Below are 230,686 nucleotides of genomic sequence, written 5' to 3' on the forward strand. Positions count from 1 at the left end.
TAATTTCTAAGTACTTATCTTGAGACATCTTAGCACTCTCATCTTCATTTAGTAATTGAGTGAATCCACGTACCGTGGTCAGTGGATTATGAATTTCATGCGCGATCGATGCAGCTAGTTCGCTAGCTATATAAAATTTTTCTGCTCTTTGCATTCTTTCTTTTATTTTATATTTCTCGATCATTCCTTCTATTAAATAAACTGATAATAATACTGTGAAAATATTTATGATTATATAATTGAATAAAAATTCAATGAGAGTAGAGTCAATTTTACCACCTGTATTTATTTGCGTTACAATACCGCAGATAGAAAGGGAAGTTGTACATATCAAAATAAGTAGAATACTTAATAATATCTTCTTTTCCTTGAAATAAGTAGGTGACAAGTAACGAAACATGATTGTAATAACAGAAATAATAGTAAAGATAATAAATGATGGGAAGACTCCGCTTCCACCTAAGTAAAATCTATAAGAAAGATATAAAACTCCAATACAAATAATGCTCTTTGTATTTCCATATAGAAAAACTAATATAATGGGAATAAAACGTAAATCATAAATGAACCCAGCGTGTAAATGAAAAGGAAAAGTCATACAAAAAATAATTGCAATGGAGGAAAGTACAGAAATTAATATATTATTACATGCCATTTTTTCTTTATGTTCTAGCCAAAATACTTGGTAACTAAGGATACAAATAATAATAATAAATGTATTTAATAATAGTGTAGGAATTCCCATAGTTTATACCTCTCTGAGAGTTTGTAAGTAGGATTATGTATGTGTTTAATCTAGGTGTTTGATTTTATTAGATTTTCTATCTTTAAAAAAGAAAAGGAAGGGCACTTGAAAAAGTGCTTTTTTACCATGTATATTAAAATCGATGAGGAAGATAGAAATAAAAAGTTACTTTTACTTATGAACAAAAAAATTGAAAGTAGCCCTTGTATAGGTAAAAGATGAAGCAAATTACTGAAATAGTTACGTTTCTCTGGAGTGAATATTCCGAAAAAACATTGTGTATGGCGAAATCCATTTTATAACCTTCGCCATATTAACATGCAACTTATTAAATTACAAAGAAAAAATTAAAAATTATTATTTTTTTGTTATTTTAATTTATTTAAAAACGTAAAAGTATTCAAGAGATTACCATTGAGATGCTAGGGTACTTAGACCAATATTCGAACTTAGTAATAACGTTGTTACTTTTTTACTAATATTCTTAATACTAATTTTAGTAGAGTTAATTAATTGATCGAAAGTTCTGATAATTATCTAAGTACCCTTTTTTTATATCATTTTATATTAAATACAATGATATTTATTGTCACATAATAATGCAAATTTCCAGTAAACTAATAGAAAAAATCCTATAAAAACATAATTTACTATCTTTTATATAAACATTGCAGGTGTAAATGCAATAAAATTTCATTATTAATACATATATTCAATCTGAAAATATTTGTTTACATATTAAAATATCTTTGTAGTGGTCCTTCATGCCAAGAATCGTTTCCGTACTCCAACTACCGTTATTCTAGTATTTTACCAAATTTCTTATTTTGTTAAGGTATCCTAATATTGTTACTTTTGTGAAATGGAATGTTTTAATATTATAATTTATAGTGGTTGTTGAGAAAATAAATAATTTGTAAAAATAATATAATATTTGTAACTTTATGTCTTATAATATGAAATATCTTCGTTGTGATTATTTTAAATATTTGAATAATACATCGGGTTCATTTTATCTAGGGAGGTTTTAAAATTGGGGAGAAGAGTTGTTAAAAGAGTTTTTGCATTATTATCAGTACTAGCATTATTCTTTAATGTGTTTCTACCGAAGGCAAATGCGGAGGTTATGACGCATGAAAAGTATTCAATGAACTGGAGTTATAGCAACAGTTTAGGTAAGTACATTCGAACTGAAATTATTAAAAATTCAAGCGGTCAAATTGCTTATTGTTTAACTCTTGGCTTAAAATCACCAAATGGTGAAGATCTTCCTGAAATGGGGAAAACAGATAATGTAGTATATAGGGTTCTATTAAATGGTTTCCCACAAAAAAGTATAGAACAACTGGGAGTAGCTAATAAGAATGAAGCACATTATGCAACTCAGCTTGCGGTTTGGAATGCATTAGGTCAACTTGATGTAAATGAATTAAACCATGAAAATAAAAATGTTGAAAAAGCGGCTAAGACAATTATTAATGCTGCAAATACAAGTGAAGATACTCAAGATATTTTTATGAATGTGATTCCTGCTGAAAAGCAAAAGGCAGAATTAAAGGGTGAGTTTTTTGAAACAAACCTATACACAGTACAAACAAATGCTAAGAGTGGTTCTTATAAAGTAGTAGCGAAAAATGCACCTAATGGAGTTAAAATTGTTAGTGAAAATGGAGAAGTGAAAGATCAGCTTTCACTTGGGGAAAAATTCCGTATCCAAATTCCTAAAGATACAAAAACAGGTGAATTTAATCTAAGTGTTGCTGCAAATTTAACTAAAGTTCAAGCAATTGCTTATCGCGGTACTGATACTGTTCAGAATGCTACAGTGCTACTAGAAAGAAATGAGGAAAAGCTTAGTAGTGACCTTGCAGTAAATTGGGAAGCTGCTGGTTCTTTAAAAATTAAAAAGGTTGGGGAAAATGGAGAAATATTAGCTGGTGCAGTATTTGAAGTCTTTAATGCAAATAATGAATCAGTTGGAAAAATCACGACGGGTGCTGATGGTACTGCAGAATTAAATAACCTACCAATTGGTACCTACACAGTAAAAGAAATTAAAGCACCAACAGGTTATGTTTCAGGTGATAAACCACAAACTATTGAAGTTAAGACAGGGGAAATAGGAGCTGTTCAAGTAGTAAACAACAAAGTAAAAGGTAACATCGAAATAAAAAAACTTAGTGATTCAGGTAAGATGTTACCTAATGTTGAATTCACGGTCTTTACTGAAGATGGAAAAGAAGTGAAAAAAGTAGTAACAAAAGAAAATGGAATTGCAAATGTTGATGGTCTTACGTATGGTAAATATTATTTCTTAGAGACAAAAACACCTAATGGATATATTGGAAATAAAACAAAGTATCCTTTTGAAATTAAAGAGCACAATAAAACACTTACTTTTACAGTGGAAAATACAGAAGTGAAAGGTAGTGTGAAATTACTAAAAGTAGATAATGAAGATATCAGTAAAAAATTAGAAGGTGCAGTATTCGAGCTAAAAGATGCAAGCGGGAAAGTAATTGGGGAATATAAGACAGATAAAAATGGTGAAGTTAACGTCAAAGATTTAGCGTATGGTAAATATTCATTTGTAGAAAAGGCTTCTCCAAATGGTTACGTTCTTATTACAGAACCAATTGTGTTCGAAATAAAGGAACACGGAAAAATTATTGAGCTATTAGCAGTTAATCATCTTATCAAAGGTGATCTAGAAATTACAAAAGTTGATGTAGCTGATGGAAACAATAAGCTTCCGAATGCAGAGTTTACTATTTATAATGAAGCAGGAAAAGAAGTAGTTAAAGGGAAAACAGACGATAAAGGTATCGCGAAGTTTGAAAAGTTACCATTTGGAAAATACACATATAAAGAAACTGTTGCACCAAAAGGTTATGTATTGAATGAAGAAATATTCTCTTTTGAGATCAAAGAGAATGGTCAAATCATTAAACATATTGTCAAAGATGAAAAGATTCCATCAGTAAAAACAACAGCTACTGATAAAACCGATGGTACAAAAGAAATGCACACTTCTAAGTCTGTAACAATCCAAGATAAAGTGGAATACAAAGACCTACAAGTGGGTAAAGAGTACACTTTAAAAGGTAAATTAATGGATAAAGAGACTAATAAACCATTAGTTGTAAATGGTAAAGAAGTAACTGCTGAAACTAAGTTTACACCAAAAGAAGCAAACGGTTCTATTACACTAGATTTCACTTTTGATGCAACTGGTTTAGAAGAAAAAGAAGTAGTAGTATTCGAAGAGTTACTGAAAGACGGAAAAGTTGTTACTACACATGCTGATATCAATGATAAAGGTCAAACAGTTAAGTTCGTTAAGCCATCAGTAAAAACAACTGCTACAAACAAAGCTGATGGTGGAAAAGAGATTCATTCAAAGGATTCTATCACTATTCAAGATAAAGTAGAGTATACTAACTTAGTTGTTGGTAAAGAGTACACTGTAAAAGGTAAATTAATGAACAAAGCTATTAACAAACCATTATTAATTGATGGTAAAGAAATAACAGCAGAGACTAAGTTCATTGCAAAAGAAAAGAATGGTTTTGTAACATTAGACTTTACTTTCGTTGGTGCTGAACAGCAAGGAAGAGAAGTAGTTGTGTTTGAAGACTTATTGCATGAAGGTCAAGTAATTGCAACTCACACTGACATTAACGATGTAGGTCAAACAGTTCGATTTGTAGAGCCTTCTATTAAAACGACAGCTACAAACAAAGCTGATGGTTCTAAAGAGTTAGACGCTTCTAAATCTGTAACAATCCAAGATAAAGTGGAATACAAAGACTTAATCGTGGGTAAAGAGTACGTTGTAAAAGGCAAACTAATGGATAAAGCAACAAAAAAACCATTATTAGTTGATGATAAAGAAGTAACAGTAGAATCTAAGTTTACTGCAAAAGAAAAAAATGGTTCTATCACATTAGATTTCACATTTAATGCTTCTGCATTACAAGGTAAAGAAGTAGTAGTATTTGAAGAACTGTATCAAGATAATATCTTAGTAGCTATTCACGCTGAATTTGAAGATAAGGGACAAACAGTGAAATTCAAAGAGGTAAAACCGGAACAACCTAAACCAGAACAGCCGAATCAAGATAAAAATACTCCAACATCAGAGCAACCTAAAGAGCAAGTAAAAGAGCAACCACAACCTAAGAAAGAAATTCAATCTAAAATTGGATGGTTACCGCAAACAGGCGCTGACCTTACAAGTTGGATCTCTATGGCTGCAGGTGCATTATTGTTAATTGTTGGTGGAGTGATTTTCCTAAAACGTAAAAATGCATAAAAATTTAAAAATAAGCACATCTGTTTTTTTACAAGATGTGCTTATTTTTTATGTTAATAATTTAGTCCTATTTACAGTATTTTAATCTATTTGCTTATTTTTGAGTTGTTGTAATAATTCCCTGTTTTCTTTTCCTTAGCTTCCAAAGTGTCAGCTTCTAAATTCACTGTGAGACAAAATCCCTTAGCTATTTCAAAAGGTCTCATAGAGAACTGGGGGATATAATGCTCTTTTTTTACAAACTGTGTTTTTTCTGCCGTGATAAAGCAACAAATCCTTTCCTGTTATCTCTATGAAGATAATTTTACCAAAAAAATAAAGTATTAGCCTTTTAATTTTGTATTTACTATAACGCTCTTGCATTTTTGTGTTCTAACGAGGATTTCATTATAAATAGTAGGTCTTTTAATTACCTTATCAAGTTATTTTTTGTTAGTTAGAAACGGGCATAAGAAAATTACATAGATATATTGCGAAAATGTAGTATGCAGGATTGCATGAATAAAATGGTTGCAATTTCGACCAACCTGTAACTATAATTGTTACAGGTTGGTCGATACCAATCAAACAAATACAATCATCATGAATGGAGATGTTATAGAATGGGTATGAAAAAATTAATTTTAGCAGGTGCTTTAGGGTTCGCAGCATTATCAGGAACGAATCTACCAGGATTAGAAGCAACAAAAGCGAGTGCAGCTTCTATTGAAACGAATTTCTCGACATTAGAAGGACACGTTGTAGAAGTGGATCATGGTGTGATTGTTGTGAAATCTAAACAATACGAAGAACCTGTTAGTGTGTATATAGAAAATCTTTCGAATGTGAAAGTAGGAGACGAAGTAAAAGCGACTGGATCTATGATGCGTAATTTTACGGAATATATGGTTGCAACAGAAGTTGAAAATAATACAAACAAATTAGGTATGCATTTGAAAGAAAATGGCTCAACTGATTATGTGATTGGTGAAGTATCAGAAGTAGGTATGATGGAAGACCGTGCTACTAAATATGTCGTTGTTGAGTATCCATCACTAAATGGGGAGAAAGACATTATTGACGTGTTCTTAACAAAGGGACAAGTATTTAAAACAGGTGAGAAAGTTAAAATTGATATGAAGTATGTAGGTTGGGGCGGCATTTCTATTAATTACAACACAGTTGATCATATCGAAAAAGTACATGAGGTAAACAATAACACTCAAAATAATGATGATGTGTGGATTTGGTCTTAATAAGATTAGTAATATTAGAATCAAAACAGTAAGACGTACTTATGTTGTAAAAGCTATACTGAAGTGAGTATGGATTATAAAATTTATTTCGAATAAAGCAAAGGAGAGGAGTCTATTCTATGACTTCTCTCCTTTGCTTTATTCGAACTTTGTTTGAGTCTATTTATATGACCATATTTAAGCAAGAATAGCTTTTAAAATCGACACTTTGTTTGTAGTAAATAATACATAATTTTGTTTTACAGTTCTAATTAATATACGATCAGTTGTCCCATATGCTGTTCCGATACGGATTGCACTTGGTTCTTCAACACCCGCATAGGTAGCATCTTCGGTAACCTCAATCACATCACGTAATGGAATCGTGACCTCCGCAAATTGCCATGAAATAATTAACTCTTCTTTTGTTTTTTTGACATCAATACCTAGCATTATACCAAGACCTTTCTATAATAGAATGCTACACTTCTTATCTTATTATACAAATTTTTAGATTATTTTTCTACATGTATGAATAGAGCTGATATTTTAAGGGTGCCAAAAGAAAGGGAAGATATACTATCAATCTATTAAGGAATACGTTATGAAGAAAAGTTCACAGGGAATTAATATGGATTTGATATGGTTGAAGTATGATGAATGAGTAACAGTAGGAGTTGCAGGAAGGAAATGAATGATGAGACTTAAATTAGTAGGAACCTTAACTTGTATAGTAGTAATGTTAGGTATCTTTATCATTTACACCAATATATCTATTGGTAAAGAACCATATAAGACAAACCATGAAACTAGTGAAAACTCCATAAATAAAGAAAAAAATAGTAAGAAAAATGGGACTTCAAATAAGATAGCAAGTTCCTTTGCTAGTATACAGGCTGTAGTAAATAAGGAATATGGTTTACCCGAAGACTATATGCCAGAGGATTTAGTTGTACCAAATGTACCGTTCTCATTTAGTGGAACGGTAGAAAAGAGTCATCTTCGTAAAGAAGCAGCGGAAGCGTTAGAAAAACTATTCCTTTTAGCTAAGCAAGATGGGATCCAGTTGAATGCTGTTTCAGGATTTCGTTCCTATGAGTATCAAAAAGGTCTGTATGCCAACAATGTTAAAAAGAAAGGGCAAGAGCATACGGATCGCTTCTCTGCAAAGCCAGGGCATAGTGAACATCAAACAGGGTTAACGATGGATGTTTCTTCTAAAAGTGCGAACAATGAACTAGAGCTATCCTTTGCGAATACGAAGGAAGGAAAATGGCTGAAAGAAAACGCGCATCGTGCAGGGTTTATCATTCGTTATCCTAAGGGGAAGGAAAGTATTACGGGTTATGCATATGAACCTTGGCATATTCGCTATGTAGGAGATATTGCTGAAAATATATATAAGGAAAAACTGACTTTAGAAGAATATATGAATCTGTGAAAATAGAATTGAAGAGTTAAACTGTATTCATTGTTTATGAATGCTACTTTTTCTATTAAAAAGCCTAATTTCTCAATGTTTTATAGAGAAATTAGGTTTTTTTCATCACTTCATTAGAGTTTTTTAGGCTTCGTTCGTTGGTATACTTCACACAATATTATAAAGGAAATAGAACTTACTGAAGATAACATATGAATGTTTTATAAATGTATCAAAAAAGTGAACAAAATCGTTATTTTGCACAACAAGGTAGTCAGCTTAATGAAATAACTGCTTGTAAAAAAAGAAGCCCTACAGGAAATATTACAGGGCTTCACCAAGTTGAGTTATGTCGTATTCACAAGAGATTTTAACATGATATTTGTGTTGAATAAACTGGTAAATGTGTCCAAGTAATTTGGAGCTATTTTATAAAAAAAGAGAAGCGCTTAATCAGGACGCTCCTCTTAATGCCAATACACAATAACTATCCCATTATACTGTATAAGCGTAAAATATTTAACAATTATCTTCATGGTAAATATTTCATTTTGTCTTAGTACCTTTAAATCACGAAAAAAGGTTCCGCTGTTTCCAACAGAACCTTTCCTAAAATGGCAAAGAGTAACTCTTACCTTACTCTTTGTTTATATACTATAAGATTGTTAACGAAAATCCAAGACTCCTGATATTGAGAAATAAAGAAGAATCATTATAAAAAATTTTATCTTTTTTCATAAATAAAAGAGCAGCTAGCAAAAACTAACTGCTCAATACAAGGAGATACAGAGAAAACTAAATGGATTTTGGCATACAGCCTATCAACATTATGGACATAATATTGATTTTTATTCGAAGGAATTCATGTTTTACAAATCAGATTATGATAGTCGATATTTTCCATATTGACCAGAAAAGAACCAAGAATTCTAGTGAAATTCCAAGTGTTCTTTTCCTAGTTTTTTGAAATTCTTTTACTAAATAGCCAATAGCGCTAATTGCTAGAAGAATGAAAAGAATAAGTTCTAGTGTAACTGGCATTTGATCTACTCCTAATCTATTATTTTAATTTAGTATATAACGATTATAAGATATTTTTTGTGGTTAGTGGTGAGAAATTAAACAAAACCATCTCTTTACGAAAAAAGGTTCTGTTGTTTCCAACAGAACCTTTCCTAAAATGGCAAAGAGTAACTCTTACCTTACTCTTTGTTCATATACTACAGGAGTTTTATTGAAAATCCAAGGCTCCTTATATTGAGAAATAAAGAAGAATCATTCTAAAGAATCTTATCTTTGTTATAAATATAAGAGCAGTTAGCAAAAACTAACTGCTCATCTCCAAGGGGGAACAAGGAGAAAAATCTAATGTCATCTATATTATTGACGGAATATTGAGTTTTACTCATAAAAAACTACGTTTAACTTAATGCATAACCCACAATCAAAGTTAGTGTTAAAAACACTGATAATAACAATGTTAGTAAGACTGTTGCTACACTCCTAAGCATCGCAATCCAATTATTCATCTTAGAAAATCCTATAATGCCAGCAAAAAAAGTTCCTATTGTTAAAACTAGTAATATAAATAAAGGGTGAATGTGTAATGAATCCGTGAAAAATTTGAATAATTCAAGTGGAATTTCAAAATATAAACGGAATAGTCCAACGCAAATCAAAGAGCATATAAAGGACCATAGATTGAGGTTATGCTTCATAGCTTTCTCCTATGTTTTCAAAATAGTTTTACTCAATTTTAATGGGAAATGAAGGAAAAAGATAGAGGTTATAAATTAGAATTAATTTTTTAACAAAATAATCCTTTTAATAGAAAGCGAGGAATAACAATGGGACTCGGAAACCGTGGGATGGCATTTGAAATGCTTATCAATCTAGCGAATGAAATGTATCATAGAAACAATTAAAGAAAAAGGCGCTTCTATTAAGTCGTTAAAAGACAATTGGCTTGATACTACAAGCGATAATCCATACAGCACTTTCCTACTCACTGTAATGGCTGGTGTTAATCAGTTAGAACGTGACCTAATTCGAATGCGGCAACGAGAAGGTATTGAACTAGCTAAAGAGCGTGGTGTTTATAAAGGGCGCCCTAAGAAGTACGATGATGATAATCCTAATATGGAACATGCTTTAGATCTGCTTGCAAACCGAAAGGAAAACAAGCTTACAGTAAAGAAGATATGTGAAGTTACAGGTGTAAGCCGCACGGTTCTTTATGAGAGAGCAAAAGAAAAGGGAGTTATGTAGATTTTAAAGCAGCGAATCCGCTGCTTTTTTATTTTATCAAATAAATTGTTTTTGAGTAGAAATGAAAATAGGGGTTTGCCTTAAACATTTATTATTAATCAAGAATATGAGTATAGAAACAGGTCTAATTTTTATAATGGTGGAGGTGATTGTTGTGGACATAACTCAAAGTGTGGTAAGAATAGTGGTTAATGGGAAAGACCTTCCGTTCACTTCAGTTCAAACCTCTGCATGGAATCATGGACCTGTAAATGATTTAATCGTTTCGACGAATCAGAGAGTGAATGAGCTTTATCAATTCATGTGGTCACAAGTACCAGTTACGATCTCGGTGTATTTTCTTCAAGGGGCGGACTTAATGAGATTCGCTAGGATCGCTGGAATTAATGAACGTGTAACGGGAGAATATATATATCATTTCATTTGGGGATAAGAAGAATTCAAAGTAGCTTAACAGCTGCTTTTTTATTTTGCATAGAAAAAGGAACCATAATAGGCTCCTTAATTTGATTCAGAAGTTGTGTAGTTTTTCTTGATGATATCTTTTATGTTGATAATTAAGGATATAAGGAATCCAGCAGCTAGGATACCGTTTACCCAGTAATATGTATTCCCGGATGTAAATTTATTATAAAAGGAATCGATATTATAATACACTAAGCCTGCTGAAATGACGGTAGAGATTACTAACGTACCAAAACTTTTCATGACGCTGCCCTCCGATTCTGAAATTTTAGACTTTTAATACAATTATACATTTAAATAAAAAGGTTTACAAAGGAATTACCATAAGGAGGAGTTATAATGAGTTTCTTCCAATTGATGGTTTTTATTTTTGAAAAAATAACTATTTTATAAAAAATAATTTTTTGACCCCCATAAAATTATTTGTTCCTTCGAATATATATAAGTAGAAGAAAAAGCTAAAATTACCAAAAATATAGCGAAGAGTTATTCAAAGATTGCAGCTAAAATAGAAAAGAGCAAGAAGAACAAGTGGTATTGCAAAAGAAAACAAGAAAGTAATACAAAATACAGACTTCACTTTAGTACAAGTGGAAAAAATAGTCATATAAAAAGTCGGCCTCGAAAAATATGAGCACCAGCAAGAAGACAAGCCCAAAGAAAAGTACTAAGAAAATGTGGTTAAATGGTCACTTGTTTAGTGGCCATTTTGCTATTTGAAGCAGAAGGAGGCAGGGAGATTACTAGTGTTGAGTTTAGTAATGAAAATCTTAAAAAAAACGAAAATAGAAGATATCGTATTTAACATACAAAACAACGGAGGAGATAAGGAAGCTTTTATCGTACAGTATCAGCCGTTTATTAGAAAATCAATCTCGTCTGTCTGCCGCAGGTACATTACAGAACAGGATGATGAATATAGTATTGGATTGTTTGCGTTTAACGAAGCAATTGAACAGTATTCATATAAAAAAGGAAAATCTTTTCTAGCGTTTGCTGATCTTCTTATAAAAAGAGATGTAATTGACTATATACGCAAGGAGTCTAAGCATAATCTTGTCTTTTTAAAAGAAGATAAGCAAGAGGAAATATTAGAAATACAAGTATCGCTTACGGAGTATATGAAAGAGATGGAAAATAGTAACCGTAAGGAGGAAATTCTTCATTTTCAAAGTGTGCTAGCTGAGTTTAAAATCACATTTTCAGAGCTTGCTAAGGAATCCCCTAAGCATCGTGATACGCGTGAGCACTTAATAGAAATTGTAAAGATTATTATAAAAGACGAGAAAATGATGGAAGAGCTGTTCCGAAAGAAAAAGTTACCCCTTAAACATATTGAACCACGTGTTAGGGTAAGTCGTAAAACGTTGGAGCGACATCGAAAATACATTATTGCGATGTGTATTATCTTTGCAAACAACTATACATATATTCTGGATTATATAAGAGGGGAGAAGCATGATGAATAAAGGAATTGTGATGGATATAAAGAAACATAACGTAGTTGTTTTAACTCCAAATGGAGAGTTTATTACGTTTAAAAGAAAAGTACACTCTTACATGATTGGAGAGGAAATCTCGTTTAACGAACAAGAGCAAAGGGCACCGCGTTTTTCAGTCCCTTCTTTCTTAAAGCCTGCATCATTACTTGTTACTTGTTTTCTATGTGTGTTGCTGTTTTTCTACAACCAACCGGAAGAAAAAGTATTTGCTTATGTCTCAGTTGATATAAATCCAAGTTTAGAGGTGAGCGTAACAAAGGATCTTCGTGTTATAGATTTGCGAGCTTGTAATGATGATGGAAGGCGTATTTTAAAAGAAATGAAAGGGTGGGAAAATAAGCATCTGCAAGACGTAATACGTACTATTATAAAGCAGAGTCAAGGGGATAAGTACTTAACGAATGATAAGCAAGTTATGCTAACAGCTGTTACAAAGGACAAGTCGTTAGAACCGCAGTTGGAAAAGGTTATGCAGGAATTAAAGAAAGAGTATGAGATAAAACATATTACAGTTGAATATCAAAGCAGTACGATGCAAATGCGGGAGGATGCCAAGAAAGCAGGGGTTGGAACGGGCGTTTATATAAAACAAGAGAATGAGAAGCAAAAATCGCTTACTCCACCTGCACCTCCGTCTAACCAAGAACAACAAAAGTCATCTTCTGATGCATCATCGGACGCATCTCCTGTAAAAGAAGAAAGCAACGAGAAGAAAGAGCATATAGAACAAAAACAATCTAAGGAACAACAACCGAAGCAAATAAAAGAAAATAATGGGAATCAGCAAGAGAACAACGGAAGAGGATCACAAGGAAATAATGGGAATGGGCAAGGAAACAACGGCAGAGGGTCACAAGGAAATAATGGAAATGGGCAAGGAAACAAAGGCAGAGGGTCCCAAGGGAATAATGGAAACCAGCAAGGGAACAACGGAAGAGAATCGCAAGGGAATAATGGACATCAGCAAGAAAACAACGGTAGAGGTCCACAAAAAGAAAATAATGGACACCAGCAAGAAAACAACGGTAGAGGTCCACAAAAAGAAAATAATGGACACCAGCAAGAAAACAACGGTAGAGGATCCCAAGGGAATAATGGGCATCAGCAAGAGAATAACGGAAGAGAATCGCAAGGGAATAATGGAAATGGTCAAGGGAACAACGGAAGAGAATCGCAAGGGAATAATGGGAATGGTCAAGGAAACAACGGAAGAGAATCGCAAGGGAATAATGGGAATGGTCAAGGGAACAACGGAAGAGAATCGCAAGGGAATAATGGGCATCAGCAAGAAAACAACGGTAGAGGATCGCAAGGGAACAATGGTAGAGGGTCTCAGTAAGGAAAGCTCCTACCACATAATATCGAGTGAAAGAAAAATCTATAGAATATTGAACAGAGGGATTCCTTCCATCTGAAGGAATTTCTTAATATTTTTTAAAATGACGGACATAAAATCGTATATCCTTTCGAATTATATATATGGATATCATTAATATTTATATAAAAGGGGAGAAAAAATATGAAAGAAATGTATGAAGAAATCACTGAAGTATTAAAGGTGTTGGCGCATCCTGTCCGTTTATCATTAGTAAAAATAATGCTTGCAAAAGGTCCTATTAACGTAACGACAATGTATGAAACATTACAAATGCCTCAAAGTACAATTAGTCAACATTTATCTAAACTAAAAGCTACTAAAGTCGTTACAGGTACTCGGAAAGGATTAGAAATTTATTATGAGGTAACAGATAATCGTACAAAAGCGATATTATTAAGCTTGGCTTAAAGGGTAACTGTTTAGATTTCAAAATTAAGTAAGCAATTCAGCGACTATAATTTTCTTATTAACATTAGTCGTATGTGTTGTTGTTTTTAATTTGTTTAATACATTTCTTTATTAGGGTCTTGCCGTATCACTATCAAGCTAAAGTTTAAATGGATTATAAAAATGAAAGTTTTCTTATTAGGGTCTTTTTGTTAGCTTGATAGTGATGTGCCATTCCCACTAGTATGTAAAGAATTTGTTAGTTTTTTTAGTCATGTAATCTTTTGATCTGATGGTCTTTTCCCCATTCAAATAGTTCATCCATAATTTGCATTAAAGATTTTCCATGTTCGCTTATTGTGTACTCAACCTTTGGTGGTACTTCTTGATATACAGTACGATGGATAATCCCATCAGCCTCAAGTTGCCGAAGTTGCTGTGTGAGAACTTTTTGTGTAATGTTTGGAATTTCTCGTTTTATTTCATTTGTTCGCATTTTTCCATCCGCCAAAACACATAAAATATGAATTTTCCATTTTCCACCGATCACGTCGAGTGTCGTTGCGATTGGGCAATTATCATTTTGATTCATATAACACCTCCAAAGGTACTTTAAGGTTCCTATAGCACTTTAAAGTACGTACTTTTCAATTATATGTGACTCATTCATACTAATACGTAAAGGATTGAATAATTTAAAAAGGGGATGGAAGATGATGAGAACACTTGTAATTGTAGCACACCCTAATATTGAAAAATCAAAAATTAATAAAAGATGGATCGAAGAACTTGAGAAACATTCGGATGAAATAACGGTGCATGAATTATATAAAGCGGCACCAAATTGGGAGTTTAATATTGAAGAAGAGCAAAAGCTATTAGTAGAACATGACAGATATATATTTCAATTTCCGCTTTATTGGTACAGTTCACCACCATTATTAAAAAAATGGTTCGATGATGTATTAACATATGGATTTGCCTACGGATCAAAAGGGGATAAAGTGAAGGGGAAAGAATTTGGTGTAGCTATTTCTATAGGTGGGTTAGAAAAAGACTATAAAAATAGCGGAATTACAATGGATGAATTAACGAAACCATTCCACGCTACGAGCTTATATACAGGAATGGAATTTATACCATCATTTTATTTATATGGTGCGGAATATGAAATCAGTGATGAAGAGATTGACAAAAGTGCACCTGAGTATGTGAAATATGTGATGAATAAGGAGTTTTCTAATATATAAGGAGAAATAGCCATTTACTTGTTAAGTAGATGGCTATTTTTGTTTATCCCGCATTAACCGCCCGTAAGGTGTGGACTAATAATCAGTGGGGATGAACACCTCACATCGACTAAAGATTCACTTCATTTAAATTCACTAAGTTTAATCTTTAGTAAATTAATAATTAATCTGGTAAAATAAAAACCCTAACATATATAAAGGGGAGTTTTACTTGAGAACGATGCGACAATTATTACAAAAAAGAGCAATGCAGTCACCAAATTTGGAAGCGCTTATCTGTGGAGAGAAAAGGTATTCGTTTCAGCAGTATAATGAACGAGTAAATCAGCTTGCACATTATTTGTTACATACCGGTATGGAAAGAGGGGATCGTATAGGAATTCTATGCAAAAATAATCATCCGTTTCCAAGCGTTATGATGGCAAGCTTAAAAATTGGAGCGGTATTTATTCCGCTTAATCATCAGCTTACTGCTTATGAATTAGAATCGATTGTAAAAGAAGCGAGATTAAAAGTATTAGTTATTGATGATGAATTTAGTGAAGTTGTATTAAAGATTAATGGAGTTAAAGAAATTCCTTATGTAATTGAGACGACAAAAGAAGGATTTGGCTCATTTGAATTAAAATTAAAGGAACAGCCAATAACAGAGCCGAATGTGGAAGTTCATGAAGATGATGATGCTATTTACTTATTTACTTCAGGAACGACTGGACAGGCAAAAGCATGTGTAATTGGTCATAAAAACTTACACCATTATTTTACTGAAATTGCGGGGCAAAGAGAAATTCCAGCAGGTGAACGCTTTTTATCAGTGCACCCATTGTTTCATATGAGTGGCGTGCTTTCTATTTTAAATTGTATTTATCATGGCGTTACGATGGTCTTTTTAGCTGATTCGAATCCTACTCTTATTTGGGATAAGATTGAAGAAGAGAAAATTACTACGATGCTTGCGTTCCCAGCTGTTTATAGTTACATGCTTGATGAATTAGATAAAAAAGAGCGCAACATTTCGGCCTTTAAAGTAGCGCAAAGTGGTGGTACAAAGGTGCCAGAAACACTCATTCAAAAATATATGGAAAAAGGCATTTATATGGTGCAAGGTTATGGGAGTACAGAAGGTTGGGTAGTAACTTCTTGGCATCCAAATATGGGAAAAGAAAAAATGTCTTCTGTAGGGAAAACTTTGAAACATGTAGAGCTGAAAATTGTTCATCCAGAAACAGGTGATGAGCTAACAACAAATAAAGTTGGAGAGATTCACGTGAAAAGCCCGTACATGTTTAAAGGATATTGGAATAATGAAGAGGCAACAAAGAAGGTAGTAAAAGATAATTGGTTTAACATGGGTGATGCCGGTATGATAGATGATGATGGATTTCTACATATTATGGGAAGATATAAAGACGTTATCGTACGCGGTGGTGACAACGTATATCCAGATCAAGTAGAAGATGTAATTCATGAAATAAATGGCGTTTTAGAAGTTGCAGTAGTTGGGATTCCAAATGACTTTTGGGGGGAGGTTCCAACAGCTTACATTGTAAAGGACATTCAAACGTCTTTAACAGAAGAAGAGATTATTCAGCATTGTAAAGAAAAACTAGCAAGCTATAAAATACCAGAAGTTGTATTTATGGACGAATTACCGAAAAACGCTTTAGGGAAAGTGTTGAAGAGGGAATTAAGGGATGTTTTTCTTGTGAAATAAAAGGTTATTAAATAATGAAAAATCCAGTTATGTAAAAAGCATAACTGGATTTTTGTTTATAAAAAACATAATGATTTACTAGATTTTGTATTTTGTGTAAGATAATAAAGAATATTCAATTAACAATTAAAGGAAGAGATATAAATGAAGCTGCCACTATTACAAGTAGAGACAGAGAGACTGATTATTCGTCCATTTCAAAAAGAGGATTATGAAAGTTGGTTAGATGGATTCAATAAGAGGTTACCATCTCAATATAAATACGATGATGGCTATCATGACATGTCGTCTTCAACGAAAGAATGGTTTACGGAATGGATAAGAGGATTTGATGAGGCGGCAAGACGGGATGAAATGTACGTTCTAGGTATTTTTCAGAAAGAAGATGGCGCCAATATTGGAAAGCTAGAACTTATAAAAATTTTACGTATGGACTATCAATGGGCGATGATGGGTTACTCTATTCATAATCAACATTGGAAAAATGGATACGGAGCAGAAAGTGTAATAGCTGCGCTGCCGTTATTTTTTAATGGCCTTCAATTTCATAGAATCGAATTACATATACATATCGATAATGAGCCATCCGTTCGTCTTGCAGAAAGAGCTGGTTTTTCATTTGAATGTACGAGAGAGGCATTTTCTATGGGGAATGGTAAGTGGGCAGATTTTCTTATTTATTATAAAAATAAGGAGATGGATATATGAGGGTACTTATTACAGGTGGAAATCGTGGATTAGGGTTACAGTTAGTGAAAGTGTTTCATGAAAATGGACATATTGTTTATCCGCTAGTTAGAAGTGTGGAAGCGATAGAACAGTTAAAACAGATGTTTTCTTCTAGATGTTTTCCAATATTAGCAGACTTATCGATTGATGAGAGTACGGAGCAAATTAAAAAACAGCTTGAGGAATATACAGAGTATATTGATCTAGTTATAAATAACGCTGGCATTACTGGGAAGGAGACTCAGGTTTTACATACAAATTCAGAAGAGTTAACGAACTTATTTAATATTCATTGCTTAGGTGTAATTCGAGCTGTAAAAGGTACATATGTGACTTTAGCTAAATCGGATCATCCGAGAATAATAAATGTGTCCTCTCGATTAGGTTCATTGCATAAAATGGCGAACAAAGAGTTTCCACAAGGTAAGTTCTCATATTCATATCGAATTGCTAAAGCCGCACAAAATATGTTAACGCTCTGCTTACAACAAGAGTTTGAGAATAAAGGAATTCGTGTAACCGCAATTCATCCTGGAAAATTAAAGACTGACATTGGTGCCTTTGATGCGAATATGACTCCGGCTGAAGGAGCACAAAATATATATGATTGGGTAATAGATTCAAATGAGAAGGTTTCAGGGAAGTTTATTGAGCCGGGTGTAGGTGAAATAAAGTGGTGAAGTACGATCTTACAGTTGTTCAAAATTTATTTGGTCCTTCGAGAAAAGTATTAAATGGTTTACCAAATGCAGTAACGATTGAAGAAATAGAAGAAGATGTTTTTTATAGCGTACAAACTTACAAAGAAAAGGTAAGTAGATTTGAAGAAGTTTGTTTTAACTGGGAGTTAAAAAGAGCGAGTATTGTATTAAACAAAAGGTTTAGTAGTTATAACGCAAGTGTAAAAGTGTTACTTGATGAGGGCTTTGATTTGTACGCGGCAAAGATAGAAGTGTGTAGAGAGTTGAACAATATAGAGGCGCTTGAAAAACAATATACATATCGCTCGATAGAAGAAGGGACATTATCGGAAAGAGAATTCACATGCATTTGGGAGCAATGTATGTTGGAATCAGGAAATCGACCGTCAATTCTGAATGTCGATGAACATTTGCATTCAGTGCAAACAGAGTTAGGTAAAGGTTGGGAAAAGTCATGCATTGTTTTTTATGATAAAAATGAGCCGATTGGTTTGTCCATACCGCATATAGAGCCTGGAACAGAAAGTGAAGGACGATTATTTTACTTTGGGGTAATGCCTTATTATCGCGGGAAAGGAATTGCTTCCCAACTGTATCTTCAATCTTTACATATGTTAAAGGAAATGGGGGCTACTTATTACATCGGAAGCACACATACTTCAAATGAAAAGATGCAGAGGATATTTTGGAGAAATAATTGTGTGATAAAAACGGAGATAGAGAGTTATTATAAATTATTTAAAAAGGGTTAGGAGATAGGTAAATGAAGAACATAAACGTATTTCATTACGACGCATTTACGAATAAGCCAAATATGGGAAATCCAGCAGGTGTTGTACTAGAGGCGGATGGATTAACGGAAGAGGAAATGCAGCGTATTGCTGAAAAGGTTGGATTTAACGAAACAGCTTTCGTTCTTTCTTCAGAAGTAGCAGATATAAGAATTCGCTATTTTACACCTGGGCATGAAAATGATTTATGTGGTCATGCGACAGTAGGGACAATATATGCACTTCATAAAAGAGGAATATTGGGAGGGAAACATAATTTAACGATTGAAACGAAGGCGGGGGTTTTACCAATACATATAGATGCGAATGAAAATGGGGAAACTTTTATTAAAATGAGACAAGCAATACCTAAGTTTCAAAGTTTTGCAGGTTCCAAAGAGGCATTAGCTCACAGTATTGGTCTTGAAGTGAATGATTTAGATGAAAATTTACCGATTGTATATGGAAATACTGGTATTTGGACTTTAATTGTACCTATTAAAAAAATTGATGCATGTGAAAGAATGAAACCTAATAATAATGAATTTCCATCTGTGCTAAAAGAAATGCCAAAGGTTGCGATTCATCCACTTTGCTTAGAGACATATGATGCAGAAGCAAAAATGCACGGTCGTCATTTTTCATCACCTTATTCTGGAACGATTGAAGATCCAGTGACAGGAACAGCTTCAGGTGTAATGGGAGCGTATTATGCGACGTACTTGGAGAAAGATTTTGACCATGAACTGGAGTTAATCGTTGAGCAAGGACAGGAAATAAATAAAGATGGTCGTGTAATGGTTTATGTAACGAAAGATGTAGAAAATGATAACTTACAAATTGATATTGCTGGAACAGCGGTGTATGTAAAAGAGTTTGAAATTTCAATATAAAGTGAAAATTTAATCAGTGGGGGTTTTGTTCATCACCCACTGATTATCAGCCCTCACCAATCGGGCTTTTACGGGCAGTTGATCCCCCACCTAACTTCTTTGCTTCCGCTGAATTTTGAGGTGGAGGTCTTACTGCACGGCAAATAGCGGGATAAAAAAAGAAAGCCCAGAATACATCCAGACTTTCATTATCTGTTCAACACTTCAATATACGAAGCATCTCCAGTTGTTCTTAAAGCAGAGCGGAAATTGTTGTTTTCTAACGTTTTAGCGACTTGTTGTAATTGCTGTGCATCATCATGATGGATAAGTAAGCTGTCGGCACCGCTTTCTTCTATATGAATGTGTTCGACACTTCCAATGGCATCATGTACTGCTTTTAAAAATTCAGGTTTCATATTGTCCTCCTAATATGTATGTAACGTTGTTGTTAGTATTTCCTTATTTTTGAAATATAAAAGTAACTGATTTTTTGTTATATTAAGATTTTGGAAGGGGTTTCCTATTCGTTTGTCAAATAATAGTAAAGTTGTCTTTTGAATTGGAGGAATCTTCGGAATTAAAGGGTGAGAGAATGGACATTTCAATAATTGCTGCACAACTAGTTAAGGAGAAAGTTATTTCACATGATCCAAATAGCGTAAAAGCGTTGAACGGAGGAACGACAAGTACTGTATATTTGTTGGACGAAAAATATGTAGTAAAGCTGAATGAAGCGGAAGTAATACGTGAAGAAGCTAATTTTCTCTCATTTTATGAGGAGAATAGTTTATTTTCAAAGCTTTTGTATAAGGAACCTTTACATACATATTTCGTGTATTCTTTCCTTGAAGGTAATACTTCGTGTAAACAAGGATATAAACGAAGTACGCTTCGTACACTTGTAAAAGAAGTTATCAATAAGTATAAAATGGTTCCAGGGGCAGAAGGCTGGGGATGGAAAGAAAGTCTGGTTCAATCTTGGAATGAATTTTTAACGGCAAATGTGATGGAAGCTTATGAAAATGTAAGACGTTACATAAGTGAGGAAGATTATAGAGTTGTTCTTAAACTAGCAAATAGGGACGCCGGAGTAAATCAGCCATTTTTATTACATGGTGATTGCGGATTCCATAACTTTATATTTCAAGAAAATAAGTTATATGGCGTGATAGATCCTTTACCAGTGTTAGGGGATCCTCTATATGATTTAATTTACGCGTTCTGTTCAACTCCGGAAGATTTAACAAAAGAAGTGATTGGTTATGCGATAAAACCATGTATATTTCATAAAAAAGAACGAGATTTATATGAGGAAATAGTCATAGGTTTATATTTGCGTATAGATACATGTTTGAGACACCACCCGAAAGATTTAGAAGATTACTTAGTAGCTTGGCGTTATTGGATGAACGAAATTGAGCCGGCTTTATAGTACAAATAGTTTGGGGGAGATAGTGAAATGAACATAGCAGAAGCAAAACGAGATTTAGCACAAAGAACGAAGAGGGGAATTCCTGTTATAATAGCTGGTATTTTGTTTTGGATTGTAGCGAGTGTAACGGGTATTCTTCTTTCAGAAAAACAAGTTGTGTGGGTGTATTTAATTGGTATGGGTTGTGTATTTCCTTGTGGCTTAATGATAGCTGCTATATTGAAAATTGATATGTTTGCGAAAGGAAATCCGCTAGGGACTTTAGCGGGAGTAATTGGTGGGATAAATGTATTAAATATTCCGTTTGTATTACTTGCATATTTTCAATTTCCAGAGTGGTTACCTTTTGTAGTAGCGATGTTAATAGGTGTTCATTTTGTACCGTACGTATGGATTTATGAAAGTAAAAGTTATGGGTTATTATCAGTAGGAACTGTATTAGTAACGTCAGTATGTGGGATTCTTTTTGCGGAAAAAGGATTTATCGTAATTCCTATGGCGGTTACAGTTGTCTACTTTATTACTCTTATAAGCTTATCAATTGAAAATAAAAAAGCAGAAAACTATCAACAAATATCAGCTTAATAAAAAATTAAAGGGATAGGGGAATGACTATGAATAATTTCGTTTGTACAACGTGTGGCGTGCAGTATGCAGCGAGTGTGGAAGAACCGGTAAGTTGTGTTATTTGTGATGAGGAGAGACAATATATTAATCCGAAAGGGCAGTCTTGGACGAGTTTAGAAAACTTGCAAACGAGTGATACATATAAAAATGAAATTATAGAAGAAGAAAATGGGCTTTATAGTATTACGACAAAACCAGAATTTGCGATCGGTCAAACGGCATTTGTAGTAAAAACAGAGTCATATCGTTTGTTATGGGATTGTATTACTTATTTAGATGACACGACAATTGAGAAGGTAAAAGAGTCGGACGGATTAGATGCGATTGCACTATCTCATCCGCATTATTATTCAACGCAAGTAGAATGGGCAGAAACATTCGATGTACCAATTTATATACATGAAGACGATAAAGAGTGGGTGATGCGTCCAAGTAGTCGTATTATTTATTGGTCTGGTGAGTCTTTACAATTAGCGGATGGGATTACTGTACATCGTCTCGGAGGGCATTTTAGCGGCGGTTCTGTATTACATTGGGAAGAAGGAAATGATGGGAAAGGTATATTATTAACAGGTGATATCATTCAAGTTGTAGCGGATCAGCAGTGGGTAAGCTTCATGTATAGCTATCCAAACTTAATTCCATTACCGGCGAGAAAAGTTGAGGAAATGGCGAATCGAGTGAAACCGTTACAATTTAATCGTTTATATAATGCTTTTCACCGAGTAGTAAAAGAAAATGCAAATGAGGCAGTGGAACGTTCTGCTGAAAGATATATGAAAGCGATAGAAGGAAAGCTGTTTCATACGTAAAAGGAGTGCTAGATTAATGAAAACGTTAGTATGCTTTGGCGATAGTATTACAGCTGATGAAATATTTTTTGATGGAACACCGAGATTAACACCACGTTTGCAAGAGATGTTTCCAAATTGGAAAGTGGTTAATGCGGGTGTTCCGGGTGATAATACGCTCGATGCACTACAAAGGATTGAAGAGGATGTATTATCGCATGAACCAGACTTTGTAACAGTTTTTATCGGTACGAATGATTCGGTGTTATTTGATCCAGTTCCATTACAGTCATACAAAGAAAATTTAGAGGAAATTGTAAGTGCGATCTCACCAGAAAAAGTATTACTTATTAGTCCTGCACCGGTTGATGAAGCAAGGCAACATAATAGAACGAATGAAGTACTCGGCCAATATGCAGACGTGGTTGAGGAAGTAGCAAGAAAAACAGGGAGCCATTTTCTCAATTTATATGTTGAGATGATTCAAGAAGAAAATTATAAAATATTCGTAGAAGATGAAGAAAAAGATGGATTACACTTTGGAGCAGAAGGCTATGCGTATTTAGCGAAGTTAATTTATGAAAAGTTAAAAGGGATTTTGTAAGAAGCAAAGCGTGGGCGCTTTGCTTTTTTTGTATTCACATAAGTAAAATATAGTATCTTTTCGCAAGGGCATTGTAGCAAGGCAAAAATGCAAACACCGTAATATATTCTAATTAATCACAGAAATAGACAATTCCTGTACTAAATGTTTAGTACCTATAGCACTTTAAAGTACATACATTTTTAATGTGTTAAATATAATTCATAATAGCACCAGTAAGAAGAAAACAAGCGTTACGGTACTATAGAATCTGGTAATTCTAAAAAATGCCAATGTGGTATAAGACAATTAGGGAGGTTAAAGATATGAGTACTTCAAATTTGAGTGAAATAAGTAAACAAATATTAATAGAGGAGGAAACACTTCAATTTTCCTCTTTTACAAATGAAGATGCCTTGCAATTAGGTTTATATATCGTTGAAACAGCAAAGCGAGAGGGGAAATTGATTGCTGTTGATATAGCCAAAAATGGTGTGCAATTATTTCATTTCAAGATGACGGGGACAACTGAGGAAAATACGAAATGGATTGAGCGTAAAAAACGGGTCGTTTCCCTGCATAATCATAGCTCGTATTATATGCAGATAGAAAGTGAAATAAGCGGAGTTCCATATCATGAAAAATACCGTTTAGATGGCTCGGAATATGCTGCGTTTGGTGGATGCTTTCCTATCCAAATAAAAAATGTAGGGGTTATTGGAATGATAACAGTCTCAGGATTACCACCAGAAGTAGATCATGAATTGGTTATAAGAGCAGTTAAAAATCATTTGAATCAATAATAGAAGTAATTTTAATAGTTAAATAAAAAGGCAAAAATGAACATATTCCTGTTCGTTTTTGCCTTTTTATTATTTCTTTTTCGGCCTACGTACTAACTCTCCACCGCAGTTTGGGCAAACATTTTGCCTTTCCTCTGTACATGGTGCACAAAATGTACATTCATACACGCATATGTATGCTTCAGAATCGGGCTGAAGGGAATGGTCGCAAATTTGACAGTTTGTTTTCATTTCTAATGCCATCGTAATCCTCCTTGTTATTCGAAAGTTCATAATTTAATTATAATTAACATTGTAGTGGATGTCCTTTTTAAATGAAAAGAAATAAAAGGATTATGTTGTTGTTTGAAATGAAATAAGTCTATTTATTTTAAAATTGATTATTTATTGTAGTTGGAATATTATGAAATAGTCAAAAGACAACAGGGGGTATATATTTTGACTAATAATAACGATTATTTTCATGTAGAAGAGGATACAAATCACAATAGTTTAAAAGCAGATTGTGAAAAGTGTTTTGGTTTATGTTGTGTGGCATTACCGTTCGCAGCGTCAATAGATTTTGCGGTGAATAAAGATGGTGGTAAACCTTGTACAAATTTACAATCAGATTATAAATGTAGTATACATAGAGATCTTAGAGGAAAAGGGTATAAAGGTTGTACAGTGTTTGAATGTTTCGGTGCTGGACAAAAGATTTCTCAAGTTACGTTTAAAGGAATTGATTGGCGGAAAGATGCTCAGCATGCGAGAAAAATGTATGATGCTTTTCCGGTAATGCATCAACTTCATGAAATGCTTTGGTATTTGAATGAGGCTATTCTATTAAAGGCGACGCAGACAATTCATAAAGAGCTGAAGGAAGCAATTGAAGAGACTGAGCGTCTTTCTAATTTAAGTCCAGATGAGTTAATGGAAGTAAATGTGCCATTACACCGTGCAGAAGTGAACATTCTCCTTTTAGAGACGAGTGAATTAGTTTGGAAAGAAATGAATGATGCACGTAAGAAACGAATCAGTCACCGAGGTGCAGACCTGATGGGAGCGAATTTAAAAAAGAGAGATTTACAAGGAGCCAATTTAAGAGGGGCGTATTTAATTGCGGCTAACCTTAATGGTACAGACTTACGCGGAGCTGATCTCATTGGAGCAGATTTGCGTGATGCAGATATTAGAGGGGCAGATTTTACGAATAGTATTTTTCTTACGCAAGTTCAAATTAATGCGGCGAAAGGGGACAAACATACGAAATTACCGAAAGTGTTGTCTCGTCCAGCGCATTGGACTGCGTAAAGTGTAGGGAGTTGTAATAGTGTGGATATTTTTCAGTATTTAGAGGAAATGCAGGAAGATGTATTTTTGTTATCAGTATCTCAAATAGAATTGAAGTATTATGATGTTTGTCGCACACTAGCGTCAAGTGAGGATGCGGAGCGCATTAAATTGATTCCATTAGATTCATACAAGGAAAATATGAGGATAGGTTTGAAAGAAGCGTTAGAAATTGCTGAAAGTGAAGAAGCAAAGGCGATTTATTTTGAGTATGATCTTGATAATGAGTGGGATAGTCAGTTTTATATTTGTGACGATTATATGTTTCTTGAAGAAGAAGATGAGGATTGGGCAAGTGATTGGACGGATGAAATAGAAGGACCATCTTTAGGAGAGTTAGCTGATATTTATGGTGAAAATGGCTTTGATTCAGATAAAAAGGCTGTAGGTATTACTTTATATTTAATCGCAAGAACGGTGTGTAGTTTTATAAGTGCATGCAGTGGATTACAAAGTAATATACCAATTTGCATCGGTTTTCACGACCAGGACCCAATTATGCGAACAGGCAGAGACTAAGTCTCTGCCTGTTTTTTTATACTATTTTTGCTTTTCAAAAGTAGTAATTATAACGCTACATATAATAAGGATACCACCAATGAAAAAGTTACTACTTAACGTCTCATTTAATAGGAGCCAGCCAAGTATTGAACCGACGATAGGTTGGAAGAAGAAAAATAATGAACCGATGCTAGCATCCATTAATTCTAATCCTTTATTCCAAAGAAAAAATGCACCTGCGGTTGAGACGATTCCTAAATAGAGTACGCCTAATACTACATACATGTTCATATGTTCAATAGGATTTGTTTGGAATTCCCATACCATAAAAGGTGTAATGAAAAAGAGTGAAAAAAATATTGCGTACGTTGTAATAATTAAAGATGAAAATCGAGCTGAAGCGATTTTTACATAAATGGACAGTAAAGCCCACGTAATAGCGGCCCCAACTAAAATGATTGTACCGATAAAATAGGAGCCGATTTCAATATTCCATCCGATAACGATAATGACACCGATTGTCGCTATTATAGTTGATAAAAGTCTACGAGCAGTTAGTTTCTCTTTTAAAAGGAGCGCTGCAAATATAACCATAAATGCAGGTGTAGCCGATGTTACTAAGGAGCCTGTATGAGCATCGGATAATTTCGTTCCGATAAATTGACATGTGATCGAAATGAAATACCCGATGAATCCAATCCAAGCGAATAATAGCCAATCTTTTTTGTGTATGGTTACTTTTTTCTTTTGCTTTTTTTCAGTTGTTTTCAAAATCGCATATAAAACAACAAAAGCGATAATAAAGCGTAGCCAAACGAGTGTAAGTGGCGGAATAAAGTCGAGTACGTATTTACTAACGACGTACATACCGCCCCAAATACTTGCTGCTAGTGATAAACATATAGCTCCTAAAATGGTTTGTTTCATTTGAATGACCTCCGTCTATTTTTAGGGTTATGATTTATTCCCTAAGACGAGGCATGGTGCACTTGTTATATGGATGCCCGTCTTAGATTATAGACGGCCTACAGGTTGATCGTTTTCGAATGAAGTGTTGTAGTACATGAACGTAGCCTCCCTTCTTCTTTTAATGATATTATAACTTAATTTTCTGGTTATTAAAGAGTGTTATGGAATTGTGCATAAAATGTGAATAACAAACCGTCACGTTTGACTGTACAGTTTATGTATTGTATGATAATAGTAATATAAACAAGGGGGGAAGATCGTTGGGAAGGTGTATCGAATCGGACAGTTGGCTCTCATGGCTCACGTGTCGAAACGAACGATTGATTATTATACGAATCTAGGAATCTTAAAAGCGGAGCGATCTCAATCTAATTATCGCTATTACGACGAAACAGCATTTGAGACATTACAATTTATTGAGAAGTGCAAAGAAATGCATATGCCGCTTTGTGAGATTAAAGAGAAGATCGAGGAGAAGAAGCTGCTCGGTATCAATGAACACGTTTCGAAACAAGTGAATGAAGTGACAGACCATATTCATAGATTAGAAGCAGAGCTAACGGAGTTAAAGCCTCTTTTAGATGAATTGACTGATTCACAACGTGAAAAAATATCGAAATCTTTATCAGGTCAAACGACAGCTTTAATACAGACACTTGCTCTATTATTATAGAATAAGTGAAATCCGACCTCTTTAATTTTTGTATCGGGCTATGTTTTCTAACGAACAAATAAGAAAACATTATAGTATACAGGAGGTGGACACCTTAGTTTTTTAACTAAGGGGATTCATTGGAAATATTTAATTTAGTCATGGTTGCGATTTTAATCGCATTTACTGGATTTTTCGTAGCAGCAGAGTTTGCGATTGTTAAGATACGTTCAAGTCGCATTGATCAGCTTGTTGCGGAAGGGAAACGCGGTGCGTTAGCAGCGAAAAAGGTAACAACAAATTTAGATGAATATTTATCTGCTTGTCAATTAGGTATTACAGTTACAGCGATGGGATTAGGTTGGTTAGGTGAACCGACAATCGAAAAGTTATTACACCCGTTATTTGAGAAATGGAACGTAAATCCTTCTATCTCATCAGTATTAACTTTTGGTCTTGCTTTTATGCTAATGACATATTTACACGTTGTAGTAGGGGAATTAGCTCCGAAAACGCTGGCAATTCAAAAGGCTGAAAAAGTAACGTTGTTATTGGCAACTCCGTTAATGATGTTCTATAAAATCATGTATCCATTTATTTGGGTATTGAACGGTTCAGCTCGTGTTATAACTGGTTTATTCGGTTTGAAACCAGCTTCTGAACATGAAGTAGCTCATACAGAAGAAGAATTACGTCTTATTCTTTCAGATAGCTATGAAAGTGGCGAAATTAATCAAGCTGAATACAAGTATGTAAATAATATCTTTGAATTTGATAATCGCATCGCGAAAGAGATAATGGTACCGCGTACAGAAATCGTTGGTTTCTATCTTGAAGATTCAGTAGAAGAACACATGAAAGTAATCCAAAATGAACGATACACACGTTATCCGATTTTTGGAGAAGATAAAGATGATATTATCGGTATGGTCAACGTAAAAGATTTCTTTATTCGATATATGAACAACGATCAAGAAGATTTATCATCGATTCGCACGTATATGCGTCCGATTATTGAAGTTATGGAAACGACTCCAATTCATGATTTATTACTGCAAATGCAGAAGAAGCGAATTCCAATGGCTGTTTTATATGATGAGTACGGAGGAACAGCTGGAATTGTAACGCTTGAAGATATATTGGAGGAAATCGTCGGCGAAATTCGTGATGAATATGATGAAGATGAAGCACCACCAATTCAACATGTGAACGAGTATCATAAAATTGTTGATGGAAAAGTGCTTATCTCAGAAGTAAAAGATTTGTTTGGATTACACATTGAAGAAGACGATGTGGATACAATCGGTGGATGGATTATGATGCAAAATCATGAAATCGAAGAAGGACAATACGTTGAAGCAGAAGGCTATGAATTTAAAGTATTAGAAAAAGATGCTTATCAAATTAAACGTGTTGAAATTCAAAAAATGGATCATGAACAAGAACAAGAGAAAGCAGCAACTGTGTAAGTTGCTGCTTTTCTTCTGACACATAATAAAATGTGAAATTAGGAGCGGATATTTTGATTCAAGTAGCCTTACGTGTATATCGATTACAATTGTATACGATCTTTAGTGGTTTACTACTAATGTGGGCGGTTACTCCGTTTGGGAAACAAGTGACAGGGTTCGGTATCGGTTTAGCAGTTAGCGCATATTGTCTTTGGCTATTAGCTCGCAGAGTGGAGAAATTAGGAAGAAGTATCGTGATGAAAGAAAAGGCTCCTGGATTAGGAGTTCTAAACCGATTTGCGGCCGCAATATTAGGGGCTATCATTATGTTTGAAATTGAGCATGAAATGGAAATGTGGGCATTTGGTACTGGAATATTGGGTGGACACTTTTTAATGATTGCGAATTTAGCCTATGCAAATATGCAGCTAGTAAAAGAAGAAGAGAAGCAAAAGGAAAATGCTTCGAAAAACATAGAGCTCTGATGAAAGGGACCTAATCAGGTTCCTTTTTGCGTTTAAAAATAAATGATATAATACGAATGATTTACTGGTACTTATCGAATTTATGCCAAACATAATACGCTTATTTTTGGGGCATTTCAATAGTATGAAAAAAAATTAAAAAAAATTAAAAAACCCATCGATTTCTAAAGCTTATGTATGTTATCATGACAAAAGAATTTGCGAAAGAGGTGGATACCAATGTTACAAGCTTTACTTATTTTTGTGCTTCAAATTATTTACGTTCCAACTTTAACAATCCGTACGATTTTGCTTGTAAAGAATCAAACAAGATCCGCTGCAGGTGTAGGATTGTTAGAAGGAGCAATTTATATTGTCAGTTTAGGTATTGTGTTTCAAGATTTATCAAATTGGATGAACATTGTTGCCTATGTCATCGGCTTTAGTGCGGGACTATTATTAGGCGGTTATATAGAAAATAAATTAGCAATTGGATATATTACGTATCAAGTTAGTTTGCTAGACCGTTGTAATGAATTAGTAAATGAATTACGCCATTTTGGATTTGGCGTTACAGTATTTGAAGGTGAAGGAATAAATTCTATACGTTATCGCTTAGATATCGTTGCAAAGCGTTCTAGAGAAAAAGAACTGTTAGAAATTATTAATGAAATTGCACCGAAAGCGTTTATGTCTTCTTATGAAATCCGTTCGTTTAAAGGTGGATATTTAACGAAGGCGATGAAAAAGAGAGCATTGTTGAAGAAGAAGAAAGATGAACATGCATCGTAAAGAAAAGGGAGTAGTGCAGCTTTAAAAGCACGGCATAATCCCCATAGAAAAAAGAGAGGAATCTATATTGAAAAAGATTCCTCTCTTTTTTTCTGCGTTATTTTTTTCTGCTTTTTCTCAGATTAACAATTAACCATACAACTTGAATAATTAGTGGTAATATAAATGCAATTAATAAAACGATAAATGCTATTAATTTCAGCTCAGGTGTTTGAGTAACGCCGGTCCCATCAACCTCTCTTAGCCAAATGATAGCTGCCAATATCCCGAAAGTTATAATCCAAAATATGTTACCAATCCACCAATAAATCCATCTGCTTTTCATGCTAGCACCTCTTATATTTACCCTCTGTTAAAAGTATATTTTCGGTTGTTATATTTAAATGAAATAACTATAAAACTACTTTTTTCAACTGTATATCTAACTTGTTTAAAGGTTGCCATGTCTCCATCTTCGTTATCATCTTTCGTTTGCAAAAGTTGAACTCTTGGCTTGTAGTCTGTCCTATGAGCGTGCTCGATATCTTTAATGTTAAGTTTGTAGGATTCACCATTATTTATTTTTTGTTCCAATACTTTTTTATTGGCAACATAAATAAAAGTTACTTTATTTTCATCAATACCTTCAGTCTTAATTTCTAATTCATTATCTTTTGTTGTAATCGTTGGTGTTAATAATTCAATACTGCCGCTTCCGGTTTCTAAAGAATTTTCTACTATAGTTGAACATCCGGATAAAATGATTCCGATGAATAGCAGAACAATTAATTTCTTTTTCATAACATCCCCCAATTTCAAGTGATTTTTGATTTTGGTATTGCTAGACTGCTAGTGTGGAACGTAAATGTTTAGCTAGCACTTTTTAATTGTACCATAATATGTAAAATGAAACGGGTTGTATATCCAATTTAAGGGAGATTGAAAAGTTTACTTATTGTTGAGAATCAGTATTTTTACAGTAGGTATATATTTTCTTTACAAAGCAGTGTTGCTAAAATCATTACGAATTGTATATCCAAATATATGATGAAATGTAGACAGGAGAAAGAACTTAATACGAAGCGAACTTATTATTATAGAAATTACAATTTTTGTATATTAAAATAATGATAGGGAATAGATGAATTCATTCACTTCGGAGGTAGTTACTTGGACATTAACGAGAAGGCAATTGAAATGTTTGAACAAAATGAATATGTGGAAGCAATGGAACTGTTTCAACAAGCAGTACATGAATCTAGAGGTGTACAATCTCTCAATAATCTTGCTTGGATGTACTTTTATGAGGAAGAGAATGATGGTAAAGCTCTTGAATTAATAAAAGAAGCTGTTAAGTTGAATCCTTCCTCATACTTTCCTTATAACATCTTAGGGGAAATTTACATGAAACAAGAAAAGTGGGAAGAAGCGAAAGATGCATTACAAAAATCTATTTCGATTCAACCATCCGATGAAGCATATCACAATGTAGCTGTAGCTCATTATAATCTTGGAGAGTTGGAAAAAGCTTCGGGATTTTTCTTGCGAGTTGCAGGGGATTCAGACATTATAATGTATAACTATGTAAAGTGTTTAATTGATTTAGGGCGAAAAACAGAAGCGAAAGAGAAGTTGGATGCTTTTAACAGGAAATCTGATGATTTTGTAGGAGAAATTAATGTAGCAGGTTTATATGTTGAGTTGAATTGCTATAAAGAAGCAATTGAATGGTTCGAAAAGGGATACAAAGAATACTGGAAAAGTCCCAATTGGATTGGTAGATTTGTTTATGCTCTATATAAAGCTAATAATTTCTCCCGTATAAATGAAGTTATACGGGAATCTATCGAAGTGAAGACAGCAGAAATAGAAGATGTTCAGAATGAAGAAGTAGAAGAAAATTGGACAGAAAACGATAAGAAAGAGTTAATTGAGGAATATATAGAAGAGAACAATTGTTATAAAAAAATGATAGAACGTATCGAATCTGGATATGTTCCAGGGTTAGAATTTGAAACTGATTATATAGGGGCTTGCTATTTATTTGGTTGTAAAAGACATAATCATCTTGAATATGAAAAATAAAAAGATTCGACTGTCAAATATGATGGTCGAATTTTTTATTATAGGCTGCTTGTCTAAAGGTACCATCTCAATTGTAATGTGTTAAAGATGTTTCGTCTCATTACATAGGTATATATCCTCTTTAGAGCTCCCTTTTTTAATATTTAAAATATGTAGTGAAATAAAACCAATAAGTCCTATTCCGCCGAAAATAAGCCATGGTGTATACATTCCGTTTAAGTTTGATGTAAACCATGTACCGGTATAATTACCAATGATAAAACCAAATGCGAGTGATAATTGATAAAATCCGAAATAAGTAGCAGTATACGATTCGTTACTGTAATTCGCAATAGCGATATCAGCGTTAGGTAATACAAGTGTTTCGCCAATTGTAAATAATATTACACAAATAAATAGCCAATATGGATGTTGGAATAAAGGAATGAGTAAAAGGAAATACCCATTAATAAAACACCGTATTTAATAATAGAAAGTGTGTTGTATTTATGAAAGAGTTTCCGGAATAATACCATAAATATGACACCTGTTATTGCATTTATCGTAATAACTAGTATAGCGAGCTGGTTACTATGACTAATGCTTTTCATATGAAGTGGAAGTGCGACAGTAAGCTGAGTAAACATAATGTAGAAGAAAATCATAATAAATGAAAACAAAAGAAAGGTTTTATTTTGTAAGATTGCCTGTATTCCTAAAGCAATAGACGTGTTTTCAGTAGAGACTTGGAAGTGGTTTTTAAGTAAGTAAAAGATTAAAGCGAATAACAGCATAAGAAATCCTGTTAAAGAGAAAGCATATATCGGATCTAATAGGAGTAAGAAACTTCCTGCAATTGGTCCGATTATCGCACCGCAATTAAAACTAAGGTTTAAGTATGTAAATAAATTTTTTCTCATATGAACTGGTTGTGAGCCGAATATGGCGCGAGCAGCAGGTTCGTAAAATGCAGTTCCAAAGCCAATAAGTGCGGAAGAAATAGAAATTGTATAGAAATCAGAGCATATTCCTAAAGCGATAAATCCGATTCCTCTTAAAAATAATCCGGCTATCATCATAATGATATAGCCTATTTTGTCAGCAATTAATCCTGAGAATAATGGGATAACTCGTGATGTGATTGTCATAACCGTCAAAACTGTTCCTACTTGAACAGCAGAAAAATGAAGAAAGCTTAATAGATAAATAGCTAAAAATGCGTATACTGCAAAATACCCAAAAGACATAAAAAATGAAGAAATAAGCATGAAACGTATCGGTATTGAGAAACTTTTCATAGAACTCCTCCTAATGTTGTAACCGGTAAATTTTTTTAATGGTTAACTATTTTATATTATAATTATACATAAAGTCAGAAAAAAGTAAATTGTAAGAAGAAGGTGGATGGAATTGAATCAAAATGCACCAAATGAATTAGAATATATTCGGGAATTTTTAAATACATGGAAAATACCAAACGATACGAGAGAGCCAATTGACATGCTGCAAACAGAAGAGGATATAAAGCTCTTTATGAAAGAATATTTTCATGAAGAGGTTCCATTTCATACGATAGAGGAATTAAAAAGTTTTCGAGAAGATATTCGGTTAACAATTGAAGGCGAAGGATCATTGCAAAAATGGTTAGAAAAATACCCATTTCATGTACATATAAAGGGAGATATGAAAAGTGTTACATATGAACCGGTGCAAGAAGAGAATCTGTATACAAAAGTATTGAGTATTGTGTTAACGGCGATTCAAGAAAATTTGTGGGGAAGGTTAAAAGCATGCCCAGATTGTCGCTGGGTATTTTATGATCATTCGCGTAATGGAAGTAAAAGATGGTGCGGTATGTATGCTGGGGAAGAAGGCGGAAGAGCGTGCGGTACGATTGCAAAAGTGAAAAATTACCGAGCGAAGAGAAAAGGAAGATCGGGTTATAATGTGTAATTTATTTATGAGAAGAAAAAATCGGTTGGGGGAATGTAGGATATGGAAGGCACACAAATGTTAGCTTTAAATAAAAAGTGTTGGGATACAGTTGCACCATATTTCTTTCAAGTTGATTGTTTACCAAAATACGGCCCGTATACAGCGTCTGAAGATGAAATTCATCTATTTGATTCAATCAGAAATAAAAAGGTTCTTGATATTGGATGTGGGAGTGGGCACTCATTGCAATATATGGTGGAACATGGGGCAGAGGAATTATGGGGTCTTGATCTTTCAAGTATACAAATTGAAACGGCACATGAAACGTTAAAGGGCTGGGATCCAAAGTTAATATGTGGAGCAATGGAAGAAGAAGTGGAAATTCCGAAAGAGTATTTTGACATTGTATATTCCATCTATGCATTAGGTTGGACTTCAAATTTAGGAAAAACATTAGAACTTATTTACTCATATTTAAAGCCAGGTGGAAGCTTTATTTTTAGCTGGGAGCATCCGATATATTCAAATTTACTGTACGGAACAGAGGAGATTGTTTTAAATTCCTCTTATCATGAAGAAACTCCTATTACGTTTGAAACATTTAAAGGGGAAGATGTACAAGCGACATTATATAAGCGAAAAATGAGTACATACATAAATGATTTAAATAGAGTTGGTTTTACAATTGAGAGAATAGAAGAACCTGAACCGTCAAGTATATTTGATGAAGAAATAGCTGAACCTTCTACGAAATATTATTCTTTATATAAAGCTAGAATGGTGCCGACTACTTTTATTATTAAAGCGAGGAAGTAATTTGCTAGAAAAGAAGCCTATCATTTCAAATACATGAAATGGTAGGCTTCTTTATTTTATAAAAAATGTAGTTGAATGTGTACTTTTTTATAACAGTGCATTTCATATAAAAAGTGTAATTATTTTTGGGAAGGGGGATTGTTGTGCGTCATCATAGAAATTACAAAAAATTTGGAGTGGCACTGCCTCTTCCGCTTATAGGAGCAACTGGCCCTGCTGGTAACAGTGGCCCAACCAACCGGTCCAACTGGAGGGCACGAAGGTCCAGTCGGTCCTCAATGAATCACCGGCCCTAGAGGAGCAACGGGTCCACAAGGTCCTCAAGGGATACAAGACATCCACGGAGAGATAGGGACGATAGGAACGATTACAAGGGGCTATTGGTGATACTGGAGAGTCAGGGGTTACGGGTCCAATTGGCTTGCAAGGTCCTCAAGGATTAATTGGAAATTAAGGTCCCATTGGTGGTGATATTGGAGTACAAGGACTAGAAGGGATACAAGGAGCTACAGGCCCTGTTGGTAGTAGGAATACAAGGCCCGCAAGGAATACAAGGAGAAATAGGAGAACGAGGACAAACAGGAGCACAAGGAATGCAAGGGGAGATAGGTGAAACTGGAATCTCGGGTGTAACTGGTCCTCAAGGTCTTCAAGGTCTTCAAGGTGTTCAAGGAATACAGGGGGAGCAAGGCGCTACTGGTATGCAGGGAGAGGGAGGTCCCGAAGGAATCCAAGGTCCGCAGGGAGAAATTGATCCAACTGGAGCAGAAGGTTCTAAAGGTATTCAAGGTATTCAAGGTGTAATAGGCCCAACAGGAGCACAAGGAATGCAAGGGGAGATAGGTGAAACTGGAATCTCGGGTGTAACTGGTCCTCAAGGTCTTCAAGGTCTTCAAGGTCTTCAAGGTGTTCAAGGAATACAGGGGGAGCAAGGCGCTACTGGTATGCAGGGAGAGGGAGGTCCCGAAGGAATCCAAGGTCCGCAGGGAGAAATTGATCCAACTGGAGCAGAAGGTTCTAAAGGTATTCAAGGTATTCAAGGTGTAATAGGCCCAACAGGTGCACAAGGAAGGACAGGAATACAAGGTATAGTAGGTCCAACTGGAACAACAGGAGCAGCAGGAGTACAAGGTCCCCAAGGAATACGAGGAGACACAGGTCCAGCTGGGGTGCAAGGAATACAAGGAATACAAGGAACAACGGGAGCAACCGGTTCAACCGGAGCAACTGGATCATCTGCTATATCAACAGGTGGTGGGTATTTCTTTTCTACATCAACAAGTACAATTGCAGCAAATGCCAACATTCCAATTAATTCAGGATCCACTGTATATGGAACTGGTGTATCTTTAACTAGTGCTACAACTGTCACGGTATCCACACCAGGAATATATTTAGTAAGCTACTATTTCCAAGGGGACGCGACTGGTGGGAATGAGACTGTATCTGTTAGGTTACTATTAAATGGAACATAAATAACAGGGAGTTTTATACAAAACGTAACGACATCAACTGTAGTAATCGAACCAGCTATTTCAAATACACTTCTTGTGAATGTAGCGAGTGCAAATTCAACATTAATATTACAAAATGGTCCATTAGGTGTTGGGCATGTGACCACTATTGCAGGAACAATTACGGCAAGTTTAAATGTGGTGAGGATATTATAAAAAGTATAGGGAATATAAAAAACACAAGGAATGTCTTTACAGACACACCTTGTGTTTTTTAATATTAAATAAACATTTTCTTTATCTTTTCGGTTGAAAAATATGCTGAAAGAAGTATTTGTGATGTAAGTTATCTACAACTTTATTTGCTTGATATGTGCGGTGTTGTTCGAGTCGAAGTCTTTGCTCCATCATTTTTATTGCGTGATCTGATAAACGTAACATTGTACCAGTCTCCTTTTCTATAAATATAGTTTTCTGATTGATATCGATTCCATATTTATAACTAAGGAGGCAAAGTGTGTAACATAGGCAAAAAGCACCTTCCTCTCCCATTACGCTTACGAGGTTAGCTGTCGGACTCGGGAAGTGAGAGTTTCCCTACTTGAAAAAGATTCGCCCCAAGTAGCATAGCTACAAAAATGGTTCCCCCGCTCCAAAATTTGGACTCAGCAAAAGGTTGTATAAAGTAAAAAATAACATAAATAAATAATTAAGTCAAACTTTTTTGTGTTTTCTGTCTTTTAAGTTGCGTAAGAATCATGCCATCAGGTAGTGTTGTATCTGTTACTTCAATGAAGCTGTATTTTTTATATAATGCGAGAGCTGGAGTATTGGCTTTACCTGTTTGTACAATGTATGTCATTGAAGACAAGAACATGTTAAATATATAAAGTAGCAGTTTCGTTGCGATTCCTTTTTGAAAAAATCGGGCGATACAACTAATCTGTGGATATCGATTAGTTCTTCTTCTTGTATAAAAGAAATAAAGCCGACGAGTTTATTTTCAGAGAAATATCCATAGAATGTTTCATCACAATTTTGAATATCGTTTACAGTATCATATAAACGAGGTATTGCAGTACTGTTTAAAAAGTCTGCTTCAATTTTATAAGCTGGAATTTGAACATTTAAAATGGATGATGCTACTTCATAAGACGTGGGAAGTAATTTATGAATCATAGATAATAACGCCTCCTTTAAATATGATATATTAATATAATTGATTTGTGGGTAAGTTTGACAATTTTTTTCTTTTTTGCATATAATATATGTATCTCCATACATAAAATGTTCGTAGGTATATTTCTATAGTAGGATATGGTTAGCGTAGATAAATACGTAATCTTATATAAGAGTTTAGCTACTCTTGTATTTGACAATACAAACTATAATAGAAATGAGGGACTAAAAATGGGATGGATTATTACATTAATAGTTGGTGCTATTATAGGTATAATTGCTAGTTCTATAACGGGTAAAAATTTTCCAGCTGGTATGTTTGGAAATATAATTGCTGGTTTACTAGGAGCTTGGTTAGGTAGTAGATTATTTGGATCTTTTGGGCCATCGTTTGGTGGGATTCATGTCGTACCAGCATTATTAGGTGCAATTGTGTTAATTCTTATTGTATCATTTGTAGTAAAAGCTGCAAGAAAATAAAGGCTATTACTGATTGTTTTATAAAGCCCTTTTAGGGCTTTTCCTAATTAGAGAGGTGGTACACTTGGAGAAAGTAAATATAAGAAAAAGAGATAAGTTGAAAAAGTTTTTTAAAGAACAAAATTATTTAGCTGTACTACTTGGATTCGCGTTGCTGTTTGTAAATATATTATTACTTACAAAAATATCATTCGTCTTTACACCGTTCGTCGTATTTTTAAAAACAATCTTTTTCCCAGTATTATTAGCGGGAGTACTATTTTATATATTGCATCCATTCGTTTCTCTTTTAGAAAGAAAAGGTGTGTCGAGAATTGTGTCAATTGCCTCGATATATATAATTGTTCTTGGATTATTTGTTTTTCTTGCGGTCACGGTTATTCCAATTATTAAAGATCAAGTAAATGCTTTAATAGATAACTTGCCATATTTCGGGCATGAAATCGAAAGGGCAGCACGTAAATTTGGAGAAAGTAATGTAATTGGTAGAATGCAGGAAAGTTTAAATATTGATTTTGCTAATATCGTAAAAGATTCTACAATGAACTTTACAAAATCATTATCATCAGTAACAGGAAATGTAACTGGATTTTTAAGTACAATTACTGAAGTTGTTTTAACATTTGTAATGGTTCCGTTTATTTTGTTCTATCTTTTAAAAGATGGTGAGCAATTACCGAATCATTTTTTAAAGTTTATATCTGAGCAAAGACAACCAGCTGCGAAGAGAATACTAGATGATATGCATTATGCGATTAGTTCGTATATTAGAGGGCAAATTATTGTTAGTTTATTTATCGGTATTATGCTATTAATCGGTTATCTTATTATTGGTATTAAATATGCGGTACTACTTGCTATTTTAGCGATGATTGTAAATATCGTTCCGTACGTAGGACCAATCATTGCAATTACACCAGCTTTAATTATCGCATTTATCGACTCGCCATCAATGGTGTTAAAAGTAATTATCGTTATGATGATTGTACAATTAGCAGAAGGTAAATTTATTTCTCCGCAAGTCATGGGGAAAAAGTTAGATATTCACCCGATTACTATTATATTTATCATTTTAACTGCGGGGAATTTATTTGGAATTATGGGGATTATTTTAGCAATTCCAGGGTATGCGATATTAAAAGTTTTAGTTACGCACGGTTATAGATTTGTGAAGTTGAATACGTGAAAAAAGAGCTAAAACAGAGAAACCTGTTTTAGCTCTTTTTCATTAACAATTGATTTGCGTATTGGCGTGCCCATTGATCAGCTTCTAATATATCATCGAGTGAAGGATCTTTTACGTTATGATGAGCTTCAACTGTATTGTAAATTGTTTTTTCGATATCGAAAAATGCAATTTCATTTTTAAGAAATAGTGCATTTGCAATTTCGTTCGCTGCATTTAATACGGCTGGAGTTGTACCGCCAATTTTTCCACATTCAAATGCATATTGTAGACAGGGGAACTTCTCTAAATTTGGTTTTTCAAAATGCAAACTACCAATTTCTAATAAATTTAATTTTTCATAGGATGAAGGTAGTCGAGTAGGGTAGTGAAACGCATATTGAATCGGCATTCTCATATCAGGAGCACCGAGCTGTGCCATGACTGATCCATCAATAAATTCCACTAAAGAGTGAATGATACTTTCTTTATGAATCATAACATCAATTTTTTCATAAGGAATATCGAATAGCCACTTAGCTTCCATCACTTCAAACCCTTTATTCATTAACGTGGCAGAATCTATCGTTAGTTTTGCGCCCATTAACCAGTTTGGGTGTTTTAAAGCATCCTTCGCTTGTAATGTTTTCATTTCTTCACGTGTTTTATCACGAAAAGCGCCGCCAGAAGCTGTAACAATTAATTTTTCGATTTCCTTATTATTTTCCCCATTTAAACATTGGAAAATGGCTGAATGTTCACTATCAACTGGAATTAGGCGGCATCCGTTTTGTTTCGCTAGTTCGGTGACGATATGTCCAGCTGCAACTAAAGTTTCTTTGTTAGCGATAGCGATATCTTTCTTCGCCTTTAATGCTTCAATTGTTGGGAGTAAACCTGAAACACCGACAACTGAACTTAATACAAGATTTGTATCAGGATGGGTAGATACTTCAAGTAAACCATCAGTTCCATATGTAATTTTTGTATTTGTTGAAATACGAGAACGTAATGTGTCCGCTAATTCTTTTGTCGCTACGCTTACAATACGAGGCTGAAAAGATTCGATTTGTTTTTCGAGAAGATCGATATTATAATTTGCGGTTAAACCGACGATTTTAAAATGTTCAGGATGAGCGGAAACGACATCTAATGCAGATGTGCCAATGGATCCTGTTGAACCTAAAATGGATATATATTTTACCATGAAAAAACCTCCAAAGTTGTTTCGAGTATTTCTGCAAACCTATATATTATTAGACAATTAAGGTGGAAATTCCTGCTATATAAAACAGAAAATTAGGGTTTAATTGGAAAGGAAATGTGATAAACTGTAAAAAAAACTAAAAAGCAATGAAAGAGAAGAGTACATATTCAAAACTTTTCAGAGAGCTGATATTTGGTGGGAATCAGTAAGTGATGAATATGGAATGGGCTCTGGAGCTTCTAGCTTAAATGAGTAGGCGAAGACGGTTACTTCACGTTAAGAAGTTGAAGTGAGCTATAATATAGCTAATTAAGGTGGTACCGTGGGAGTCTCTCGTCCTTTTTTTAGGATGAGGGGCTCTTTTTATTTTGAGAAAGGAGGAGTTAGTATGAGTGGGAAAATAATGTTAACAGGAATTAAGCCGACAGGTTATCCGCATTTAGGAAATTATATTGGTGCAATTAAACCTGCATTGCAAATGTCAAAAAATAATGAAGGAAAAGCATTGTACTTTATAGCTGATTATCATGCGTTAAATGCAGTGCATGATCCAGAGAAGTTCAGTAGTTATACGAAAGAGGTAGCTGCTACTTGGTTATCACTTGGGCTTGGAGAAGATGTTATTTTTTACCGACAAACGGAAGTGCCGGAAATTCTAGAATTAGCTTGGATATTAGCTTGTCTAACTCCGAAAGGGCTTATGAACCGTGCCCATGCGTATAAGGCGAAGATAGAGCAAAATAAAGAAGCGGGATTAGAAATTGATGCAGGTGTGAATATGGGATTATATACGTATCCGATTTTAATGGCAGCTGACATATTACTATTTCAAGCTACTCATGTACCAGTTGGAAAAGACCAAATTCAGCATATTGAAATTGCGCGTGATATTGCGACGTACTTTAATCATACATTTGGCATGACATTTACACTTCCTGAGTATGTGATACAAGAAGAAGGAGCGATTTTACCTGGTCTTGATGGAAGAAAGATGAGTAAAAGTTACGGAAATGTGATCCCGTTATTTGCAGAGCAAGAAAAGCTACGAAAGTTAATATTTAAAATCAAAACCGATTCGTCACTTCCAAATGAACCGAAAGAACTTGAAACGTTATTTATGATTTATAAAGAGTTTGCGGAAGAGGATGAAATTCAGTCGATGCGTGAAAAGTATGAGACCGGAATTGGTTGGGGAGATGTGAAAAAAAAGTTATTCCGCGTTGTAGACAGTGAGTTAGCGGATTCTCGCGAAAAATACGTTAAGTATATGAATGAGCCTTATTTATTATATGAGGCGTTAGAAAAAGGTGCGGAAAAGGCACGAGCTATTGCGAAGGTGAATTTAGCGGAAATAAAAAAACGGATTGGATTTGAGAGGGAACGTTAAGCGTTCCCTTATTTTTTTATAAAAAAATCGAACGAAATTTAAATTTGTTACCAATATAGATTAAGGGAGGGATAGAAATGGATGCAATTCTCGAATTAAAAATGTTGTTATTTCAAATAGGAACAGAAATTATACCACCTAGTAATCTAAAAGAAAAAATTTTAATTCAAGTTAATCTAATGGAGGAAATAGCATTTAATAATGTTGAGGTGAATAAAGATGAGTGAAATTGTGTTAGCAGTTCAAGGTTTAAGTAAGACTTATGAGAGTGTAGATACAAATGTTAGAGCCTTACAAAATGTATCTTTGGAGTTAAATAAAGGAGAACTTCTTGCCGTAATGGGGACGAGTGGGTCTGGGAAGAGTACATTACTTAATATACTTGGTGCTTTAGACAAGCCTGATGAGGGAGTCGTATATGTAAATGGTGAAGGCCCTAAAAATATGTTTGTTGAACCATATGCGACGGAGTACAGGCGGGATAACATAGGATTCATATTTCAGGCATTTCATTTATTAAAGGATTTATCTGTAGAAGATAATATTGCGTTACCCCTCATATTATCAGCTGATTCAGAAGAGGAGATACGAGAAAAAACAAATAAAATATTAGATGTTCTTGGTTTAGTAAATTGGAGAAATCATCGACCAGTTCAGCTTTCTGGGGGGCAACAACAACGTGTTGCAATTGGTAGGGCGTTAATAACATCTCCTCCAATTGTTCTTGCAGATGAGCCTACTGGAAATTTAGATTTCAATACGTCTAATGATATTTTACGAGTACTGGTCGATATGAAACAAAGATTCAATCAAAGTATGATTCTTGTTACTCATGATCCTCACATTGCTACGTATGCAGATCGGGTTCTTTTCTTTCATGATGGAGAAGTTGTTGATGATTATACGTGTTCTCATGGAGTAAATGATATGAATATCATTTTAGATAAATTTAAAAGATTAATGGAGAAATCAAAATGATAAAATCAGTACGAGGATTAGGTTTACGCTTTTTTAAGACGAATAAATTTACTGCTATCTCCTCTATAGTTAGCGTTATGTTGGCTGTTTCTCTAATTGTTACGATGATTGTATTTTCGAGCCATGCGAAACAGTCTGTTATAAATGAAGTTAAAAATTTATATGGAGATATGGATTTATCTGTTGGATATAACCCTGATCAAAAAAATTGATGGATAAATCTTTACTACAAAATATTAAGGAACAAGAAAATATTGAATACATGTCAAAAGTATTAGTAAATCATTTGCAAGTGAATAAATTGAATACAGCTATTTATACAGTAGGTGTTCAAAATGATTCGTTATCTAAAAGCCGATATCACTTCTCTAAAAATCTATCGAATGAGGAAGTAACATTAAATCATGGATTAGCGGAAACTTTACAAGTAAAAGTTGGAGAAAAGATTGAAATAGAAAATAAATCTTATGTAGTAAAAGAAGTTTTACCTGATATAGAAGCTGGAGGTTCAGCTCCAGATATACTTGTTTTATCGGAAGGTGCAGTGAAACAGCACGTATATGAAAAAACGGGTAAATACAATGAGGCTACTTATGTGTTGATAAAAGCAAAAGTGAATGCAGATGTACTAGCATTGTCTAGTCAAATTCATAAAATAGACAAAGAATTAAGAATCGATATTGCGGAGGAAGACGAGTTTTTAAAAAGTAACTTAGCGTCATTACATATTTTTATAGTTGTTTTATCTGTATTAATACTTATTATTACTTCGTTATTATTAATGTCTAATTTTGAAGTGTTTTTATATAAATATAAAAGCCAATTTGCTATTATGCGATCAATGGGAGCAACAACGAAACAAATGTTTAAAGTTATATTTATTCAATGTAGTGTAATTAATTTATTTGGTGGAATATTTGGTTTGTTACTAGCTGTAATAAGTAACTGTTTTTTACAAAGTTGGCTAGAGCATTTATTTGATTTTCAAATTAATTCGATGAGTTTTGACTTTAAAATAGCAATTGTAACAATGATTTGTAGTATCTTTTTCATCGAACTGTTTATGTTATATCCGTCATACAGAAGTTCGAAAATATTGCCAGTAAAGCTTATGCGTGAAAATGAAGAATCCGACTTTTCTAATAAAAAAACACGCAGTATTATGGGGAAATTCCTTTTAATTAGTAGCATATTTTTAACTGTTTTAGGTGGATTTGTAGCAAATACTGGAGATATGCAGGCGATAGTGATAGTAATAGGATCTATATTTTTTGTTTTAGGAGTGTATGTTTTATTTCCTATTTATCTTTCTTCGATATTAGAATTATGCCTACCTATGATGAAAAAAATATTTGGAAGGAACACATTTGTTGCTATTAAAAATGTAATTCCGCAAGTAAGGAAAAATACATTTGTTATCTTAATGATAAGTACGATGATGGTGATAGTTGTCTTTGGTTCCACTATTTTTAAAACAATGCAGAAAAATAATGAAAGATATTTAAAACGAGAATTTCCAACACATATTGTTGTGGAAAATCGTTTGAATAATGATTTAACCATTACCTCACCTCATATACAAAATATATTTAAAGAAATAAGTAGTATAAAAGGAGCTAGTACAATTAGTACGAACTCACTGGCAGAATTAAAGCAAGGTAAAAATTATATTACTTTTGACTATAATTTAGGTGATTTAAAGGAAATGGAAAAGCAAGGATTACTGCCAGAAGTACCTGCAAATTTGGAGAATAGTATAATTGTTACAGAAGAGTTAGCGGGACGGTATAAACTTCATGTAGGCGATATCGTTCAATTAGGTCTATTTTCAGAACAGGAACAAAAAGTTAGAGCGACTAGTAAGGTAGAAGTTGGGTTAATTGTTAACGAGCTACCGAATTCTCCTTCGGTACTCATGGATTGGAGTAATGTAACATATAAACAAGATTATACAGTTTTTGAGCGTGCATTTATTAGCTCAAATAATGAGAGAGAGACGTTGGAACAATTAAAGAAATTGAAAGGTCAATATCCACAATTAAAAATAAGTAGTTATACTCAATCGTTAAAACAATCTAATTTAATGTTTCAGCAAAGGTGGTCCATCTTCATCGTTGTTATTGTAGTAATTTTGCTTAGTGTAACATTAGGGGTGTGTAATACACTTATAAATAATATTCAATCTAAAAGAAAAGAGTTTGCTATTTTACGAGCAATAACAGTTAATAAAAAGGGTATTGTACAAATTATTTTGACGCAAGTTAATTTATATGTACTTATTGGAATCATACTAGGGGTTGTTATAGGAATATTATTAACCTATATGGTAAGTATAATAGATCGTACACCTTTATTTTTTGATTTCAAACTTATCGTAACGGTAATAGCGGGGATGTTCGGAATAGTCCTTATTATTTTTATCCCTTTTGCTAATAAAATAGGGAAAAGGGATATTGTACAAGAGTTAAATAAGGATAATAAATAAAAATATAGTCAAGATGAATTCCATCTTGGCTATATTAATAGTTCAATTCGACTTCCGAAAGTCAGTAATAATCTTCTCAATAACAGGAGGGAGATTACTAGGTAATTCATCAAGTGAAAAGAAGCGCAGTTCTTTCGATTCCGTTTGATCGCATACAAGCTCACCGTGGAATTCTCGGCAAATATAAACAACGAGTACACCGTGTACTTGATCGCCGTTTGGATAGATTTGAAAGAAATCAGGTCCTGAGTATGTACGGAATAGTTCTGGATTTTTAATGATAAGTCCGGTTTCTTCATATACTTCTCGATTTAAAGCGTCTTCTAACGTTTCGTTATATTCTAAGGCGCCACCAATAATACCCCAGCGATTAAAATCTGTACGGAGCTGCAGTAATATTTCATTTTTCTCATTTAATATAATGGCGTGTGATCCGATTAAAATGAGTGGATGATTTCCTACTAGATTTCTCATGTCTGCAATATAGCCCATAATTCTTCTCCTTATATTTAATAATAATTAGGCAGTTCTTTTAACATTTTTTCTGTTTTACGTGCTGTAAATGCTAAGTTATGATCATCTTTTGTTCTAAAAAATAATGTGCGTAAAAAGATTTTAATGTTTGCGCATAAAATACAATACTCATTAAGGGAAAGGCGTTTTCTAATTTGAGGAAGCCTTTTTATTTTTTTATAAATAATTGAAATTAACTCATCTTGCGGGAAGTCATGATATAGCATAGATAGTAACGGTGTAACAATTCGTTCATCTTCATTATTATGAAAAAGATCCGATGGGATGAAAATTTTATTTAATAAACAATGAATTAATTCCTCGTACCATTCAAAGGTCGTATAGGAATTGTGAACAATTTCAGAAAAGGCATCAGATACGTGGGCAAGACAATGAGCCCATCCTTTATTTTCAATATAGCCTCGAAAATCCATTTCTAAGTTTGTGTATGTAATGAGTTTGTTTTTTATTTCTTCGATATCCTCCTCTGTAAAAAAGTAGTGCGAGTTAGCGAATTGGAGTATTAATGCAAGTAACGAAACAGTATAAGAACGTGTGAAAACCCCATCTGTAAGTGGGGAGTGAATGTCACAATATAAATACTCATCACTTAAACAAGTTTGTAGAAGTAATTTCAGTTGATCATCCATAAGGAATTCATGATGAATGAAATGTGCAAAACATTTATATATAAGTTGGTAACGAACGTAACTATCAGTTGTTCCGATATACTGAAGCATATTGAGCGTTAACTCATTAATATCTATATGTTGCAGTTGCGTATAGTCATTTTGTTGTATAAGCTCTAACTGTTGTTGCAATGCTGTAATATCCAATGGAGAACCTCCTCCGCACTTTAAAGATGCGATGTTTTCTAGTATTCTATATATTCAAGGACAATCCTGCTCATGCAAGGAGAACAAGTAGAAATTCGAGTATGACATAGATGAGGGAAGTATATGATGACTATAGAACAGTTAGAAAAACATTTTAAAATAAGAAAAAATGCTTCTTCTATAATGATAAAAGAAAATGATGCAGAGTTTTTTACAGAAGAGCAATTAGAAGAGATAATGCAATATTGCGTTGTTGAAGCTGAAAAAGATGGAATAGAAGAATTGCAATTTGAGATTTCTTCAAAAAGCCCAAATTATGATGTGTATAAGAAATGTTTCGAAACGTATTCATTTGAATATATTACTGAAAACATGATTGTATTTAAGGATATATATGAAGTAGAAGATATAGAAAGTGAAATTGATTTTAAGCTTATTGAAGAGATAGGCGAAGCCGCTTTTTATTCACTGTGGAATGAAGTGACGGGAGAACAAATCGATTATGATCAATTTGTAAATACGATGCTACAAGAAATAGGTGGGCAATGGAAAGAACATTGTTTAACAGCGATTGCAAATGAAGAGCCAATAGGAATTGTAATCCCGCATATTGAGAAAGGTACGTTAGAAGAAGGAAAACTGATGTATTTCGCAGTCACTCCAAATATGCGAAATAAAGGGTATGAAGCAGCATTATTTACAGGGGCGATGTTTGTCTTAAAAGAAATAGGTGCATCTTATTATATTGGCGAGACAAATATACAAAATGAGTGGATGAAGGATGTTTTTGGGAAGAACGGATGTCAGCAGCTGAGCTCTACTGAGCGATATGTGAGAAGGGTTTAGAAGGATGAATGACGTACTCTCTCGAACTCATTTAGCGGGAATCCATGTACAAATTTTGAACAAGTAAAAGAACTTTTTGCATGTTTGTAAGATAAAAAGAAAAATCGAAACGACAAAGTAAGCTTTCCTATAATACAATAGAGAAGGATTAGACTATACGAAGAAAGCGTTGGTGAAAGTATGAAGCAGCAAAGAAATTGGCTACAAGCAACTGTAGAACGAAATGAAGATAATACGTTACATATAAAGTGGGAAAATAATATAGAAGAAGTTCGTATTTATTGGAGTACTTCACCAGATCATATTGAAGAAAATGGAGAATTACTTGTAACAGTAAGTGGGGATGCATGTACAATTGAAAACCCGAGTGAAAATGAGCGTCCATATTTTAGGTTAGTAGGAAGTAATGGACAAGCAGTCACAGTAGCTGAGCGTAGATTACCATTACAAGGTGCGTTTAACTTCCGTGATATGGGAGGATATGAAACGACTGAAGGCCGTAAAGTAAAATGGGGTAAATTGTATCGTTCTGAAGAATTAGCAGGATTAACAGAATGGGATATCGAGTATTTACAGAAGTCGGGTTTAAAGTTAATTTGTGATTACCGTACAGATTTTGAAGTGAAGCATAAGCCGAACCCAAGTGTTACAGGTGCTCGTCAAGTGTGCTTACCAGTTATGCAAGACTTGGCGAAAGACTTGAATATAAATGAATTTTTCCAAGTTGGTGACCTTTCTATGTTAGGGAAACCAGGCGAGTATCTTGTGAAAATGAATCAAGATTTCGTAAGTGGTAATGAAGCATTCGTGAGCTTCTTAAAACTGGCACAAAACCCGGAAAACTTACCGTTAGTAAACCACTGTACAGCTGGAAAAGACCGTACAGGATTTGGCTCAGCATTATTATTACTTTTACTAGGTGTACCGGAAAAAACAGTAATGGAAGACTACTTACTAAGTAACGGTTTCCGTGAAAAGTTAAATGAAAAAATGATGGCCTTTTTAGGTGCGAAATTACAGAACGACGAAAGTAGAGCAATATTAGGTGCGATGTTTGAAGCTCGTGCTGAATATTTACAAGCTGCGATTGATGAAGTTAAAAAGCAATACGGATCAGTGGAAGCATACGCTGAAAAAGCTCTTGGCTTTACGAAAGAATCGTTAGAGGAAATGAAAGTGTTATTGCTAGAGGATAAAGTGAAACTTTAATCAGTGGGGGGGGCATCCCCACTGATTATTAGCCTTCACCAATCGGACTGCCCGTTAATGCGGGATAAATAATGAGGAGGGAGGCTGATTGGATTAGCCTCCTTTTATTATTGTTGCTATAATTAAGCTATGAGAAAATAGGAATTGAGGCGAACATCATGAAATACAAAGTAATACTATTCGACGTAGACGATACATTATTAGATTTCCCTGAAACAGAAAGAAACGCATTACATAACGCGTTTGTACAATTTGGCATGCCTACAGGGTATAATGATTATCTTGCAAGTTATAAAGAGATTAGTAATGGATTATGGAGAGATTTAGAGAATAAAATGATTACGCTAAGTGAATTAGCGGTAGATCGATTTAGACAATTATTTGCTCTTCATACTCTAGAAGTAGACGCGCAGCATTTTAGTGACGTATACCTTGAAAACTTAGGAAAAGAAGTACATCTTATAGATGGTGCAGTGCAATTATGTGAGAACCTTCAAGATTGCAAGTTAGGTATCATTACGAATGGATATACAAAAGTGCAACAATCTAGAATTGGAAATTCCCCTTTATGTAACTTCTTTGATCATATTATTATTTCTGAAGAAGTCGGCCATCAAAAACCAGCGCGTGAGATTTTTGATTATGCTTTTGAGAAGTTTGGGATTACGGATAAATCAAGTGTACTAATGGTTGGAGATTCGCTAACTTCTGATATGAAAGGCGGAGAAGATTACGGTATTGATACGTGTTGGTATAATCCGAGTCTGAAAGAAAATACGGCAGGCGTTAAGCCGACCTATGAAGTGGAGAACCTGCTACAAATTTTAGAAATTGCGGAAGTGGCGGAAGAAAAGGTAGCTTCATTTTAATAGAGTTAAGATTTTTCGATTAGTTGATATATATTAAGTTACGGTAGATATATTTGAAAAATCGTTCATATAAGTTCATATACTATGATATGGAACAAAAAAAGATGGTACCAAGTCAAAATAATTTTACTGAAAGAAAACAGAAATAACACTAAATAATATATTTAGCTGTTTGTAATTGGTCATTACAAACAGCTAAAAAAAACGATTGCCTCTTAGGATCCAAGCAATCGTTTTTTTATTTTTTTCGGAGATGAAATTTGTATTTTTATACCCTATCTCCATCAAGTTTAAAAAATGTTTGTTCCCCAGTAATGAAAAAAATGAATTTAATTCTCATAAATAACTGTAAAGTGGTAAAAATTTCGTTTTGGGTGTAATTTAAAATCTTAAGTTAATGGGCATGGGGTGGAACCCTTTCCTTGTTTAGACCGGATATCCGCCTGTTGGCGGTGGCCAAGCACTAAATAATCTGCGAATCAGCACAATTTCTCCTAAATGGTAGGAGTTATGAGATGCAATATTCCGTAGAACACCGCCAGGGGTTTCACCAGGCCATTCCTCCAATGTTTTGTCCAATTGAACAGTTTGGGCGATCGTGCATGCCTGTTCAATCCCTTGAAGAAAATACTGAATAATCTGTTGCCACTCTTCCTCACTGCCAGGGCATTCTTCTTCAGGCCAGCTCTCTTTTACATGGGCAGGCAATGCAGGCTTCTTCCCCTGAGCGGATAATAAGAGAAAATCTTGCCAATAGGTCATGTGTTTCACTAATTGATAAATAGAATAAGGCAGTTCCTCTCTGCGTTTTCCCGCAAGCGCCACGTCTATATCCGACAAAGCATTCTTGATGGGAAGATGTCCTCGTTCCCCTCTTAACGATTTTACTAATGCCTGGCTAAACGCTTTATTTGATTGCTCCATAATAACTGACTCCCATCCTGTTTTATTTTCTAATTTGCTGATTTTATGATTCCGTCTTTTTTATATGTACTAAATAAATTATAGAAGCTTTACGACTATTAAGAGAAAGTAAAATAAGGCAAGAATCACTGACTTCTTAACGTACAGGAAATCGTAGGTTTTTATTTAATTAGTACCTTAATGTACAAATGTATTAACAGATAAATCAAAGGTTCGAATGACAACATTCAGGTCTGCGTTAATATCAGCCACTTTTGATTTTAGCTTTTCCGATCCCTCCTGAATTTTATCCAATTGATTTTATTGTGAATGAACTATGAGTTGATTATAATAATTAGAGTGAACTCTAAGTCAAGAAAAAAATAATAAAAGGATAGTTATTCTATTATGAGGGAGTTCGCGAAGCAAAAATAGCGCTACTATACTAAGGTCATTCACGTTTTATAATGCGATAATTAAATATTTATATATACATAGTTTCTCAGAGTGATGCGATGTCATGTATGAGCTGTGTAACAACTAGAGGTGAGTGAAGGATGTTAATGTTTTTATTTGAGTTAGACAAGGCTATCCCGCAGAAGGATGAGCCACGGTATGCCGCTTATGCAAATGGCTTTATTGAAGGGGATTTAACGATTCGCGTGAGTGACAGCGTATTTTTTCAGAAGTCATGCATGAAGGTTGCAGAGCTTGGCATTTATTTAGGACAGTGGATGGAACAAGTGCAACATGGGCAGAAAGAACAATTGAATTATGAAACGAGTGACCGTGAGGAAGTAATTCTCGGATTCGTATATGAAGAGGAAGATCAGTGGAGAGTTTTTTCCAGTTGGCAGCAATTTGAACTTCAAGAGCGTATATCAACTACAACATTAGTAAAGAGCGTTCAACGCTATTTATATGAGCTAAATAAGGAACTGCGCGCGATAGGATATCCTGTGACGTTTGATCAGTACTTAAGAGGAGAGCGAATGATGCAGCTTTCTTATAAACGACTGTGTGATAGTAAAGCGGATACGACTTCGATAGAGGTTTACAATGGAAGCGAAGGAGTAGGCGCAGTGCGGGGCTATTATAAAAATACGTTGATGAAAGTGCTAGACTTCATTCCGAAAGTCGGTAGTAATATCATTTATGAAATAAAGGATAGTAAGAACAATATTCGCGTCATTGCAAAGGATGTAAGTAGGCAGCGGCAAAGAAGGATTTTAGTAACGTACATCGATAATAATGATGCAGAGCATGAAATACTTGTATGTGACGGAAAGTTATTAGATGCAAATTTCTTATTTACTTTTACATATAAGACAGAAGAATATGTTGTTCACAAAACTTCAATTGGGCTTGGAAAATTATTACGAAACGGCTATGTAATCGCAGATTGGAATATTCGTCTTGAGGAAGATATGTATTATATCGAGATGGATGTATATGATGAGGATTATATAGAGGATCAATACTTACTGTTAGGTGTATTTCATGCGGTTTTGTATGGGTGATAAATGAAAAGTACTGGTATTCTTCATGGGAAGGATACCGGTATTTTTTATGTGGTTCTGGTGTGAAGATTGCATTTTGTCGCTTTTCTTTTTTTAGGAATTTACAGTTATAACATCTCATATTTTGTTTATAATTGTAAATAGTTATTAAAATGTATAAATATTATTTCTTTTTTTATAAATAAAAAATATAAAAAGGAAAAATAATGCAACTTTATAACACGCTTATTCGTGTTATATATGAAAGGAGGAGGGGGATGGAAATTGAAGAAATATATAAGGTTTATATAAACGATGTGTACCGGTATTTATTTTCCCTTTCTCGTAGCCATCACGTAGCGGAGGACTTGATGCAGGAGACTTTTTATCGGGCGTATCTTTATCTAGAAGACTATGAAAACCAAAAGGTAAAATCATGGCTTTTTAAAGTGGCATATCATACGTTTATTGATTTTGTAAGGAAAGAGAAAAAAGTATCTTTTGTAGGAACGGAGGAATTAGAGACAATACAAGCAGGGGAATCTACAGAAGAGTATGTAGTCGCAAAAAATAGTTATGAAAAATTAATTCAGATTATTCATACTTTACCAGTGGTAGAGGCACAAGCTATTTTATTATGTGACGTACATCAATTAACGTACGAAGAGGGTGCTACTGTATTAGATTTAAAGGTAAATACTTATAAAAGTCACATATTTCGTGGGAGAAAGAGATTAAAAGAATTGTTAAAGGAGGAAAAGAGTCAAAATGACAAATGATAAACCTCATTCTGAACAAGATGATTATAAAGAATTGTTACAAGAAGCTCTTCATCAAAGACCAGATTCACTTCCTGATGGAAAACAGCAGCAAGTGTTGAAAATAGGTAAAAAAAGAGCTCGAATTACGAATGTGTTGATTGTATTTACTTTTTTATTACTTATTCAACCTATTTTATATATATCTACACTTTTATATTATACATTGGCACCTACAAACGCGATGGAGATACGGAATGTAGTAAATCAAACATTAAGTGTAACAGAACCTAATGTATTTATGAAAGAAAGGGACATGGAGCAAACATTGTTACCGCTTAGTTTACAATTGCATTTTGATTTGTATAAAAGGGTAGGAAAGAAAGATATTCGAATAGGAGAAGAGAAAACAGATTATTTATTAAGTAGAGCAACGAAAGTAAGCCGTGAATATACAACAGATGAAAAAATTCCAGAAGTCCCATATATAGATAACGAGGTATTATCTCATCCTAATAATTATAATGTGTCTTATAATAGTAGCGAGGAAGCTCAGGTATTAAAAGGTCTTCCACAAGAATCTGTTGTAGAAGCATTTGTATCTTTTAGAGAATTATTAAGTGTACAAGAGGTAACGGATACGTTTCCTACTATTGATATTGTTTGGTATGCCGTGAATACAGGATTAGAGGAGACGCAAAAGAATGATGAGGGTCAGTATGTTGCCCCAATCGGTTTTCCAGCAGATATGATTTCAAGTCCAAGTGGTCCTTTTTTAAGTGACTCACCTCATGAGGAACAATTTATTGATGTTTTAAAGTCATTACAGAAGCATGAAAATTTAGCAGTGAAGCTATCTAGAGCGAAAGTATTAGAGTTGTCACAGCGTATTTCTTTCCTTGAAAAAAATGGGATAAAAACATACGGGGCAGTTGTAACTGGACCTAAAGGAGAAGTTGAAAAATTGATGAGCCATGAAAAAGTTAGAAACTTGAAAGTAGGTGAAGCGAGATTATGGAATTGGCATTCTTAAAAAAAAGAAAGAGTCATATTTATAAACAGGAAACGTGGATGGGTATTATTTCATTAATTATTGCCTTTCTAGCGTTATTGTATTTGAACATTACATTGCTTATTCAAGAAACATTTATAGGCGAAGGTTTTCGAGAAATAGTTGGAGCTGGATTGATGTGTTCAGTCGTAGGCATGCTCACAAAAAGCAAAAGTCGAAAATATGCATTGTGGGCATGTAGTTTATTTGTTTTTATGATACTGTTTGCTGTATTTGGATTTATGCTAGGTTGGATGATAAGCTTTACGCCATAAATATGTGGAAAAGAGCGAATGTAGATTCGCTCTTTTTTAATGTGTAAAAAGTAAACTAGATAAGAGAAGAACCTATCAAATTTGAAAGGAGAGCACTATGCATCTAGGCTGTGGTTTTGTTGATATGTTTTCCGCTCACGATTCAGTATTATATATTAAACTTGGTGCTCTTTATTAATCCTCAAAAATAAAAACCTCATCAATCGTACTATGTAGTGCCCTCGCTATATCGTGAGCAAGCTGTAAGGAAGGGTTATACTTTCCTTTTTCGAGATGGCTAATCGTTTCACGACGTACACCAACCTTTTTCGCTAAATCTTCCTGCGTCATATGCACTTTGGCGCGGTATTCTTTTATTTTCGTTACGAACGCCATGGTGCATCTTCCATTTCATCAACTGGTTTATCGTAAAAGAACATAGAGAAACCGAACGTAAGAATGAGTGTGCTGAAAATAAGAGCGATATCAATCTCTTGTAGTGTAGGGCTTGGAAATAGCATTTCAATAAAGATAATGATAGCGGTAGTTAATAACGTAACGATAAAGGCGTTGCGGCAAGATTTATTGACGATTTGTTCAAACAGTTCATCGTGTTGAACCGTTCTATACGTCGTGAAAAAGGAGAAGAAACAGAACAGAGTAAACAATCCTTTTTCATAAAAAAATCCGAGAAACCCAAAGAAACCGAGAAATCCTAAATATTTAATCCAAGTCGTTTTCATGATAGATTCTCCTTTCGATGTTAGAAATAAAGTTTCACCAATCGGGCGTTTACGGACAGCAGGGCTCCTACCTAACTTCTTTGCTCCAGCCGAAATTTGAGGTGGGAGTCTTGCTGCCAGTTAATGCGGGATAAATCACTATATGTTATAAATATATCACATATGGAAATTCATAGTAATAATAGTTTTGCGATTTATTTCATAATAATAGTAAAAAAGGTTAAATATTCTGTAAAATAAAAAGGGAAATATCGTAAAATGGATGTAAGGAGGGGGAGGACGAAATGTTAACTGGGATAATGATCGTTATATTACTTGTAGTTATTACTGTAATTGGAACGGTGTTAATTGGGCGAAATGGTGATGCGAATTATAGTAAAGCGACAAAAGGAAATATTAAACGACTTACGATGATTTATATAATACTAGCTGTTGTTTTAATTGTTGGATTAGGAGTTTATATTTATTTTAAAGGTTAAAAAAACTGAAAAATGTAAAAATCTATAAATATAAGTATGCTATAATGTTAATATAGTTAATTGGTAATTAAGGAAAGGATTGGATGTAATGATCGAAATTTTGAATGTGTCAAAAAGTTATAATGGATCTACCTATGCAGTAAAAGATTTAAGTTTATCTGTACCGAGCGGAGAAATCTTTGGGTTTTTAGGACCGAATGGTGCGGGTAAATCAACGACAATTAAGATGATTACTGGTATTCATGGGGTGGACAAAGGAACCATTACAATCAACGGTAAAGATATTATGAAAAATCCGATGGAAGCGAAGAAAACATTTGGCTATGTTCCAGATAGCCCGGATATGTTTTTACGATTAAAAGGGATTGAATATTTAAACTTTATGGCTGATATGTATGAAGTACCGAAGGAAGTAAGACAAGAACGAATAGAGTCATTAGCGAAGAAGTTTGATCTGTATAATGCTTTATCTGATCAAATTCAAAGTTATTCACACGGTATGAGACAAAAGATTGTTATTATCGGTGTGCTCGTACATGAACCAGATGTGTGGATTTTAGATGAACCGTTAACAGGTCTTGATCCGAAATCTGCATATATTTTAAAAGAAATGATGAGAGAACATGCTGATAAAGGGAAGATTGTATTTTTCTCGACACACGTATTAGAAGTAGCTGAAAAAATATGTGACCGCGTCGCGATTATTAATAAGGGAAATCTTCAGTTTAAAGGGAATTTAAATGAAATGAGAGATCATTTTGAATCCAATGAATCACTTGAAAAAATGTTCTTGGAGATGACGGGCAATGAGTAAAATTTGGACGTTAACGAAAGTATTATTGAAATTAAATTATGCAGATTTCATAACAGATAAAAAGAAAAGATGGGCGTATTTATTTTCATTTGCAGCCATTTTATTTGTAGGTTTTTTAATATTCGGTTCGATGACCCATGGAATATATGAAGGAATGATACACCTCGGACAGGATCCAGGAATTGTTATTGCGATGGGATTAGCAGTTGCTAGTATATGGGTATTTTTGATGAGTATTATGAACATTTTAACAGTGTTTTACTATAGTAATGATGTTGAAATGTTGCTACCGTTACCGTTAAAACCAGCGCAAATTATTTCGGCAAAGTTCTTTACAGTGTTAATTACACAATACGTAATGAGCTCGTTTATTTTATTGCCTATCTTTATTACTTACGGTTTAAAGAGTGGTGCTTTCATTACATATTATATTTATATGATTGTCATTTACTTATTCTTCCCGATCATTCCGCTAGTTTTAGCTTCGTTAATTATGACAATTATTATGAGGTATACGAATATAGCGAAAAATAAAGATCGAGGAAGTATATTTATTGGAATCGTAAGTATACTATTTATCGTCGGAATCAATGTATTTATGCAATGGAGAAATAAAAGTGCAGTATCTGGAGCTGGAGATTCAGTTGCGAATTATCTTACAAATAATCAATCCTCTCTTTTCATACAAATGACAAATTATTTTCCAACTACATATTTTGGTGCAATGGGATTAGTAGAAAATGCATCGTGGAAGGGAATATTATACGTACTAATATACATTCTTATTTCTATCGCATTTTTCGGTTTGTTTTATTACATTGCAGAGCGTACATATTTAAAAGGGGTTATTGGACTTTCAACGAGTACAGCAAAGAAAGAGGTAATTTCAGCAGAAGGTTTACAGAAATCAACAGTACAAAGTTCTCATTTAAAAGCATATGTGAAAAAAGAATTTAAAACGTTATTCCGTACACCACAATTTTTCTTAAACTGTATTGTGCAAACTTTCGTTATGCCAATTATGCTGTTCTTTGTTTTGTTTGTACAAGATGGAAATTTAAAATGGATTACAGGGTATATTGATAATCCAGAATCAGCAGGTTTCGCAATTGGTGTTGGCCTTTGTGCATCCTTATTTTTAATGGGGAGTAACGTTATTGCAACAACGTCATTCTCACGAGATGGAAGCTCTTGGTTTGTGAATCGTTACTTACCAGTAAAGGCTTCGGATATCTTTTTTGCGAAAGCGATAACGGCCTGGTTAATTAATGTAGTCATTTTAGGAGTATTCGGTATTACAATGGCAGTTGTAGCAGGTATTTCGCCAGTCTTCATGATACTTTGGTTTTTACTAAGTGCGAACGGTTTATTGTTAATTAATTTAATCGGTACACGCTGGGATGCACAAACTGCAGATATTCATTGGGATACAGAACAGAAATTATTTAAAAGTCGATATACAACTTTGTGGAATTTTTTAGCTAATATTTTAATAGCTTTAGTTATTGTAGCGGGTGTAAGTGTATTATACTTCTTCCTTCAAGTAGGACTTTGGATTATGTTTATCGTTTTATTTGTAATGTTTACGATTGTAAATTATATCTTTATTAAAATTTTAAAATTAGGCGCTGAGCGTATATTGTCAAATATTAATTAAAAAGGTAGATCCTCTGTATTCGTGCAGGGGATTTATCCATAGATGGAGGAGAAAAGGTGAAGAAAATAGCAATTGTAACAGGGGCAACTCGTCTGAATGGAATTGGTGCAGCTGTATGCAAGGTGCTTGCTCAAAATGGGATAGACATTTTTTTCACGTACTGGCCTCGGTATGATAAAGCGATGCCATGGGGAATGAATGATCAAGAGCCCTTTTTGTTGAAAAAGGAAATTGAAAGTTACGGCGTTCGATGTGAAATGGCAGAAATCAACTTATCGCAGTCTTATTCGCCTAATCGTGTATTGTATATGGTATCAGAACGTTTAGGGGATCCATCTATTCTTATTAATAATGCGGCGTATTCTACTCCTACGAAAATTGAAGAGTTAGATGTAGAACAGCTAGATAAACATTATACGGTTAATGTTCGTGCTCCTATGCTATTAAGTTCATTATTTATTAAACATTTTTCACTTAAAACGAGTGGAAGTATTATAAATCTTACTTCTGGGCAGTCATTAGGCCCGATGCCAGATGAACTAGCATACGTAGCAACGAAAGGAGCAATAGAAGCATTTACAAAGTCAGTTGCACCAGTTGCTATGGAGAAGGGGATTACAGTCAATGCTGTTGATCCAGGACCAACGAATACAGGATGGATTACAGAGGAATTACAGCATCATTTAGTATGGAAATTCCCGCAAGGAAGAGTTGGAGAACCGGTGGATGCGGCACGCTTAATTGCTTTTTTAGTAAGTGAAGAAGCGAAGTGGGTTACTGGGCAAGTCATTCATTCGAACGGTGGTTATTCATAAAAATATTATGTTAACAAGTGTTGAGAAATAAAAAAATTAGTAATTATTTTGTTTTTTGTATAAATAAAATGTCAAGAAAGATAAAAAATTGATAGGGGAGTATGTTGTCATTTGTAGATTGTAAATCTTCATGTGACAACATACTCTTTTTCTTTTGCTACAGAAGAGGAAAATGTAGTAGAAAAAACTCGAATATTAAAATAAATTTATCATTTTTTGTACGTATTATTATGAAGATTACTGTCGGAAAGATGGTGATTCGTATGAAAAGGGATTTTTTAAGGGGAAATAGAATCGTAAAGAGAAGGATAAAATTGTAAACATAGGGGGATTTTTATGAAAATGAAAAAGGTCGCTATCGCATCAGTAGCAATTGGTACAATGCTTACAATGGTAGCTTGTAGTACCTCCACAGATAAAGATGCAGCGAAGAAGGATCAGGCAACTGCACAAAATGAAGAGCAATCGAAAACGACAAGTGCAGATGAAGCGTCAAAAACAACGAAAGATACTGAAAAAGACACAAATACTTCTTCGAATGAAAAAACAGATAAGGATGCAAAAAATACAAAGGAATCATCAGGAACAGAAAGTAACGGCAAAACAACAAAAGAAAAAGAAACGACAGGAAAAACGAATGATCAAACTACTAGTGGCAAAGCAACAGATCAATCAACTAGCGGAAAAACGACAGACCAAACGACAAATGGAAAGACAACGAAAGATCCGAAGAAAAGCGTCGCTGTGAAAACAAATGTAAAAGAAGTCGTTACATTAATTGAAAGCTTGGACAAGCAATTAGCTGCAAATCCTAAATTAGAAACAGTTAATAAACTCGGAAAACAAATTAATGAGAAGTGGGATGTCATTGAAAAAGAGCTAGAAGCATCACATCCGACTGAATATAAAACAATTGGCCAAAGTATGTATCCGTTAATTGTAGGAGCGGAGAAAGAAAAGATAGATGTTAATAAAATGAAGTCATTAACGACGAAAACGAAAAAAGATTTAAATCAATTATTAACGAAGCTTTCATAGTTTCAAAAGCCTACTCGAGTGAGTAGGCCTTTTTAGTTTGTTGTACATTCTCGTTGGGTGTTAAGAAATAAAGACTTCATTTAAAAGGAACATCACAATGATAAAAAAGAGTGATAACTATTAAAGATATTTTTTGATAGGAAGTCATATAAAACGCTCCCTTGTATTTATATTTGCAATTTAGTAGTTTTTAAAGTTCATTATTTTCTACAAAAATTTCATTTTGTAGAAAAGGAGAATGAATTGAGATGTACGATAAAGAGGAAGTTTATGATGAAGAAATTGCACCGTTAATGCAGCAGATTCTTGAAATCTGTAAAAGAGAAGAACTTCCAATGGTAGCGCAGTTTTATCTCGCTGAAGAGTCGCCATATGATGAGGAGTCAGTTACACCATTATATTGCACATCAATTATTATTCCTGGTGATCGTAACGATGAGGAAGGTATCCAACAATTGCAGGATATTGACGAGGTAATGAAATATGGAAAGAATGCTCCTCCATACTTTATGGCAGCAACAATACGAAAAGAATAAAAGAGCAGCTAGCAAAAGCTAACTGCTCCAATCGGTAATATTATTCCAAAAGTACTATTTTTCAAACTCGTCTAGTGCTCTTGCAGCAATTTTGACTTTAGAAAATGCACCACTGTTATTTTTAAATACAATCTGGTATTTACCATTAGGAAGCCAATCAGACCACTCAGTACTAAATTCATTAATAGTTTGTTGTCCAGGTGTTAACTTTCCGTTTGATAACCATCCACCTTTAGAATTATATAAATCATAACTGAAAGTTTCATTACCAATATTTTTAAGGAAAACTCTTAGATCCTTCCCGCCTTCATGGTGAAATTTGTAAATTCCTGAACCGTAAAAAGCGAACTCTTCATTAGCCTCTAAAGCATATTGAACTGGTGGAAGTTGCACTTGATTAGACTCAGTACTTGCAGGACTTACCTTTGTTTCTTCGGTTGCCGCGAATGTTGAAGTTTGACCTAAGCCGATAAGAGATGCAGCAATTACAGGGATAGCTAAGAATTTTTTCAAGATAAACACTCCTTATGGTTTTTAATTGAGATTTGCCCTCAAACACATAATAACCAATTAAAGTGAATAGGTTAATAGATAAATATCATGTTTTACAAAAGTAAGCAATAATTTACAAATAACGCAACATATTGACAAAAAGTTAAATAAAATAATCCTTTTACTCAAAAAAATCGCCTGTATACTAAGAGGCAATCTTTTTTGAGTTGTTTGTAATGGCTAATTACAGGTTTTAAATACTATTTAGTGTTATTTCTACTTTCCAAAACCTGCTCCATATTATTAGTCGCCCATTCCATCATTAAAAGGATAATTGGACGTAATGACTCGCCAAGTTCAGTTAACGAATATTCTACTTTAGGGGGCACTTCACGATATACCTCCCGATGTACGATGCCATCTGCTTCAAGTTCTCTAAGTTGAAGTGTTAACATTCTTTGGGTGATATTAGGTTTTAATCTTTTTAATTCATTAAATCGTTTCTTACCATCTAATAAATGATAAAGAATAACACCTTTCCATTTTCCCCCAATAACCTCGACCATAGCTTCTACTGGACAATAATATTTATTTAAAAATGGATAATTTACATCATCTTCTTTTGAACTAATCATAAAAAGACTCTCCCTTAACAATAGTATCTTTTTTGATACTATAGCACATAAATGTGCGTACTTGTATCATTGTTACTTTAAAAATATAATTTGGTTAAATAATAATTTAATGAAAAGGGGATCTTTTATGACTAACATAAAACAAAATACAAAACAAAAAATTATTGAGGCTTTTAACTTTAGACATGCATGTAAAGAATTTGATCCTATGAAGAAAATTTCAGAAGATGATTTTAAATTTATTTTAGAAACAGGAAGATTATCTCCTTCTTCTTTTGGATATGAGCCTTGGAAATTTATTGTGGTACAAAATAAAGAATTAAGAGAAAAACTATTACCATATTCATGGGGAGCAGGTGGGCAACTTTCAACAGCAAGTCATTTTGTCATTGTTCTTTCAAGAAACATCAAAGATATGCACTATGATGCAGAGTATATTCAGCACATGATGAAAGATATTATTGGATTGCCTGAAGAAGCCCAACAAATGAGATATGAATTCTTCAAAAAATTCCAAGAATCGGATTTTAAATTGTTAGACTCCGAACGTGCTGTATTTGATTGGTCATCAAAGCAATCTTATATTGCTTTAGCTAATATGATGACTAGTGCAGCTCAAATCGGTATTGATTCTTGTCCAATGGAAGGATTCGATAAAGAAAAAGTAGATTCTTTACTTCGTCAAGAAGGAATTTTAAAAGATGATAATCTTGAGGTATCAGTTATGGTTGCATTTGGATACCGTAAAGGAGAACCAAAATTTAATAAAACAAGACAAACTATGGATACTATTGTTGAATGGATTTAATAAGATAAATTTGTATCCATATAACGAAAAAAACGCTACCCTTTCTATAGAAAGGATAGCGTTTTTTTATGTCTGTTTTTAAATTTAGCGAGAATGCTTTGTGAATAGTTGAAGTGCTTTTTTAGGTACATAGAATTTCTCGTTGCTTTCTACAACGATGCCTCCTAATTCATAATCTTTCCCACCAATATATATAATGCTTTTATTAACAAACAATTTGGCCTCCGTATTATTGCGTTTTACTACAAGCACCGGGTTTCGTGCATCTTTTTTGTCAATCGTTACAGTTGCACCAATTTGTTTAAAGGATGTTTCAGCATCTAAGAATAATTTCTTAGTTAATTCTTCTAATTGAAAGCCCATTGCTTTAGCCATTATTTTCGCAATGTCTGTATTTTGGACTAAACCGTATGGCTTTTGAGGACCGTAAGAGTATAAGAATACATCTTCACCCGTATGACCACCAGTTGTAAAACCGATGTTCGCACGGTTGGCCAATAATTTAGTAAAGATTGGACCTACATCAGTTTTCTTTTGTGCAGCTTTTAACAGCTCTTTTTCATTATCAGTTAGGTCGTCTAAACCGTAAAGTGCAGCGACCTCTTTTATATTAGATAAATCATCTTTTAGTTTATTTGTAGCACCTTCAAGTGTCATTTTCGCCTTTTTCAGTGGGGCAATGTAAGCTGATACTGGTGTAGTATCATAGCCTTTTGTGGTATTGCTGTTACCAATGGAAATACCGCTATTACCATGATCCGCTAGAGCAATGACCATAGTGTTACCATCTTTCTTCGCAAATTCTAATGCTTCTGTAACCGCATCATCAAACGCCAATATATCGCTAATCATCCCGATTGGGTCATTTGCATGTGCTGCCCAATCTGCCTTACTACCTTCTACGAATAAGAAGAAACCATCTTCATCTTTTGATAATGTTTGAATTGCTTTTCTCGTCATCTGGGAAAGAGTTGGCTGCTCAGGATGGTTCGCTTCACGATCCATATCGAAAGCAAGGGCAGTATTAGAGAAAGAACCCCAGATTTTATTTAATTTGGAGTTTAATAACGCATCTTTTGTTTCGACAAAGTCGTACCTTTTGTCTTGAATCACTTTTACTAAATCTTCTTTGTCTTTACGAATTCCGTTGCTTGTCGTAGGCTGAAGTGCTGCCTTGCCACCACCTAATACAACTTCTATATTTTGATAAACTTGCTGTTCACCAAGTACTTCGAAATTTTTACGGTTAGCATGGTGGGCAGAGAAACTAGCCGGAGTAGCATGCTGAATTTCTGATGTAGCAATGATTCCTGTCGCGCGGCCGGAACGTTTTGCGCCTTCTAAGACGTTGGCAACTGGACGAAACTTGCATTCTTCTTTCACTGGTTCTAAGCCAGGTGAATTCACAACAGAAGGTAATACGCCCACGTAGCCTGAATTAGATTTATTTCCGGTCGCTAAAGCTGTGGCTGCCGGTGCAGAGTCCGTAATAGCTGATTCTGCTGAATACGTACGAACACCTCCGGATACAATTTGATCTAGTGCAAGAGATGAACCTTTGTACCACCGGGCTAATGTTGTAGCAGAAGAGCTTGTCCCATCTATAACCATGAAAATCACATTTTTAGGTTGCTTTCCTACTTTTTTCACCTCAGCTTTTACCTCGTTACCGCTCATCATGCTTCCTGCTGCTAATGACCATAGCACTACCGTTCCCGCTAAAGTTAGTCCCATTATTTTTTTACGAAGAGTAGTCATTGTGGTTCCTCCATTGGTTGTTTTCGATATCCCAATCTAGCGTTCGTATGTAAACAAGATTTATTATTAGTAGTACCCTATTGCAACGAAACTAACAATAAATATGGAGTCAAAAAGTTAAATTTAAGCTACTTACTCAGCAATCGCTTCCCCTCATATAAACCTCTGTGTACCCTTAGTTGCACGGTCTTTCCTATAAAAAGAATCTTCTCTTTATTTTATGGGAAACATTTAAAAAAGGATGGTGGGAAAATGACAATTGATCGAGTTTGTACAATTGGTCCAGCAAGTAATAATGAAGAAACATTAGCGCAGTTAATAAACAATGGTATGAAAATTGTTCGGTTGAATTTATCACATGGCACGCATGAAAGTCATAAAGATATCATTCGTTTAGTAAAATCGTTAGACGATTCTATTAAAATTCTAGGGGATGTACAAGGTCCTAAAATAAGATTGGGTGAAATGAAAGAGGAGCAAATTACACTTGAAGCAGGGGAGTTATTTATTTTGCATACTCATCCAGTACAAGGGAATAAAGAAGAAGCAAGTGTTGATTATGTAGGGATTGCGAATGACGTGAAAGTTGGTAGTAGGATTCTTATAAATGATGGAGAAGTTGAGTTAATCGCTGAAAAGGTAAGTGCGGACAAAATAGAAACGAGGATAAAAACAGGTGGAAATATTGCCTCTCATAAAGGGGTAAATTTACCAGGTGCAATTGTTAGTTTACCAGCTATTACAGAGAAAGATAAAAAAGACATTCAGTTTCTTTTAGAAGAGAATGTTGATTTTATTGCTTGTTCCTTTGTGCGAAAACCTAGTCATATAAAGGAAATACGAGATTTTATACAAGAGCATAAAGAAAATTCACCTAATTTAATTGCAAAAATAGAAACGATGGAAGCAATCGAGAATTTTCAAGACATATGCAAAGAAGCGGATGGCATTATGATCGCAAGGGGAGATTTAGGTGTGGAACTGCCGTATCAATTTATTCCGCTTTTACAAAAAATGATGATTCGTGAGTGCAATCGAACGAATACATATGTAATTACAGCGACACAAATGCTTCAATCTATGGTAGATCACTCTATTCCTACAAGAGCTGAGGTGACTGATGTATTTCAAGCTGTACTGGACGGGACGAATGCTGTTATGCTTTCTGCTGAAAGTGCGTCAGGGGAGCATCCAATTGAAAGTGTGAAAACGTTACGTCTCGTTTCGGAATTCGCTGAGCATGTGAAAAAAGATGGGCCTTTTGCGATGAAAGATGTACTTGAATTGCTGCATAAGTCACTTTAGTTTATATAGAAAAATTTATCTCTCATCCTAAAAACGTACGGAAACGAATCAGGGTATGAGGTGCCATTTTAGTATTTACTTACAGATTGAAAGGTGGCATGCCTGCTGCCTATATGAAAGAATCATTATGGAACATGGAGGTCTTTCGAAAAGAAAAAGGAGGATTTTAAATTAGATAATCCAATTATCTAATTTAAAATATGTTCATTCCTATTCATAGATGTTATCCTTATAGTTGAATACTTTTGCTGAATCAGCAAGAATTTGTTGTTCTTTCTGTATGAATTCAACTTTTTTATGGAAAGATATGTTAGTAAGTGTGCAATTTGAACGTTTTATTTTTTAGAGTATGATAGGAGGAGAATGAATATGGAAGCAATTGAAGTAGGCGAAATTTTTAGTCTTACCGATGAGAATAATGAAGAACAGGAAGTTGAAGTGCTTGGAGCGATGGATGTCGAAGGTGCAGAATACATTGCGGTTGCCTTTGTAGAAGACATTCAAACAGAAACTGAGGAAGACATTGATATCTTCTTTTTAAAAGTAGAAGAAGATAATGAATTCTCATACATAGAGAATGACGAGGAATTTGAAAAAGTATCTGCGGCGTTCGAGAAGATTATGGACGAGCAAGAACAAGAATAATAATGAAAATAGTTAGACAAAAGAGGGAGATGCACATCTGCCCTCTTTTTTGTATATGGTTGAAAAAGCTTTCTCTAATTTCTGTTTTTCAATCCACTATGAATCATAAACTTCGTTTGTGTTCGTGGAAGCCGCATCTAATAGAAGGAAGATCGACGCTATAATATGTATAGCGATTTGTATATAGGGAAAGAAAGCAACTAGAATAGTGAGGATTCCTATATAATTAGCATAGGTTTTCATGCCTTCCTTTTTAGCTAATAAAATTGTAATGATATGTAAAGTAATTACTATAAGTAGTGGTATCCCGTATAAGTCAACTAGTCCTTGAAATAAATAACAAGGAATTAATAAAAGGTGGGAGATACCTGTAGTCCACTTCAATGCTTTTACGACTGCCTTCAAAGTTAATTCCTCCTAAATAATATGTACGTATGAATATGTTACCAAATATAGTGGGTGAATGGATATGTTTTTTGTGATTCACATTTATAAAATTTCATAATAATATTATGTAAACTAAATAATTCTTTATTTGTGCACTAGAAAAACCACCCAAATGAGGGTGGCACTTATTATATATAGTTATTAAATGTGTTATTTTCCAAGGAAGAGAGGGGAATCTTCACTTCAGTACCTTCCTTCATATTACGCAATACAACTGTTTCTGTAGATAGTTCCTCTTCACCAATTATTAGCACATACGGGATATTTTCTTTATTTGCATAATTAAGGGCGCGTTTCAATTTACGTCCAGCTAGTTCAAGTTCGATTTTTAAGGAAGTAGTAGAACGCAATTGCTGGGCGATTTGTAAACATTGTAATTCTGTCCCGAGTGGAATGATAAAAAGATCTGCTGTAGATGATATGGTTTCTTTCTGTGATAGTGCTGTATAAATAACGTCTAAACCGAATGAAATACCGACTGTTGGATAGTTCATATTATCACCACGGAATGCTCCGATAATATTATCGTATCGACCACCGCTACCGATGCTAGATGTAATCGTGCCATCTTTTAGAAAGATTTCATACACAGTGCCTGTATACATTGTGAGTCCTCTTGCTAAAAACGGATTGAATATCGTATTTTCATTTATTCCGAGAGCGAGTAAGTATTGCTGTAGTTGTTGTAGTTCCTTTACTCCATCGGCGACAAGTGTATTATTGAAAGTGTCTTTAAAGTCGGCTATAGGGAGCTTTAGGCAAGATAAAACAGTATTACATATTGTATCGGCCATTTCTACAGTAATCCCGCGCTCCAATACATCTTTTCGTACACCATCAATCCCAATCTTTTCGATTTTATCCAATGATAAAATTACGTCACTCGTTAGTTCAGTAGGGATGTTAATAGACTGGAGAATACCGTTTAACAATTTTCGGTTATTATATTGGATCGTTACTTCTAAGTTTAACGTTCGGAACAGCTCAAACGCCATGCTCATGAGTTCAGCTTCCGCCATGACTGATTCTACACCGACTATATCAACGTCACATTGAATGAACTCACGGAATCTTCCTTGTTTAATTGGCCCATCTCGAAATACTTTCCCAATTTCATAGCGTTTAAAGGGTAGGCGGATGTTCGGATTCATCGCCACGACTTTTGCGAATGGAATTGTTAAATCATAACGTAAGGCAAGATCGCGTTTTCCTTGATCCTTAAGTGTATATATTTCTTTTAAAATTTCATCGCCACCACCGTACTTGTAAGACATAAGCTCATACATATTTAACGTTGGTGTCTCTAACGGTTTACAGCCATAACGTTCAAACGTATCTTCACAAGCTCTTTTAATTTTATTTCGTAGTACTTGTTCCTCTGGTAAATAGTCTTTTGTCCCTTTTACATTTTTCATTTCCACCATAATCACTCCTCTTTTAAATTAAAAAAAGCTATGCGGGTATAAAAATACCCACATAGCTTTATGAACGCTTCGTGGGTCAACAGGAAAAGCCCTGTACCCACGAAGAAAAATTTTTCTTCGGATACACGGCGTTACGTATGATGATGAAGTTGGAAAGAAGTATTAAAAGTTCGCATTAAAAATCTCTCCTTAACATAAGTTTTTCCAAATTATATCAGATGAATTTGGAAATATCAATATTTTCAGTTTTGAAGAATGCGTGAAGTTATGTAGGAGAAATTGAAAAGAGTGTATAATAAAAGAAAACTTAATAATATGAAATAACTTTTTAAGGAGACCGCTATGAAAAAAGATAAAACTAATGCGATGCGAATATTAGATAAAGAAAAAATTGAATATTCGATGATGTCATATGATCCGGACGATGGGAAAATTGATGGAGTATCCGTAGCAGAGAAAATTGGACGAGAAGTGAGAGAAGTATATAAAACACTTGTCGCTCAAGGGAATAGTAAGGATTATCATGTGTTCATTATCCCAGTAGATGAGGAACTAAATTTAAAAGCAGCCGCAAAGGCGGTCGGTGAAAAGAAGATAGAAATGATTCCTGTTAAAGATATCACGAAAGTTTCAGGGTATATTCGCGGCGGTTGTTCACCAGTAGGAATGAAGAAGTTATTTTCTACATGTATTGATGCGAGTGCTCAATCGCTTGAAACGATCATTGTAAGTGGCGGGAAAATTGGAGTACAAATTGAGCTTAAAGTTGATGACTTGGCGAAAGTGACGAGAGCGCAGTTTGGTGAAATAACGAAATAAGTATACATAGGAAAAGAAGTTCTAATTTTATTAAATTTAGATAAAGATTTATAGGATAATTAGTCCATTATGAGGGCGGATTATCCTTTTTTATTTACATAATGAATGAAATAAAAAGAGATTGAATTTTTAGTTTAATCAGTATAATATGGATGTGTAATTTTAATCATTTGTTTGGCTTTAGGAGGAGTACAATGCCTCGTTTCAAGGACTTTAAATAAACAAGCAGAGTTACTTTTAAAGATAGACAAAGGACGGGAAAGTGTTTTAATGAGGGTTCAAGAAATACCCATAAGAAAGCACATATTGGGGGATGCCAGTATTTTGGAAAAACCCCACGCTAAGAGCATGCAAGATTTTATACAGTTTTTTGGCTAATCTAGTAACAAACAAGAGCCCTAAAACCGTGCCAGGATAGGAATGTATAAAAAAATGTATAGATTCATAGAACTAAAAAAGAAGGTTCCCTTGTGAGAGCAGGGTTCTCCTTTTTCCTTGCTACCGATAATGAGACGTTATGTTAACTGATCATGTATACAATATGCATTGTTCCTTCTTCAACTAAAGGGCAGATTAGTTGAAGAAGGAATTTCTCTAAATTTGGAAGAATTAATATTAAAAAATATGTTAAGGAGCTTGTGAATTATATGGAATCCATTAGCAAAAGCGAAGTGAAGCTACGAGATATCACAGAGAAAGATCTACCTATCTTTTTCGAACAACAACTAGATTCAACGGCGAACTATATGGCTGCTTTTACAGCTAAAGACCCCACTGATAAGGACGCATTTTTTGACCATTGGAAAAAAAATATTGCTGACGAGACTATTACAATTAAGACTATATTATTCAATGGCATTGTCACTGGACACGTCTCGAACTTTGAACAGTTCGGCGAACCCGAAGTAAGCTACTGGATTGGGAAGGAATATTGGGGTCATGGTATTGCAACTAAAGCGTTGTCAGAGTTTCTGGAGTATATTAAGGTACGCCCGCTCTATGCTCGTGCCGCTAAAGATAACCTCGCCTCCATTAGGGTATTGGAAAAATGCAGGTTTAAAATCATCTCTGAAGATAAAGGTTTTTCCAACGCAAGAGGCAAGGATGTTGAAGAATTTATTTTGAAGCTCGAACCTTATGATATGTAATTTAATACCGTAATACGATTGGAGCGGTTCTTGACTAAGAAACCTTCTGTTGTTTAACTAACGGGTGGCTTTAATTGAGCAAGAAACTAAGAATTTTTAACTTCCGCTTTCGAAAATTATGTAAATAAGCTGTTCACTGGATTCTCATAGAAAACTGTGGTGAGATGAAATTTTTGATTTTGAAGCACTTCAAAATCTTAGCTAGATGGCTATGTATCGGTACCCCACAATAAAAAGGCAGGAACATATCAAATATGTTCCTGCCTTTTATTTTAGAGAGATGTTTCCTAACAGTTGATTTTGTTAACGAAAGTCGACTTTAAATCTATATTTTGTGTGAAATAAAGTACATATAATAAAAGTATGAGGTGATACAGTGAGAGAAATTCATATTCATAAAATCATTGCGGATAAGAGAAAAGAAAAAGGAATTACACAGGAAGAGTTAGTGGCGTATATCGGTATTACGAAAGCATCTGTTTCCAAATGGGAGACTGGGCAGAGTTATCCGGATATTACATTTTTGCCACTGTTAGCATCGTACTTTAACATAAGTATAGATGAATTAATCTGTTATACACCGCAAATGGAATAGGAAGATATTAAAAATTTATATCATAGACTAGCGGAAGCTTTTAGTGAAGAACCGTTTGATGAAGTAATGATGGAGTGCAGGGAAGTGACAAAAAAATATTATTCTTGTTTTCCATTATTAATTCAAATGGGGCTACTTTTTATTAATCACCACATGTTAACAGAGGATATGGATAGAAGAATTGAAATTTTAGAAGAGGCAATGTATCTCTTTAGCCGAGTGCAGGGAGAAAGTGAAGATGTTTCTCTTGTGAAAGAGGCGGCATCTTTTCAAGCAACTTGCTATCTTATACTCAATAGACCAAATGAGGTGTTTCAATTACTTGGCGAAACGATACGACCTAATTTTCGAGAGGAAGATTTAATCGCACAAGCGTATCAAATGCTTGGAAATACTGAGAAGGCGAATGAAATGATGCAAATTAGTATGTACCAACATTTAATACAACTCGTTGCGACAATACCGAATTATGTAGTAGTAAATGCCTCAAACGCTGAAAAGGTAGAGTAATTGTCTGTAAAAGATCGGTTGTTGTAGGTTAATCTAGTTTAGTATATGGGTTATGAGTTTTTTAGCGTCGTTATCCATTTAGGAATGATAAATCCTAACTATTTAAGTTGTAAAAACGAACATTTTTATTATTTTTATTAAAAGTGTTCACTTTTAGATTGTGTATACACTAAAAGTTTGTTATATTACCAATATAATAATTTTAAATAACATCACTCGTATATACTCGGTAATATGGTCCGAGCGTTTCTACCTAGTTCCCAATGAAAGAACTGGACTACGGGTTAAAGTATTCGGTCGCTTTCTGTATTGAGCCGCTACCGTTCTATAATTTAGCATTGGCCTCATCTTTTGCTTAATTAACTTTGACTACCGTAGTTCTAGAAAGTAGAGATTTTTCTACAATTTCTAGAGCTTTTTTCTTTGGACCAAAACATCGAGTATAGAAAACAACAAGAGAAAGAGGAGATTATTTATGAAGAAGAATACGTTGAAAAAATGTGCTGCCCTAGTAACTACTGTTGCATTGTCATTCTCAATACTTGCTGGATGTAATGCGGGTCCAAAACAAGTTGAGGCAAAAAATAATCAAAAACCAATCTTAATTCAAGGGCCAATGCCGATAGAAGCTGAAAAGTTTGCAAAAAGGTTAAAAAATGTGAAAGAAGAAAAGTCTGGGAGTTTCGTATTTTATAAAGGAACTGTAGACAATTATCCTGTAATCGTTGCGAAAACAGGTAAAGGAATGGAAAATACAGCAGCCGCTACAGCAGTGGCTATTGAAAAATATAAGCCTATAGCGATTATTAACCAAGGAACATCAGGTGGACATGATCCTAATTTAAATGTATTTGATATTGTGTTAGGAAAACAAGTCGCGAATATAGGTTCACTAAAAACAACAAATATGAATGAGAACCAAGGAATTGAACCGGAAAAATGGATATCTATGGACCTGATGGCTTCTGAAGGGAGTGCAGGAGAAGATCCAAATGCTGAGAAAATCCGATACTACGAGGGAGATAAGGATTTACTTGCAGCAGCTAATGCAGTAAAAGACAAGTATACAAAAGGTAAAGTGGTGGAAGGTACTATAGGTTCAGCAGACGTTTGGAATAATGAAGTTGATAGAATTAAGTGGTTCCATACAAAATACGGTACATCTGTAGAAGAAATGGAAGGCGCTGCCGCAGCACAAATCGCAAAAGCTTATGACGTACCATTTTTAGGGATTCGAGTATTATCTAACAATAAAACAAACGGCGGAAAATACAACCCAAACACAGCAGCGGCAAATCAAGAATATGTATATGAAGTAGCTAAAAAGTATATAGATTCGATACCAAATAAATAGTAGTAGTTCTGTCTCAATATAAAAATGTTATCATTACTGCACAATGTGTTGTGAACTCAGAATTACCAAAGTTTCTTTAATTAAAATAGATTGGTGCCTTACATGGTATCCAATCTATTTTTGTACTTATTCTACAGAGGAAGAAGGGTTTTACACAAAAAATAAAGACAGTTATAGAAAAAAGAAAAGTCGAACGATTTATCAAATATGCATAATTGCATAAAAAAATTGAAATTTATAAGTTAACATTAAACTACTTTTTAATTGTAAAGAATATTTTAATAATCTTTACTAGAGAAGGATATTCCTTGTGAAAAGTAGATAAACAAAAAGTGTGGAAATAATACAGACTCAATAGAGTTTTGTATTAAATAAAAAGAAAAGGATGGGTATGGCTTTCTAAAAGTTTTTGGGGGCTAGAAAGCATTTTTTAGTTAATAGCTTCAAATTATATTTTAAAGGGGAAATGGGTATATGAAGTTTAGAAATACAAGGCTTGCTATGGTTACACTATCTTCATTTTTTATTTTAGGTACTGCATCTCTATCATTCACAGATATCATACACGGTGAAGTAGCTTCTGCATCACCACAAGAGATTATTGTAAAAAGCTATGACGATACATATTATAATAATGCAATAGGAAAAATGGGTTTAGAATTAAAGAAGGAACTTCATAATATTATTGATGATCATACAAAGTTATCATACAGTGCGGTTTGGGAAGCACTAAGAGATACTGATGAAGATCCAAATAATAAAAACAATGTGCTACTCTTATATACTGGGCGTTCGCAAGGGAAACTTACGAATGGTTCAGGAGTTGATAATTGGAACCGAGAGCATGTTTGGGCAAAATCTCACGGTGATTTTGGAACGACTGCAGGAGCTGGAACAGATTTGCATCATTTAAGAGCGACGGATGTATCTGTAAATAGCTCACGTGGAAATCTGGATTTTGATAATGGTGGTGTGAATCATTCAGAAGCGACAGAATGTAAGTACGATAGTGATTCTTGGGAACCTCGTGATAGTGTAAAAGGAGATATCGCTAGAATGCTATTTTACATGGCTGTTCGTTATGAAGGAGACAACGGCGAAATAGACTTAGAATTAAATGAAAAGGTGAATAACAATAAAGATCCATACATGGGTAAACTATCCGTTTTACTAAAATGGAATGAACAAGACCCTGTCGATGATTTAGAGCGAAAGCGTAATGAAGTGATTTTTACGAAATATCAACATAATCGTAATCCTTTTATTGATCATCCAGAATGGGTAAATAAAATTTGGAATTAAAATATTTAAAGGTATTTTGCTTTGAGAGAAGGGATTGATCACTATGATCAATCCCTGTTTATATCTATACTAGAATAAGTGATTTTTATAGGATTGGAGAATAGAATAGATATTTTATTAAGTTAAGTATAATATGATTCTTTTAATACGGTCCCCACTCAATATTCACGCCAACAATAAGAAAAATAAGTCCAATGATAAACCAAATGAATGCAAGTGGAGCCATGAAGCGAATCCATTTTCCATAAGAAATGCCGCTCGCTGCGAGAACGCCCATTAAAACACCGGAAGTTGGATTGAGGCAGTTCACTACACCTTCTCCAAGCATAACAGCCTGTACTGTAACTTGGCGTGTAATATGCATGAAATCGGCTAATGGAGCTAATATCGGAATGAAAATAACAGATTCTCCTGTCCCGGATGAAATGAGGAAATGTAATGCGGCACTACTTACATACATGCCGAGAACGCCAAATACAGGGCTATGTCCTTCGAGAGACTGTGCGAGTTGATTAACGATTGTATCAAGTAATTTGCCTTGTTCTAAAATGACTGAAATACAACGAGCCATTCCGACGATCAAAGCACCGTATATGAGATTTTGGCAGCCTGCTAGAAAAGTAGAAGCGATATCGTTTGCTTTCATACCACCTATTATTCCCGCTGTAATTGCTATGAATATAAAAGTAGCGGTCATTTCTGCGTCCGTCCAATGTAGACGAAAAGCGCCTATTAAAAATGCAATTAATGATAAAGCTGAAACGAGTAAAATTAATTTATGACGTATTGTCCAAGGAACTTCTGTTTTCTCTGTTTCTTTCTCACTTGAAAGAGCATTACTTGGAAACCAGTTATCTCCGAGTATGCTTCCTTTATTCGATTTTTTTAAGCGTTTTACATACCAATTAATATACAAAATGGTAGCAATTAAAAAAGAGATATAAATTGCCGTACGTAAACCAATTCCTGAAAACATCGGGAGTTCTGCGATTTTTTGTGAAATGCCTAAAGGTGAGGGAGATAAAATAGTAGCATTAAAACCAGCATAAGTGCCTAAATAAATAATTGCTACGCCGACGATAGCGTCCCATTTTAATGTGCGTGCAACGATGATGCCGATGGGGATAAAGCCGATAACTGAGTTCACGATAATACCAGTCGTTCCGAGAATAGAAAAGAGTGCGGCGACAATACAAATGAAAAGTAATTGCTGATTCCGAAATTTGTTAATTACATGATAGATTAAACCGTCAAGAGCACCTGTTTTTTCAAGAATTGCAATGGCTCCACCTGTAAATAAAATTAAGAAGATGATAGGAGCAGCAAGTGTCATTCCTTTTTCAATAGCGGTAAAAAAAGAAACAAACCCTACCGGCGATTGTGGAACAGAATGATAACTTCCTGGTATTGTCGTTGTAACAGTACCGTTTGTGACTCTTTTAAATTCTCCAGCAGGAACGAAATATGTAGCTATTGCACAAAGTAAAGCAATAAAAAATAGTAGTACGTACGCGTCAGGCATTTTAAACTTTCGTTTACTAGGCTGTTTTTTTGCCTCGGTCTGTAATTGCATAAAACCCCTCCTTTTTCACTTGGTTAATTTTTAATATTCTGAAATTTATCTGTGGAATAGATTATAATAAAGGTGGCTTCTTAAGGCAATAGTTTTTCTGTCCTTTTCTTACACATACAAATTGTTGCAACATTAGACAGGGAAACGAAAAAAATCCAAGAATATGTTATATAGAAAGAATAAGGAAAAGAGGGGAAAAAGATGTGGAAAACTACGGATCTATGTGATGAATTTGAAAAGGAATTACAAATATGTCGCCAGTCTTTTCGGTCTTTCGGGAAGAAAAAACAATTCTATGGGAAAATCGCAACGGTAAAAGTGAAGGATGATAATGTACTAGTAAAAGAGGGGTTACAAACACTGCCGGAAGGTACAGTATTAGTTGTTGATGGCGGAGCTTCTAAAAATTGTGCGTTACTCGGTGATAATTTGGCAGCTATTGCGGAAGAAAGAAACTTAGCAGGAATTATTGTAAATGGGTATGTTCGTGATTCTAGTGAATTAAAAAATATTAATATTGGTATTGTAGCGTTAGGGACAATGCCAAATAGAAGTGTAAAAGAAGGAAAAGGAGAAAGAAATATTCCGGTGCAATTTGGTGAAGTTGAATGGAAACCGAATGAATATGTTTATGTAGATGAAGATGGAATTATTGTTAGTGATAAAAGCTTACATAGTGAGGGATGACTTCTAATAATGGAAGGCTATTAAGCTATTATTCTTAGAAAATAAATCCGATAAAGCATGGACAAAATTCTTTGTCAATAGTAAAATAATACAGAAAATCAAAATTTGTAGAATGTATAGGTTTATCGTATTTACGATAAAGTGAAATTTTAATCAGTGGGGATTTTGTTCATCCCACTGATTATTAGCCTTCACCAATCGGGCATTTACGGGCAGTTGATCCCTACCTAACTTCTTTGCTTTCGTTGAATTTGAGGTGGGGGTCTTACTGCTCGTTAATGCGGGTAGGAGGTGTTGTACATTTTTGTTCGACACTTACAAAAAGAGAGTGTCAACCGCATACCCTTAAAGGGTCTTTTTTTGTGTGAATGTTAGTAAAGGGAGGGGATTTTGGGATGGCAATGTTAAAGAAATGGCTGCTTACATCATTAATGGCAGTGGCACTTGTATTTGTTTCTTTTGCGAATACAGTACATATTACGTTTGCTGAAGGAAAGACAGCGAAACTTGCAATTATTGGTGAATCACAAAAAGGAATTATGTTATGTCCGAAAGAAGTTTCCATTGAAGATGGAGAAACAGCTTTTAGTTTGCTACAAAAAGTTATGGGTGACAAAGTAACATCTGAAAGTATGTCATTTGGAACGTATATAAAGGGCATCGATGGATTAATGGCCGGAGCAACGAGCGGTTGGTTGTATGATGTAAATGATAAATCTGCAGAAGTTGGGGCGGATAGTTATAAATTAGAGTCTGGGGATGTTGTTGCATTTCGTTACGTTGCAGACTGGAGTAATATGAGTCAACAAACGTTGCAACAAACGTTAGATAAATTTGGCACTTGTAAAACTGTAGAAGAGCCAAAACCAGAGGAACCGAAAACAGAAAAGCCAGATGGTAAACCAGAGGAACCGAAAACAGAAAAGCCAGATGGTAAACCAGAAGATAAAGTAACAGAACAACCAAAGCAAGAGAAAGTCGAAATTCCAGCAGCACAATTAAACGAAGCGATTTCTAAAACGTCAGAAAAGATGTTACAAGATGGAATTGGTAGTGATTGGGTTGCGATTGGACTTGCTCGTTCAGGTGTAAATGTTCCGCTTGAAACGAAAATAAACTATGTTCAGCCAGTAGCTGAAAAGGTTAAGAAGCGTTTAAATCGTTTTTCAGCAACAGATTTAGCTAGAACGATTATTATGATGAATGCAATGAATGTAGATCCTACAAAGGTAGAGGGACAAAATTTAGTACAAAATTTATTTGAATCAGATAAAGTGAATTCCGTTACAGGATACGCATTTACATTACTTGCATTAGATACAAAGAAATATGAGATTCCGGCCGAAGCAAAATGGAATCGAGCTGCTTTAGTACAAGCACTTTTACAAGCGCAGCATACAGACGGTGGCTGGACATATGATAGTTCAAGTAGTAAAGAAAGTGCTAGTAACGTTGATGTAACAAGTATGGTATTAGCAGCATTAGCTCCTTATCAAGATCAAGCAGATGTAAAGCCAGCTATTCAAAAAGCTGTTGATTATTTATACAAGCAGCAGCTAGGTAATGGTGGTTTTGCCGCTGATGGACAAGAGAATTCTAATAGTACTGCACAAGCAATTATTGGACTATCGCTAGTTAAAGATGTAGATCACGATCGTCTTAATAAAGCAGTACAAAATTTAATGTCATACCAGCTTCCAAATGGTGAGTTTAAATGGTTACCAAGTGATCAAAAAGGTAGCGGAATGGCTACAGAGCAAGCATTTTTAGCTTTACTTCAGTTTAAAGATCTTGGAAAATCGATTTATGATTGGTCAAATGTAGTAGAGAATGAAATTGATACGAAACCAATTGTAGAGCCAGAGACAACTGTAGAAGAAAAAGAAGTTGTAGAACAGCCGAAACAACAAGAAGAGTTACAAGAACAACCAAAAGATGAAAATCTAAAAGTTGTTGTAGATAACGAACGAGTTAATAAAGAAACAAACAAGAATAAGAATCAATTACCACAAACAGGAGCATCTTCTCATAGTGCAGCTACACAAGTAGGTATGGGTGTATTATGTATCGCTTCTGCATATGTATTATGGAGACGTAAAGCAGCTTAACAAAAATTAGGAGCAATCATTTGCTCCTAATTTTATTATAAAAGTGAGGGCTAATAATGAGTGGGGATGAACAAAATCTCCACTCATTAAAGTTTCACTTTAATATGAAAGGTGAGGGACAGCATGAGTAAGATGAAATGGTTCATTTCTTTAGTTCTTTCATTGGGATTATTAGCCGGATGTGAAGAAACGGCTGTAAAACCTGAGAAGAAGGCAGAACCGAAGCAAGAAGAGCAAAAAGAAGTAGCGAAACAGGAAGAACAAAAAGATGTACCGAAACCGGAAGAGAAGCAAGCTGAACCGGAACAAAAACCACAAGAAGAGCAGAAAGATAAACAAGAACAAAAAGTAGAAGAGAAACCGAAAGAAGAAAAAGCGCAGGAACAACCTGAAGTAAAGAAAGAAGAGAAACCAAAGGAACAGCCTGCTGCAAATAAACAACCAGAGCAACAAAAAGTACAAGAAGAGAAACCCCAGCAACAGAAAGCGCCAGAAGTAAAAGAAGAGGCGAAGGTTGTTAATCAGCCGAAAGAAACACCGAAACAGGAGCAAAAGGAAGATCCGAATAAAGAGGAGAAAACGATACCGACTCCGGTAGTACCAACTCCTGAACCACCAAAACCAGATCCAGTACTAGTACCGAAACCGCAATCGAAACAAGTTACTATCTCCGTAAAAGGTCATGAAGGATACTTATTAGGTGCGAAAAAGGTTGATGTACAAGAAGGTGACACAGTTTACAGTGTGCTAACGGGCACAGGACTAGAGGTTGATGCAATGGGCTCTAAAGGTGATATTTATGTAAAAGGTATTAATGATTTATACGAGAAAGATATTACTACTACTAGTGGCTGGAAATATCGTGTGAACGGTGCTTTTCCAAACTATAGTGCTGGTGTAGTTAAAGTAAAACCAGGCGATACAATTGAGTGGGTGTTTGTATTAAAATAGGAAAGGATCTTCGGTAAAGGACTATGAAAATAAGCTTTTCTTCTTTACATCCTTTTGTTAATTTTTTCTATTATATTGGGGTGATGATACTATGTATGATGTGTCTTCATCCTCTTTTTTTAATTGGAGCGATTATACTAATAGTAATCTTAAATATAGTACAAGGAAATGGCGAGAAAATAAGAAACATGCTGCCAAGTACTATCGTATTCTTTCTAATGGTAATTTTATTTAATTCTTTATTAACGCATAGAGGGGCGACTACGTTATTTTGGTTAGGAGATAGCCGGATTAAGCTTGAGGCAGTTATGTTTGGGCTTGTTATGGGGTTATTATTAGTTGCGATTATGTTTACGTTTGCTTCTTATAACGATATTATTTCGAGTCATAAATTTTTATATTTATTTTCGAGAATTTCACCGAAAGTAGCATTGTTAACGATGATTACAGTGAGGTTTGTTCCTTTGTTTATTAGGCGGTTAAAGAAAATTACACTCGTCCAAAAAACGAAAGGTGTGCAATTAGATTCAGGTTCACTCATTGAGCGTATAAAAAATGGAATGAAATTACTGCAAGTGTTATTAGTTTGTTCGTTAGAAGATGCACTTCAAACGGCAGATTCTATGCAAGCTCGTGGGTTTGGTGTAACGAAGCGTACGACATATATTCGATATAGAATGGAAAGACGTGATTTGTATACGCTAAGTTATTTAGTTTTTCTATTAATAACTTCATTTATATTTAGTTATTATGGCGGTGGGAAATTGATTATCTATCCGAAAGTGGAATCAATACTGTTCCAGCAATACGATGGAATGATGTTTTTCCTATTTATGATGTTTATTAGTTTACCGATTATGATGGAAGGAAGGGAATCGATATGGTGGCGCATGCAGAAATAAAGAATTTATCATTTATATATGCTGATGAAAATGAAGAAGCGTTACAGCATATTTCTCTTTCTGTTCAAAAAGGAGAATTTATAGTACTTGCTGGCGGTTCAGGTTCTGGGAAGACAACTTTATTAAAACATTTTAAAAAGGAATTACTGCCAATTGGCACGCGTTCAGGAGAGATATTTTATGATGACGTTTTATTAGAGGGAGTACCTGATTTATTATCTGCACAAGACATTGGTATGGTATTTCAAAACCCAGAAAATCAGCTCGTAATGGATACAGTGATTCAAGAATTAGCATTTTCTTTAGAAAATATCGGGTTACCATCACATATTATTCAAAAAAGAATAGCGGAACTTATTAGCTTTTTAGGATTTCAAGATTTGTTACATCAATCTGTTCATACTTTATCTGGTGGTCAAAAACAACTAGTAAATTTAGCAGCAGTATTAGTCATGCAGCCGAAGTTATTATTACTGGATGAACCGACAGCGCAGCTAGATCCGATTGCTGCAAAAGAGTTTTTAGGGTTATTAAAACGTATTAATGAAGAACTTGGAATTACGATCGTTTTAAGTGAACATCGTCTGGATGAAGTGATACCACTTGCAACACGCGTTATTTGTATGAATAACGGCCGAATCGTTTATGATGGTAGTCCTAAAACGGTTATAGCTAACATGTGGGAAGTTGAAAAGTTCCGTCCATTTATCCCGCAAATTCCAAGATTGTTTTTAGAGTGGAATGTAGAAGATATTCCGTTTACAGTGCGAGAAGCGCAAATGAAAATGAATGATTTTTCAGCGATATCATATAGGGATGGGCAAGTAGAACAGTGTGAAAAACAAGAAGTGATCTTAAGTGCAGAACATATATCTTTTCAATATGAGAAAAATAGTCCCCTTATTTTACGAGATTTAACAGTGAACATCGAAAAAGGAAAATGGACAGCTCTAGTTGGGAAAAACGGAACCGGGAAGTCTACACTGTTAACGATTTTAGCAGGATTACAAAAAGCTAGAAGAGGGAAAGTAAAGTGGAGTGGAAAAGTGATACATAAAATTGATTCGAAAGAACGATTTAAAAGTATAGGATATGTATCGCAACACCCATACTATCATTTTACATTTGATACAGTGTGGGAAGAAGTGTATGAACGTGCAAGTGAATTATACGGAGAACAAGGAAAAGAAATAGCAGAAAATATGCTAAAACAGTTTTGGTTATATTCGCTTAAAGAACGTCATCCGCATGATTGTAGCGGCGGGGAACAACAATTACTCGCATTATGTACAACGTTATTATCAAAGCCGACTTTATTATTGCTTGATGAACCGACAAAGGGTAACTAACTGTTACGATTTATTTAACCAATTATAACCAAAGTTAATTAAATATATCAGTAAGCCCTGCTAGTCAAGTGATTGGCTAGTAGTGAGGGTTAACTGCGGGCAATCCCTAAAGCTGATTGAACTACAACGTGGCTAGAAATAGCGAGCGTGAATGTTGCGAAAGCAGAAAAAATCAATCAGATCGTGCAAGGTTAAATCCTAAACACTAGAACAATGGGTCTTCCGCCTCGAATCATCTAAGTCAAAATGGATAAGATGAACGTTCAACGACTATCTCGTATAACTGACGAGAGTACACCACAAGCCTATGGTGGTGGAAAAATCCTCTATCCCTAAAGAGATAAACATATAGTCTGCGCTCATGTGAAAACATGAGAAGTTCATAAGAGAACTGGCTAAGGAATTGCGCCCTTAGTTGAACAAGATAAATTTTATTGAATCTATCAAACTTCATTGAAAATATAGAACGTATGTGCTATGTTTGGTTCAATGAGGTGAGAATAATAATGAAATTTTCACGAGTTAGTCAAGTATCAGAATTAACAGGTTTGCATCCGAGTAATCTAAGGAGAATGCTGGTGGAACACGCTACTATTCAGAAGAACAAATCTTTCATTAAAGGAGTTAAATTCTGATGATATTGGCGAAGAAAGTCAGACTAATTCCAATGCCTGAACAAGAAAAAGTGCTTAGAAACCATGCTGGTGCTGCAAGATTTGCTTATAACTATTGTAAAAGAATGAGTGATAGATACTATAAGCTATTTGGAAAATCTGTTTCACAGTTAGCTTTACAGAAACGATTTACAAAGATCAAGAAGCGAAAGAGATATGAGTGGTTAAAAGACATTAATGCACAAGTGCCCAAACAGGCTTCAAAAGATTTTGATACGGCGAGAAAACATTCGTTCAAAAAGTACAAAAATGGTTATCACACTTCTTATAAATCCAAAAAAGATTTAATCCAAGGATTTTATGCCAATTATGAAAGACTGATTATAGGAAAGAAAGTAGTTGATATTCAGTCCATTGGAGAAGTGAAAACAAGCCAACAACTACCAAGAAACAAAAAACCATCAAATCCAAGAGTTACCTTTGATGGTCGTCACTGGTGGATTAGTGTAGGATTCCAAGAAGACTTTGAATTACAAGCACTAACCAATGAGTCGATTGGTGTGGATGTTGGTTTAAAAGAGCTGTTTGTAGCTTCTAATGGTATGAAAGAACGAAATATAAACAAAGATGCCAAGGTTAAAAAACTTTTGAAAAGGAAAAAGTCAGCACAAAGAGATATGTCTAGGAGATTTAAAAAAGGTGTAAAAATTCAATCTGCCGGATATGAAAAAGCGAAAACTGAGCACCTGCGGTTATCTAGGAAAATTACGAATATCCGAAATAACCATATCCATCAAGCAACAGCTAAATTGGTGAAAACCAAACCAATGAGAATTGTTGTGGAAGACTTACCTATCTCAAACCTGTTAAAAAACAAAAAACTATCGAAAGCATTTTCCTTTCAAAAATTAAACTTCTTCTTTCAATGTTTGTCATACAAGTGCGAGAAGTATGGCATTGCATATGTAAAAGCTGATAAATGGTTCGCCTCAAGCAAGATTTGTTTATGTTGCGGAGTAAAATACGACCATTCAGTTCAACCAGAAGGACAGTGGAGTTTAAAAATACGTGAGTGGTGTTGTGTTAGGTGCAATAGCCATCACGATAGGGATGTAAATGCTGCGATAAATTTATCAAGATGGGTAAAATAAATGCTTGATAATAGGAGGTAACGATACTGCCTCGTGTGGAGTGTTATACCCCTCGTCCCTTCGGGGTTGCGAGAACACGATGAAGCACTAACTCGTGTAAATTTGATTGAATTGTATAGATTTAGTTAAGTTTATCGTATCGGACTAGATCCATGGAAAAAGGAAAGAGTAGGAGAGCTATTTAAGCAGTTGCAAAAAGAAGGTACAACAATTGTAATGGCAACGCATGATATTGAGTTTGCAGCGAAATACGTTGATCAGTGCATGATGTTATTTGACGGGAAAGTCATTATGAATGATGCACCGAAAGAGTTCTTTAGTGGTAACTTCTTTTATACAACATCTATTAATCGATTCATCCGTAGAGGGTTGCCATTTGCATTAACGTGGGAGGATGTGTACGAAGCGTGTCCAAACGATATGTTGCATTTATAATATTTATTTTTGCCGTTGTAATATGTACACTACTCTTTACGACTTTTATTATGGACGGGTATTACATGGTAAGTAGTTTGTTTTTATTAGCTGTCATTATGTTACCTTTCTATATTCGTTTTGAAAGGAAGGCGTTTGTTTCACGTGAAATTGTTATCGTTGCTGTGTTAGCGGCGATTGCAGCGGTTAGCCGGGTACCATTTTCTATTTTACCAAGTGTACAACCGACTTCTTTTGTCATTATCGTTTCTGCAATTGTTTTTGGGAGTGAAACTGGCTTTATGATTGGGGCAACGGCTGCCATTGTATCTAATATTTTTTTAGGACAAGGTCCGTGGACGCCGTGGCAAATGTTCTCTTGGGGCATGATCGGGTTTATAGCTGGACTATTACGTAATACATTTTTAATGAAAAAACTGTGGGGAAGACTGTTGTACGGATTTGCCGTTGGATTTCTATTTGGCTGGATTATGAATTTTTGGGGTCTTCTTGGTTTTATACAGGAAGCAACGTGGGAAACAGTTATTGCTTACTATGTCGCAAGTTTTTCTTTCGATCTTAGTCATGCGATATCGAATGTTATTTTCCTTCTGTTATTTAGTACGTCATGGATTACGATCCTCACAAGATTTAAAAAGAAATACGGTATATTAGATGAGCATAACGTGACATAGAAAAGCATACTCATATAAGGTAGGGTCGCGACTTACATATTCGTTTGCCTCTTTCATGCTTCTTACATATTGTAAGAAGCATTTTTTATTGTCAAAAAATAGATTCAATATATATCCGTTATTATATGAAATTATTTGTATAATAGTAGGTGAGAATTATTTTCAAGAGGGAGGTGTATAGTTAATGAAGTTAGTTATTCCGAAGCAACATGGAGCATGGGCGATGCTTGTCATACCATTTCTATTAAGTGTATTACTTGGTAAACCTACTTTTTATCATATCCCACTGTTTTTAGCCTGGTTCTTTATCTATCTAGCCACTTATCCATTTCTCATGTACATAAGGCAAAGACGAAAAAAAGAATTTCTACACGCTGCAATTGTTTATTTTATCATTGCATTTATATTTGGGATGATTTCTTTATTATATGAATGGCGAATTCTTTTATTCGCAGTATTAATGATTCCATTGTTTATTGTAAATATGTATTACGCTCGTCAAAAAAATGAACGAGCATTACTAAATGATGTTTGTGCGATTATAGTGTTTTGTATAGGCGGCTTAATCAGTTATTATTTCTCCGTGAAATTCATAGATAAAACAGCATTATTCATTGCGCTTATTTCATTTCTATATTTTTTAGGAAGTACGTTTTATGTGAAAACGATGATTCGTGAAAAAAACAATCCGAAGTATCGTTTTATATCTTGGGGATACCATATTGTATTAACGGTAATTGTATTTGCTATAAATCCATGGTGTTCACTCATATTTGTACCAAGTGTAATTCGGGCCATTATGTTGTATGGCAAAAAGATTTCTATATTAAAAGTAGGGATTTTAGAAATCGTTAATTCTGTATATTTTTTAATAATAACGGTAATAATGATGAAGTATGCCATTTGAAAAAAACTTCCCATCTTTTGATGGGAAGTTTTCATTCTTGTTCTAAAATGTGAACGGTGTAATCGCAACGTTGAAGAGCTTGCTCTACAGCGTAAAGGGATTGTTCAATACGTGCGCGATTAAAATCTTCTTCAACAGTCTGTAATGCATCTTCTAAACAATGTTTCGCTTCTTGTAAGGAATGAAAAGAATCTTGTACGTATCCACGAGCATTCTTTTTCAAAGTAGTAGCCTCCTTTTGTACATCTTTTTGTAGTATGAACAATAAATAAGAAAATATAATTTTTTATATTTATTTGACAATTATAATAAAATTACGTATAGTTAAATTTAAAGTGAATATTTTCTTATCCAGAGAGGTGGAGGGACTGGCCCGATGAAACCCAGCAACCGCGATGCAGGTGCTAATTCCAGCAGAACATATTTGTTCTGGGAGATAAGACGAAGATATACGTAACTTCTTCTTATCGGAGAGGTTTTTTTGTTGCAAAAAAACCGATTACGAAAATTTATATTAAGAAGAAAGGGGTTGCGAAGTACTGTGACACTCGAAAAATACGTAAAACTGCGTAGTACAGTTTATGAATATATGATAGAGCAAGATAAGCCAATATCATTGTTAGATATTCAAGAACATATCGTTTCGCATCATGAAGGAAAATTCACTAAAAAAATGTTACATCAATTTTATTTATCAAGACTATTAGATGAACTCAAACTGGATGGGAAAATTACTTTAGCTGATGATGAATATCGCTATGCTGAAAAAGGGGTATTTTATAAGGCGGGAAAAGGGAGCTGAGCTCTCTTTTTTTTGAAGTATGTAGCGTAAAAGACTGCTAAAGCAGCCTGATACAAGGGAATGGTGTTGAGTGTGTAGTGTCAAAGATTGAATGTGCCTGAAAGAGGCACTTCATATCGGCTGCAAATGAAAAGAGACACCTTCGCCGAATAGGTGTCAGTCGTTTGTCACGTAGACTCGCTACTTGACAGTTATTAGAATAACATGCAGGATTTTGGAAGTCAAAAGGGAATTAAAGGAAGAGGTGTTGTTATGTACGCATATTTATTAAAAGAACTACATAGGTATATTCCGAAATATATTGTTGATAGAGGTTATGAATATTATGAAGAGGGACATGTAGAAGATGTTGAAGTACATGATAATAAAGTATTTGCTTTTGTGACTGGTAATGCAGGAAATTATGAAGTGGTTATTGATCTTGAAGATTTTGCAGAAAGTAGTTGCGAGTGTCCGTACGAAAATTATTGTAAACATATGGCGGCAGTTGTGTATGAAATTCAAGGTGCTGGTGAGAGTACGGTTAAAGAGAAACTGAACGGTTTAGAAAAAGAAGAGTTACTAACAGTATTAAATCGTTTGTTACAAAGTTCGAAAAATGTGCAAATCGTAGAGAAGATGTTAAAGAAGGGGAAACTTTAACTAAAGAGGGAGTTGTTTTGTAGTGAACGTACTAATTATATACGCTCATCCTAATCCTTCAAGCTTTAATGGGGCAATTTTAGAGCATGTGCAAAAAGGACTTGAGGAAACAAATCATTCTGTTACGCTACTTGATTTATATAAAGAACAATTTGATCCAGTGCTTGTATTTAATGGAGAGAAGAAAAGACGTGATTTACTAAATGAAGAAGAGACGAAGCGATATAGAGAATTAGTGCAGAAAGCGGATATTCTTCTTTTCATATATCCGATATGGTGGTGGAGCATGCCTGCTATTTTAAAAGGATTTATCGATCGTATTTTTATAGCTGGATTTGCTTATAAATATGAGGGGTCATTACCGAAAGGCTTATTTAAAGGAAAGAAAGCATGGGTTATTAATACGTTAGACTCACCGTTATGGTACGTGGCCCTATTATATCGATCAGCGGATTGGATTATGATGAAAAGAGGGGTTTTACGTTTTTGTGGTATTCGCGATATAAAACGTTCTGCTTTTCAATCTGTGAAAACGAGTAAAGTAGAGAAGCGTGAAAAATGGCTGTTACAAATAGAAGAAGCGGCTCGTACATTATGAATGAAATCGATCGTATTATAAAGTGTTGCAATTGTGATGACGAACTTTTGCGTACGTATATTAATTGTTTAGTCCAATTGAAGAAATACAGCGAAACGTTTCAACAAATTCAAATACAATTAAGAAATGATTATTTAATAAGAGGGATTTGTGAAAGAGAAGTTGATGAGGTAATAAAGGGAAGTAAAGAATATGAAACGTATGTTCTTCCTAAAGTATTGCAGTGGAATTTCCTTAAGAACAATCCTCATATGATTGAAAAAGTATGTGAAGATTTGTTTACATATGAAGCATTAAATCATGCAGAGGTAGAGTGGAGGAAGGTAATAAGCTGTATAGATAACGAATGATTTATTATATAAAAAAGCTAGTATAAAACTAGCTTTTCGTTTAAATAAATAAGAAACATAGACTAATGATAAATCCTGCATATAGTAAGTTAACAACACAAAATCCCATAATATCACGCGCGCTTAAACCAGCTATCGCTAATGCCGGTAATGCCCAGAAAGGTTGAATTAAATTTGTCCAAGCATCGCCCCATGCAATTGCCATCGCTGTTTTCGCGGCAGGTACACCAAGTTCAGCGCCAGCTGGAATCATAATTGGTGCTTGCACTGCCCATTGACCGCCTCCAGATGGAACGAAAATATTTACAATGCCAGCACTTAAAAATGTAAAGAGCGGGAATGTGGTTTCATTTGAAATACTAATAAAGAAAGTAGAAATAGCTCCTCCAAGCGAAAGACCTTCACTATTTACTCCAATCATCATCCCCATAATTCCAGCATAGAACGGAAATTGAAGTAAAATACCTGAAGCACTTTTAGTTGAGTCAGAGAAAGCGCGAATATATTGAATCGGAGTACGGTGGAAAATAAGACCGGCAATTAATAACATAAAAATAACGATATCAAGTGTAAGGTTAAAGCCTTTCGTACTAAAATAGTTAAAAATATAAATAAGACCTAATAATCCGATGCAAAGTGTAATAATCATACTATTTTCCATTTTTTCAGCGAACGTATTGTTCCCTACTTCTTGAGCGGCAGCTTCTTCATGGAATACGCTAGGATCTACAGTTATCGTATGTTTTTCATCTGGATGCATGGCCCGGTTAATGAGAGGCATCGTAACGAGAAAAATAATAACTGGCACGAGTGCGTATGGTGAGAATAACGTTTCTGTTATTGGAATCGCTTCTTTAATACTTCCAGCTGTCGTTTTAATTAACGTTTCGCCGCCAGTTGCTAACGTAAGAGGGATAGAAGCAGAAAGGCCTGCATGCCAAATGAGAAATCCAGAGTAGGAAGAAGCAATTGCTAACCTATAATCTAATCCTTCTAACTGTCTGGCCACTTCTTTTGCATATAAAACCGATACAACAATACCAAATCCCCAGTTTACGTATGCTCCTAGTAAACTTACGATTGAAATAGCAATAATACCTTGTCCATTTGTTTTCGGTAATTTCGCTGCTCTCGTTAATCCTTTTTTAATAAGAGGAGCGTTTGCTAATGCAGATCCTGTCACGAGTACAAGAGCCATTTGCATAGAAAAGGCGAGAAGTCCCCAAATGCCATTGCCCCAATGCGTAATCATTTCGACCGGTGTTTGGTGCGTTGCAAACATGCCGAAGAAGATAACGAAAACAGTTAATAAACATGATAAAATAAACGGTTCTGGTAAGAAACGCTGCACAAGGGCAACACATCCATTTGTAAATGAACGAAACAAAATAGATCAACCTCCTTATGTATGTTTATTACAATGTTCGAGGTTGTTTGGGGGATAACCTTTAATTTACGGAAAATTCAGACATTCAAGATGATTGTAATTTATTTACCTTATTGAACTAAAGCATCTGTTAGCATAATAGCAAATGATTAAAATCCACTATTTCTCCCAAAGCTCAATCAATCGCCCTTCAGGATCTTTAATCCAAATAAACTTTCCAAATTCACTAATCTCTTCTTTCTTTTCAAGAGGTACGCCAATTTGTTCAAGATGCTGAATAGTCTCGTTTAGATTATGTACTTGGAAATTTAACATCACTTGTTGTTCTGTAGGAAAATAACTATCATTCTCGGCAAAGAAAGAAAAGATAGTCTCAGTTCCTAATTCGGGTTTAATCACAGTCCCGTTCCAATTTTCTATTTCAATCTTCAACACTTCACTGTACCATTTTTTTATAACATCAAGATTTTTAGTTCTCCAAAATATTCCTCCGAAACCTTTTATCATCGTATTTAACTCCTATCTATCTTTAAATTTTTAATGACATAAGTTCAACCTTCAATAAAACGCAGTGCACAACGGGAATGGTGATCGGTAAGATCTTTTGCAAATTGTTGATTCGGAAATCCTCTGTGAAGCAATCTCAACCCGCCTGAAGTTAAGGATATATGATGATGGAATCGATAGAATAACATCCTGTTGGGGTCGAGAGTATCATTCTTTAAATATCGATAATAATCCCCAAATCGGAACTGCAAAAAACTGTGCTCATGCTCAATATCAAAGAACTCGGCTCCTTCGATATCAATCAAATAAGGTTCTAGTTTGTCATTAATTAATACATGATCAGGGCCGAGTTCCCCATGTATAAATCCATAACGACTTCTTGGTTCAATTTTTGATTCAAGCTCGTACAATGTATCGAGTAGATTGCTATGACTAGCCCTGATGCTGTCAATCAAACTATATAAACAATCTAACCAAAAGTATAGATTGTTTATTTATAATTGTTATGATGTTAAATTGGGTCTGGAAAAATAGTCATATAAAACCCCGTTGGAGCTTCAATGTTTTTTTGATGAAATCATTCTTACTTCTCAAATACCTCGCCACACAAAAACTTAAAATGTATTACAATGAATCTATACGATTTTTAATCCTTCTTCTTTTCACTAACTTTACCATTATTTTTAATTGAGTATTACTGCCCCGTTAGTTTAAGTAAAAAACCTTCACAATCTCAATGATCTATTCAAACTTGAATAATCTAATTGCCTGGAAACGTTCCTCAACAATCTTGCCCTTTAGTGAAGTAACTTTATTGCTACTCAGCAGTTTCTTAATCCGTCTTTCAGTTCAGATTTTCTTTTCACTATAAAAACCTCTCTTTAGATAAACAGATCTAAAGGGACAAAACATCGCGTCTTTTAAATAAACACCGTGACTTTATTTAAAAGCGATATTAAACATATTCTTCAAATCTTGGAAGCATATGTTTGCCGCAAATGAAAAGAACCATAAGCTTACCAAACGGCAAAATTATAATTTTGATAGCTGTCGTCATTTTTTATTCATATATTGGAAATGAATTTCATAATGCGGAAAAATAGGGGGATTTATATGTCAAAGTGGCAATCTAAAGAACAATTGGTTCAATTATTAAGCAATCTTGTTGAAATTCCTAGTATTACAGGTTCAGAAGCTGAAGTTATATTGCCAGACTTTGTTGTAGAACAATTATCTGACTTACAGTATTTCAAACAAAATCCGCATCATTTACAAAAAAATCCGACGGGGGATGGACGATATTTTGTTACAGCCCTAGTAAAGAAAAGTGATAGTACGAAAAATACTGTAATTCTTGTTAGTCACTTTGATGTTGTAGATGTACAGGATTATGGAGTGTGGAAAGAAGATGCATTTAACCCTAAAAAATTAACATCTATGTTTTATTCTCATAAAGATGAGTTACCAGATCATGTACGTGAAGATATAGAACAAGGAGATTGGCTCTTTGGTAGAGGAACAATGGATATGAAATGTGGTCTAACTTTACAAATGGCGATGGTTGAGCAAGCTTGTGAAGGAAGATTTGATGGGAATGTTCTTTTATTGGCTGTTCCAGATGAAGAAGTGAACTCTGTAGGGATGAGAGCTGCTGTTCCAAGATTATTAGACTTAGCAAAAGAACATGACTTAGAGTATAAAACGGTCCTAAATTCAGAGCCTATGTTTTCAAGACATCCTGGTGACCAAAATAAGTACATTTATACTGGTTCTATTGGTAAGGTGTTACCTGGTTTCCTTTGCTATGGAAAAGAGACACATGTAGGCGAACCTTTTGCAGGATTAAATGGGAGTTATATGGCTGCATTATTAACAGCTGAATTAGAGTTGAATACGGACCTTTGTGATATTGTAGATGGTGAAGCGAGTCCTCCACCAACTAACTTGCTTCAAAGAGACTTAAAGGAGGATTATTCTGTGCAAATTCCTCATCGTGCTGTCACGTTATTTAATTTGTTTTTACTAGAAAAAACGATGACAGATGTAGTTTCATTGTTACGCCAAAAAGTAACGAAAGTAGCAGAGAAAATCGAAGAATCGTATGAGGAGCGAGCGTATCATTTTTCTAAGTATAATCCGTTCATACCGCCGAATCTTAAAGTAAATGTATTAACGTATGAAGAGCTTATCACTTATGCAATTGAACAACATGGAAGAGAAAAAATAGATGAAATTCAATCCGATATTATAAAAAATAGAGAAGATAAAGATGATCGTGCAGTAACTATTGATTTAGTAGACAAATTATCTATCTTATGTAAAGAAAAGGCTCCAATGATTGTACTTTTCTTTGCGCCGCCATACTATCCAGCTGTGAGTTCACGCAACAATCCTTTAATTAAAGAGGTAGTTGTAGAAATGGAAAAGTATGCCCACTATAATCATAGCATTACATTTGAAAACCAAAATTATTTTGGAGGAATTTCAGATTTAAGCTATGTTGGCTTACAAAACCCATTGGATTCAATGAGTTCTCTTGTCGACAATATGCCATTATGGGATAAAGGTTATTCGATTCCACTAGAGGAATTAGAAGAGTTTGACGTTCCAGTATTAAATATGGGACCAGTAGGAAAAGATGCACATCAATGGACGGAGCGTCTGGACGTAAATTACGCATTTGAAACGTTATTAGATATGTTACCTATATGTATTGAAAAACTACTTGTTTCTAATAAAGTTACACAGTCATAGTGTTTGCATAAGAGCGAGAAAAGGACCGTAGTGATACGGTCTTTTTTTCGTAATGAATAGTTTGAAACCTTAGATTTATGAAATTGTGATGTAAGAATTCTCCTTAAAATAGATTCGCAATAAACTATTTAGAGAGAGTAGATATGGCTTGTACACTTTTTGTAACGGTATTTGCTGAGTTTTTGTATAATATAATTATATGAAGTTAACATAACTTATTGTATCAATAATATATATTTGCGTAGAATATCCATTTTAAGGTTTTGAAGTACCCCCCTAAATGAAAAATTTATTTCGCTACAGTTAGTTACTTAGTGAAGTCTGCTCATTTTTTTCGTATTAGGGAAGAATGTACTTTTTAACTTGATGGGTATGGGGTAGTACCCCTTGTAGCAAAACCGGAGTGGGAATGATGAATATAAATAGTTTTGTGAGATTGATAAAGGACGAATTATTAAAAGAGGTAAGCATAAGAAGTGAGGATGAATTCGAGCCTATAGTAGTTAAAGATATTCCTAGACTTTGGAAGTGTTTAGGGACAGGTAATTATGCCGCAGTATTTATGCACAAAGAATACAAAGATTGGGTAGTGAAAGTTTACGCGCGAGAAGGAGAAGGAATTGAAAAAGAGTCAGAAGTATACCGAAGAATCGGAAATCATCCTTCTTATTCGAATCTTATATATAAAGGAGAAAATTTCATAGTATTGAAACGTTTAAAAGAAATTACCTTATACGATGCTATCCATAAGGGGATTAAAATTCCTAAGCAGGTAATCCTTGATATCAATGAAGCTATAGAGTATGCAAGGGAGCAAGGATTAACTCCTTGTGATGTTCACGGAAAAAATGTGATGATGGAAAATGGAAGGGGATATGTAGTCGATGTATCTGATTTCTTAAAAACAAAAGAAGATAGTAAGTGGAGAGACTTAGAAAAGGCATATTTTACATTTTACTTGCCTTTCATTTATAAATTGCCTTTCCCTGTTAAAATACCGTATTTCATGTTAAACATTGTTCGACGTTCATATAGAAAATATAAGAAGCTTACAAAGAAATTCAAATTGTAAAAGGACCACATACTTATCTTTAGGTTAGATAAGTGAACCACTAATAAACAAAAGGACCGTACATTTTAGATATGTCTAATATGTACGGTCCTAATTTTATAACTTCATGAAGTAATTTATTTATAAAATGATTGTAACAATAGAATATACCATTTCAGTACATTTCATTTTAAATATATTGATGTACTATAGTTCTAAACAAATCACAATAATGGATTAGAAGGGGAATAAACTATGTACACAGACTCAATTGAGTATTAAAATTTCAATCTAATGTACCTTTGCATAGATGCAGGTATCAGTTAGTTCTTTACCGTCAGCTGAAAGATCTTCATTACGTAATATCCCTTCAAGCTCAAAACCTAGTTTTTCAGGGATCGCACGACTTTTAGTGTTATTAGATTCACAGCGTATTTCAATCCTTCTAAATTTGAGTAACTGAAATCCAAGGTTTGTTAACTCACTTACTACCTCTGTCATATATCCATTGCCACTAAATTGCGTATTAATCCAGTATCCAATTTCACATTTAGAAATTTTCCAATTAATTCCGTGAAGGCTAGCAGTTCCAATAAAATCATTAGTATCCTTATGATAGATAAGATAGCGAAAGCTTTCTCTTTTCAAAAAATCTATATGGGCATTTCTCAGGAGAATTTCCGTTTCTTCAACAGTAGGAATTGACTGAAATAAAAGCAACCATTGTTTTAACTCATTAATTGAATCCTTAATAGCTTGGTGTACGACATTCCCGTCACCAGCTTGAAGTGGTGCTCGAAGAATCAGTCTGTCTGTTTCTATTTGTAACGGAACATCTAATAAAATAGAATTCATATCATTTCTCCTCTCGAAAACTTTAAATTATGACAGAATGAAACTTATATAATAAAAAAACTTTCACCCAAAAGAAATAATTCTTGAGGACGAGAGTTGCAATTTCGTGGTACGTTATTATGATAAATAAATTAAAAAATACCCTATCTCACTAATAGGAGATCCTGTCACAGCATTACTATAAGTTATTACAGAACCGTGCGAAGCTCTTAGTCTTTCTTCATTAAGAACTTGATAGCAATACAGTAAAGTTTATCTCCCATAATGGAGCCTCTCAAAAATTAGTAAACAATAAATATATATTCAATTAATCACTTAGAAATCCCTTTTCACATATTGAAAACTAAACTGCCAGTTGGTACAAAAAAATGGCTACCGAAGCAGCCTTAGGTTATTCAACTAATGATTGTAGAAGGAATGAGTGTCGCATTTATTAATCCCAATTTATTTGATTTAAAAATTTACTTCTATGCAGATGGTGAAACAGAATTAATGAGAAGGTCTAGCCGCGATATTGCTGAAAGGAGAGCCGATATCAATTATTTAAGGCGGTCTCATGCAGAACGTCGGATTCAGTACGAAGTGTTTATGCATCCATACAGTCAATGTTTTGATATTATTATCAAAAATTCCGATGAAGCAATATGTCTAGAAAAAAATACATTTGAGTTTTATAGAGTTTAAATGCAAATACTCTATTTGTTATGTTTATTATGAGGGTTCATTTTCATTATTTGGCTCCCAAATGAAGCAACTTTAGTATTCACTCAAAAATCCATTGTCTATGAAACAACTAGATTTTTAAACGGCTTTAATAGACAACTGCCATTTACATAGACAGATGTCTATTGTATTTTTGGCGGCAAGATTAAATAGCTTTTTTGTTACTTTACAATAAAGTATACTTAATATCAGTAATTCATGTAATTAGGAGTGATTTCTATATTTAGGGAAAATGCAAAAAAGTTACTTCTGTCATTAGTAACAAATCCAATACTAATAATTGTATACGGCATTTTTTGTTATGAGTTAGCCTTATACTGTAAGTACGGAAGGATGAATTATAATATTTACATTTTGTTATTATGTATAGTACTTTTTATATCCATGATTACATTTACTACAATGCGGGTGATAAAAAATAGAGAATATGAATCTAAAAAATTAACTAATTCAATAGCATGGAGATCCATTTCTATTATCATTATTGTTGCAATTACATCATTTTATGGGATGCAGATTTATCAAAGTGCAATAAATTACAATGGCAAATTGGCATGGTTTATAGAAAGGTTAAAACATGAAAGGTCAGTTAAACTTAAACATAATAATATATATGAATCTGGAGTAGAAGGTATTTTTGAAGATATAAATAAAAAACATCCTTTGCCAAAGAAATTGTATATGGCAACTGATTTTGATCTTACATTTCATTCAGATGGAACAATCACAGAGTTTGATACATTTGTTTATGGGAAAAATGTTGATGGGAAAGAAGAAACTTATTTAATCTCTTATAATAAGAAGAAATCAGAAGATATTACTATAATACGAGACGGGTATGCAAAGCCTGATTATGATGATGATAAATTAGTAGAACCTTTAATTAAAACGGTTAAGGCGATTCCAGTTAAGCAAACGGTTAGAAAGTGGAATGAAAGTAAGTATGGGTTGATTTATTATGGAAAAAGAAATTGGGGATCCAATACAGAGGGGATTATTAATATTACTGAGGATGGTAAGGGGCAGAGTCTTAAAGAAGCAGCTTCTGAAAGAAGCAGCTTCTGAAATCATTGGATATACTGTATCTATATTTGTCCCTGGAAAAGAGAAAGAGCTAGTACCTGCTAGATATAACTTAATATGTGACGCAAGTTGGAGTAAATCAAAGACGCCTCCAAATGAAGATAGGCTTAAAGAGAAGAAACAACAAGATTTAAAGAATGAAAAAGAACAGTTTTTCCTATCAAAAGAAGTTGGTTATAAACTAAATATGACAGATAAAGCATTAGGGAGCGCCTTTTATTCATTAAGCAAGACTAGTGATGAAGGGGAAACATGGGAGGTTATCAATCCAGACCCATTTAATAGGGGGATTGGTAGTGTATCAGGAATCACTTTTATAAATGATAAACTTGGGTTTTTAGGAGCAGTTAGACCTTCTGGTAATGAGGGAGAGTTATATCGCACAGATGATGGGGGGGTATCTTTCAAAAAGGTAGAATATCCGCCGCATGAAGTCAAATTAGATCATACACAGTCCACAATAAGTCCTTTTGATTCTCCTAGTATGCCATATGAGAAAGATGGGGTTTTTAATATGTTAGTGGGACAAGGGGCAGATGGAGACTACAATGGCGATAGTAGTGCACTTTATCAATCAAAAGATAACGGAGAGACATGGGAATTTGTAGAAGAAGTGAAAAAGAAGCCCGTAAATCTTTAGATGATCTTAAGGCTTGGATACAATAATCTGACCTATTAAAATCTCAAAAGGATTTTGTTGATACGTTACCTGAAAAAGAAGCAAGTATCTCTAAACTAGAGGAAAGTAAAAAATAAAGAAAAGAGGTTGCCCAAAAGTAACTATTCAGCGACTTTTGGGACAACCTCTTCTTTTCGTTGTCGATTTTCAAGAAAATTTAGAATAAAATAAAAATATAGTCATCTACCTATTATTCACTAATGAAAAGAAAAGGGGGTAGCGAAATGCAACTGAAGTATGGGAAGCACATTAATATATTATCTATTGTTCTAACTTTGTTCTCTTTTTCCGTAATTGTAAGTTTCTCTACCTGGTTGAGTGGATATTCAATTCCCAACCTTTCTACAATGCTTAAGGTAACAATGTGGAGTGCATTTATTCTTGGAATTATAGGGTTTAGACAAGAGAAAAGCGCACTAGCGATTATAATTATGGGAATATGTGCCTTTGCTCTAGTCGTTCTATATACTTATGCGGTTATAAGTTTTCTTGAGCATTAAACACCATGAAAAAGAAACGAACATTTTTGTTCGTTTCTTTTTTTGGGATGATTATTATAAAATAGCCTCTTCTAATGATTGAGTGCTGAATCCAAGAATTGATTTTTGGGGTGTTATTTTCATGATCGTTTACAATGATATATGGAACTCCTTGTACGTTAAAGAATTCAAACTCTTCTTTTCCTTCTGGGGTATTAGAGGGGGACCACCCACATTTTTTACTGAAAAAGAAATTGTATTTATAAAGCGAAAAAAACGCTATTCTTTTTGTAACAATATACAGAAACGCCATCCTTTCCTATGATTCTACAGAAAGAATAGCGTATTTTTTCATTTTAGGGGGCATTTCTTTTTATTAGTTTGATAGCGAGGTGACGATACCCCTTTATTGTTTTTCAGACTTCGCTTGTTCTAAAATGTATGCTTCTTCTTGTTCCGGTGTCGCTAATTCGTATGCTTTACCAGTGCTGCTATTGTCCCATTCCCATAATAAATTATGCTCCTCAACCGATTGAGAGAAATCGCCTTCATACCAACGAACCAAAATCTTAAGGTACTGTTCTTTATGTTGTAAGGTTCCACTATTACTTTCATCAATCGCTTGACGTACTTTTTCGATGTTTTCTGGAGTCATTTTGATAAATCCTTGCTTTTCGTGGGATAATACTTTTTGATGAGTCATTTTGTGCATTGCATTGATTATATGACGATCAGAGTTGAGGTCAAGTATTACCTCTTCCCCTTTAATTCTCTCAGTCTGCTTTTCCTTAACGTCTGAACCTGCATACGTACCGACTTTGTAGCCAGTAAAAATACCAACTGCTATAGCAATAACTAAGGTTGATGTGATTTTAATCCACTTTTTCAAACCTCTTCCCCCCCCTTTTATTGAAGTGTACCATAAAAGAAGAACTGTATGCCCATATCTATCTGTGAGGTCTACATAACGTATCATTATCAATAGTCAACGATGTATAAAATTTTCGTTATGGGGGTAGTTAAAAATATTAGCTTGATAGCGATGTGGCGGTACCCCATGCCCATCAAGCTAAGCTTATGTAAAATCAATTTCGGGTGAGAAGATACCTATTTTTTAAAGACTAATTGTATATTGTTTAATGAATTGCATACGAAATAAACCCTAATGGGTTTTGATTTTTTAAATTAAGCTGCATGATTATGAGACATGGAATAATTGTATACGACGCCTAAAATATCAAAGACTGTTTTCTTCTCGTACCTATGGGATTTCCGCCCATTTTGCTGTAGAAGATTGAACAGGCGAAGTAGTATCTTTGATAACTTTTGGGTGTCTTTTTGTATTGTTTGGAATAGAAGAAGAAAATAGTCTTTAATCATATATATGGCTTTATATTCACTAAGCTCTCGTTTTTTCTTCATGAGGAGTAATTGACGCATTTGAAACATGATAGAAGAACAAAGTAGAATGGCAATCAGTTGACCATACAAATGGCATTCCAATCGTTCTGGTTTTATTTTTTTACAATGATGAATTTGAAAAAATGATTTCCACGTTTTAAAGATAATCTCTATTTGCCAACGCAAAGAATACCAATCATGTACGTGTCCCATCGGGACAATATCTGTAGGGGTGTTTGTCATATATACATTTATACCACTGAGCCGTTTACTACGAGGAGAATATGTCATTCCTTTCTTTTTTTCTCTTACAGCTTGATCTTGTAATCGTTTTTGTTGCTGTTGTTTTGTTAATCGATGAACAATTACACGAGATGGCACTTTATCAATCATTCCTACATAAGCATCAGCTATTTCACATGTTTGTCCTGGTTCAAGGGAGTTCATTAACGTCTCCATATCTATCTGTATATACTCTGTACCTTTCTTAATTCTTCCGTCTTGAAAATAATTAGGGTTAGAATTTTTTTGATAAATACGTGTATTCGACTTGATACGAGAGATATAGTAGGCCTCTTTATCTTGTATATATTGAAGGTCTTTTAAATGAAAATAACCTAAATCTCGGATACATAAATCATTCGCTGTCACAGTTGGGGCACACAGAGAGCCGTAAGTACGATCATGTTGTTTACCTGGACCTGTATGAATATGTAGGAACTGTCCATTTAACAAATCATACTCAAGTTGAATTTTTATCCCAGCTGTATGGCTGCATCCTCCTGCACCTGGATAAACAAATGCAAAAGAATCTGGGAGTTGAAAAGCGGTTGAATCTAAAATACGGATACGCTTGAAAACAGAAGTATATGGAGATAAAATCGGCATAGATGAGGTCAATTTTTGCTTTAATAGTTCAGCTAATAGATGTTGTAAAAATTGGACAGCCGCTTGATTAAATCGTTGATTCAGTCCTTCAGGACTGATGAGTACTTCTGTTGATGCTTCTAAACAGCTAGATAACTGAGTTAAAGACGTCGTAGCGACATTTTGGTTCATCCATACACATAAAGCGACTAGATCTTTTGCTTGGTACTTACTGGTTCGTTGCACAAAACCAACATCTCTAGCAAGAGTTCGTAAGATATTTGGGGATAAAAAGCTTTGAATTTCTTGAGCAAATAATTGTAATTCATCAGATACAGAAATAGACATACAAAAACGCCATCCTTTCCTATGATTCTACAGAAAGAATAGCGTATTTTTTCATTTTAGAAAACCATGCAATTTTTAATTTGCTGACAACGTGGAGTAATACAAAACATAAATAGAAAAAGACTAACAGGTGACTTGCAAAGCAAGTTACCTGATGTTACACTCTAACTACATACTAACTTGCATAGCAATCTACTGAAAGGAGATGAATCGATGCATAGCCAGATGCTAAAAGGTGTATTAGAAGGCTGTATTTTATATATCATCTCACAAGAAGAAGTATACGGTTATGAACTAAGTACCAAATTGAATCAATATGGCTTTACGTTTGTAAGTGAGGGCAGTATTTATCCACTTTTATTGCGTATGCAAAAAGAAAAGTTAATCGAAGGAACTTTGAAAACCTCTAATCTAGGACCTAAACGTAAGTATTATCATTTAACAAAGAAGGGATTAGAACAATTAGAGGTATTTAAGGAAAGTTGGGATATGGTATCAACAACTGTAAATCGGTTACTAGGAGGGGAAAAACAAAATGAAACCAGATGAAATGGCTAAAATAAATAATGAAAAAAGAAAGCTACTAACAGAAGAAAATGAACTAGCTTATGGAAATATGTTAGTGTATATTCGCTGTTCAAATGTTCCTGAAAGGCAATCAGAAGAACTATTATTGGAGATTTTAGACCACCTTCTTGAATCTCAAAAAGAAGGAAAAAATGCTTATGATGTATTTGGGGAGGATCTTCCAACGTATTGTGACGAATTAATTGCCGCCCTACCTCAACAAACAATGTTTGAAAAATTTTCAACAATTGGTTTTATTATTAGTTTACTACTTGCTATTCAATTTGGAATAGATACGATATCTGCTGTAATAACTTCGTTTTTTCAAAAAAACTATCCAACTGAAGGTGTGTCATTTGATATTCTGGAAACCACACTATCTGTCATAATTCTTATTGGAGGTCTTTATATTATTTTATATGTAATGAAAGAATTCTCGTTTAAATTCATAATGAATTGGAAGAGCCGAATTATATTTGTATTATCAATTTCTATTCCATTTGGAATATCAGTATTATTACATATGTATTTTAAAAAACACCCTTATCTTTCTTATAACTTAAGTTTATGGCAAGGTGCCTTGATAGCTCTATTTTTCTATATTTTATATAAATTTTTATTTAAAGCATCAAGATTCTAATAACTTATTTAAAGAGCATATATATCGCTATTAAGCTAACAAAATTAAATTTCCTTAAAATGAAAAAATACGCACTTCTTTCTGTAGACTCATAGGAAAGGATGGCGTATTTTTTGCTTTATGGATAATAAAAAATTAGATTGATAGGGATTTGTTTTGACTCCCAGTACACCAATTAATCAAAAATAAAATAATTCTTCAAATTTTTTATCTAGTGCTATACAAAGTACTAATGCTAACTTTGCAGTTGGACAAAATTGTCCTGTTTCAATAGAACTAATTGTTTGCCTAGATACTCCTACCATTTCAGCTAATTCACCCTGTGATATTTTTTTCTCAGCTCTTGCTACTTTCAAACGATTTTGCAGTACTAATTCATCTTTCAATTATCATCCCTCCAGAAAGAAAGCTATGGCACTTGCAATTGTACTCATTATTGCTAGGATGCTTGCAATAAGAAATTTTTGTGCTTTCAATTTTTTAAACTTATAAAAACTTGTACTAGCTATATAACCAGAAAAAATTGAAATTAATTCGTAACTTTTAATACCATGCATCAATTTCCAAGAACCAAAAAATAGGACTAAAACAAGCACAGCTATTAAACCGTAACTAGATGAATCTAATTCTATAAGTTCTTTACGTTCATCTCTCCCCATTTTTTTGTATTTTCTTAATATCTCTTCTTTTTGCATCATTAGTAACCACCCCTTATTAATTATATTTTTATTGTACAGTTTTATTATCATTATGACAAGTTAACTTGTCATAATGATAATAAAACTTGTCTTCGAGGTGCATAGTAATACAATTTGTATAGATATAAAATTTTCATTCTGGGGGTAATTAAGAATCTTAGCTTGATAGCGATGTGGCGGTACCCCTTAATGGGCATCTTTTTCATATTCAGCAATAAATTTCATAGTATACTAATATTTAGGTATTTATATTGGGAGGATCAAAATGATGAAGAAATCAGTATTAGCAGTTGGTTTATCGGTTGCAATGTTAGCGGCTTGCGGCGAAAAAGAAGTGGTTCAAAAAGAGAAGCCAAAAGCACAACAAACAACTGCGAAAACAGAACAACCAAAAGATGAGCAAACACGAATGATGAAAAGTTTTGAACGTAGAACCAAAGAAATTAAAGAATATTTCGGCTACAGAACGAGAACAAAGTTAAAAGACGCCGTTGCGCAGAGTGGCTTGCAAGAATACGGCAAAACAACCATAAGATACTTCACATCAGACAATAAAACAGAAATTGAATTTGAATAAGTATTCCTGCGGGAGTGCTTTTTTATTTTATTTGCAGGAAATTATCACCATTTGTCGAATTATATAAGCTGAAGGGTGATAAAAATGAGACATAGAAATCTTTTTATGCTGGCAATGAATACGTAAAAACAAAAACATTCACTTATAACGGTTAATAGGAGGAATTATCATGAGAAAATTAGCTACAATTGCATTAACAGTAGCTTTAGCTTTAGGCGGTTTGACGGTTATGAACATTAACACACCTGAAGCACAAGCAAGTGAAGATTGTCATTACATCTGTGGTCCTAGCGAAACGGTGAATGGTGTTACAGTTCAAGTTCACGCTACGGAATACACTTTTGGTGGAAACGTAATTGCAAGAATTACAAATAACCGAGCTGAGGACATTCATTATAATGTCAGCATCGAAAAGAAATATGGAGACAACTGGGGAGAATATGATACTTTCTTCCATTGGCAAAATCAATGGGTTCCAGCTGGAGCAAATGATGAAATTTCAACTTTCACAGGATATGGAGAAAACATTTACGACAATGGAACATACCGTTATAAAGTTGAAATTGTAAGTGCTGACGGTTCTGTAGATACAATTTATACAGCAGCAATGACGGTAACAGGGCGATAGCTCATGACTGAGCTTCATTATTTATGATTGTATTTTCAATAATATCATTGATAATTGCGTTGATATTATTATTAAAATAAGCTCTTCGGAGCTTATTTTTTTATATAAAAATTGAATATTAATATTCTATTATTGAGTTTTATCCTCTGTTCATAAACATAAGATTTTCTGGACAGATGTCTCTTAACGTACAGAAAACGCTTAAAATATGTCCGGATTGTGTCTAAACGTACAATTTTCCCGAAATGGTATGGTGAGACCACATCCATCAACTTAAGAAAAGTAAACACCCCAAAAACAAAAAAATGAGCTGACTTCTCAAAAAAACTAGCTGTAGAGAAAGAAAATTTTCATTGAGGGGGTACTTCAAAACCTTAGCTTGATGGGCTTTTTTCTTTTTTCTAAAGATCCAGTGTAAGTTCTTTAAATATTTTCATACCAGATAAACCCTATTGGGTTTTAATTTTTTGGATTACGCTACATGCTTGTGAGGCATAGAAAGGTTATATACGACGCCTAAGATATCAAAGACGGTTTCTTCTCATACCTATGGGATTTTCGTCCGTTTTTCTGTAAGAGATCAAACAGACGAAACAATATCTTTGTTAATTCTTTGGTGTCTTTTTGTAGAGATTCATAAATAAGTAGAAAATAATCTTTTATGATATAAATCGTTTTATATTCGCTTAATTCTCGTTTTTTCTTGATGAGAATTAATTGGCAGATTTGAGACACAGAAGCTATTTTGAACGTAAGGGATTTGTAAGAAATAGGTAAGAAAAAAGAGATTTTCATTGTGTATGATAAAAATATAAAGAGGCGTGAAAGGAGGAACAGATATAACTTATATATGAAAAACAAACCAGTTAATAAGAGCGTTTCATGGAAAAGAAATAATTTCTGAGGTTAACATACATGCAAAAAGAGGGATTTACCGTTTATTAGGACAGAATGGAGCTTGTAAAAATAATCATTATGAAGATGATTACGAATTCAATGTTGACTTTTTATCATCGGTAGAGATGATAGCCGTGTGGTGAGTATGAAATATCAAGCAACCACCTATACAATATGAATAGAGGAGAGGAATACCTTATGAAAACACGTAGTCAAATTACATTTGCAAGTCTGGCTCTTTTAATAGCTGGAAGTTCCCTGTTATACACAACGCCAACCTCAATTGTAAAAGCGGAGCCCACTCAAAATGTATCTAGTTCGTTACAAACAAGCACTCAAAGAGATCGTAATTCCGTCAAGCAAGCAATGCGGGATACATTGCAACTTGGATACCCGGGGATACTTGCTAAAACTTCTGAGGGTGGAAAAACGTGGAGTTATGCCGCTGGGATAGCGGATCTGAAAACCAAGAAACCAATGAAAACAGATTTTCGCTTTCGCATTGGCAGCGTGACGAAGACGTTCACAGCAACGGTTGTACTTCAATTAGTCGGAGAGAACCGCTTGAATCTAGACGATTACATCGAAAAATGGTTGCCTGGTGTCATTCAAGGAAACGGATATGATGGTAACCAGATTACTATCCGGCAGATATTGAACCATACAAGTGGTATCGCTGAATACTCAAGGTCAAAAGACGCTGACTTTACGGATACAAAAAAATCGTATACGGCTGAAGAGTTAGTGAAGATGGGGATTTCTCTGCCCCCAGACTTTGCCCCAGGAAAGGGCTGGTCTTATTCAAACACAGGATACGTATTACTAGGTATTCTTATTGAAAAAGTAACCGGAAACAGCTATGCGGAAGAGATTGAAAGTCGGATTATTGAACCGCTTGAATTGTCGAATACATTCCTACCTGGCAATTCAAGCGTTATTCCAGGCACCAAGCATGCCCGTGGATATGTCCAACCAGACGGAGTAAGTGAGCTAAAAGACGTTACTTATTATAACCCAAGTGCAGGTAGCTCAGCTGGAGATATGATTTCTACTGCTGACGACTTAAATAAATTCTTCTCTTACTTGCTCGGGGGTAAATTACTGAAAGCACAGCAACTAAAACAAATGCTTACTACAGTTCCTACAGGAAAAGAAGGAATCGATGGATATGGTCTTGGAATCTATGAAACTAAGCTTCAAAACGATGTCTCGATATGGGGACACACAGGTGGCATTCTAGGGTTTACTACTCTTGTTGGAGGTAAACTTGGAGGCAAGCATACGTTGGTCGTCAATTGGAATAGTTTGGGTAGAGCTGACAGTCCTAATCCTTTTAAAAATATTTTACTTGCTGAATTTAGCAAGTAGGCAAAAAAGAAAAACGGATAAATTTTGTCATATTTTTTATAGTTAAACAAATAAGTGATGAATTCGATTACTTATCTAAGGAGGCAATTCTCTCATGAAAAATAAACTATCTGGGGTGTTAGCCGCTACATTAGCGCTAACGATGATCCTACCAACAGGGGCGATAGCATCTTCAAGCAGTAAGACTCCGGTTGTAGCTAACCAAGAAGTTGCTAACCAAGAACTGGAGAAGATTGCGGCAGAGAAGGCTGCGCTACTCACGAAGTCCTATGGGACGACTAGCGTGCAGTATGCGCTAATTGATAATGGTAAACTTATTTTGTCGGGTCAGACAGGCAAGAACGATATGGAAGGAAAACAGCGGCTGAACAAAGATACTCTATATGGGATTGGTTCAGTCAGTAAAATGTATGCAACAGCGGCTGTAATGAAATTGGTCGACGAAGGAAAAGTCGATTTGGATGCTCCTGTCGTCCACTATGTTCCTGATTTCAAGATGAAAGACGAGCGGTACAAACGCATTACGCCACGTATGCTGTTAAACCACTCCTCCGGCTTGCAAGGTTCCACGTTAAGTAATGCATTTTTATTTAACGATAATGATACCTATGCCCATGATGTCTTGATGCGGCAATTGTCCAACCAAAGCTTGAAGGCGGATCCTGGCGCGTTCTCGGTATACTGCAACGACGGCTTTACGCTGGCCGAAATTTTGGTGGAAAGAGTCAGCGGTATGAGCTTTACCGAATTTATACATCAACGGTTTACAGAACCCTTACAGCTGAATCATACGAAAACACCGCAGGACAAATGGGAAGACGATAAGCGGGCTGGACTCTATTTTCCGGCGTACCAAGGGAAGCTTCCCATTGAATCGGTGAATGTGATTGGTTCGGGAGGGATCTCTTCCACGGCAGAAGATATGGTACGATTCTCACAATTATTTATGGGACAGGGAAAAGGGATCCTCTCTGATAAGGCAGTCAAGGCGATGGAGCAAGAGGAATATAAAAAAGGAATGTGGCCGGGGGATGGAGGTAATATTTTCAACTATGGTCTTGGCTGGGATAGTGTGAAACTATACCCATTCAGTGAATATGGGATAAAAAGCATGGCTAAGGGCGGCGATACAACACTGCAACATGCTATACTGGTCGTGCTTCCGGAACAGAAGATGGCAGTGGCTGTGTTGTCATCCGGCGGCCAAAGCTCTACAAATCAACTACTGGCAACTGAATTACTGCTCGCCGCGCTTAAAGAGAAGGGCACAATTAAGGACATCAAGCCAAACAAATCCTTTGGCAAGCCGGTCAAGGCCAAGATGCCTCAAGACGTGACGAAGAAAGCGGGCTTTTACGGCAATAGCGAAAGTCATTTCAAAATAGAAATTACGAAGAATGGAGAACTGTTCTTACCATCTAATCGAGAAGAAAAATATGTATATACTGCGAATGGAAGCTTTATTAATGAGAAGGGTACTTCCAAGCTCAACTTCGTCACTGAGAAGAATGGAAGCACTTATTTGAAGGTGAGCACATATAAATCGACGCCAGGCTTAGGGCAAAATGTGATGACTCACTATTTAGCCGAGAAACTAGAAGACAACGTGCTATCGAAGAAAACCGCTGCCGCATGGGCGAAGCGGGAAGGCGTCAAGTTCTATCTCGTGAACGAGAAATTTAGTTCTATTGAATATCTCGTTCAACCGAAACTTATTACCACACAAATTACTCGCAAGGAAGGCCTGGAGGGCTATTGGGACGGCAGAAAAATTACAGGTCCGAACACCGCGGCGCATCAGCTCCAGATCCCCGTGATGAATGGCCGTGATACGACGGAAACTCATTTCTATACAGAAGGCGGCAGTGAATATATGGAGATGGCCGGATTGTTATATGTAAGTGGATCCAACGTAAAACCGCTTGATGCAGGCCAATCATCCAAAGTTACGCTACAAGCAAATGGGCATGCGAAATGGTTTACGATCCCACAAGCGACAGCAGGGAAAACGATGAGCGTGACGTTGTCATCGAAGAGTTCATTCGCGGTGTATGATGAGAAGGGAGTATGCGTCAATTTTACCGTTGTGAGCGGCAATAACAAAGTAAAATTGCCGAAAAACGGATCGGTTGTATTTGCTGGCGCGCCGAACTCGGAATTTGCAATCACGTTGAACTAGCTACAATTCAAGATGGACTTCAACAAAACCAGTACGACACAGAAAAGGTGTTTTGCTGGTTTTGTTTGTATTTACGCATTATCTTTACGAAGAGGCTTTCCACGAATAATATCACGCTCAAACTCTGCAAGAACAGCTATCATACCAACTTTTTAGCTGTTAAGAAACTTTGCAACAGAACCAGACATGTACTCCTTCATCACTAAAAACAGCCAGTTTTGATTTTGAATTTTTTTATTTATTGACTATGAGGTAACCACATAGTTTATAGTATGAATATTATTCCTTATAGGAGGCAATATAATTAGATGGATAGCTATAAGTTAACTAAAAGTGATGTAATTAAGATTTTTAATACTACGAAAGAAACACTTCGATTCTATGAAGAAAAAGGATTAGTTCAGCCAAAGGTAGGTAAAAATAACTATAGATTGTATGGAAATGAAGACCTACAAAGAATTAGCCAAATCTTCTTTTGTAAAGATATGGGTTTTTCAATTGGAGAAATTGATTTAGTAATAAATAAGAGAAATATAATAAACAATATGAATATCTTACAGAACAAAAAAAATGAAATTGAAACTGAAATTCATCGATTTATGGAAGTGCAAAAGAAAATTACTAGGCTCCTAGATCTCCTTCAAAATAGAAGCAGAAATTTCAATAAAATTCAGAGTGTCTATTTTGAAGAAAGAAAATATTATCACATCAAAGGAGAAAATTTTAATAGTGTAAAATCCTTTTTTGATAAATTCCGTTCTATTTTTAAGCAAGGTGAACTTTTTCAAGAACAATTTATAACAATGTGTCCAATTAAGAATTTCTTCAATGATGATTTGGGACTTTCAGTTTATTATCCTGTTTTGAATGATAAAGAGATCGAGCACGTTGATATTCTTAGTATACCTGCAGGTAATTATCTTTGTGTTGATTACGTATGTACAGAAGGGCATATGGATGAAGCACGACGTCAAATATATACAAACATTAAAGACTATATAAAGAGAAATGGTTTACAGTTTAGATCATTTGATGTAATTGAATCAGATTTACACGGATTGAATCTGTTTTACCCAGAAGGACAGATAATTATGAATATGCAAATTCCTGTTGAAGAAAAATCGAAACACCAAGAGAAATGAGCATTTATTTATGCAACACAATTTACAAGAAAATTGGAAAAATCGGCTCTTTTATCAAAATGTGTTTAGTATGATTTTTTTAAAAAGTGCTGGTAGTCCACTTACTATAAAATCATAGAATCTCTTTAAATTAATACAAACTAAAGCCAATTTGCTTAGCGTGGGTTTTATGTCAATTGGTTGGCGGGCCCCTACTATAATTGGGGTCTGTGTACATGCCCATCAAATTAATCTATTTTAATACTCCATTGCCATCAAGCTAAGACTTTAAAGTACTCTTTAAATGGAAATTTTGTGTTTTTTATAGCACCGAAGTTCATTTTTATCATTTTGGGGAAGAATGTGTTTCTTAACTTTGATAGCGATGGGGTAGCACCACATCGCTATCAAGCTAAAGATTTATTGCAACCCCCAGAACGAAATTTTTAGACTGTCTTGTAATAAAAAAAGTTGGCTGTCTGTGTGTAACTTCTCAATGATTTATAAAACCCTCCTACGAAACTGCCTCCTATTGTAGAGTTTTTCCTGTATATTGGAAAATTAAATTTGGAATGTACCTAATTTAACCATTTAGTATATAATAGTATCTAGAAAATAAAGGAAAATCAAAAAGTTTGTTTTTAATTATAGCCCTGGATATTTCTCAGTGTGTATTAGTATATTGAGTTTATAAAGGACTAATTAAATTGTAGATAGGGAGAAGATTAAATTGAAAGTGTTTAATAAACAAGTGCTTCGTTTTATTTTAGTGGGATGCACAAATACCCTGAATTATTACATATTCTATCTTTTATTAAGCCAATTAATAGGGTTAAATTATTTATCAGCACATATTATTGCTACTGTAATAGGCATAATAGGTTCTTTTTTTCTGAATACGTACTTTACTTACAAAACAAAACCGACTTTAAAGAAATTTTTACAATTCCCATTAACATATGCTGTTAATATTGCAGTTACAACTATCGGCATTTATATTTTAGTTGACTTAGTAGGTTTAAATGAAATAATTTCACCTTTCCTAGCATCACTGACTGCGATACCTTTTACATATTTATTATCGAAAAAAATATTAGTTACGAAAATCGAAAGAATAGTATAGGGAGAAATTTGCATAGGAAGCAACATTTTTATACCTAATGAAACTTGTAATGGATGAAATGGCTGCAGAATTGGAGTGAAATAATAGTGAAGACTGGTCTCTTAGAAACCAGCTTTTAAAATACTAACTAACAATGTGTTCTTAAGGGTCAATCAAAATAAACAATACAAATACCCTCTAAAATGAAAAAATGCGCTATTCTTTCTGTAGAATCATAGGAAAGGATGGCGTTTTTGTATGTCTATTTCTGTATCTGATGAACTACAACTATTTGCTCAAGAGATTCAAAGCTTTTTATCTCCAAATATCTTACGAGATCTTGCTAGAGATGTTGGTTTTGTACAACGAACCAGTAAGTATCAAGCCAAGGATTTAGTCGCTTTATGTGTATGGGTGAGCCAAAATGTCGCTACGACTTCTTTAACTCAGTTATCTAGCTGTTTGGAAGCATCAACGGAAGTGCTCATCAGTCCTGAGGGACTGAATCAACGATTTAATAAAGCGGCCGTCCAATTTTTACAACACATATTAGCTGAACTACTAAACCAAAAATTGGTCTCGTCTATGCCGATTTCTTCTCCATATACTTCTGTTTTCAAGCGTATTCGTATTTTAGACTCAACTGCATTTCAACTTCCAGATCCCTTTGCATTCATTTATCCGGGTGCAGGAGGATGCAGCCATACGGCGGGGATAAAGATCCAACTTGAGTATGATCTATTAAGTGGACAGTTCCTACATATTCATACAGGTCCAGGTAAACAACATGATCGAACCTACGGTTCTCTGTGTGCCCCAACTGTAACAGCGAATGATTTATGTATCCGAGATTTAGGTTATTTTCATTTGAAAGATCTTCAACATATACAAGATAAAAAGGCTTACTATATCTCTCGTATCAAGTCGAATACACGTATTTATCAAAAAAATCCCAATCCCGATTATTTTCAAGATGGAAGAATCAAGAAAGGTACAGAGTATATACAGATAGATATGGAGATCTTAATGAACTCTCTTCAACCAGGACAAACATGTGAAATATCCAACGCTTATGTAGGAATGACTGATAAAGTACCAACTCGTGTGATTGTTCATCGACTTACAGAAGAACAACAAAAAAAACGTCTACAAGATCAAGCTGTTCGAGAGAAAAAGAAAGGAATGAAGTATTCTTCTCGTAGTAAACGACTCAGTGGTATCAATGTATATATGACAAACACCCCTACAGATATTGTCCCGATGGGACAAGTACATGATTGGTATTCTTTACGTTGGCAAATCGAGATTTTATTTAAAACATGGAAATCATTCTTTCATATTCATCATTGTAAAAAGATAAAACGAGAACGATTGGAATGCCATTTGTATGGACAACTGATTGCCATTCTACTCTGTTCTTCTACCATGTTTCAAATGCGGCAATTACTTCTTATGAAGAAGAAACGAGAACTGAGTGAATATAAGGCCATATATATGATTAAAGATTATTTTCTTCTTCTTTTCCAAGCTATACAGAAAGACACCCAAGAGCTATCAAAGATTTTAATTCGCCTGTTCAACCTCTTACAGCAAAACGGGAGAAAATCTCATCGATATGAGAAGAAAACAGTCTTTGATATATTAGGTGTCGTTTACAATTGTACCATGTCTGATAATCAAGCCGCTTAATTCAAAAAAGTGAAACCCGTTAGGGTTTATTTCGTATGCAAATCTTTCAATCACCTACACTTGCCCTTTAGAAAAAAGAAACAATCTCACCTGAAATTGACTTTGCATAAGCTTAGCTTGATAGTGATGGGGTAGCACCAACAAAACACAAATTTCGTACGCTACGACAGCGTAACGATTTTATGCTACCAGTAAAAAACTGATTATTGAGAGCTCATAATCTGCGGGGGAGGGACACCCCCGCGAATTTAAGTTTCACTTTATAAAAAAGTAAGGACCGGTACCGCTTGTTATTTGACTATTACTTTCCCATCCATTCCTTTCAAGTAGTGGAACCGACATATTAGTTCATATGTACCGGGAGTTTCAGGTTTTACGGTAATTGTTATTTCTTTTCCTGACGGGACTTCGGCGTCAATTCCGAGTTTTTTCACCGTAAAGGTATGTTCTCTATTTCCTTTGTTTTTCAATAGCAACGTCGTCGTTTTCCCAACCGGAACAGTGATGATACTCGGATTAAAGTAATCATCATTCAATTCAACCTCAATAGGCTGTCTCACAACGTCGGATTCGGCAAATACACGGAGCGAACCTAAAGTAGTCATAACTACAATCATCGCAAGTGAAATGATTAATCCAGTTAATAGCTTTTTCACAGACATTCGTAATCCCTCCTTTCCTAAGCACTAGTGTTTTCAAATTACTAAAATATTATCAATATAAATGGGGTTTAGGCGTGGCTTAAATAGTAATTCTTTCGGCAACTCCTACTAACCAAGTACTAACTGGAATAGGATTTGGGTAAATAAAAAAAGCCTCCACTACTGTGGAAGCTTCTCCAAATGATGTGCAATATCAATATACATATCGGAATAAACCGAATGAATTTCATTACTAGGCGCAGCGTTAGAAGAGAAGTGGACGATTACCATACTTGCTTTCGGATCAATGTAAAGAGTTTGTCCGTAACTGCCTAACACTTCGAAAGCACCTTGTTCATTGTGCGGAATCCACCATTGATTATGATAAGAAATGGAAGCACCATGACCAATTGCGAGCTCACCTTCTTGTACATTTTTCACACTTTCTGTAATAGAAGAAGGGACGATTTGTTTTCCGTCATATTGACCATTATTTAATAGTAATTGTCCGAACCTCGCCATATCTCTAGCAGTTGCATTTAAACCAGCGCTTGCTTGTTCTACTTTTGTTTCATCTGTAACGTAATACGCGTTTTCTTCCATACCAATTTGAGACCAAATTCGTTCGCTTACATTTTCAGCTAACGATTTCCCTGTAATCGTTCGGATAATCCAAGCGAGTGTTTCAGTTGATCCGTTATTGTAAGAAAAAGCTGAACCAGGTGGTGCAGTTTCTTCTGCTTCTAGTAACATATCATAAATTTTCATAGGCCCCTCGTAATTTTTACCTCGGGGTAAAATATTACTAGCTAAATATAGTTGTGCATCTTGATTTTCTAGTCCTAGCTGCATATATCCGTGAGTAGGGTATTCAGCGGAAACTTGCATGTCCAGTAATTGCTGAAGTGTTGCTTTTCCAAACGGTGTATTTTTTAATTCTTTTATGTAAGTGTCAGCTGTTTTCTCTACATCAATAAGATTTTCTTCAGCGAGAGATTGTATGATTGCACCAGTAAACACCTTTGCTAATGATGCCATTCCGTGAGGTTCACTCTCGTTATATCCATTGAAATATCGTTCATAAACAAGTTGACCATTATGTACAACGACAAAAGCATCTGTTTTGTTTTCGTCTAAAAGTTTTTTTAGAGGAGTCTTATTTCCAAATCTACGCTCCACAGCAAAATCGTCTAAGTTTTGTAACGCGGTAGGGAAGGGAGCAACTTGATCAGGATTGTTTTTTACTTCATTTATTAAAGTGAATTCTTTCATATGTGTATACGACCAGCGTAAGTAAGGATTGTTCAACCAGTTTTCTTTTGTGACATTTGCTTTAGTGGGGGTCGTTTTATTATTTTTAAAAAAAGTAAACCCAAGCCCTGTAACTACGAATAGTAATACTAGTAACAGTAATAGCAGGGGAGATTTCTTTACATTCATACAGGTACCTCCTTTAGTTTCTATTATAAGTATACGCTCGTCTTAAAATAAATACAAAATAAGGAAAGTAAACGGGTAAGTTTACTTTCCTTATGAACGTTAAGCAGATATTTGTCCGTCTGTACTTTGTTTCTTGAATTTTTGTTTTCGTCCGTGTAATCCATAATATAGAAGTAAAGTGAACGCAACGATAATAGCTGCGATAAAATACATATTATGATAACTTGATTTGGCAGCGACTATACCTAAAATGAAAGAACCGAAGCCAATGCCACTATCAAAGAACGAGTAGTAAGTAGCTGTCGCAGAACCACGTCGATGGTTTGGAGCGGCAGAAATTGCAATCGTTTGGAAACTTGGAATTAATGTTCCGTATCCTAAACCGATTAACATACCTGCGCCAAGGAACCAAAATGAAGTTTGCGCTTGGCTTAAAATGAACATCCCAATTGTGAAAATAATAATAGCGGGATAGATAAGTACATTTTCACCGAAACGATCAAATATTTTCCCTGTAAATGGACGAGAAATGACCACAACAAGTGCGTATAAAATAAAGAAGTAACTTGCAATTTCGCTTAAACCGAGCTCTTTCGCATAAATAGGAATAAAGGATAAAATGCCACTATAAGAAAAGGCTAAAACAAATCCTGTTAGAGCGATTGGAATAGAAGATGGTTCAATTAAGTCTTTCCATTTCATTTTTTCTCGTTTTTGTTTGTTTACTGGTGCTTCATGCGGAATATTGACTAGTAATCCTAATAAAAATGCGAGTAATGAAAATACTGAACAAACGATAAATAGTACAGTAAATGAAAAATGAGAAATAATTGTTAAACCTAAAAAAGGACCAATTACCATCGGTAGACTCATAAATACGCCGTAATAAGCAAGTGCTTCGCCGCGTCTATGAGCTGGTGCTACATCAGTTACAATTGTTCCAGTTGCTGTTGTTGCCATTCCGAATCCAATACCATGTAAGAAGCGAAGGGCAAGTAATAAAAATAAACTTTGCGTACCGAAATACATAACGGTAGCGGCTAAAAATAGTGAAAGTGAAATAAATAATATTTTCTTTCTTCCTAAATCATCGAGCCATTTTCCTGTGAATGGTCTACATAAAACAGATGAAATAAGAAAAACAGTTGCAACTAAACCAATTTCCTCAGGTTTTCCTTTTAGGCTGTCTATAACATAGACAGGCAGAGTAGTCATAAGCATGTAAAATGTTAAAAAGAGAAACAGACTACTAAAACAAGTTCCGAGGAAATCCTTCGTCCAAAGTTTTTCACTTTGCATCGTCATCCCTCCATATTAATGATCTAAATTTTTGATAATTTGTTGTAACAATTGAAAAGCTTCATGTAAGTCTTCTTCTTTAATACCTTCTAGCGTCTTTTCTTCAAAGGAATCAACTTCTTCTTGCCATACTGGAATCATTTCTATTGCTGTTTCCGATAAGGAAATGAGCTTCTCACGTCGATCTTTTCCTTCCGTACGAATAATCCAGCCCATCGTTTCCATACGTGTTAACGTACGAGTCATCGTTGGTGATTCAACATTTAAATACTGACATAATTCTGTTTGGGTACAAGATCCAGTTTGATTAATGCGGAAAATAACAGCCCATTGCGCACTAAATAATCCTGTTGGAGATACACGTTCATTAAATTTCTTCGTAAACTTACGAGAAGTTTGACTGACAATGTGGAAAAAATGTTGTTTTTCGTCCATGTATTTTGATCCTTTCAAATTAGTTACCTAGCTAACTATATACCTTTTTATTTTACTTGTCTAGTAATAGACATGTTGTTTTATGTGGAAATTTCGTATAGATTTTGTATTGAGAACGTATATTCTACATGGTATTCTTTAATTAAGTAAAGAATTTTCTTTCTATTAAAAGAATGGGGGAACTTGTGATGATTAAGCCTGCAACAATGGAGTTTGTTTCACTATCGAACGGAGAAACGATTGCGTATCAGGAAGTTGGAAGGCAAAATACAGAAATTCTTGTACTCATTCACGGGAACATGACATCGTCACAACACTGGGATTTAGTTATTGAAAAGTTGCAAGATCAATACCATATTTACGCTCTTGATTTAAGAGGATTTGGCCAATCAACATATAATCAATCGATAGATTCATTACAAGACTTTGCAAGAGATGTAAAACTATTTATCGATCAATTAAAACTAGAAAAATTTTCATTAATGGGCTGGTCAATGGGCGGTGGTGTTGCGATGCAATTTACAGCGAATCATCCAACATTTGTCGAAAAGTTGATTTTAGTAGAATCAGTGGGAATGAAGGGATATCCAATTTTTAAAAAAGATATTAACGGGCAACCGATCGTATCAAGTTTAGTAAAGACGAAAGAAGAAATCGCGCAAGATCCAGTACAAATTGCTCCAGTGCTAGATGCGATAAAAAATATGAATAAATTATATTACCGTACAGTATGGAATCTATTAATATATACACATAATCAACCTGAACCGGATCGTTATGAAAAGTATTTAGATGATATGTTAACGCAACGTAATTTCGTAGATGTGAATTATGCGCTCATTACATTTAATATTTCGGATGAACATAATGGGGTTGTAGAGGGAAATAAGCAAATTCATCATATTAAAGCTCCAACACTCGTCATACAAGGTGACAGAGATTACGTCGTACCGCAAGTAGTCGGTGAGGAATTAGCAAAACATTTGCCAAATGCAGAGTTGAAGATATTAGAAGATTGCGGACACTCACCGTTTATAGATTGTTTAGATGTATTTATAAAACATGTAGAGGATTGGTTAGACAATAAATAATTCCCGAAATATAAAACTTGCATATACTATAGCATTTGTATGTATAAGGGGAGAGAGTCAATGCATAATCCATTTTTAATATATCATTCTCCATATAATGATCATCAATATATAAAAATGATTATAAATCCGATGTATATGCAAGTTTCACCAGCTGTAGTTCCTTTGCAAGTGCAGCAATCAATGGTCCATACACATCCGATTTTATTTGGGCCTTCATTTTATGAAAATCCATATTTTAAGCATTTTCATTACAATGTGAAAGCGCAAGTATGGGAAGGATAAGAAGCTAAAAGGTTCATTCTTTTAGCTTCTTTTTTATTATGAATATTCGTACACGCATTTGAAGAAACAGTTTATAATGAAAAGTGGAAAGCGTGAGAAGGAGAGGGAAAGGGATGTCGATGCGTTTTACTTTTTGGATTATGGTTGGAATTGTAGCAATCTCAGGTTTGTCACAAGGGATGCTTTTACCGACCATTGCAATGATTTTTGAACAAGAAGGGGTTAGTTCAAGTATTAACGGTATTCATGCGACGGCATTATATATTGGGATATTAGTTATTTCACCGTTTCTTGAAAAACCGATGCAAAAGTTTGGAATGAAGCCAATTATCGTTATTGGTGGGTTTCTCGTTATTATTTCATTATTCTTTTTTACACAAACTTTTTCATTTTGGGTATGGTTCGTTCTTAGATTTCTAGTTGGAGTCGGAGATCATATGCTTCATGTCGGAACACAAACATGGATTACGACAACATCAGACCCGAGTAAAATAGGTAGACAAGTATCGATATACGGTGTATTCTTCGGAATTGGTTTCGCAGTTGGCCCGTATTTAGCAAGCACTGTTCAGTACGGTCTTGCAACACCATTTATCGTATCTACTATACTTTGCTTAATAGGATGGCTTTTACTACTACCAACGAAAAATGCATTTCCAGCACAAGATGAGGCAAAAACTGAAAGTGAATCATCCTTTTCTCGTTATAAACAAGTCGTTGGATTAGCTTGGATTGCGCTAATTGGTCCGCTCGCATACGGCGTACTTGAAGCAATGTTAAATAGTAACTTACCAGTATACGCGCTTCGTAAAGGATGGTCTGTATCGGAAGTTTCCTTCTTATTACCAGCATTCGCAGTTGGAGGTATTATTACACAAATCCCGCTCGGTATATTAAGTGATAAATACGGAAGAGACCGTATTTTAACGTGGACGTTCAGTGTAAGTACGGGCATTTTCCTACTTGCAGCAGTATTTGATCAATATTACTGGATCGTCTTTGCATGTATGCTTATAGCAGGTATGGTCATTGGCTCGTGCTTCTCACTAGGGCTTGGATTTATGACAGATTTATTACCGAGACACTTACTACCAGCGGGTAATATATTATCCGGAATCGCCTTTAGTATAGGAAGTATTATGGGACCTGTATTAGGAGGCGTATTTATAGAAAAAATACAGTATACAAGCTTTTTTATTGCGGTTATGATTATAATGGGAATTCTCGCAATGGTATATATGGTCTACATGAAGAATCAATTCGCATCAAGAAAAATAGAAAGTAGGTTAGGGCATGACAAAACAACCTAATAAAAAGAAATTTGAAGTACTCGAAAACGAAACAATTACAGACTGCTTAGCGCGTATGGAACAAGAAGGATATGCACCGTCTCGTCGCATGGAAGAACCAATCTTTCATGAAGTGAAGAAAAACGGCAAAACAGAAGTTGAACCATGCGGTAGAAAAATTGTTTTTGAGGGGAAATTGAAGTAATCTCATAACAAATAGCCATCCAATTCATTTGAATTGGATGGCTTGTTTTTTTACTGAACAATGAAAGGCTTAGCTAGAGATCTTTGTTAGTGAAGGTAGTATAGAGAGAAACTAACTACATGAAAATGTAAATTTAAGGATGCTTAATGTATTGAATTTTAGGATTGGGACATCAGTTATAGAGCTGGATACCTATACATTTGAAGGAAAGAACAATTATACAAAAGTAGGATGTTTAAAAATATATTAATTTGTATGATAAAAACAAAACATATTTTAAAAAAATTAGAAAGGAGGGAGAAATATATAATGATACAAAGCATATATGAAACTCATTTACATGTCAGAAATTTAGAAAAGGCAATAGATTTCTATCAAAATAAGTTAGGTTTAGCATTAGCAAAAAGACTATCGAAAAGACGAGTTGCGTTCTTTTGGGTAGGAGAAAATAAAAAACAAATGCTCGGATTATGGGAAGTACATATAAATGAAGAATTTGAGACGAAACACTTCGCTTTTCGTGTAGATTTAGAGTTTTTAAATGCTTCAAAATTATGGTTAGAGAAGCGTGGAATAGAGGTAGTAGGGAGTCAAGGGAAAGGAAATCGAGAACCAATTGTCCAAAGGTGGATGCCAGCTGCAAGCGTATATTTTCTAGATTGTGATGGAAATAAATTAGAGTTTATTTCTATGTTATATGATGATCCAGATGAACTAGAATATGTAACGTATTTAAGTGAATGGAATGCGGAGCACTAAGAAAAATAAAGTGGAACTTTAATCAGTAGTAGTTTTACAGCTTTGTATTATGTTAAATAGATAGAAACAAAATAAAATCCCTCAAGAAAAGGCACGTTCTTGAAGGGTTTTTTTATGCTTTATATATTTTATATTGCTTGTAACGTATTAATGATGTTCACTTTTAGATATTTCAGCGCGTTGAATATAACCATCAGAGAAGCTGAAATAAAGAGAATAGCTTCCTCGATTATATATAAAGCCTTCACTAGTCATATCCTCTCCAATTCCATCTGGCTCACCAAACCACTCTTTTAATTCATCGATAGTGATATCCATTTTTACCCATATATATCTAGCGTCCGAAGGGTACATATCAATATTATAATCTCCATATACCGCTGTAGTAGGTGCATCACATTCTGTACATGGTGCTTGCTTCCAAACATCAGGCACTCCAAATTCTTTTTTTACCTCAGATATATCTTTACCCAGTACATCTAATTTAAATGGACCAAACGTCCCATCCTGTAAAGCTGTTGCTAACATTTGTTTCAGTTCTTCTTTTGTATTGATGTTGAAATTATAAGATCTGTTCTTTGCTATTGCATTATAGAAAAATTGTGCATACTGCTCACGTTTCACAAGCATGTTGCCATTAAAATTACCAGACTCGTCACCTTGGGATATCCGGTTACTACGCACTGCATTTACAGATTCATAGGCCCAATGACCTTTTGGTACATCTTTAAAGTTCTCTTGTCCTTTTGAGTTTAATTGAAATGCCTTTTGCAATACTACTGCCATCTCATACCGATTTAATGCGTCATCTGGACGAAATGCACCTGTTCCATCACCTGTCATAATTCCAGCTTGCGCAATGGCTTTGATATCCTTTTCAAACATATGATTTGTAATATCACTAAACATATTTCCCTGTTTATCATCTGCTATTAAACCTAAATGTCGATTGACTAAAGAAGCAACCTGTCCTCTAGTAATGTTGTCCCCAAAACCAAATTTTCCATTTCCATATCCCTTATAAATCCCTGCTGCTGCTAAGTAATCAATAGCAGTTTTTGACCAGTGGTCCTTTGGTACATCTGTAAATACAGTGTTCGCATTGCCAGCTACTTTATAGTTATTCGTAGTTGTTTGTGCGTTTGCTGTGCCTACCATCATTGTAGTTGCTAGTGCTGTGGTGATTACGAATCCCAAAATTTTTTTAGCTTTGCTTGTTTTCTTGCCCATTTGAGAAAGCCTCCCCAGTTTAATTTAACTTTATTAAATATACGTATTACACATATACATCTAATACAGCTAATACAGCTAAATGTACACATCGTAATTATAACATGTAAATGATGATCATTTGTCATTAATTCACTTAATGTGGATAAAATTCCAATAATCTATATAAAACTATAATTTTTAGATAATAAATATTCATTGCTATTTAATTGAAGAAAAATGCGAAACCTTTTTATAAAATATGGAAATGTTAAAACCCCTTTGATAGAATAGCAATATGCAAAAATAATTATTTATAAATTCTCAATGTAATGAATATTCATGTTTAAATATACGAATTTAACTACATAGTTATTGTAATAAAGGGGGAGAAAGATGTTAGAGGAATTGTACACTGTTTTTTTAAATGCATCGGGTTTTACAGAAAGCGCGAGGAAGCGAGATCAGTATGATAAATTACATGATTATTTAAAAAATCAAGAAAGAGAGTTAAAACGATTCATTCAAGATGCTGAATCAGCGAGGAGAGATTATGAGAGTAAAAGTAATGGCTTAGAAGCTAATAAAATTCCGGCAGTTGAATTTGAACAAAAACGTCATGAAAAGGATGAAGAATTAAATACAGTACTATCCTATTTTAAGAGTGCATTAAGCGATGTTGGATCTGCGATAGGTACAGCTTATGCAAAGTATTTGGAATATAAAGCGAAAGCAGAAGCGGAGAAAGCGTCCGCATACAATGCAGCGACCAAGGCTTTTGAAGAAAAGAAAAAGGAAATTGAAAATCTTATCCATTAAACATATAAAGAATGGGGGAACCCACATGAGTGGTAAAGAGGTTGAAATTATAGGAAGTAACACTGCAAGTGCCATTTCTTACGCGCAAAATATTGAAAATGGTATGAAGGATTCTTTAAACGAAGCGAAAAACTTAAAAGCATACGTTACATGTGCGAACTGGAATGGAAAAACGAGAGATGCCTTTTTAAGTTATCTAGATTTAATCATTCAATATAACTCAGAAATGGTAGAGGCATTTGAAGGACATACGAAAGCTTTGAAAGAGTTAGATAAAAGTATTCAGACGTACGGAGATAGACCGGAAGTAAGGACGATAAAACAGTTGTGATGGATAAATGAGGGATAAAAGAATGGGAAAAGAAATGAATTTTGCACCTGCTGAATTATATGTTCTCGCAGGTGCAGCTGGGGTTACGGATATATTTGGATTGCCAAACCGTGACGTAATTATTTTACTTGATGAAGAATGTGTCACAAAAGCAACTACGAGTTTAAAAGAAAAAGGCTTACTTACAAGCGAAAATGGAATTACCCCTGCAGCTTTTCAAATTATTGAGCTATTAAAGGAATATGAAAATTGTCATGAATACACGAGAATTAATAATGTATTAATTGGTTTTTTGAAACATGATAAAGATCGAGTGGCTGTATTAACAGAAGTAGAGCCAAATAAAAAATACGAGATCGACTACATACCAAAGCCAGACGTATATTTTTCATTATTAACACGCATCCCTTTCTTGTTGAGAGAACCGAGGAAAATAGAAGATACATTTTTCTCAAAGAGAATGACAGAAACAGAACAACAAACATTTGAGGAAAAAGATTTATCAAATAAAGACGTTATAGCGATGGAAACGTATACGAGGCCTCGGAGTAATAGAGGAGGAAAATGGGAATGTTTCTTATATTTCACTGAAGGAGAAGATTTCGTTCAAATAGATGTAGATCGTAATCGATATGACTGGGTGAGCCTCTATGCGGTTAATAAGAAATTGTATGACGTGTTAAAAATGCCGTATAAAAAATTAATTGACCCGAGACAATTCTCGTTAGGAGGTATTGAATAATGCAAGTATCAATGGGAGATGGTGGTTCTAGTGGTGGAGAAGAAGTATTAGTTAATTTTCAAGAACTACTTGATATAGTAATGAAGTTAGAAAACATATATACAATCCATGTAGACGTCATTGGAACGAATATTGAGAGTTTACTAAGCTGTGATTTTTATCAAAAAGGTGAAGCGATGAGAGTAATTGAAAAATATCCTGATATATTACATAAAACACTTGAATTGGCTGAACACTATTCTAGATCGGCGAAAGTTGTAGGAAATGTATGCGTGGAAATGCTTGAAAAGGACGAACAATTACGTGAAAGATTAAGTAAGTTGTAGAAATCACCATACGGCTGGGGGATGAAAACAAAATGGATGTGAAATATAGACCTGAACCATGGCAAGACATGGGAGATGGTATGAATCGAATTACAAAAGATGCTCTCATGAAATTACGGGACGCAAATGAATTATTAAAAAGAATTGATGGAAGAATACGAGATTCAGATTCGGATGGTAGTATACATTTTAACCCAAAAGATCAATCGCAAAAAATCGGAGAATTACTTGATAGCTATTCGACATTACAAAAATATTGCGGAGAAGCAGGGCGAGTAGTCTCTGAACATATAGATAAACCTTTTTTAGTAGAAATGGATAAATTCGCTCAAAAAATGAGAGATACATCTATTCTCAGTTTCGAAACAAATAACCGAATTGGCTCTACAACAACGACAGTATTACCAGATGCGCACGCAGGGTACGGAAGTATACCACAAACAATACAGACGAAAAAAGATAAAATAACAGTAGAAGATATTTTTAAAGATTCACCTGCATTTGATAACGTACTGAGAGGGGAATACAAAGAACTAAAAAAACAAAATCCAGATGCAAAACTAAATTATGAAGAATACAAGAAAGTAGTCCCATCCACACGAGGATTTGAATACAAATCGATAGAAGATGAACAGAAAAAACTAGAAATGATACGAGACATAGGAATAGGCGTAGGAATCATCATCACAACAATCCTTTGCCCGCCACTCGGGGCCGCTGCGGCAGTTGTATACGGCGCTGTACAAATCAAAAGTGGTATCGACGGAGAAGACTGGGGAACACACAGGAAATTGAGCCAAGAAGAGCGGGTAGGAAACATCATTTTTGGCGGATTAGATGCAATCCCAGTTGTTGGAGCAGTAGGAAAAGGAGTAAAAGCATTCAAAGACACGAGTGAATTAGCTGATTTAGCGAAATTATTAAAATTCAAAGAAGGAATGCCTGGTTTCAATCCAAATTTGGGTAAAAATGTGGTACAATCGCTTAAGGAAAATAATCTATTAAAAAATTTAAAAATACAAGGCTGGAAAACCGTAGATAAGATTAATGATGCGGACTATTTCATTAAAGGTCTAGTGGCAAAAGGTGTGGACTCCGTATCCCCAATCTTTAAAGGTGTAGAAATACTGCCAGATGGAAGTGTCGCTAGAACTGGAACGAACTATAGCGGGAAATTCCAAGAAGCCCATGATGCCTCAAAGGCGAGTATTCAGAGTAGGATCTCGAATTTGGAGAGTGGTGGGGTTAAGGGTACGGGTAAAGGCAGTACTGTAAGTGAAGTTAAAACATTTGTGGACAAAGGGGAACAGTTTACAAATGGAAGAAAAAATAGATTAAAGCCTGAAATTAGGTATAAAACAGGAGAGTATGATTACTTTTACGAAACAGATAATCTTGGAAGAATTGAAAAATTTGAAACAGATAAGTTGCAACTAACTGAGAGAGAGAAGAGATTATCACATAGTAAAAATACACTAGGAAAAGTAAAAGGACAAGATCATGCAGGACATTTGGCAGGTGATAGGTTTGGAGGGTCACCTAAAATTGACAATTTAGTTTCGCAATTATCTGATGTTAATTTGAAGAAATATAAAAAAGTTGAAGATAAATGGGCTGCAGCTTTAAAAGAAAAACCACCAAAAGAAGTAACAGTTAAGGTTGATATAATATACTCTGGGAATGATATGCGTCCAGACAAATTTATAGTTAATTACACTATAGATGGTAAGCCAGGTAATGCAAAATTTAAAAATTTATAAAAGGAGTGTAATGTAGTATGAAAGAATTCGAAGATAGATTTAGTGAATTGCAAGCTGATATGATATCCATATGTATGGAATATGTTGAAAATAGAGCCGATAAAGTATATGTTTACGCTTCATGTGAAGAAGATATGATTTCTAGTAGTTTCTTTTATTTAATTAACAATAAGTATGTAGAGTGTCACAAGGTTAATGATGCATTGGAAAATGGAGAAGAAAGATATGATGTGTCTCCAGAACGAATGTTTCAGGTTCTACAAATTATAAGTGAAGATATCGAAGAGATTGAAATATTATGCAAAGAATACGAAAAAGATATGCCAACTGAGATGAAATTAATATACGCTGCTCAGAGTGGTAAGTTTAAAGCTGAATATAAGTATGATTTAATACATACAAATGAGGATATAAAAACGGCTGATGATTTTGCTGATGAGTGGTTTGAGGAAGTAAAAAATAATAACCTCTAAAAAAATTATAGTAATAGATATATCTAAATTGAATTAATAACTCATGAAAGTTGTAGCATCAATTTGTAGAATAGCATTTGGGTAGTATTTAGTGACTTATAAATACAGTATTTGTATACAGGAGTGACAAAGTATTGCTGTAATTAATTTAAAACATGTTATGAAGTGTACAGAAAAATAATAGGCTGTTAAAAAGTATATACTTCATGATGGTTGTACCATCATAGAGTATTATGTGCAATGATAGAATAGAAAACAAAGTACGAGCTTAGGCGAGATGACATTTTACTGTGCGACGAATATAAAGACATGGAATGGACATAAAACTAACGAACTCGTACAAACTCGTAAGTTTTAACGTAGTAGTTGTCATGACGTATAAAAGGTGTCATACTGTTACTACAAAACTTACAAATTTAATGCTACTTAAAAACATAGGAACGTAAAGCACTTGATTGTCAACTAAAGGCAACGAGTGCTTTTTTATAATTACAGGGGAATAGTTTACCATTGTACCCAAGCCAAGGTGCAACAGTAGAACTTTGGGAAAGAAAACTAAGACAATTGGAAATACAAAATAAGTAAATATCAGTAAGGTGGTAAGGGGTAATGGAAAATAAAGATATTAGTTTGCTTGAAGAATTACTTTATAATACAAATAAAGAGGATACAATTAGCCGAATAAAGAATATAGATAATCCAATACTCCTTCATTGTTTTGCAGCAAATTATAATTGGAATAGTGGATTTGATATACCAAATGCAATTCTTGAAAACAAAGATTGTGACTTAGGAACGGGATTACTAATGTTTCATTATGCAGACGGATATCGATTATTAGAAAGTCCGGAGGAAGTTTCGAATTCTCCATTACAAGAATGGAAGGTTTTTATATTAAAACTTCAAAATAAAATTATGAATTTGGAGTTTAAAACACAAAATATATCATTTAGCCCTGAATTAACAAAAATTCAAATATTCAAGTTGAAAAAAGGAACCCAAGTATTTCAGATATTCTTATTAATGAGTCACCAGGAAATATAATTGATATTCCTAAAATATAAATAAACATTAAAAACTCATTACAGTAAATAAATGAGTTTAGTTATAGTGATTTTATAAAGCCTACTATACTAAATTATATTTTATGTACGAATATGATAAAGTTCGTGGTGCTAAATTTAAATACGCATAAGTATATATGAATAAAAAATAAAGTATATGTGAAGTAGATAGAAAAAATAAAAGGTTTTTTGAAAGTATGTACTCCATGATGGTTGTACCATCATGGAGTACTGTGTGCAATGATAGAACAGAAAACGAAGTACGAGCTTAGGCGAAATGACATTTTACATGGCGGTGAATATAAACACATGGAATGGGCATGAAACTAACGAACTCGTACAAACTCGTAAGTTTTAACGTAGTAGTTGTCATGACATACAAAAGGTGTCATACTGTTACTACAAAACTTACAAATTTATGCTACTTAAAAACAGATGAACTTAAAGCACTTGATTGTCAATTAAAGACAACAAGTGCTTTTTTGCGTTTTAGCGTAGAAATTTAAAAGAGCACTATAATTTTATAAGTGCATTAAGTGTTAAATTTTTATTGTTGTTTTATAGGCTGTAGTGGCTATGTACAGTATACGACGATAGTAGAGGAAAAAATAAAAGGTTGTGTTATTTTTTGAAGTCATCGTAAAGTACGTTTTAACGGATGGACGTTATGCACACGTTATCCGCAAAAAACGGGTAAACGTTACAGGGATTGTAATTGCTGTAACGGGAAGGGACTCAATATGGAAGAGAAAGTAGTTGGTTATGTACGAGTTTCAACAGAAGGTCAAGTACGTGAAGGGTACAGCTTGGCGTATCAAGTAGAAGAAATTGAACGGTACTGTAACGAGAATGAATTACAACTGCTTCACATATACGAAGATAAAGGAATTAGCGGAGCGACAGTAGATGAAGATGGATTAACAGTTGAACGTGAAGGATTACAAGAGCTATTGTCAGATTTGGCGTATCAACAAGTGAGCCACGTGATTGTACTAAATACATCTCGGTTATGGCGCTCTGATATGGCAAAAGTGTTAATACAACGAGAACTAAAGAAACATGAGGTTGATGTAAAAGCAATTGAACAATCAAATTACAGTATATACACACATGACCCAAATGATTTTTTAGTAAATGGCATGTTAGAGCTATTAGACCAATACCAACGTCTCGAGATTGCATTAAAGCTAAGTCGAGGTAGAAAGAAAAAAGCGGAACAAGGTGGCTATGCAGGTGGCGGTGTGATGTTTGGTTACACAGTCAAGAAAGGACAAAAAGTGTTAGAAGTAGATGCGGAAAAAGCAGTAGTTGTACGGAGACTATTTGAATTACGACACTTTTTTAAACATTGGTCGCTAACTCAATTGGCAGCAAGACTGAATAGGGATGGTTATCGTACAGAGAAAGGAAAGCTGTTTACGAAAGTACAAGTGAAACGCATGTTAGACCGAGAGAGCTTTTATCGAGGGATATATACATATGGACAAATACAAGCAAATGGGAAACATCCAGCAATTATTTTATAAACTCACTTAAAAAATTAGCTCATTTTACTATACATACTACTAGAGTTATGAAAAATGGATAGGCTTGCGTACCTATGCGCATCGAAAGATGAACGCTCGAACTAAGGTTGCCGACATTTTTGTATATGACTAAATCATTGAATAGAGGGATGAGTTATGCATAATAGACAGAACTATTTGTATGTAGGAGTAGATTTACATAAGGAGCATCATACGGCTGTTATTATTAATTGTTGGCAAGAGAAATTAGGAGAAATACAATTTGATAATAAACCATCTGCATTTTCGAAGTTTTTATTAGAAGTAGAGACATATGTGAGTGATGGTTTATCAGTTGTATTTGGTTTAGAGGATGTTGGCGGTTATGGAAGAGCATTAGCGAAATATTTAGTAGATCATGAACAAGTAGTGAAAGAAGTAAATCCAGCTTTATCATTTTTAGAACGAAAGAGCCAAGTGATGATACAAAAAAATGATAGTTGGGATGCGGAATGCGTAGCCCGTATACTAATAAATAAGTTAAATCAATTACCAGATGCAAAGCCAAACGATTTATTTTGGTCGATACAACAACTAGTGTCAAGAAGGAATGCATTAGTAAAAGCACAAAGTGCGTTAAAGAACCAATTACATATTCAATTAAACCACCATTATCCAAGTTATAAAAAGTTTTTCTCAGAGTTAGATGGAAAAACAGCATTAGCATTTTGGGAGCAATATCCGTCACCCTCTTGTTTAGAGGGAGCGAATATAAAGCAATTAACAGCTTTTTTATTAGATGTTAGCAACAATACATGTTCAGTAAAGAAAGCAAGCGAAATATTAAAACTTGTAAAAGAAGATGGACATACAATGAAGGAATATCAAGAAACACGAGACTTTTTAGTAAGAAGTATTGTACGGGATATTGAGTTTAAAAAGACAGAAATGAAATACATCGAGAGAGAATTAAAACAGCTAGTAAAACTACTAGCTTATCAATTAGAAACGATGCCGGGAATAGAACTTGTGACGGCATCAGCATTAATTGCAGAAATTGGGGATGTAAGGCGATTTCCAAATGCCAACAAATTAGCACGATTTGCGGGGATTGCGCCTGTTTACTTTGGTTCTGGTGGGAAAGGTAAGACACACAAAAGCAAACAAGGAAACAGGGCGCTACACGCTTTATTTTATAATTTAGCAGTACAGCAAGTGCAAGTAGCAAAAGGCAGTAAGATGCCACGAAATCCAGTGTTTCATGCGTACTATCAAAAGAAGCTTAAAGAAGGAAAAACAAAAGGACAAGCATTGGTATGTATTATGAGAAGGCTTGTAAACATTGTATATGGCATGATGAAATATAAAACGGCATATGAATTGCCGATAGTAGAAGAAAAAGAAGTAGTTTAATAAGGTTTACATGGTTTGTTTTTTTGTTGTGAGGGTTTAAGATTACAACATAGGGTACGGGTGAAGGTAGTAATACAAACCCAAACAAAATTAAACTAACTTCAGAACGAGAAAAATACTATCGAATGAAAATAGATGAAGCCAAAGCGCGAGGAGATTATAAGGCAGCAGATGATATTAGATATGATCGTCATTGTGAAGAAACGAAACAACCTTTAGAGCGTAAAGATTGGGATGCTAGGACTGAAAATTTAAGAAAGAGCCAAGAGCGTGGAAGAGAAGAAGAAATAAAAGGGAGAAAAGCCTTGGGAGAACATCTTGATCGCCAATTAGAGGACAATAACGCTGGTGAGGTTGTTACATATACATCTAGTGAAGGGCATCTTACGCGTCCAGATAGTATTGGGCGTAATGATAAGGGTGAAATTGATTTAGTTCATGTTCACAAACACAAAATGGGTGAAAAAGAGCAAACTATTCATAACGACAGGCAAATGCGAGCTGAAAGAGAAATGCTCGAAGATAAAAATGGAAGTCATATTGTGACAATATCAAGTGATAAACCCGATTTGAATGGGATTCCTCCTCATCCAAGACCAAGTGGGCCTTTAGCGAAAGAGAGTGACATTTTCTATACTGATCCAAATAGTGGTAAAGTGACACATAAGTGGGAAGCACACCCAGATATCCCTGGTGGAGGTATATGGATAAAAATATAGATAAGTATGTAACTTTACTTTTTAGTATTAAGGGGGATTTAAATGAAACCTAATTATTTTACAATTGCAATGTATCCTACAGTATCGATTAATCAGGAAGAGATACTAGGTCGTCTTTTGGACGTGTTTGATTCGAATGAAAAATTTGCTCCTACTCATTGGGGTAACAGTGAGACCGTACGGGTAGAATATAATCGTGAGGAAATTCTTGAAAAGGTGATTTTGGAACGTAAAGTATCAGAAGTACACTTGTATCGTGATAAAGCAGTGCACTATAGAGGAAGCTTTAAAGTTAACTGGAGTCATAGGTCATATCTTGAGTTTGAGTTTCATAAATCAATACCTAAAAGTTTATGGTCTGCTTTTTTTGAGCTATCCGATCAAATCGCAGAAATTGTAAAACCACGTTTTGGAGTGTCGCAAATTTTTTGGAAAGCGTCTTATCCATGGAATACGGAACGTGAACGGTTACATATGTGGATGAATATGTCTGCCTTACCTATACCGGTAAGGTTTCTTCCTAACGGTCCTTTGGGGGTAGGCGTTAGAACATATTTGAGTGGTCATATTTTAGACATGTTTGATAAGGAATTATTACTAAATAGCCCAGCTGTCGTATCAGAGCTGGATTGGGGTGGGATTTGTATAGACCTTTTACAAAATCCATTAGAAGCCGATATAGATATGTTACTTGATAGTTGGTTACATGTAATGAAATACTTAGAACCAGCTCAAGTAATGGCCATGCCAAGTTTTCATGAAAGTCGAATGGTTGTAACTTATTCTCCAAATGTTGCTTGGAAGGAGTATCTGGAAAGTTAAATGAAAGGAATTTGTAATCATGGATGAGAAAAATAATGATAGAATAAGAGTCATGGAAATATTAAATCAATCTCAATACAATGATGAAATTATAGATGGGCTAGATATGAGCAATTTAGACCTTACTTTTTCTGATTTGTCAGAGGTGATGGCAGAGGGTATCATGGCAAAACAAGTCCATTTAAGAGCTTCTTCACTAGTGAGAGCATCTTTTTTTGATTGTGATTTTGAGTTTGCTGATTTCAGGAGCTGTAATTTAGAGGAAATACATATTGCAGATTGTAGATTTGGTGAAGCTAATTTCTCTAAAGCCAATATGAAATATGCAAAGGTAAATATAAGTAGTTGTTTTGAAACATGTTTTGATGAAGTTGATTTTTCATATGGAGAATTAGTTGGAACGATATTAAATCATGCTACTTTTCGCCATGCAAATTTATCAGGAATCAATGCGGAACAGGCTGACTGTACGGGAACAAATTTCAGCAATGCGAATCTTACAGAAGGTAACTTTGAAAAAGCATATTTAGAAGATGCTAATTTATCAGAAGTAAACGCTAGAAATGCAGATTTTACTGACGCAGATTTAACGGGAGCGAACCTTTTAAATGGGAATTTCACGGATGCGAATTTTACCGGTGCCAAGCTAGACAATGTAGTTTGGAAGGGAGCACAGGTAGAAGGAGCCAAGTTTGACGAAAATGTGAAGGAACAAATCTTAAAAATGATTTAAATATTATGGGAAGTATATACATTTGAGCACTCGAAAACCTATTATTGGTAGCGAGTGCTTTTTTCGTAGAGATTGATAAATAAGTGAAAATCAATATAGATTATTTTTAAGGATTGTTAGATAGATTAAGTCGTGAATATTATATAATTGAAATTAAACTAGCAAAAGATGTGAACCATCTCTCTTCAGTAAAGAGCAAGAAGTATTACTTAATGAAAGTGAAAGTATAAAAGAAGCCCATGATGCCTCAAAGGCGAGTATTCAGAGTAGGATCTCGAATTTGGAGAGTGGTGGGGTTAAGGGTACGGGTGAAACGGTTAAGAAGATAGGTGATATTAATGATCCTATTAGAACATATCGTGGTGCTGATTTAGGTAAGCTAGAGGCTAAATATACTGCGGATCCTCGGTTAACTGTTAAGATGCCCTAAGTTGGTAAAAGGCAAAAAAACACCAATGCAGAGGGGTGGTTACTCGATAAAGATTTTTATTGGAAAGAGATGTTAGAGAAGTACCCAGAAGCGTTTAATAGGTCAAATAGACAAAAAAAGAATTAGGATTCGCACCTATAAACAATCCAACGTTTAGAAAACATTTTCCCCAATATGATTTAAAAGAATTATATAATGACACTTTAATACATCATCACATTGGTGGAGGAGGTCAAGCTGTGGCTGTACCCTCAAAGCTATATCCAGGTTTAGAATGGATTCATAATGCTGAGAAAAGCGCAGGAGTTTGGGGAAATGACCAAAAATATGCTGAACTATTAGAAAAATCCTTAGAAAAGTAAGGGTGATTATTTTGGTAATGAAGGATGCTATGAGCAAATATTTTAATTTAAGAAAAGAATATTTTGATAAAGGGGTAGATTTTTTATTTAAAACGCCATATAACGAAGAAGTGGATTCATTTATATATCAGGGTGAAATGGATGATGAAGAAGAAATTTCATGGAAACCTATTGAAAAAAATAAAAAGAATGATTTAACGACGATTGAGGAAAGATTTGAAATTAAACTGCACACTTCAATTGATGATTATTTTAATTCTTATTGGTTTGCTGATTTAGATGGATTTGTTGGTAATCATTATATTAGGCTAGAACCTGTATTACCAAATATTGAATTGGATTCCTTCGAAAGTAATTTAGAAGGGTATAAAAACAATCATAATAAGGTTGATAAGACTCCAATAGGTGTAGAGGGGAACGGTTTGATAGTTGTTTTAGATAATGTAAGTGGTAAGGTTGAAGTGGAGGATTTTGAACGAGGTTCGTTTGAAGCGCTTTCGGATAGTCTAGATGAGTTAATTTCTAATTTAAAGTTACAAAAATAATATACTAAGAACGTTTATATGAAAAAATGTCTGATATGAAGTGTAGCCCAAGTGTTAGATACAATTGGACTGCAGTTTTTTATAGAAAGATGTAATATAAGATCAAGCTAAGACCTACAAAATTTATGCTATTTAAAAAACATATGAACTTAATGCACTTGATTGTCTACGAAAAGGCAACAAGTGCTTTTTTAATAGGTAGGCATGTTATAATTTTATTAGGAGATTATTTAGACTATATAAATAATTTAAATTCAATTAATAGAAATGATAGATAACATCATAGTAGAATTTGAAAATGTAGAAACTACCAAATCGAAGCAGACAGATCTTTATGTTCCTAAACAAGTAGCTGTTAGGAAATTGATAGTATGGGGGATAAAAGGATAATTTATTCCTTAGGTAATCAATGGCGGTATAGAATGGATATTACTGATAAACACATTAAGAAAATAGCAAAAAGCATGGCACCAGAACAACAAAAAAATAATTATTTGAATGTAAAGTTAACATAGTGGAGGAGTTTAAGTGGAGCAATATTTAAAAGATTTTAAGTTACATAATAAAGTTTCGAGTGAAATCATTGAAAAGTATAAACATGTAGTACCTAATGAAATAATAAATTTATGGAGTAATTATGGATTTGGTACATTTATGCAAGGGTATTTTAAAAGTGTAAATCCAGAGGAATTTAAAGAGATTTTGGAGGAGAGTAGTCAAAGATATAAGGATTCAATAGTATTATTTGCTACGGGTATGGGAGACTTGGTTATTTGGTCAGATGGATATGTTAGATTACTTAATTACAGGTACGGTATAGTAAAGACCATTATGTTTACATTTGAATTTTTCTTTCAAAATATTGCTGATTTAGAATTTAGAGATGAAGATTTATCTTGGCAACCTTATCCCGAAGCGCTTAAACAATATAATGAGTTAGATTACGAGGAGTGTTTTGGTTATACACCTCTATTAGGTTTAGGTGGAGCAGAAAAAGTAGAGAACTTAAAAAAGGTCAAATTAAAGGAACATATTCTTATTATTACTAGTTTTATGGGGTCAGTACAATAATAGAATAAGTAGATATTTTATCACTAGGTAAATAGAGATATAGGATTCGTTCAAATGAATTAGACTTACTACTTAATTTATATTTTACAAGCAAATATGATAACGAAACACATTAACACATATATAAATCAATGAAAAACAAAGTATATGTGAAGTAGATAGAAAAAATAAAAGGGTGTTTGAAAATATATACTCCATGATAGTCATACCATCATGGAGTACTGTGTGCAATGATAGAATAGAAAACGAAGTACGAGCTTAGGCGAGATGACATTTTACTGGGGCATGAATATAAAAACACATGGAATGGACATAAAACTAACGAAAACGTACAAACTCATAAGTTTTAACGTTGTAGTTGACATGACATACAAAAGGTTTCCTACTGTTATTATAAAACTGACAAATTTAATGTTACTTAAAAACAGATGAACTTAAGGCCACTTGATTGTCAACTAAAAGCAACAAGTGCTTTTTTACGTTTTAGCGTAGAAATTTAATAGAAAACTATAATTTTATTATGTAAACTTTTTCTGTTTTTTTACATAGTGTATACAACTAACGAGGAGATAAATATTCACTATTACTTTCATTCCTGTTATAAAAAATTCTACAATAGAAGGCAGAACGTATATTTGGTATAATCAAAACATACTATATGAAATGATGTACATGAGTTTGAAATTCATGTAATAAGGTAAGTACTACATAACAATAACTAATATTTAAAGTTCTCGTACCTATAGGATTCAGTTCATGTTATACAAATCAGTTGTTAGAAAGGAAAAGATGTAATGAATCAAATTTCATTTGAAGATTTATTTGAAGAAGAAAAAGAAAAAGTGGAGGTAGCTGAGATCCCAGCACCTTTATCGCCCTTGCAAAAAGATATTTTGGGATTATTTAATTCTGAAGAAATAAGTGCACTTGAGCTATGCGAACAATTAATACGATCTGGTAAAATATCAGATGAAAGATTTACAACGAATAAGCCTAAAGCCTTTGGACAAGTATGCTTAATATTAGAAGGGTTTGTTACAGAAGGAAAGCTCACTTTTATCAAAAATGATGAGAAAAGAGATAGGGTTTATAAATTGAATGAAGAAATTTTTAACATATAAGTTGTCCAGAATTAAATGAATGTTTTCTACGGAGCTAGTTCAGTAACCAAAGTAAAAAGGGGTATCAATCAAGAAAGATTGATACCCCTTTTTGTTTTTTTACATCTTACATATTTACGTTTGAAACCGAGTCTTTCTCTATCAAGTTCTAAATGCATATTTTCGTAAGCATTTAGAAAACTGCTTTTTTCTTGTTACGTTTTACTTCAACTATACCAACTTCTTTTGCAGTCTCGACTGCCTTTTCATGTAGTGGCGCATATGAAATCCGCACAGTGTTTAGAAGATTATTCATAGCGGATTTTGTTCGTTCTGGAGAATCCTGAATCGTATTTTTCACAATTTTATAGTTTTGTAAAAAAAGTATATTAAAAAATGCACTAATAAATTATTCTCCTTTTATTTAGGCTGTTTTCGTATAGATTGTTGCTCTCTATCAACGAGTAAAAAAAGGGATATTCCACATACAACACGTTAATAACTTTCATCGCCGCTTGAAAAGATGGATGGAACGATTTCAAGGCGTTTGTACGTATTATTTGGATAGTCACCTCTACTGGTATCGTTGGCTTGAGTTACATAAAAACTTAGCATTTGAAAATTGGATAGAGCAAATACTTATTTCAGCTTGCCAAAACTCTAAATATTTCACAGTTGAAGCATTAAGAAAAGATAAAAAGCATCATTAATCAGATGCTTTTTAGGTAGATTCAGTGGTTTATTGTTATTTAACTAATGGAGTAGTTTAGTTGAATAAGAAAAAAAGAGTAATGCGTATTTGACTTAAAATGCGATACAAAAATGAACTGTACAAGGATGACAATTCATTTAATAGGTAGGTATTATTTCACATTCTTTAGAGGGAAAATTACCTTGTTATAAAAAAATCTTTCCCATTTAGCTAACAAACCGTTCCCATTTTCACCACGTTGAATTTCAATTTCGTGTTTTTTATGAAATTCTGCTATTCGTTTATTATGCTCTTTGTGCAATTGATGGAGAGCTACTTGTTTCATTATTATCCCTCCTTTCGATTAACCATAATTATATATCCTGGGTTGATTATAGCAAAGTATTCTACACATTTTGTAGATTAAATCTGCCTTTTAGTTTTAGCAGTAACAATCTTTGAGAAAACAGCCTTTATTTATGATGATCGCCGTAAGGTCATTGCCCAAAATAAAAGAGCACAAGCACTAACAGATGCACCTAATATACAAACTCCGTTCCATCCGTAGCTTGCATAAATGTTTGTGGAAAGAATTGCACCTGTAGCACTGCCGATAGAATAAAAAATCATATAACTAGCAGTGAGCCGACTTCGCGCTTCAGGACGCACTGTGAAAAGCATACTTTGATTGGTGACATGTACAGCTTGCACAGCTAAATCTAAAAGGATAACACCGATAACTAGTAGGAATAGAGAATGGTTCATTAATTTAATGAGGAGCCATGAAAGTAATAATAAGGATAAGGCTATGCCAGTAGTTCTTTCTCCAAATCCGCGATCAGCGAGTTGTCCAGCCTTAGTGGCAGCTAATGCACCAGCAACTCCAGCAAGACCAAATGCTCCGATAGCTGTATGTGATAGATTATATGGTACAGCACTTAGAGGTAAAACTAATGAAGTCCATAAAATACTGAAGGAAGTAAAAATAAGCAATGCTAATATTCCGCGAATACGTAAGATCCTTTCTTCTACAAATAATAAGAGAACAGAATGTAATAATTTACGATAGGTCATAGCTGTTTTTTTATGTTCAAGATTAGGTAAATTACGATATAACAAACCAATTACGAAGAGCATAAGTACAGCAGAGGTAAGATAAACGGAACGCCATCCCGCTAGATCTGTTAATGTTCCGGCAAATGTACGTGCAAGTAGAATTCCTATTACGACACCACTCGTGACGAAACCTACTATTCGCCCACGGTCTTCTGGGTTAGCTAAAATGGATGCGTATGCGACGAGTGTCTGCGTAACAGTCGCAAGAATTCCGACTAAGGCCATACCTATAAAAAGTACGGTACTTGAAGGAGCGACTCCGACCACAATTAAAGCGAAAACGGATAAAAGCATTTGAACAATAATAAGTCTTTTTTGGTTTAACAAATCACCAAGCGGAACTAATAAAAGTAATCCGAGTGCATAACAAACTTGAGTAATCGTAATAACGACACCAATAGTTGAATGGTTGATCTTAAACTCATTTGATAAAGAATCAAGTAGAGGGTGAGCGAAGTATATATTCGCCACAGCCATCCCGCAAGCTATTGAAAATAATAGAGTTATATAGCGGGGCATGATTGTATTGATAGGTGATTGGAACTGATCATTATTCTGTGTAAGAGCAGTTGTCATTTTTTCTTTAGTATCCATAATATCATCTCCTTTTGTTTTTAAAATAATGTACTGAACGGTATGTTATTTCGTAAGTCAAATATAATCAGGGATAAGTTGCTATGTCAAGTGAATTGTAAAATAAATCCAGTTTCTTTTGACATATCATTTATAATTTAATACGATATATAATATACTGATTAGTACATAAAAACGTGATTTACAATTTAGAAAACAGGTGAAAAAAGAGGAGGGATTAAATGGCCCGACTACGTGAATTTGATAAAGAAAAAGCTTTGGATGCTGCTATGCAACTTTTTTGGGAGAAAGGATACGCTGCTACTTCATTAAGTGATCTAACTGCTAAAATGGAAATACAAAGACCGAGTTTATATGCGGCATTTGGTGATAAAGAAGGGCTATTTGAAGTTGCATTACGGAGATACACGAATTTACACGCAGCTAGCATTCGAACAAAAATTCAAAAAGAACAATCTGTAAAAGAGGCCATTCGTATATTTTTTGAAAATATGGTGGAAGAGGAATATAAAAAAGAATCAAATAAAGGCTGTTTTTGTATTAACACAATGGTTGAGATTGCTCCTCATAATGAAAAATTTGAAGTGCTGACTAGAGAACATCAAATGTATCTTTCAGTTATATTTCAAGAATTAATCGCCAAAGGAATTCAGTCTGGAGAACTGCAAAGTGATGTAAATGCTAAAGCATTGGCACAAACGCTAGTCACTTCATTAATTGGATTAACAGTGTTAATGAAATCTCGCCCAGAACGTTCAGTTGTAGATAATTCGGTATGTATCATATTATCGTTACTAAAATAAATGTAACAGAATCGTATTTCAATCAACTATGTCGATTATAGACACTTTTATTTATAAACTTTTAACTTTAAGCACTGAATTGTCTACGAAGGCAACAAGTGCTTTTTATTTTCGTGTAAATATGAGCAGGTGAATCATAATGGTTGTCTGCAATATATGAAGATTGTTGGAGACATTTGTAATTAGGCATCGGATAAGAGAGGAATGAAAACACTATATAAGCCCCTTCAAAGCCCCTTATAAGCACCTACCAAGTAATAAATCACTAAGAAAAAACAAAACAAAAACAACTACAAGAACAAAACAAGCGCGAAAAAATAAAACCGGCGTAGTAGTAGTAAAAAAATTTGGAACTCGAATGCCAAAACCGTTACCTCATTCCTATATTTATATTGAAGGATTGGAATTTTCCTTTTTACTAGTAAAGGGCGGGAGGAAAACTGATGGCGGTGTACCGTAATGTGCAGGTGAACTTTTGGCAAGATGAATTCATATTAGATTTAACGCCAGAAGAGCGTTATTTTTACATATATTTGTTAACTGGTACGAAAACGAAGCAATGTGGTATTTACATATTACCGAAGCGTTTGGCAGAGCTTGAAACTGGTTACAGTATGGAGACTGTTGAGAAGTTATTGAACCGGTTTGTGGAATACGGGAAGATTTTATATGATGCGGAAACGAAAGAGTTATTCATTATAAATTGGTTACACTATAATCCTATTTTTAATACGAACATAGAGAAATGTGTATTTCGTGAGCTGAAACTGGTGAAAAGTAAAGAGTTCCTACATAAGTTTTTACGTAAATGTCTTGAAGAAGAATGCAAGATTCCGTTATTACTTCAGTATTTTGGTATGCCAGAGGAAGAGATTGATAGTAATTCACAACAAGCAATTATTCAAGAGAAGGAAGAGGTAGAAAGAGTAGAGGATGCCACTCCGCATAGTGAAGTTTATAAATTTTACGAACAAAACATTAGTAGTCTATCTCCATATATCGCGAAGGAATTAAAGGAATGGATGCAAAGAGTTTCAGGAGATAAAGTACTAGAGGCACTTAAAATTGCGTTTGAACATAATAAGGGGACACTTGCTTATGTAAAGGGTATCTTGAGGAATTGGTGTAGCGAATATAGTGGAGAAAAGTGTGTAATGGGAAGTTTAGAGAGAAGGAGAAGTGTTTTGAGTAGTGTTTTTTAATTTACATAAATTTAATGCAGAATATACGTTCGTATAAGGTGGGTTGTATGCTATACTACAATTAAATAAGGGTATTTTTATAATAGATAAAAAGATGCGGGGGAACAAAGTTTGACTACTAATACATCTCAGTTGTTTCAATATATTCATATGACAGAAGAACAGGAACAATTATCATCACGTTATTTAGAAACGAGAGAAGAAGAGAGTTTAAATAATATTCAACTAACGACAATTAGAGATCAAAAAAGAGGCGATTTTGCCGAGCGATTTATAAATGATTTTAGAAAAGTATATAAACAAGATCCGGATTTCTTTCGGTTATTTTATTATTTGCTAGGGGAGCAATTGTTAAATGTTCTTATAATAAGGTTTAAATATGTGAATTTTTCTAATATGAAGGTTTATTTAGAAAAAAGTGAACTTCCTTTGGAGAAACTTGTAGCAAGTGCATGCAAATATTTATCCAATATTTCAAGTTATGTGAATGAAGCGTATGTTTTTCTTAGAGAATTAATAAGCGAGAATCCGAACTATATAGAAGAGCAGTTGTCAGCTTTATCAATAAAGCAGCAATTATCGCTACTTCTTGTAATGTTTGAAGTAGATTATGAGAGATTCCGTACATATAGCTCTTTATTGGACGAGAGATTAGAAGAACATGCTGAATTTATATTGAATTTGAATGGAGAAAAGGAAAAGGTTGAAGCTGTTGAACGGTATATAAAAGGTGAAAGTGATAGGGAATTATTTGTAGGTGCGGCTTTACCAGAATATATTTGGCGGCTATTATTTAGTATTCATAAGTATTCAAATGTTGCGAGGCGATATGTTGAAATATTAGCGAAGAGAAACGTTTGGGGTTTTATGAACTATGCTACGCGTTACATGTGTCAAGCTCTCGGTCAGCTTCAAAACTACAAAAGAACAGGTAGTGTAAATAAGAAAACATATGATGAAATTCAAAGTTTTTGTAAACAGTTTTGGATTTCTGAGGAAAGATTTTTTGCGCACCGTCTGAGGCAACATGATTTAAATAATGAAGAATTTTGTAAGACGTATGAATATGAATTGCTATGCTTCATGGCGAAAGAAAATCCTGAATTTGTTCAACGTACTTTGCATTATTTAAGTAAAATTAATTATCTCATCATCGCACGAATGTTAGCTGGAAAAGGACATGAGCTAAATAGAGGGAAAATGCGAGAAGAATTTTTTGTGGCTGCTTTGCAAATTAAATTGTCTACAGTGCGGGATACATATCGTGATTATTTAATAGGGAAAGTGTCATTTGAGGATATGAAGCAAATACTTAAAAATCCGAAATATAGAAGTATGTATTGGGGTATGCCAGTGTTAGAGGTTGCACTTCTTTGGGATCTAGATGATGTAGCGAAGAGGGAAGCTGTACTTACACTACAATTCGGAGATGATTATAGTGTGAATTTATATGAACTTCTTTACGAATGTTCTGTCAGAGGGATAGAACCGAAACAAGTATTAGAAGATCTTCTTTCGTATGGGTTGAGTAAGGAAAAGCTTATCGCTTATGCAGTTGAACAAGCTGCATGCTACAGTGAAGAGAGAAATAAGGCGAAGGAAGCGCTCGTTCATGTCATTGTAAAAGAACAAGCATACATAATTGAACGATTTGATGAGTATTCTGCTGTGGCAAAAGCATATATTTTAGAAGAGTTAGCAAGGGATAACATGGTTAAAATGCGTCCAATTTTAATCAAAAGCTTAGGCGCTTCATCTAAAAAAATGCGTGAGTCTGTAGTTAAACTTCTTTCAAAAGATGTAGAAGCGGCAGAAGATGTAGCAGTTGAACTTAATAATAAAAAGAAAATTGTCCGTGAACATGTGATGGAAATACTTATAGATTATAAGATTGAAAAATATATGCAACTTGTACAGGAAGCTTTACAAGAAAAGAAGAACGCCTCTTTTATTGAGAAGTTTGCTCCGTTACTTGAAGTGGGGAGAAACTCAGAAAATATAGAAGAACTTTGTAGTCGTATAGTAACGGAACAAAAAAGAAATGCACTTCTGCAATTGATTGGGGACGAACCACAAATCCGTCTTCGTCATTCAAATGAAATAGCAGACGCAACAGTTCCGTTAGCTTATATACAGCAGTATATTTCAGATTCTGTTATTGAGAAGAAAGAGGCAGCTGAAGTAATTGGTAGTACTTTAAATGAACAAGACTTGAAAGAGTATGTACAAGTAATATATCAAATATGGATTTCTCAAGATGCAGATGTGAAGAAACGGGGAATCCTTTCATTATATGGAATGTTTAGTGATGACAAAATGGTAGGCATACTTAAAAAGCAAATTGATGAATGGGTCCTTCATATGAGAGGAAAGATTGCAGCGGATGCTGTTCGCGCTCTGGGGTTGTCCTCATCTAAGCTTGCACTTGTGTCTATTCATGCGATGGCATTTAAATATAAGCATAAGTTAGTGCGTAATGCGGCAAAAGAAGCACTAAGTCTTGCTGCGAAAACACGTGGTATAACGGAAGAAGAGCTGGAAGATCAATTGGTACCAAACCTTGGTTTCAATATACGTTGTGAAAAGAAGATTGATTTTGGAAATAGATGTTTTACTGCTATTTTAACTTCAGAGTCAAAAATTGAATTAGCGACAGAAGAAGGAAAACGTATGAAGTCACTTCCAAAGCCAAATGCAAAAGATGATGTAGAAAAAGCTGAAGAAGCTAAGAAAGAGTTAGCCGCTTTAAAGAAAGAGCTTCGAAGTGCTCTTTCCATGCAGAAACAACGTTTGGAAACTGCTCTATCACTAAAGCGCTATTGGTCATACGATACGTGGAAGCCGGTATTTATGGAAAATCCAATTATGAAGCAATTTGCCATTTCACTTGTTTGGGGTGAATATACGGAAGGAAAGTTGCTGAGAACGTTCCGTTGTGTGGAGGATGATATGTTTTATTCAATGATAGGAGAGCATCATGAGCTTTCACCTGGAACTGTTATTGGTTTAATTCATCCGTTAGAATTATCCGAGGTGGAAAAGGAAGTGTGGAAAGAGCAACTGACAAATTCCGGAATTGTTCAGCCATTCCTACAAATTGAACGGCCAGTGTTTGTAGTAGAGGAAAATGATAAGATTGATGTTGAGAGATTTGGCGGTATTTTGTTAAATGGTCGCTCGTTATTCGGTAAGATGACGACACTTGGATGGACTCGCGGATCGGTTCAAGATGGCGGTGTTTATTATACGTTTTATAAAGAAGATACTCGAACTGGAGTAGGAGCGGAACTTTCATTTAGCGGAGCGCCAATTGGATATGAAGGTGAAGAAGATGTATGTGTATTTGAAATTCAATTTTATAAGGCAGGAAAAGTGAACCGCGGTTCATATGAATACGACGAAATTGATGATGAGAGACGCATTGTACCAAAACAAGTAGATAAGCGCTTCTTTAGTGAAATGTTATATGATGTGCAATTAGCGACCGATTCAAATCTTGGTCATAATGAAAGCTGGCGTAGCGGACGATAAGAAAAACCCCCTTCATTGATAGGAAAATGAAGGGGGTTTTTCAATTTTTCTAAAAGGTTCTTTCACAATAGAAGCGAATAGATTGAGAGAGGAGGGATTGTATGGAAGTCGTCATAAAAAAGAAACGAAATAGGGGGAAAAGAATTTTTATTTGGTCTAGTAGTATCGTTCTTTTTTTGTTTATTTGCGCTATGATTTTTTTGAACATATATACGCTTAGTTCTGTGCCAAAGATAGATGGAACGATAAAACTTGAGGATTTACAACATGCTGTTGCGGTGAAACGAGATAGTAAAGGTGTACCACATATTAAAGCGGAAAATGCGCATGATTTATATTTCTCGCAAGGATATGTACAAGCGCAAGATCGTTTGTTTCAAATGGATTTAAGTAGAAGACAAGCTTCTGGTATGTTAAGTGAAGTTGTAGGGGAAGCAGCTGTTGATCGAGATAAATTGTTTCGAACGCTCGGTTTACGGCGAGCGGCAGAAGCATCTGTTAGTCAATATGATGGGGAAGCGAAATATGCCCTGCAGTCATTTGCTGATGGGGTGAATACTTTTATACGTGAAGCGAAGGCCGAAAAGAAATTGCCGGTTGAGTTTACTTTATTAGGCTATGAACCTGCTGAATGGTCAATCGTGGATTCTTTAACGATTGGAAAGTATATGGCGTTTGATTTAGGAGGACATTGGCACGGACAAGCATTTCGATATTGGGCGCTGAAAAATTTACCGAAAGAGCAAGCAAATGAGCTATTTCCTACATATCCGAAAGATGCGCCTAGATTGCTAGCTGAATTGAAAAATACAAATGTGGACGTAGCACAAAGTTTTTCAAAGACAGTTATTCCACCAGAGTTTAACGGTAGTAATAACTGGGTTGTGAGTGGTGAAAAGAGTGTATCTGGTAAACCGATTTTAGCGGATGATCCTCATTTATCTCTTGCGACACCTTCTATTTGGTATCAATCGCAACTTGAAATGAAAGATTTACATGTGAGTGGCGTTATTTTCGCAGGAGTACCAGGCGTTATATTAGGACACAATGACAAAATAGCATGGGGCGTTACGAATACAGGTCCCGATGTGCAAGATTTATATATTGAAAAGAGAAATCCTAATAATGTAAATGAATTTTTGTATAACGATAAATGGGAAAAGGCTACGGTTATTGATGAATCTATTAAAGTAAAAGGCGGGAAAACAATTCCGTATAACGTTACGGTTACGAGGCACGGTCCAGTAATTTCAGAGTTTGCGGATAAGGGGAAAGAGAAAACGAAAACAGTATTCGCTTTGAAATGGACTGCTTTGGAGCCTTCCGCTGAATTAAAGGCAGTATTAAATATGAATAAAGCGAAAGACTGGAATGAGTTTGAAACTGCACTTCAAGATTTTCATACACCAACTCAAAACTTTTTGTTTGCATCAAACGACGGCACAATTGCTTATAAAGCGAACGGAAATATACCAGTGCGTAAAAAAGGCGATGGTAGTTTGCCAGTTCCGGGGTGGACAGACGAATATGAATGGGAAGGATATATCCCGTTTGATCAGCTTCCAAAAGTAATAAATCCAAAACAAGGGTTTATTTCAACTGCAAATAATAAAATTGTTGATGATAATTATCCGTACCATATTAGTAATACGTGGGCGCAACCATATAGGCAAATGCGTATTCAAGAGTTTTTGCAAGAGAAGGATAAGTATACGGTAAAAGATTTAGAAGAGTTACAGATGGATCAAAAAAATTTATATGGGAAAGAGTTTACTCCTATATTGTTAAAAGAGTTAAATAAAGCATCTTTAAATGAAGTAGAGAAAGAAGGCGTAAAACAATTAACAAAGTGGAATTTTTACGATAGTAAAGATGAAGCGGCACCATTAATATTCCATTTGTTAATGAAAGAGATTTCGAATACGCTATTTTCAAAAGAAATACCGAAAGATGTGATGGAGTTATTTGAAGGGAAGTCACAAGTAGTTGATGAATTGATTCGAAAAGAAGTAGCAGGAGAAAATAGCGCTTGGTTTACGAAGTACGGAGGCTTCACAAAAGTTGTGCATACATCGTACGAGAATGTAATGAAGAAATTACAGAAGGAATATGGACCGAATGTTGCGGAGTGGAAGTGGGGCGATTACCATCAACTTGCTTTTACACATCCAATTTCGAGATCATCTAGTATATTAGCATTACTCGCATTTAATCGTGAGAAACCAGTTCCAATAGGCGGAAGTCAAGTTACCGTTCAAGCAGCGAGTTACGGAGATAACGGTATTGTAAATCATGGGGCATCTTGGAGATTTGTTATTGATACGAAAGATATGTCAAACGGTTATCATATCGTAGGGCCGGGACAGTCAGGACATTTTAGAAGCGATTGGTATCATGATCAAATCGATGATTGGGTGAACGGTGAGTATCATACGACTACACTTAATACAGATGGGATAGAAGGGAAAGTGTTAAATTTAGTCCCTAAATAATGTGTAGATATTTTGAGATGGAATGGTTTGTAAAGGAGCGGGAGAACCGCTCTTTTTTTGAATTATTTTTCTTATGGAATATATGTGAAACATTGTATAGAATAAGCAAGAATGCCAAAAAATATAGGGGGAAACTTGTGAAGAAAAATAAGAGTTTAATAAGTATTTTAGGAGTGTGTATCATGTTGTTTTCTTTTTGTTTCCAGGGAAATATACAGGCAGATGTAAATACTGTTCAATCTGGAAAAATAAAATCAGGAAACGTAACGGTATGGGAAGTAGGCAATGTAGCGAAAGTGTTAGCAGATGTAGAGCGCTTGAATTTAAATACGGTGAATGTACCTATTCAAGTAGATATTTCGGATGTGAATTCGGCTAATATGGTAATTAATCAGGCGCAAAAGAAACAAGCTATTATTTTAATTCAAGAATTATTAAAGCGTAATATACAAGTTATATTGGAGCCGTTTCCGTTTATTCAGCAAGGAAATATTGGAGAAACAGAGTGGAACCCTAGTAATATTAACGATTTCTTCTGGAATTGGAAAACGGTTGTTTTACAAGATATTTTTAATTCCATTACAAGTAAGTACAATATTTATGGGCTGAAAATCGCTTCTAATTTCGTGAATATGGAATATGCAGAAGGATATTGGAATGATACGATTAATTTTGTTCGCCAGCAGTATAAAGGAAATGTTTTGTATCAAATGAACTGGTGGTTAACTGCAAGCTTTGATCCTTCTTTTGAGGCGAAATTTGAAGAGAAAATAAATCGCCCGTATTTAAAAAAGGTGGACATTGTAAGTATTGATAGTTGGTTTGAAGTTTCAGGAAAAAGAAATCCATCATACGAAGAAGTAAAACAAAGCTTATTTGCGACGACAGTATACAATCGGGGCCAAAATGTTGTTCAGCAACTTGAGACATTACATAAAACAACTGGAAAGCCAGTTTATTTTGGTGGATTTAATGTGCCAGCACGTGAACTTGGACTACAAAGCCCGTGGAACCCAGATGTTACGAATGTGTTTTCAAAAGATGTACAACTTAACGGGTGGCGTGCTTACCGAGATGTATTAGAAGCGAAGCCATATTTTAAAGGTTTTTCAATTTGGTTTATCGGATCTAATGATAGTAATCATTCATATCAAATACATAGTAAAGAAGCAGAGACAGTTATTAATGGCTGGTATCGAAAATAAATTTTATAAAATAGGTAAGTTTTAGAATCTATTACATATATTTTAGTGAAAGGCCTTTCACCATCTTATCACCTAGGGGGCAATCATAATGAAATTTTTGTCATACCTTACAGTAATTTTGGTGATTCTTGGCGGTTTGAATTGGTTGTTTGTGGCGTTAGATTATAATGTAGTTGAGAAATGGTTTGGTTCTATGCCGGCGCTTGTGGATACTATTTATTGGCTCTTTGGTCTTTCAGCTATTTATCAAATTTTCGATCGGTTCTTTACGAGTAAGTAGCTATTATACTTAATTACTAGAGTGTTAAGTACGATTATGTACTTAACACTTTTTTGTATGTTTATAAAAAGCAGGGTGCACATGCAAGCGATTCCATTGCGTCTTGCACCGTAATAACGGAAAACAAATTGACCGTGTATTGTATATAGGTTATAATTCAGAAAGTTTAAAAAATAATAAAAATGAGAAATAGGGAGGTTATCTGGGTGATGGAGAGAGTGTATAATTTTTCAGCAGGACCATCTATACTCCCTTTGCCAGTTTTAGAGAAAGTGCAAAAGGAGCTTGTAAATTATAACGGGACAGGCATGTCTGTTATGGAAATGAGCCATAGATCTTCTTATTTCCAAAGTATTATTGATGAAGCAAGTAGCTTACTTCGTGAATTAATGAACATTCCTGATGAGTATGAAGTTTTATTTTTACAGGGCGGTGCGTCATTACAATTTTCTATGATACCGTTAAATTTAATGAGTACGTATAAAAAAGCTGGGTACGTACTGACAGGTTCATGGTCTAAAAAGGCGCTGCAAGAAGCCGGAAAAGTAGGAGAAGTACAAGTGATTGCTTCTTCTGAAAAAGAGAAGTTTACTACAATTCCTAAAATGGATGATTTACCAAATGATGAAGAACTAGATTATGTACATATTACAACGAACAATACAATTGAGGGGACAAAATATGTGGATATTCCACATTTAGAAAGAGTGCCGCTCGTTGCGGATATGTCCTCAAATATTTTATCAGAACAATATGATGTTACGAAGTTTGGTCTCATATATGCGGGTGCGCAAAAGAATTTAGGGCCAGCGGGTTTAACCATTGTAATTATAAAAAGAGATTTAATTGGCAGTGCAAATAGTGCTTGTCCTACGATGTTAAACTATGAAACTTACAGTAAAAATAACTCCCTATATAATACACCGCCAACCTTTAGTATTTATGTAGCAAAACTTGTACTAGAGTGGTTGAAAGAACAAGGCGGGGTATCTGCGATTGAAGAACAAAATAGAATGAAGTCTTCACTTCTTTACAATTTTTTAGATGAATCTAAATTGTTTACTTCACCAGTTGACCCTACGTATCGATCACTTATGAATATTCCGTTTACAACACCGTCAGAAGAGCTTAACAATCAGTTTTTACAAAAATCGAAAGAGCGCGGTTTCGTTACGCTAAAGGGACATCGTTCAGTCGGCGGTATGCGCGCTAGTGTTTACAATGCGATGACAACCCAAGGTGTACAAGAATTAGTAGACTATATGAAGGAATTTGAGCTTGAAAATAGATAGGGAGATGGGGATATGTTTCGTGTTCAGACGTTAAATCAAATTGCCGAAAAGGGTTTGCAAATTTTTGATGGGAATCGCTATGAAATTGGAGACAAAGTAGGTCATCCAGATGGTATTTTACTTCGCAGCTATTCTTTACATCAAGAAGAGTTTTCAGAAGATTTAAAGGCGATTGCAAGAGCTGGTGCCGGTGTAAATAATATTCCTGTTGAGCGTTGTACGGAAAAAGGGATTGTAGTATTTAATACGCCAGGGGCTAATGCGAATGCAGTGAAGGAACTTATTATCGCAAGCCTTATTATGTCTTCCCGTAATATTATAAATGGAGTGAGCTGGACGAAAGAGTTGGATGGAGAAGAAGTACCACAGCTTGTTGAAGCAGGGAAAAAGCAATTCGTTGGATCAGAAATTGCAGGGAAACGTTTAGGTGTTATCGGTCTTGGCGCAATCGGTGCTTTAGTTGCGAACGATGCGTTATCTTTAGGGATGGACGTTGTTGGCTACGACCCGTATATATCAGTTGAAACAGCATGGCGTCTTTCTACGCAAGTACAAAGAGCGTTTAGCCTAGATGAAATCTTTGCAACGTGTGATTATATTACACTTCATATTCCTCTTACGAACCAAACGAAGGGGATTATTGGTGAACACGCTATAGAGACGATGAAAAAAGGAATGCGTCTATTCAATTTCTCTAGAGGAGAACTTGTAGATGAAACAGCTCTTCAAAAAGCGTTAGAAGAAGATATTATTACACATTACGTAACAGATTTCCCGAATGAAAATGTGATAAAGATGAAAAATGTAACAGCAACGCCTCATCTTGGTGCATCTACGTCTGAATCTGAAGAAAATTGTGCAGTAATGGCTGCACGTCAATTACGTGAATATTTAGAGACAGGTAATATTCGTAATTCAGTAAACTATCCAAACGTAGAACTTCCGTACATTGGAAAAAAACGAATTACAATTATGCATCAAAACGTTCCGAACATGGTAGGACAAATTACAGGATGCTTAGCAGAACATCATATTAATATTGCGGATATGATTAATCGTAGTAAACATTCTTGGGCGTACACAATGATTGATATTGATAATGGAATTGATGATATAATGAAAGAGAATATTGTGGAAAATATAAGCAAAATCACAGGTGTTGTAGCTGTTCGAATGATTGTGTAAAGGAGAGAGAAACTTGGCAAAAATCCGACCGTTTCGTGCTATTCGTCCAGTAGAAGGTAAAGCAGCACAAGTAGCAGCTTTACCGTATGACGTATTAAATAGTGAAGAGGCAAGAGAAGTTGTAAAAGGGAATCCATATTCTTTCTTACACGTTGATAAAGCAGAAATTGATTTAGACCCGGCACTTTCACCGTACGATGATCGCGTATATGAAAAAGCGGGTGAAAATTTAAAGCAATTTATACAAGAAGAAGTGTTCGTTCAAGATGAGGAGCCAGCGCTTTACATTTATGAACTGACGATGCAAGGAAGAACGCAGTCAGGCCTTGTCGTTTGTACATCGATTGACGAGTATGAAGATGATACAATTAAAAAACATGAAAGAACGCGTCATGAAAAAGAACTTGATCGTATTCGCCACGTAGATGTGTGTGACGCAAATACGGGGCCAATTTTTTTAACGTATCGTACAAAAGAAGAAGTGAAACGTTTCATTGCAAACTGGAAAGAAGAACATGCGCCAATCTTTACATTTACAGCAGAAGATGGCGTTAGGCATGTTGCGTGGAAGATTGCAGGTGAAGAAGTAATTGCCACTTTAGTAAATGCATTTGAAGATATTCATAACTTGTACATTGCAGATGGACATCACCGCTCTGCATCAGCTGCAAAAGTAGGGCTAATGCGAAGAGAGCAATATCCGAATTACACAGGAGAAGAGGAATTCAATTTCTTCCTATCTGTTTTATTCCCTCATGATGAATTATCAATTTGGGACTATAACCGTGTTGTGAAAGATTTAAATGGCTTATCAGTAGAGCAATTTTTAAAGCAAGTTGCGCAATATTTTTATGTGGAAGAAGCAGGGGTTTCACCGTATAAACCAAATGAGCCAAAATCATTTGGAATGTATGTAAACGAGAAGTGGTATAAGCTCACTGTGAAAGAGGAAACATTTGATGCGAATGATCTTGTTAGGCGTTTAGATGTATCTATTTTACAAGATCATTTAGTAAGTCAGGTGCTTGAAATACATGATCCACGCTCAGATTCACGCATTGATTTCGTCGGCGGAATCCGCGGATTAGAAGAACTAGAACGTCTTGTGAATAGCGGTGAATACAAAGCAGCATTCGCATTATATCCGACATCAATGGAAGATTTATTAACAATCGCAGACGCTGGAGAAGTAATGCCACCAAAATCAACGTGGTTTGAGCCGAAACTTCGTAGTGGGTTGTTTGTACATTCGTTAAAGTAAATATAGACTTCTGCAGTTTGGAAAAACCGAAATGATTTTTAATTTCGGTTTTTCTTTTGTAACAAATGGAACGTCAGTTTAATTAATTGTGGACTGTTTTTGAGGAGGGGTATGGATGAAACTGCAAGTAGGCGAAAAAATCACCTTTGAGCGAACTTTTACAAAAGAAGATGTTGTTTTATTTACAGAAGTATCTAAAGATGAAGGTGTTCATCATGTTACACCAGATGAGCAGGGGAGGTTTGTTGTACAAGGGCTGTTAACATCAACGCTGCCTACAAAAATTGGCGGTGACTATAACGTACTAGCTCGCAAGATGGATTTTGAATTTTTACGTCCTGTTTTTAGCGGAGATACAATTCGTTGTGACGTAACTATTGAACAATTTGAACCCGATGAAAAACATCGCACAAAAATTATTGCGATGTTTATATGTAGGAATCAACTGGAAAAGGAAGTGTTGAAGGGAAGTTTTTCGGGGATTATCCGTTGATTCATTATTGAATGGGGTAGGGAAAGAGGTTATCAAGATCGCTTAACAAGCGTTAGGGGGGAATAATTAAATGTAGTCTATCCAGGTGGACTTTGAGAATGGAAGATTCATAGAAGCGGATATTTTCTTTTGAAGGTAAGTGTTTGAAATTCTATGTATACTAAAATAGAATATAGAGAATGCACTTGTTATAATTATCTTAATTATAGAATCAATAGAGGTGTTAGGATGGGGAAATTGTCTAAAGCGTTGTTAGAAAGATTAGCAGTAAGTGCTGTTACTGACCATGCGAATAAATCTGAAACTACCCTTAGAGCGAACATACCTGTAGGGGATAAAGGAATTTCATTTGATGGTGAGATTGAGGTGTTTAGGGATGATACGGAATCGGTACAATCACTAATTGGCAGGGTACCTGTACAGGTAAAAGGTACACAAGTGCAGGAGTTTACAGAAAGAAATCGGACATTCCCAATGGGAATGGACCATTTTGAAAATTATTACAATAGCCAGGGAGTTATCGTTTTTGTTGTAGAAATTAAAAAGAATCGGGAATCCAAGGTGTTTTATAAACAACTACTACCTGCAGAGATTCATGGGATCTTAAAGGAATATGGGATGAAAAAGGGACAAGGACAAAGAAGAATAGAATTGAGACCTCTATCTGAAACAGATTTAGGAAGTGTATGTATTAAATTTATGAAGGAAACCAAGAAGCAACCATTAATGTTAATTGAAAATAATCCTTATGAACGTGAGGATTTTACTAGCTATGAGATGACGAGTCTAACATTTGATCCATCGGTCGGAAATATATTTGAGCATGATTTTACACTTTATGGCGTGAAAGAGAAGCTCACAGTTCCTTTGGATCACATTCGAATAGATGCTTTAAAGACTGAAATAGTAGAAACAATAATTATAGATGGAAAATTATATGAGTTAATAATAGAAGCAACAAATATGGAAGAAGAAGTAGTGTTATTAATTGAAAATTCTATCGAATTAACCTATAAAATGGATTCAACTAAGTTCAATTTTAAGCTGAAAAAGTTGCACTCCTTAGCTGCGCAGCTAAAAGTATTGCCTTTAGTACTTGATTTATTAGAAGGAAGTAACGTGAAATTTCTTCATTTGGGATTGACTTTTGATTTATCAGCTACAAAAAAGGAACAAGAGATGCGTCAAAATTACTTGAATTTACAAAGTACGGTTTTACAACTCAAGGAAGTTTTTAAAAGATTAGAAGTTGACGAGAACGTTGAGTTTGGAGATGAATCAGAAGAAATTAATAAGTTTATTGGTCAAATTAAGAATTTTAATAAGATGATGTTAGAAGATGATTGCAGTAATTTTAATGTGGATTTACCAGAAGAAGCGAAGTATATAGGTTTTAACATTGGGAAAATGAAGTTTATTTTATTTTATAGCCAGGATGCGAAACCGCGATTTTCGAATGCATTTTCTCAAACCGTTTTAAAACAACAAGTTCGTGTAATCTATGATGACGTTGTAACTCCGTATACGCCATTTACTTTACTAAACAGTACAACATTGGCATATGGCTGTAATGTGAATATAGGTATAATCAAAGAATCATTTAACCAAATTGATCCGTTTGCGAATGCGGAAGTTGCGAATATAACTAATAATTTTTGTTTAACATGTATTAACGCATTTGACCTTTCAAAGAATGTAGAATTCTTAGATTTAGCTGAGTATATATACGGAAAATATTCAGGGGATACATTAACTCCAGATATACGATTTATTAATCAAACACAAATTAAGAAACGGAGAGAAGGGGGATTATCAGAAGCAGATATAAAAAGGTTATTTGTGATAAAACAAAAGCATGCAGATGATATAGATATGAATTTCTGCACGAGTGTACTATTAGAAAGCAAAATAGAAGCGAAATTACTTTTTGGGAGATTGAAAAAGGAGGATCAAGAGCGTTATAAGATATATCCTATTTACAAGCTTTATAATGATATGAGTTCAGTGGTCTCTGTGTAAAATAAGTGTGTAATAGAGGAATTGATATTAAACTGCTGTTATCAAATGCTAGATGCGAAATCTATTCTATGGTTTGGTATCTTTGTTTGTTATTCAAAATTTGTACGAGTCAATGTTTAGATTCATATTTAAGTGCGAATTGCATGTGGTTCTAGAACAAAGTTGAATTAATATCTTGTATTAAAATAAAGAAAGTCTCCTGCTTAATTTGAATATTCTACGATATAATGGTGAGAATTTATCCGTCATTAACGGGCAGTAAAAACCAGACCTCAAAATTTAACGAATGAGAGGAAGTTAGATGGGAGTCGGGCTAACGGAAAAAGCCTGATTGGTGGAATAAAGAAGTGGGAGATGGCCCCACTTCTTTATTCCACGCCACTCTCTAAAATAGAGAAAGACCCATTTTCACAATTCATTTCTGCCATCGCGCCGTAAGGTAAAATAAACTTCGGTATGGCCAAAATTTAACATATTATCCGAAAGAAGTCTCCTTCCTCAGGCGTGTGAAAGACGATAGTCTAGCGGCAGGTGGGAGATGAATTTCGGTTTGGCGTAGCCAAACATTTGGTTTTCCTATTTATTTCGCCTCTGATATAATCAGTCTTATAAGAGGGGAATTTTGGTATAACAATGAAAGTAGATAATAATCTTGTAGTGTTCAGGTTGTGTAATCACCGTCATAGCTTATGGAAAATGAAGCGAAAAATGAGGTGAATGGATATGCCAAAGCAGAATAAGGCGTATAAATTTCGTCTGTATCCAACAGAAGAACAAGCACATCTCATACGAAAAACATTCGGGTGTGTACGTTTTGTGTATAACAAAATGCTGGCTGAACGAATAGAAGTATATGAAAAATATAAAGAGAACAAGGAAGAACTAAAGAAAGAAAAATTCCCTACTCCTGCAAAATACAAAGTGGAGTATGAATGGTTGAAAGAAGTTGATTCATTGGCATTGGCCAACGCGCAATTAAACTTGCAAACTGCGTATAAGAAATTTTTTAGTGGTCAAAGTGATTTTCCTACATTCAAAAGTAAAAAGAGTAGAAAATCCTATACAACGAATCGAGTAAACGGAAATATTATGTTATTTCATGGTTATATCAAATTACCAAAGTTGAAAATGGTGAAACTGAAGCAACATAGAGAAATCCCACCAAAACATATCATCAAATCATGTACGATTTCGATGACACCTACTGGTAAATACTATGTGTCCATCTTGACTGAATATGAAAAAGAGATTGTACAAAAAGAAGTACAAGCTGTAGTTGGATTAGACTTCGCAATGGCTGAATTGTATGTGAGTAGCGAAGATGAGAAAGCCAATTATCCTCGCTTTTATCGTCAGATGTTAGAGAAATTAGCGAAGGCACAACGAGTATTAGCAAGACGTGTGAAAGGTTCAGAGCGCTGGAAGAAACAACGCATTCATGTAGCGAAATTGCATGAAAAGGTCACCAATCAACGTAAAAATTTTCTTCATCATAAGTCTAAAGAATTAGCTACGAGTTTTGACGTTGTAGCAATCGAAGACTTACATATGAAAGGAATGTCACGAGCATTTAGATTTGGTAAGAGTGTAGCGGATAATGGTTGGGGGATGTTCACGACATTTTTAGCATATAAGCTACAAGAACAAGGAAAACAGCTTGTAAAAATAGATAAATGGTTTCCTTCTACAAAGATGTGTAGTAATTGTGGAAATAAAAAAGAAATGCCATTATGTGAACGCAAGTATGCGTGTTCGTGTGGACTCACAATCGGTCGTGACTATAACGCAGCGATCAATATCAAAAAAGAAGCCATCCGCTTATTAGTGTTGACATAAATAGTAACAAAATAACCTTTGGAACAAGGGAGTTAGCTCGGCTGTCCTAGGACAAATTCGTTAGCTATCAAAAGTAGCGATGAACCGAGAAGCCCCCACTCGGGATAAGCTCGTAAGAGGTACTAAGTGGTGGGTAGTTCACATTATAAAGAATCGGCAAATCTTCTAAATTATGTTCCTTCATAACTTGCAGTATTTCGTGTTTATATTCTTCATAATACTTTTCGTCTTTTGGTTTACCAAAAATAATGCCTTTTGCTTTTTGTAGAATGCCTTGCGCTGCATAATTTCGTAACCAATACTTTATATAACTTGGTTCTGGATGATCTTCAGAAGTTTCAAAGAAAAGGATACGATTCTCCCAATGTTTTTTCTCAGGCCAAAGTGCCGTTCCTTTTGCAAATTCCAGTACTTCTATACAACCACCAATTAAACGACCTTGTACAGTAGTAGATCCTTGAAGTAGCTCATATCCATTGTTTTGTTGCATCGTACGCCTTTTATCCTTATTTATCTCTATCCATTCTAAACGCTCACTCGTCCATTCATGAGCTGGTTGAATCTCGCCAATAGCCTCATTTGAAAAGAGTGTTCGATTTACCATTTCAATTGTATATGGATCCATCTCTACATTTTCGGCAAAATCGGTTAAAATTGCTGGACCGTAAAAAGAGGAAATTCCTGCTTTATGGCAAAACAAATGTGAAACGGTAACGTCAGAGTATCCCATAAAAATTTTCGGGTTTTCACGGATCACATTAAAATCTATATAAGGAAGTAAGCGAATGCTATCTTCACCGCCAATATTCGCAATAATGGCTTTCACGCGCGTATCTTTAAAAGCTGTCATTAAATCTTCCGCACGAGCCTGTGGGGTGTTATAAATGAATTCGCTACCTTTTAAACTATTTGGCATTGGGACAACCGTAAGACCGAAACCTTCTTCTAATCTTTTTACTCCTTGTTCATATCGCCATCTTATCTCAGAATCACCTGCTCCTCCCCACGAAGGACTTACTGTTGCCACAATATCTCCTGCCTGTAATCTCTTTGGTTTTATTAACATTTTAACTCCGCTCCTACATAATTTAATGGACTACGATTATACAAACTGTAGCATTGAAAAAATATGATGCATCACATTAATTTCTTCATCATCAATCAGTTTACCTGCTGTGATTCAAGAATTTAGCATTAGTGTTGAATATAGGAATAATCGATTTATATTTAAAAATCACAGTATGCAACATTGCATGAGAAAGATGGTTGCTATTCCATACAACCTGTAACTGTAATGATTACAGGTTGGTCGTATCCAATCAAAAAATAAGATCATCATGAATGGAGAGGTTACATATGGGTATGAAAAAATTAATTTTAGCAGGTGCTTTAGGGATCGCAGCATTATCAGGAACGAATTTACCAGGATTAGAACTATCAAAAGCGAGTGCCGCTTCTATTAAATCGAATCTCTCGACGTTAGAAGGGCGAGTAGTAGAAGTAGATAACGGTGTAATTGTCGTAAAATCTAAGCAATATGAGGAACCTGTTAGTGTGTATATAGATTCCCTTTCAAATGTGAAAGTAGGGGATGAGGTTAAAGCTACTGGATCTATGATGCGTAATTTTACGGAATATATGATTGCAAATACAGTTGAAAATACGTCAAATAAATTAGGTATGCACATGAAAGAAGACGGTTCTCCTGATTATGTGATTGGGGAAGTATCAAAAGTAGGAACGATGAACGATGAGGGAGACGATTCCACTAAATATGTCATTGTTCAGTATCCATCAGTAAATGGAAAGAAATCTATTATTGATGTTTTCTTAACGAAGGGACAAGTATTTAATATGGGTGAGAAAGTGAAAATTGATATGAAGTATGTAGGTTGGGGCGGAATTTCTATTAACTACAACACAACGGATCATATTGAAAAGGTTTATGAGGTAAAGAGCAACGTTGAAAATAATGATGATGTTTGGATTTGGTCTTAATTAGACTTCTGTAAATAACAAATGTATCACGCAGTACCCATCAAATTATCATGTGTATGACAATTTGATGGGTATTTTTTATTTTGTGTTTTTTTGAGAATAAGGGATTTTAGATTAGAATATGATGTTTAAATCGGAGCGAGATGAGGTTTATTTACGAGCTAAAAAAAGGATGGAGAATTTAAAAGCTTTTTACATTCATTTAACGGTCTATATACTAGTGAACTTAATGCTTTTTTTTATAAATATAAGCTCTGATTCAAGCAAATTATGGTTTTTATATCCACTTGGAGGTTGGGGAATCGGTATCGTTATACACGGTTTGACAACTTTTCCATTTGGGATATTCGGAAAAGAGTGGGAAGAACGAAAGATTAAAGAATATATGGAGAAAGATAAGTAAATTTATTTCTGTAATGTATGAATATAAATCTCTGTGATCAAATGTTTGATGCGAAGTCTATTATATAGCTTCGCCTATTTGCTTTGTATTCGAAGTTTGTGCGAGTGAGTATTCATATTCATTTTTTTAGCAACAATTGCATGTGAAATCACAACTTTATTTGTAGTACATAGTCAACTACCCCCACTGAGATGAAGCGTTTCAGTTGGGGCTTGAGTTAGAACGCTAGGTCTTGTCGTCTATCGCTAGACAGTTGACGCTCTAACATTCATGCCACCTTACGGTAACACCCCAAGTAAGTTTTTGGTTGGTACCGGCAACGAACGATTGTTTTCCCACTTGCACCACCCTTTCGAAAAAGAGCAGTTCTTCCTTGTGGAAGAAGCCACCACTCAGATGACTCCGGCGTGTGCTACAAGCCCCGACAAGTCGAGTACACATGGATGGTTGACGCACCCACTAAGCTATGCGTGAAGCAACAGCCTTACGTTTTTGCACTTCTAATAGAATCGGCGTTTTCACTTTGAGGTTGTCATCCAATTCTACAACTCTTGATTTTTCCAATGTATTCAACGCACCATTAATATCAGCATGGATACATGTTCCTGCTTTACTTTGGTACAGGCCACGAGTGATTCGTCTGCCACTAAAGTGATAATGCGCCCTATCATCCTTAGACCAAACTGGAATCGGATCTTTATCCAGAAAACTAGCTTTTGAAGTATAGCTTTCTTCTTGTTTCAAAAAACGGATGCCTTCTTTTATACATTTATTCTCAATCGCTGCAATCAGTTTATGAAATGGAATTTGAACAAACTTTTGATTATTCTTTTTTCCCATATCAGATTTTTGTTTCCAACCCGTGTTATACCCTACGACAATAGTATCTATATCGAATGCTTTCACTTTTTTGAACAACAAGCCTACAGTTTGTGAAATATAACCGTTTACTTGTCTTTCTCGTTTATGCCAAAGTGCGGCCATTCTATTCGTTACAACGCGTTTTGAAATTCCATTTTCTGTATTTTTCTGCTGCAAATTACGTATCTTTTTGTTGAAGTATTGGTTAATGGATTTTAATTTTTTTCCATCAATTAGGAATGTATCACCTGTATTTGTTACGCAACTTAATAATCTATCTACACCTAAATCGCAACTCAAAGCTTTACTAATAGTCGTGGGTTGTTTCTTCATTTGAGAAACGTGCATTTCATATGTGTAATGCACCTCAAAGAACCGACCTTTTTGCTTCGGTACAATCTCAATGTAGGAGATTTTTTTATTTCTTAAGTTCTTTGGCATACGTATTTTAATGGAACCGAATTTTTTCCTGAATGCAACATTCATCGGAATCATCCAATACCCGTTATCATCCACTTTTGGAACTTGATAGATTTCAATAATTCGTTTGTCCGTTGAACGAGAATAATTTGGAAACTTAGGACGACCTGTGAAGGTTTCAGGATTTTTCTTCCACTGTTCCCATGCTTTAAAAAAGCTCTTCACTTCTGTAAATAAGGCTCTACGAATCGCTTGAACAGAGTTTGATTGAATGCCCCAGTAGTTCATATCAGCCTGCATGGCATTGTCCACTTCTTTTACAGTAGCCATTTTATTATGGTTCAAATAACTTTGTTTAATCGTGTACAATCCAACATTTCGCAATGCTTTTGAACTATGTGACATGCGTTGCAGTAAACGAAATTCTTTAGCTGTGAGGCAAGCCCGTCCGATATTCTGTTTCTGCGTGAATCGTTGTATGTTTTCTCTTTTCTTTTGTTTACGTAATACTTTCACTGCTTTCTTTTTAACCATCGTTTTCACCACCTTTCTTAGAGAGTTCATTAAAAATATTTTTGACAAATCAATATTTGGAACGAAACGGAACAAAATATGAACATGTTCTTCAGCGTAATTCCATTCTTCTACAGTAATTCCTTTTGGCTCAAGTGACCGAATGATTATTATTATCCAATTTCGTTGTCTTACGATATATTCCCTCTTTATCTACGACATATCGTAAGACAAAAAGAAACAAATATTCGTCCTCAAAAAATTGTTATGAAGGAAACAAAAGAGTTCAGTCTACCTTCTGACGGCAATTCATCACCACCTGAATTGTTGGGTTTCACCCCTAACACAATTCAGATGGAGTCTTCTTGCCGAAAAGGATAAATAAAGTTGTTACCCTTTTTAAATTACATGTGGATATAGGATGAAGTTGATTTATTACCCTATATTAAAATAAAAATAAACCACTGTTCGATTTGAATATTCCACGATATAATGGTGAGAGTTTATGACAGAATAAATATTTACATAAGAAGTGAGGTACTGTATGAAAAAAGAACGACAGACATTATTTTTATTATTATTGGTGCATTTCTTTTTGCGTTAGGTGTGAATTTGTTTGTTATCCCGAACGAGTTTGGTGAGGGTGGAGTAACTGGTATCACGATTATTACGTATTATTTATTTGAATGGTCACCAGGCTTAGTTAACTTAATTTTAAATGCGATTTTGTTAATAGCTGGTTATAAATTTTTGAATAAGATTACAACAATTTATACGATTATCGCTGTAGTTACGAACTCGCTATTCCTTCATTTGACAGAAGGTTGGACGATTGCTTCGGATGAAATGCTTGTAAATGCCATTTTCGGAGGAATATTTATTGGGTGCGGGATTGGTCTTATTATTCGTGTTGGCGGAACAACAGCAGGTACTACCATCTTAGCAAGGATGACGCATAAATATTTAGGATGGAGCATTAGCTATGGTTTACTGTTCTTCGATTTAATTGTTGCGTTTTCATCTTATTTCATCATTGGTGCAGAAAAACTGATGATAACAATTATTATGCTATATGTAGCAACGAAAGTGATGGAGTTTGTAATTGAAGGTTTAAATCCGAAAAAGGCTATTACGATTATTTCTGATAACCCGAATGAAATTGCCGGGAAGGTGACTACCTTAATGGGCAGAGGGGTTACTGTGTACTCAGGTCATGGCTATTACACGAAAACTCCGAAGGAAATTCTTTATATTGTTATTAATAAGCAAGAAGTAGTGAAGCTAAAACGGATTGTTCAAACTACGGATCCGGCTGCGTTCATCGCTATACACGATGTTCGTGATGTGTTCGGAGAAGGATTTGTTGATATTTCTAAAGCTTAGTAAGAGTAGAAATTGTTTTTATTAAAATAATCTTAATACTAAAACGAAAGAATCTATTTTGAATAATTTTTTTCAAAATAGATTCTTTTTATTTATCTTAAAATGTTGGCTTGTAGCGTATTATGTATCAACTCTTATTCAAAAAAACTAATAGCAGTTTGTTTTTCTTTTTCTTGCAAAAAGTACAATTGTTTCTTAATGTAAGAATGTAGAAGGATGAACAAGAGAGGGTTTAATGAAGATGATACATATTTTATTAGCTGATGATGATAAACATATTAGAGAGTTATTGCATTACCATTTACAAAAAGAGGGCTTTAAAGTTTTTGAAGCGGAAGATGGAAAGGTAGCGCAAGGCGTTTTAGAGAAAGAAAATATTCATCTTGCGATAGTAGACATTATGATGCCGTTTGTTGATGGCTATACGTTATGCGAAGAAATTCGGAAGTATCATGATATACCTGTTATTTTATTAACTGCAAAAGATCAGCTAGTCGATAAAGAAAAAGGATTCATTTCTGGTACGGACGATTATATTGTAAAACCATTTGAACCAGCTGAAGTAATTTTCCGTATGAAAGCTTTATTGCGCCGTTATCAAATGCTTAGTGCTGATATTATTACATTACATGGGACGATAATTGACCGAAAAGGGTTTGAAGTGAAGTGTAACGGTCAGACGATTTTGCTTCCATTAAAGGAATTTGAATTATTATCACAACTTGCTAGTTATCCTGGAAGAACCTTTTCAAGAGAAGAATTAATTGAATTAGTATGGGGAATGGATTTTGAAGGAGATGAACGAACAGTTGACGTTCATGTGAAGCGACTGAGAGATCGTTTTTCAAAACGAACAGATGATTTTCAAATTACGACAGTACGCGGACTCGGTTATAAGTTGGAGTTGAAATAAGATGAAATCATTGTATTCTAGATTTGTTTTTATGACAGTCGGTATTATGCTTCTTAGTAGTATTATCGGTTTTTTATTAACGAACGTATATTATCAAGTGAAGTTAAAACCGTACAATAGTGAAAAGATTTTAATGTATGCTAAAGAAGTAAAATCATTATATGAAAAGCAAAGTGAAGAGAATAAAGAGGCATACTTACAGTCTATTGCGAAGTTAGGGTATGAAATTTATATTGTAGATGACGAAAATCATGGAAAGCGTATTGGGAATGCGTTTCGTAAGATAACAATTAGTGATGATACCGTTCATAAAGTATTGCAAGGTGAAACGTTTAATGGCGTTTCCACATATCCAACCCGTTTGTTTATTACAGGATTTTTCGATAATGAATTAATTAATAGTGTCGGTGTACCGCTAAAACACGATGATAAACAGTACGCTTTATTCATTCGCCCTGATATTCAGCAACAATTTGGTGAAATGAGAATTTTTCTAGCGGTATTACTTGGTTTCATCGTTGTATTAAGTATCATTTTTATAGCGATCGCAGCAGGGTATATTGTTCGTCCTATTCGAACATTTACGAAAGCGACTCAAAAGATTGCAAGTGGTGAATATGATATCGAATTAGATGAAAATCGAAAAGATGAAATTGGTACACTAGCGACTAATTTTCAAAAGATGACAAAGAGCATTAAAGAATTAGACCAAATGAGACAAGAGTTCGTTTCTAACGTTTCTCATGAATTCCAATCTCCACTTTCTTCGATACAAGGTTTTTCGAAAACATTACAATCGGAGAATATGAGTGAAGAGGAAAGAAAACGTTACTTGAAAATTATTGAGGGTGAAAGTAAGCGGATGTCTAGTTTATGTAAACAGTTACTTACGCTTGCTTCATTAGATAAAGAAGAGAAGGTTTTACAGATAAAAGAATTCAATCTGCAGAAGCAAATTAAAGACGTCATTTTTATGCTCGAATGGAAATGGCGTGAAAAAGATATAGCTGTTGAATTTGATGTACCGGACATATTTATAGAAGGTGATGAAAACCTACTACATCAAGTATGGAGTAATATTTTTACGAATAGCATTAAGTTTTCAAACGATGGCGGGACGATTGAATTTGTTGTAGAAGAATTAGAATCCGGTATTGTCATTTCTATATCAGATAACGGAATTGGTATGGAACAAGAAGAAATGGATCGTATATTTGATCGTTTTTACAAAGTAGACACAGCAAGGGCAAGAAACGTAGAAGGAAGCGGCTTAGGATTATCTATCGTACAGAAAATTGTTGAACTGCATAATGGAACCGTTTCGGTATATAGTACGAAAGGGGAAGGGACCACTGTTCGGGTGGAGCTTCCGAAATAAACAAAAAAGAAGACAATTTCACAATGGAAATTGTCTTCTTTTTTGTTATAAAGCCGCACCTTTCCCACGTTCTTCCTTAAACCGAAGCTCAAAAGTATCCGCTGTAATTTCATCAGCTTTCGGCAAAGCCCGTAATTTCGGATGAAGTAGCCATACGAGAGAAATAAATAAAATACCGATGCTAGCGAGCGCGAAAATGAGTTGGCTACTAAATACATTCGCAGTGTATCCGCCAATTAAAGAACCAAGCGGCATAGCGATTGTACCTATGCTTCGTGTGACTGAGTTGATGCGCCCAAGATACTGGTTTGGAATTACAATTTGACCAATTGTCGCAAATAATATGTTGGTCGCACCAATTGGTATCCAAGCTAAGCCGAATAAAAAAATGGATAACCATTGAAACGGTACAAGCGTAGAGAGAAACCAAAAGAAAGCGCTAGTCGCAAAGCTAATAATGGAGACACGGCCAACGTTATGTTTACCAACCCATGAACTGAATAGTGCTCCAATTAAACTACCGCCGGATATAGCGGCTAAAAAGAAACCATATAATTTCACCCCTCCTAAAGAATCAGTGAAAGAAGGGAGTATTGCCATCATCATACCGATTGAAAAATTAGCGACAACTGAACCGATTAAGAAGACGCCCATTAATGAACGAAAGACGATGGAAAAGCCTTCTTTTAAATCAGAGAAATATTGCTTAGTTGACAGTGATGTGTTTGTTTCAGCTTGCTTTGGCATTTTCAATGAAAAGAACAAGAGGGCAGTAATCGCGAATGTTAAGGAGTCGACCACATATAAAGTAATTGCGCCAAGTAGTGCTACTAATATTCCAGAAAGAGTCGTACAAATTAAATCGATGCCTTGATACGCAAATGAGAAGAGTGAGTTCCCTTTTAATAATTGTGTTTTATGCAGTAGAAGTGGTAAAGCTTTTGATTGTGCTGGATAGGCGAATTGTTCGATAAAGGCTACGATAGGCATAATGATGAGTAGTAGTTGAACGGTTAATAGGTCGAAGTAGTGTGTAATAGGAATGATTAATATAAGAATGCATTGCAGGACTTGTGTGATTACGAGGGTGCTTTTTATCGACCATCTATCAACGAATGGACCAGTAAGAAATTGAAGTGCAGAAGGTAATAATGTAAGAAAACCTGCTAATCCAGAATAAAAAGGATTACCACTCAGCTTATATACGAGCCACATCGCTGCTACATAATACAAGCTATCTCCTATGTTTGTAAAAATTCTCCCTAAAAATAATAAGAGGAAATTCCGGTTTTTTAATACGTCCACTTTATCTACTCCTTTATAATAAATTTATTCGGTAAAATAAATTTGACCGTCTCGGTAAAAAAAATCGTATTACGATTTTTCTTCTTCTTTAACAAATTGCTGCATTGTTCTCTCAGCGATTTGAAGTGCAGTAGTAGAAATATAATAAGGTTTACTATTTGGATTTTTATCTGCACCTTTTGTGATTTCGTTTAATTCAGCCATTAATTCATAAAACTTTTTCACCCACAATTGAAATTGTTCTGGCGTAGCATCAAATTCCCAGCAGGATGAAACGTAATTCCACTCAGCTGGATCTTCACTTGCATTTCGTAATGTAAAAGCTTCTTCTGGTGCAGCGAGAATTTGGCTTTTTGTTCTTTCTATCATTTGTAAAAAGATTTGGCGACCTGATTCGCTTAATATTTCTAAATGAGGTAATAGATCTGTGGCAGGAGTGAAGCCTTTAGCAACAGATTGATAAAACTTTTGAACGATGCCATTCTTTTCTTCGGTGTAAACGATCTCTATAAGCCCATTCTTTTCTAATTCTTTTAAATGATAATGAATTTTCGCCCTTGAAATGCCGAATTTCTCAGACAGTAATTGTCCAGTATACGGACGTTCGCATAGACGTATCATCATTTCGGCACGTAGTGGATCGCTTAATGCTTTTAGTTGGCTATAAGTAGTTAGTGTTAACACGGGCTTCAACATAATCAACTCCTTGAATTAAATTACTCGGTCAATATTATTTGACTGAATTGTATCAAGGATTCCGATTACTTTCAATACTTTCTGAAAATTTATTTTTTTAGCTGTAATATTCCGTTCATATTCCGTTCATATTTCTTTTTTATGATAAGTGCATAGAAAGTAATAGGAAGGAGCGAGCGAAATGTTTTTAGCTCTGCGTGAATTAAAACAATCAAAATTAAGATATGGATTAATCGGACTTATTATGGTGTTATTATCGTTTTTAGTCCTTGTAATTTCAGGATTAGCAAATGGATTATCATATGATAATGCTTCATCGATTCAAAATATGGAGGCAAATAAATTTGTACTAGCGGATGATGCGGAAAATAAATTACTTCGTTCACAAATTAAGAAAGAAGATGTAGATAACGTAGTAAATCAAGCAGGCGAGAAAGAGGCAGTTCCGTTTCGTGTGAAAGTTTCAACGTATGAAAAGAAAGATAGTTCGAAAAAAGTTGATGTTGCTATTTTCTCAAGTGAACGTGATTCATTTTTAGAGCCGAAAATTGTAAAAGGTGAGAAATTAGGTACAGCAAACAACGAAATGGTTGCTGATGAATCAATTAAAGAAAAAGGAATCGATATCGGGGATACAATTATCGATCCTGTTTCAAAGAAAGAATTTAAAATCGTAGGATTTACGAAAGATCAAATGTTTAGCCATACACCAGTCGTTTATGTAAATGAAGACGTATGGGGCGCTATCTCACAACCAAACCAAAAAGATTATAGTGCAATTGCGCTTAATACAGATAAAGAAATTAAAAATGCACATGTTATCGACAAAAAAGAAGTATTACAAAGTATTCCAGGATTTAAAGAAGAGCAAGGAACATTAACGATGATCATTGCGTTCTTACTTGTTATTGCTGCGTTACTAATCGGTGTATTCTTCTACGTAATTACGTTGCAAAAAACACAGCAATTAGGTGTACTAAAAGCAATCGGTACGAAAAATTCTTATTTAGCAAATAGCTTAGTCGTACAGGCGTTATTCTTATCAGTCGTTGCGATGATAATCAGTATTGTTCTTGTACAAGGATTAGAACAGATTTTACCAGCGGGTATGCCGTTCTTATTAACAACACCGATGATTGCACAATATGCCGCAATCTTTATCGTAATTAGTATTTTAGGAACACTTATTTCGTTATATCAAGTATTAAAAGTTGATGCATTAGAAGCAATTGGAGGCGGGATGTAATGACTTCATTATTAAAATTAGACAAAGTAAGTAAAGTGTACGGAGAAGGGAATACAGAAGTAACAGCCCTTCATCCGATGTCGCTTGATGTGAAAGCTGGAGAGTTTATTGGAATCGTTGGTCCTTCTGGATCAGGGAAAAGTACGTTATTATCAATCGCGGGTGCTTTACTATCACCGTCAAAAGGGGATATTTACATTCGTGAGCAAAATATTACGAAGTTATCAGAAAAGGAAATGACAGACATTCGTTTGAAAAAAATCGGCTTCATTTTCCAGTTCGCAAATCTTGTTCCATATTTAAATGTAAAAGAACAACTGCTTTACATTGCAAAGCTAAAAAAAGAAAACAAACAAGAATCTGAAAAGCGTGCGGATCACTTATTAGCGGCATTTGGATTAGGAGAAAGAAAAAATCATTATCCAAATCAACTATCTGGTGGGGAAAAACAAAGGGTAGCAATCACGCGTGCTTTCATGAACAACCCAGATTTAATATTAGCTGATGAACCAACTGCAAGCTTAGACTCAAAACGTGCTCGTGAAGTAGTTGAAATGATGAAACGTGAAGTGAAAGAAAGTCAAAAAGCAGCAATTATGATTACACATGATGAAAGAATGCTTGATGTATGTGATCGTATATTGACGCTTAGAGATGGGCAGTTAATATAAAGAAAAAAGGCCAACCGTACATATATGTGCGGTTGGCCTTTGTATGGTTATTTTAAAATAGTTATAATAGCTTTATTTTGAGAAGAACGTTTTAATTTTATTTCGTGTTACTAATAAAATGCCGCCTAATACAGATAACATGCCTAAAGTCATATTATTTGATTGCTCACTACCAGCGTTAGGAAGTTCTCTAGCATTGTTGTTAGCTGGAACAGTAGTATTGTTATTGTCTGTTTGCGTTTGTTTCGATTGTGATACTTCATTAATTTTGTTATCTACATTTTGCTTTGTTGTATGTAACTCAGCTAATTTGTCATCAATTTTTTCTCAGTATGTTTAAAATCGTTTATTTTAATATCTAAGTCTTGTTTTTTCTTTGTTAAATCGTCTGAAACAGTTTGTTTCGCTTGTTTCATTTCGTTTATTTTATTTAGTAAATCTTGTCTAGCTTCTTGTAACTCAGCTAATTTGTTTTTCACATCTTGTTTAGCTAGTTCTAAGTTAGATGAAAGACTATCTAAATTGCCTTTAATTTTCTTAAGTTCTTCTAATGTGTTACCTGTATTCGGTTTATTTTCCTTAATTTCAGCAAGTTTGTCCTCAGCAGTTTGTTTCGCTTTCTTTAACTCAGCTAATTTGTCATCTACCTGTTTTTTTACTTCCTTAAGCTCATTAACCTTTGCATCGATATTTTCTTTATGCTGCTTAATTTCATTCACTTTTTCATCAACAGTTTGTTTATGTTCTTTAATCTCATTAACCTTTTCATCAACAGTTTGCTTATGCTCTTTAATTTCAGCAACTTTTTCATCTACTTGCTTTTTATGCTCTTTAATTTCAGCGATTTTATCTTCGGCGATTTGTTTGTCTTGCTGAAGTTTTGCATCTAACTCTTGTTTATGTTGTTTAATCTCGCCAATTTTTTCATCTGCAACTTGTTTACGTTCATGTAGTTCATTTACCTTTGTATCAACATTTTCCTTAACTTGGTTAAGTTCATTTAATGTTTGATCCACATTTTCTTTGTGCTGCTGCAATTTCGCATCTAACTCTTGTTTATGTTGCTTAATTTCAGCTAATCGATCTCCAGTACTTTGCTGGGGAGTAGCATCAGTTACTTCCGCATGAGCAGAGTTTGCGCCAGCAATCATCGCTAGAGCTAGTGTAGACGCAGCAATTGTTTGTTTTGTTTTCATATTTTTGTACCTCTTTTCTTTCATATACATGAGCTGTTTTGTGTAAAATTGAGCATATAGAAGTAGATTATTTTATTATTATATACCATGTTCGGCGCCTAGAGGAAGTATTTGCATAATAATCTATGATTATGTAATTTTTAAATTCGCTTATTTATTTCATAGAGTAGGGGAGTTGATTAGCTTTTGGGTGTTCCCTCAAGGTTGAAAGCTAGTCTTGCAAAAAATACGAAGGAGTGTGATGTTGTCCTAACTCAAATGAACTAAAAAATATTCTGTTTAGAAAGGGGGCGACAATGCTATCGTTATTGAAATATATTATGGAAATGTTCCTGGTGAAAAGGAGGTTTAGAACAAATATTAAAAATAGCTGTTAATAATAAAAAGGTAGGAAACATATACCCTTTATTGTTAAGTACAGCCTTTCATAATCTATGTTGAATCAATTGGAAAATTCATGGAAAAGTGTTATGGTTTATTTGGGAGCTGCACATTATTTATGTTCAGTAAAAAAGGGGGATTAAAGTGGGGGCTAAAATTTTTAACGGCAGGCATATAGCCAATAGCAAGGATCAAGAATTTGTTGTTTTTATTATTGGTATGCGTATTAATAACCTATTAAAATTTTGGAAGTGGATACCAGTTTTTAATGCTATGGGACCTATGATTAAAGAATTGTATCAAAATCCACAATGGGGTTTCTTACATACAGAATTCTTATTTAGTTGGAGAAAAGTAATCCTAATTCAATACTGGAAGGGATTCGACGAATTAGTAAACTATGCTCACGGAAAAAATCATTCATATGCTTGGAAATCGTACAATAATAAGATTAAAGATAATGGGAGTGTCGGTGTTTTTCACGAAACCTATCAAATAGAAAAAGGTGCTTCTGAAGCAATCTATGTTAATATGCCAAAAACAGGTTTATCTAGAGCTACCGAACACATACCGGTATCTCAAGATACTAATACTGCTCAAAAAAGAATGGATAAATAATTCGGAAAATTATGTATATAATTTCGGTGTTCCTGCCGGAGAATATACAAAGTGTCGGAGTGTTAGTAGGCTGGAAACTTGACAAAAAAACTTATTTATGCTATAATTTACCAATATAAAAATAACGTGTATAATAGGGTTCTCCTGGCCAGGGGAACCCTATTTTTGTTGTGAAAATGAAGGAGTGTATGTGCATGAACAAAGGTGAAGCAAGTGTAACGTCGTTAGTATCAGCTTTTGGAAGGGCGTATCATAGTGAATTTGATAGTCCTAAAATCTTTGATGATTATGTAGCTAAAGATTTAATTTTACAAAAAGAGCGTAACAATATTGAAATGAACATGGTTCAAGGGATACATTTTTTCAATAAAGACATTGCACAGCAGTTTCAAGATGATCCGAGAGAAATATTAAAATGGATTACACAAGTCCAGTTATCACCAACACCTTTGGCACGCGCGGCATATTGTGAAAGAGTATTGCTACATGAAATTGCATTAGGTGCAAAACAATACGTCATACTCGGTGCAGGCTTAGACACGTTCAGTTTTAGACACCGAGAATTAGAGAATAAAATAGAAATATTTGAAGTTGATCATCCTTCTACGCAAGCGTTTAAAATACAAAGAGTGAAAGAAGCAGAGCTTGAAATTCCAAGCAATCTTCATTTTGTTTCGATGGATTTTACTAAGGGTTTCTCTACGCAAAAATTAGTAAATGAAGGATTTGAAAATACAAAGACTTTCTTTAGTCTTTTAGGTGTTACTTATTACTTAACGAAAGAGGAACTTTCTAGTTTACTAGACTGTTTATTTGCGATGGTTCCAGAGGGGAGTTCTATCATTTTCGATTATCCTGATGAAAACTTATTTACGGAAAAAGGATTGTCTAATCGAGTTGAAAACATGGTGAAAATGGCTGCAGTAGGCGGAGAACCGATGAAATCATGTTTTTCTTATGCCGAAATGGAAGCACTATTAGAGAAGGCGGGCTTACTCATTTATGAGCACTTAGCACCAAAGGATATTCATACATTATATTTTGAAGGACGAAACGATTATTTAGAAGCTTTTGAGACGGTGCATTATGTACATGCGGTGAAGAAGTAGAGAATTAGTAGGCATGGGGAGAAATCTCTGTGTCTTTTTTTGTGGAAAACAAGAGGATGGGATTTATTGAGAAAGATAATGATAGATATATTGTTACATGAGTTACTACATCTAGATGAACATAAGGAAGAATGTGGGGTGTATTTGTCAAAAAAACAGAATGTTCAACGAAAATTCGCGATTATGTTATATAATGATTTTAATAAACCATATTTTAGAAATTACCCCCGATTATGTAGAAAGTATATTTTGTTTTGATAAGCTAAAAGAACTTGTAGTGGGGCTTGTTACAAGTTCTTTTATTTGTAAAATTTTTATTGACTAAAATATGGAAAAAAGGAGGGTGCAAGTTTGATAAGAAATTTAAAGAAAGCAGCACTTAATTCGTTAGATGGGAAATGGGGAGTAAGTATAGGGGTATCGGCGTTATACTATTTTGTACCAACTTTAAGTGCATCAGCGATTGCTAGTTTTATATATTTAATATTTGGCCTGTTTATTGGGGTAATTGGTTTGGATGTTTTCTTTATTTATTCAATTGGTGGGCAACCACAAGTAGATCCAACAGCACTAGTTTTACTTATTCTAAGTTATTTTTTTATAGGACTGATTTGTTTCTTAATTTACAGTGTCATACAAGGTATCTTTAATTATGGGTATTCTGTTTTCACCTTACGCTTAGGTAAAAATGAAGATGCTAAGGTGGACGACGTATTTGTGGGGTTTAGGAAGAACAATTTGTTTAAATCAATGAAATTAGGAGTGTTGCAGGCTATTTTTCTATTTTTATGGAGCCTGTTATTAATTGTTCCAGGTATTATTAAATATTTTTCTTATTCAATGGCATATTATATTTTAATAGAGAATCCGGATTATACAGCAAGTGAAGCACTAAGGGAGAGTAAAAGAATAATGAAAGGGCATAAGTTCAAGTTATTTGTTCTTTGGTTATCTTTTATTGGTTGGTTTTTATTAACAGCATTTATAGGTATGTTTACATTTAATCTGTCATTCATATTCATTTCCCCTTATTACAACACAACTGTCTCGCATTTTTACTTAGACTTAATTAAGAAACAGGATGCTAGAGAAGCGAAGGTAAGTATATAAAGAATATAATTAGTAAGAAAATATTTTTAATGTATATTTTCTCGATTGTGGTCATGCAATTAAGCATATCCCTTTTTAATATGATATTGAAAGAAATAAAGTAGCTGCAATTGGATATGTTTTACTTATAATAATTTGGGTAAGGATATTATAACATTGGAGGAATTTAAAATGGGGAAGAGTGAGATATTTCAGGATTTTAATTTTAAATTAGTAGTAATTGATGCTTTATTAGATAAAGAGCCATTATTTTTAAAAGAATTAAAAGACTTAATAGAAAAGTATACGAATAATTTCGAATGGTATTCAGGAGCTGGGCCAATTGTTGAAATTAGAGATTTTTTAGAAGAGTTAATTTTGGAAACAAGTGATTTGGAAAAGATTGAATCCCTTTGCTTTGATGGAGGAAATGAAATTTATCATATCTTAAAGCCAGATTGGGATGGTGAAGACAGTTTATTTGATGTAATATCTGTTGAAGGATTTCAAAATTTAAAAAATCTAAAAATAGTGGAATATATTTCAATGTGTTACCCAAAAGTATTAGAACCATTTAAACAAGCTGGAATTGAAATTGAGGATTAATGAGGGAAAAGTTATATAATAATGGAAGTGATTCTTATTAAGAAAGAGTCACTTTTTCTTATGCAACGAACAAAGCAGAATGGAGGATATTATGATAATAATCGATAAAGATGGTGAAGGCTACTGGAGTAAAACTGTTGATTTGGGCATTTTAGGTAAATTCAATAGCATTTTTATAGATTTAGATGGATGTGATATAACAGGGGCGACGGATAATATGACTCAAGAAGAAAAGGTAGAAAAAGCTAAAAAATATTATGGTAATAGATTCAAAGAGTTAGAAACCAATGTTGGATTTATAAATGAGCAATTTCTAATGTGGATTATAACGCATTTATGTGATATAGAATATCCATTTTGGGAATTTGGTGATGAAGATGAAAGTAGTGAAGATTATCCAGATTATATAGTAAAAGAAGAAATAAAAAAATTCGAAGATGAAAATGGACAATTGCAATATGATCCGTATAGTCCAAGTCCGATTTATAGAGAAATTCAGAAATATAAGGCATATAATAATGAAGATAATTTATTAAGCTATGAAATCATAACGAAATATTTACCGGTTCTTGATTTCAAAAAACTTGTAGATACAATTAGACCTAATAGTATAGATACATTTGAAGATAACATAAACTTTCAAGTGAGTAGTGAGGTTTGTGGTGGAATGTTACTTTGTGCTACTTACGGAACAATTTATGCTAATAATGAGCTAGAAGTTACGCATAATTGTTAATACAAAGATTACTGATAGGTATATCGCTACACATCTATTAACTGAAAAATATTAATTGCAATCAAGCGTAAAAAAACGCGATTCTTATTAAAAAAATAGCGTTCTTTTACTATTCAAATATGATTACATCTGAATTTAATGAAGATTTCTTCTGCAAAAGTAGTAGATTTTTTATTTGAATTTACTACCTCGGTTTGATTTATCATATTTCAATCTCAATAGAATAGTAAATAGGTATAAAAGATATGGAGATACATACTTTAGGTTTTAAATTACAGTAACTTTTGTGAAAACAAAAGGGGAAATAGAAGATGTTAAAATTACATGTATGTTCGTTCCATATGTGTATATTTGCTGCTCAATAAACTATCCTCTCGCGTAAGTTTGTACCACATTTTCACTTTTATTTACAAAAAATACTATTAAATATTTTTGGATAATTGTTATAATATAATTAAATTGATATAAAAGTTTTTTTCTAGAGTATGTATTTGAAGAATTCTCATGCAAAAAGAGCAAGTTCTCAAGTAGAGAGCTTGCTCTTTTTTGAAGAGAAATATGATTAGAAGTACATAAGGGGATAGCAGAATTTTATAAAAAGACTTTCTGTATGTATCCACAACAATGTTTAGATGTAAAGGATTTTTGAATTTATAAAAAGATTAAGAGGCGATAGAGAATGAAAAGATATATTAGTATAAAAGGAATTGGCACATATCTTCCGAAAAGAAAGGTAGAATCTTTTGAAATAGATCGCATGCTACATGTGCCAGAAGGCTGGACATTAAAAAAAGCTGGGGTAAAAACAAGATATTTTGTTGATGGGGAAACGTCTTCTTATATGGGGGCGGAAGCTGCAAAAAAAGCTGTAGAAGATGCTAAGTTAACTTGGGATGATATCGATTGTATTATTTGCGGAAGCGGAACGATTCAACAGGCAATACCTTCTACAGCGTCACTTATTCAAGAACAGCTCGGACTACAGCATTCTGGTATTCCATGTTTTGATATCAATTCAACATGTCTAAGTTTCATAACAGCACTTGATACAATTTCTTACGCAATGGAATGCGGGAGATACAAAAATGTTGTTATTATTTCTTCTGAAATTTCTTCTGTTGGATTAAATTGGGGACAAAATGAAAGCAGCATTTTATTTGGTGACGGTGCGGCAGCTGTTGTCATAACAAAAGGTGATCATACATCTTCTATTATTGCTTCCCATATGGAAACATATAGCTCTGGTGCGCATTTATCAGAAATTCGTGGCGGTGGAACGATGATTCATCCTAGGGAGTATAGTGAGGAACGAAAAGAAGACTTCTTGTTCGATATGAATGGAAGAGCCATTTTTAAACTATCTTCTAAGTATTTGTTGAAGTTTATCGACAAGCTACTTATGGATACTGGTTATTCCCTGGCCGATATTGATTTAATTGTTCCTCACCAAGCAAGTGGGCCAGCTATGAGACTCATTCGTAAAAAATTAGGGGTTGATGAAGAGCGCTTTATGACCATTTTTGAAGACTACGGTAATATGATTTCCGCATCTATTCCAGTCGCTCTTTTCGAAGCGATTAAGCAAAAGAAAGTGCAACGTGGAAATAAAATACTATTATTAGGTACTTCTGCAGGACTTTCAATCGGGGGCATCCTTCTTGAATACTAAGAAAACAGTATTAATTACAGGGGCACGTGCACCAGCAACTCTGCATTTATGCAGACTGTTTCATAACGCTGGACATACCGTTATTATTGCAGATAGTATTCCTTATCCATTAAGTAAAGTTTCAAAGAGTACGGATTATTTTTATGAAATTCCTTCTCCAAAGTGGAAAACAAATGAAAGTATCCGTGCGCTACTATCCATTATTCAACGACACAATGTGGATTTGCTTATTCCTACTTGTGAAGAAGTGTTTTATATATCTAAATATAGAGAAGAATTAAGCGCATTTTGCCATGTATTAGTAGATGATTTTCAAAAACTTTCATTACTGCATAATAAGTGGGAATTTATTCAATTCGTAGCGAATTTAGGGTGGCAAGTACCTGCAACATATAGAATAAATAATGAAGAAGCGATAAGTTCAATGATGCACAAAACACCAGCTCATACTCCTTTTGTACGAAAACCGATTTTTTCCCGATTTTCTGATAAAGTGGAATTTATTACAAAAGAGGATGCTCTAAAAGAAAGCATGATAGATAAGTCGAATTATATTATGCAAGAGTTTATACGAGGGACGCAGCACTGTTCCTACAGTATTGCACAATCTGGGAAAGTGTTAGCTCACTCTACGTATAAAACGGAATTCGCGGCAGGCTTAGGCGCTACCATTGCATTTAAGCATATGAATCATCCTAAAATTGATCAGTTTGTTACGCATATTGTAAAAGAGCTGAATTTCTCAGGACAAATTGCTTTTGATTTTATCGTTACAGAGGATGGGGATGCGATTCCGATTGAATGTAATCCACGTACTACAAGTGGATTACATTTATTCGATGAGGAAATATTGCCGGCTTTCTTTCATGAAACAGTAAACAATACACTCATTCCAAGACCAAACTCTGAGTGCGCAATTCGGTTAGCGATGCTTCTATATGGATTTCCTTATTTAAAAAGTAAACAAAAACGTAAGCGATGGTTAAAAGTTCTATGCTCTTATCCAGATATCGTTTATCGTCACAATGATTGGAAACCATTTTTTTATCAGTTTTTTAGCATGTATAAATTATGGCGTGAAAGTTATAAACAGGAACGGACTATTTTAGAGCAAACAACATATGACATATCGTGGGATGGTGAAGATTTATGAAAATGCTAGTAACTGGTGGAACGGGCTTTCTAGGACAAAAACTCGCCTTTCGACTGAAAAATATGGGCTATGAAGTAACGGCAACGGGAAGAAATAAAACAATCGGTAAGGTATTAGAACAAAATGGAATCGAGTTTGTTCATTGTCCTCTTGAAGACAGGGATCGTGTGCTACAAGTTTGTAAAGATAAAGATTATATCTTTCATAGCGGCGCACTTTCTTCCCCTTGGGGCAAATATGAAGATTTTTATAATGCGAATGTGTTAGGAACGAAACATATTATCGAGGGATGTCAAAAGTACGGTATAAAACGCTTGATCCATGTATCAACACCAAGTATTTATTTCTATTATGATGAGCGACAAAATGTAGTAGAAAACGCGAAACTTCCTGATACATTTGTAAATCATTATGCAACAACGAAGCACATGGCTGAACAAGCTATTGATCAAGCTTTCACGCATGGTTTACCAGTTATCACAATACGCCCGCGCGCTTTATTCGGACCAGGAGATAACGCTATTCTTCCGCGTCTTATTAAAGTATGTGAAAAGGGTGCTTTACCGAGAATTGGTACTGAAAATGTTCTTGTTGATATTACGTATGTTGAGAATGTTGTAGATGCTTTACTTCTTTGTATGCATTCCCCAAAACATACATTAGGGCAAAAGTACAATATAACAAATGACGATCGTGTAAATTTATATGAGGTCATAGAAAATGTAATGAAGCGTCTTGATAAGGAAGTAAAATATAAAAAAATTTCCTACAAAACCGCTTTTTCACTAGCTGCTATACTAGAAGGAATCTCAAAAACTATTTTATTCGGAAAAGAACCTATTCTCACAAAATATACTGTTAGTGTCCTTTCAAAAAGCCAGACATTAAATATTGATAAAGCTAAAGAAGAACTAGGGTATGCTCCAAAGATCAGTATAGAAAAAGGAATTACAAAATTTGTAGACTGGTGGAAAACACAATGAAAATCAAATCTTTAAAGCTATATGATACAGGATATTGCACACATCCAGAAAAAATTGCATATTCCAAGGGCAGTTGGAAACAAATATGCTTTCCTGCTACAGTAGGGTTACTCCAGCATCCAGTATTAGGATATATTTTATTTGATACTGGATATGCGGGACATTTTAAAGAGGCGACAAAAAAATTTCCTTACTCTGTATATGCAAAACTTACGCCTGTTCATTTCACGGAAGAGCAATCTATTAAACAGCAACTTCTTCTTGATGGTATTCAGCCAGAAGAAATTAAATATATTATTCTATCTCATTTCCATGGCGATCATACAGCTGGTTTACCCGACTTTCCAAAAGCGAAAATACTAACCTTCGCAAAAGCTTATGAGGATATTAAAAAGAGAAGTAAATTTGGTGCTCTATTAAAAGGGTGTCTAAAAGATACACTGCCGATAGATTTAGAGAAAAGGATGTCATTCATTGATCAAACTCCATCCCTTAACTTACCTTCTACATATGGAAAGTTTGAAGAGGGGTATGATGTATTTGATGATGGCTCATTATTTGCTGTTGACTTAACAGGACATGCAACGGGACAATTCGGTTTATTCGTCCATTTACAGAGTGAAAAAATTGTCTTTCTTTGTGCAGACGCAGTGTGGCTAAGTAAAACTTATCAAAACCTTGTATTTCCTAGTAAGATTGCCAACCTTTTAACTAGCGATCCAAAATCTTACCGAAAGAATATTGAGAAGTTACACCATTTATCACAAACATCACCTGAGATTGAAATTGTACCAACTCATTGTGAACATACATGGGATAAAATTAAAGCAGGGGTGTACTATGAATAAACTACGAATTCTCAAGCAATACTTGAAAACAAAATATGGCTCGAGATTTTCAAATCGTAAACAGTTGGAACAGTTTCATAAACAACAAATAGAAAAACATCTTTTGTTCACGATAGAGGCGTCTCCTTTTTATCGCCAATTATATACGCCTTTTTTAAATGAAATTCAAAAGGGGAATTTGGCTGCACTCCCCATTATTGATAAAGAAGTAATGATGGAACATTTTGATACATTAAATACAGTCCATATTTCAAAGGAAGAAGCGTTTCATGTAGCATTTGAAGCAGAAAAGACCCGGAATTTCTCCCCAACCATTCGTAATATAACTATCGGTTTATCCTCAGGAACTAGTGGGAATCGTGGAGTTTTTCTCGTTTCCGAGGAAGAACAAACGTTGTGGGCTGGCTCGATTATTGGAAAGGTGCTTCCTTCTAGCATTCTACATAAACACACGATCGCTTTTTTCTTACGTGCAAATAGCAATTTATACGAAGCGACAAAAAATAAGCGAATCTCATTTCATTTTTTTGATTTACTAGACTCGTTTCAGCAGCATATCACGCGATTAAATGAAATACAGCCATCTATTTTAATTGCACCTCCGTCTATGTTACGGAAAATTGCTTACTGGCAGCAAGAAGGACTGATTACGATTTGTCCCCAAAAAATTATCTCTGTAGCAGAAGTGCTTGAAGATATTGATAGAGACTTTATTCGTACAACTTTTAAGCAAACAGTACACCAAGTTTACCAATGTACAGAAGGTTTTCTTGCTACCACCTGCAAGCAGGGGACGTTACACATTAATGAAGATCTCGTTCATATTGAAAAAGAATACCTAGATCAAGAGAAAGGGATATTCGTTCCCATTATTACTGATTTCATGAGGAAAACACAGCCTATTATACGCTATCGTCTCAATGACATATTAATTGAGAAAAAAACGCCGTGCAGCTGTGGTTCACCTTTCTTAGCATTAGAACGAATTGATGGTCGATGTGACGATATATTTATTGGAATAAGTGAATTGGATAATAAAGAAATATTTATTTTTCCAGATTTCATTAGAAGAGCAATTTTGTTTGCATCTAGTGACATTCAAGAATTTAAAGTAATACAGCATAGCGTAGACAAAATTGAAATTAAACTTAAAGCACTCCCTGAAAATCTGGAATTATGTAAATCAAATGTAATGAAAGAGTTACATACACTATGGTCTACTAAAAAGTGTGCGATACCACAGTTCTTCTTTTCACATTACGATATTCAAGTATATGATAAAAAATTAAAAAGAATAGAAAGTCTTGTAAGGCGTGGTGAACATAAATGATTCAGTTACATGATGTTCATTCCTTGCATAGTATTGATTGGGAATCAAAAAAAGATGGGGCATATGTGCGAGATAGTTTCCTGCCTCTTTTTCAAAAGGGCGTTACAGCATGTATTGAAAATATTAACACGGAGCTCTTTCTATTAGAAATTGATGATCTCATCTTGCCAGTTACTCTTAATAACGCAGAGTTCGAAAATTCATATGTATGTTCTCCTTATACACATTACGTATCTTATGCGTTAGAAGAGCTATGGGAGTTGAAAAAACCATGGCTAGAGAAGCTATTAACCTATCCGATTCATCTTATGGGAAGTTGGCTACGACGAACGAATATTAATAAAGTAATTGTCGTAAATAATTGGATGCTTTCAACAAACCTTTATCACTCTATCAACGAACAACAAATCGAACAAATTACAAATCTATTTGTTGAGAAATTTCCAGAGCATACAATTTTATTTCGCTCTTTAAATAACGCATTATATCCTGTAACGACAGAAGCACTATCTACGGTAGGTTACAAGAAAATTATGTCTCGTTCTATATACTTATTTGATCCGAAACACTATAAAAAAATGAATCGGAAAAAACGAAAAGACTTATTAAACGATAAAAGCTTATTAGAGAAAAGCAATTATGAAATCATTACGAATGAAGAATTAACAAAGGAGGATATTTTACAAATTTCCCATTTATACAACCAACTATATATCGAAAAATATTCCGCCCATAACCCAATGTTTACACCCGCTTATTTATGGAATGCTCTTCAGCATCGTTTATTTGAGATAAAGGCCATAAAAAAAGGGGATACCATTGATGGTGTTATTGCTTATTTTATTCGGGATGGAGTTATGACAACGCCGATCCTTGGCTATAATACAAACTCTGACCAGCAACAAGGTTTATACCGGATACTTTCCTTCCTTATTATAATGGATTCTATCGAAAAAGAATTAATTTGTCATTGTAGTGCTGGGGCTGGAGAGTTCAAACGAAATCGTGGTGCAACACAGCAGATCGAATACAGTTATGTATATAACGATCATCTACCACCTAGCCAACAAAAGGTATGGAAAGTATTAATGTGGATATTAAATACATACATAGAACCGATGGCAAAAAAACATCGCTTTTAAACAAAAAACTTTTATGATTGCTTGTTACTAGGAACTCTTTATTTAAGTGTAGCTGCAATACCCTCGTTATGGAATTTATATAGTATATTTTTAATGATTTATTTTATATTTATCGTTTGGATGAAAGAGAGAAGTGCTTGAAGAGTAGTTCTCTTTTTTCAGTTTTTGAAACGGAAATGAAAGGGTGAGAGGTGTAGTGAAGCAGAGATTATCGAAATTAGCAGATATACTAGTCAATCATTCTACGAAAGTGCAGCCTGGTGATCAAGTGTTGATCCAAAGTGTTACAGAAATAGATCCCGCAGTAGTTCGTGAAATTATTAAGACAGTGGAAAAAGCAGGTGGATATGCGCATGTATCAATGCGCGATGTGTCTGTTACAAGGCAATTAATTCTATCAGGATCTGAAGAACAATTTAAGTTATTTGCAGATTGGGAATGTTATCGCTTAAGTAAGATGCAAGTATATATTAATCTCCGTAGTCCTAGAAATGCATATGAATTAGCAGATGTACCATCAGAAAAAATGAAATTATATCAAAAGATATTTGGAAAAGCTCATAGTGAAGCAGTGTATAAAACAAGATGGGTGACAACTCGAATTCCGAATGCGGCGTCTGCGCAAGAAGCGAATATGAGTACTGAGGCTTATGAAAAATTTTATTTTGATGTATGTACGTTAGATTATAATAAAATGTCGAAAGCAATGAATCCTTTAAAAGAATTAATGGAAAAGACAAAGCAAGTTAGGGTTATTGGAGAAGGTACGGATTTGAAGTTTTCAATTGAAGGAATTGGCGTTTTAAAAGGAGATGGAACGGATAATATACCTGATGGTGAAGTGTATACAGCACCTGTTAAAAATTCAGTAAATGGAGTAATAACATTTAACACGGTATCTGTTCAACAAGGTTATGCGTTTCAAAATATAAAGTTACATATTAAGCATGGAAAAATAATAGAGGTACACGCAAACGATACAGAGCGAATAAATCAAATTCTTGATACGGATGAGGGAGCAAGATATATTGGAGAATTTGCACTAGCGTTTAATCCTTATATATTACACCCGATGAATAATACGTTATTTGATGAAAAAATAAATGGTAGTTATCATATAGCAATTGGAGATTCGCTACAAGGTGCAGACAATGGGAATAAATCAGCGATACATTGGGATTTAGTAAACATTCAAAGACCGGAGTATGGCGGGGGTGAAATTTGGTTTGATGATGTACTGATAAGAAAAGATGGACAGTTTATTTTACAAGAGTTGTTCGGATTAAATGAAGAAAATTTGAAAAGATAAAAACTACGTTTATTTAAGTAAGCTACATAAAAATAATCAATCTTTTTCATGAAAATTAAGGAAGTCAAAAGAACCCCACACATTTTAATCAAAATGTGTGGGGTTCTTCTTTTTATAGAATAAATATTTGCAGCAATACTTTGGTCAAATTCTAATTAAAACTAAAATCCACCTTTTCTATTATAAATTTTTGTAGTTTGGAATATATCTATTTGATTAACCAAACTAGTATTTTAGGGGCCTTAACTGAAACAATAAATATAACTTCATATCAATCTTGTTAATGAATTGCATTGCCCTCGGATAAAGGACAATAGTAGATCTTTGATTTTTATTACAATTTTGTAAGGTTAAGTAATAAAAATCGATAGAATGGGATATTAGAATGGGGTACTCTGATTGGCGGGTAGAATATTCTGAAAAAAGGGGTAGAGCAAATGAAGAATAGACAAAAAGCATCGATAATATGCAAAAGTATTTTATGTTTAATGATTTGTATATTCATTACGAATGAAGCATGGTTTACAAATGTGGTGAGGGCAGAATCGGGCACGTTGACTAATAGAAGTATAGAGAATTTCAAAAAAAAGATGGATGAACACGTACCAAAATGGCAGGAGAATTATGAGGTACCAGGGGCTGCAATAGGTATCGTACATGAGGGGCGTATTGCTTATACACTTAACTACGGTTATGTAGACAAAAAGACAAAAAAAGCGGTGAGTGATGATACATTGTTTCAAGCTGGTTCCATATCTAAAAACCTTACAGCGTGGGGAATCTTGCATCTTGTAGATGAAGGTCGTTTATCACTAGATGATCCCGTTGGAAAATATCTGACTAAATGGAAATTACCTAATTCAGAGTTTAATAATAATGAAGTCACAATAAGAAGATTGTTAAGCCATACAGCAGGACTGTCTGCACATAAAGGATACCTTGGGGTTGCACCAGGGAAAAATCTTAATTCTATTGAGGAGTCTCTGTCTGGAAAAGGTTGGCTTAATGAACAAGTGGAGGTTACCAATAAACCAGGTTCAGAAACAATTTACTCTGGTGGCGGATATACAATTTTACAACTTGTAATTGAAGAGGTTACCGGAATACCGTTTGATCGCTATATGGAAGAACAAATTATGAAACCTTTAGGAATGAAATCTAGTTCATTCTTACAAGGTCCTGAAAATCATAACCTTTCGAAAGCTTATGGATATTTTGGAGAGGAGCTCCCTAGTTACCAATTTACCGAACAGGCTGCTGCAGGTCTCAAGACAAATGTTACGGATATGATGACATTGATACTTGCAAGTATGGATACAAATAATAAAGGGAATGGTGTCATCAAAAGTGAACGTGTTACGGAAATGCAAAAGCCAGTATTAGGGGAGAATGGTTTAGGTATATTTGAAAAAAAACTATCTAATCAATGGAAATTACTTTATCATTCTGGTGACAATCGAGGCTGGCATTCTTTTTATGGTTTCATTCCTAATACAAAGGATGGATTGGTAATCCTTACAAATGGTGAAGGTGGTATAGACTTACGACAGGATATTTACCACGCATGGATGGAATATGAAACTGGAAAATTACCTGAAAGTTACTTCTCTCTAGCTGAGCAGAGAAAAAACAACTCTATTACATCAATTGTTATTGGAGCCACACTTGGTTTATATTTGCTGCTATTTGTGATTAGATTGTACAAAGGGAGAAGAACTTTCATTTTTAAGCAAGAGAAGAAATCCTACATCGGATTAGTAGTTAGGACATTTTTACTTATTATTACTGCTATTCTCGTTTTTTGTGCTGCCTATTTGTGGAGAGTTTTCAGCTTGAATTCCGGTAATACAATAAATTTTATTCTAATAATGGTATGGATTATAACATTATTAATTAGTGGATTTTTCCCGAAAATTAGAAGTAATAAAAAACAACGTATAAAACTAAAAGATTTAACATCAAAATTTACATTTATGTAATGTTAAAGGTTAGAAAGCTAGATTGGCGTGAATCGCTAATTGTGGTTTGCAAAAAACGACAAAATCTCTTAAAAAACACTTAACTTTTAACTCCATCTATCTTTACAATCCCTCCCTATAATGTGAATTGGACAAGCACCTAAGAGAAAGCAGAACATGTCAGTTTATACATTCTATTATTAGGGGGAGAATTTGTATGAAAAAGGTAGTTGCTTCGTTAGCCGTTATGGCAGTGTTATTACCAACGTTTTCGATGAATGCTGAGGGAAAAGAACAAGCACAAGCACAAGCACAAGCACGAAAAACAGCGACGTTGTTTAATGTAATTAGTGACATTCAAGGAGATTTATCGGATTTTGATCACGTATTAAAAGATATGAATAAAGTAACGCCACTTTCTAGAGCGCTTATTATGAATGGGGATATAACGCCAACTGGACAGCAGTCACAATATGATGATGTAAAGCGTGTGCTAAACAAAAATAAGCATCCGGAGAATGTATGGTCAACTGTTGGGAATCATGAGTTTTACGCTGGTAAATGGACAGCTGATGGGAAACTCTCTCAAAATACATGGCCAAATGGTGTAACGGAAGAAACATTGTTTAATCGATATTTAAAATTTAGCGGACAAGATAAGGTATATCATAAAAAAGAGTTAGACGGTTATCCGCTTTTATTTTTAGGAACTGAAAAATATATGAAATACCACGATTCGAAAATGTGGGATGAAGTATATATGAGTGATGAGCAATTAGGATGGTTAAAACAAAATTTAGAAGAATACAGCCAAAAAGATAAAAATAAACCAATTTTCATTTTCTCTCATCACGTTTTACCTGATACGGTATCTGGATCAAGACAAAATCCGTATTTACAAGATTATTTAAATGTTGATAAATTGTACGATATATTAAAAGACTATCCGCAAGTTGTTTTCTTTACGAGTCATACACATTGGGATTTAAACTTACCAGATTGGGCTGGTAAAAAGAAAATTGAAGGCGGAGATGAAAAAGGATTTACGGTTGTAAATACGGGCGGAATTGAAACTGGTTGGATGTCGGCTGGTCCAAATGGTGGAGAGATTCATGCTCCGGATGGATCTTCTTTTAAACAAGGGTTGCAAGTGAAAGCATATGGTAACGATGTTGTCGTAACGGCTTACGATTATAAACGTGATAAAGGTATAAAGAACTTATTAATTAGTGATGCAAAAATTGCACAAATGGCACCAGATGTAACGGCTGATGATAGTAAAAACGTAATCGTTGGTGCAACAGAGTATATGGAGTACAATATAGAAGGAACGAATGAGTGGTACACGTACAATAAAGCGAATCCTCCAAAATTTGATGGGAACAAAATTGTATACGTACGCCATAAAGGCGAAATGAATTTAGAGCCAGGATTAACGCAGCTTCTTCGTTTTTCGGTAAATAAGTGATTGGTAAGGGCCTACTTCTTAATGAGTGGGCTCTTTTTATTTTGTCGTTTTTTTATCGGCAAGTCGATATAATTTGAGAATCGCTGATATATTTGAAAAAGCACCGATATAAATTTCATGTACCGTATTGAAGTTAAAATCGTTAATGCAATTTCATGCACCGAAACGAAATTCCCTACATTTTTAGTCCAGAAAGGTGACTTCATCATTTTTCCATGTAATAATAGTATGGTTACATTTACTGTGAAAGAGTATAAAAGGAGCGTTATTGATGAATTTAGCTAAATTTCCGAGAAAAAAATATACAGAATCATATACACCAATTGAAAAATTAAACAATTTTTCTGAAGCACTTGGTGGGCCAACTATTTATTTTAAACGAGATGATTTACTTGGTTTAACAGCTGGCGGTAATAAGACGAGAAAGTTAGAGTTTCTAGTTGCGGATGCACAGGCAAAGGGTGCAGATACGTTAATTACAGCTGGTGGTATTCAGTCAAACCATTGCCGTCTAACACTTGCAGCTGCGGTAAAAGAAAAAATGAAATGTATTCTTGTGTTAGAGGAAGGGCTTGAGCCAGAAGAAAAGCCAGACTTTAACGGAAACTATTTCTTATATCATTTATTAGGTGCTGAAAACGTAATTGTTGTGCCAAACGGAACAGATCTTATGGAAGAGATGCATAAAGTAGCGAAAGAAGTAAGTGAAAAAGGAAATACACCATATGTCATTCCAGTTGGTGGATCTAACCCTACTGGCGCAATGGGATATATTGCTTGTGCGCAAGAAATTATGGCTCAGTCATTTGAGCAAGGAATTGATTTCAGTTCAGTTGTTTGTGTAAGTGGTAGCGCTGGTATGCATGCTGGTTTAATTACTGGCTTTTCCGGAACGCAAAGCAAAATTCCTGTAATCGGAATAAATGTAAGTAGAGGAAAAGCGGAGCAAGAAGAGAAAGTAGCAAAACTTGTAGATGAAACTTCAGCTCACGTTGGTATCCCAAACTCTATTTCACGCGAGGCAGTTACATGCTTTGATGAATATGTAGGACCAGGATACGCTTTACCAACACCAGAAATGGTTGAAGCAGTACAGTTACTTGCGAAAACTGAAGGTATTTTACTTGACCCAGTTTATACAGGTAAAGCAGTAGCGGGACTAATCGATTTAATTAGAAAAGGTAAATTTAATAAAGAGGACAACATTTTATTCGTACATTCAGGTGGCTCACCAGCTTTATATGCGAATACGTCTCTGTTTGCGTAAGTGTAAAAAGCATTGGGTATCCAATGCTTTTTGTTTTGAATTAATGTTGAAATTTGATACAATTTCGTGAATATGCGATGATTTTTCAACATTCAACGGTAAACAACGATATATAAAGGAGATTGATGTATGACAGAGTTTTGGGAAGCAAGTTTTATAGAAAATCAAATGATGTGGGGATTTGAAGCTGCAGATTCCGCAATTTTGACGAAGGATTTTTTCCTTGAAAAGAAAGTGAAGGATATATTGATTCCTGGTATTGGATATGGAAGAAATGCAAAGGTTTTTATTGATAACGGAATACATGTAACAGGTATTGAAATTTCAAAAACAGCGATCGAATTGGCGAGGGAAAATGAAATTAATGCTAATTTGTTCCATGGTTCAGTTACGGATATGCCTTTTGATAACAAACTGTATGATGGCATATTTTCTTATGCACTTATTCATTTGTTGAATAAGGATGAGAGAAAGAAGTTTATTAAAGATTGTTATAGTCAGCTAAAACCAAACGGGTATATGATTTTTACTACTATTTCTAAAGATGCCCCAATGTTTGGGAAGGGGAAACAACTTGGTAAAGACTACTTCGAGATAATGGAAGGGGTAAAAATGTATTTTTATGATGTTGACTCGGTACAACAAGACTTTGGAAAATATGGACTGATGGAAACTACGGAAATTGTGGAGCCACATAAAAATATGGCAAATAAACCTCCATTTAAATTTATAATGATCAAATGTCAAAAAACACTATAATTACAATTGTGTAAAAAATAGTGAGATATTCACTAATTATTTTTTAAAGGCGAAGTAAGGGAAGTCAAAGGACTTCCCTTACTTCGCCTAATTTTTATTTTATGTGAAATGGTAACCGAACCAAAGGAAAAATAAAATAATTGCTGCATTAAATAACGTAAAGGTTAAACCGATGATAGATAAAATTTTCTTTTCGGTACGACTACAAAATGAGATAACCGCTAATATAATTGCTATAACAGCAAAAGTTACCATGAAATATACGAAAGGAGCTACGTAATCTACTCCAACTCTTTCTAAAATAGGGAGAAAGAGATTAATATTTTGTTTGCTTCACTTTTTTTCGGCACTCTACAGCTAGATGGTATTACTGACACGTACAAGTTATCAACAATCTTTATGTTGAAAGAATCTTAGCGTACGAAATTCGCGTTTTGTTGGTGCGACCACATCTCTATTAAGCTAACAGATGCAATCACCTTCAACTATCCCTTATCAGATACAAGGTAACAGATGTTTTTATAATTTGAAAGACGAGGAAACGAACTTGGAGGGAGTATTGGAAGCATACAATAAATACATTGAGGGGGCATGTTTGAGAAGATTAAATCAATGGAAAAGGAAATGATTTTTAAGTCTGGGCTATGGACCTATCCTCCCGTTCTAATTAACTAAAAGAAGAACTTCCCCATACCGATTAGACTACTAAGCATTCCTATTCCATTCATGGTGCCTTTTCCTACTGTAAGTAAGTTTCCAAGCATTCCTGCCTGACCGTTACCTCCGTTATTCCCCCATCCCATTGGGGGCCATGAACCACCCCATCCCATGGGATTTACCTGTCCTCCCCATCCTGGAGGGTTTCCAAAAACACCCGAGTTATTGGTACTAAAGTTAAAAGCCTTGGCTGGCGGCGATAGTAAAGCGGCAAGATGCCCTTGTGCGAACATCCCTGTATGATTGAATGGTTGAGCCCAAGGGAAGGGGGGTTTTTGAAAATTGAAACCTGCATGGCCTGATAATGGAGCCGAATTAGCAGGATGTCCTTGGGGCATCATCCCCGCATAATTGTTTGGCTGGCCCCAAGAGAAGGGGGAGGGCTGGGGATTGAAACCCGTATAATCGGCTGATGAATCCCAACCAACTGGATAGACTCGATAACTCCAATTCCCAGGAATCTTCAAACCATTCATTCCCTCAGCTTTAGTTATTTGGAGCTGTGAATATAATGATGCCATTGAAATTTGGTTATTATATTGTTCCCCGTTTCCCTTTGAATTCAAATACCAATATTGGTGCATACGCTTATTCCCCTCACTTTAAAAATGTAATGTTAGACTTAGCCTATGTAATATTCCTTTTTATGGATAGTTACATAACTAGATCTACAAGCCCGTATTTAAAGGAATGGGTGCGTGGTCTTGTTGATTTATCCCGCTATTTGTGGGCAGTAAGACCCCCGCCTCAAAATTCAGCGAAAGCAAAGAAGTTTGGGGGGACTGCCTGTAAAAGTCCCACTGATTAAAGTTTCACTTTATTTTAGAAGAGGATTTTCAGTTGCTCCTTTTGTTTATTTCAGGCCTAATTTAATTTCCGTTAACAAACGTGTTTATATATTCATTCAAAATCTTATTTAAATGTTTATAAAGGTTTAATCAATAAAAAAGATTTTAAAATGTTATGTTGAGCAAGTAGAATTGCTAAAAAGAGAATATCCATTCGAAGAGTTTGGCAAAATACTGCAAGGATAATGTATTCTTGTGCAGATATGCAAACGATTTAAACTAATCAATGAAATTTATAATGAAGGGGCAAATAAATATATGAGTGAAACATTACATAAAAGAAAACCACCATATTTAATGCTTGTAATCCTTTTTATTGGGGCATTTGTTTCATTTCTAAACAACTCGCTTTTAAATGTAGCCTTGCCATCAATAATGAAGGATTTAGACATTAAAGATTATTCAACGATCCAGTGGCTTTCTACAGGGTATATGCTTGTAAGTGGTATATTAATTCCGGCATCAGCATTTTTAATAACCCGCTTCTCCAATAGGAGCTTATTTATTACATCTATGGTGATTTTTATTCTTGGTACGGCCTTAGCGGCTTTAGCACCGAACTTTAGTTTATTACTTACTGGCCGGATGGTTCAAGCAGCAGGTTCTTCAGTCATGGGGCCTTTGTTAATGAATATTATGCTAGTAAGCTTTCCAAGAGAAAAAAGGGGAACGGCAATGGGGATTTTTGGATTAGTTATGATTACAGCTCCAGCAATTGGACCGACACTATCAGGTTATATTGTAGAGTATTATGACTGGCGTTTGCTTTTTGAAATGATTTTACCGTTAGCAATCATTAGTTTACTGTTAGGGATTTGGAAATCTGAGAACGTCATGAGACAAAACAAAAATGCAAAACTTGATTATCTCTCATTACTATTATCTTCTGTCGGTTTTGGCGGTTTGTTATATGGATTCAGTTCTGCAAGCTCCGATGGTTGGACGAATAAAGTTGTCTTAACAACCTTAATCATAGGCGCTATTGCCCTAATTACTTTCATTATCCGTCAATTAAAAATGAATGAGCCGTTATTGGATTTACGTGTTTACAAGTACCCAATGTTTGCACTTGCGTCTGTAATTGCAATTGTCAACGCGGTGGCCATGTTTTCGGGTATGATTTTAACACCAGCTTATGTACAAAACGTCCGTGGTATTTCGCCGCTGAACTCTGGGCTGATGATGCTTCCAGGTGCGGTAATAATGGGGGTTATGTCACCAATTACAGGTAAACTATTTGATAAATATGGCCCTCGGATTCTTGGCATAGTAGGACTTTCCATTACAGCTGTTTCAACTTATATGTTGGCAAACCTGCAAATTGACTCTAGTCACACACATATTATTCTTATTTACACACTGCGGATGTTTGGGATGGCAATGGTGATGATGCCACTTATGACAAATGGCCTTAATCAATTGCCAACTCGCTTAAATCCGCACGGTACGGCTGTTAATAATACAGCTCAACAAGTGTCCGGTTCGATTGGTACTGCTATTCTTGTTACGATTATGAATTCTGTAACAACAACAAAAGCTGAAAGTCTAATGTCGGATGTAGATCCAACGACCTTCACAGAAGCTACGAAGGCAGTATTAACTCAGAAGGCTTTATTATCGGGAATTCAATATTCATTCTATGTAGCGCTTGGCATGAATGTTGTTGCACTGCTATTAGTTTTTTTCGTTAAACGTGTAGATACAAGCGCGGAAGCTGTCGAGAGGTTAAATCGATAGAGAAAAATAAAACTCTAGATAATGATTCCTACAAGTTTTTTTGCTGATTAGTTAGACAAGGAAGCTTTTATCTGGTAGTTATCAAATCAAAGAAACTTCCAGTGAAATTTGCATTGAAAAATATTGAAAATAGGAGTGAGTGAAAAACGTAGGGGATTCCTCTACGTTTTTTTATGTGAACATTAATAAGGTGTTCCGATACTTGTAATCCTGCTCCCGCCACTTTGTGTCCACCAGCTTTGTAATATGTTTGCCGTAAACTTGGATTGAAAAGCTGCAGACGTCAACTGGAGTGCCTCTGCATATTTACCTTGTTGGAGATATGCAAAAAATAAAGACGTACGCTCCGTTAATGAGACTTGTTTCTTTTCTGCAGTTTGTGCCCCTTGTGTATCCCCATGAATAGCTGTTGTAAGCGGAAAAGAAGAAACACCTAAAGAAAAGAGTAGGGTAAAAGAAAGTGCTGATTTTTGTAACTTCTTTTTTTTCATCCTGTTTAACCTCCAAAATGTAATGGTATGAAATGGGTATGGTAATTAGTGGAATGTTTCCCTATTGGGGTTTCGTTACATGTAAGGGGGAATCCTGCATACATATCATAAAAAGCCCGTTTGAAAGAGTGGAGGAGTTAAGCAATGGATTTATACATAAATCTTTGCTAAATCATAGAAATCGATCGTTTTTCCAATAATGATCCCAATCCCGTTATGATGTAGGGGAAGAAAAACAAGAAGAGAGGGAGGCATACGATGAAGAAATTTTTATGATTCATTTCTACATTGTGCATGTTTGATTGGTAACAGGGTGTAGTAGCAAAGATGACACTGGAATTTCCATTACCCCATACCGAAAAAAAGGGTATAGGTATACTTTCCTGTTTAAAATATTGTTCGTATAGGAAGCGAATAAGCTTCCTATACGAACAACATTACATATTAATAATTTAGAGGGTTTTAAAAAGAAAGAGGTGGTTTTTAAATGTATAATGAGTCAATATATTATCCTTATATAAATTATGATCAATACTTCGATCGTCAATTCTCTGGTCCTCAGATTCCAGGTATACCTGGAATGCCAGGATTTCCGGGTGTACCAGGATTTCCGGGCGTACCAAGTATTCCAGGACAGCAAAGCTCACAAGCTCCAACATCTCCCCCCCATCATTTATTCCTCAACAATCAACAGCTTCACCATTTGCTGTTGATCCAGGAGCAATTTCATTATGTTTATTTCGAAATACTTATATATGGCTTAGTAATGGTGAACAATTTTGGTATTTCCCAATTTTTGTAGGACCACGCTCTGTTGCTGGTTTTAGATGGAACGGTAGGTTTTGGGTTATTTTTGGAATTGATACGAGAAGGATTATTTCATTTACATGTTTTTAAAAATTATAGAGTAACGATAGGGGTTTAATTATATAAACAAAAGAGGTATTTGAATGAAAAAATTTCAATCATTTGATGGTACAATAACTATGATTAACGATTTTGTAACAGGGTCAAACGAAGATATAGGATGTAATAAATTAATGTCCGTAGATAATGGTTATGGGAATCTAATAAATTTTGTAGTGAAACCAAATACGTATTTTATCGACTATGCAACGGTAGTAGTAGGAGATAAAGTAACTGGGTTTTACGATGCCAACGCTCCTGCTCCTCTTATTTTCCCACCACAATTTCAAGCGATTGTTATGGCAAAATATACACCGCATCAAAATGTAAAAGTAGACTATTTTAATGAACAGTTGGAGAGTAGTGATGGGAAATTAAAATTAAATATTTCTCCTTCTACTCAAATTTTATTAACAAATGGTCAATTCTTTACAGGTAATCTTGTAAATCGAAATTTAATAGCTATTTATAGTTTTACAACAATGAGTATACCAGCTCAAACTACACCATATAAAATCATTGTTTTGTGTCAAAAGTGATTTCTATTCTAAAGGGTCTCTCGGTTTATCAAACTACAATCCATTGTAGAATCAAAAATTTTAGCCATCTTATTGACCAGGTTCATAGGCATGTCAAGAGACGTTTTGCCAAATCTGCAGGATTTCAAAATCTTCGTCATGCTTCACGTACGATAAAAGGTATCGAGACCATTCATGCCCTATATAAACAACGGCGAAGTCTTCAAAGAGACTCCGCCTTTTCAACGTACAATAGTATTCCTTTCTAAATATGAAGATAAAAGTATCATAAATACATCAATATCATGAAGATACAGGAACCTAATATGTAATATTGCATATTAATGAATTTATATGAGTATATATAACATGAAAATCACTATAACGAACATGCAGGTTTCTTTTTTATTTGTTATTTTTATCAGTAAAGTAGACCACATATCAGCTTCAGATACTTGTTTTATGATACAAGTAATCAAACAAAAGGAGGGCCATACACCATAATTACACCATTATTAACAGGGCACTCTTTTAAGTACAGGAGATTATTAGCGGGTGGAGAAAATGTTGAAGATATACAGACAGATAAACATATTCCATATGAAAAAAATGAATTGCAGCAAACTCTAGACAAGTACGATTCGAAGGAGTTTGGGTTATAAAAAGAAAATAGAATAGATAAATTGACAAGAGAAAAGCACTTTGTGTATATCACAGGTGTTTTTTATTTTCATTTTGATATAGGGCTTGAATTAAATTCCCATGTTTTTTTGCAGCCATTCAATAATGAATATGTACATATTCATTATTGAAATTAGTAATAATAAAATGTATTATTGAAAAGCACTATTTATAATTCAAGTAATCAAGGCTATGTATCCATAATAATTTGAACATTCAGAAATTATAATATTATCATAAAAATGAGGTGAGGTTAATAGAAACAGTACATATTAAATGGTATGGATTGTATAGTTTAAATGATTTTTATAATAGAGAAGAAGCTTTTAAGAAGGGAATATTTGCAATCTCTAGAGTATATGCTAAGAATGAAACATTGATCTATATAGGAAAAACCAAAAGAAGCTTTATACAAAAGATAAGGGAACTTAATAAAGATTGGATTTTTGATGAAAGCGAATTAAAGATTACATTAGGAATAATAGAGTCTCCTAGTGGTGAAAGTTACTCTGAAAAAAAGGTAAAAGAGATAAAATCCCTTTTGATTTTACGACATACCCCAGTAGAAAACAACACATCTTTATTGTACCATAGAGGGCAGTTTAATTTGAAAATTATAAATAAGGGAAGAAGGGGCTTAATTGTTAAAAAGATTTCTACAGGAGATCTAATGTGGACGTAATTGGAATCACCTTTGAATAAAATGGAAGGTTTCTTACGAACAGATGCTTATCAATTTATAATGTATTAAAATATTTTTGAATAACATATGTCAGATGCTTGAAACAACACAAATTTTATTATGATATGAAATCTTGTATGGGAATTGTAATTCATTTCCATTGTTTAATGAAAATATTAAGAATTATAAGGATAATGCATAAAGATTAGAAGAGAAAATAAACTCGGAGGTTTAAAAAATGGGACAAGGAAGCAGGTTTCAAGAAAAACAACAAAATCGTCGTAAAAAGGTGATTTTTAATATTGCATTTACTTTGGTATTAGTGACAGTTGGTATAGTGACATACCAGTTGTTTTCCCCTTCTGATACATCAAAGAAAGCAATTGCTCAAGAAAAGAAAGCAACAAAGATAGAAGAGAAGAAACATAAAGAGAAAGAAGCAGCGCAGTTAGAAGAGAAGAAACGTGAAGTGAAAGAAGCAGCGCAGTTAGAAGAGAAGGAACGTGAGGAGAGAGAAGCAGCACTGTTAGAAGAGAAGAAACGTGAAGAGAGAGAAGCAGCACTGTTAGAAGAGAAACAAAAAGCAGAAAAATCGGTAAAAACGAGCGAAAATGAAAATAAAGAGGTAGAAAAAACGGCATCTCAAGAAAAGGGTTCTCAAACTAATCCTTCTTGGAAGCCAATTGGTACAGAGCAAGGAGCAAAACCTGCAATGAAATTTAAAGAAGGAACAGTAGATTGGAATGAGATGAAAAAAGCAATTTCTTATGCTGTTGATGTTCCAGAGGGTCAATTGATTTTTGATTTTATTGGAAATAATGGTGAAAATAAAGCCTACGGTAATGTACGAGATAAGCAAAGTAATAAAAAATATAAGGTTGATATTGATTGGGTAGAGAATCAGGGCTGGAAACCAGTATCTGTTCAAGTGGTAAAATAAATAAGCAAAATGTAAATGCTATCCTCTCTTGTTGTGAGCGACTAAGCTATTAAGTGATGATATAGAAGTTCATATAGTAGAGATTCCCAAGTTGATGCAGCAATGGCGCGAAGAGAAAGTCAATCCGGGGGAAGATTCGTTTGTTCGTTGGTTATTATTATTACCTGCGAATGAAGATGAACATCTCACACAAACATTGGAGGATATTGCCATGAACCGAGATCCGATTTTACAAAAAGCAATGAATAAATGGGAACGTATGAGTCAAGATTCTTCTTTCCGTCAAGCATATGAAGCAAGAGAAAAGGCCTTAATGGATGAGGCAGCAAAATTTGCTCATGCAGAACAACAAGGAATTAAAAAGGGAATTGAACAAGGGGTTGAGCAAGGAAAGATGCAACTCATTCGAGGCATGCATAAAAATGGTGTGTCTGTAGAAGACATTGCAAAGCTTACAGGATTACCAGAAATAGAAATACAGCGATTTTTGCAGAGCTAGTTCTTAGAGAAAGCATTTTATCCAATAAAATGCTTTCTCTAACTCTGCCTGAAAAAAAGATGAGATGTCTCAATCTTCTTTTTCTATTTTTAGGGGATACGGAAACATCACTATCAAGCTAATGAAAACGAAATAATCCAAGACCGAAAACTCCTTCCTCAAAAATATAAAGGTGTGAAACACTAATTTTAGGTGGGAGATGAATATCAGTAGGCGTAAGCCTACGTTTTTTTAATACTGTAGATATCGTATAAAAAGGTGAGGTGCACCCTATGTTAGTAAGTAAGGCATATAAATTTCATATCTACCTAAATAAGAAACAAGAAATATTAATTGCTAAAACCATTGGTTGCAATCGCTTTGTATTCAAAACATGAAATTAATTAGCTAAATTCTTCTCTAAATAAAAGACCACTGATTTTTTAAACCGGTGGTCTTAAGTTTATATACTATTCATTTGTATAAGTCTCATATTCTTCTAGTGTCTTTAAATGATTTTTGTAATAGAAGCTTCTTATCTTTCTTATTCAAATGTTCCCTTCACTATCGAAACTTTATTTTCTACCATAAACTTTCCTTTTGCAATGACGCTGTGAATGTCCAACGTTTCTTTTTCCAACAATACGATGTCAGCATCCTTCCCGGTTTGGATACAGCCCTTACTTGAAAGTTTCAGCAATTGTGCGGGATTCGTGGTAATGACTTCTAGTGCCGTTTCTAACGGAATACCTTCCACTAAAACAGATTCTCGTACTTCGTGAAATAGCGAAGATACTTTTCCGACTTGAAGGCCTGCATACTCCCCATTGTTGTCAAAGAAGGGGAGGCTGGCTTGTCCATCTGAGGAGAAGGTGATGTGTCCGACTGGGACCCCATCTTCAAGCATTATACGTAATGCCTCACTGCATTTCACTTCCCCGTCCTCCAAAAATTGAGGAGTAGTACTTGTGGTAAAGTCTACGTAACCGCCTCGCTTTGCGTAATCAATACCCGCCCTAAATAATTCTTCGTTTCGGTTTATATGTGTTGGATGGAAGTGCCGAATTGGAATGTTGGTTTTATCTGCAATTTCATGTAACAATGAAAGTTTTCCTTCTCCGTCCCCTACATGAACTTCTATTATGCCAGCTTTTCCTGACAGAATACCGCCATTGCGTGCGGCAGTGGCGACTTTAACTATTTCCTCAAATGTAGGTTCTGATGATCTATGGTCGGAGATAGCAATCTCTCCAACACCAATAATTTTGTCAATTAAAATAATATCATCTTCGATTTTTCCCGTCAGCGTTTTTACTGGCACTTGATAGGAGCCTGTGTGAATGAAACAAGAAACTCCCTCTTCTTCAAGTGCCCGCGCCTTGGCAAGCAGACTTTCCATTTTACGTGTTGTCCCGTCAGTACCGAGTAAACCGACTAGTGTTGTAATACCTGCAGTTGTAATATCAGTAAGCATCAGCTCAGGTGTGCGGGTTTTGAATCCGCCTTCTCCGCCTCCACCAATAATATGAACGTGTGAATCGATAAATCCTGGAACAACCAAAAGATTTGCCGCATCAATGACTAGAATAGGAGCAAAGTTGTTAGGAATTGCGATTCTATCATCTATGAATGCGATTTTATCATCTGCAATTAATATGTCTTTCCGTCCTAGGTAGTTGGGTGCGTATACTTCTCCATTTTTTATTAAGGTAATCAATTCTTTTCTCCTCCTGTCAATACTTTTCGTTTTATATCAGAATGGACCATATCCTATGAAGTGAGCTATGATAACCGCTACTAATCCGATGAGATAGTGAATGAATACAAGTGGCAGAATCCACTTTGCCCACTTTGTCCAAGAAATTCCTGCAATCGCCAAGCCTGCCATTAAGGTCGTAGCGGTCGGAAAAATCATATTTCCGATTCCGTCAGCAAAAGAGAACGATAAAACTGCAGTTTGGCGTGTAATACCCAATAAGTCTGCAAGTGGCACCATAATCGGCATTGTCAGCATCGCATGACCCGTGCCAGATGCTAGAACAAAATGAATAAGAGCTTGGAAATTGTACATGCCAACAACGCTTAAATAGTCCGGAATATGCTTGATTGATACAGATAATTGATGCAGCATAGGGTCAACGATATGCCCTTCATTTAATACAACAAGAATGGCGCGCGATACACCGATAATCAAGGCACCACCGAGCAAGGATGCAGAGCCGTTTATAAAGGAGTTAACAATCTGATCTGCAGATAGTTTTCCGATGATCCCAATCATTATTGTCAATAAAAGGAATAAAGATGAAATTTCTGTAATGTACCATTCGAATTTGATTACACCAAACGCCAAAACGATATAATTAATTACAAAAGCTCCTAAGATGAACTTATGTCTTCCTGTTAACTTCTCACTTGATTGCAGTAATTTTTCCGCTTCTTCTTTTGTATATTTTCCATAGATACCAATAGAAGGATCTTTCTTTACCTTCATTGCGTAACGATAGATATAAAGAACAGAAACAAGGTAGATGATAATAAATAAAATAAGGCGAAACACTATGCCTGAGAACATTGGTAATTCTGCGATTCCTTGTGCAAGCCCTACTGTGAAAGGATTCATGATGGCAGTTGTAAACCCTGACAATGCTCCTACTATGACGATAGCAGTTCCTGTAATTGCATCAAATCCCAGAGCCAACGCCAGTGGAATGATAAGAGGAAGATAAGCTAGTGTTTCTTCCGCCATCCCCATTAAAGAGCCACCTACAGCGAAGAACAGCGTCACGACAGGAATCAATAGTTTTTCACGCGTCGACAACTTCCTAGCCATTGTAGCGATAAGCACATCAACCGTACCAGTTGCTCTTAAGACACCAAAAAATCCTCCGATAATCAATAAGAAAAATATAATATTGCCGGCTTCTACCATTCCTGTATGAACAGCTTTTATCATATCGAAAAATCCGACCGGAGCAGATTCTATTGATTTAAAAGAATTTGGGTCTACAGTAGTCCGGTTATTCACTTCAATCCGTGCATATTCTCCGGTCGGTAAAAAATAAGTTAATAGAGTCGCTGTTACGAGAATGCCGAATAGCAATACAAAAACATTAATTTTTTTCTCTTTTTTTCCAAGTGAAACAGCCTGTTCTTGTAGTTGGCTCATATGTGTTCCTCCTTTGTATTTAAAATAAATGGATTGAAATAGAACGCTTACAAAAATACCGCTAATAGACCATGTTCTTTTCTCGTATTCTGCTGTTTCCCTCCTTTTCATAACCTCGGACACTTCATTAATTTATATATGCAATATGTGTGCCAATATTGATAGTGTGATTTTTAAGGAGATTTTTATGGCAAGAGTAGAGATTTTGGTTTTTATTGTCCTTTTTTGGCGATATAATAGAACCAATTTAAATATAGGCAGGTGTCTTAATGTTAAAATCCTCACTTACACTTATAGCTGGAAGCTCAAAAACAACGCAAGCCTTACAGGAGCAACTAGAACAATTGCTTGGAGACTATGTTTATATTAAAAGCCATGCTGGGGATGAGGGAATACCGCAGTCTCTTGAAGATACAATTATTTTGTATTCATCAGCTTCTGTTTATGATCAAACAAATGGTATGTATAGCGTGAATGCTGAGAAAATAATTGTGGGAAAGAGAACAGTTCATCATGAATACATTGATAAACTTTTAAGAATACCTGAAGATTCATCAGTTCTAGTGGTGAATGATAATGATGATGCAACAATAAATCTTATTGAATCCTTATATCAACTTGGTATAAATCATATTCAATTTATCCCTTTTCGGAAGGGGGTATTGTTTTATGATGATGTTCGAATTGCTGTTTCGCCAGGAGAAACACATCTGTGCCCTTCTTACATAAAAGAAGTAATTGATATAGGTGTACGTCTTTTTGATATGACAACAATTCTGGAAGTTGTAGAATGTTGTGGTTTGAGCAAGGATATATCCTCGAAGATTTCAGAAAGGTATATTAGCAATATCATTGAATTACAACGTAAGTTATTACATGCAGAGCGGGATGCTAAGCAGATGAGTGAGCACATCCAAAATGTGTTAGGAACTGTCGATGATGGAATATTAGTCGTTAACCAGGAAGGGCGGATTACGGTATTCAATGAACGTCTTACGGCATTGTTTCATATTGTGGCGCAAGATGTGGTTAATGAGTATGTAGAACATGTGATGAGTCGTCGGGATATTACCGATTTCATCATGAATGGAAAGGATGAAAGCAAGTTCTTCGACATAGATGGCGTGGATGTCGTAATTTTTCGTTTGCAAATGATGCAAGAAAATACAATTGTCGCAACTTTTAAGAGTGTACATCAAGCCTTTGAAATTGAAAAAACAGCGCAAAGAGAAATGCGTAATAAAGGATTTCATACAAAATACGGATTTGAGGATATTATCGGTGAACATATTGTAATGAAAGAGCGTAAGCGAATCGCCAAGAAACTTGCCTTATCGGAACATCCGATTTTAATTCAGGGTGAAACAGGAACAGGAAAAGAACTGTTTGCCCATGCTATTCATGAGCATTCATTGCGAAAAAACGGACCGTTTCTGGCTGTAAATTGTAGCGCATTAACAGAGAGCCTGCTTGAAAGTGAATTGTTTGGTTACGAAGAAGGGACATTTACAGGAGCACAAAAGGGGGGCAAGAAAGGTCTGTTTGAATTAGCGGATAACGGAACTATCTTTTTGGATGAAATCGGGGACATAAGTCTTACTGTTCAATCACATCTGCTGCGCGTTCTGCAGGAGGGAGAAATCCGCAGAATCGGTGGTGTAAGAATTATACCTGTCAATGTTCGAGTGATTACCGCAACAAATAAAGATCTTCAAGGAAAGATAAGGGCCGGTTCATTCAAAGTCGATTTATTTTACCGGTTGAATGTACTTAATCTCTGTATTCCACCACTCATTGAGAGAAGAGCGGATATACCAATTTTGATTAAGCATTTCATCACAAAGAGCGGAAAATGGGTAAAGATAGAACAAGATGTGCTGGAGTATTTCATGCAATATGAATGGCCTGGAAATATACGAGAATTAAAAAGCACAATTGATTATATGCTGACAATTTGTGAGGGAAATATCGTGACGAAAGGAGATCTTCCGTCCATGCTGGGACAAGAGGGGGGCAGCGTGAAATCCGAATATCCCATATGTGGAAGTATACTGGAAATGAAGGAGCATGTTTTTATCTTGGAAGTAATCAAGCAATGTAACGAAAAAGGAAAGGCGGCAAGCAGAGATCTACTTTCAAGTAAAAGCAAAGAATCAGACTTTGCTTTATCCCCTCAGCAAATCCGTCGCCGTCTGGATATTTTAGAAAGTGAAGGATTTGTCGTAAAAGGAAGAGGGCGAGCCGGTACAAAGATTACTGATGCCGGAATAGAGTATCTGTATTTTCTTAAATCAAAGTATGCTGTGTATTGTTAAAGAAATCATTCCTATATTTTGATTGTGAATGGAAAGGATATAATTAGACATTACAGATTCTGGTGCAAACTTTGCAAGTAATCCCCTAATGATCAAATTACATCTAATTTGATTTATAACAGATTGGCGTCATAGACGACCAAATAAAAACACAGGGTTTTATCTCTGTGTTTCTTCAAATTTTCGTTTTTGAATATATGTTTGAGCATGAATAATTTCTTCCTGAAGCTCTTTTAATTCTTTCATAGATTCTGATTCAATAGCCATGTAAGTAGTAACTAAACTAATCATCATATCCATCTTCTCTACTATATTTTGAATGACCTGTTCAGATTGCTCTTTTTTAGGGTGTTGTATGGCTATTAATACATTTTCTATATAATTGTTCTTTCTTTGCTGGATATCATAAATAAACTGTTTTGTGTTTGAGTTCATTTGTTGTTCCTCCGTTTTGGATATATTTCCATTCTATTATATTTGAATAGAAAGTATTGGATTCCCCTAAAATCATACCTGTCTCGCACCCTTTCTAAAGTAATAGTAACAGTATGTCCAAGGTTTATAGATTCATTGCAATTGTCCTTAAGTTCTTGCACCAGAACCAGCCAACTTGAAATGGGTCCAAAGGTGGTAAGTCAATTAGAGTAGAGAACTAATTATGCTGTAGTAGGATTAATGTTATGTATAAATGATAAAAAGCAATGAATATGCACAATTTCATATGTAAATAGGTACTTTTTGTTAACTCTTTTAAAGGGAAGGAATTGTATGAAATTAGTATGATAGAATCAATTTGTATTAAATCGAAAGGGGATGAGAGTATGCTAAAAAGAATGATTTTAGGAGTTTCATCATTAGTAGCGGGAGCAACAGTTGGCTTAGCGACTGATGTTTCCGCAGCACCTGCCCCACCATTAAAATCATTAAATGTAGTAAAAGTTGAATCTCAATTAGGCGGAGTTGAATTTATTGGTCCTAATAATCTAAGTACAGTTAAAGATCATGGAGGAAGCTATTTATACAAATGAAATGGGATATGGTAAAAATCCGATTGCTCAAATGAGTGGTCAAAAACTAAAAAAAGTAGATTCTAAGATGACTGATATTAATGGTGATAGAACAGTTGATGGATGGGAATATAAATGGGATGCCTCGGGACAGCAAAATGGACAATCTAAATATCAAAACACATCTACAAATGGACCCTGGAATACATTATCTACGTCATTAAATATTAAATAAGCTAACAGAAGAATCTAATGTTAATTTTTTGGTCGGTTGCAATAAATGTAATGTTTAGGTAAGTAAAGGAGTCTACGTTTTTTAGCGGGCTCTTTTAATCTAATGATAAGATACTGGCAAATTGATAAGCTATTTTATCCAATTGTCACATTCGAAATTTACATAATGTTATTTCAGTAAGCAAATTTATGTTTAATAGTGTGAGTAATTAGACATAAATCTATCAAAAAATCAATAAAGTTATTAAATGAGTCTTTCAGCATAACTATCTAAAACTACATATTTATGAATTTTTATAATATTTTTAGTATATATCTAGTCCTAAATCATACCATTTTATAACAAAATACTATAATTTGATTAGTAATAGTAGTGAAAAAAACATTAAACATAACTAGGTAATATAGCTAATGTTATTTTTTTACATAATTTGTTTAATGGTATGCATATCGTTATTATTCAATGTAACTAAAATAATTTAAAAGGAGATAGGAAGTTATGTTTAAAGTAAAAATAAATGGAAGAATCAAAAAGATTGTTATGATTTCTGCGGCTTGTACCATGATGTCAATGTATGGAGCACCAATTTCTAGTACAGAGGCAGCAATCCGATCGCATGCTCCATCAGTTTATGTAACACCACAAAATACTGCTGCTTCAGATATTATTAGCATAGACTGGTCACCAATCCAAACGGCACCTTATACATATTGGGCTGTACATAACTGGAATCAGGGAGGAGAGGGTGGCGGTTATGCTGGCTTCCAACAACAAAGCGGTTTTGATCAAACCGGTAAACGTACCCTTCACTTTGCACTTTGGGATCCAATAGCATCAAACCAAGCAATTAAAGCTGAATATTTATCGCCGACTTCAGAAGCCAGTAGATTTGGTGGAGAAGGAACAGGTTTGAAGGTACAAACAACTTATAATTGGAAAGATAGTGAATGGTATCGAATGACACTACGTTCTTGGCAAGAAGATGGTCATACAAAGTTTGGCCAGTGGATAAAAGATAATAAATTAAATCAATGGAAGTTAGTTGCTATTATGGATCATCCAGTTGCGAATGTTCCATTTAACTATGGTTTATCGATGTTTCAAGAGGACTGGGCTGGTAATGGACAAGATGTAAGAGAAGCACGCCTTAAAAATGGCTATAGCAGAAAAGTTTCAGATAAACAATGGAATTCTTGGAATAATCAGCGTATCTCTGGGCAACATGATACCTCTTATCAATACGATGGAGGAGCAACTTCAGAATATCTATGGGTTAAGGCGGGAGGAAATACTCAATCAACTATTGGTACTGGAAAGACTTTTAATATAAATCAGCCTAGTCAACCAGAAATGGGAAATTTGGATTTTGATATTCAAAATATTCGTTTTGAAAATGAAAAATTAAATGTGTCTTGGAAATTGAAAGAACAAAGTACTCCCCAGTTTAAAGGGAAAATTGAAATCTATGACAATGAAAAGTTAACGGGACAAGCTTTGAAAGTAATCGACAATATTAAGTCCTATCAAACTGAGGTAAGTCAAACTATGCAATTGCCTCAAACAGCTTATGCTAAAATTACATTAACAGATATATTTGATCGAACTGTAGAGAAAAAAGTAGCAATTACAAATGGAAATTCTGATATTTTAGTAGGGAATCAATTTGCATGGTCCCTAAAAGGAATTAGTGATTTCGAGTTTGCTAAAATCAATTTCAATAAGTCGAAAGAAGAAATGCAAATTGACTTAAAAGCAGGCGTACCGCATCATTATTTTAATGAAACATATGCGAGTATTAAAGTACAAAATGCATCAGGAAGAGTAGTATACAATAAAGATATTTATGGAAACAAACAACAAAATGCTGAATCGCAAAAAGTTCCAGTCAAAGTAGGCGATTATATTGAGTTGACACACTTAGAGGGTGTGAATAGAGCTACTTTCAAAAATGTAGACAACAGTAAACAAGAGAGCTTTGGAAAAAAAGCCATGTACGAAATTACAAAAGAAGGTCTGAAGAAAGTAGAAAAAATGCCAGAAGCAACAATTTTAGATGGAAATCAATTTGTATGGTCCTTAAAAGGATATAGTAATCGAGAAATTGCAAAAGTAGATTATAACAAAACGTCAGAAGAGCTAAAAATAAAATTAGAAGTTGGTATACCGCATTCATACTTCAATAGTACATATGCGAGTATTAAAGTCCAAAACTCATCCGGTAGCGTTATATGCAATAAGGAAATCGTAGGGAATAGACAACAAAATGCCGAAACCCAAACTGTGTCTGTAAAAGTGGGAGATTACATTGAATTAACTCATATAGAAGGAGACACAGTAAATGAAAAGACACGCGCAACATTAACGAATCTTGAAAATAACAAAAATGAAACTATTGGAAAGACAGCAAGGTATCAGGTTACAACAGAGGGCTTAAAAAAAGTAGAAAAAATGCCAGAGACAACAATTTTAGACGGAAAACAATTTGCATGGTCCTTAAAAGGATATAGTGATCGAGAAATTGCAAAAGTAGATTATAATAAAACAGCAGAAGAGCTGAAAATAAAATTAGAAGCTGGCATACCGCATTCGTACTTTAATAGTACATATGCAAGTATTAAAGTCCAGAACTCATCCGGTAGCGTTATGTACAATAAGGAAATCGTGGGAAATAGACAACAAAATGCTGAAACCAAAACAGTGCCTATAAAAGTGGGAGATTATATAGAATTTACTCATATAGAAGGGGAAGCAGTAAAGGAAAAAACGCGAGCGAATTTAACTAACCTTGAGAATGGAAAACAGGAATATATAGGTAAGAAAAGAATATATCAGGTTACATCTACAGGATTAATAAGACAATAAATGTATTAAAAAGTTGGGGGAATCCTCAACTTTTTTTATTGAAATAAAAGGTTCTGGTGCAAAAACTTCAAGGTAATTACAAGTAATCTCTAAAACTTGGACATACTGATACTATTACTCTAAAAAGGTGTGTAATCGGTATGGAAAAGAAAAATTGGTTCAAATGGAAGCACTATCAGCCTGATATTATTTTATTAACGGTAAGATGGTACCTACGGTACAACCTAAGTTTTCGTGATTTGGCGGAAATGATGGAGGAACGGGGTTTATCCATTTCTCATACAACGATTATGCGTTGGGTTCATCAGTATGGTCCTGAATTGGACAAACGGATCCGACGTTACCTCAAACAAATAAATGACTCTTGGAGATTCGATGAAACCTATATCAAAGTAAAAGGTCAATGGATGTAACTGTATCGTGCTGTTGATTCGAGCGGAAACACAATCGATTTTTTCCTAAGCAAAACAAGAAATCATAAGGCTGCAAGGCGCTTTTTCAAGAAAGCTTTGTGGTCTTTTCATGTTTCAAAGCCACGTGTAATAACAGTCGATAAGAATCCAGCTTATCCGATAGCAATTGAACAGTTAAAAAAAGAAAAAAGCATACCTAGCGGTATGCGACTTAGACAACAAAAGTACTTGAATAACATAGTAGAACAAGATCATCGCTTTATAAAGAAGCGAATCCGTTCTATGCTAGGCCTTAAATCTTTTGACACAGCTACATCCATTCTTTCTGGAGTAGAAGCCATGCTTATTTTTAAAAAGATTTTCCACAATCAGGCGCATTTCAGCGTCTTTTTTGCATGAAAAGTCCAGCGAGTGGTATAAAAACGAAGTATTTGTTAAGTAGTAAAAAAGTTGTTTGAAAAACAACAGTCATGTTATTCAACAATCTGTCGATTGTGTTGAATGAAAAATAAAGAAAATAATTTGCTTAATAAAAACAGATTATCTTCTTCATCATACAATCTAAAAAATCATTTATGAAACGAGTTTTAGACCTATTGCAGCACCTAAAACCATACCTATAAAAATAAGTCTTTTCCAGTCTTTTGATTCCCCATAAAAAACCATGCCTAAAATTGCACCACCAGACGCACCAATTCCAGTCCAAATTGCATAGGCTGTCCCCATAGGTAGTGTTTCCATTGCGTAAGCAAGAAATATAAAACTTAATCCAAATCCGAGAATTAACAAAAATAATGATTGCCAATTTCGATCTTTATGCAATTTATTTATCATAGCAACACCAAACATTTCACACAGTCCTGCTAAAATTAAGGAAATCCAAGCCATTAGGATTCATCTCCTTCCTGAACTTTGTCATCTGTAACTAATTTCAAGCCAATTACTCCAGCTAATAAAAATAAAATCAAGAGTACTTTACCCATTTTAAATGGTTCACCAAAGAACAAGATTTCAGAAAAGACAGTTCCAGCTGTACCTAATCCAACAAAAACAGCATAAACAGTTCCCACGGGAAGTATTCTTCCTGCCATAATCATTAAATAAAAGCTCAAAAATATAGCAATGATAGTCCCCGTCCAAGTCCAAAAGTCATCAGCATGTTTTAAACCAATTACCCAAAAAATTTCAAAGAAAGCAGCAACAAATACTTTAACCCAGTCTTTATTCATTTAAAAGACACCTCCAATTTTATTCTTACCAAAAAAAACAAAAAAAGCCTAAGAGATAGCTGTTAAACAGTTTCTCCCATGTTTTTATCCTTCAGTGACACGGCAAATCTGTGAGTTTACTCTGGCCAAGACTCACACTACTTTATCGGGGTAGCATCACATGCCCAGCATGCTAGAAATAACAAATTACCTCATACCCATTAAGCTAATATTTTGAGAGCCCTCCATAACGAAAAGTTTACCTCTTCACTGTTAGTTATGAGATTTTGGTTCGTTTTTAAGAACAATTGATTTCTTAAGTTGATAGGCATGGGCCGTACCCCTGTTACCGTTTCTGTTCCGTTATTATACAAACCCAAATTTGTTCCGCATCTTAAAGTGGAACAAATTTATTACTTAGATTGTCTATTAAGTGTAATCCTAAAAACGTAGTGCTCAAACTTGATACACTGAATTTGGTTTGACATCTATTTTAAGTACTGCAAAATATGAAAGGACTGATTATCTTGAAAAGTACAAGGATGTTAAAAATAAGGATTTGTACTAGAATACTAAGTTTGAGTCTTGCAAGTGTAAAACTTTTTACAGGTGAACCATTGTAGGTGGAAGCAAAAGAAAAAGTAGAGAAAACTAAACATGCAAATCATGCGTCTCATTGAGAATTCGCGCAACTCGAGAAAAAGTTTGACGCTCGACTGGGTATCTATGAAATCGACGCCGTTACATACTGGCTAGTTACTTATCGATCACCTAATGAACGGTTTGTTTAAGAGTTAATCTAAGTTTTATAATCTATAGATTAGGAAAATATTTACTGATTCCGGTTAACAAACTTTTTAAATACAAGTATATTTCTGAAGGTGACCCCAATAAATTTAAGTAAATCAACGCGAGAGTTGAAAGGCAGGAGAAAGTAGCATGTCAGAAAATTATCGTTCTCGAGAGGAGCGGCGACAAGTTAAAAAGAAAGAACAACCAGCTTCTAAAAAAAAGAAACAACAAGGTAAAAAATTGTTGTTTCGCAAATTTTTAATCAGTTGCTTACTACTTGGTATTGTAGGGTTAGTCGCAGGGGTTGCTACCTTTTTCATTATGATCAAGGATGCGCCAAGACTTGAGAAAACAAAACTTGTTAATCCGTTATCCTCAAAAATTTATAATAAAGATGGGAAATTGATATATGAATATGGGAAAGAAAAACGAACAAATATTATGTATGATCAAATTCCTAAATTAGTAGAAAATGCGTTTTTAGCGGCAGAAGATGCACGTTTTTATGAGCATAGAGGCGTAGACTTTAAAGGTACTGCACGTGCAGTTTTAGTCACCCTAAAAGGGGATTACGGCTCTCAAGGTGGAAGTACGATTACTCAGCAAGTTATTAAAAATTACTTCTTATCAATGGAAAAAACGTCAAAGAGAAAGGTGCAAGAAATTTATTTAGCGTATAAGCTAGAACAACAGTATTCAAAACATGAAATTTTAGAAATGTATTTAAATAAAGTTTACTTAGGCAACCGTTCATACGGAATCGCAACAGCAGTACAAAATTACTATGGTAAGGAATTGAAAGATTTAACACTACCAGAAGTCGCGATGCTTGCCGGTTTAATGAAAGCGCCTAATAACTATGATCCAACGAAAGAACAAAATATCAAAAAAGCAACAGAAAGAAGAAATGTTGTACTTCAATTAATGAATCGACATGGTTATATTACAACAAAGGAAATGGAAGACGCATCAAAAATTCCAGTAACAGATGGACTTAAGAAAGTAACTGAACAAAAAGAAATGCCATATCCCGCGTTTATGGATGCGGTTGTGAAAGAAGTTGAAAAAGAGTTGCCAGATACTAATATTGGATCTGACGGTTTAGAATTTTATACAACATTGGATCCAAAGGCACAGGATTTTGCGGACAAGCTTTTAGATGAAAATATTATTAATTATCCAAATGAGAAATTCCAAGGGGCTTTCACATTTATGGATACGAAAACTGGAGAAGTTCGTGCAATTGGTAGCGGACGTGGTGAAAATAAAGCTGTATTTAAAGGGCATAATATAGCGATTGAATTAAATCGCTCAGCAGGTTCAACGATGAAACCAATTTTTGATTACGCTCCTGCAATTGAATATTTAAAATGGGCTACTTACCATCAAATTGATGACTCTCCATTTAAGTATTCAACAGGACAAGAAGTTAGAAATGCAGATAGAAAGCATTTAGGACCAGTTACAATGCGAGATGCATTGAAAACGTCACGAAATATCCCGGCTATTAAAACTGCAAAAGAAGTAGGAATTAATAAATCAAAAGCTTTCTCTGAAAAGCTAGGTATTAAATTTAATGTAGCACCGACGGAATCAACAGCGATTGGTACAAATGAAGCGTCACCAACTGAAATTGCAGGTGCTTATGCGGCATTTGGTAATGATGGTAAGTATACGAAGCCGCATTTTGTTAAGAAAGTCGTTTATCCAGATGGTAAATCAAAAAGCTTTGAGCAAAAGCCAAAACGAGTTATGAAGGATTCTACAGCATATATGATTACTGATATGCTTCGTACTTTTGTTTCATCTGGATTGGGTACAGCAGCTAATATAGGTTCTTTGGATGTAGCGGGTAAAACAGGGACTACAAACTATTCTTTAGAACAAATAGCACAATATAATCTACCAGAAAGTGCAACTCGTGATAGTTGGTTTGCTGGTTATACACCACAATATACGATGGCAGTATGGACTGGATATACAAAAGATAGTAAAGATGATTATATTAGTAGTAAAAATACGAAAATTGCTCAATTGATATTTAAAGAAATGATGAGCAATTTCGCTACAGATAAGTCACAATTTAAAATGCCGAACAGTGTAGTTCAAGAAGGTAGCGAATTACGTATTAAAGGTGAGAAGCGTGATTCTCCTCCAAATACGAAAATACCAAATACGACTGAACAGCATAGTAATAATAATCAAAATAAGCAAAAAGAAAAGCAAAAGAAACAAGAGGAATTAAAGAAACCAGAAGAGCAAAATGAGCCAAACAGTGGTAGTGGAGAAGGAAATACACCACCACCAAACAATGGTAGTGGTCAAGGAAATACAACACCGCAAAACAATGGTAGTGGTCAAGGAAATACAACACCACCAAACAATGGTAATGGAGAAGGAAATACAACGCCGCCAAACAATGGGGATGGCCATGGAACGCCAACGCAACCAAGTAATGATGAAAATACAGGAGAGGGTCCAGCCGATAATGGATAATAAGTAATATGAAGAAATCGTTGGTTTTATTTTTAAAATAACGTTTGATCAAAAATACCTTACAAACCCATATTTTAAAATAAACAAAAAAACCCCAATATTTGATTTTTAGAAATAAAATTATTTCAAATGCTGTAGCTGTGATTTAGCTAACCCTGCGCCGATAATAGCACCAATAATTAATGCGCAAGCAATTAAAATACCTAAAATAATTAACATAGCAAAAGTGATTTTTTTCGCTGTATTTCCTTTCGGAGCAAGAATAGCTAATACAATAAATAGACCCTAACAAGTTTTAAATTTAGGCTAAGCTAAGCAATTCAATGTTATCAATCTGTGTGTTTTTACATATTGGAAAAATAAGGAGGTTATCAAAGGCTGAACGAAACTCTCAGCGGATGATAACCTTCTGAAATAGCGTGTCAATGATTTAAATAGATATCCTCACAAATATATTATTGAGCCACTCCAAATACATTGATTTCAGCCGCACTTGTCCATGGATTATTGTTCACCTCGCTTAATGCACGTATTCTAATATAACGACCTGTCTTGTTTGCAAAGCTGATTTCTTTCAAATTAGTATTATTGGCAAAAGCACCTATGGATACAGCTGTTCCCAAATTCACTCCATCACTACTAACGTAAAACTCATAGTCCTTAATCGTTCCGTTGATTTGGCCATCTTGCCTTGGCAGATAGCTAAATTTGGAGAGGTTATAGGTTGCACCTAAATCAATTTGAATCTCGTGCGGCATTGGAGCCACCGGGCTCCAGTTTGTATGCCAAAATGTGTCTTTGTTTCCATCAAAGGCATACGTACCTAAATTGTACCAATTATAGCTATCTACATATTTAAGTGACCTGGAAGTCATTTATCATTTCGTACATTTACAAAAAGATATGGATGAGAACAAAAATAGAAAAGAGGATACGAAAAAGAGTTATATATCTGAAATCTTGTCATTTTGTCAGTGCATGGTGCAGCATGCGGAAGAATTCGAATTGAATGGGGAAGAGGTTCAGCAAAATGACTCGTTATTGAAAACATTACAGCCTTGGCATATTCGTAAATATAATGCTTGGTTGAAGCAGGTAGAGAACGGTAGGAACGGTAGCACATATGCGGTCGCAACACTTGCGAAGAAAACAGTACTCATTCGTTCTTTTCTAAAACATCTTCATGTATTTTCTTATATTGAAAAGCCTCTTCATGAAGAACTGCAGCGCGCTAATGTAAATGAACAAGATCGGCCGAATCGAGACCTTTCTTATGATGAAGTGATGAAAATTCTAGGATTTTATAAAGAAAGAGGGCATGTAGTAAACTATGCAATTTTACTAGCTCTGGCAAGTACCGGTGCAAGAATTCAAGAATTGTGCACCGCGAGAGTGAAAGATTTACATTATGACGGAAAGTATTGGCTAAGGGTCAAGGGAAAAGGGGATAAAGTGCGTGAACTTTTCATTCCTGAATATTTATACCAATGTATTAGCGAAATGAGACGGAGAAGAGGATTCCAAACTATATTGGATCGGGGAGATGAATGTCCTTTATTCGTAAATCAAAGAGGAAATTTTTATAATCCAAAAACGTTATCAAATCAGGTAACAGATATGATAAAAAAGACAAATTTAGATTTTCTAAAGTATCGTGAAAATCCTGTAACGGCACATACATTCCGTCATGCTTTTGCAATCATGGCAGTTGAACAAGGAAATGCGGATTTATATCATTTAATGCAAACGCTTGGGCATGAAAATATCCAAACAACAAAAATCTATTTAGAGAAGCATATGAAACGGAAGAATAATGTGGGTACTTCATTTGCGGATATGCTGGTGTGAAACTTTCATAAAAAAATATTTAATTATGTCTTTTTTACATAATTAAATGTACATTATTTAACGTGTGAGGAGGGTTGATTATCGAGTTAGAGTTACTCAAGAATCTACACATTAAGAAATGGCCAAGAAAATTCAATAAAGGTAGAGTCCTGGCGTTCATTTAGAGAAGAAATGAATGTGTTAGGAATTCAGGATTCAGATGTGTTTCAAATTCAGTTAGTGGAATATGGGAAAGAGAGAAAGAAAAAGAGTTTTCCTAAAAAATACTAGAAGAAAATAGTTTACTTACGTATAAATATCATAATTAAGCACATGTTATATACAAATATAGTGGAGGTGCAATTATGAATATTCAAAGACACGAAAGTAATACAAATGAAATTCTTATTTCTGCTGCTGCAAGTGCTATTGAGCAAATGAAGTATGAAATTGCTCGTGAATTCGGAGTCACACTAGGACCTGATACATCATCACGTGCAAATGGTTCGGTTGGTGGAGAAATTACAAAACGCTTAGTTCGAATGGCTGAAGAACAGTTAACAGGTCAATACAGATTACACTAAGTTAAAGCAGTAAATAAGAAGAATTCATGTGCAAATGGATTCTTCCTCCTTTTATTTACAAAAACTTCAAAAAAATAATTTTGTAGTTAAAAAACAACCTCTCAGATTCTTTTTTAATAACCTTTTCCAACCTTATTGATGACATATGTATCGATGGGAAATAAATTAGACATGAGTAGTGTAGGGGTGTTTAAAATCGTTTTGTTATTATCCGTAATTTTAATTCCATAATACTTAAGAATTATTGCTTTGAGGTCAATTTACTGTGCATCTTAATTATGGATGTTGTTTTTGTTAACTAACAACTATTGTATTTGGAAATTTAATAATAAGTTTATGTGATACGATAATAAAACTAGGTAGTATAAAGACTAATAATACAAAGATGAATAACCAATAAATAGATTATTCATATGTTCTATCTCGTCTGCTATTCTTAGTACTTTTACAATCTATATATTTCTTCCTCTTTTGTGGAAAGTAAAACTAATGTTGCGACCAGTAATATAGTACCAATTAGATAAAAATAGTTGTCCATATATTGCCGGTATTTCTAATATTCCATTCGATTTTTGTGTTTTCTATTTTTATTTTTGTACTGATGAAAAGACCTTTCTCTCAATTAAATCTTTAAGTAACATGTATCTGTTTGATGCTTGAAATTCCCCCAGCTTGTACTTTTCAAAGCATAGTGGTTCATAAATAGCCTTATCATTTTCCTCTGTTGTTAATTTCCCGACTTTTTGTTATCTTTATCTAAAATTTGAAGCACAGTAATTTTTCAGTTTTACATTTAAATTAGCAGTATCCATTTTTAAAAATTCAATTTGTACAAGTAATTGAATTGGAATTTTGACTGTTGGTTCTTGCAGTGGTACAGTATCTCCTGTTACTTTCGCTGTATTTTGAATCTTTTTTCAGCTTGTTCCTCGCATGGAAAACCACTGTACTTTGTAGGTTCTTCACTGTTTTCTCAAGTTCAATGATTAGATCTTGTAGAATTAAGAAAAGACCTTCGCTCATTTCATTTACTTATCCTATCTACTCTGATATTTAGATGCTAATTACAATTAAATAATATATGATTTTCATAAAAAAGATATAGTAATATTTTGTCGTGAATTGTACTATTTTGATATTTTATAGTAATATTTTGTCGTAAGTTATACCTGACGGAAAATAATTTATGAATTTATACCGTAAAGATATAAAAATTTATCAGTTAATCTAATTAAGAGGAGAAGGTAATGAATAATTCTATCGATATACAACACTTGTGTGATCTCGCACATAAAGTCTTTAATGTACCTGTTCACATTTTATCCACAGACAAAAAAATCTTATATCATTCTACTTCTGATGATATTTGTAGTCCTTTTTATTCTTCTAAAGAAGAACATCTTAGTGACATTTATCAAGAAAATGATCCCAATAACTTGCCACTTTTCAGATGTAACAGTTATCTTGAAAATTTCGTCCTAATTCATATAGCAAATCATGATTACATAAAAGGGACTATTATAATCGGTCCCACTATACATCCAAAGGGCTCAGATGATATAACCTTTAAACTTCGGAAAGAATTTAACTTAAATAATAATATTCAAGAAAGACTAGCCTATTATCAGTGCCTACCTGAGATTAAAAAAACTACTTTAATTGATATGGGAGTTTTATTACATTACATGATTTTCAATGAAAAGTTAGATGTAGATATTGTTTTAGAAAAAAATAAAGTGCTAGAGGAAGTTCCCTATAAAATTGTGAAACCTGATCTATATATTTTAAAACGCCAACAAAATAAACCTAAAACTCACAACATGGCATTAGTACATAATTATTTTTCAGCAATCAAAGAGGGAAATAAAAAGAAGTTGTTGCAATATATGTATGCAGTTTCGCAGGAAGATACTGAATTAATTTTAACAGCGGATCCACTCAGAAACCAAAAAAACCATGGGATTATTGCGATTACTTTAGCTACTCGATATGCGATAGAAGGTAATCTCCCACCAGACATTGCTTTTGCTCTTAGTATTTTGTATATCCAAACCATGGAACAACTAGATAACGTAGACTCTGTAAGGCGATTGTCAGGAGATGCTTTACGTACTTTTGCAGATCGGGTGAAAGAATTCAATGCGCAAAAATTTTCAAATGCGGTTACTACATGTATGAATCATATTAGTAAAAATGTTTACGATGGAATATCTCTCAATGAACTCGCTAATCATTTGGATATTACCCCTACTTATTTATCTAAATTATTTAAAAAAGAAGTGGGGATTCCTTTAAGTGAATTTATTCAAAGGGAACGAGTGGAAGAAGCAAAAAAATTATTAACACTCACTACATATCCACTATCAGATATTTGTGCCTGGCTTAATTTTAACGACCAAAGTTATTTTACAAGGGTTTTCAAAAAGTCAACTAACATGACACCTAGACAGTATCGTGAAAAATATACCGTAATATAAGCTTAGTATCAGTTTCTTGTGAAAAAACTTTAATATACGCGCAAGTAACTCTAAAACTTGAGCATACTGTTTCTTTTACTCTAGAAAGGGTATGTGATTGATCTAGAAAAGGAATATGTATTCAAATAGATCTTGAAGAGTCCATGAAACATTTAGTGAAGCCAAAGGACAAGGGTAAGATTTATAACATGTTGTTAATTTTAAAGAGTACACTATCCATTATTTTTCTAAGGAGACAAAAAAACAGAAGGCCGCCAAGGTTCTTTTCGAGAAAGCTTTGCGGCTTTTTTTATATTTTAAAACCCATGGTTATAACGAGGAATAAGTTTATAGATTAATATCTTCATGTTAAGTATTTAATAATGGTGATATTAGGGACTATTACATAAAGTTTAACAATATAACATATATCACTTGATATATCTATAGTATATGCAATTATACATAACTAAATAAAGGTAAAAAAGTATAAAAAAACCTATTAAATTATTCTATAAGTATTTTTTAAAAAATAAAATTGCTTGGTTGAGCTAAAATGGTTATTTATTAACCGTATACACTTTAATTTGTAATCATTACAATTACAGAGCTGTAATTCCTAGTTAATTATATCGGTATAATTTTTCAGGCTCGTATTTTTACTTAATAGTTAAATTATCGAGCTCAATCGACAAAATTTTGCTATTTACGCATTGGAAATTTAATGTTTTAATGAACAACATAACTGGTATGACCACACAGAAGGGAGAAGAGCAAGCTAATAGAGGTTATTAAATTTGCAAGTAACATTATGTTGTGGATAATTTTCTTAATAATCAGTTTATTTTTTAAGGTATTTAGAATCTCAAAAGTAGTATTTTTGTAAAAATGGGTTTTAAGTTTCTACATAGCAAAAGTGAATTTATTCCGCAATAAAAGTATAAGCAATGTACAGTATAATTTCATCTTTTGTAGTCTTGTAAGGCTATTGCTGACAAAACTAAAAACCATATTATGAAATTGATATTAAAAAAAGGTCATGACAGGATTAACTCTAGAAGCAATGGTTATCTATCTTCACGGATCTGTAAGTTAAACAGCAGCTCTAAGGGGGAAATAATATTTTACTACTCATTGGGCAGCTAACTCAAATATAGCTGATGAATTTTTATCGTTTACTATTTGAAAAATAGAGTATCTAAATGAGAGGGAAGTAAAATCCTTAGATCCTCTTAGAAGTAAATAATAACGATAACACCCTATCCGAAAGACTTCCCATTCCCCATGCGTGTGCAAGGAGAGAGCCTAGCGCTAGGGCGTACAAGTTATATGAAGCAAGTTATAAAAAACAATGGTAAAGGAGTGTACGGAATGAAAAATAAAATAATGACAGGATTTTTAATAACATCCATTGTAACTGGAGCAACTATTCCTATCAATACTCTCGCAGCACCAATCGTTCAAGCAGAAACTCAACAGGAAAGCATGGATATTTCTTCATCATTACGAAAATTAGGTGCGCAATCTAAATTAATCCAAACGTATATTGATCAATCTTTAATGAGTCCTAATGTACAGCTAGAGGAAGTCCCAGCTTTAAATACCAATCAATTCCTAATTAAACAAGATATGAAGGAATGGTCATCGGAACTCTATCCACTGTTAATTCTATTAAATTCAAAAAGTAAAGGATTTGTAACGAAATTTAATAGCTATTACCCGACATTAAAATCGTATGTAGACAATAAAGAAGATAGAGAAGGGTTTTCGGATAGACTTGAAGTTCTTCAAGAAATGGCTATGACGAATCAAGAAAATGCGCAACGACAAATTAATGAATTAACAGATCTTAAATTACAGCTTGATAAAAAATTAAAAGATTTCGATACTAATGTGGCAACTGCGCAAGGCATATTAGGTACAGATGGAACAGGAAAAATAGATCAGTTAAAAAATGAAATATTAAATACCAAAAAAGCAATTCAAAATGATTTACAACAAATTGCATTAATACCAGGAGCTTTAAATGAGCAGGGATTTGCTATATTCAAAGAAGTTTATAGTCTTTCAAAAGAAATTATTGAACCGGCTGCTCAAGCAGGGATGGCAGCGTATAACAAAGGAAAAGAAATTAACAACTCTATTCTAGAAGCGGAGAAAAAAGCGGCGCAAGAAGCGACAGAACAAGGTAAAACTGCTCTAGAGATTGAATCGGCCAAAAAAGCAGCTCGTGAAGCAATTGAGAAAAGCAAACAAGGTGAAATAGCTGCAGCTGCAGCCGCAAAAACGCAAGAATATGACCTGATGAGAGCCATTGATACTGAAAAGATTAAGAAAACATTTGGTGTCTTCGCAGAAGTAAATAAACTAACAGCAGAGCAGCGAGCATATTTAGATGACTTAGAGAAACAAAACCAAAAAATATATGATTTAACAACGAAACTATCAATAGCAGATTTACAAAAATCAATGCTTCTTCTTTCACAAAATGATTTGCATACGTTTGCAAACCAAGTAGATGTAGAACTTGACCTACTAAAGCGCTATAAAGAAGATTTGGATCTAATAAAAAATAACATTACAAAATTATCTACTAATGTTGATGCAACTAACGAGCAGTCTCAAAAAGATACATTAAGACAATTAAAAAATGTAATAAGTTACCTTGAAGAACAGGTATATAAATTTTGATATTACGTTTTTGAAAAAACTATAAAGATTATAAGAATCTAGCGAAAGAAGGAGAATAGTTATGAAAAAATTCCCATTCAAAGTGCTAACTTTAGCCACTCTGGCAACGGTTATAACTGCTACTACTGGTAACACTATTCATGCATTTGCACAAGAAACGACCGCTCAAGAACAAAAAGTAGGCAATTATGCTTTAGGTCCCGAGGGACTGAAGAAAGCATTGGCTGAAACAGGGTCTCATATTCTTGTAATGGATTTGTACGCAAAAACAATGATTAAGCAACCGAATGTAAATTTATCTAATATCGATTTAGGATCAGAAGGAGGGGAGTTGCTCAAAAATATTCACCTTAATCAAGAACTGTCACGAATCAATGCGAATTATTGGTTAGATAAAGCGAAGCCACAGATTCAAAAAACAGCTCGTAATATTGTAAATTACGATGAACAATTTCAAAATTATTACGACACTTTAGTAGATACTGTACAAAAGAAAGATAAGGCAGGTCTAAAAGAGGGCATAAGTGATTTAATTACTACAATTAATACAAATTCAAAAGAGGTTACAGATGTAATTAAGATGCTACAAGACTTCAAAGGGAAACTATATCAAAATTCTACAGATTTTAAAAATAATGTTGGTGGTCCAGATGGCAAAGGTGGATTAACTGCAATATTAGCAGGTCAACAGGCAACGATTCCGCAACTTCAAGCTGAAATTGAGCAACTTCGTTCTACTCAGAAAAAACATTTTGATGATGTATTAGCATGGTCAATTGGTGGTGGATTGGGAGCAGCTATTTTAGTTATTGCAGCTATTGGAGGAGCGATAGTAATTGTCGTAACTGGCGGTACAGCAACACCGGCTGTTATTGGTGGCCTGTCGGCTCTTGGTGCAGCTGGTATCGGTTTAGGAACAGCAGCTGGTGTCACGGCGTCTAATCATATGAACTCCTATAACGAAATCTCTAAAAAAATCGGAGAATTAGGTACGAAAGCTGATCTTGCTAGCCAAGCAGTTATTTCGCTTACTAACGCGAAAGACACATTGGCATATCTGTATCAGACAGTGGATCAAGCGATACTGTCTCTAACAAATATTCAAAAGCAATGGAATACAATGGGGGCTAACTATACAGATTTACTTGATAATATCGACTCTATGCAAGAACATAAATTCTCTTTAATACCTGATGATTTAAAAGCTGCTAAACAAAGCTGGAATGATATTCATAAAGATGCAGAATTCATTTCGAAAGACATCGCTTTTAAACAAGAATAGAACTGAAAATTAAGACCTATATAGGAGGAATATGAAATGATGAAGAAAATCCCTTATAAACTACTCGCTGTATCGACGTTTTTAACTTTGACAACAACTTCTGTTGTTTCACCAGTAGCAACTTTTGCAAGTGGAATTGAACAAACTAACAATGGAGATACGTCTCTTTCAGCAAATGAAACGAAGATGAAAGAAACTTTGCAAAAGGCTGGGTTATTTGCAAAATCTATGAATGCCTATTCTTATATGTTAATTAAAAATCCAGATGTGAACTTTGAAGGAATTACTATTAATGGATATGTAGATTTACCTGATAGAATTGTACAAGATCAAAAGAATGCAAGAGCACATGCTCTTACATGGGATACACAAGTAAAAAAACAGCTTTTAGATACATTGACAGGCATTGTTGAATACGACACAACATTTGACAATTATTATGAAACAATGGTAGATGCGATTAATGCAGGGGATGGAGAAACTTTAAAAGAAGGAATTACAGATTTACGAGGTGAAATTCAACAAAACCAAAAGTCTGCACAACAGTTAATACAAGAATTAACTAAATTAAGAGACGCTATTGGACAAGATGTTAGAGCATTTGGAAGTAATAAAGATCTCTTGCAATCGATTTTAAAAAACCAAGGAGCTGATGTTGAGGCCGATCAAAAACGTCTAGATGAAATTTTAGGATCAGTAAATTATTATAAACAATTAGAATCTGATGGATTTAATGTAATGAAGGGTGCCCTTTTTGGCCTACCGTTAATTGGTGGTCTAATAGTACTCGGAGCACAAGGTAATTTATCCAAGTTAGAGCCTACATTAGCAGAATTACGTCAGACCGTAGATTATAAAGTAACATTAAATCGTGTAGTTGGAGTTGCGTATATTAATATTAGTGAGATGCATAAGGCACTTGATGATGCTATTAACGCTCTTACTTATATGTCCACTCAGTGGCATGATTTAGATTCTCAATATTCGGGGGTGCTGGGACATATTGAGAATGCAGCCCAAAAAGCGGATCAAAATAAATTTAAATTCTTAAAACCTAACTTGAATGCAGCGAAAGACAGTTGGAAAACATTACGAACAGATGCAGTCACATTAAAAGAAGGGATAAAAGAATTAAAAGTGGAACCTGTTACTCCACAAAAATAGGGAAATATTAATTCTGTTGCAAAGTCACCTAAAACATATAGAATCTATGATTACGTTGTTAAATAGTAATACGAAAATTAATAAATCCTTATACACCAGAAAGGCGGAGTCTCATTAATGACTTCGCCTTTCACTTATATAAGTTTCATCCAAAATAAAAAGATAACCTTGCAATTTTACTTGTTTTTTAAAACTTTGCAACAGAAGCGATTAATTGGGACAGATTATATAGATTTGCTTGGTAATATCGACTCTATGAAACAATATAGATTCTCTTTAATACTTGATGATTTAAAGGCTGCTAAAGAAAGTTAGAATGATACTCATTAAAGATGTAGAACTCATTTCGAAAGAAATTGCTTTTAAAGAAGAATAGAACTTGAAATCAAACCCTATATAGGAGGAATATGAAATGCTGAAAAAATCCCTTATAAAATACTCGCTGTATCGACATTTTTAACTATGACAACAACTTATGCAGTTACACCAGTAGTAGCTTTTGCAAGTGAAATTGAACAAACTAACAATGGAGATATGTCTCTTTCAGCAAATGAAGAAAAGATGAAAAAAACTGTGCAAGATGCTGGGTTATTTGTAAAATCTATGAATGAATATTCTTATTTGTTAATTAATAATCCGGATGTGAGTTTTGAAGGAATTACTATTAATGGATATGCAGATTTACCTAGTAAAATTGTACAAGATCAAAAGAATGCAAGAGCACATGCAGTTTCATGGAATACGAAAGTAAAAAAACAGCTTTTAGATACATTGACAGGTATTATTGAATACGATACAAAATTTGAAAATCATTATGAAACATTAGTAGAGGCGATCAATACTGGGAATGGAGATACTTTAAAAAAGGGATTACGGATTTACGGGAGGAAATTCAACAAAATCAAAAGTCTGCAAAAGTATTAATAGAAGAATTAACTAAATTTAAAAATGCTATTGGAGAAGATGTTAGAGTATTTGGGAGCCATAAAGAGACCTTGCAGTCTATTTTAAAAAACCAAGGAGCTGCGGTAGAGGATGATCAAAAGCGTCTAGAGGACCTTTTAGGGCAAGTAAACTATCAGAAAGACATAGAATCTAAAGGATTAGACATGATAAAGATCCCCTTTCTTCCCACATTGATTGCTGGTGGGATAATGATAGGTGATGCAAGAGGTAAGTTAGGTTGGCTAGAGCCGGAATTAGCAAAATTACGTCAGAATGTAGATTATAAGCTAACATTAAATCGTGTAGTAGGAGTTGCGTTTCATAATATTAGTGATATGCATAGTGCGATTGATAATGCTATTACTGCTCTTACTTATATGTCCACGCAATGGGATGATTTAGACTCTCAATATTCGGGCGTACTGGGACATATTGATAAAGCTAATCAAAAAGCCGATCAAAATAGATATAAATTCTTAGCCCCTAACTTGAATGCAGCTAAAGACAGTTGGAAAACATTACGAACAGATGTTGTCACATTACAAGAAGGGATAAAATTTGCAGAGAAAAAAGAACAGGATTTTATGAATCAGCTTCGTCCATCAAACGTTTTCTATTTTTATAAAAAAATTCATAACGCATACACATTTGAAATAAAGACTGGAACAAATGCACCAAATGCGTCTTATAAAGTTATGAATTTAACTAAAAACACTGTTCATCATATGTGGAGTGGAGGTGCTAATACAAGCATGTGGGCTGACTGGCTTTCATTCAATCCAAATGATGAATTTGCGGTGGTAGCAGTAGTGGATGGGAAAGAATATGTTGTGTATAAAGACAAAGTAGAAAATATAATGAACTGAACCCAAAAAAATGCATTAATTGGGGATGGTACACATCGCTATCAAGCTAAGAAAAACAAATACCCCCAGAACGAAATTTTGTGCTAACTTTTAACAGAAAAGCTCATTTTTTCGTTTTGGGGTGAATCTATTTTCTTAAGTTGATGGGCATGGGGATGGTACACTAAACTAGACACCAAGTTAAGTGAAAAATTGAACGGCATAAGGCTCCTTATTTCCTAGAACACCTAGCTAAAGCAAAAGAATTTGTACAGTAAAAAAGTGAATATTGAATCAAGGTGCTGGTTGCTTTATGTGTATGGCTTAACCAAAAGATTGCAAATACATTAAAAGAGCAACTTGTAATAAAGATATTGCAATATTTTTAAAGCGAAAAGCCGAAATTGAGGAATTTGAAGAATTGTAATAGTGAAGGAATTGATTAATTTATAAAAAACATAGGAATTAAATATTCCTACGTTTTTTTGTACATAACATTTAAATAAAAAGAGAGAATAAACACCTTATTTTTGGGGTGTTTGAAGGTTCAAATGGAAGATTCCCTGGTTTTCGATTTGAATCAATATGATACTATTTACATGTACTGTCATGTAGGGAATTATATTTTTTACACCTGAACTGTTTGTACTATTTGTAGGATTTTCTGTTTTTTTGTCGAATATATCTTTAATGCAAGGAGGGACATTACATGATTATTAAAGACTATTTCATCAATCTTTCTATTTTTTCTTTATTAGTTAGCGCAGCGATATTTATTCAAGTGTTTTTGATTCATTCCAGGCGATATTTCGAAAAATTCTATGGAGGGATTATTGCAGTTACTTTGATGCTCTTTTCTTTTCCATACATGGGATTTTCCTACGATCTTCGAGTTGTTCCTCTTATTTTATCTTTTATTTACTTTGGTCGCATTGCTGGTTGGATTACATTAATTAGCATTATTATCATGCGTATCTTTTACATTGGAGGTTACTGGGAACCTCCTGTGATTGCTTATTTAGGTTTGGGTATCCTATTTGTTACTTTTAAAACATATTTTAAAAACCTTCATCCTTTTAAAAGTGCATCTTTATATTTTTCTGTTTTTGTTGGAATAAAGTGGTTAGTTGGTGTATTCTTTAATACTAAGTTACTTTACACTGGAGGCTTATTATATATAGCTTTAGGGCTTTTAATTGGGCTATTTCTTATGGAAGCCTACCAGAGATTATATTATTTAACACAGGACTTATCTAAAATGAATCGGGAATTAAAAAAATCCAAGCAAGAACTCACAGATACCGTACATGAGCTTCAAGGAGGGATTTTTAAATTTAAAAAAGTGGGTAAGCACTTTATACACACTTTATGTGATGGACAGTTTTATTATCAAAAAGGATTTTATTCTGAACAGGTGGTAGGGAAAAGCTTACGGACTATTGATGCTTCTATTGTTCCACCACATTTAGTTCCACAATTGATGAAGTATTATCTTCAGGCATGGGAAGGGAAAGAAATTATATTCGAATTACCCTGGCCAGATGATAAAACGATTATTCTTATTGCACTTAGACCGATTAAACGAAATGGACAAGTTATGGAAGTTGTTGGTTCTATAGTCGATATAACCGAAAGGAAAAAGGTAGAATCAGAATTAAGAGCTACCAAAGAATTACTAGAATCATTTATAAAGCATAATGTAGATGCTATTACCATTTCTGATCGAGAAGGGCATATTTTACAAGCAAATAAAGCTTATGAAAAGATATTTGGATGGTCATTACAAGAAATCATAGGTAAGAGATTACCCTGTGTACCAGATTTCATAATGGAAGAATCACTTGAAAATATTCAGAAAATTCTAACGAGAGAATCCGTAGTTACTAGATTAGAAACTGTTAGACGACGTAACGATGGAAGTCTTCTTGATGTCAGTCTGACAGTTTCTCCTATACTAGACGTAAGAGGAAATGTGATAGCTTTATCTGCAATATGTAGAGACATCTCTGAAAGAAAACAAGCAGAAAGAGAACGACATCGATTACACCAACAATTAAAAGATAGTGAAATGAAGTACCGTGCACTAATCGAACAAGCAACTGATGCAGTATATGTAGTAGAGCTGAATGAAAATCATGTTCCAAGTCGATTCATTGAGGTAAACCCTGTTGGTTGTAAAAGATTTGGATATAGTAGAGAAGAGCTGCTCTCGTTACCATTTCCAAATGTAGTACCACAAGATTCTAAAATGATTGTAAGGTTGTTAAAAAGAATTAGAGAGGGACAAACTTCCTTCACTTTGCAAGATGAATATGTTTTTCCAACAGGAAAAATAATAACAACTGAGTTTAGTGTCCGTGTTTTTAACTTAAATGGTAAAAAAGTTTTCCTAAGTATTTCTCGTGATATCACTGAACGGCTAAAAACAGAAGAATTACTACGGAAATCTGAAAAACTTGCTGTCGTAGGACAATTAGCGACTGCAATGGCTCATGAAATTAATAATCCATTAACCGCAATGAAAGGGTTTATGCAATTACTAAAATCAACGGAAACTAAGAATAATCGGGGTTATATAAATATAGTATCATCAGAGATTGAGCGTATAGAAAGTATTACTAATGAATTTATGGCGGTAGCCAAACCACAGGTGGTAAAGATACAACCTAATGATATTAGTGTGCTAATGGATCAAGGTTTAATGCTACTGCAACCTCAAGCAATGATGAATAATATACAAATTAGAATCGATTTTACACCTGATATTCCATTGATTCCATGCGAAGGAAATCAATTAAAACAAGTATTTGTTAATATTTTAAAAAATGCAATTGAATCCATGCCAACAGGAGGAGAAATTTTGATTCAATTTGATAAACTTGATAATAATCAAATAAGGATTCGCTTTATCGATCAAGGATGTGGGATTCCAAAAGAACGTATACCATATTTAGGAGAACCTTTTTACAGTATTAAGGAAGAGGGAATCGGCTTAGGATTAATGGTCTGTTATAAAATTATTGAAACACACCAGGGGAAGGTATTTATTGAGAGTGAAGTGAATAAGGGGACTATAGTTGAAGTCACTCTCCCAATTTGCACACTTCAAAATTAATACATTCTTTTACTGAAATTTTATAAGTTAGTGAGCAGTTAGCTTTGGCTAGCTGCTTTTTTGTATATATTGTAATCGATTCTTCATATTACGGCTTTTTGATGTTTCATATATAGATTTTATGGCTTTTAAAAACTCTGTAAGTGTTTTGTAATATTTACGAGAGACTTTTTTAACAGTTATGAGAGAGAAAAGAAAGATTTGTTATATATGATGAAATTAATCTTACTAGTAGGTGTTCTAATGGACCTAGAAACCAAGGAGGAAAAATAACAATGAAACAATTGAAGCCAGCAATTAGTGTATTAGGTAGTGTATCGATGGCACTGACTTTAGCATCTCCTGCTTTAGCAGATGTAAAACAACCGAATCCAGGAGGTACAGTTGAAATATTCAAAGAGAATGCAAATGTAAAAAAAGAAGATAAGAATTTCACGCTCGGAACTGATGGGGAAATAGGTTCACTCATTACACAAAACATTGAAATGGCAAACAACGATTGGGATAAAGATGGTATTTCCAACGACTTAGAGATTAATGGATATAAAATTGAATTCAATTCACAAACTGGAAAAAATGAAGCGAAAGCATGGGATCCCGAGAAGGATAAAGGGAAACCAAAATTTATATCGAATCCTATGAATGCAAATACGGATGGCGATCCTTTTACTGATATGTATGAGGTTGAGAATTATAACAACGATTCTGATACTAATTTCAATCCGATAGTTGCCAACATGCCGAATTTGCAAATTGGTGTCAAACGAATTGAAGTAATTCCTATTGCAACCATTACGGATAATAATGGCGGATCAGTTAGTAGAGGATGGGAAAAAAGTGTATCTACACAACATTCATTTAATGTAGGTTTAAGTGGTTTAGGTGGTGTAGAAGGCTCAGCAGCCGGTCCTGTTCCTTCCGGAAGTGTTTCAGCAAACGTGGGATACGGATATTCAAAAACAACTACTGAAACGGAGAGTTATACAAATAATTTTGATTGGTCTACCGCAACAACTGTGGATACAGCGAACGCAGCAAAAGTACGAGTACATCTGGAATATAAGAATGTAGGCACAGCATCCGCTGAAAATGTTTCGCCTCATTTTAATATTCGTTTAGGAAACAAAATTATTAATACTGTAAAGGCAACACAAGATCGTTATAAAGCAAACTATTTAAGTACAGAAAAAGGTGGACGGAATAAAACAGAAGTAGTAATTGACAGTTTAGAAGGACAAGCAGATGCGAATATTGTCTTATCTTTGGATGAATTGAAAGCTGTTGAACAAGGGGAACTTCTTTCGATTGAAGTTTTACCTAAAAGTACAATGGATTTATCTATTGAAAAAGGTGAAGAAATTATGCATTTGGGGGATTCAGGGAGATATGAGTCTAGAGTAAATACAGCTACTGAACAATTAGAAACAGATATAGGAAATATACCAAAGTTTAGGGTATATACTCCTAAAGACAAATCTCTTGCTGATAATCCAGTTTTATCCTATAACGAAGTTTTTCAACAGGTAAATATAGATACGAAAAAAGTAAATCATATTGTAAACAAGGCTAAAAGTACTAATAACGTATCAGTGGTTTCAGCTAATAATGGAACTGATGCATTGAACGATTTAAAAGCGGGACAGGGAGATCGCGGTTATTTACATAAAGACTCTGTACACGGAGCTTTTGCAAAGCTACAGCAACCAACATTAGTAGAAGGTAGTTATGATTCTGTGACGCAAAAGATTAGGGCAACAATTTTACCTGGTTTATTTGGAGTGAGTAAAGATATTCCTACTACTTATAGTAAGAAATGGAATGCTCCGTCACAAACAGTAACACTGGTTAAACGTGAAAATGGATTTACATATGAGTCTAGAGAAAATATACACCCTATTAAATCTGAAATTGCTGCGCACAGAAAAGTTACATTTGAAATCAATGACGCACACAATCTAACGCTTACACAAAAGATTGATACTGAAATTAAAGCTAATAAAGAATTTGAAGATTATGTAGTAGATAATTCAGGTGAATTTGTTACAGAAGGAGTTCCTTATACCGTGGCTTCATATGGAAATACAGCTTATTTGGGAAGTCATCATGCAGGGAATAAATGGGAGTATCTTTGGGCTGAAAAATCTAGCGATGAAAAAGTGAATGTAATTATTGAAAGAGTAGGTCAACCTAAACCTGGAAAACCAATTAAAAAGGATGAAGAGGTATTAATTAAATTTCAAAATCCTATTTATTCAGATTATGCATATTTAAAACTTCAAGATAGTTATATCCATTTAGATCAAAAACAGAACGCAAGTACTTTTAAATTTAATCATGCATATCCAAAGAATTTCACTGGACACCATAAGCAATGGAACATACTATCTAATGGTAATAAGTTAAAGGTAGGATATTTAATCGATTATATGAAATATGGTAATGGAGAGAATGGGACTGATACTATAGCATGGAATCTATCAAGAGTTCAGTAATAGGTAACAGTTCTGTTGCTAAGTTTGGAAAGAGAACTGGAAATGAATTGAATCCGAAAAGTTAGATACAATAATTTAGGTTACTAATAAGGAATGAGTTCGATGTTGAATCGGACTCATTCCTTTTAATTTATATAATTTAGAAACTACTATTTTAAATACTTATCTAGTCATATAAGTAATCAAATGTTAAGATTACTATCTGTATTACATGATTTATTTTCCGAATTTTCATTCGTTTCGAGGGTGAAATGTGGAATTCTGATTTATTTATGTGATTAGTTTTTATATCTTTACCTATAAAGATATTTTTATTGGATAATAGAAAAAATAAATTTTTTGTTATTGGTGAAAAAGAAGTGAGGATAGTATATGAAGAAAAGAATTTTAATCGTAGAAGATGAAGAAAATATTCGAGAAGTATGCAAACGGTATTTAGAAAGAGAAGAATATGAAGTTTATACCGCTGTAAATGGTAAAGAAGGTTGGGATTTATTTCTTACACATCAACCAGATTTAATTATATTAGATTTGATGATGCCAAAAAAAGATGGATGGGAATTATGCGAGGAAATTCGTCAACAATCAAATGTCCCTATTATTATGTTAACTGCTAAGGGAGAGGAAAGGGATCGAATTTTAGGCTTAACAATGGGGGCAGATGATTATTTAACAAAGCCATTTTCCCCTCGTGAATTAGTATTAAGGGTTCAAATTATACTAAGAAGAGGAAGCCATGTACAAATACAAGCGAAAGAATCCTTATTGGAAGTGATAGAGTTTCCAGATTTAAAAATATATCCAAAGACAAGATATGTACTTGTTTGTAAAAAGGAAGTGGAGTTAACGGTGAAAGAGTTTGAGGTACTTTATCTCATGGCAAAGCATCCAAAACAAGTATTTTCTCGCTCGCAGCTTCTTGAATTAATTTGGGATTTTGGACATGAAGGAGCATCAAACACAGTTACCGTGTTAGTGAGTCGTTTACGTGAAAAGCTCGAGAAGCATACGATAAAGAATCGTTGGATTCATACGGTTTGGGGTATAGGATATCGCTTTGAGCCAAATGGAGGAAATGAAACATGAGATTACGTATTCAATTGTTACTCATGAATCTATTAAGTACTAGTATTATGGTAATTGCTATATGGTATAGTGATACGAAAATGTTACTTGAACCGGAACAAACGCGGTTATTAACAGTAATTGCATTTGTGGCATTCATTATTTCAACGTTTATTTATTGGTTAATGACACGTCCTATCATGAGATCTATACAAAATTTAATAAAATTGACGAAACAATTTAGTGATAGACACTTTGAAACGATGTATATAATTGGGCAAGAACCACGTGAGTTTAAAGAATTGGCAACAGCCTTTCAACAGATGGCAAAAAAATTAGAAGAAGGGTTTACTAAGTTAGAGGAACAGGAAAACTCTCGTAAGGAGCTAATTACCAATATCTCACACGACTTACGAACACCTATGACTAGCATGCAAATGATGATAGAAGCATTACAAGATAACCTGATTGAAGATCCTGAAATGAAAAAGCAATACTTAGCAACGGTTTTAAAAGAAATAGAAAGATTAAATGGATTAATTAACGACTTATTTGATCTTTCAAAGTTAGAGTTTGAGCAAGTAGATTTTCACCCAAGTTTCACACATTTAGATAAAGTGCTATTAGATGTATTAGAGTCACATTCTGTCTTATTAGGAGACAAACAAATCCATGTGCAATTGGATGTCCCTGATACATTACCTCGACTTTTGATTATGCCTTGTAAAATAGAAAGGGTCATAGGTAATTTATTACATAATGCAATTCGATATTCTCCTATCTCTGGAACAATTGAATTGACTGTAGTGGAAAATAAACCAACTCAGCAGGTCCAATTTACTTTGCGGGATGAAGGAATGGGAATTTCTCCAAATGATCAATTACGCGTATTTGAACGTTTTTTTAGAACAGATCGATCAAGAAGTTCACAATCTGGAGGTTCCGGACTTGGATTAGCTATTGCAAAATCATTGATTGAAATGCACAAAGGGGAAATTGGTGTAAGGAATCGCGCAGATGGTAAGCAGGGAAGTGAATTTTGGTTCACTCTTCCCATCACATCAGTAAAAAAATAAGACGGCTGAAAGACTTTTGTAACATTTACGTTAGAAAAATGAAAGACCTTCTTGTTAACATACTACTACACAGTATGTTACAGGAGGTTTTTTACTTTATGAAAAGAAAATATGTATGGCTTATAGGTGGTTTGATAATTGTATTGGGGATTTTATGGTCATTGTTCCGACCAGAGAAATTATTTATTGATAAGCACGTAAATGAATCATTGCCACAAGCGGAGATACAATCAACTGAAGTAAGGCAACAAAGTGATCGAGTAATAAGGGAAGGTCAGTTTCAAAACGGTGTCCATGAAACAACTGGAACGGCAAAAATTTACCAATTAGCGGATGGAAAACGTGTTTTACGACTTTCTGATTTTGCAACATCTAATGGGCCAGATGTACGAGTTGTATTAGTTCCTACAAATCGTTTGAAAAATAATGAAGACGTGAAAAACTATCAGTATATTGAATTAGGAAAATTAAAGGGAAATAAAGGAGACCAAAACTACGAAATTCCTGAAGGGATAGATGTAAGTGAATATGGTTCGGTTTCTGTTTGGTGTAAAAGATTTAATGAAAACTTTGGTTCGGTTTATTTTAATAATTAAATATGAACTTAAAATTTCCTCTTACAGGCAAAATTCATCGGGTAATGATAATAGTTGCAGCGGACTTAGTTGCTAAGAAGGGCACTCATAAGAGTGTTTTTTTCATATTCTTCAATATTTGTATATTTTAGAGCTATTGGACGTTTACGGAGAGATTTTATTTAGTGTGGAAGCGTACTGTCTGTGAATAGAAGGATGAATAATATGTTACAGGAAAACATAACTCTTTTATAACTTAATTTTGAAGGAACATATACTTTTTTCATTTATCGGCTTGTAAAGAAGTATGGAAATTAAAGTTTATAATTTAAAAATCAGCTTAAAGATGCAATAAGCAATTTGAATAGTAATCTTAAGTAAATAAAAAAGAGAGAGGAGCATCGATGAGCTCTTCTCTCTTTTTAAATCTAATTAGGGTTTCCATAACTGTAAAGGGGATGGTGTAAATTGTTGGATATTACCAAAATATTACTTTAAATTAAGATTATAAAAAAAGAAGTTCCTTTTTTCTGAAAAATGAATATTAATGCAAAATTAATGATTGATATTCAAAAATGATTTTATAGTTCATTAATTTATTACTTGCTATCTATATTAATCATTTATTGCAACAGCTTTCATGTCCAAAATTAAATGTTTCAACAAAGGATAATATAAGTATCATTATAATGATTTTCCAATATAATCAATGTGTTAATGAAAGGAACTCTGTGTTATTTTTGCTTTTCTACTAACTAATACAGCTTCAAACAAAGGACACAATTGCTACATGCTAAGTCTAATCTATTACCCATTCAAGATTCTGTTTATTCAATCTTTCTAAAAATAAAAAAATATTGTACTCATAAATATACAAGCTATAATGAGGGCGTCGAGAAAGAATTTATTACCTCTAGAGAAAGTATCAAACCTAGTTTTTTTGCAAAAATCCTAATGACATTGTAAATAACCTTTCAAATTTGGACATACTGACATGATTACTCTAAGAAAGGTATGTGATCAAAAGGAAAAGTGTATTTGACACGAGAATGAAAGCGCCTTCAATAAGGTCTTGTTTTGAATCAGTCATTTTAGTAACTTAGATTCAACTGCAATTAAAAATAATAAATTATGGGGGTGCTTATATGAACATGAATGTAGCATCTATTAAAGAAAAAAAGGTTGTTAAATACAAAAGTTGTTTTGATGTGATTGGGCCCATAATGATAGGTCCTTCAAGTTCACATACTGCAGGTGCTTTGGCTATTGGAACAGTAGCCAATAAATTATTTCAAGGTCTTCCAAAAAAAGTCGTGGTAAGGTATTATGAATCATTTGCTGAAACCCATAAAGGACATGGAACTGATTTTGCGATTATTGCTGGGATACTAGGATTTGCAGCCGATGACAGCGAAGTGCCAGATGCTATTAAAATAGCAGAATCTAAAGGAATCGACATTACCTTTATTGAAAAAGCGGGTGATAGTCCTGCTGATCATCCAAATACGGCAGATGTATATTTAGAGGATGAAAGTCGAAGTATTAGAACGATGGGTATTTCTGTCGGCGGTGGATTAATTGAAATCAAACATGTTGAAATTGACGGATTTAGTTTAGATCTGCAGGGGCCATTGCCAGTCATTATTGCAATTTCCGAAAGAGCTGACTTTGAATTTGTTTTACGCAGGATCTTTAAACAATATGATGTAGAAATTAATAACTTTCATAGTTTAGAAGGAAATAGGAAATATTTATATGCATTCGCATTGGATTCGCTATTGCCTGGTAATCTCCAGGAGGAATTAGGAAATTTAAGCAATATAGCTAAGCTCATTATTCTTTAGTTACATTAGGGAGTGAAAAAATATGTATATGGCCATAAAAGAAATTGTGGATGCAACTAATAAAAGCCAAAAGACAATTTATGAATTAGCAATTGAACAGGAAATTGAACAAACTAAATCTACTTATGAAGAAGTTTGGAGTAAAATGGAACGAAATTTAGCGACTATGCAAAATGCTATAAATAAAAGTATCGAGGGCGACGGTGTATTTTCTCCAACTGGTTTAACCGGAGGTGATGCTGTTAAAATTAAAAACTATCGAGAAAATAGGAAAACCCTTTCTGGAGATTTGATGGTGTTAGGGATCCAAAGTGCTATCGGTGTTAATGAAGTAAATGCTGCATTAGGAGCTATTTGTGCAACTCCAACAGCAGGTGCGAGTGGGACGATTCCGGGAGTCCTATTTAGTATTAAAGATACGTTGCAGTTAAGTCATGAAGATATGATTCATTTTCTATTTACTTCAGCGTTATTTGGAACGATAGTCGCAAACAACGCTTGTATTTCAGGAGCGTACGGAGGATGTCAAGCTGAAGTAGGCAGTGCCTCAGCGATGGCGGCTGCAGCTGCGGTAGAAGCTGCAGGTGGAACGCCACAGCAATCTTCTGTAGCTTTTTCGATTGCATTACAAAATTTACTCGGTTTAGTTTGTGATCCGGTCGCTGGTTTGGTAGAAATTCCTTGTGTAAAGAGAAACGCCATTGGAACGGCAAATGCTTTAGCAGCAGCGGACATCGCATTAGCCGGCGTAAACAATATCATCAATGCTGACGAAGTTATTGAAGCGATGTATAGAGTTGGAAGACAGATGCCTCGCGAATTAAGAGAGACAGGCTTAGGTGGAATTGCAGCAACACCTACAGGGATTGCCATTAAAAATAAAATCTTTGGAGAGAAACAATCAAATCAATGAACAATAATCGGGTATATTGTGAAATAGTTAACAATCTATTCTCTATTGTTCGCCTAAGGATGTCTGTATATTGGGGGAATTACTAATAAAATATACTACTATATAATTGGAGTATTTTGTAACAACCCCGTCAGATTGATGCTTCGCTAATTTTTTGATTTTGATTAACTTAGAAGAAGGATATACGATGTGGCGCACTTTATAAGCAATTCATTTTTCAAGAACGGTCTATATTCCGACGCCTTAAATAGAGAAGTAAGAATAGGAAACTAGGAGGAATTATTATATGAATGGGAATACTGCAAAAAACATAGAATTTCAAGCTGATAATACTGCAGTAAAAAATGAGAAATATCCAGACCCTAAAAAGTGGCATAAAC

At 34.5% G+C, this 230,686-nt stretch carries 202 protein-coding genes, 30 pseudogenes, 3 riboswitches and 1 other annotated feature (2 of these 236 only partly in view); of the genes and pseudogenes, 175 read left to right on the plus strand and 57 right to left on the minus strand.

All coding sequences use genetic code 11. From position 1 onward, the window contains the following. Positions 1-745, minus strand: the 5' portion of a protein-coding gene (locus JFU20_RS25705; protein ID WP_002014074.1) for an ATP-binding protein. The gene continues 512 nt to the left of window position 1, outside the view; the window shows 745 of its 1,257 coding nt (coding positions 1-745); the start codon lies at positions 743-745; the stop codon falls past the left edge of the window. A gap of 1,033 nt (positions 746-1,778) precedes the next feature. Between JFU20_RS25705 and JFU20_RS25710 the strand changes: the two genes are divergently transcribed. Continuing rightward, positions 1,779-5,060: a VaFE repeat-containing surface-anchored protein gene (locus tag JFU20_RS25710; RefSeq protein WP_002014071.1), complete on the plus strand. Its 3,282-nt coding sequence runs from the start codon at positions 1,779-1,781 to the stop codon at positions 5,058-5,060. A 602-nt stretch (positions 5,061-5,662) separates the two neighbouring features. After that, positions 5,663-6,295: a hypothetical protein gene (locus tag JFU20_RS25715; RefSeq protein WP_201039017.1), complete on the plus strand. Its 633-nt coding sequence runs from the start codon at positions 5,663-5,665 to the stop codon at positions 6,293-6,295. Between the two features lie 177 nt (positions 6,296-6,472). Here the strand turns inward: JFU20_RS25715 and JFU20_RS25720 are convergent, their stop codons facing one another. Further along, positions 6,473-6,727: a SunI/YnzG family protein gene (locus JFU20_RS25720; protein ID WP_002165351.1), complete on the minus strand. Its 255-nt coding sequence runs from the start codon at positions 6,725-6,727 to the stop codon at positions 6,473-6,475. Between the two features lie 244 nt (positions 6,728-6,971). On the opposite strand from JFU20_RS25720, the gene JFU20_RS25725 reads away from it, so the two are divergent. Next, entirely contained in the window at positions 6,972-7,715 is a 744-nt protein-coding gene (locus JFU20_RS25725; protein WP_033710159.1) for a M15 family metallopeptidase, read from the plus strand. Between the two features lie 1,400 nt (positions 7,716-9,115). Here the strand turns inward: JFU20_RS25725 and JFU20_RS30250 are convergent. Beyond that, positions 9,116-9,412 carry a hypothetical protein gene (locus tag JFU20_RS30250; protein ID WP_002142559.1) on the minus strand — a complete coding sequence of 99 codons (297 nt, stop codon included), beginning with the start codon at positions 9,410-9,412 and terminating at the stop codon, positions 9,116-9,118. 129 nt (positions 9,413-9,541) lie between these two features. On the opposite strand from JFU20_RS30250, the pseudogene JFU20_RS30255 reads away from it, so the two are divergent. From JFU20_RS30255 to JFU20_RS25735, 3 genes and pseudogenes are all read left to right on the plus strand, one after another. Continuing rightward, positions 9,542-9,610, plus strand: a pseudogene (locus JFU20_RS30255) (Holliday junction resolvase RecU); the annotation flags it as partial. Beyond that, a pseudogene (locus JFU20_RS25730) lies at positions 9,603-9,962 on the plus strand (recombinase family protein); the annotation flags it as partial. The pseudogenes JFU20_RS30255 and JFU20_RS25730, both read left to right, overlap by 8 nt. A 61-nt stretch (positions 9,963-10,023) precedes the next feature. Further along, positions 10,024-10,395 carry a hypothetical protein gene (locus JFU20_RS25735; RefSeq protein ID WP_002165354.1) on the plus strand — a complete coding sequence of 124 codons (372 nt, stop codon included), beginning with the start codon at positions 10,024-10,026 and terminating at the stop codon, positions 10,393-10,395. 68 nt (positions 10,396-10,463) lie between these two features. Here JFU20_RS25735 and JFU20_RS25740 read toward each other — a convergent pair whose 3' ends face one another. Next, positions 10,464-10,670, minus strand: coding sequence for a hypothetical protein (locus JFU20_RS25740; protein WP_000834521.1), 207 nt, complete (start codon positions 10,668-10,670; stop codon positions 10,464-10,466). Positions 10,671-11,173: 503 nt separating this feature from the next. Here JFU20_RS25740 and sigI point away from each other — a divergent pair. From sigI to JFU20_RS25755, 3 genes are all read left to right on the plus strand, one after another. Beyond that, positions 11,174-11,896 carry an RNA polymerase sigma factor SigI gene (sigI, locus tag JFU20_RS25745; protein ID WP_002128341.1) on the plus strand — a complete coding sequence of 241 codons (723 nt, stop codon included), beginning with the start codon at positions 11,174-11,176 and terminating at the stop codon, positions 11,894-11,896. After that, positions 11,889-13,268, plus strand: coding sequence for an anti-sigma factor domain-containing protein (locus JFU20_RS25750; RefSeq protein WP_274606609.1), 1,380 nt, complete (start codon positions 11,889-11,891; stop codon positions 13,266-13,268). The genes sigI and JFU20_RS25750 overlap by 8 nt, the downstream gene beginning before the upstream one ends. 180 nt (positions 13,269-13,448) lie before the next feature. Beyond that, the gene (locus tag JFU20_RS25755; RefSeq protein WP_000661861.1) at positions 13,449-13,715 is read left to right on the plus strand and encodes an ArsR/SmtB family transcription factor; all 267 of its coding nucleotides are present in this window, start codon (positions 13,449-13,451) and stop codon (positions 13,713-13,715) included. A gap of 247 nt (positions 13,716-13,962) precedes the next feature. Here the strand turns inward: JFU20_RS25755 and JFU20_RS25760 are convergent, their stop codons facing one another. Then, complete coding sequence (locus JFU20_RS25760; protein ID WP_002033301.1) at positions 13,963-14,286, minus strand: winged helix-turn-helix transcriptional regulator; 324 nt, start codon at positions 14,284-14,286, stop codon at positions 13,963-13,965. Between the two features lie 124 nt (positions 14,287-14,410). Here JFU20_RS25760 and JFU20_RS25765 point away from each other — a divergent pair, with 124 nt between their 5' ends. The 6 genes from JFU20_RS25765 (at position 14,411) to JFU20_RS25790 (ending at position 19,751) form a co-directional block, all read left to right on the plus strand. Continuing rightward, positions 14,411-14,944 (plus strand): NAD(P)H-dependent oxidoreductase, encoded by a 534-nt coding sequence (locus tag JFU20_RS25765; protein ID WP_201039241.1) that lies wholly within the window; start codon positions 14,411-14,413, stop codon positions 14,942-14,944. A 211-nt stretch (positions 14,945-15,155) separates the two neighbouring features. Next, entirely contained in the window at positions 15,156-16,658 is a 1,503-nt protein-coding gene (locus JFU20_RS25770; protein ID WP_201039026.1) for a class I adenylate-forming enzyme family protein, read from the plus strand. A gap of 144 nt (positions 16,659-16,802) precedes the next feature. Continuing rightward, on the plus strand, positions 16,803-17,366 hold the full coding sequence (locus JFU20_RS25775; protein ID WP_201039028.1) for a GNAT family N-acetyltransferase: 564 nt from the start codon (positions 16,803-16,805) through the stop codon (positions 17,364-17,366). After that, positions 17,363-18,067, plus strand: a complete 705-nt coding sequence (locus JFU20_RS25780; protein ID WP_201039036.1) for an SDR family NAD(P)-dependent oxidoreductase — start codon at positions 17,363-17,365, stop codon at positions 18,065-18,067. The genes JFU20_RS25775 and JFU20_RS25780 overlap by 4 nt, the downstream gene beginning before the upstream one ends. Beyond that, on the plus strand, positions 18,064-18,840 hold the full coding sequence (locus JFU20_RS25785) for a GNAT family N-acetyltransferase (RefSeq protein WP_201039242.1): 777 nt from the start codon (positions 18,064-18,066) through the stop codon (positions 18,838-18,840). The genes JFU20_RS25780 and JFU20_RS25785 overlap by 4 nt, the downstream gene beginning before the upstream one ends. A gap of 11 nt (positions 18,841-18,851) precedes the next feature. Next, positions 18,852-19,751 (plus strand): PhzF family phenazine biosynthesis isomerase, encoded by a 900-nt coding sequence (locus tag JFU20_RS25790; protein WP_201039042.1) that lies wholly within the window; start codon positions 18,852-18,854, stop codon positions 19,749-19,751. A 188-nt stretch (positions 19,752-19,939) separates the two neighbouring features. On the opposite strand, the gene JFU20_RS25795 is transcribed toward JFU20_RS25790, so the two are convergent. Next, positions 19,940-20,149 carry a hypothetical protein gene (locus JFU20_RS25795; RefSeq protein WP_044443258.1) on the minus strand — a complete coding sequence of 70 codons (210 nt, stop codon included), beginning with the start codon at positions 20,147-20,149 and terminating at the stop codon, positions 19,940-19,942. Positions 20,150-20,325: 176 nt separating this feature from the next. Between JFU20_RS25795 and JFU20_RS25800 the strand changes: the two genes are divergently transcribed. From JFU20_RS25800 to JFU20_RS25820, 5 genes are all read left to right on the plus strand, one after another. After that, positions 20,326-21,165, plus strand: a complete 840-nt coding sequence (locus tag JFU20_RS25800; protein ID WP_201039047.1) for a phosphotransferase — start codon at positions 20,326-20,328, stop codon at positions 21,163-21,165. A 27-nt stretch (positions 21,166-21,192) separates the two neighbouring features. Further along, positions 21,193-21,750: a DUF7010 family protein gene (locus JFU20_RS25805; RefSeq protein ID WP_201039048.1), complete on the plus strand. Its 558-nt coding sequence runs from the start codon at positions 21,193-21,195 to the stop codon at positions 21,748-21,750. Between the two features lie 29 nt (positions 21,751-21,779). Next, entirely contained in the window at positions 21,780-22,604 is an 825-nt protein-coding gene (locus tag JFU20_RS25810) for an MBL fold metallo-hydrolase (RefSeq protein ID WP_201039049.1), read from the plus strand. A gap of 16 nt (positions 22,605-22,620) precedes the next feature. Further along, a complete protein-coding gene (locus tag JFU20_RS25815) occupies positions 22,621-23,187 on the plus strand; it encodes an SGNH/GDSL hydrolase family protein (RefSeq protein WP_201039050.1) in 567 nt (188 codons plus the stop codon). A gap of 305 nt (positions 23,188-23,492) precedes the next feature. Then, positions 23,493-23,969 (plus strand): heme-degrading domain-containing protein, encoded by a 477-nt coding sequence (locus tag JFU20_RS25820; protein WP_002033314.1) that lies wholly within the window; start codon positions 23,493-23,495, stop codon positions 23,967-23,969. A 69-nt stretch (positions 23,970-24,038) separates the two neighbouring features. Here the strand turns inward: JFU20_RS25820 and JFU20_RS25825 are convergent, their stop codons facing one another. After that, positions 24,039-24,212 carry a DUF1272 domain-containing protein gene (locus JFU20_RS25825; RefSeq protein WP_001162783.1) on the minus strand — a complete coding sequence of 58 codons (174 nt, stop codon included), beginning with the start codon at positions 24,210-24,212 and terminating at the stop codon, positions 24,039-24,041. Positions 24,213-24,407: 195 nt separating this feature from the next. Here JFU20_RS25825 and JFU20_RS25830 point away from each other — a divergent pair, with 195 nt between their 5' ends. Further along, positions 24,408-25,262 (plus strand): pentapeptide repeat-containing protein, encoded by an 855-nt coding sequence (locus JFU20_RS25830; protein WP_088031845.1) that lies wholly within the window; start codon positions 24,408-24,410, stop codon positions 25,260-25,262. Positions 25,263-25,283: 21 nt separating this feature from the next. Continuing rightward, positions 25,284-25,820 carry a hypothetical protein gene (locus JFU20_RS25835; RefSeq protein WP_002014030.1) on the plus strand — a complete coding sequence of 179 codons (537 nt, stop codon included), beginning with the start codon at positions 25,284-25,286 and terminating at the stop codon, positions 25,818-25,820. A 21-nt stretch (positions 25,821-25,841) separates the two neighbouring features. Here JFU20_RS25835 and JFU20_RS25840 read toward each other — a convergent pair whose 3' ends face one another. After that, complete coding sequence (locus JFU20_RS25840) at positions 25,842-26,729, minus strand: DMT family transporter (protein ID WP_201039051.1); 888 nt, start codon at positions 26,727-26,729, stop codon at positions 25,842-25,844. A 337-nt stretch (positions 26,730-27,066) separates the two neighbouring features. Here JFU20_RS25840 and JFU20_RS25845 point away from each other — a divergent pair, with 337 nt between their 5' ends. The 4 genes from JFU20_RS25845 (at position 27,067) to JFU20_RS25860 (ending at position 30,130) form a co-directional block, all read left to right on the plus strand. Further along, positions 27,067-27,444, plus strand: a complete 378-nt coding sequence (locus JFU20_RS25845) for a MerR family transcriptional regulator (protein ID WP_002033337.1) — start codon at positions 27,067-27,069, stop codon at positions 27,442-27,444. A 119-nt stretch (positions 27,445-27,563) separates the two neighbouring features. Next, on the plus strand, positions 27,564-28,892 hold the full coding sequence (locus tag JFU20_RS25850) for a hemolysin family protein (protein WP_044443291.1): 1,329 nt from the start codon (positions 27,564-27,566) through the stop codon (positions 28,890-28,892). Between the two features lie 53 nt (positions 28,893-28,945). Then, complete coding sequence (locus tag JFU20_RS25855; protein WP_002084378.1) at positions 28,946-29,359, plus strand: ATP synthase subunit I; 414 nt, start codon at positions 28,946-28,948, stop codon at positions 29,357-29,359. Between the two features lie 219 nt (positions 29,360-29,578). Next, positions 29,579-30,130: a DUF2179 domain-containing protein gene (locus tag JFU20_RS25860; RefSeq protein WP_002014015.1), complete on the plus strand. Its 552-nt coding sequence runs from the start codon at positions 29,579-29,581 to the stop codon at positions 30,128-30,130. Positions 30,131-30,227: 97 nt separating this feature from the next. Here JFU20_RS25860 and JFU20_RS25865 read toward each other — a convergent pair whose 3' ends face one another. Further along, positions 30,228-30,455, minus strand: a complete 228-nt coding sequence (locus JFU20_RS25865) for a DUF3923 family protein (RefSeq protein ID WP_193664216.1) — start codon at positions 30,453-30,455, stop codon at positions 30,228-30,230. A 17-nt stretch (positions 30,456-30,472) separates the two neighbouring features. After that, the gene (locus tag JFU20_RS25870; protein WP_201039052.1) at positions 30,473-30,910 is read right to left on the minus strand and encodes a hypothetical protein; all 438 of its coding nucleotides are present in this window, start codon (positions 30,908-30,910) and stop codon (positions 30,473-30,475) included. A 369-nt stretch (positions 30,911-31,279) separates the two neighbouring features. On the opposite strand from JFU20_RS25870, the gene JFU20_RS25875 reads away from it, so the two are divergent. Further along, positions 31,280-32,194: a tetratricopeptide repeat protein gene (locus JFU20_RS25875; protein ID WP_201039053.1), complete on the plus strand. Its 915-nt coding sequence runs from the start codon at positions 31,280-31,282 to the stop codon at positions 32,192-32,194. 81 nt (positions 32,195-32,275) lie between these two features. Here JFU20_RS25875 and JFU20_RS25880 read toward each other — a convergent pair. Beyond that, positions 32,276-33,471, minus strand: a pseudogene (locus JFU20_RS25880) (MDR family MFS transporter). A 112-nt stretch (positions 33,472-33,583) separates the two neighbouring features. Here JFU20_RS25880 and JFU20_RS25885 point away from each other — a divergent pair. The 3 genes and pseudogenes from JFU20_RS25885 (at position 33,584) to JFU20_RS25895 (ending at position 36,594) form a co-directional block, all read left to right on the plus strand. Beyond that, positions 33,584-34,126, plus strand: a complete 543-nt coding sequence (locus tag JFU20_RS25885; RefSeq protein ID WP_201039054.1) for a CGNR zinc finger domain-containing protein — start codon at positions 33,584-33,586, stop codon at positions 34,124-34,126. A gap of 42 nt (positions 34,127-34,168) precedes the next feature. Then, positions 34,169-34,924 carry a class I SAM-dependent methyltransferase gene (locus JFU20_RS25890; protein WP_201039055.1) on the plus strand — a complete coding sequence of 252 codons (756 nt, stop codon included), beginning with the start codon at positions 34,169-34,171 and terminating at the stop codon, positions 34,922-34,924. A 143-nt stretch (positions 34,925-35,067) separates the two neighbouring features. Beyond that, positions 35,068-36,594, plus strand: a pseudogene (locus tag JFU20_RS25895) (collagen-like domain-containing protein). Between the two features lie 81 nt (positions 36,595-36,675). Here JFU20_RS25895 and JFU20_RS25900 read toward each other — a convergent pair. Then, entirely contained in the window at positions 36,676-36,819 is a 144-nt protein-coding gene (locus tag JFU20_RS25900; RefSeq protein ID WP_000945246.1) for a hypothetical protein, read from the minus strand. A 97-nt stretch (positions 36,820-36,916) separates the two neighbouring features. Next, a riboswitch (cyclic di-AMP (ydaO/yuaA leader) is annotated at positions 36,917-37,059 on the minus strand. A gap of 28 nt (positions 37,060-37,087) precedes the next feature. Next, positions 37,088-37,557 (minus strand): annotated as a pseudogene (locus JFU20_RS25905) (GNAT family N-acetyltransferase). A gap of 231 nt (positions 37,558-37,788) precedes the next feature. Here JFU20_RS25905 and JFU20_RS25910 point away from each other — a divergent pair. Continuing rightward, a complete protein-coding gene (locus JFU20_RS25910; protein ID WP_002033357.1) occupies positions 37,789-38,037 on the plus strand; it encodes a GlsB/YeaQ/YmgE family stress response membrane protein in 249 nt (82 codons plus the stop codon). Between the two features lie 64 nt (positions 38,038-38,101). Further along, positions 38,102-39,223, plus strand: coding sequence for an AI-2E family transporter (locus JFU20_RS25915; RefSeq protein ID WP_002033358.1), 1,122 nt, complete (start codon positions 38,102-38,104; stop codon positions 39,221-39,223). A 28-nt stretch (positions 39,224-39,251) separates the two neighbouring features. On the opposite strand, the gene JFU20_RS25920 is transcribed toward JFU20_RS25915, so the two are convergent. After that, a complete protein-coding gene (locus JFU20_RS25920; RefSeq protein ID WP_002084398.1) occupies positions 39,252-40,409 on the minus strand; it encodes a 1-deoxy-D-xylulose-5-phosphate reductoisomerase in 1,158 nt (385 codons plus the stop codon). A 137-nt stretch (positions 40,410-40,546) separates the two neighbouring features. Continuing rightward, positions 40,547-40,753 (plus strand) — a binding site (T-box leader). 44 nt (positions 40,754-40,797) lie between these two features. Between JFU20_RS25920 and JFU20_RS25925 the strand changes: the two genes are divergently transcribed. The 4 genes and pseudogenes from JFU20_RS25925 to JFU20_RS25940 all read left to right on the plus strand — a co-directional run bounded on the left by JFU20_RS25925 (position 40,798) and on the right by JFU20_RS25940 (position 45,259). Further along, positions 40,798-41,796, plus strand: coding sequence for a tryptophan--tRNA ligase (locus JFU20_RS25925; protein WP_201039056.1), 999 nt, complete (start codon positions 40,798-40,800; stop codon positions 41,794-41,796). Between the two features lie 77 nt (positions 41,797-41,873). Beyond that, positions 41,874-42,023: a hypothetical protein gene (locus JFU20_RS25930; protein ID WP_002014003.1), complete on the plus strand. Its 150-nt coding sequence runs from the start codon at positions 41,874-41,876 to the stop codon at positions 42,021-42,023. Further along, on the plus strand, positions 42,016-42,774 hold the full coding sequence (locus tag JFU20_RS25935; protein WP_201039057.1) for an ABC transporter ATP-binding protein: 759 nt from the start codon (positions 42,016-42,018) through the stop codon (positions 42,772-42,774). Before JFU20_RS25930 ends, JFU20_RS25935 begins: the two co-directional genes overlap by 8 nt. Further along, positions 42,771-45,259: pseudogene (locus JFU20_RS25940) on the plus strand (FtsX-like permease family protein). The gene JFU20_RS25935 and the pseudogene JFU20_RS25940 overlap by 4 nt, the downstream one beginning before the upstream one ends. A gap of 42 nt (positions 45,260-45,301) precedes the next feature. Here JFU20_RS25940 and JFU20_RS25945 read toward each other — a convergent pair. Together JFU20_RS25945 and JFU20_RS25950 are read right to left on the minus strand one after the other, a co-directional pair. Then, the gene (locus JFU20_RS25945; RefSeq protein WP_201039058.1) at positions 45,302-45,751 is read right to left on the minus strand and encodes an NUDIX hydrolase; all 450 of its coding nucleotides are present in this window, start codon (positions 45,749-45,751) and stop codon (positions 45,302-45,304) included. Between the two features lie 17 nt (positions 45,752-45,768). Beyond that, positions 45,769-46,608 carry a DUF2785 domain-containing protein gene (locus JFU20_RS25950; RefSeq protein WP_002013997.1) on the minus strand — a complete coding sequence of 280 codons (840 nt, stop codon included), beginning with the start codon at positions 46,606-46,608 and terminating at the stop codon, positions 45,769-45,771. Positions 46,609-46,731: 123 nt separating this feature from the next. Here JFU20_RS25950 and JFU20_RS25955 point away from each other — a divergent pair, with 123 nt between their 5' ends. The 3 genes from JFU20_RS25955 (at position 46,732) to JFU20_RS25965 (ending at position 49,532) form a co-directional block, all read left to right on the plus strand. Continuing rightward, entirely contained in the window at positions 46,732-47,454 is a 723-nt protein-coding gene (locus tag JFU20_RS25955) for a GNAT family N-acetyltransferase (RefSeq protein ID WP_002013995.1), read from the plus strand. A 180-nt stretch (positions 47,455-47,634) separates the two neighbouring features. Beyond that, a complete protein-coding gene (locus JFU20_RS25960) occupies positions 47,635-48,663 on the plus strand; it encodes a tyrosine-protein phosphatase (RefSeq protein ID WP_002013994.1) in 1,029 nt (342 codons plus the stop codon). A gap of 158 nt (positions 48,664-48,821) precedes the next feature. Continuing rightward, on the plus strand, positions 48,822-49,532 hold the full coding sequence (locus JFU20_RS25965) for a YjjG family noncanonical pyrimidine nucleotidase (protein ID WP_061689145.1): 711 nt from the start codon (positions 48,822-48,824) through the stop codon (positions 49,530-49,532). A 426-nt stretch (positions 49,533-49,958) separates the two neighbouring features. Here JFU20_RS25965 and JFU20_RS25970 read toward each other — a convergent pair whose 3' ends face one another. Then, positions 49,959-50,456: a DinB family protein gene (locus JFU20_RS25970; protein ID WP_002013992.1), complete on the minus strand. Its 498-nt coding sequence runs from the start codon at positions 50,454-50,456 to the stop codon at positions 49,959-49,961. Positions 50,457-50,992: 536 nt separating this feature from the next. On the opposite strand from JFU20_RS25970, the gene JFU20_RS25975 reads away from it, so the two are divergent. From JFU20_RS25975 to JFU20_RS25990, 4 genes are all read left to right on the plus strand, one after another. Next, positions 50,993-51,955 (plus strand): tubby C-terminal domain-like protein, encoded by a 963-nt coding sequence (locus tag JFU20_RS25975; protein WP_002013991.1) that lies wholly within the window; start codon positions 50,993-50,995, stop codon positions 51,953-51,955. Positions 51,956-52,212: 257 nt separating this feature from the next. After that, positions 52,213-52,713: a sigma-70 family RNA polymerase sigma factor gene (locus JFU20_RS25980; RefSeq protein WP_002013989.1), complete on the plus strand. Its 501-nt coding sequence runs from the start codon at positions 52,213-52,215 to the stop codon at positions 52,711-52,713. Beyond that, positions 52,703-53,725: an anti-sigma factor gene (locus tag JFU20_RS25985; protein ID WP_002165371.1), complete on the plus strand. Its 1,023-nt coding sequence runs from the start codon at positions 52,703-52,705 to the stop codon at positions 53,723-53,725. Before JFU20_RS25980 ends, JFU20_RS25985 begins: the two co-directional genes overlap by 11 nt. Continuing rightward, on the plus strand, positions 53,707-54,018 hold the full coding sequence (locus tag JFU20_RS25990) for a hypothetical protein (RefSeq protein ID WP_002165372.1): 312 nt from the start codon (positions 53,707-53,709) through the stop codon (positions 54,016-54,018). Before JFU20_RS25985 ends, JFU20_RS25990 begins: the two co-directional genes overlap by 19 nt. A gap of 174 nt (positions 54,019-54,192) precedes the next feature. On the opposite strand, the gene JFU20_RS25995 is transcribed toward JFU20_RS25990, so the two are convergent. Next, positions 54,193-54,393 carry a helix-turn-helix transcriptional regulator gene (locus JFU20_RS25995; RefSeq protein WP_002084410.1) on the minus strand — a complete coding sequence of 67 codons (201 nt, stop codon included), beginning with the start codon at positions 54,391-54,393 and terminating at the stop codon, positions 54,193-54,195. Continuing rightward, positions 54,381-54,740: a DUF3796 domain-containing protein gene (locus JFU20_RS26000; protein WP_002013983.1), complete on the minus strand. Its 360-nt coding sequence runs from the start codon at positions 54,738-54,740 to the stop codon at positions 54,381-54,383. The genes JFU20_RS25995 and JFU20_RS26000 overlap by 13 nt, the downstream gene beginning before the upstream one ends. A 284-nt stretch (positions 54,741-55,024) precedes the next feature. Between JFU20_RS26000 and JFU20_RS26005 the strand changes: the two genes are divergently transcribed. From JFU20_RS26005 to JFU20_RS26030, 6 genes are all read left to right on the plus strand, one after another. Next, positions 55,025-55,219, plus strand: a complete 195-nt coding sequence (locus tag JFU20_RS26005; protein WP_002142517.1) for a hypothetical protein — start codon at positions 55,025-55,027, stop codon at positions 55,217-55,219. Positions 55,220-55,307: 88 nt separating this feature from the next. Then, the gene (locus JFU20_RS26010; RefSeq protein WP_002033261.1) at positions 55,308-56,033 is read left to right on the plus strand and encodes an ABC transporter ATP-binding protein; all 726 of its coding nucleotides are present in this window, start codon (positions 55,308-55,310) and stop codon (positions 56,031-56,033) included. After that, positions 56,026-57,690, plus strand: coding sequence for a putative ABC transporter permease subunit (locus JFU20_RS26015; RefSeq protein ID WP_002165374.1), 1,665 nt, complete (start codon positions 56,026-56,028; stop codon positions 57,688-57,690). The genes JFU20_RS26010 and JFU20_RS26015 overlap by 8 nt, the downstream gene beginning before the upstream one ends. A gap of 56 nt (positions 57,691-57,746) precedes the next feature. Continuing rightward, positions 57,747-58,505: an SDR family oxidoreductase gene (locus tag JFU20_RS26020; RefSeq protein WP_002013978.1), complete on the plus strand. Its 759-nt coding sequence runs from the start codon at positions 57,747-57,749 to the stop codon at positions 58,503-58,505. Between the two features lie 336 nt (positions 58,506-58,841). Continuing rightward, positions 58,842-59,543, plus strand: a complete 702-nt coding sequence (locus JFU20_RS26025) for a hypothetical protein (RefSeq protein WP_002013977.1) — start codon at positions 58,842-58,844, stop codon at positions 59,541-59,543. A gap of 248 nt (positions 59,544-59,791) precedes the next feature. Then, positions 59,792-60,079: a hypothetical protein gene (locus JFU20_RS26030; RefSeq protein WP_201039059.1), complete on the plus strand. Its 288-nt coding sequence runs from the start codon at positions 59,792-59,794 to the stop codon at positions 60,077-60,079. Positions 60,080-60,133: 54 nt separating this feature from the next. Here the strand turns inward: JFU20_RS26030 and JFU20_RS26035 are convergent, their stop codons facing one another. Further along, on the minus strand, positions 60,134-60,592 hold the full coding sequence (locus JFU20_RS26035) for a hypothetical protein (protein WP_016096650.1): 459 nt from the start codon (positions 60,590-60,592) through the stop codon (positions 60,134-60,136). Positions 60,593-60,831: 239 nt separating this feature from the next. Further along, entirely contained in the window at positions 60,832-61,206 is a 375-nt protein-coding gene (locus JFU20_RS26040) for a winged helix-turn-helix transcriptional regulator (protein WP_201039060.1), read from the minus strand. Between the two features lie 127 nt (positions 61,207-61,333). Between JFU20_RS26040 and JFU20_RS26045 the strand changes: the two genes are divergently transcribed. Next, a complete protein-coding gene (locus tag JFU20_RS26045; RefSeq protein WP_002013971.1) occupies positions 61,334-62,014 on the plus strand; it encodes an NAD(P)H-dependent oxidoreductase in 681 nt (226 codons plus the stop codon). An 84-nt stretch (positions 62,015-62,098) separates the two neighbouring features. On the opposite strand, the gene JFU20_RS26050 is transcribed toward JFU20_RS26045, so the two are convergent. After that, complete coding sequence (locus tag JFU20_RS26050) at positions 62,099-63,772, minus strand: alkaline phosphatase (protein WP_201039061.1); 1,674 nt, start codon at positions 63,770-63,772, stop codon at positions 62,099-62,101. A gap of 252 nt (positions 63,773-64,024) precedes the next feature. Between JFU20_RS26050 and JFU20_RS26055 the strand changes: the two genes are divergently transcribed. After that, the gene (locus JFU20_RS26055) at positions 64,025-65,077 is read left to right on the plus strand and encodes a pyruvate kinase (RefSeq protein ID WP_002013969.1); all 1,053 of its coding nucleotides are present in this window, start codon (positions 64,025-64,027) and stop codon (positions 65,075-65,077) included. Positions 65,078-65,440: 363 nt separating this feature from the next. Continuing rightward, positions 65,441-65,722 carry a DUF1292 domain-containing protein gene (locus JFU20_RS26060; RefSeq protein WP_002013967.1) on the plus strand — a complete coding sequence of 94 codons (282 nt, stop codon included), beginning with the start codon at positions 65,441-65,443 and terminating at the stop codon, positions 65,720-65,722. Positions 65,723-65,818: 96 nt separating this feature from the next. Here the strand turns inward: JFU20_RS26060 and JFU20_RS26065 are convergent, their stop codons facing one another. Together JFU20_RS26065 and JFU20_RS26070 are read right to left on the minus strand one after the other, a co-directional pair. After that, positions 65,819-66,127, minus strand: a complete 309-nt coding sequence (locus tag JFU20_RS26065; protein WP_201039062.1) for a hypothetical protein — start codon at positions 66,125-66,127, stop codon at positions 65,819-65,821. 170 nt (positions 66,128-66,297) lie between these two features. Continuing rightward, complete coding sequence (locus JFU20_RS26070; RefSeq protein WP_002013966.1) at positions 66,298-67,593, minus strand: histidine--tRNA ligase; 1,296 nt, start codon at positions 67,591-67,593, stop codon at positions 66,298-66,300. Positions 67,594-67,935: 342 nt separating this feature from the next. Between JFU20_RS26070 and ybaK the strand changes: the two genes are divergently transcribed. The 5 genes and pseudogenes from ybaK (at position 67,936) to JFU20_RS26095 (ending at position 73,321) form a co-directional block, all read left to right on the plus strand. Next, complete coding sequence (gene ybaK / locus JFU20_RS26075) at positions 67,936-68,412, plus strand: Cys-tRNA(Pro) deacylase (RefSeq protein WP_002013965.1); 477 nt, start codon at positions 67,936-67,938, stop codon at positions 68,410-68,412. A gap of 647 nt (positions 68,413-69,059) precedes the next feature. After that, on the plus strand, positions 69,060-69,560 hold the full coding sequence (locus tag JFU20_RS26080; protein ID WP_002013963.1) for a GNAT family N-acetyltransferase: 501 nt from the start codon (positions 69,060-69,062) through the stop codon (positions 69,558-69,560). A gap of 376 nt (positions 69,561-69,936) precedes the next feature. Beyond that, a pseudogene (locus JFU20_RS26085) lies at positions 69,937-70,662 on the plus strand (helix-turn-helix domain-containing protein); the annotation flags it as partial. 199 nt (positions 70,663-70,861) lie between these two features. Next, positions 70,862-70,965: riboswitch (purine riboswitch) on the plus strand. A 175-nt stretch (positions 70,966-71,140) separates the two neighbouring features. Next, complete coding sequence (locus JFU20_RS26090) at positions 71,141-72,019, plus strand: 5'-methylthioadenosine/S-adenosylhomocysteine nucleosidase (RefSeq protein WP_201039063.1); 879 nt, start codon at positions 71,141-71,143, stop codon at positions 72,017-72,019. Positions 72,020-72,493: 474 nt separating this feature from the next. Continuing rightward, positions 72,494-73,321, plus strand: a complete 828-nt coding sequence (locus JFU20_RS26095) for an endonuclease I family protein (RefSeq protein ID WP_002033283.1) — start codon at positions 72,494-72,496, stop codon at positions 73,319-73,321. A 142-nt stretch (positions 73,322-73,463) separates the two neighbouring features. Here the strand turns inward: JFU20_RS26095 and JFU20_RS26100 are convergent, their stop codons facing one another. Continuing rightward, positions 73,464-74,894, minus strand: a complete 1,431-nt coding sequence (locus tag JFU20_RS26100) for a YfcC family protein (protein WP_002013955.1) — start codon at positions 74,892-74,894, stop codon at positions 73,464-73,466. A gap of 201 nt (positions 74,895-75,095) precedes the next feature. Between JFU20_RS26100 and rraA the strand changes: the two genes are divergently transcribed. From rraA to JFU20_RS26145, 9 genes and pseudogenes are all read left to right on the plus strand, one after another. Then, positions 75,096-75,581, plus strand: coding sequence for a ribonuclease E activity regulator RraA (gene rraA / locus JFU20_RS26105; protein ID WP_002013954.1), 486 nt, complete (start codon positions 75,096-75,098; stop codon positions 75,579-75,581). 395 nt (positions 75,582-75,976) lie between these two features. After that, the gene (locus JFU20_RS26110) at positions 75,977-77,689 is read left to right on the plus strand and encodes a DUF4430 domain-containing protein (RefSeq protein WP_201039064.1); all 1,713 of its coding nucleotides are present in this window, start codon (positions 75,977-75,979) and stop codon (positions 77,687-77,689) included. Positions 77,690-77,812: 123 nt separating this feature from the next. Further along, positions 77,813-78,640 carry a DUF4430 domain-containing protein gene (locus JFU20_RS26115; protein WP_002013950.1) on the plus strand — a complete coding sequence of 276 codons (828 nt, stop codon included), beginning with the start codon at positions 77,813-77,815 and terminating at the stop codon, positions 78,638-78,640. A gap of 23 nt (positions 78,641-78,663) precedes the next feature. Then, entirely contained in the window at positions 78,664-79,542 is an 879-nt protein-coding gene (locus tag JFU20_RS26120; protein ID WP_033710053.1) for an energy-coupling factor transporter transmembrane component T, read from the plus strand. Next, positions 79,521-80,885: pseudogene (locus tag JFU20_RS26125) on the plus strand (ABC transporter ATP-binding protein); the annotation flags it as partial. The gene JFU20_RS26120 and the pseudogene JFU20_RS26125, both read left to right, overlap by 22 nt. A gap of 640 nt (positions 80,886-81,525) precedes the next feature. Continuing rightward, a complete protein-coding gene (locus JFU20_RS26130; RefSeq protein ID WP_002165381.1) occupies positions 81,526-82,656 on the plus strand; it encodes an RNA-guided endonuclease InsQ/TnpB family protein in 1,131 nt (376 codons plus the stop codon). Between the two features lie 141 nt (positions 82,657-82,797). Further along, positions 82,798-83,091 (plus strand): annotated as a pseudogene (locus JFU20_RS26135) (ABC transporter ATP-binding protein); the annotation flags it as partial. Next, a complete protein-coding gene (locus JFU20_RS26140) occupies positions 83,064-83,765 on the plus strand; it encodes an ECF transporter S component (protein ID WP_002165382.1) in 702 nt (233 codons plus the stop codon). The pseudogene JFU20_RS26135 and the gene JFU20_RS26140, both read left to right, overlap by 28 nt. A gap of 184 nt (positions 83,766-83,949) precedes the next feature. Further along, entirely contained in the window at positions 83,950-84,672 is a 723-nt protein-coding gene (locus tag JFU20_RS26145) for a YwiC-like family protein (protein ID WP_002013933.1), read from the plus strand. A gap of 31 nt (positions 84,673-84,703) precedes the next feature. On the opposite strand, the gene JFU20_RS26150 is transcribed toward JFU20_RS26145, so the two are convergent. Further along, positions 84,704-84,895: a hypothetical protein gene (locus tag JFU20_RS26150; protein WP_002084448.1), complete on the minus strand. Its 192-nt coding sequence runs from the start codon at positions 84,893-84,895 to the stop codon at positions 84,704-84,706. Between the two features lie 121 nt (positions 84,896-85,016). After that, positions 85,017-85,115, plus strand: a riboswitch (SAM riboswitch). Between the two features lie 38 nt (positions 85,116-85,153). Here JFU20_RS26150 and JFU20_RS26155 point away from each other — a divergent pair. From JFU20_RS26155 to JFU20_RS26170, 4 genes are all read left to right on the plus strand, one after another. Then, positions 85,154-85,474 carry a hypothetical protein gene (locus JFU20_RS26155; RefSeq protein ID WP_002084449.1) on the plus strand — a complete coding sequence of 107 codons (321 nt, stop codon included), beginning with the start codon at positions 85,154-85,156 and terminating at the stop codon, positions 85,472-85,474. Between the two features lie 252 nt (positions 85,475-85,726). Continuing rightward, positions 85,727-86,116, plus strand: coding sequence for an SWIM zinc finger family protein (locus JFU20_RS26160; RefSeq protein WP_002165383.1), 390 nt, complete (start codon positions 85,727-85,729; stop codon positions 86,114-86,116). 22 nt (positions 86,117-86,138) lie between these two features. After that, a complete protein-coding gene (locus JFU20_RS26165) occupies positions 86,139-86,714 on the plus strand; it encodes an NAD(P)H-dependent oxidoreductase (RefSeq protein ID WP_002165384.1) in 576 nt (191 codons plus the stop codon). Next, a complete protein-coding gene (locus tag JFU20_RS26170; RefSeq protein WP_002165385.1) occupies positions 86,711-87,064 on the plus strand; it encodes a hypothetical protein in 354 nt (117 codons plus the stop codon). Before JFU20_RS26165 ends, JFU20_RS26170 begins: the two co-directional genes overlap by 4 nt. 40 nt (positions 87,065-87,104) lie before the next feature. Here the strand turns inward: JFU20_RS26170 and JFU20_RS26175 are convergent, their stop codons facing one another. The 3 genes and pseudogenes from JFU20_RS26175 to JFU20_RS26185 all read right to left on the minus strand — a co-directional run. Continuing rightward, on the minus strand, positions 87,105-88,451 hold the full coding sequence (locus JFU20_RS26175; protein WP_002013939.1) for a short-chain fatty acid transporter: 1,347 nt from the start codon (positions 88,449-88,451) through the stop codon (positions 87,105-87,107). A gap of 159 nt (positions 88,452-88,610) precedes the next feature. Continuing rightward, a complete protein-coding gene (locus tag JFU20_RS26180) occupies positions 88,611-88,958 on the minus strand; it encodes a VOC family protein (RefSeq protein WP_002033235.1) in 348 nt (115 codons plus the stop codon). A 44-nt stretch (positions 88,959-89,002) separates the two neighbouring features. Next, a pseudogene (locus JFU20_RS26185) lies at positions 89,003-89,431 on the minus strand (aminoglycoside phosphotransferase family protein); the annotation flags it as partial. A gap of 640 nt (positions 89,432-90,071) precedes the next feature. Here JFU20_RS26185 and JFU20_RS26190 point away from each other — a divergent pair. Continuing rightward, entirely contained in the window at positions 90,072-91,712 is a 1,641-nt protein-coding gene (locus JFU20_RS26190; protein ID WP_002013944.1) for a M20/M25/M40 family metallo-hydrolase, read from the plus strand. Positions 91,713-92,115: 403 nt separating this feature from the next. Next, complete coding sequence (locus JFU20_RS26195) at positions 92,116-92,784, plus strand: protein kinase family protein (protein WP_002013945.1); 669 nt, start codon at positions 92,116-92,118, stop codon at positions 92,782-92,784. Between the two features lie 270 nt (positions 92,785-93,054). Here the strand turns inward: JFU20_RS26195 and JFU20_RS26200 are convergent, their stop codons facing one another. Next, on the minus strand, positions 93,055-93,618 hold the full coding sequence (locus JFU20_RS26200) for a GNAT family N-acetyltransferase (protein WP_002013946.1): 564 nt from the start codon (positions 93,616-93,618) through the stop codon (positions 93,055-93,057). Positions 93,619-94,014: 396 nt separating this feature from the next. On the opposite strand from JFU20_RS26200, the pseudogene JFU20_RS26205 reads away from it, so the two are divergent. The 3 genes and pseudogenes from JFU20_RS26205 to JFU20_RS26215 all read left to right on the plus strand — a co-directional run. Further along, positions 94,015-94,302 (plus strand): annotated as a pseudogene (locus tag JFU20_RS26205) (hypothetical protein); the annotation flags it as partial. 249 nt (positions 94,303-94,551) lie between these two features. After that, a pseudogene (locus JFU20_RS26210) lies at positions 94,552-96,064 on the plus strand (WD40/YVTN/BNR-like repeat-containing protein). Between the two features lie 263 nt (positions 96,065-96,327). Beyond that, positions 96,328-96,603, plus strand: a complete 276-nt coding sequence (locus JFU20_RS26215; protein WP_002084476.1) for a hypothetical protein — start codon at positions 96,328-96,330, stop codon at positions 96,601-96,603. Between the two features lie 385 nt (positions 96,604-96,988). Here the strand turns inward: JFU20_RS26215 and JFU20_RS26220 are convergent, their stop codons facing one another. Both JFU20_RS26220 and JFU20_RS26225 read right to left on the minus strand, forming a co-directional pair. After that, the gene (locus tag JFU20_RS26220) at positions 96,989-97,471 is read right to left on the minus strand and encodes a PRK06770 family protein (protein ID WP_002128240.1); all 483 of its coding nucleotides are present in this window, start codon (positions 97,469-97,471) and stop codon (positions 96,989-96,991) included. A 296-nt stretch (positions 97,472-97,767) separates the two neighbouring features. Beyond that, positions 97,768-99,198, minus strand: a complete 1,431-nt coding sequence (locus tag JFU20_RS26225) for an IS4 family transposase (RefSeq protein WP_201038473.1) — start codon at positions 99,196-99,198, stop codon at positions 97,768-97,770. A gap of 213 nt (positions 99,199-99,411) precedes the next feature. Here JFU20_RS26225 and JFU20_RS26230 point away from each other — a divergent pair, with 213 nt between their 5' ends. Together JFU20_RS26230 and JFU20_RS26235 are read left to right on the plus strand one after the other, a co-directional pair. Beyond that, complete coding sequence (locus JFU20_RS26230) at positions 99,412-99,747, plus strand: PadR family transcriptional regulator (protein WP_002191906.1); 336 nt, start codon at positions 99,412-99,414, stop codon at positions 99,745-99,747. Continuing rightward, on the plus strand, positions 99,734-100,405 hold the full coding sequence (locus JFU20_RS26235; RefSeq protein ID WP_201038474.1) for a hypothetical protein: 672 nt from the start codon (positions 99,734-99,736) through the stop codon (positions 100,403-100,405). Before JFU20_RS26230 ends, JFU20_RS26235 begins: the two co-directional genes overlap by 14 nt. A 179-nt stretch (positions 100,406-100,584) precedes the next feature. Here the strand turns inward: JFU20_RS26235 and JFU20_RS26240 are convergent, their stop codons facing one another. Continuing rightward, positions 100,585-100,791 (minus strand): helix-turn-helix transcriptional regulator, encoded by a 207-nt coding sequence (locus JFU20_RS26240; RefSeq protein WP_000651002.1) that lies wholly within the window; start codon positions 100,789-100,791, stop codon positions 100,585-100,587. Positions 100,792-100,794: 3 nt separating this feature from the next. Continuing rightward, positions 100,795-101,100, minus strand: a complete 306-nt coding sequence (locus JFU20_RS26245) for a DUF6442 family protein (RefSeq protein ID WP_201039216.1) — start codon at positions 101,098-101,100, stop codon at positions 100,795-100,797. Positions 101,101-101,368: 268 nt separating this feature from the next. On the opposite strand from JFU20_RS26245, the gene JFU20_RS26250 reads away from it, so the two are divergent. Both JFU20_RS26250 and JFU20_RS26255 read left to right on the plus strand, forming a co-directional pair. Then, positions 101,369-101,680: a hypothetical protein gene (locus JFU20_RS26250; RefSeq protein ID WP_002017122.1), complete on the plus strand. Its 312-nt coding sequence runs from the start codon at positions 101,369-101,371 to the stop codon at positions 101,678-101,680. A gap of 169 nt (positions 101,681-101,849) precedes the next feature. After that, the gene (locus JFU20_RS26255; RefSeq protein ID WP_002017124.1) at positions 101,850-102,308 is read left to right on the plus strand and encodes a hypothetical protein; all 459 of its coding nucleotides are present in this window, start codon (positions 101,850-101,852) and stop codon (positions 102,306-102,308) included. A 472-nt stretch (positions 102,309-102,780) separates the two neighbouring features. Here JFU20_RS26255 and JFU20_RS26260 read toward each other — a convergent pair. Continuing rightward, a pseudogene (locus JFU20_RS26260) lies at positions 102,781-103,037 on the minus strand (IS4 family transposase); the annotation flags it as partial. A gap of 366 nt (positions 103,038-103,403) precedes the next feature. Here JFU20_RS26260 and JFU20_RS26265 point away from each other — a divergent pair. From JFU20_RS26265 to JFU20_RS26285, 5 genes are all read left to right on the plus strand, one after another. Further along, positions 103,404-104,573, plus strand: coding sequence for a serine hydrolase domain-containing protein (locus JFU20_RS26265; RefSeq protein ID WP_201039065.1), 1,170 nt, complete (start codon positions 103,404-103,406; stop codon positions 104,571-104,573). Between the two features lie 94 nt (positions 104,574-104,667). Next, positions 104,668-106,752, plus strand: coding sequence for a serine hydrolase domain-containing protein (locus JFU20_RS26270; RefSeq protein ID WP_002167987.1), 2,085 nt, complete (start codon positions 104,668-104,670; stop codon positions 106,750-106,752). Between the two features lie 308 nt (positions 106,753-107,060). Beyond that, positions 107,061-107,894, plus strand: coding sequence for a MerR family transcriptional regulator (locus JFU20_RS26275; protein WP_201039066.1), 834 nt, complete (start codon positions 107,061-107,063; stop codon positions 107,892-107,894). Between the two features lie 709 nt (positions 107,895-108,603). Next, positions 108,604-108,996, plus strand: a complete 393-nt coding sequence (locus JFU20_RS26280) for a GtrA family protein (protein WP_088039022.1) — start codon at positions 108,604-108,606, stop codon at positions 108,994-108,996. Positions 108,997-109,233: 237 nt separating this feature from the next. Then, positions 109,234-110,664 carry an IS4 family transposase gene (locus JFU20_RS26285; RefSeq protein WP_098478520.1) on the plus strand — a complete coding sequence of 477 codons (1,431 nt, stop codon included), beginning with the start codon at positions 109,234-109,236 and terminating at the stop codon, positions 110,662-110,664. Positions 110,665-110,954: 290 nt separating this feature from the next. Here JFU20_RS26285 and JFU20_RS26290 read toward each other — a convergent pair whose 3' ends face one another. From JFU20_RS26290 to JFU20_RS26305, 4 genes are all read right to left on the minus strand, one after another. Continuing rightward, entirely contained in the window at positions 110,955-111,326 is a 372-nt protein-coding gene (locus JFU20_RS26290; RefSeq protein ID WP_002013813.1) for a cupredoxin domain-containing protein, read from the minus strand. 159 nt (positions 111,327-111,485) lie between these two features. Continuing rightward, the gene (locus JFU20_RS26295) at positions 111,486-112,745 is read right to left on the minus strand and encodes a serine hydrolase domain-containing protein (protein WP_201039067.1); all 1,260 of its coding nucleotides are present in this window, start codon (positions 112,743-112,745) and stop codon (positions 111,486-111,488) included. Between the two features lie 99 nt (positions 112,746-112,844). Next, positions 112,845-114,044: an MFS transporter gene (locus JFU20_RS26300; RefSeq protein ID WP_002128166.1), complete on the minus strand. Its 1,200-nt coding sequence runs from the start codon at positions 114,042-114,044 to the stop codon at positions 112,845-112,847. Between the two features lie 15 nt (positions 114,045-114,059). Next, positions 114,060-114,479, minus strand: a complete 420-nt coding sequence (locus tag JFU20_RS26305; RefSeq protein ID WP_002013810.1) for a MarR family winged helix-turn-helix transcriptional regulator — start codon at positions 114,477-114,479, stop codon at positions 114,060-114,062. 173 nt (positions 114,480-114,652) lie between these two features. On the opposite strand from JFU20_RS26305, the gene phaZ reads away from it, so the two are divergent. The 5 genes from phaZ (at position 114,653) to JFU20_RS26330 (ending at position 118,108) form a co-directional block, all read left to right on the plus strand. Then, positions 114,653-115,570 (plus strand): intracellular short-chain-length polyhydroxyalkanoate depolymerase, encoded by a 918-nt coding sequence (gene phaZ, locus JFU20_RS26310; RefSeq protein ID WP_002013809.1) that lies wholly within the window; start codon positions 114,653-114,655, stop codon positions 115,568-115,570. 60 nt (positions 115,571-115,630) lie between these two features. Beyond that, complete coding sequence (locus tag JFU20_RS26315; protein WP_002013808.1) at positions 115,631-115,855, plus strand: hypothetical protein; 225 nt, start codon at positions 115,631-115,633, stop codon at positions 115,853-115,855. A 113-nt stretch (positions 115,856-115,968) separates the two neighbouring features. Continuing rightward, the gene (locus JFU20_RS26320; protein ID WP_002165402.1) at positions 115,969-117,165 is read left to right on the plus strand and encodes an MFS transporter; all 1,197 of its coding nucleotides are present in this window, start codon (positions 115,969-115,971) and stop codon (positions 117,163-117,165) included. Continuing rightward, complete coding sequence (locus JFU20_RS26325) at positions 117,149-117,349, plus strand: NETI motif-containing protein (RefSeq protein ID WP_000166305.1); 201 nt, start codon at positions 117,149-117,151, stop codon at positions 117,347-117,349. Before JFU20_RS26320 ends, JFU20_RS26325 begins: the two co-directional genes overlap by 17 nt. A 309-nt stretch (positions 117,350-117,658) precedes the next feature. Beyond that, positions 117,659-118,108 (plus strand): VOC family protein, encoded by a 450-nt coding sequence (locus JFU20_RS26330; RefSeq protein WP_002165403.1) that lies wholly within the window; start codon positions 117,659-117,661, stop codon positions 118,106-118,108. 147 nt (positions 118,109-118,255) lie between these two features. On the opposite strand, the gene JFU20_RS26335 is transcribed toward JFU20_RS26330, so the two are convergent. Further along, on the minus strand, positions 118,256-119,338 hold the full coding sequence (locus JFU20_RS26335) for an S-layer homology domain-containing protein (protein ID WP_201039068.1): 1,083 nt from the start codon (positions 119,336-119,338) through the stop codon (positions 118,256-118,258). A gap of 375 nt (positions 119,339-119,713) precedes the next feature. Here JFU20_RS26335 and JFU20_RS26340 point away from each other — a divergent pair, with 375 nt between their 5' ends. The 20 genes and pseudogenes from JFU20_RS26340 to JFU20_RS26425 all read left to right on the plus strand — a co-directional run bounded on the left by JFU20_RS26340 (position 119,714) and on the right by JFU20_RS26425 (position 133,553). Beyond that, positions 119,714-120,136 carry a hypothetical protein gene (locus JFU20_RS26340; RefSeq protein WP_002013802.1) on the plus strand — a complete coding sequence of 141 codons (423 nt, stop codon included), beginning with the start codon at positions 119,714-119,716 and terminating at the stop codon, positions 120,134-120,136. A gap of 25 nt (positions 120,137-120,161) precedes the next feature. Then, positions 120,162-120,467 carry a WXG100 family type VII secretion target gene (locus tag JFU20_RS26345; protein WP_002013801.1) on the plus strand — a complete coding sequence of 102 codons (306 nt, stop codon included), beginning with the start codon at positions 120,162-120,164 and terminating at the stop codon, positions 120,465-120,467. A 22-nt stretch (positions 120,468-120,489) separates the two neighbouring features. Continuing rightward, on the plus strand, positions 120,490-121,209 hold the full coding sequence (locus JFU20_RS26350) for a DUF5081 family protein (protein ID WP_201039069.1): 720 nt from the start codon (positions 120,490-120,492) through the stop codon (positions 121,207-121,209). Then, positions 121,209-121,535 carry a hypothetical protein gene (locus JFU20_RS26355; protein ID WP_002013799.1) on the plus strand — a complete coding sequence of 109 codons (327 nt, stop codon included), beginning with the start codon at positions 121,209-121,211 and terminating at the stop codon, positions 121,533-121,535. The genes JFU20_RS26350 and JFU20_RS26355 overlap by 1 nt, the downstream gene beginning before the upstream one ends. Positions 121,536-121,567: 32 nt before the next feature. Continuing rightward, complete coding sequence (locus JFU20_RS26360; RefSeq protein WP_201039070.1) at positions 121,568-123,295, plus strand: DNA/RNA non-specific endonuclease; 1,728 nt, start codon at positions 121,568-121,570, stop codon at positions 123,293-123,295. 17 nt (positions 123,296-123,312) lie between these two features. Beyond that, positions 123,313-123,768 carry an immunity protein YezG family protein gene (locus JFU20_RS26365; protein ID WP_000657439.1) on the plus strand — a complete coding sequence of 152 codons (456 nt, stop codon included), beginning with the start codon at positions 123,313-123,315 and terminating at the stop codon, positions 123,766-123,768. Positions 123,769-124,377: 609 nt separating this feature from the next. Further along, positions 124,378-124,832 (plus strand): annotated as a pseudogene (locus JFU20_RS26370) (DUF4274 domain-containing protein). 740 nt (positions 124,833-125,572) lie between these two features. Continuing rightward, entirely contained in the window at positions 125,573-126,358 is a 786-nt protein-coding gene (locus JFU20_RS26375; RefSeq protein ID WP_016108801.1) for a recombinase family protein, read from the plus strand. A 156-nt stretch (positions 126,359-126,514) separates the two neighbouring features. Beyond that, positions 126,515-127,750 carry an IS110 family RNA-guided transposase gene (locus tag JFU20_RS26380; protein WP_201039071.1) on the plus strand — a complete coding sequence of 412 codons (1,236 nt, stop codon included), beginning with the start codon at positions 126,515-126,517 and terminating at the stop codon, positions 127,748-127,750. An 89-nt stretch (positions 127,751-127,839) separates the two neighbouring features. After that, entirely contained in the window at positions 127,840-128,469 is a 630-nt protein-coding gene (locus JFU20_RS26385) for an ADP-ribosyltransferase (protein ID WP_307838390.1), read from the plus strand. Positions 128,470-128,511: 42 nt separating this feature from the next. Then, positions 128,512-129,291 (plus strand): hypothetical protein, encoded by a 780-nt coding sequence (locus tag JFU20_RS26390; protein ID WP_078214478.1) that lies wholly within the window; start codon positions 128,512-128,514, stop codon positions 129,289-129,291. Between the two features lie 19 nt (positions 129,292-129,310). Further along, on the plus strand, positions 129,311-130,024 hold the full coding sequence (locus JFU20_RS26395; protein WP_016127288.1) for a pentapeptide repeat-containing protein: 714 nt from the start codon (positions 129,311-129,313) through the stop codon (positions 130,022-130,024). 259 nt (positions 130,025-130,283) lie between these two features. Next, on the plus strand, positions 130,284-130,454 hold the full coding sequence (locus JFU20_RS30790) for a hypothetical protein (protein ID WP_374222329.1): 171 nt from the start codon (positions 130,284-130,286) through the stop codon (positions 130,452-130,454). Positions 130,455-130,508: 54 nt separating this feature from the next. Further along, positions 130,509-130,580 (plus strand): annotated as a pseudogene (locus JFU20_RS30795) (hypothetical protein); the annotation flags it as partial. An 11-nt stretch (positions 130,581-130,591) separates the two neighbouring features. Next, positions 130,592-130,681, plus strand: a pseudogene (locus JFU20_RS30800) (hypothetical protein); the annotation flags it as partial. A 12-nt stretch (positions 130,682-130,693) separates the two neighbouring features. After that, the gene (locus tag JFU20_RS30805; protein WP_002013784.1) at positions 130,694-130,816 is read left to right on the plus strand and encodes a hypothetical protein; all 123 of its coding nucleotides are present in this window, start codon (positions 130,694-130,696) and stop codon (positions 130,814-130,816) included. A 29-nt stretch (positions 130,817-130,845) separates the two neighbouring features. Beyond that, on the plus strand, positions 130,846-131,361 hold the full coding sequence (locus tag JFU20_RS26410) for a SecY-interacting protein Syd (RefSeq protein ID WP_185949921.1): 516 nt from the start codon (positions 130,846-130,848) through the stop codon (positions 131,359-131,361). 371 nt (positions 131,362-131,732) lie between these two features. Then, positions 131,733-131,876, plus strand: a complete 144-nt coding sequence (locus JFU20_RS30470) for a polymorphic toxin type 15 domain-containing protein (RefSeq protein WP_002013782.1) — start codon at positions 131,733-131,735, stop codon at positions 131,874-131,876. Between the two features lie 13 nt (positions 131,877-131,889). After that, positions 131,890-132,432, plus strand: a complete 543-nt coding sequence (locus JFU20_RS26420) for a T6SS immunity protein Tdi1 domain-containing protein (protein WP_201039073.1) — start codon at positions 131,890-131,892, stop codon at positions 132,430-132,432. 794 nt (positions 132,433-133,226) lie between these two features. After that, on the plus strand, positions 133,227-133,553 hold the full coding sequence (locus JFU20_RS26425; RefSeq protein WP_002013774.1) for a DUF3895 domain-containing protein: 327 nt from the start codon (positions 133,227-133,229) through the stop codon (positions 133,551-133,553). Positions 133,554-133,621: 68 nt separating this feature from the next. Here JFU20_RS26425 and JFU20_RS26430 read toward each other — a convergent pair. Then, positions 133,622-133,899 (minus strand): annotated as a pseudogene (locus JFU20_RS26430) (hypothetical protein); the annotation flags it as partial. 91 nt (positions 133,900-133,990) lie between these two features. On the opposite strand from JFU20_RS26430, the pseudogene JFU20_RS26435 reads away from it, so the two are divergent. Further along, positions 133,991-134,242, plus strand: a pseudogene (locus JFU20_RS26435) (IS1595 family transposase); the annotation flags it as partial. 153 nt (positions 134,243-134,395) lie between these two features. Here JFU20_RS26435 and JFU20_RS26440 read toward each other — a convergent pair. Both JFU20_RS26440 and JFU20_RS26445 read right to left on the minus strand, forming a co-directional pair. Then, complete coding sequence (locus JFU20_RS26440) at positions 134,396-134,569, minus strand: hypothetical protein (protein ID WP_002013769.1); 174 nt, start codon at positions 134,567-134,569, stop codon at positions 134,396-134,398. A gap of 131 nt (positions 134,570-134,700) precedes the next feature. Then, entirely contained in the window at positions 134,701-135,933 is a 1,233-nt protein-coding gene (locus JFU20_RS26445) for an MFS transporter (protein ID WP_201039075.1), read from the minus strand. Between the two features lie 221 nt (positions 135,934-136,154). Here JFU20_RS26445 and JFU20_RS26450 point away from each other — a divergent pair, with 221 nt between their 5' ends. The 12 genes from JFU20_RS26450 (at position 136,155) to JFU20_RS26505 (ending at position 153,532) form a co-directional block, all read left to right on the plus strand. Next, entirely contained in the window at positions 136,155-136,736 is a 582-nt protein-coding gene (locus JFU20_RS26450) for a TetR/AcrR family transcriptional regulator (RefSeq protein WP_201039076.1), read from the plus strand. Positions 136,737-137,179: 443 nt separating this feature from the next. Next, positions 137,180-137,938 carry a DnaD domain-containing protein gene (locus JFU20_RS26455; protein ID WP_201039077.1) on the plus strand — a complete coding sequence of 253 codons (759 nt, stop codon included), beginning with the start codon at positions 137,180-137,182 and terminating at the stop codon, positions 137,936-137,938. 111 nt (positions 137,939-138,049) lie between these two features. Next, positions 138,050-141,469 carry a DUF4132 domain-containing protein gene (locus JFU20_RS26460; RefSeq protein WP_201039078.1) on the plus strand — a complete coding sequence of 1,140 codons (3,420 nt, stop codon included), beginning with the start codon at positions 138,050-138,052 and terminating at the stop codon, positions 141,467-141,469. A 101-nt stretch (positions 141,470-141,570) separates the two neighbouring features. Next, on the plus strand, positions 141,571-143,961 hold the full coding sequence (locus tag JFU20_RS26465) for a penicillin acylase family protein (protein WP_201039079.1): 2,391 nt from the start codon (positions 141,571-141,573) through the stop codon (positions 143,959-143,961). A gap of 137 nt (positions 143,962-144,098) precedes the next feature. Next, positions 144,099-145,166 (plus strand): glycoside hydrolase family 113, encoded by a 1,068-nt coding sequence (locus JFU20_RS26470; protein WP_394805356.1) that lies wholly within the window; start codon positions 144,099-144,101, stop codon positions 145,164-145,166. An 88-nt stretch (positions 145,167-145,254) separates the two neighbouring features. Next, positions 145,255-145,446, plus strand: a complete 192-nt coding sequence (locus JFU20_RS26475) for a DUF378 domain-containing protein (protein WP_002084566.1) — start codon at positions 145,255-145,257, stop codon at positions 145,444-145,446. A gap of 209 nt (positions 145,447-145,655) precedes the next feature. Next, positions 145,656-146,738: a 3-phosphoserine/phosphohydroxythreonine transaminase gene (gene serC, locus JFU20_RS26480; protein ID WP_201039080.1), complete on the plus strand. Its 1,083-nt coding sequence runs from the start codon at positions 145,656-145,658 to the stop codon at positions 146,736-146,738. Between the two features lie 12 nt (positions 146,739-146,750). Further along, entirely contained in the window at positions 146,751-147,923 is a 1,173-nt protein-coding gene (locus JFU20_RS26485) for a 3-phosphoglycerate dehydrogenase family protein (protein WP_002185427.1), read from the plus strand. A 13-nt stretch (positions 147,924-147,936) separates the two neighbouring features. Beyond that, positions 147,937-149,184 carry a DUF1015 domain-containing protein gene (locus JFU20_RS26490; protein ID WP_201039081.1) on the plus strand — a complete coding sequence of 416 codons (1,248 nt, stop codon included), beginning with the start codon at positions 147,937-147,939 and terminating at the stop codon, positions 149,182-149,184. A gap of 115 nt (positions 149,185-149,299) precedes the next feature. Beyond that, positions 149,300-149,677, plus strand: a complete 378-nt coding sequence (locus JFU20_RS26495; protein WP_201039082.1) for a hotdog family protein — start codon at positions 149,300-149,302, stop codon at positions 149,675-149,677. A gap of 228 nt (positions 149,678-149,905) precedes the next feature. Beyond that, on the plus strand, positions 149,906-151,696 hold the full coding sequence (locus tag JFU20_RS26500; protein ID WP_201039083.1) for a DUF4365 domain-containing protein: 1,791 nt from the start codon (positions 149,906-149,908) through the stop codon (positions 151,694-151,696). A 723-nt stretch (positions 151,697-152,419) separates the two neighbouring features. Continuing rightward, positions 152,420-153,532: an RNA-guided endonuclease TnpB family protein gene (locus JFU20_RS26505; RefSeq protein WP_201039084.1), complete on the plus strand. Its 1,113-nt coding sequence runs from the start codon at positions 152,420-152,422 to the stop codon at positions 153,530-153,532. Positions 153,533-153,599: 67 nt separating this feature from the next. On the opposite strand, the gene JFU20_RS26510 is transcribed toward JFU20_RS26505, so the two are convergent. Continuing rightward, positions 153,600-154,598, minus strand: coding sequence for a S66 family peptidase (locus tag JFU20_RS26510; protein ID WP_374222320.1), 999 nt, complete (start codon positions 154,596-154,598; stop codon positions 153,600-153,602). Between the two features lie 290 nt (positions 154,599-154,888). Here JFU20_RS26510 and JFU20_RS26515 point away from each other — a divergent pair, with 290 nt between their 5' ends. After that, positions 154,889-155,530, plus strand: coding sequence for a F0F1 ATP synthase subunit alpha (locus JFU20_RS26515; protein WP_002013744.1), 642 nt, complete (start codon positions 154,889-154,891; stop codon positions 155,528-155,530). A gap of 124 nt (positions 155,531-155,654) precedes the next feature. Beyond that, positions 155,655-155,933 (plus strand): 2TM domain-containing protein, encoded by a 279-nt coding sequence (locus JFU20_RS26520; RefSeq protein WP_201039244.1) that lies wholly within the window; start codon positions 155,655-155,657, stop codon positions 155,931-155,933. Positions 155,934-156,392: 459 nt separating this feature from the next. Here JFU20_RS26520 and JFU20_RS26525 read toward each other — a convergent pair whose 3' ends face one another. Then, complete coding sequence (locus JFU20_RS26525) at positions 156,393-157,748, minus strand: RNA-guided endonuclease TnpB family protein (protein WP_207198990.1); 1,356 nt, start codon at positions 157,746-157,748, stop codon at positions 156,393-156,395. Between the two features lie 471 nt (positions 157,749-158,219). Here JFU20_RS26525 and JFU20_RS26530 point away from each other — a divergent pair, with 471 nt between their 5' ends. The 3 genes from JFU20_RS26530 (at position 158,220) to JFU20_RS26540 (ending at position 161,401) form a co-directional block, all read left to right on the plus strand. Next, positions 158,220-159,110: a YitT family protein gene (locus JFU20_RS26530; protein WP_201039085.1), complete on the plus strand. Its 891-nt coding sequence runs from the start codon at positions 158,220-158,222 to the stop codon at positions 159,108-159,110. 235 nt (positions 159,111-159,345) lie between these two features. After that, positions 159,346-160,023, plus strand: coding sequence for a response regulator transcription factor (locus JFU20_RS26535; protein WP_002013739.1), 678 nt, complete (start codon positions 159,346-159,348; stop codon positions 160,021-160,023). Between the two features lies 1 nt (position 160,024). Continuing rightward, positions 160,025-161,401 carry a sensor histidine kinase gene (locus JFU20_RS26540; protein WP_002165422.1) on the plus strand — a complete coding sequence of 459 codons (1,377 nt, stop codon included), beginning with the start codon at positions 160,025-160,027 and terminating at the stop codon, positions 161,399-161,401. 45 nt (positions 161,402-161,446) lie between these two features. On the opposite strand, the gene JFU20_RS26545 is transcribed toward JFU20_RS26540, so the two are convergent. Together JFU20_RS26545 and JFU20_RS26550 are read right to left on the minus strand one after the other, a co-directional pair. Further along, positions 161,447-162,706, minus strand: a complete 1,260-nt coding sequence (locus tag JFU20_RS26545; RefSeq protein ID WP_002013737.1) for an MFS transporter — start codon at positions 162,704-162,706, stop codon at positions 161,447-161,449. A 69-nt stretch (positions 162,707-162,775) separates the two neighbouring features. Beyond that, on the minus strand, positions 162,776-163,399 hold the full coding sequence (locus JFU20_RS26550; RefSeq protein WP_033710164.1) for an ArsR/SmtB family transcription factor: 624 nt from the start codon (positions 163,397-163,399) through the stop codon (positions 162,776-162,778). A gap of 184 nt (positions 163,400-163,583) precedes the next feature. On the opposite strand from JFU20_RS26550, the gene JFU20_RS26555 reads away from it, so the two are divergent. Together JFU20_RS26555 and JFU20_RS26560 are read left to right on the plus strand one after the other, a co-directional pair. After that, the gene (locus JFU20_RS26555; RefSeq protein WP_002013735.1) at positions 163,584-164,648 is read left to right on the plus strand and encodes an ABC transporter permease; all 1,065 of its coding nucleotides are present in this window, start codon (positions 163,584-163,586) and stop codon (positions 164,646-164,648) included. Then, positions 164,648-165,319 carry an ABC transporter ATP-binding protein gene (locus JFU20_RS26560; protein ID WP_002013733.1) on the plus strand — a complete coding sequence of 224 codons (672 nt, stop codon included), beginning with the start codon at positions 164,648-164,650 and terminating at the stop codon, positions 165,317-165,319. The genes JFU20_RS26555 and JFU20_RS26560 overlap by 1 nt, the downstream gene beginning before the upstream one ends. 72 nt (positions 165,320-165,391) lie before the next feature. On the opposite strand, the pseudogene JFU20_RS26565 reads toward JFU20_RS26560, so the two are convergent. Continuing rightward, positions 165,392-166,515: pseudogene (locus tag JFU20_RS26565) on the minus strand (LPXTG cell wall anchor domain-containing protein). A 525-nt stretch (positions 166,516-167,040) separates the two neighbouring features. Between JFU20_RS26565 and JFU20_RS26570 the strand changes: the two are divergent. The 16 genes from JFU20_RS26570 (at position 167,041) to JFU20_RS26645 (ending at position 184,940) form a co-directional block, all read left to right on the plus strand. Beyond that, positions 167,041-167,514, plus strand: a complete 474-nt coding sequence (locus JFU20_RS26570) for a DUF4188 domain-containing protein (protein WP_002013729.1) — start codon at positions 167,041-167,043, stop codon at positions 167,512-167,514. A gap of 194 nt (positions 167,515-167,708) precedes the next feature. Beyond that, a complete protein-coding gene (locus tag JFU20_RS26575) occupies positions 167,709-168,623 on the plus strand; it encodes a class I SAM-dependent methyltransferase (protein ID WP_002013727.1) in 915 nt (304 codons plus the stop codon). A gap of 351 nt (positions 168,624-168,974) precedes the next feature. Further along, positions 168,975-169,733 (plus strand): DUF975 family protein, encoded by a 759-nt coding sequence (locus tag JFU20_RS26580; protein WP_002013725.1) that lies wholly within the window; start codon positions 168,975-168,977, stop codon positions 169,731-169,733. 171 nt (positions 169,734-169,904) lie between these two features. Next, on the plus strand, positions 169,905-170,318 hold the full coding sequence (locus JFU20_RS26585) for a DUF6892 domain-containing protein (RefSeq protein WP_002165425.1): 414 nt from the start codon (positions 169,905-169,907) through the stop codon (positions 170,316-170,318). A gap of 91 nt (positions 170,319-170,409) precedes the next feature. After that, positions 170,410-171,054, plus strand: coding sequence for a hypothetical protein (locus JFU20_RS26590; protein ID WP_201039086.1), 645 nt, complete (start codon positions 170,410-170,412; stop codon positions 171,052-171,054). Between the two features lie 679 nt (positions 171,055-171,733). Then, positions 171,734-172,723 (plus strand): beta-ketoacyl-ACP synthase III, encoded by a 990-nt coding sequence (locus JFU20_RS26595; protein ID WP_002165427.1) that lies wholly within the window; start codon positions 171,734-171,736, stop codon positions 172,721-172,723. Beyond that, on the plus strand, positions 172,713-173,876 hold the full coding sequence (locus tag JFU20_RS26600) for an ATP-grasp domain-containing protein (protein WP_002165428.1): 1,164 nt from the start codon (positions 172,713-172,715) through the stop codon (positions 173,874-173,876). Before JFU20_RS26595 ends, JFU20_RS26600 begins: the two co-directional genes overlap by 11 nt. After that, entirely contained in the window at positions 173,873-174,859 is a 987-nt protein-coding gene (locus JFU20_RS26605) for an NAD-dependent epimerase/dehydratase family protein (protein ID WP_002165429.1), read from the plus strand. Before JFU20_RS26600 ends, JFU20_RS26605 begins: the two co-directional genes overlap by 4 nt. Next, positions 174,856-175,707, plus strand: a complete 852-nt coding sequence (locus JFU20_RS26610) for an MBL fold metallo-hydrolase (protein WP_002165430.1) — start codon at positions 174,856-174,858, stop codon at positions 175,705-175,707. The genes JFU20_RS26605 and JFU20_RS26610 overlap by 4 nt, the downstream gene beginning before the upstream one ends. Next, positions 175,700-177,037: a F390 synthetase-related protein gene (locus JFU20_RS26615; protein ID WP_002165431.1), complete on the plus strand. Its 1,338-nt coding sequence runs from the start codon at positions 175,700-175,702 to the stop codon at positions 177,035-177,037. The genes JFU20_RS26610 and JFU20_RS26615 overlap by 8 nt, the downstream gene beginning before the upstream one ends. Then, entirely contained in the window at positions 177,034-178,179 is a 1,146-nt protein-coding gene (locus tag JFU20_RS26620) for a hypothetical protein (protein WP_033715829.1), read from the plus strand. Before JFU20_RS26615 ends, JFU20_RS26620 begins: the two co-directional genes overlap by 4 nt. Positions 178,180-178,375: 196 nt before the next feature. Continuing rightward, positions 178,376-179,488 (plus strand): aminopeptidase, encoded by a 1,113-nt coding sequence (locus tag JFU20_RS26625; protein ID WP_033710063.1) that lies wholly within the window; start codon positions 178,376-178,378, stop codon positions 179,486-179,488. A 437-nt stretch (positions 179,489-179,925) separates the two neighbouring features. Continuing rightward, positions 179,926-181,467 (plus strand): serine hydrolase domain-containing protein, encoded by a 1,542-nt coding sequence (locus tag JFU20_RS26630; protein WP_002165433.1) that lies wholly within the window; start codon positions 179,926-179,928, stop codon positions 181,465-181,467. Between the two features lie 196 nt (positions 181,468-181,663). Next, positions 181,664-182,914: a DUF4073 domain-containing protein gene (locus JFU20_RS26635; RefSeq protein ID WP_002013706.1), complete on the plus strand. Its 1,251-nt coding sequence runs from the start codon at positions 181,664-181,666 to the stop codon at positions 182,912-182,914. Between the two features lie 271 nt (positions 182,915-183,185). After that, entirely contained in the window at positions 183,186-184,181 is a 996-nt protein-coding gene (gene cuyA, locus JFU20_RS26640) for a D-cysteate sulfo-lyase (protein ID WP_002013704.1), read from the plus strand. Between the two features lie 129 nt (positions 184,182-184,310). Further along, on the plus strand, positions 184,311-184,940 hold the full coding sequence (locus tag JFU20_RS26645) for a class I SAM-dependent methyltransferase (protein WP_002013702.1): 630 nt from the start codon (positions 184,311-184,313) through the stop codon (positions 184,938-184,940). A 99-nt stretch (positions 184,941-185,039) separates the two neighbouring features. Here JFU20_RS26645 and JFU20_RS26650 read toward each other — a convergent pair whose 3' ends face one another. Then, a complete protein-coding gene (locus JFU20_RS26650; protein ID WP_002013701.1) occupies positions 185,040-185,195 on the minus strand; it encodes a hypothetical protein in 156 nt (51 codons plus the stop codon). Positions 185,196-185,611: 416 nt separating this feature from the next. Next, positions 185,612-186,241 (minus strand): hypothetical protein, encoded by a 630-nt coding sequence (locus JFU20_RS26655; RefSeq protein WP_002013699.1) that lies wholly within the window; start codon positions 186,239-186,241, stop codon positions 185,612-185,614. A 522-nt stretch (positions 186,242-186,763) separates the two neighbouring features. Between JFU20_RS26655 and JFU20_RS26660 the strand changes: the two genes are divergently transcribed. After that, positions 186,764-188,242, plus strand: coding sequence for a DHA2 family efflux MFS transporter permease subunit (locus tag JFU20_RS26660; protein WP_002013698.1), 1,479 nt, complete (start codon positions 186,764-186,766; stop codon positions 188,240-188,242). Positions 188,243-188,430: 188 nt separating this feature from the next. Here the strand turns inward: JFU20_RS26660 and JFU20_RS26665 are convergent. Continuing rightward, positions 188,431-188,733, minus strand: a pseudogene (locus JFU20_RS26665) (hydrolase); the annotation flags it as partial. A 487-nt stretch (positions 188,734-189,220) separates the two neighbouring features. Between JFU20_RS26665 and JFU20_RS26670 the strand changes: the two are divergent. From JFU20_RS26670 to JFU20_RS26705, 8 genes and pseudogenes are all read left to right on the plus strand, one after another. Beyond that, a pseudogene (locus tag JFU20_RS26670) lies at positions 189,221-189,630 on the plus strand (collagen-like protein). Positions 189,631-189,683: 53 nt separating this feature from the next. Next, positions 189,684-190,178, plus strand: a complete 495-nt coding sequence (locus JFU20_RS26675) for a hypothetical protein (protein ID WP_002013693.1) — start codon at positions 189,684-189,686, stop codon at positions 190,176-190,178. 23 nt (positions 190,179-190,201) lie between these two features. Then, positions 190,202-190,426: pseudogene (locus JFU20_RS26680) on the plus strand (DDE-type integrase/transposase/recombinase); the annotation flags it as partial. A gap of 186 nt (positions 190,427-190,612) precedes the next feature. Further along, positions 190,613-190,819 carry a histidine kinase gene (locus JFU20_RS26685; RefSeq protein WP_201039252.1) on the plus strand — a complete coding sequence of 69 codons (207 nt, stop codon included), beginning with the start codon at positions 190,613-190,615 and terminating at the stop codon, positions 190,817-190,819. A gap of 266 nt (positions 190,820-191,085) precedes the next feature. Continuing rightward, positions 191,086-191,520, plus strand: a complete 435-nt coding sequence (locus JFU20_RS26690) for a hypothetical protein (protein ID WP_002013690.1) — start codon at positions 191,086-191,088, stop codon at positions 191,518-191,520. A 238-nt stretch (positions 191,521-191,758) separates the two neighbouring features. Further along, positions 191,759-192,460 (plus strand): YrrS family protein, encoded by a 702-nt coding sequence (locus JFU20_RS26695; protein WP_002013688.1) that lies wholly within the window; start codon positions 191,759-191,761, stop codon positions 192,458-192,460. A gap of 43 nt (positions 192,461-192,503) precedes the next feature. Next, positions 192,504-192,959, plus strand: a pseudogene (locus JFU20_RS26700) (Rpn family recombination-promoting nuclease/putative transposase); the annotation flags it as partial. A gap of 272 nt (positions 192,960-193,231) precedes the next feature. Next, positions 193,232-193,327: pseudogene (locus tag JFU20_RS26705) on the plus strand (helix-turn-helix domain-containing protein); the annotation flags it as partial. Between the two features lie 155 nt (positions 193,328-193,482). Here JFU20_RS26705 and iadA read toward each other — a convergent pair. Further along, a complete protein-coding gene (gene iadA / locus JFU20_RS26710; protein ID WP_002016680.1) occupies positions 193,483-194,655 on the minus strand; it encodes a beta-aspartyl-peptidase in 1,173 nt (390 codons plus the stop codon). Between the two features lie 36 nt (positions 194,656-194,691). Further along, positions 194,692-196,104, minus strand: coding sequence for a YfcC family protein (locus tag JFU20_RS26715; RefSeq protein WP_033716058.1), 1,413 nt, complete (start codon positions 196,102-196,104; stop codon positions 194,692-194,694). A 269-nt stretch (positions 196,105-196,373) separates the two neighbouring features. Here JFU20_RS26715 and JFU20_RS26720 point away from each other — a divergent pair, with 269 nt between their 5' ends. Next, positions 196,374-198,419: a sigma 54-interacting transcriptional regulator gene (locus JFU20_RS26720; RefSeq protein ID WP_201039087.1), complete on the plus strand. Its 2,046-nt coding sequence runs from the start codon at positions 196,374-196,376 to the stop codon at positions 198,417-198,419. 159 nt (positions 198,420-198,578) lie between these two features. On the opposite strand, the gene JFU20_RS26725 is transcribed toward JFU20_RS26720, so the two are convergent. After that, positions 198,579-198,854, minus strand: a complete 276-nt coding sequence (locus tag JFU20_RS26725) for a hypothetical protein (RefSeq protein ID WP_002016676.1) — start codon at positions 198,852-198,854, stop codon at positions 198,579-198,581. Positions 198,855-199,198: 344 nt separating this feature from the next. Between JFU20_RS26725 and JFU20_RS26730 the strand changes: the two are divergent. From JFU20_RS26730 to JFU20_RS26740, 3 genes and pseudogenes are all read left to right on the plus strand, one after another. Continuing rightward, positions 199,199-199,661: pseudogene (locus tag JFU20_RS26730) on the plus strand (DUF4879 domain-containing protein). Positions 199,662-200,159: 498 nt separating this feature from the next. Continuing rightward, positions 200,160-202,523, plus strand: coding sequence for a putative mucin/carbohydrate-binding domain-containing protein (locus tag JFU20_RS26735; RefSeq protein WP_002165443.1), 2,364 nt, complete (start codon positions 200,160-200,162; stop codon positions 202,521-202,523). 140 nt (positions 202,524-202,663) lie between these two features. Beyond that, positions 202,664-203,335 (plus strand): annotated as a pseudogene (locus tag JFU20_RS26740) (IS6 family transposase). A gap of 174 nt (positions 203,336-203,509) precedes the next feature. On the opposite strand, the gene JFU20_RS26745 reads toward JFU20_RS26740, so the two are convergent. Further along, positions 203,510-203,824, minus strand: coding sequence for a DMT family transporter (locus JFU20_RS26745; protein WP_000312326.1), 315 nt, complete (start codon positions 203,822-203,824; stop codon positions 203,510-203,512). Next, positions 203,824-204,165: a DMT family transporter gene (locus tag JFU20_RS26750; protein WP_002017146.1), complete on the minus strand. Its 342-nt coding sequence runs from the start codon at positions 204,163-204,165 to the stop codon at positions 203,824-203,826. Before JFU20_RS26750 ends, JFU20_RS26745 begins: the two co-directional genes overlap by 1 nt. A 488-nt stretch (positions 204,166-204,653) precedes the next feature. Here JFU20_RS26750 and JFU20_RS30275 point away from each other — a divergent pair. Together JFU20_RS30275 and JFU20_RS26755 are read left to right on the plus strand one after the other, a co-directional pair. Continuing rightward, positions 204,654-204,929: pseudogene (locus tag JFU20_RS30275) on the plus strand (class A beta-lactamase); the annotation flags it as partial. 154 nt (positions 204,930-205,083) lie between these two features. Beyond that, positions 205,084-207,432 (plus strand): transglycosylase domain-containing protein, encoded by a 2,349-nt coding sequence (locus JFU20_RS26755; protein ID WP_201039088.1) that lies wholly within the window; start codon positions 205,084-205,086, stop codon positions 207,430-207,432. 455 nt (positions 207,433-207,887) lie between these two features. On the opposite strand, the pseudogene JFU20_RS26760 reads toward JFU20_RS26755, so the two are convergent. Then, positions 207,888-208,304, minus strand: a pseudogene (locus JFU20_RS26760) (discoidin domain-containing protein); the annotation flags it as partial. On the opposite strand from JFU20_RS26760, the pseudogene JFU20_RS26765 reads away from it, so the two are divergent. From JFU20_RS26765 to JFU20_RS26835, 15 genes and pseudogenes are all read left to right on the plus strand, one after another. Continuing rightward, positions 208,282-209,280 (plus strand): annotated as a pseudogene (locus tag JFU20_RS26765) (tyrosine-type recombinase/integrase); the annotation flags it as partial. The pseudogenes JFU20_RS26760 and JFU20_RS26765 overlap by 23 nt on opposite strands. A 344-nt stretch (positions 209,281-209,624) precedes the next feature. Beyond that, a complete protein-coding gene (locus tag JFU20_RS26770; RefSeq protein ID WP_002165449.1) occupies positions 209,625-209,843 on the plus strand; it encodes an alpha/beta-type small acid-soluble spore protein in 219 nt (72 codons plus the stop codon). A gap of 1,247 nt (positions 209,844-211,090) precedes the next feature. Next, positions 211,091-212,320 (plus strand): helix-turn-helix domain-containing protein, encoded by a 1,230-nt coding sequence (locus JFU20_RS26775; protein WP_002165450.1) that lies wholly within the window; start codon positions 211,091-211,093, stop codon positions 212,318-212,320. A gap of 1,350 nt (positions 212,321-213,670) precedes the next feature. Continuing rightward, the gene (hblC, locus tag JFU20_RS26780; RefSeq protein WP_201039246.1) at positions 213,671-214,990 is read left to right on the plus strand and encodes a hemolytic enterotoxin HBL lytic component L2; all 1,320 of its coding nucleotides are present in this window, start codon (positions 213,671-213,673) and stop codon (positions 214,988-214,990) included. Positions 214,991-215,051: 61 nt separating this feature from the next. Then, a complete protein-coding gene (hblD, locus tag JFU20_RS26785) occupies positions 215,052-216,272 on the plus strand; it encodes a hemolytic enterotoxin HBL lytic component L1 (RefSeq protein WP_002017154.1) in 1,221 nt (406 codons plus the stop codon). A 36-nt stretch (positions 216,273-216,308) separates the two neighbouring features. Continuing rightward, positions 216,309-217,436: a hemolysin BL binding component B gene (gene hblA, locus JFU20_RS26790; RefSeq protein ID WP_002017155.1), complete on the plus strand. Its 1,128-nt coding sequence runs from the start codon at positions 216,309-216,311 to the stop codon at positions 217,434-217,436. Positions 217,437-217,898: 462 nt separating this feature from the next. Continuing rightward, positions 217,899-219,247: pseudogene (hblB, locus tag JFU20_RS26795) on the plus strand (hemolysin BL regulatory component HblB). Positions 219,248-219,935: 688 nt separating this feature from the next. After that, positions 219,936-222,341: a PAS domain S-box protein gene (locus JFU20_RS26800; RefSeq protein ID WP_201039089.1), complete on the plus strand. Its 2,406-nt coding sequence runs from the start codon at positions 219,936-219,938 to the stop codon at positions 222,339-222,341. A 275-nt stretch (positions 222,342-222,616) separates the two neighbouring features. Continuing rightward, on the plus strand, positions 222,617-224,833 hold the full coding sequence (locus JFU20_RS26805; protein ID WP_201039090.1) for a binary toxin-like calcium binding domain-containing protein: 2,217 nt from the start codon (positions 222,617-222,619) through the stop codon (positions 224,831-224,833). 372 nt (positions 224,834-225,205) lie between these two features. Further along, positions 225,206-225,919 (plus strand): response regulator transcription factor, encoded by a 714-nt coding sequence (locus JFU20_RS26810; protein ID WP_201039091.1) that lies wholly within the window; start codon positions 225,206-225,208, stop codon positions 225,917-225,919. Then, complete coding sequence (locus JFU20_RS26815; protein ID WP_002128066.1) at positions 225,916-226,974, plus strand: sensor histidine kinase; 1,059 nt, start codon at positions 225,916-225,918, stop codon at positions 226,972-226,974. The genes JFU20_RS26810 and JFU20_RS26815 overlap by 4 nt, the downstream gene beginning before the upstream one ends. Before the next feature lie 98 nt (positions 226,975-227,072). Beyond that, a complete protein-coding gene (locus JFU20_RS26820) occupies positions 227,073-227,570 on the plus strand; it encodes a DM13 domain-containing protein (protein ID WP_201039092.1) in 498 nt (165 codons plus the stop codon). Between the two features lie 1,124 nt (positions 227,571-228,694). Further along, entirely contained in the window at positions 228,695-229,393 is a 699-nt protein-coding gene (gene sdaAB / locus JFU20_RS26825; RefSeq protein WP_002128064.1) for an L-serine ammonia-lyase, iron-sulfur-dependent subunit beta, read from the plus strand. 22 nt (positions 229,394-229,415) lie between these two features. Further along, entirely contained in the window at positions 229,416-230,306 is an 891-nt protein-coding gene (gene sdaAA / locus JFU20_RS26830; protein ID WP_002165455.1) for an L-serine ammonia-lyase, iron-sulfur-dependent, subunit alpha, read from the plus strand. A gap of 286 nt (positions 230,307-230,592) precedes the next feature. Further along, on the plus strand, positions 230,593-230,686 hold the start of the coding sequence (locus tag JFU20_RS26835; protein ID WP_002165456.1) for an aromatic amino acid transport family protein. The gene runs 1,226 nt beyond the window's last position; the window shows 94 of its 1,320 coding nt (coding positions 1-94); the start codon lies at positions 230,593-230,595; the stop codon falls past the right edge of the window.

Origin of the sequence: Bacillus sp. TH30, assembly GCF_016650875.1 — a bacterium.
GTDB lineage: Bacteria > Bacillota > Bacilli > Bacillales > Bacillaceae_G > Bacillus_A > Bacillus_A mycoides.

Excerpts from the sequence above, each read along its gene's own strand:
- JFU20_RS26375 (WP_016108801.1), top strand. The coding sequence starts at position 125,573 with ATGGAAGAGAAAGTAGTTGGTTATGTACGAGTTTCAACAGAAGGTCAA.
- JFU20_RS26015 (WP_002165374.1), top strand. The coding sequence starts at position 56,026 with ATGAGTAAAATTTGGACGTTAACGAAAGTATTATTGAAATTAAATTAT.
- JFU20_RS26070 (WP_002013966.1), bottom strand. The coding sequence starts at position 67,593 with ATGGTGGAAATGAAAAATGTAAAAGGGACAAAAGACTATTTACCAGAG.
- JFU20_RS26045 (WP_002013971.1), top strand. The coding sequence starts at position 61,334 with ATGACTAACATAAAACAAAATACAAAACAAAAAATTATTGAGGCTTTT.
- JFU20_RS25820 (WP_002033314.1), top strand. The coding sequence starts at position 23,493 with ATGAGTACTTCAAATTTGAGTGAAATAAGTAAACAAATATTAATAGAG.
- JFU20_RS25955 (WP_002013995.1), top strand. The coding sequence starts at position 46,732 with ATGATGACTATAGAACAGTTAGAAAAACATTTTAAAATAAGAAAAAAT.
- JFU20_RS26735 (WP_002165443.1), top strand. The coding sequence starts at position 200,160 with ATGTTTAAAGTAAAAATAAATGGAAGAATCAAAAAGATTGTTATGATT.
- JFU20_RS26060 (WP_002013967.1), top strand. The coding sequence starts at position 65,441 with ATGAATATGGAAGCAATTGAAGTAGGCGAAATTTTTAGTCTTACCGAT.
- JFU20_RS26465 (WP_201039079.1), top strand. The coding sequence starts at position 141,571 with ATGGAAGTCGTCATAAAAAAGAAACGAAATAGGGGGAAAAGAATTTTT.
- JFU20_RS25800 (WP_201039047.1), top strand. The coding sequence starts at position 20,326 with ATGGACATTTCAATAATTGCTGCACAACTAGTTAAGGAGAAAGTTATT.
- JFU20_RS26440 (WP_002013769.1), bottom strand. The coding sequence starts at position 134,569 with ATGAAACAAGTAGCTCTCCATCAATTGCACAAAGAGCATAATAAACGA.
- JFU20_RS26500 (WP_201039083.1), top strand. The coding sequence starts at position 149,906 with ATGGGGAAATTGTCTAAAGCGTTGTTAGAAAGATTAGCAGTAAGTGCT.
- JFU20_RS25755 (WP_000661861.1), top strand. The coding sequence starts at position 13,449 with ATGAAAGAAATGTATGAAGAAATCACTGAAGTATTAAAGGTGTTGGCG.
- JFU20_RS26575 (WP_002013727.1), top strand. The coding sequence starts at position 167,709 with ATGAACAAAGGTGAAGCAAGTGTAACGTCGTTAGTATCAGCTTTTGGA.
- JFU20_RS26745 (WP_000312326.1), bottom strand. The coding sequence starts at position 203,824 with ATGGCTTGGATTTCCTTAATTTTAGCAGGACTGTGTGAAATGTTTGGT.
- JFU20_RS26615 (WP_002165431.1), top strand. The coding sequence starts at position 175,700 with ATGAATAAACTACGAATTCTCAAGCAATACTTGAAAACAAAATATGGC.
- JFU20_RS26365 (WP_000657439.1), top strand. The coding sequence starts at position 123,313 with ATGAAAGAATTCGAAGATAGATTTAGTGAATTGCAAGCTGATATGATA.
- JFU20_RS26410 (WP_185949921.1), top strand. The coding sequence starts at position 130,846 with ATGAGCAAATATTTTAATTTAAGAAAAGAATATTTTGATAAAGGGGTA.
- JFU20_RS26350 (WP_201039069.1), top strand. The coding sequence starts at position 120,490 with ATGGGAAAAGAAATGAATTTTGCACCTGCTGAATTATATGTTCTCGCA.
- hblA (WP_002017155.1), top strand. The coding sequence starts at position 216,309 with ATGATGAAGAAAATCCCTTATAAACTACTCGCTGTATCGACGTTTTTA.
- JFU20_RS30470 (WP_002013782.1), top strand. The coding sequence starts at position 131,733 with ATGGGGGATAAAAGGATAATTTATTCCTTAGGTAATCAATGGCGGTAT.
- JFU20_RS26605 (WP_002165429.1), top strand. The coding sequence starts at position 173,873 with ATGAAAATGCTAGTAACTGGTGGAACGGGCTTTCTAGGACAAAAACTC.
- hblD (WP_002017154.1), top strand. The coding sequence starts at position 215,052 with ATGAAAAAATTCCCATTCAAAGTGCTAACTTTAGCCACTCTGGCAACG.
- JFU20_RS26485 (WP_002185427.1), top strand. The coding sequence starts at position 146,751 with ATGTTTCGTGTTCAGACGTTAAATCAAATTGCCGAAAAGGGTTTGCAA.
- JFU20_RS26390 (WP_078214478.1), top strand. The coding sequence starts at position 128,512 with ATGAAACCTAATTATTTTACAATTGCAATGTATCCTACAGTATCGATT.
- JFU20_RS26265 (WP_201039065.1), top strand. The coding sequence starts at position 103,404 with ATGAAAACACGTAGTCAAATTACATTTGCAAGTCTGGCTCTTTTAATA.
- JFU20_RS26295 (WP_201039067.1), bottom strand. The coding sequence starts at position 112,745 with ATGAATGTAAAGAAATCTCCCCTGCTATTACTGTTACTAGTATTACTA.
- JFU20_RS25815 (WP_201039050.1), top strand. The coding sequence starts at position 22,621 with ATGAAAACGTTAGTATGCTTTGGCGATAGTATTACAGCTGATGAAATA.
- JFU20_RS26520 (WP_201039244.1), top strand. The coding sequence starts at position 155,655 with ATGTTTAAATCGGAGCGAGATGAGGTTTATTTACGAGCTAAAAAAAGG.
- JFU20_RS25750 (WP_274606609.1), top strand. The coding sequence starts at position 11,889 with ATGAATAAAGGAATTGTGATGGATATAAAGAAACATAACGTAGTTGTT.
- JFU20_RS26270 (WP_002167987.1), top strand. The coding sequence starts at position 104,668 with ATGAAAAATAAACTATCTGGGGTGTTAGCCGCTACATTAGCGCTAACG.
- JFU20_RS25910 (WP_002033357.1), top strand. The coding sequence starts at position 37,789 with ATGGGATGGATTATTACATTAATAGTTGGTGCTATTATAGGTATAATT.
- JFU20_RS25920 (WP_002084398.1), bottom strand. The coding sequence starts at position 40,409 with ATGGTAAAATATATATCCATTTTAGGTTCAACAGGATCCATTGGCACA.
- JFU20_RS26200 (WP_002013946.1), bottom strand. The coding sequence starts at position 93,618 with ATGAATTCTATTTTATTAGATGTTCCGTTACAAATAGAAACAGACAGA.
- JFU20_RS26515 (WP_002013744.1), top strand. The coding sequence starts at position 154,889 with ATGGGTATGAAAAAATTAATTTTAGCAGGTGCTTTAGGGATCGCAGCA.
- JFU20_RS26750 (WP_002017146.1), bottom strand. The coding sequence starts at position 204,165 with ATGAATAAAGACTGGGTTAAAGTATTTGTTGCTGCTTTCTTTGAAATT.
- JFU20_RS26645 (WP_002013702.1), top strand. The coding sequence starts at position 184,311 with ATGACAGAGTTTTGGGAAGCAAGTTTTATAGAAAATCAAATGATGTGG.
- JFU20_RS26170 (WP_002165385.1), top strand. The coding sequence starts at position 86,711 with ATGAATGAAATCGATCGTATTATAAAGTGTTGCAATTGTGATGACGAA.
- JFU20_RS26130 (WP_002165381.1), top strand. The coding sequence starts at position 81,526 with ATGATATTGGCGAAGAAAGTCAGACTAATTCCAATGCCTGAACAAGAA.
- JFU20_RS25725 (WP_033710159.1), top strand. The coding sequence starts at position 6,972 with ATGAGACTTAAATTAGTAGGAACCTTAACTTGTATAGTAGTAATGTTA.
- JFU20_RS26505 (WP_201039084.1), top strand. The coding sequence starts at position 152,420 with ATGCCAAAGCAGAATAAGGCGTATAAATTTCGTCTGTATCCAACAGAA.
- JFU20_RS26510 (WP_374222320.1), bottom strand. The coding sequence starts at position 154,598 with ATGTTAATAAAACCAAAGAGATTACAGGCAGGAGATATTGTGGCAACA.
- JFU20_RS26620 (WP_033715829.1), top strand. The coding sequence starts at position 177,034 with ATGATTCAGTTACATGATGTTCATTCCTTGCATAGTATTGATTGGGAA.
- JFU20_RS26320 (WP_002165402.1), top strand. The coding sequence starts at position 115,969 with ATGTCGATGCGTTTTACTTTTTGGATTATGGTTGGAATTGTAGCAATC.
- JFU20_RS25805 (WP_201039048.1), top strand. The coding sequence starts at position 21,193 with ATGAACATAGCAGAAGCAAAACGAGATTTAGCACAAAGAACGAAGAGG.
- JFU20_RS26090 (WP_201039063.1), top strand. The coding sequence starts at position 71,141 with ATGAAGAAGAATACGTTGAAAAAATGTGCTGCCCTAGTAACTACTGTT.
- JFU20_RS25810 (WP_201039049.1), top strand. The coding sequence starts at position 21,780 with ATGAATAATTTCGTTTGTACAACGTGTGGCGTGCAGTATGCAGCGAGT.
- JFU20_RS25945 (WP_201039058.1), bottom strand. The coding sequence starts at position 45,751 with ATGGGCTATATTGCAGACATGAGAAATCTAGTAGGAAATCATCCACTC.
- JFU20_RS26145 (WP_002013933.1), top strand. The coding sequence starts at position 83,950 with ATGAAGTTAGTTATTCCGAAGCAACATGGAGCATGGGCGATGCTTGTC.
- sdaAB (WP_002128064.1), top strand. The coding sequence starts at position 228,695 with ATGAACATGAATGTAGCATCTATTAAAGAAAAAAAGGTTGTTAAATAC.
- phaZ (WP_002013809.1), top strand. The coding sequence starts at position 114,653 with ATGGGGGAACTTGTGATGATTAAGCCTGCAACAATGGAGTTTGTTTCA.
- JFU20_RS26815 (WP_002128066.1), top strand. The coding sequence starts at position 225,916 with ATGAGATTACGTATTCAATTGTTACTCATGAATCTATTAAGTACTAGT.
- JFU20_RS26285 (WP_098478520.1), top strand. The coding sequence starts at position 109,234 with ATGTCTATTTCTGTATCTGATGAACTACAACTATTTGCTCAAGAGATT.
- JFU20_RS26655 (WP_002013699.1), bottom strand. The coding sequence starts at position 186,241 with ATGCACCAATATTGGTATTTGAATTCAAAGGGAAACGGGGAACAATAT.
- cuyA (WP_002013704.1), top strand. The coding sequence starts at position 183,186 with ATGAATTTAGCTAAATTTCCGAGAAAAAAATATACAGAATCATATACA.
- JFU20_RS26805 (WP_201039090.1), top strand. The coding sequence starts at position 222,617 with ATGAAACAATTGAAGCCAGCAATTAGTGTATTAGGTAGTGTATCGATG.
- JFU20_RS26235 (WP_201038474.1), top strand. The coding sequence starts at position 99,734 with ATGAAACCAGATGAAATGGCTAAAATAAATAATGAAAAAAGAAAGCTA.
- JFU20_RS26255 (WP_002017124.1), top strand. The coding sequence starts at position 101,850 with ATGAGAAAATTAGCTACAATTGCATTAACAGTAGCTTTAGCTTTAGGC.
- JFU20_RS26010 (WP_002033261.1), top strand. The coding sequence starts at position 55,308 with ATGATCGAAATTTTGAATGTGTCAAAAAGTTATAATGGATCTACCTAT.
- JFU20_RS26335 (WP_201039068.1), bottom strand. The coding sequence starts at position 119,338 with ATGGGCAAGAAAACAAGCAAAGCTAAAAAAATTTTGGGATTCGTAATC.
- JFU20_RS26290 (WP_002013813.1), bottom strand. The coding sequence starts at position 111,326 with ATGTCTGTGAAAAAGCTATTAACTGGATTAATCATTTCACTTGCGATG.
- JFU20_RS25870 (WP_201039052.1), bottom strand. The coding sequence starts at position 30,910 with ATGAAAAAGAAATTAATTGTTCTGCTATTCATCGGAATCATTTTATCC.
- JFU20_RS26455 (WP_201039077.1), top strand. The coding sequence starts at position 137,180 with ATGGCGGTGTACCGTAATGTGCAGGTGAACTTTTGGCAAGATGAATTC.
- JFU20_RS25925 (WP_201039056.1), top strand. The coding sequence starts at position 40,798 with ATGAGTGGGAAAATAATGTTAACAGGAATTAAGCCGACAGGTTATCCG.
- JFU20_RS26775 (WP_002165450.1), top strand. The coding sequence starts at position 211,091 with ATGAATAATTCTATCGATATACAACACTTGTGTGATCTCGCACATAAA.
- JFU20_RS26250 (WP_002017122.1), top strand. The coding sequence starts at position 101,369 with ATGATGAAGAAATCAGTATTAGCAGTTGGTTTATCGGTTGCAATGTTA.
- JFU20_RS25780 (WP_201039036.1), top strand. The coding sequence starts at position 17,363 with ATGAGGGTACTTATTACAGGTGGAAATCGTGGATTAGGGTTACAGTTA.
- JFU20_RS26595 (WP_002165427.1), top strand. The coding sequence starts at position 171,734 with ATGAAAAGATATATTAGTATAAAAGGAATTGGCACATATCTTCCGAAA.
- JFU20_RS26800 (WP_201039089.1), top strand. The coding sequence starts at position 219,936 with ATGATTATTAAAGACTATTTCATCAATCTTTCTATTTTTTCTTTATTA.
- JFU20_RS26495 (WP_201039082.1), top strand. The coding sequence starts at position 149,300 with ATGAAACTGCAAGTAGGCGAAAAAATCACCTTTGAGCGAACTTTTACA.
- JFU20_RS25930 (WP_002014003.1), top strand. The coding sequence starts at position 41,874 with ATGGATGCAATTCTCGAATTAAAAATGTTGTTATTTCAAATAGGAACA.
- JFU20_RS26650 (WP_002013701.1), bottom strand. The coding sequence starts at position 185,195 with ATGGTAACTTTTGCTGTTATAGCAATTATATTAGCGGTTATCTCATTT.
- JFU20_RS25960 (WP_002013994.1), top strand. The coding sequence starts at position 47,635 with ATGAAGCAGCAAAGAAATTGGCTACAAGCAACTGTAGAACGAAATGAA.
- JFU20_RS25720 (WP_002165351.1), bottom strand. The coding sequence starts at position 6,727 with ATGCTAGGTATTGATGTCAAAAAAACAAAAGAAGAGTTAATTATTTCA.
- JFU20_RS26040 (WP_201039060.1), bottom strand. The coding sequence starts at position 61,206 with ATGATTAGTTCAAAAGAAGATGATGTAAATTATCCATTTTTAAATAAA.
- JFU20_RS26095 (WP_002033283.1), top strand. The coding sequence starts at position 72,494 with ATGAAGTTTAGAAATACAAGGCTTGCTATGGTTACACTATCTTCATTT.
- JFU20_RS25980 (WP_002013989.1), top strand. The coding sequence starts at position 52,213 with ATGGAAATTGAAGAAATATATAAGGTTTATATAAACGATGTGTACCGG.
- JFU20_RS26345 (WP_002013801.1), top strand. The coding sequence starts at position 120,162 with ATGAGTGGTAAAGAGGTTGAAATTATAGGAAGTAACACTGCAAGTGCC.
- JFU20_RS26660 (WP_002013698.1), top strand. The coding sequence starts at position 186,764 with ATGAGTGAAACATTACATAAAAGAAAACCACCATATTTAATGCTTGTA.
- JFU20_RS25825 (WP_001162783.1), bottom strand. The coding sequence starts at position 24,212 with ATGGCATTAGAAATGAAAACAAACTGTCAAATTTGCGACCATTCCCTT.
- JFU20_RS26005 (WP_002142517.1), top strand. The coding sequence starts at position 55,025 with ATGTTAACTGGGATAATGATCGTTATATTACTTGTAGTTATTACTGTA.
- JFU20_RS26720 (WP_201039087.1), top strand. The coding sequence starts at position 196,374 with ATGTTAAAATCCTCACTTACACTTATAGCTGGAAGCTCAAAAACAACG.
- JFU20_RS26275 (WP_201039066.1), top strand. The coding sequence starts at position 107,061 with ATGGATAGCTATAAGTTAACTAAAAGTGATGTAATTAAGATTTTTAAT.
- JFU20_RS26695 (WP_002013688.1), top strand. The coding sequence starts at position 191,759 with ATGGGACAAGGAAGCAGGTTTCAAGAAAAACAACAAAATCGTCGTAAA.
- JFU20_RS26120 (WP_033710053.1), top strand. The coding sequence starts at position 78,664 with ATGAAAATAAGCTTTTCTTCTTTACATCCTTTTGTTAATTTTTTCTAT.
- JFU20_RS26450 (WP_201039076.1), top strand. The coding sequence starts at position 136,155 with ATGGCCCGACTACGTGAATTTGATAAAGAAAAAGCTTTGGATGCTGCT.
- JFU20_RS26715 (WP_033716058.1), bottom strand. The coding sequence starts at position 196,104 with ATGAGCCAACTACAAGAACAGGCTGTTTCACTTGGAAAAAAAGAGAAA.
- JFU20_RS25860 (WP_002014015.1), top strand. The coding sequence starts at position 29,579 with ATGTTACAAGCTTTACTTATTTTTGTGCTTCAAATTATTTACGTTCCA.
- JFU20_RS25740 (WP_000834521.1), bottom strand. The coding sequence starts at position 10,670 with ATGAAAAGTTTTGGTACGTTAGTAATCTCTACCGTCATTTCAGCAGGC.
- JFU20_RS25965 (WP_061689145.1), top strand. The coding sequence starts at position 48,822 with ATGAAATACAAAGTAATACTATTCGACGTAGACGATACATTATTAGAT.
- JFU20_RS25760 (WP_002033301.1), bottom strand. The coding sequence starts at position 14,286 with ATGAATCAAAATGATAATTGCCCAATCGCAACGACACTCGACGTGATC.
- JFU20_RS26245 (WP_201039216.1), bottom strand. The coding sequence starts at position 101,100 with ATGCAAAAAGAAGAGATATTAAGAAAATACAAAAAAATGGGGAGAGAT.
- JFU20_RS26325 (WP_000166305.1), top strand. The coding sequence starts at position 117,149 with ATGACAAAACAACCTAATAAAAAGAAATTTGAAGTACTCGAAAACGAA.
- JFU20_RS25715 (WP_201039017.1), top strand. The coding sequence starts at position 5,663 with ATGGGTATGAAAAAATTAATTTTAGCAGGTGCTTTAGGGTTCGCAGCA.
- JFU20_RS26305 (WP_002013810.1), bottom strand. The coding sequence starts at position 114,479 with ATGGACGAAAAACAACATTTTTTCCACATTGTCAGTCAAACTTCTCGT.
- JFU20_RS25990 (WP_002165372.1), top strand. The coding sequence starts at position 53,707 with ATGGAATTGGCATTCTTAAAAAAAAGAAAGAGTCATATTTATAAACAG.
- JFU20_RS26215 (WP_002084476.1), top strand. The coding sequence starts at position 96,328 with ATGCAACTGAAGTATGGGAAGCACATTAATATATTATCTATTGTTCTA.
- JFU20_RS26630 (WP_002165433.1), top strand. The coding sequence starts at position 179,926 with ATGAAGAATAGACAAAAAGCATCGATAATATGCAAAAGTATTTTATGT.
- JFU20_RS26315 (WP_002013808.1), top strand. The coding sequence starts at position 115,631 with ATGCATAATCCATTTTTAATATATCATTCTCCATATAATGATCATCAA.
- JFU20_RS26055 (WP_002013969.1), top strand. The coding sequence starts at position 64,025 with ATGACAATTGATCGAGTTTGTACAATTGGTCCAGCAAGTAATAATGAA.
- JFU20_RS25970 (WP_002013992.1), bottom strand. The coding sequence starts at position 50,456 with ATGGAGCAATCAAATAAAGCGTTTAGCCAGGCATTAGTAAAATCGTTA.
- JFU20_RS26585 (WP_002165425.1), top strand. The coding sequence starts at position 169,905 with ATGGGGAAGAGTGAGATATTTCAGGATTTTAATTTTAAATTAGTAGTA.
- JFU20_RS25900 (WP_000945246.1), bottom strand. The coding sequence starts at position 36,819 with ATGTTACGTTTATCAGATCACGCAATAAAAATGATGGAGCAAAGACTT.
- JFU20_RS26560 (WP_002013733.1), top strand. The coding sequence starts at position 164,648 with ATGACTTCATTATTAAAATTAGACAAAGTAAGTAAAGTGTACGGAGAA.
- JFU20_RS26300 (WP_002128166.1), bottom strand. The coding sequence starts at position 114,044 with ATGCAAAGTGAAAAACTTTGGACGAAGGATTTCCTCGGAACTTGTTTT.
- JFU20_RS25790 (WP_201039042.1), top strand. The coding sequence starts at position 18,852 with ATGAAGAACATAAACGTATTTCATTACGACGCATTTACGAATAAGCCA.
- JFU20_RS26590 (WP_201039086.1), top strand. The coding sequence starts at position 170,410 with ATGATAATAATCGATAAAGATGGTGAAGGCTACTGGAGTAAAACTGTT.
- JFU20_RS26110 (WP_201039064.1), top strand. The coding sequence starts at position 75,977 with ATGGCAATGTTAAAGAAATGGCTGCTTACATCATTAATGGCAGTGGCA.
- serC (WP_201039080.1), top strand. The coding sequence starts at position 145,656 with ATGGAGAGAGTGTATAATTTTTCAGCAGGACCATCTATACTCCCTTTG.
- JFU20_RS26225 (WP_201038473.1), bottom strand. The coding sequence starts at position 99,198 with ATGTCTATTTCTGTATCTGATGAATTACAATTATTTGCTCAAGAAATT.
- JFU20_RS26395 (WP_016127288.1), top strand. The coding sequence starts at position 129,311 with ATGGATGAGAAAAATAATGATAGAATAAGAGTCATGGAAATATTAAAT.
- JFU20_RS25975 (WP_002013991.1), top strand. The coding sequence starts at position 50,993 with ATGTTAATGTTTTTATTTGAGTTAGACAAGGCTATCCCGCAGAAGGAT.
- JFU20_RS26675 (WP_002013693.1), top strand. The coding sequence starts at position 189,684 with ATGAAAAAATTTCAATCATTTGATGGTACAATAACTATGATTAACGAT.
- JFU20_RS26770 (WP_002165449.1), top strand. The coding sequence starts at position 209,625 with ATGAATATTCAAAGACACGAAAGTAATACAAATGAAATTCTTATTTCT.
- JFU20_RS25765 (WP_201039241.1), top strand. The coding sequence starts at position 14,411 with ATGAGAACACTTGTAATTGTAGCACACCCTAATATTGAAAAATCAAAA.
- JFU20_RS26030 (WP_201039059.1), top strand. The coding sequence starts at position 59,792 with ATGTACGATAAAGAGGAAGTTTATGATGAAGAAATTGCACCGTTAATG.
- JFU20_RS26355 (WP_002013799.1), top strand. The coding sequence starts at position 121,209 with ATGCAAGTATCAATGGGAGATGGTGGTTCTAGTGGTGGAGAAGAAGTA.
- ybaK (WP_002013965.1), top strand. The coding sequence starts at position 67,936 with ATGAAAAAAGATAAAACTAATGCGATGCGAATATTAGATAAAGAAAAA.
- JFU20_RS26115 (WP_002013950.1), top strand. The coding sequence starts at position 77,813 with ATGAGTAAGATGAAATGGTTCATTTCTTTAGTTCTTTCATTGGGATTA.
- JFU20_RS25935 (WP_201039057.1), top strand. The coding sequence starts at position 42,016 with ATGAGTGAAATTGTGTTAGCAGTTCAAGGTTTAAGTAAGACTTATGAG.
- JFU20_RS25735 (WP_002165354.1), top strand. The coding sequence starts at position 10,024 with ATGAAAATAGGGGTTTGCCTTAAACATTTATTATTAATCAAGAATATG.
- JFU20_RS26160 (WP_002165383.1), top strand. The coding sequence starts at position 85,727 with ATGTACGCATATTTATTAAAAGAACTACATAGGTATATTCCGAAATAT.
- JFU20_RS26755 (WP_201039088.1), top strand. The coding sequence starts at position 205,084 with ATGTCAGAAAATTATCGTTCTCGAGAGGAGCGGCGACAAGTTAAAAAG.
- JFU20_RS26725 (WP_002016676.1), bottom strand. The coding sequence starts at position 198,854 with ATGAACTCAAACACAAAACAGTTTATTTATGATATCCAGCAAAGAAAG.
- JFU20_RS26330 (WP_002165403.1), top strand. The coding sequence starts at position 117,659 with ATGATACAAAGCATATATGAAACTCATTTACATGTCAGAAATTTAGAA.
- JFU20_RS26535 (WP_002013739.1), top strand. The coding sequence starts at position 159,346 with ATGAAGATGATACATATTTTATTAGCTGATGATGATAAACATATTAGA.
- JFU20_RS26540 (WP_002165422.1), top strand. The coding sequence starts at position 160,025 with ATGAAATCATTGTATTCTAGATTTGTTTTTATGACAGTCGGTATTATG.
- JFU20_RS26810 (WP_201039091.1), top strand. The coding sequence starts at position 225,206 with ATGAAGAAAAGAATTTTAATCGTAGAAGATGAAGAAAATATTCGAGAA.
- JFU20_RS26025 (WP_002013977.1), top strand. The coding sequence starts at position 58,842 with ATGAAAATGAAAAAGGTCGCTATCGCATCAGTAGCAATTGGTACAATG.
- JFU20_RS25890 (WP_201039055.1), top strand. The coding sequence starts at position 34,169 with ATGGAAGGCACACAAATGTTAGCTTTAAATAAAAAGTGTTGGGATACA.
- JFU20_RS26820 (WP_201039092.1), top strand. The coding sequence starts at position 227,073 with ATGAAAAGAAAATATGTATGGCTTATAGGTGGTTTGATAATTGTATTG.
- JFU20_RS26230 (WP_002191906.1), top strand. The coding sequence starts at position 99,412 with ATGCATAGCCAGATGCTAAAAGGTGTATTAGAAGGCTGTATTTTATAT.
- JFU20_RS26635 (WP_002013706.1), top strand. The coding sequence starts at position 181,664 with ATGAAAAAGGTAGTTGCTTCGTTAGCCGTTATGGCAGTGTTATTACCA.
- JFU20_RS25775 (WP_201039028.1), top strand. The coding sequence starts at position 16,803 with ATGAAGCTGCCACTATTACAAGTAGAGACAGAGAGACTGATTATTCGT.
- JFU20_RS26475 (WP_002084566.1), top strand. The coding sequence starts at position 145,255 with ATGAAATTTTTGTCATACCTTACAGTAATTTTGGTGATTCTTGGCGGT.
- sdaAA (WP_002165455.1), top strand. The coding sequence starts at position 229,416 with ATGTATATGGCCATAAAAGAAATTGTGGATGCAACTAATAAAAGCCAA.
- JFU20_RS26445 (WP_201039075.1), bottom strand. The coding sequence starts at position 135,933 with ATGGATACTAAAGAAAAAATGACAACTGCTCTTACACAGAATAATGAT.
- JFU20_RS26360 (WP_201039070.1), top strand. The coding sequence starts at position 121,568 with ATGGATGTGAAATATAGACCTGAACCATGGCAAGACATGGGAGATGGT.
- JFU20_RS26380 (WP_201039071.1), top strand. The coding sequence starts at position 126,515 with ATGCATAATAGACAGAACTATTTGTATGTAGGAGTAGATTTACATAAG.
- JFU20_RS25840 (WP_201039051.1), bottom strand. The coding sequence starts at position 26,729 with ATGAAACAAACCATTTTAGGAGCTATATGTTTATCACTAGCAGCAAGT.
- JFU20_RS26100 (WP_002013955.1), bottom strand. The coding sequence starts at position 74,894 with ATGCAATTACAGACCGAGGCAAAAAAACAGCCTAGTAAACGAAAGTTT.
- JFU20_RS26080 (WP_002013963.1), top strand. The coding sequence starts at position 69,060 with ATGGAATCCATTAGCAAAAGCGAAGTGAAGCTACGAGATATCACAGAG.
- JFU20_RS26190 (WP_002013944.1), top strand. The coding sequence starts at position 90,072 with ATGTCAAAGTGGCAATCTAAAGAACAATTGGTTCAATTATTAAGCAAT.
- JFU20_RS25795 (WP_044443258.1), bottom strand. The coding sequence starts at position 20,149 with ATGAAACCTGAATTTTTAAAAGCAGTACATGATGCCATTGGAAGTGTC.
- hblC (WP_201039246.1), top strand. The coding sequence starts at position 213,671 with ATGAAAAATAAAATAATGACAGGATTTTTAATAACATCCATTGTAACT.
- JFU20_RS26555 (WP_002013735.1), top strand. The coding sequence starts at position 163,584 with ATGTTTTTAGCTCTGCGTGAATTAAAACAATCAAAATTAAGATATGGA.
- JFU20_RS26180 (WP_002033235.1), bottom strand. The coding sequence starts at position 88,958 with ATGATAAAAGGTTTCGGAGGAATATTTTGGAGAACTAAAAATCTTGAT.
- JFU20_RS25865 (WP_193664216.1), bottom strand. The coding sequence starts at position 30,455 with ATGAAAAGCAGATGGATTTATTGGTGGATTGGTAACATATTTTGGATT.
- JFU20_RS30250 (WP_002142559.1), bottom strand. The coding sequence starts at position 9,412 with ATGAAGCATAACCTCAATCTATGGTCCTTTATATGCTCTTTGATTTGC.
- JFU20_RS25995 (WP_002084410.1), bottom strand. The coding sequence starts at position 54,393 with ATGGCGTTCGTAACGAAAATAAAAGAATACCGCGCCAAAGTGCATATG.
- JFU20_RS25845 (WP_002033337.1), top strand. The coding sequence starts at position 27,067 with ATGGCTCACGTGTCGAAACGAACGATTGATTATTATACGAATCTAGGA.
- JFU20_RS26000 (WP_002013983.1), bottom strand. The coding sequence starts at position 54,740 with ATGAAAACGACTTGGATTAAATATTTAGGATTTCTCGGTTTCTTTGGG.
- JFU20_RS25985 (WP_002165371.1), top strand. The coding sequence starts at position 52,703 with ATGACAAATGATAAACCTCATTCTGAACAAGATGATTATAAAGAATTG.
- JFU20_RS26610 (WP_002165430.1), top strand. The coding sequence starts at position 174,856 with ATGAAAATCAAATCTTTAAAGCTATATGATACAGGATATTGCACACAT.
- JFU20_RS26530 (WP_201039085.1), top strand. The coding sequence starts at position 158,220 with ATGGTGAGAGTTTATGACAGAATAAATATTTACATAAGAAGTGAGGTA.
- JFU20_RS26425 (WP_002013774.1), top strand. The coding sequence starts at position 133,227 with ATGAATCAAATTTCATTTGAAGATTTATTTGAAGAAGAAAAAGAAAAA.
- JFU20_RS26525 (WP_207198990.1), bottom strand. The coding sequence starts at position 157,748 with ATGGTTAAAAAGAAAGCAGTGAAAGTATTACGTAAACAAAAGAAAAGA.
- JFU20_RS26340 (WP_002013802.1), top strand. The coding sequence starts at position 119,714 with ATGTTAGAGGAATTGTACACTGTTTTTTTAAATGCATCGGGTTTTACA.
- JFU20_RS26050 (WP_201039061.1), bottom strand. The coding sequence starts at position 63,772 with ATGACTACTCTTCGTAAAAAAATAATGGGACTAACTTTAGCGGGAACG.
- rraA (WP_002013954.1), top strand. The coding sequence starts at position 75,096 with ATGTGGAAAACTACGGATCTATGTGATGAATTTGAAAAGGAATTACAA.